This is a genomic window from Streptomyces sp. NPDC017993, from assembly GCF_044328065.1.
Lineage (GTDB): Bacteria > Actinomycetota > Actinomycetes > Streptomycetales > Streptomycetaceae > Streptomyces.
This window is the reverse complement of sequence record NZ_JBIRGO010000008.1, coordinates 1-224,682: the sequence shown is the minus strand read 5'-3', so window position 1 is coordinate 224,682 and position 224,682 is coordinate 1. Positions and strand designations below refer to the sequence as shown.

210 protein-coding genes and 3 pseudogenes (1 of these 213 only partly in view) are annotated in these 224,682 nt (G+C 71.3%); 105 read left to right on the top strand and 108 right to left on the bottom strand.

Annotation, left to right across the window (positions count from 1 at the left end; genetic code table 11):
- From ACH4FH_RS17005 to ACH4FH_RS16975, 7 genes are all read right to left on the bottom strand, one after another.
- Positions 1–509, bottom strand: the start of a protein-coding gene (locus tag ACH4FH_RS17005) for a SulP family inorganic anion transporter (protein ID WP_398556620.1). The gene continues 952 nt to the left of window position 1, outside the view; the window shows 509 of its 1,461 coding nt (coding positions 1–509); the start codon lies at positions 507–509; its stop codon lies beyond the left edge, outside the window.
- Positions 510–517: 8 nt separating this feature from the next.
- A complete protein-coding gene (locus tag ACH4FH_RS17000; RefSeq protein ID WP_398556619.1) occupies positions 518–1,120 on the bottom strand; it encodes a carbonic anhydrase in 603 nt (200 codons plus the stop codon).
- 91 nt (positions 1,121–1,211) lie between these two features.
- Entirely contained in the window at positions 1,212–1,631 is a 420-nt protein-coding gene (locus ACH4FH_RS16995) for a hypothetical protein (protein ID WP_398556618.1), read from the bottom strand.
- Positions 1,632–1,932: 301 nt separating this feature from the next.
- On the bottom strand, positions 1,933–3,324 hold the full coding sequence (locus ACH4FH_RS16990) for an MFS transporter (protein ID WP_398556617.1): 1,392 nt from the start codon (positions 3,322–3,324) through the stop codon (positions 1,933–1,935).
- Positions 3,325–3,421: 97 nt separating this feature from the next.
- Entirely contained in the window at positions 3,422–3,934 is a 513-nt protein-coding gene (locus ACH4FH_RS16985) for a hypothetical protein (protein ID WP_398556616.1), read from the bottom strand.
- Positions 3,935–3,954: 20 nt separating this feature from the next.
- Positions 3,955–5,205, bottom strand: coding sequence for a hypothetical protein (locus ACH4FH_RS16980; RefSeq protein ID WP_398556615.1), 1,251 nt, complete (start codon positions 5,203–5,205; stop codon positions 3,955–3,957).
- 116 nt (positions 5,206–5,321) lie between these two features.
- Positions 5,322–5,474 carry a hypothetical protein gene (locus ACH4FH_RS16975; protein ID WP_398556614.1) on the bottom strand — a complete coding sequence of 51 codons (153 nt, stop codon included), beginning with the start codon at positions 5,472–5,474 and terminating at the stop codon, positions 5,322–5,324.
- 331 nt (positions 5,475–5,805) lie between these two features.
- Here ACH4FH_RS16975 and ACH4FH_RS16970 point away from each other — a divergent pair, with 331 nt between their 5' ends.
- On the top strand, positions 5,806–7,530 hold the full coding sequence (locus ACH4FH_RS16970; RefSeq protein ID WP_398556613.1) for a hydrogenase maturation protein: 1,725 nt from the start codon (positions 5,806–5,808) through the stop codon (positions 7,528–7,530).
- Between the two features lie 54 nt (positions 7,531–7,584).
- On the opposite strand, the gene ACH4FH_RS16965 is transcribed toward ACH4FH_RS16970, so the two are convergent.
- Entirely contained in the window at positions 7,585–8,517 is a 933-nt protein-coding gene (locus ACH4FH_RS16965) for a UbiA family prenyltransferase (protein ID WP_398556783.1), read from the bottom strand.
- A gap of 278 nt (positions 8,518–8,795) precedes the next feature.
- On the opposite strand from ACH4FH_RS16965, the gene ACH4FH_RS16960 reads away from it, so the two are divergent.
- Genes ACH4FH_RS16960 through ACH4FH_RS16950 form a run of 3 tightly spaced genes read left to right on the top strand, consistent with a single transcriptional unit; the run spans position 8,796 to position 11,452 of the window.
- Positions 8,796–9,869: a type III polyketide synthase gene (locus tag ACH4FH_RS16960; protein ID WP_398556612.1), complete on the top strand. Its 1,074-nt coding sequence runs from the start codon at positions 8,796–8,798 to the stop codon at positions 9,867–9,869.
- Positions 9,870–9,878: 9 nt separating this feature from the next.
- On the top strand, positions 9,879–10,427 hold the full coding sequence (locus tag ACH4FH_RS16955; RefSeq protein ID WP_398556611.1) for an isoprenylcysteine carboxyl methyltransferase family protein: 549 nt from the start codon (positions 9,879–9,881) through the stop codon (positions 10,425–10,427).
- Positions 10,424–11,452 (top strand): NAD(P)/FAD-dependent oxidoreductase, encoded by a 1,029-nt coding sequence (locus ACH4FH_RS16950; protein ID WP_398556610.1) that lies wholly within the window; start codon positions 10,424–10,426, stop codon positions 11,450–11,452. Before ACH4FH_RS16955 ends, ACH4FH_RS16950 begins: the two co-directional genes overlap by 4 nt.
- Before the next feature lie 161 nt (positions 11,453–11,613).
- Here ACH4FH_RS16950 and ACH4FH_RS16945 read toward each other — a convergent pair whose 3' ends face one another.
- The gene (locus ACH4FH_RS16945; RefSeq protein WP_398556609.1) at positions 11,614–12,162 is read right to left on the bottom strand and encodes a winged helix-turn-helix domain-containing protein; all 549 of its coding nucleotides are present in this window, start codon (positions 12,160–12,162) and stop codon (positions 11,614–11,616) included.
- 897 nt (positions 12,163–13,059) lie between these two features.
- Between ACH4FH_RS16945 and ACH4FH_RS16940 the strand changes: the two genes are divergently transcribed.
- Together ACH4FH_RS16940 and ACH4FH_RS16935 are read left to right on the top strand one after the other, a co-directional pair.
- The gene (locus tag ACH4FH_RS16940) at positions 13,060–14,016 is read left to right on the top strand and encodes a hypothetical protein (RefSeq protein WP_398556608.1); all 957 of its coding nucleotides are present in this window, start codon (positions 13,060–13,062) and stop codon (positions 14,014–14,016) included.
- 248 nt (positions 14,017–14,264) lie between these two features.
- On the top strand, positions 14,265–15,716 hold the full coding sequence (locus tag ACH4FH_RS16935) for an amino acid permease (protein ID WP_398556607.1): 1,452 nt from the start codon (positions 14,265–14,267) through the stop codon (positions 15,714–15,716).
- 119 nt (positions 15,717–15,835) lie between these two features.
- Here ACH4FH_RS16935 and ACH4FH_RS16930 read toward each other — a convergent pair whose 3' ends face one another.
- From ACH4FH_RS16930 to ACH4FH_RS16915, 4 genes are all read right to left on the bottom strand, one after another.
- Positions 15,836–16,342, bottom strand: a complete 507-nt coding sequence (locus ACH4FH_RS16930; RefSeq protein ID WP_398556606.1) for a DinB family protein — start codon at positions 16,340–16,342, stop codon at positions 15,836–15,838.
- 182 nt (positions 16,343–16,524) lie between these two features.
- Complete coding sequence (locus ACH4FH_RS16925; RefSeq protein WP_398556605.1) at positions 16,525–17,352, bottom strand: polysaccharide deacetylase family protein; 828 nt, start codon at positions 17,350–17,352, stop codon at positions 16,525–16,527.
- A gap of 305 nt (positions 17,353–17,657) precedes the next feature.
- Positions 17,658–17,849 (bottom strand): hypothetical protein, encoded by a 192-nt coding sequence (locus tag ACH4FH_RS16920; RefSeq protein ID WP_393895095.1) that lies wholly within the window; start codon positions 17,847–17,849, stop codon positions 17,658–17,660.
- Between the two features lie 122 nt (positions 17,850–17,971).
- A complete protein-coding gene (locus tag ACH4FH_RS16915; protein WP_398556604.1) occupies positions 17,972–20,380 on the bottom strand; it encodes a SpoIIE family protein phosphatase in 2,409 nt (802 codons plus the stop codon).
- Positions 20,381–20,681: 301 nt separating this feature from the next.
- Between ACH4FH_RS16915 and ACH4FH_RS16910 the strand changes: the two genes are divergently transcribed.
- Entirely contained in the window at positions 20,682–21,464 is a 783-nt protein-coding gene (locus ACH4FH_RS16910; RefSeq protein WP_398556603.1) for a VOC family protein, read from the top strand.
- A gap of 53 nt (positions 21,465–21,517) precedes the next feature.
- Here ACH4FH_RS16910 and ACH4FH_RS16905 read toward each other — a convergent pair whose 3' ends face one another.
- Positions 21,518–24,316: an ABC transporter substrate-binding protein gene (locus ACH4FH_RS16905; RefSeq protein WP_398556602.1), complete on the bottom strand. Its 2,799-nt coding sequence runs from the start codon at positions 24,314–24,316 to the stop codon at positions 21,518–21,520.
- A gap of 127 nt (positions 24,317–24,443) precedes the next feature.
- Here ACH4FH_RS16905 and hemC point away from each other — a divergent pair, with 127 nt between their 5' ends.
- Entirely contained in the window at positions 24,444–25,379 is a 936-nt protein-coding gene (gene hemC / locus ACH4FH_RS16900; protein ID WP_398556601.1) for a hydroxymethylbilane synthase, read from the top strand.
- Positions 25,380–25,594: 215 nt separating this feature from the next.
- Here the strand turns inward: hemC and ACH4FH_RS16895 are convergent, their stop codons facing one another.
- From ACH4FH_RS16895 to ACH4FH_RS16875, 5 genes are all read right to left on the bottom strand, one after another.
- Positions 25,595–27,130, bottom strand: a complete 1,536-nt coding sequence (locus tag ACH4FH_RS16895; RefSeq protein ID WP_398556782.1) for a S1 family peptidase — start codon at positions 27,128–27,130, stop codon at positions 25,595–25,597.
- 233 nt (positions 27,131–27,363) lie between these two features.
- Positions 27,364–28,383 (bottom strand): LacI family DNA-binding transcriptional regulator, encoded by a 1,020-nt coding sequence (locus tag ACH4FH_RS16890; protein WP_398556600.1) that lies wholly within the window; start codon positions 28,381–28,383, stop codon positions 27,364–27,366.
- Positions 28,384–28,398: 15 nt separating this feature from the next.
- Positions 28,399–29,226: an ATP-binding cassette domain-containing protein gene (locus tag ACH4FH_RS16885; RefSeq protein WP_398556599.1), complete on the bottom strand. Its 828-nt coding sequence runs from the start codon at positions 29,224–29,226 to the stop codon at positions 28,399–28,401.
- Complete coding sequence (locus tag ACH4FH_RS16880; RefSeq protein ID WP_398556598.1) at positions 29,223–30,221, bottom strand: ABC transporter permease; 999 nt, start codon at positions 30,219–30,221, stop codon at positions 29,223–29,225. The genes ACH4FH_RS16885 and ACH4FH_RS16880 overlap by 4 nt, the downstream gene beginning before the upstream one ends.
- Before the next feature lie 83 nt (positions 30,222–30,304).
- Positions 30,305–31,312, bottom strand: a complete 1,008-nt coding sequence (locus ACH4FH_RS16875; RefSeq protein WP_398556597.1) for a sugar ABC transporter substrate-binding protein — start codon at positions 31,310–31,312, stop codon at positions 30,305–30,307.
- Between the two features lie 138 nt (positions 31,313–31,450).
- Between ACH4FH_RS16875 and ACH4FH_RS16870 the strand changes: the two genes are divergently transcribed.
- From ACH4FH_RS16870 to ACH4FH_RS16855, 4 genes are all read left to right on the top strand, one after another.
- Positions 31,451–33,463: a glycoside hydrolase family 32 protein gene (locus tag ACH4FH_RS16870; protein ID WP_398556596.1), complete on the top strand. Its 2,013-nt coding sequence runs from the start codon at positions 31,451–31,453 to the stop codon at positions 33,461–33,463.
- A 279-nt stretch (positions 33,464–33,742) separates the two neighbouring features.
- Complete coding sequence (gene tdh / locus ACH4FH_RS16865; RefSeq protein ID WP_398556595.1) at positions 33,743–34,771, top strand: L-threonine 3-dehydrogenase; 1,029 nt, start codon at positions 33,743–33,745, stop codon at positions 34,769–34,771.
- A gap of 29 nt (positions 34,772–34,800) precedes the next feature.
- On the top strand, positions 34,801–35,994 hold the full coding sequence (locus tag ACH4FH_RS16860) for a glycine C-acetyltransferase (RefSeq protein WP_398556594.1): 1,194 nt from the start codon (positions 34,801–34,803) through the stop codon (positions 35,992–35,994).
- A 4-nt stretch (positions 35,995–35,998) separates the two neighbouring features.
- A complete protein-coding gene (locus ACH4FH_RS16855) occupies positions 35,999–36,907 on the top strand; it encodes a LysR family transcriptional regulator (protein ID WP_398556593.1) in 909 nt (302 codons plus the stop codon).
- Positions 36,908–37,096: 189 nt separating this feature from the next.
- Here the strand turns inward: ACH4FH_RS16855 and ACH4FH_RS16850 are convergent, their stop codons facing one another.
- The 9 genes from ACH4FH_RS16850 to ACH4FH_RS16810 form a co-directional block, all read right to left on the bottom strand.
- Entirely contained in the window at positions 37,097–37,372 is a 276-nt protein-coding gene (locus ACH4FH_RS16850; protein ID WP_398556592.1) for a benzoate/H(+) symporter BenE family transporter, read from the bottom strand.
- A gap of 61 nt (positions 37,373–37,433) precedes the next feature.
- A complete protein-coding gene (locus ACH4FH_RS16845) occupies positions 37,434–37,556 on the bottom strand; it encodes a hypothetical protein (protein ID WP_398556591.1) in 123 nt (40 codons plus the stop codon).
- Positions 37,557–37,733: 177 nt separating this feature from the next.
- Positions 37,734–38,795 (bottom strand): hypothetical protein, encoded by a 1,062-nt coding sequence (locus ACH4FH_RS16840; protein ID WP_398556590.1) that lies wholly within the window; start codon positions 38,793–38,795, stop codon positions 37,734–37,736.
- A 28-nt stretch (positions 38,796–38,823) separates the two neighbouring features.
- Positions 38,824–40,056, bottom strand: a complete 1,233-nt coding sequence (locus tag ACH4FH_RS16835) for an ATP-grasp domain-containing protein (RefSeq protein WP_398556589.1) — start codon at positions 40,054–40,056, stop codon at positions 38,824–38,826.
- Positions 40,053–41,549: an FAD/NAD(P)-binding protein gene (locus tag ACH4FH_RS16830; protein ID WP_398556588.1), complete on the bottom strand. Its 1,497-nt coding sequence runs from the start codon at positions 41,547–41,549 to the stop codon at positions 40,053–40,055. Before ACH4FH_RS16830 ends, ACH4FH_RS16835 begins: the two co-directional genes overlap by 4 nt.
- A 140-nt stretch (positions 41,550–41,689) precedes the next feature.
- Entirely contained in the window at positions 41,690–42,016 is a 327-nt protein-coding gene (locus ACH4FH_RS16825; protein WP_398556587.1) for a branched-chain amino acid transporter permease, read from the bottom strand.
- Positions 42,009–42,734 carry an AzlC family ABC transporter permease gene (locus ACH4FH_RS16820; protein ID WP_398556586.1) on the bottom strand — a complete coding sequence of 242 codons (726 nt, stop codon included), beginning with the start codon at positions 42,732–42,734 and terminating at the stop codon, positions 42,009–42,011. The genes ACH4FH_RS16825 and ACH4FH_RS16820 overlap by 8 nt, the downstream gene beginning before the upstream one ends.
- 81 nt (positions 42,735–42,815) lie before the next feature.
- Complete coding sequence (locus ACH4FH_RS16815) at positions 42,816–43,901, bottom strand: pyridoxal phosphate-dependent aminotransferase (protein WP_398556585.1); 1,086 nt, start codon at positions 43,899–43,901, stop codon at positions 42,816–42,818.
- On the bottom strand, positions 43,898–44,539 hold the full coding sequence (locus ACH4FH_RS16810) for a 2OG-Fe dioxygenase family protein (protein ID WP_398556584.1): 642 nt from the start codon (positions 44,537–44,539) through the stop codon (positions 43,898–43,900). Before ACH4FH_RS16810 ends, ACH4FH_RS16815 begins: the two co-directional genes overlap by 4 nt.
- Before the next feature lie 1,291 nt (positions 44,540–45,830).
- Between ACH4FH_RS16810 and ACH4FH_RS16805 the strand changes: the two genes are divergently transcribed.
- Entirely contained in the window at positions 45,831–47,174 is a 1,344-nt protein-coding gene (locus ACH4FH_RS16805; protein ID WP_398556583.1) for a chloride channel protein, read from the top strand.
- Between the two features lie 67 nt (positions 47,175–47,241).
- Here the strand turns inward: ACH4FH_RS16805 and ACH4FH_RS16800 are convergent, their stop codons facing one another.
- Together ACH4FH_RS16800 and ACH4FH_RS16795 are read right to left on the bottom strand one after the other, a co-directional pair.
- Positions 47,242–48,291 (bottom strand): PHP domain-containing protein, encoded by a 1,050-nt coding sequence (locus ACH4FH_RS16800; RefSeq protein WP_398556781.1) that lies wholly within the window; start codon positions 48,289–48,291, stop codon positions 47,242–47,244.
- 71 nt (positions 48,292–48,362) lie between these two features.
- On the bottom strand, positions 48,363–49,655 hold the full coding sequence (locus ACH4FH_RS16795; RefSeq protein ID WP_398556582.1) for a YeeE/YedE family protein: 1,293 nt from the start codon (positions 49,653–49,655) through the stop codon (positions 48,363–48,365).
- A 1,076-nt stretch (positions 49,656–50,731) separates the two neighbouring features.
- On the opposite strand from ACH4FH_RS16795, the gene ACH4FH_RS16790 reads away from it, so the two are divergent.
- The 4 genes from ACH4FH_RS16790 to ACH4FH_RS16775 all read left to right on the top strand — a co-directional run bounded on the left by ACH4FH_RS16790 (position 50,732) and on the right by ACH4FH_RS16775 (position 57,154).
- Complete coding sequence (locus ACH4FH_RS16790; RefSeq protein WP_398556581.1) at positions 50,732–50,938, top strand: type A2 lantipeptide; 207 nt, start codon at positions 50,732–50,734, stop codon at positions 50,936–50,938.
- Between the two features lie 237 nt (positions 50,939–51,175).
- Positions 51,176–51,982: an HlyD family efflux transporter periplasmic adaptor subunit gene (locus ACH4FH_RS16785; protein ID WP_398556580.1), complete on the top strand. Its 807-nt coding sequence runs from the start codon at positions 51,176–51,178 to the stop codon at positions 51,980–51,982.
- Complete coding sequence (locus ACH4FH_RS16780) at positions 51,979–54,273, top strand: NHLP family bacteriocin export ABC transporter peptidase/permease/ATPase subunit (RefSeq protein ID WP_398556579.1); 2,295 nt, start codon at positions 51,979–51,981, stop codon at positions 54,271–54,273. Before ACH4FH_RS16785 ends, ACH4FH_RS16780 begins: the two co-directional genes overlap by 4 nt.
- Before the next feature lies 1 nt (position 54,274).
- Positions 54,275–57,154: an NHLP bacteriocin export ABC transporter permease/ATPase subunit gene (locus ACH4FH_RS16775; protein WP_398556578.1), complete on the top strand. Its 2,880-nt coding sequence runs from the start codon at positions 54,275–54,277 to the stop codon at positions 57,152–57,154.
- Between the two features lie 40 nt (positions 57,155–57,194).
- Here ACH4FH_RS16775 and ACH4FH_RS16770 read toward each other — a convergent pair whose 3' ends face one another.
- Positions 57,195–58,472, bottom strand: a complete 1,278-nt coding sequence (locus ACH4FH_RS16770; RefSeq protein ID WP_398556577.1) for an extracellular solute-binding protein — start codon at positions 58,470–58,472, stop codon at positions 57,195–57,197.
- 158 nt (positions 58,473–58,630) lie between these two features.
- Positions 58,631–59,533: a universal stress protein gene (locus ACH4FH_RS16765; protein WP_398556576.1), complete on the bottom strand. Its 903-nt coding sequence runs from the start codon at positions 59,531–59,533 to the stop codon at positions 58,631–58,633.
- Positions 59,534–59,788: 255 nt separating this feature from the next.
- Here ACH4FH_RS16765 and ACH4FH_RS16760 point away from each other — a divergent pair, with 255 nt between their 5' ends.
- A complete protein-coding gene (locus tag ACH4FH_RS16760) occupies positions 59,789–60,475 on the top strand; it encodes a CBS domain-containing protein (RefSeq protein WP_398556575.1) in 687 nt (228 codons plus the stop codon).
- A gap of 48 nt (positions 60,476–60,523) precedes the next feature.
- Here ACH4FH_RS16760 and ACH4FH_RS16755 read toward each other — a convergent pair whose 3' ends face one another.
- Positions 60,524–60,883: an STAS domain-containing protein gene (locus ACH4FH_RS16755; protein ID WP_398556780.1), complete on the bottom strand. Its 360-nt coding sequence runs from the start codon at positions 60,881–60,883 to the stop codon at positions 60,524–60,526.
- Between the two features lie 589 nt (positions 60,884–61,472).
- On the opposite strand from ACH4FH_RS16755, the gene ACH4FH_RS16750 reads away from it, so the two are divergent.
- From ACH4FH_RS16750 to ACH4FH_RS16740, 3 genes are all read left to right on the top strand, one after another.
- Positions 61,473–62,108, top strand: coding sequence for a CBS domain-containing protein (locus ACH4FH_RS16750; RefSeq protein ID WP_398556574.1), 636 nt, complete (start codon positions 61,473–61,475; stop codon positions 62,106–62,108).
- Between the two features lie 31 nt (positions 62,109–62,139).
- Positions 62,140–62,661, top strand: a complete 522-nt coding sequence (locus ACH4FH_RS16745) for a flavodoxin domain-containing protein (RefSeq protein WP_398556573.1) — start codon at positions 62,140–62,142, stop codon at positions 62,659–62,661.
- A 206-nt stretch (positions 62,662–62,867) separates the two neighbouring features.
- Positions 62,868–63,326 (top strand): Crp/Fnr family transcriptional regulator, encoded by a 459-nt coding sequence (locus tag ACH4FH_RS16740; RefSeq protein ID WP_398556572.1) that lies wholly within the window; start codon positions 62,868–62,870, stop codon positions 63,324–63,326.
- A 113-nt stretch (positions 63,327–63,439) separates the two neighbouring features.
- Here ACH4FH_RS16740 and ACH4FH_RS16735 read toward each other — a convergent pair whose 3' ends face one another.
- Positions 63,440–64,015, bottom strand: a complete 576-nt coding sequence (locus ACH4FH_RS16735; protein WP_398556571.1) for a hypothetical protein — start codon at positions 64,013–64,015, stop codon at positions 63,440–63,442.
- Positions 64,016–64,209: 194 nt separating this feature from the next.
- On the opposite strand from ACH4FH_RS16735, the gene ACH4FH_RS16730 reads away from it, so the two are divergent.
- Entirely contained in the window at positions 64,210–64,917 is a 708-nt protein-coding gene (locus tag ACH4FH_RS16730) for a response regulator (RefSeq protein ID WP_398556570.1), read from the top strand.
- A gap of 43 nt (positions 64,918–64,960) precedes the next feature.
- On the opposite strand, the gene ACH4FH_RS16725 is transcribed toward ACH4FH_RS16730, so the two are convergent.
- On the bottom strand, positions 64,961–66,679 hold the full coding sequence (locus tag ACH4FH_RS16725; RefSeq protein WP_398556569.1) for a GAF domain-containing protein: 1,719 nt from the start codon (positions 66,677–66,679) through the stop codon (positions 64,961–64,963).
- 192 nt (positions 66,680–66,871) lie between these two features.
- On the opposite strand from ACH4FH_RS16725, the gene ACH4FH_RS16720 reads away from it, so the two are divergent.
- Positions 66,872–67,750, top strand: a complete 879-nt coding sequence (locus ACH4FH_RS16720) for a universal stress protein (RefSeq protein WP_398556568.1) — start codon at positions 66,872–66,874, stop codon at positions 67,748–67,750.
- A gap of 13 nt (positions 67,751–67,763) precedes the next feature.
- Here the strand turns inward: ACH4FH_RS16720 and ppk2 are convergent, their stop codons facing one another.
- From ppk2 to ACH4FH_RS16680, 8 genes are all read right to left on the bottom strand, one after another.
- Positions 67,764–68,585: a polyphosphate kinase 2 gene (ppk2, locus tag ACH4FH_RS16715; protein ID WP_398556567.1), complete on the bottom strand. Its 822-nt coding sequence runs from the start codon at positions 68,583–68,585 to the stop codon at positions 67,764–67,766.
- A 9-nt stretch (positions 68,586–68,594) separates the two neighbouring features.
- Positions 68,595–69,965, bottom strand: a complete 1,371-nt coding sequence (locus ACH4FH_RS16710) for a nicotinate phosphoribosyltransferase (protein ID WP_398556566.1) — start codon at positions 69,963–69,965, stop codon at positions 68,595–68,597.
- Between the two features lie 55 nt (positions 69,966–70,020).
- Positions 70,021–70,317 (bottom strand): DUF1876 domain-containing protein, encoded by a 297-nt coding sequence (locus ACH4FH_RS16705; protein WP_398556565.1) that lies wholly within the window; start codon positions 70,315–70,317, stop codon positions 70,021–70,023.
- A 176-nt stretch (positions 70,318–70,493) separates the two neighbouring features.
- Positions 70,494–71,231 (bottom strand): helix-turn-helix domain-containing protein, encoded by a 738-nt coding sequence (locus ACH4FH_RS16700; protein WP_398556564.1) that lies wholly within the window; start codon positions 71,229–71,231, stop codon positions 70,494–70,496.
- Positions 71,232–71,362: 131 nt separating this feature from the next.
- Complete coding sequence (locus ACH4FH_RS16695) at positions 71,363–72,250, bottom strand: universal stress protein (RefSeq protein ID WP_398556563.1); 888 nt, start codon at positions 72,248–72,250, stop codon at positions 71,363–71,365.
- Positions 72,251–72,626: 376 nt separating this feature from the next.
- The gene (locus tag ACH4FH_RS16690) at positions 72,627–73,829 is read right to left on the bottom strand and encodes an acyltransferase family protein (RefSeq protein ID WP_398556562.1); all 1,203 of its coding nucleotides are present in this window, start codon (positions 73,827–73,829) and stop codon (positions 72,627–72,629) included.
- 111 nt (positions 73,830–73,940) lie between these two features.
- Positions 73,941–74,615 carry a TetR/AcrR family transcriptional regulator gene (locus ACH4FH_RS16685; protein WP_398556561.1) on the bottom strand — a complete coding sequence of 225 codons (675 nt, stop codon included), beginning with the start codon at positions 74,613–74,615 and terminating at the stop codon, positions 73,941–73,943.
- Positions 74,616–74,675: 60 nt separating this feature from the next.
- Entirely contained in the window at positions 74,676–75,932 is a 1,257-nt protein-coding gene (locus tag ACH4FH_RS16680) for an NAD(P)/FAD-dependent oxidoreductase (protein ID WP_398556779.1), read from the bottom strand.
- 440 nt (positions 75,933–76,372) lie between these two features.
- Between ACH4FH_RS16680 and ACH4FH_RS16675 the strand changes: the two genes are divergently transcribed.
- Positions 76,373–76,999, top strand: a complete 627-nt coding sequence (locus ACH4FH_RS16675; protein WP_398556560.1) for a DNA polymerase ligase N-terminal domain-containing protein — start codon at positions 76,373–76,375, stop codon at positions 76,997–76,999.
- Complete coding sequence (ligD, locus tag ACH4FH_RS16670; RefSeq protein ID WP_398556559.1) at positions 76,996–78,003, top strand: non-homologous end-joining DNA ligase; 1,008 nt, start codon at positions 76,996–76,998, stop codon at positions 78,001–78,003. Before ACH4FH_RS16675 ends, ligD begins: the two co-directional genes overlap by 4 nt.
- Positions 78,004–78,058: 55 nt before the next feature.
- On the opposite strand, the gene ACH4FH_RS16665 is transcribed toward ligD, so the two are convergent.
- Together ACH4FH_RS16665 and ACH4FH_RS16660 are read right to left on the bottom strand one after the other, a co-directional pair.
- Positions 78,059–78,766 (bottom strand): HAD family hydrolase, encoded by a 708-nt coding sequence (locus ACH4FH_RS16665; RefSeq protein ID WP_398556558.1) that lies wholly within the window; start codon positions 78,764–78,766, stop codon positions 78,059–78,061.
- Between the two features lie 13 nt (positions 78,767–78,779).
- On the bottom strand, positions 78,780–79,964 hold the full coding sequence (locus tag ACH4FH_RS16660) for a zinc-dependent alcohol dehydrogenase (RefSeq protein WP_398556557.1): 1,185 nt from the start codon (positions 79,962–79,964) through the stop codon (positions 78,780–78,782).
- Between the two features lie 227 nt (positions 79,965–80,191).
- On the opposite strand from ACH4FH_RS16660, the gene ACH4FH_RS16655 reads away from it, so the two are divergent.
- Positions 80,192–80,728, top strand: a complete 537-nt coding sequence (locus ACH4FH_RS16655; protein ID WP_398556556.1) for an isochorismatase family cysteine hydrolase — start codon at positions 80,192–80,194, stop codon at positions 80,726–80,728.
- 94 nt (positions 80,729–80,822) lie between these two features.
- Here ACH4FH_RS16655 and ACH4FH_RS16650 read toward each other — a convergent pair whose 3' ends face one another.
- Both ACH4FH_RS16650 and ACH4FH_RS16645 read right to left on the bottom strand, forming a co-directional pair.
- Positions 80,823–80,993 carry a hydrophobic protein gene (locus ACH4FH_RS16650; RefSeq protein ID WP_398556555.1) on the bottom strand — a complete coding sequence of 57 codons (171 nt, stop codon included), beginning with the start codon at positions 80,991–80,993 and terminating at the stop codon, positions 80,823–80,825.
- A 224-nt stretch (positions 80,994–81,217) separates the two neighbouring features.
- Positions 81,218–81,532, bottom strand: coding sequence for a DUF6479 family protein (locus tag ACH4FH_RS16645; protein ID WP_398556554.1), 315 nt, complete (start codon positions 81,530–81,532; stop codon positions 81,218–81,220).
- Between the two features lie 346 nt (positions 81,533–81,878).
- On the opposite strand from ACH4FH_RS16645, the gene ACH4FH_RS16640 reads away from it, so the two are divergent.
- Positions 81,879–82,694 carry a VOC family protein gene (locus tag ACH4FH_RS16640; RefSeq protein WP_398556553.1) on the top strand — a complete coding sequence of 272 codons (816 nt, stop codon included), beginning with the start codon at positions 81,879–81,881 and terminating at the stop codon, positions 82,692–82,694.
- 169 nt (positions 82,695–82,863) lie between these two features.
- Positions 82,864–83,736 carry a SigB/SigF/SigG family RNA polymerase sigma factor gene (locus ACH4FH_RS16635; RefSeq protein ID WP_398556552.1) on the top strand — a complete coding sequence of 291 codons (873 nt, stop codon included), beginning with the start codon at positions 82,864–82,866 and terminating at the stop codon, positions 83,734–83,736.
- Positions 83,737–84,024: 288 nt separating this feature from the next.
- On the opposite strand, the gene ACH4FH_RS16630 is transcribed toward ACH4FH_RS16635, so the two are convergent.
- The 4 genes from ACH4FH_RS16630 to ACH4FH_RS16615 all read right to left on the bottom strand — a co-directional run bounded on the left by ACH4FH_RS16630 (position 84,025) and on the right by ACH4FH_RS16615 (position 86,627).
- Positions 84,025–84,756 (bottom strand): SDR family NAD(P)-dependent oxidoreductase, encoded by a 732-nt coding sequence (locus tag ACH4FH_RS16630; RefSeq protein WP_398556551.1) that lies wholly within the window; start codon positions 84,754–84,756, stop codon positions 84,025–84,027.
- A gap of 191 nt (positions 84,757–84,947) precedes the next feature.
- A complete protein-coding gene (locus tag ACH4FH_RS16625) occupies positions 84,948–85,430 on the bottom strand; it encodes a DUF5709 domain-containing protein (RefSeq protein WP_398556550.1) in 483 nt (160 codons plus the stop codon).
- Between the two features lie 50 nt (positions 85,431–85,480).
- Positions 85,481–86,134: a phosphoribosyltransferase gene (locus tag ACH4FH_RS16620; protein ID WP_398556549.1), complete on the bottom strand. Its 654-nt coding sequence runs from the start codon at positions 86,132–86,134 to the stop codon at positions 85,481–85,483.
- Between the two features lie 76 nt (positions 86,135–86,210).
- A complete protein-coding gene (locus ACH4FH_RS16615) occupies positions 86,211–86,627 on the bottom strand; it encodes a DUF2795 domain-containing protein (protein WP_398556548.1) in 417 nt (138 codons plus the stop codon).
- 307 nt (positions 86,628–86,934) lie between these two features.
- Between ACH4FH_RS16615 and ACH4FH_RS16610 the strand changes: the two genes are divergently transcribed.
- On the top strand, positions 86,935–88,071 hold the full coding sequence (locus ACH4FH_RS16610) for a Vms1/Ankzf1 family peptidyl-tRNA hydrolase (RefSeq protein ID WP_398556547.1): 1,137 nt from the start codon (positions 86,935–86,937) through the stop codon (positions 88,069–88,071).
- A 283-nt stretch (positions 88,072–88,354) separates the two neighbouring features.
- Entirely contained in the window at positions 88,355–89,347 is a 993-nt protein-coding gene (locus tag ACH4FH_RS16605; protein ID WP_398556546.1) for an SDR family NAD(P)-dependent oxidoreductase, read from the top strand.
- A 73-nt stretch (positions 89,348–89,420) separates the two neighbouring features.
- Here the strand turns inward: ACH4FH_RS16605 and ACH4FH_RS16600 are convergent, their stop codons facing one another.
- Positions 89,421–89,996 (bottom strand): Dps family protein, encoded by a 576-nt coding sequence (locus ACH4FH_RS16600; protein WP_398556545.1) that lies wholly within the window; start codon positions 89,994–89,996, stop codon positions 89,421–89,423.
- 270 nt (positions 89,997–90,266) lie between these two features.
- On the opposite strand from ACH4FH_RS16600, the gene ACH4FH_RS16595 reads away from it, so the two are divergent.
- A complete protein-coding gene (locus ACH4FH_RS16595) occupies positions 90,267–91,148 on the top strand; it encodes a DUF4389 domain-containing protein (protein ID WP_398556544.1) in 882 nt (293 codons plus the stop codon).
- Between the two features lie 39 nt (positions 91,149–91,187).
- Here ACH4FH_RS16595 and ACH4FH_RS16590 read toward each other — a convergent pair whose 3' ends face one another.
- The gene (locus ACH4FH_RS16590) at positions 91,188–91,592 is read right to left on the bottom strand and encodes an ArsR/SmtB family transcription factor (protein ID WP_398556543.1); all 405 of its coding nucleotides are present in this window, start codon (positions 91,590–91,592) and stop codon (positions 91,188–91,190) included.
- Positions 91,593–91,689: 97 nt separating this feature from the next.
- Between ACH4FH_RS16590 and ACH4FH_RS16585 the strand changes: the two genes are divergently transcribed.
- Complete coding sequence (locus tag ACH4FH_RS16585) at positions 91,690–93,687, top strand: heavy metal translocating P-type ATPase (RefSeq protein ID WP_398556542.1); 1,998 nt, start codon at positions 91,690–91,692, stop codon at positions 93,685–93,687.
- A 421-nt stretch (positions 93,688–94,108) separates the two neighbouring features.
- Positions 94,109–94,390 carry a hypothetical protein gene (locus ACH4FH_RS16580; protein ID WP_398556541.1) on the top strand — a complete coding sequence of 94 codons (282 nt, stop codon included), beginning with the start codon at positions 94,109–94,111 and terminating at the stop codon, positions 94,388–94,390.
- A 325-nt stretch (positions 94,391–94,715) separates the two neighbouring features.
- Here ACH4FH_RS16580 and ACH4FH_RS16575 read toward each other — a convergent pair whose 3' ends face one another.
- Entirely contained in the window at positions 94,716–94,931 is a 216-nt protein-coding gene (locus ACH4FH_RS16575; RefSeq protein WP_398556540.1) for a ferredoxin, read from the bottom strand.
- Between the two features lie 4 nt (positions 94,932–94,935).
- Positions 94,936–96,126, bottom strand: coding sequence for a cytochrome P450 (locus ACH4FH_RS16570; RefSeq protein ID WP_398556539.1), 1,191 nt, complete (start codon positions 96,124–96,126; stop codon positions 94,936–94,938).
- 113 nt (positions 96,127–96,239) lie between these two features.
- Here ACH4FH_RS16570 and ACH4FH_RS16565 point away from each other — a divergent pair, with 113 nt between their 5' ends.
- From ACH4FH_RS16565 to ACH4FH_RS16550, 4 genes are all read left to right on the top strand, one after another.
- Positions 96,240–96,836, top strand: coding sequence for a TetR family transcriptional regulator (locus ACH4FH_RS16565; RefSeq protein ID WP_398556538.1), 597 nt, complete (start codon positions 96,240–96,242; stop codon positions 96,834–96,836).
- Positions 96,837–97,112: 276 nt separating this feature from the next.
- Positions 97,113–97,577, top strand: coding sequence for a fluoride efflux transporter CrcB (crcB, locus tag ACH4FH_RS16560; RefSeq protein WP_398556537.1), 465 nt, complete (start codon positions 97,113–97,115; stop codon positions 97,575–97,577).
- Between the two features lie 43 nt (positions 97,578–97,620).
- Entirely contained in the window at positions 97,621–97,998 is a 378-nt protein-coding gene (gene crcB / locus ACH4FH_RS16555) for a fluoride efflux transporter CrcB (RefSeq protein ID WP_398556536.1), read from the top strand.
- 210 nt (positions 97,999–98,208) lie between these two features.
- The gene (locus ACH4FH_RS16550; protein WP_398556778.1) at positions 98,209–99,336 is read left to right on the top strand and encodes a PP2C family protein-serine/threonine phosphatase; all 1,128 of its coding nucleotides are present in this window, start codon (positions 98,209–98,211) and stop codon (positions 99,334–99,336) included.
- Between the two features lie 412 nt (positions 99,337–99,748).
- On the opposite strand, the gene ACH4FH_RS16545 is transcribed toward ACH4FH_RS16550, so the two are convergent.
- Entirely contained in the window at positions 99,749–100,048 is a 300-nt protein-coding gene (locus ACH4FH_RS16545) for a methyltransferase (RefSeq protein ID WP_398556777.1), read from the bottom strand.
- Positions 100,036–100,665, bottom strand: a complete 630-nt coding sequence (locus ACH4FH_RS16540) for a hypothetical protein (protein WP_398556535.1) — start codon at positions 100,663–100,665, stop codon at positions 100,036–100,038. The genes ACH4FH_RS16545 and ACH4FH_RS16540 overlap by 13 nt, the downstream gene beginning before the upstream one ends.
- 427 nt (positions 100,666–101,092) lie before the next feature.
- Here ACH4FH_RS16540 and ACH4FH_RS16535 point away from each other — a divergent pair, with 427 nt between their 5' ends.
- The 4 genes and pseudogenes from ACH4FH_RS16535 to ACH4FH_RS16520 all read left to right on the top strand — a co-directional run.
- On the top strand, positions 101,093–101,650 hold the full coding sequence (locus tag ACH4FH_RS16535; protein WP_398556534.1) for a hemerythrin domain-containing protein: 558 nt from the start codon (positions 101,093–101,095) through the stop codon (positions 101,648–101,650).
- Between the two features lie 116 nt (positions 101,651–101,766).
- Entirely contained in the window at positions 101,767–102,183 is a 417-nt protein-coding gene (locus ACH4FH_RS16530; RefSeq protein WP_398556533.1) for a CBS domain-containing protein, read from the top strand.
- A gap of 283 nt (positions 102,184–102,466) precedes the next feature.
- Positions 102,467–104,281: a thiamine pyrophosphate-requiring protein gene (locus ACH4FH_RS16525; RefSeq protein ID WP_398556532.1), complete on the top strand. Its 1,815-nt coding sequence runs from the start codon at positions 102,467–102,469 to the stop codon at positions 104,279–104,281.
- A gap of 98 nt (positions 104,282–104,379) precedes the next feature.
- Positions 104,380–104,538 (top strand): annotated as a pseudogene (locus ACH4FH_RS16520) (SDR family NAD(P)-dependent oxidoreductase); the annotation flags it as partial.
- A gap of 29 nt (positions 104,539–104,567) precedes the next feature.
- On the opposite strand, the gene ACH4FH_RS16515 reads toward ACH4FH_RS16520, so the two are convergent.
- The 4 genes from ACH4FH_RS16515 to ACH4FH_RS16500 all read right to left on the bottom strand — a co-directional run bounded on the left by ACH4FH_RS16515 (position 104,568) and on the right by ACH4FH_RS16500 (position 109,237).
- Positions 104,568–105,548 (bottom strand): iron-containing redox enzyme family protein, encoded by a 981-nt coding sequence (locus tag ACH4FH_RS16515; protein ID WP_398556531.1) that lies wholly within the window; start codon positions 105,546–105,548, stop codon positions 104,568–104,570.
- A gap of 188 nt (positions 105,549–105,736) precedes the next feature.
- Complete coding sequence (locus ACH4FH_RS16510; protein ID WP_398556530.1) at positions 105,737–106,975, bottom strand: glycosyltransferase; 1,239 nt, start codon at positions 106,973–106,975, stop codon at positions 105,737–105,739.
- Positions 106,976–107,433: 458 nt separating this feature from the next.
- Positions 107,434–108,087 (bottom strand): transglycosylase family protein, encoded by a 654-nt coding sequence (locus ACH4FH_RS16505; protein ID WP_398556529.1) that lies wholly within the window; start codon positions 108,085–108,087, stop codon positions 107,434–107,436.
- A gap of 100 nt (positions 108,088–108,187) precedes the next feature.
- A complete protein-coding gene (locus ACH4FH_RS16500; protein ID WP_398556528.1) occupies positions 108,188–109,237 on the bottom strand; it encodes a glycosyltransferase family 9 protein in 1,050 nt (349 codons plus the stop codon).
- A gap of 461 nt (positions 109,238–109,698) precedes the next feature.
- On the opposite strand from ACH4FH_RS16500, the gene ACH4FH_RS16495 reads away from it, so the two are divergent.
- Both ACH4FH_RS16495 and ACH4FH_RS16490 read left to right on the top strand, forming a co-directional pair.
- The gene (locus ACH4FH_RS16495) at positions 109,699–110,142 is read left to right on the top strand and encodes a DUF5709 domain-containing protein (RefSeq protein ID WP_398556527.1); all 444 of its coding nucleotides are present in this window, start codon (positions 109,699–109,701) and stop codon (positions 110,140–110,142) included.
- Positions 110,143–110,361: 219 nt separating this feature from the next.
- Complete coding sequence (locus ACH4FH_RS16490; protein WP_398556526.1) at positions 110,362–110,709, top strand: STAS domain-containing protein; 348 nt, start codon at positions 110,362–110,364, stop codon at positions 110,707–110,709.
- 150 nt (positions 110,710–110,859) lie between these two features.
- Here ACH4FH_RS16490 and ACH4FH_RS16485 read toward each other — a convergent pair whose 3' ends face one another.
- From ACH4FH_RS16485 to ACH4FH_RS16470, 4 genes are all read right to left on the bottom strand, one after another.
- A complete protein-coding gene (locus ACH4FH_RS16485; RefSeq protein ID WP_398556525.1) occupies positions 110,860–111,420 on the bottom strand; it encodes a hemerythrin domain-containing protein in 561 nt (186 codons plus the stop codon).
- Positions 111,421–111,834: 414 nt separating this feature from the next.
- Entirely contained in the window at positions 111,835–112,593 is a 759-nt protein-coding gene (locus tag ACH4FH_RS16480; RefSeq protein WP_398556524.1) for a MerR family transcriptional regulator, read from the bottom strand.
- A 10-nt stretch (positions 112,594–112,603) separates the two neighbouring features.
- Positions 112,604–113,488, bottom strand: a complete 885-nt coding sequence (locus tag ACH4FH_RS16475) for a DUF2268 domain-containing protein (RefSeq protein ID WP_398556523.1) — start codon at positions 113,486–113,488, stop codon at positions 112,604–112,606.
- 289 nt (positions 113,489–113,777) lie between these two features.
- On the bottom strand, positions 113,778–114,473 hold the full coding sequence (locus ACH4FH_RS16470; protein WP_398556522.1) for a hypothetical protein: 696 nt from the start codon (positions 114,471–114,473) through the stop codon (positions 113,778–113,780).
- Between the two features lie 278 nt (positions 114,474–114,751).
- On the opposite strand from ACH4FH_RS16470, the gene ACH4FH_RS16465 reads away from it, so the two are divergent.
- The gene (locus tag ACH4FH_RS16465; RefSeq protein WP_398556521.1) at positions 114,752–116,035 is read left to right on the top strand and encodes an SUKH-4 family immunity protein; all 1,284 of its coding nucleotides are present in this window, start codon (positions 114,752–114,754) and stop codon (positions 116,033–116,035) included.
- A gap of 109 nt (positions 116,036–116,144) precedes the next feature.
- Here the strand turns inward: ACH4FH_RS16465 and ACH4FH_RS16460 are convergent, their stop codons facing one another.
- From ACH4FH_RS16460 to ACH4FH_RS16450, 3 genes are all read right to left on the bottom strand, one after another.
- Positions 116,145–116,699: a DUF6328 family protein gene (locus ACH4FH_RS16460; protein WP_398556520.1), complete on the bottom strand. Its 555-nt coding sequence runs from the start codon at positions 116,697–116,699 to the stop codon at positions 116,145–116,147.
- 123 nt (positions 116,700–116,822) lie between these two features.
- Positions 116,823–117,467, bottom strand: coding sequence for a LuxR C-terminal-related transcriptional regulator (locus ACH4FH_RS16455; RefSeq protein WP_398556519.1), 645 nt, complete (start codon positions 117,465–117,467; stop codon positions 116,823–116,825).
- Complete coding sequence (locus ACH4FH_RS16450; protein ID WP_398556518.1) at positions 117,452–118,711, bottom strand: sensor histidine kinase; 1,260 nt, start codon at positions 118,709–118,711, stop codon at positions 117,452–117,454. The genes ACH4FH_RS16455 and ACH4FH_RS16450 overlap by 16 nt, the downstream gene beginning before the upstream one ends.
- A 151-nt stretch (positions 118,712–118,862) precedes the next feature.
- Here ACH4FH_RS16450 and ACH4FH_RS16445 point away from each other — a divergent pair, with 151 nt between their 5' ends.
- From ACH4FH_RS16445 to ACH4FH_RS16420, 6 genes are all read left to right on the top strand, one after another.
- Complete coding sequence (locus tag ACH4FH_RS16445) at positions 118,863–119,303, top strand: hypothetical protein (protein ID WP_398556517.1); 441 nt, start codon at positions 118,863–118,865, stop codon at positions 119,301–119,303.
- A gap of 320 nt (positions 119,304–119,623) precedes the next feature.
- Entirely contained in the window at positions 119,624–119,956 is a 333-nt protein-coding gene (locus ACH4FH_RS16440) for a plasmid stabilization protein (RefSeq protein ID WP_398556516.1), read from the top strand.
- Positions 119,957–121,058: 1,102 nt separating this feature from the next.
- Positions 121,059–122,237 carry an aromatic acid exporter family protein gene (locus tag ACH4FH_RS16435; RefSeq protein WP_398556515.1) on the top strand — a complete coding sequence of 393 codons (1,179 nt, stop codon included), beginning with the start codon at positions 121,059–121,061 and terminating at the stop codon, positions 122,235–122,237.
- 155 nt (positions 122,238–122,392) lie between these two features.
- Entirely contained in the window at positions 122,393–123,925 is a 1,533-nt protein-coding gene (locus ACH4FH_RS16430; protein WP_398556514.1) for an FAD-dependent oxidoreductase, read from the top strand.
- Positions 123,926–123,968: 43 nt separating this feature from the next.
- Positions 123,969–124,631, top strand: coding sequence for a HemK2/MTQ2 family protein methyltransferase (locus ACH4FH_RS16425; protein ID WP_398556513.1), 663 nt, complete (start codon positions 123,969–123,971; stop codon positions 124,629–124,631).
- Between the two features lie 34 nt (positions 124,632–124,665).
- The gene (locus ACH4FH_RS16420; protein ID WP_398556776.1) at positions 124,666–124,911 is read left to right on the top strand and encodes a CDGSH iron-sulfur domain-containing protein; all 246 of its coding nucleotides are present in this window, start codon (positions 124,666–124,668) and stop codon (positions 124,909–124,911) included.
- A gap of 107 nt (positions 124,912–125,018) precedes the next feature.
- Here the strand turns inward: ACH4FH_RS16420 and ACH4FH_RS16415 are convergent, their stop codons facing one another.
- Positions 125,019–125,981: an SDR family oxidoreductase gene (locus ACH4FH_RS16415; RefSeq protein ID WP_398556512.1), complete on the bottom strand. Its 963-nt coding sequence runs from the start codon at positions 125,979–125,981 to the stop codon at positions 125,019–125,021.
- Between the two features lie 271 nt (positions 125,982–126,252).
- Here ACH4FH_RS16415 and ACH4FH_RS16410 point away from each other — a divergent pair, with 271 nt between their 5' ends.
- The 3 genes and pseudogenes from ACH4FH_RS16410 to ACH4FH_RS16400 all read left to right on the top strand — a co-directional run.
- Positions 126,253–126,708 (top strand): SRPBCC family protein, encoded by a 456-nt coding sequence (locus ACH4FH_RS16410; RefSeq protein WP_398556511.1) that lies wholly within the window; start codon positions 126,253–126,255, stop codon positions 126,706–126,708.
- A gap of 63 nt (positions 126,709–126,771) precedes the next feature.
- Complete coding sequence (locus tag ACH4FH_RS16405) at positions 126,772–128,403, top strand: phytoene desaturase family protein (RefSeq protein WP_398556510.1); 1,632 nt, start codon at positions 126,772–126,774, stop codon at positions 128,401–128,403.
- A gap of 27 nt (positions 128,404–128,430) precedes the next feature.
- A pseudogene (locus ACH4FH_RS16400) lies at positions 128,431–129,798 on the top strand (CocE/NonD family hydrolase); the annotation flags it as partial.
- A 59-nt stretch (positions 129,799–129,857) separates the two neighbouring features.
- On the opposite strand, the gene ACH4FH_RS16395 reads toward ACH4FH_RS16400, so the two are convergent.
- Positions 129,858–130,646 carry a uracil-DNA glycosylase gene (locus tag ACH4FH_RS16395; protein WP_398556509.1) on the bottom strand — a complete coding sequence of 263 codons (789 nt, stop codon included), beginning with the start codon at positions 130,644–130,646 and terminating at the stop codon, positions 129,858–129,860.
- A 294-nt stretch (positions 130,647–130,940) separates the two neighbouring features.
- On the opposite strand from ACH4FH_RS16395, the gene ACH4FH_RS16390 reads away from it, so the two are divergent.
- Positions 130,941–131,399 carry an ATP-binding protein gene (locus ACH4FH_RS16390; protein ID WP_398556508.1) on the top strand — a complete coding sequence of 153 codons (459 nt, stop codon included), beginning with the start codon at positions 130,941–130,943 and terminating at the stop codon, positions 131,397–131,399.
- Between the two features lie 76 nt (positions 131,400–131,475).
- Complete coding sequence (locus ACH4FH_RS16385) at positions 131,476–131,979, top strand: metallophosphoesterase family protein (protein WP_398556507.1); 504 nt, start codon at positions 131,476–131,478, stop codon at positions 131,977–131,979.
- 37 nt (positions 131,980–132,016) lie between these two features.
- Here the strand turns inward: ACH4FH_RS16385 and ACH4FH_RS16380 are convergent, their stop codons facing one another.
- Both ACH4FH_RS16380 and ACH4FH_RS16375 read right to left on the bottom strand, forming a co-directional pair.
- Positions 132,017–134,617: an ATP-dependent Clp protease ATP-binding subunit gene (locus ACH4FH_RS16380; protein ID WP_398556506.1), complete on the bottom strand. Its 2,601-nt coding sequence runs from the start codon at positions 134,615–134,617 to the stop codon at positions 132,017–132,019.
- A 256-nt stretch (positions 134,618–134,873) separates the two neighbouring features.
- Positions 134,874–135,746 carry a universal stress protein gene (locus ACH4FH_RS16375; RefSeq protein ID WP_398556505.1) on the bottom strand — a complete coding sequence of 291 codons (873 nt, stop codon included), beginning with the start codon at positions 135,744–135,746 and terminating at the stop codon, positions 134,874–134,876.
- A 296-nt stretch (positions 135,747–136,042) separates the two neighbouring features.
- Between ACH4FH_RS16375 and ACH4FH_RS16370 the strand changes: the two genes are divergently transcribed.
- From ACH4FH_RS16370 to ACH4FH_RS16310, 13 genes are all read left to right on the top strand, one after another.
- A complete protein-coding gene (locus ACH4FH_RS16370; protein WP_398556504.1) occupies positions 136,043–136,243 on the top strand; it encodes a hypothetical protein in 201 nt (66 codons plus the stop codon).
- 216 nt (positions 136,244–136,459) lie between these two features.
- Entirely contained in the window at positions 136,460–136,651 is a 192-nt protein-coding gene (locus ACH4FH_RS16365) for a DUF6381 family protein (RefSeq protein ID WP_398556503.1), read from the top strand.
- 177 nt (positions 136,652–136,828) lie between these two features.
- The gene (locus ACH4FH_RS16360; RefSeq protein ID WP_398556502.1) at positions 136,829–137,149 is read left to right on the top strand and encodes a gas vesicle protein; all 321 of its coding nucleotides are present in this window, start codon (positions 136,829–136,831) and stop codon (positions 137,147–137,149) included.
- A gap of 34 nt (positions 137,150–137,183) precedes the next feature.
- Positions 137,184–137,654 (top strand): gas vesicle structural protein GvpA, encoded by a 471-nt coding sequence (locus ACH4FH_RS16355; protein ID WP_398556501.1) that lies wholly within the window; start codon positions 137,184–137,186, stop codon positions 137,652–137,654.
- A gap of 3 nt (positions 137,655–137,657) precedes the next feature.
- On the top strand, positions 137,658–138,404 hold the full coding sequence (locus ACH4FH_RS16350) for a GvpL/GvpF family gas vesicle protein (protein WP_398556500.1): 747 nt from the start codon (positions 137,658–137,660) through the stop codon (positions 138,402–138,404).
- A gap of 1 nt (position 138,405) precedes the next feature.
- Positions 138,406–138,648, top strand: a complete 243-nt coding sequence (locus tag ACH4FH_RS16345; RefSeq protein ID WP_398556499.1) for a gas vesicle protein GvpG — start codon at positions 138,406–138,408, stop codon at positions 138,646–138,648.
- A gap of 15 nt (positions 138,649–138,663) precedes the next feature.
- Positions 138,664–139,584 (top strand): histone protein, encoded by a 921-nt coding sequence (locus ACH4FH_RS16340; RefSeq protein WP_398556498.1) that lies wholly within the window; start codon positions 138,664–138,666, stop codon positions 139,582–139,584.
- A gap of 5 nt (positions 139,585–139,589) precedes the next feature.
- Positions 139,590–140,594 carry an SRPBCC family protein gene (locus ACH4FH_RS16335; protein WP_398556497.1) on the top strand — a complete coding sequence of 335 codons (1,005 nt, stop codon included), beginning with the start codon at positions 139,590–139,592 and terminating at the stop codon, positions 140,592–140,594.
- Positions 140,595–140,602: 8 nt separating this feature from the next.
- Positions 140,603–140,965, top strand: a complete 363-nt coding sequence (locus ACH4FH_RS16330; RefSeq protein ID WP_398556775.1) for a gas vesicle protein — start codon at positions 140,603–140,605, stop codon at positions 140,963–140,965.
- Complete coding sequence (locus tag ACH4FH_RS16325; protein WP_398556496.1) at positions 140,962–141,819, top strand: GvpL/GvpF family gas vesicle protein; 858 nt, start codon at positions 140,962–140,964, stop codon at positions 141,817–141,819. The genes ACH4FH_RS16330 and ACH4FH_RS16325 overlap by 4 nt, the downstream gene beginning before the upstream one ends.
- A 2-nt stretch (positions 141,820–141,821) precedes the next feature.
- Positions 141,822–142,052: a gas vesicle protein gene (locus ACH4FH_RS16320; RefSeq protein WP_398556495.1), complete on the top strand. Its 231-nt coding sequence runs from the start codon at positions 141,822–141,824 to the stop codon at positions 142,050–142,052.
- The gene (locus ACH4FH_RS16315; RefSeq protein ID WP_398556494.1) at positions 142,049–142,345 is read left to right on the top strand and encodes a gas vesicle protein K; all 297 of its coding nucleotides are present in this window, start codon (positions 142,049–142,051) and stop codon (positions 142,343–142,345) included. The genes ACH4FH_RS16320 and ACH4FH_RS16315 overlap by 4 nt, the downstream gene beginning before the upstream one ends.
- Positions 142,346–142,548: 203 nt before the next feature.
- Complete coding sequence (locus tag ACH4FH_RS16310; protein ID WP_398556493.1) at positions 142,549–142,728, top strand: CsbD family protein; 180 nt, start codon at positions 142,549–142,551, stop codon at positions 142,726–142,728.
- A gap of 108 nt (positions 142,729–142,836) precedes the next feature.
- Here the strand turns inward: ACH4FH_RS16310 and ACH4FH_RS16305 are convergent, their stop codons facing one another.
- Complete coding sequence (locus ACH4FH_RS16305) at positions 142,837–143,154, bottom strand: hypothetical protein (RefSeq protein WP_398556492.1); 318 nt, start codon at positions 143,152–143,154, stop codon at positions 142,837–142,839.
- Positions 143,155–143,208: 54 nt separating this feature from the next.
- On the bottom strand, positions 143,209–144,477 hold the full coding sequence (locus ACH4FH_RS16300; RefSeq protein ID WP_398556491.1) for an ATP-binding protein: 1,269 nt from the start codon (positions 144,475–144,477) through the stop codon (positions 143,209–143,211).
- Positions 144,478–144,682: 205 nt separating this feature from the next.
- Here ACH4FH_RS16300 and ACH4FH_RS16295 point away from each other — a divergent pair, with 205 nt between their 5' ends.
- Positions 144,683–145,408, top strand: coding sequence for a class I SAM-dependent methyltransferase (locus ACH4FH_RS16295; RefSeq protein ID WP_398556490.1), 726 nt, complete (start codon positions 144,683–144,685; stop codon positions 145,406–145,408).
- A gap of 35 nt (positions 145,409–145,443) precedes the next feature.
- Here the strand turns inward: ACH4FH_RS16295 and ACH4FH_RS16290 are convergent, their stop codons facing one another.
- Entirely contained in the window at positions 145,444–145,953 is a 510-nt protein-coding gene (locus ACH4FH_RS16290) for a DinB family protein (RefSeq protein WP_398556489.1), read from the bottom strand.
- Between the two features lie 398 nt (positions 145,954–146,351).
- On the bottom strand, positions 146,352–146,837 hold the full coding sequence (locus ACH4FH_RS16285; protein ID WP_398556488.1) for a peroxiredoxin: 486 nt from the start codon (positions 146,835–146,837) through the stop codon (positions 146,352–146,354).
- Between the two features lie 173 nt (positions 146,838–147,010).
- Between ACH4FH_RS16285 and ACH4FH_RS16280 the strand changes: the two genes are divergently transcribed.
- From ACH4FH_RS16280 to ACH4FH_RS16265, 4 genes are all read left to right on the top strand, one after another.
- On the top strand, positions 147,011–147,175 hold the full coding sequence (locus tag ACH4FH_RS16280; protein WP_398556487.1) for a hypothetical protein: 165 nt from the start codon (positions 147,011–147,013) through the stop codon (positions 147,173–147,175).
- A 95-nt stretch (positions 147,176–147,270) separates the two neighbouring features.
- Positions 147,271–147,744 (top strand): NUDIX hydrolase, encoded by a 474-nt coding sequence (locus tag ACH4FH_RS16275; RefSeq protein WP_398556486.1) that lies wholly within the window; start codon positions 147,271–147,273, stop codon positions 147,742–147,744.
- A 415-nt stretch (positions 147,745–148,159) separates the two neighbouring features.
- Positions 148,160–148,513, top strand: a complete 354-nt coding sequence (locus ACH4FH_RS16270) for a hypothetical protein (protein ID WP_398556485.1) — start codon at positions 148,160–148,162, stop codon at positions 148,511–148,513.
- Between the two features lie 324 nt (positions 148,514–148,837).
- Positions 148,838–149,476 carry a class I SAM-dependent DNA methyltransferase gene (locus ACH4FH_RS16265; RefSeq protein ID WP_398556484.1) on the top strand — a complete coding sequence of 213 codons (639 nt, stop codon included), beginning with the start codon at positions 148,838–148,840 and terminating at the stop codon, positions 149,474–149,476.
- A gap of 3 nt (positions 149,477–149,479) precedes the next feature.
- On the opposite strand, the gene ACH4FH_RS16260 is transcribed toward ACH4FH_RS16265, so the two are convergent.
- The 8 genes from ACH4FH_RS16260 to ACH4FH_RS16225 form a co-directional block, all read right to left on the bottom strand.
- Positions 149,480–149,809 carry a putative quinol monooxygenase gene (locus tag ACH4FH_RS16260; protein ID WP_398556483.1) on the bottom strand — a complete coding sequence of 110 codons (330 nt, stop codon included), beginning with the start codon at positions 149,807–149,809 and terminating at the stop codon, positions 149,480–149,482.
- A 242-nt stretch (positions 149,810–150,051) separates the two neighbouring features.
- Positions 150,052–150,384, bottom strand: coding sequence for a TcmI family type II polyketide cyclase (locus tag ACH4FH_RS16255; protein ID WP_398556482.1), 333 nt, complete (start codon positions 150,382–150,384; stop codon positions 150,052–150,054).
- A 68-nt stretch (positions 150,385–150,452) separates the two neighbouring features.
- The gene (locus tag ACH4FH_RS16250) at positions 150,453–150,932 is read right to left on the bottom strand and encodes an SRPBCC family protein (protein ID WP_398556481.1); all 480 of its coding nucleotides are present in this window, start codon (positions 150,930–150,932) and stop codon (positions 150,453–150,455) included.
- Position 150,933: 1 nt separating this feature from the next.
- On the bottom strand, positions 150,934–151,191 hold the full coding sequence (locus ACH4FH_RS16245) for an acyl carrier protein (protein ID WP_398556480.1): 258 nt from the start codon (positions 151,189–151,191) through the stop codon (positions 150,934–150,936).
- Positions 151,192–151,231: 40 nt separating this feature from the next.
- Positions 151,232–152,482 carry a beta-ketoacyl synthase N-terminal-like domain-containing protein gene (locus ACH4FH_RS16240; protein ID WP_398556479.1) on the bottom strand — a complete coding sequence of 417 codons (1,251 nt, stop codon included), beginning with the start codon at positions 152,480–152,482 and terminating at the stop codon, positions 151,232–151,234.
- Complete coding sequence (locus ACH4FH_RS16235) at positions 152,479–153,747, bottom strand: beta-ketoacyl-[acyl-carrier-protein] synthase family protein (RefSeq protein WP_398556478.1); 1,269 nt, start codon at positions 153,745–153,747, stop codon at positions 152,479–152,481. Before ACH4FH_RS16235 ends, ACH4FH_RS16240 begins: the two co-directional genes overlap by 4 nt.
- On the bottom strand, positions 153,744–154,178 hold the full coding sequence (locus tag ACH4FH_RS16230) for a cupin domain-containing protein (protein ID WP_398556477.1): 435 nt from the start codon (positions 154,176–154,178) through the stop codon (positions 153,744–153,746). The genes ACH4FH_RS16235 and ACH4FH_RS16230 overlap by 4 nt, the downstream gene beginning before the upstream one ends.
- An 81-nt stretch (positions 154,179–154,259) precedes the next feature.
- A complete protein-coding gene (locus ACH4FH_RS16225) occupies positions 154,260–155,378 on the bottom strand; it encodes a SchA/CurD-like domain-containing protein (protein ID WP_398556774.1) in 1,119 nt (372 codons plus the stop codon).
- Positions 155,379–155,635: 257 nt separating this feature from the next.
- Here ACH4FH_RS16225 and ACH4FH_RS16220 point away from each other — a divergent pair, with 257 nt between their 5' ends.
- Complete coding sequence (locus ACH4FH_RS16220) at positions 155,636–157,282, top strand: FAD-dependent oxidoreductase (protein ID WP_398556476.1); 1,647 nt, start codon at positions 155,636–155,638, stop codon at positions 157,280–157,282.
- Positions 157,283–157,355: 73 nt separating this feature from the next.
- Here the strand turns inward: ACH4FH_RS16220 and ACH4FH_RS16215 are convergent, their stop codons facing one another.
- From ACH4FH_RS16215 to ACH4FH_RS16205, 3 genes are all read right to left on the bottom strand, one after another.
- Positions 157,356–158,597, bottom strand: a complete 1,242-nt coding sequence (locus ACH4FH_RS16215) for an ATP-grasp domain-containing protein (RefSeq protein WP_398556475.1) — start codon at positions 158,595–158,597, stop codon at positions 157,356–157,358.
- A 52-nt stretch (positions 158,598–158,649) separates the two neighbouring features.
- Positions 158,650–159,885: an MFS transporter gene (locus ACH4FH_RS16210; RefSeq protein WP_398556474.1), complete on the bottom strand. Its 1,236-nt coding sequence runs from the start codon at positions 159,883–159,885 to the stop codon at positions 158,650–158,652.
- A 168-nt stretch (positions 159,886–160,053) separates the two neighbouring features.
- Entirely contained in the window at positions 160,054–161,763 is a 1,710-nt protein-coding gene (locus ACH4FH_RS16205) for an AMP-binding protein (protein ID WP_398556473.1), read from the bottom strand.
- A 442-nt stretch (positions 161,764–162,205) separates the two neighbouring features.
- On the opposite strand from ACH4FH_RS16205, the gene ACH4FH_RS16200 reads away from it, so the two are divergent.
- The 12 genes from ACH4FH_RS16200 to ACH4FH_RS16145 all read left to right on the top strand — a co-directional run bounded on the left by ACH4FH_RS16200 (position 162,206) and on the right by ACH4FH_RS16145 (position 177,413).
- The gene (locus ACH4FH_RS16200) at positions 162,206–163,465 is read left to right on the top strand and encodes a condensation domain-containing protein (RefSeq protein ID WP_398556472.1); all 1,260 of its coding nucleotides are present in this window, start codon (positions 162,206–162,208) and stop codon (positions 163,463–163,465) included.
- 255 nt (positions 163,466–163,720) lie between these two features.
- Positions 163,721–166,153 (top strand): ATP-grasp domain-containing protein, encoded by a 2,433-nt coding sequence (locus ACH4FH_RS16195; protein ID WP_398556471.1) that lies wholly within the window; start codon positions 163,721–163,723, stop codon positions 166,151–166,153.
- Positions 166,154–166,184: 31 nt separating this feature from the next.
- The gene (locus ACH4FH_RS16190; protein ID WP_398556470.1) at positions 166,185–167,864 is read left to right on the top strand and encodes a carbamoyltransferase C-terminal domain-containing protein; all 1,680 of its coding nucleotides are present in this window, start codon (positions 166,185–166,187) and stop codon (positions 167,862–167,864) included.
- Complete coding sequence (locus tag ACH4FH_RS16185; protein ID WP_398556469.1) at positions 167,864–169,228, top strand: KamA family radical SAM protein; 1,365 nt, start codon at positions 167,864–167,866, stop codon at positions 169,226–169,228. Before ACH4FH_RS16190 ends, ACH4FH_RS16185 begins: the two co-directional genes overlap by 1 nt.
- On the top strand, positions 169,225–170,496 hold the full coding sequence (locus tag ACH4FH_RS16180) for a pyridoxal phosphate-dependent aminotransferase (protein WP_398556468.1): 1,272 nt from the start codon (positions 169,225–169,227) through the stop codon (positions 170,494–170,496). The genes ACH4FH_RS16185 and ACH4FH_RS16180 overlap by 4 nt, the downstream gene beginning before the upstream one ends.
- Before the next feature lie 43 nt (positions 170,497–170,539).
- On the top strand, positions 170,540–171,256 hold the full coding sequence (locus ACH4FH_RS16175) for a maleylpyruvate isomerase family mycothiol-dependent enzyme (protein ID WP_398556467.1): 717 nt from the start codon (positions 170,540–170,542) through the stop codon (positions 171,254–171,256).
- Between the two features lie 70 nt (positions 171,257–171,326).
- Positions 171,327–172,460, top strand: a complete 1,134-nt coding sequence (locus tag ACH4FH_RS16170) for a hypothetical protein (protein WP_398556466.1) — start codon at positions 171,327–171,329, stop codon at positions 172,458–172,460.
- Positions 172,461–172,492: 32 nt separating this feature from the next.
- Positions 172,493–172,759, top strand: coding sequence for an acyl carrier protein (locus ACH4FH_RS16165; RefSeq protein WP_398556465.1), 267 nt, complete (start codon positions 172,493–172,495; stop codon positions 172,757–172,759).
- Positions 172,756–173,943 (top strand): acyl-CoA dehydrogenase family protein, encoded by a 1,188-nt coding sequence (locus ACH4FH_RS16160; RefSeq protein ID WP_398556464.1) that lies wholly within the window; start codon positions 172,756–172,758, stop codon positions 173,941–173,943. Before ACH4FH_RS16165 ends, ACH4FH_RS16160 begins: the two co-directional genes overlap by 4 nt.
- Entirely contained in the window at positions 173,936–175,105 is a 1,170-nt protein-coding gene (locus ACH4FH_RS16155) for an acyl-CoA dehydrogenase family protein (RefSeq protein ID WP_398556463.1), read from the top strand. Before ACH4FH_RS16160 ends, ACH4FH_RS16155 begins: the two co-directional genes overlap by 8 nt.
- Positions 175,102–175,725 carry a 4'-phosphopantetheinyl transferase family protein gene (locus tag ACH4FH_RS16150; RefSeq protein WP_398556462.1) on the top strand — a complete coding sequence of 208 codons (624 nt, stop codon included), beginning with the start codon at positions 175,102–175,104 and terminating at the stop codon, positions 175,723–175,725. Before ACH4FH_RS16155 ends, ACH4FH_RS16150 begins: the two co-directional genes overlap by 4 nt.
- A 119-nt stretch (positions 175,726–175,844) precedes the next feature.
- On the top strand, positions 175,845–177,413 hold the full coding sequence (locus ACH4FH_RS16145) for an AMP-binding protein (protein ID WP_398556461.1): 1,569 nt from the start codon (positions 175,845–175,847) through the stop codon (positions 177,411–177,413).
- A gap of 66 nt (positions 177,414–177,479) precedes the next feature.
- Here the strand turns inward: ACH4FH_RS16145 and ACH4FH_RS16140 are convergent, their stop codons facing one another.
- The 3 genes from ACH4FH_RS16140 to ACH4FH_RS16130 form a co-directional block, all read right to left on the bottom strand.
- Entirely contained in the window at positions 177,480–178,046 is a 567-nt protein-coding gene (locus ACH4FH_RS16140; RefSeq protein ID WP_398556773.1) for a rhodanese-like domain-containing protein, read from the bottom strand.
- Positions 178,047–178,454: 408 nt separating this feature from the next.
- Positions 178,455–179,918: an MFS transporter gene (locus tag ACH4FH_RS16135; RefSeq protein WP_398556460.1), complete on the bottom strand. Its 1,464-nt coding sequence runs from the start codon at positions 179,916–179,918 to the stop codon at positions 178,455–178,457.
- Positions 179,915–180,499: a TetR/AcrR family transcriptional regulator gene (locus ACH4FH_RS16130; RefSeq protein ID WP_398556459.1), complete on the bottom strand. Its 585-nt coding sequence runs from the start codon at positions 180,497–180,499 to the stop codon at positions 179,915–179,917. Before ACH4FH_RS16130 ends, ACH4FH_RS16135 begins: the two co-directional genes overlap by 4 nt.
- A gap of 225 nt (positions 180,500–180,724) precedes the next feature.
- On the opposite strand from ACH4FH_RS16130, the gene ACH4FH_RS16125 reads away from it, so the two are divergent.
- Positions 180,725–181,228: a hypothetical protein gene (locus tag ACH4FH_RS16125; RefSeq protein ID WP_398556458.1), complete on the top strand. Its 504-nt coding sequence runs from the start codon at positions 180,725–180,727 to the stop codon at positions 181,226–181,228.
- Between the two features lie 103 nt (positions 181,229–181,331).
- Here the strand turns inward: ACH4FH_RS16125 and ACH4FH_RS16120 are convergent, their stop codons facing one another.
- The 4 genes from ACH4FH_RS16120 to ACH4FH_RS16105 all read right to left on the bottom strand — a co-directional run bounded on the left by ACH4FH_RS16120 (position 181,332) and on the right by ACH4FH_RS16105 (position 187,471).
- Positions 181,332–182,537, bottom strand: a complete 1,206-nt coding sequence (locus ACH4FH_RS16120; RefSeq protein WP_398556457.1) for a 4-hydroxybenzoate 3-monooxygenase — start codon at positions 182,535–182,537, stop codon at positions 181,332–181,334.
- 187 nt (positions 182,538–182,724) lie between these two features.
- Positions 182,725–184,908, bottom strand: coding sequence for a SpoIIE family protein phosphatase (locus tag ACH4FH_RS16115; RefSeq protein ID WP_398556456.1), 2,184 nt, complete (start codon positions 184,906–184,908; stop codon positions 182,725–182,727).
- 446 nt (positions 184,909–185,354) lie between these two features.
- Positions 185,355–186,197, bottom strand: coding sequence for a hypothetical protein (locus tag ACH4FH_RS16110; RefSeq protein WP_398556455.1), 843 nt, complete (start codon positions 186,195–186,197; stop codon positions 185,355–185,357).
- Positions 186,197–187,471: a VWA domain-containing protein gene (locus ACH4FH_RS16105; RefSeq protein ID WP_398556454.1), complete on the bottom strand. Its 1,275-nt coding sequence runs from the start codon at positions 187,469–187,471 to the stop codon at positions 186,197–186,199. Before ACH4FH_RS16105 ends, ACH4FH_RS16110 begins: the two co-directional genes overlap by 1 nt.
- A 168-nt stretch (positions 187,472–187,639) precedes the next feature.
- Here ACH4FH_RS16105 and ACH4FH_RS16100 point away from each other — a divergent pair, with 168 nt between their 5' ends.
- The 4 genes from ACH4FH_RS16100 (at position 187,640) to ACH4FH_RS16085 (ending at position 193,441) form a co-directional block, all read left to right on the top strand.
- On the top strand, positions 187,640–188,449 hold the full coding sequence (locus tag ACH4FH_RS16100) for a type 1 glutamine amidotransferase domain-containing protein (RefSeq protein ID WP_398556453.1): 810 nt from the start codon (positions 187,640–187,642) through the stop codon (positions 188,447–188,449).
- Positions 188,450–188,555: 106 nt separating this feature from the next.
- Positions 188,556–191,201, top strand: coding sequence for an ATP-binding protein (locus ACH4FH_RS16095; protein WP_398556452.1), 2,646 nt, complete (start codon positions 188,556–188,558; stop codon positions 191,199–191,201).
- Positions 191,202–191,427: 226 nt separating this feature from the next.
- A complete protein-coding gene (locus ACH4FH_RS16090; protein ID WP_398556451.1) occupies positions 191,428–192,225 on the top strand; it encodes a dioxygenase in 798 nt (265 codons plus the stop codon).
- A 46-nt stretch (positions 192,226–192,271) separates the two neighbouring features.
- On the top strand, positions 192,272–193,441 hold the full coding sequence (locus ACH4FH_RS16085) for a hypothetical protein (RefSeq protein WP_398556450.1): 1,170 nt from the start codon (positions 192,272–192,274) through the stop codon (positions 193,439–193,441).
- Between the two features lie 120 nt (positions 193,442–193,561).
- Here ACH4FH_RS16085 and ACH4FH_RS16080 read toward each other — a convergent pair whose 3' ends face one another.
- Positions 193,562–194,683: an NADH:flavin oxidoreductase gene (locus ACH4FH_RS16080; RefSeq protein ID WP_398556449.1), complete on the bottom strand. Its 1,122-nt coding sequence runs from the start codon at positions 194,681–194,683 to the stop codon at positions 193,562–193,564.
- Between the two features lie 207 nt (positions 194,684–194,890).
- Positions 194,891–196,447, bottom strand: coding sequence for a GMC family oxidoreductase (locus tag ACH4FH_RS16075; protein WP_398556448.1), 1,557 nt, complete (start codon positions 196,445–196,447; stop codon positions 194,891–194,893).
- Positions 196,448–197,027: 580 nt separating this feature from the next.
- Between ACH4FH_RS16075 and putP the strand changes: the two genes are divergently transcribed.
- Both putP and ACH4FH_RS16065 read left to right on the top strand, forming a co-directional pair.
- A complete protein-coding gene (putP, locus tag ACH4FH_RS16070) occupies positions 197,028–198,554 on the top strand; it encodes a sodium/proline symporter PutP (RefSeq protein WP_398556447.1) in 1,527 nt (508 codons plus the stop codon).
- Between the two features lie 203 nt (positions 198,555–198,757).
- Positions 198,758–199,486, top strand: a complete 729-nt coding sequence (locus ACH4FH_RS16065) for an HAD family hydrolase (protein ID WP_398556446.1) — start codon at positions 198,758–198,760, stop codon at positions 199,484–199,486.
- A 153-nt stretch (positions 199,487–199,639) separates the two neighbouring features.
- On the opposite strand, the gene ACH4FH_RS16060 is transcribed toward ACH4FH_RS16065, so the two are convergent.
- The gene (locus ACH4FH_RS16060; protein ID WP_398556445.1) at positions 199,640–200,197 is read right to left on the bottom strand and encodes a hypothetical protein; all 558 of its coding nucleotides are present in this window, start codon (positions 200,195–200,197) and stop codon (positions 199,640–199,642) included.
- Between the two features lie 232 nt (positions 200,198–200,429).
- Positions 200,430–201,323 (bottom strand): family 16 glycosylhydrolase, encoded by an 894-nt coding sequence (locus ACH4FH_RS16055; RefSeq protein ID WP_398556444.1) that lies wholly within the window; start codon positions 201,321–201,323, stop codon positions 200,430–200,432.
- A 422-nt stretch (positions 201,324–201,745) separates the two neighbouring features.
- On the opposite strand from ACH4FH_RS16055, the gene ACH4FH_RS16050 reads away from it, so the two are divergent.
- From ACH4FH_RS16050 to ACH4FH_RS16025, 6 genes and pseudogenes are all read left to right on the top strand, one after another.
- On the top strand, positions 201,746–202,669 hold the full coding sequence (locus ACH4FH_RS16050) for a LysR family transcriptional regulator (RefSeq protein ID WP_398556772.1): 924 nt from the start codon (positions 201,746–201,748) through the stop codon (positions 202,667–202,669).
- Positions 202,670–203,088: 419 nt separating this feature from the next.
- Positions 203,089–203,607: a hypothetical protein gene (locus tag ACH4FH_RS16045; RefSeq protein WP_398556443.1), complete on the top strand. Its 519-nt coding sequence runs from the start codon at positions 203,089–203,091 to the stop codon at positions 203,605–203,607.
- A gap of 83 nt (positions 203,608–203,690) precedes the next feature.
- Entirely contained in the window at positions 203,691–204,536 is an 846-nt protein-coding gene (locus ACH4FH_RS16040; RefSeq protein WP_398556442.1) for a DUF4097 family beta strand repeat-containing protein, read from the top strand.
- Between the two features lie 184 nt (positions 204,537–204,720).
- Positions 204,721–205,947, top strand: coding sequence for a cytochrome P450 (locus ACH4FH_RS16035; RefSeq protein ID WP_398556441.1), 1,227 nt, complete (start codon positions 204,721–204,723; stop codon positions 205,945–205,947).
- 321 nt (positions 205,948–206,268) lie between these two features.
- Positions 206,269–206,412: pseudogene (locus ACH4FH_RS16030) on the top strand (hydroxylase); the annotation flags it as partial.
- A 274-nt stretch (positions 206,413–206,686) separates the two neighbouring features.
- Positions 206,687–207,013, top strand: a complete 327-nt coding sequence (locus ACH4FH_RS16025; protein ID WP_398556440.1) for an STAS domain-containing protein — start codon at positions 206,687–206,689, stop codon at positions 207,011–207,013.
- A gap of 81 nt (positions 207,014–207,094) precedes the next feature.
- On the opposite strand, the gene ACH4FH_RS16020 is transcribed toward ACH4FH_RS16025, so the two are convergent.
- On the bottom strand, positions 207,095–207,388 hold the full coding sequence (locus ACH4FH_RS16020) for a DUF6355 family natural product biosynthesis protein (RefSeq protein WP_398556439.1): 294 nt from the start codon (positions 207,386–207,388) through the stop codon (positions 207,095–207,097).
- A 342-nt stretch (positions 207,389–207,730) separates the two neighbouring features.
- On the opposite strand from ACH4FH_RS16020, the gene ACH4FH_RS16015 reads away from it, so the two are divergent.
- Both ACH4FH_RS16015 and ACH4FH_RS16010 read left to right on the top strand, forming a co-directional pair.
- Positions 207,731–209,206 (top strand): MFS transporter, encoded by a 1,476-nt coding sequence (locus tag ACH4FH_RS16015; protein WP_398556438.1) that lies wholly within the window; start codon positions 207,731–207,733, stop codon positions 209,204–209,206.
- Positions 209,207–209,648: 442 nt separating this feature from the next.
- On the top strand, positions 209,649–211,763 hold the full coding sequence (locus ACH4FH_RS16010) for a SpoIIE family protein phosphatase (protein WP_398556437.1): 2,115 nt from the start codon (positions 209,649–209,651) through the stop codon (positions 211,761–211,763).
- 285 nt (positions 211,764–212,048) lie between these two features.
- Here the strand turns inward: ACH4FH_RS16010 and ACH4FH_RS16005 are convergent, their stop codons facing one another.
- On the bottom strand, positions 212,049–212,606 hold the full coding sequence (locus ACH4FH_RS16005) for a quercetin 2,3-dioxygenase (protein WP_398556436.1): 558 nt from the start codon (positions 212,604–212,606) through the stop codon (positions 212,049–212,051).
- A 180-nt stretch (positions 212,607–212,786) separates the two neighbouring features.
- Here ACH4FH_RS16005 and ACH4FH_RS16000 point away from each other — a divergent pair, with 180 nt between their 5' ends.
- Complete coding sequence (locus ACH4FH_RS16000; protein WP_398556435.1) at positions 212,787–213,230, top strand: MarR family winged helix-turn-helix transcriptional regulator; 444 nt, start codon at positions 212,787–212,789, stop codon at positions 213,228–213,230.
- Between the two features lie 128 nt (positions 213,231–213,358).
- Here the strand turns inward: ACH4FH_RS16000 and ACH4FH_RS15995 are convergent, their stop codons facing one another.
- Together ACH4FH_RS15995 and ACH4FH_RS15990 are read right to left on the bottom strand one after the other, a co-directional pair.
- Entirely contained in the window at positions 213,359–213,733 is a 375-nt protein-coding gene (locus ACH4FH_RS15995) for a VOC family protein (protein WP_398556434.1), read from the bottom strand.
- Between the two features lie 162 nt (positions 213,734–213,895).
- Positions 213,896–215,557 carry a CocE/NonD family hydrolase gene (locus ACH4FH_RS15990; RefSeq protein WP_398556771.1) on the bottom strand — a complete coding sequence of 554 codons (1,662 nt, stop codon included), beginning with the start codon at positions 215,555–215,557 and terminating at the stop codon, positions 213,896–213,898.
- A gap of 175 nt (positions 215,558–215,732) precedes the next feature.
- On the opposite strand from ACH4FH_RS15990, the gene ACH4FH_RS15985 reads away from it, so the two are divergent.
- A complete protein-coding gene (locus ACH4FH_RS15985) occupies positions 215,733–216,449 on the top strand; it encodes a TetR/AcrR family transcriptional regulator (protein ID WP_398556433.1) in 717 nt (238 codons plus the stop codon).
- Between the two features lie 157 nt (positions 216,450–216,606).
- Here the strand turns inward: ACH4FH_RS15985 and ACH4FH_RS15980 are convergent, their stop codons facing one another.
- Together ACH4FH_RS15980 and ACH4FH_RS15975 are read right to left on the bottom strand one after the other, a co-directional pair.
- A complete protein-coding gene (locus tag ACH4FH_RS15980; RefSeq protein ID WP_398556432.1) occupies positions 216,607–217,623 on the bottom strand; it encodes a zinc-dependent alcohol dehydrogenase family protein in 1,017 nt (338 codons plus the stop codon).
- 60 nt (positions 217,624–217,683) lie between these two features.
- Complete coding sequence (locus ACH4FH_RS15975; protein WP_398556431.1) at positions 217,684–218,100, bottom strand: cupin domain-containing protein; 417 nt, start codon at positions 218,098–218,100, stop codon at positions 217,684–217,686.
- 471 nt (positions 218,101–218,571) lie between these two features.
- Here ACH4FH_RS15975 and ACH4FH_RS15970 point away from each other — a divergent pair, with 471 nt between their 5' ends.
- Entirely contained in the window at positions 218,572–219,441 is an 870-nt protein-coding gene (locus ACH4FH_RS15970) for a helix-turn-helix domain-containing protein (protein ID WP_398556430.1), read from the top strand.
- A gap of 512 nt (positions 219,442–219,953) precedes the next feature.
- Here the strand turns inward: ACH4FH_RS15970 and ACH4FH_RS15965 are convergent.
- Positions 219,954–220,478 (bottom strand): hypothetical protein, encoded by a 525-nt coding sequence (locus ACH4FH_RS15965; RefSeq protein ID WP_398556429.1) that lies wholly within the window; start codon positions 220,476–220,478, stop codon positions 219,954–219,956.
- A 295-nt stretch (positions 220,479–220,773) separates the two neighbouring features.
- Between ACH4FH_RS15965 and ACH4FH_RS15960 the strand changes: the two genes are divergently transcribed.
- Positions 220,774–221,631, top strand: coding sequence for a dienelactone hydrolase family protein (locus ACH4FH_RS15960; protein WP_398556428.1), 858 nt, complete (start codon positions 220,774–220,776; stop codon positions 221,629–221,631).
- A 141-nt stretch (positions 221,632–221,772) separates the two neighbouring features.
- Here ACH4FH_RS15960 and ACH4FH_RS15955 read toward each other — a convergent pair whose 3' ends face one another.
- The 3 genes from ACH4FH_RS15955 to ACH4FH_RS15945 all read right to left on the bottom strand — a co-directional run bounded on the left by ACH4FH_RS15955 (position 221,773) and on the right by ACH4FH_RS15945 (position 224,026).
- Complete coding sequence (locus ACH4FH_RS15955) at positions 221,773–222,462, bottom strand: DUF305 domain-containing protein (RefSeq protein WP_398556427.1); 690 nt, start codon at positions 222,460–222,462, stop codon at positions 221,773–221,775.
- A gap of 95 nt (positions 222,463–222,557) precedes the next feature.
- Positions 222,558–223,043, bottom strand: coding sequence for a hypothetical protein (locus tag ACH4FH_RS15950; protein ID WP_398556426.1), 486 nt, complete (start codon positions 223,041–223,043; stop codon positions 222,558–222,560).
- A gap of 380 nt (positions 223,044–223,423) precedes the next feature.
- Positions 223,424–224,026 (bottom strand): GPP34 family phosphoprotein, encoded by a 603-nt coding sequence (locus tag ACH4FH_RS15945; RefSeq protein WP_398556425.1) that lies wholly within the window; start codon positions 224,024–224,026, stop codon positions 223,424–223,426.
- Between the last annotated feature and the right edge of the window lie 656 nt (positions 224,027–224,682).

Sequence of the window (224,682 nt, the reverse complement as noted above, 5' to 3'; positions counted from 1 at the left end):
GCGAGCGCGGCCAGTGCGGGGCCCGACCGGACGGTGGCGGTGAAGAGCTGCGGCAGGGCGCCGATGTTGGCCAGCCCGCTGCCGGGGGCCTTGGCGTCCGCGAGAGCGTAGAGCTGACCGGCGATCAGCACCAGCCCGATGCCGGCGAGCATGCCCTGGACGACGGCGACCGAGATGGCCCGGAACCAGCGCCCGAGCTTGAGGGCGCCCATGGCCAGTTGCAGCGCGCCGGCTGCCAGCACCAGCGCGCCGAGCGCGCCGATGCCGTACTCCTTGACCGCCTCGAAGACGAGCACGGTCAGGCCGGCGGCGGGGCCGCTGACCTGAAGGCTGCTGCCGGGCAGCAGGCCGGTGAGCAGGCCGCCGACGATGCCGGTGACGAGCCCCAGCTCGGCCGGGACTCCGGAGGCGACCGCCACGCCGACGCACAGCGGGACGGCGACGAGGAAGACGACGAGGGACGCGGTGAAGTCCGCCCGGAAGGGGGCGAGACGCTTCGTGAGCTGCATGCCGGCCCTCACAGGGGGAGGAAGGAGTCGGTGGCCGTCGAATGCGCCGACACCATGCCGGTGTGCACTTCGTAGAACCAGCCGTGCAGGTTCACCTCGCCGGCGTCCAGGCGTTCGCGCACGCAGGGGTATCCGCGCAGCCGGTCCAGCTGTTCGCACACATGCTGCTGGACCGCGGCCTCGACCGTCGGCCCGGTGTCCTTGGGCAGTCCGTCGGAGAGCTGTTGCGCGAGCCATTCGCGGACCGCGGGGACGCCGGCCAGGTCGGCACCGCTGGTCTTCGCGCTGACGGCGCCGCAGTGCGAGTGGCCGCACACCACGATGTCGGCGACTTCGAGTACCCGCATCGCGTACTCGATGGTGGCGGTCTCGCCGCTGGCCGGCATGCCCTCGCGGTAGACGGGCACGGCGTTGCCGGCGGTCCGCAGTTCGAAGAGTTCGCCGGGCCGCGCCCCGGTGATCAGGGACGGCACGACACGTGAGTCGGAGCAGGTGATGAACAGGGCGAGGGGCGACTGGCCTTCGGCGAGCCGGCCGTAGCGCTCCCGATCTTCGCGCCGGTCTGCGATACGGGCCGTCAGGCCCCGGGCATGCGTGATGAAGGTCTCCATGAGGAGGTCTCCTGCTGAGAGTTAAGGCCACTGGGAGGGTGGCTGGAACGTGCTGTGGTGCGGGCGGGTGGCGAGGCCACCGCGGCACTCCTCAGCAGCGGAAGACGCAGTGCAGGACCGGGAGTTCGAAGGGTCTGAAGGCGCTGGTGTCCCATCCGTCGACCGGCGGGCATCCCGCCACGGGCGCGGAGACGGACGTCGCGTCCGTACGGCAGGGCGGCAGCAGCCGGCCGGTGTGCTGGGGTATGCCCACGGGGTTGCGCGCGACGCGGCGGGGCTGGCCGCGTTCCGCTTCGCGCTCGGCGCTGTCCTCGCCGCTGTCGTACTGATCGACGGCGGGTGCGGCCCCCGACGGCTTGAGCGCGGCGCCCGCCGGGACCGCGGGCGTCGTCGCGGCGGGGGCGGTTGTCGCGCTGCCCAGGAGAAACGCGAGAATGACCAGGAGTGCGGTCAGCGGAATGCGGCACAGGCGGATGACCGGTATGCCCGGTGCGCCGCTGTCCTTCCGCATCATCGCCCTCCGCGTCGGCCTGCCGACGGGGTGGCAAGCTGAGTGATCACTGGGATCCGGCCCGTCATGGGGGATCATCCACATGGTTAAAGCTGCCCCAATAGTGCAGCATCCAGGTTTCCGGCGTGATAACGAGAAATGACGCCATCTTCAGGTTCTTGTGGCATCTGGCAAGAACGAGTCTGTCTGCCGGGCACCGGACGTCCACTCGGCGCGGGGGCGCGGACCACCGGGCAGAAGCCGGCGGCGGTCCGGCATCCCGTGCGCGGGCGGCGCCGCTCGCTGCCGCCGGCCGGGGCGTTCACGGCTGTCCCGCGGGCTCGGGCGGGCGGCTGACGGTGTCCGCGGGACGGGCCGCCAGGGCGAGCACCGGCACGATCGCCAGTGCGAGGATCCCGCCGGTGAACGCGAGGGTCGGATAGCCGCCGAGCACGACGACCAGCCCGGAGGACAGGCCCCCGGCGGCGCCGGCGATCGCGAGGCCCACATCCACCAGTCCCTGCGCCGAGGCACGGCGGGCGGGCGGCAGCGCGTCGGTGACGATGGCGGTGCCACTGATCAGGCCGAAGTTCCAGCCCAGGCCCAGCAGCACCAGCGCGGTGGCCAGCGCGGGGAGGGAGTGCGCCGGAGCCAGGGCGGCCAGCACTCCGGCGACGAGCAGCGTCAGACCGGAGGCAGCGGCCATCCACAATCGGCCGATCCGGTCGACGAGCAGGCCGGTGAGTGGGGACGGCAGGAACATCGCCCCCACATGCAGGGCGATGACGAGGCCGGCGGCCTGGGTGTCGTGGCCGTGCGCGCGCATGTGCACGGGCGTCATCGTCATGACCGCGATCATCACCAGCTGACCGATCACCATGACGGTGGTGCCGATGGCCACTCCGCGTCGCTGCGCACGCGTCGCGGGCAGCCCCCCTGAGACGTTCGGGGCAACTGGGGCCGCTGCGTCTCCGGCCGGCTCCGTGCCCGGCGCGGTGGTGGCGGGCGACGGCGCCGCATTGGACCGCGGGCGCACCGGAGGCAGCGGATCGGGGCGCAGAAAACAGGCCAGCACCACCGCGGCCGCTCCGAAGGCGACGACGGCCAGCGCAAAGGGCCCTGCGAGCCGGGGGATGCCCCAGACGTGGGCGAATTCCCCCGTCACCGTCACCAGGTTGGGGCCGACGACCGCGCCGAGCGTGGTGGCGAAAAGTACGGTGCTGACCGCGCGCCCACGGCGCTCGGGCGAGGCCCGGTCCGCTCCCGCGTACCGCGCCATCAGGCCGGTGGCGGTTCCGGCCCCGTAGACGAGCAGCGCCAGGAACAGCAGCGGCGCGCTGCCGACCGCCGCGGCCGCCACGACACCGAGGCTGCCGAGGGAGCCGACGGCGTAGCCGAGGGCGAGTCCGGGCCGCCGGCCGTGGCGCAGGCAGACCTGGCCGATGCCGACCGCGCCGAGGGCTGCTCCCGCGGTGAACAGGGCACTTGGCACACCGGCCATACCGGTCGAGCCGAGCATCTCCTCGGCGAGCAGGGCACCGACGGTGATCCCGGCCGCGAGCCCCGCGCCGCTGAGGATCTGGGCCAGCACCAGGACCGTCAGAATGCGGCGTTGTTCGGGAGCGTCTCCGGCCGCGGACGACTTCCGGGCCTGCGGCCCTTGCGCGTCCGCGGGGGCGGCGTGCGGTGACGGGGCGCCGTTCCGAGCCCTCATGGTTCCTTCCCTGCGGTGACGGACGGGGTGGTGCTGCGGGTATGACGGCGGCGGCCGGTCGCGGGCGGTAACGCCGGCGAGCCTTCCGGCGGCACTGTTATGCCGCCGCCATGGGTTCCAGCGCCGCGATCTCCGTGAGCGACAGGCCCATCTGCCGGTGAAGGAAGCGGACGATCGTCCAGTGCGGCAGTGCGTCCTCGTCGAACGCGCCGAACTCCCGGCAGTACAACGGGATCCAGCGTAGGGCCTCCTCGATGGCCTGCTCCCGGCCCGGCTCCTGCTGGTAGTCCTCGTAGGCGATGCTGCGGTGTTCGATGAAGAAGTGCCCCGGCAGCCGCTCCTCGCACAGCCGGCGGTATTCGCGGGTCTGCAGGATGAGGTAGTGCCAGATCTCGTCGATGTCCTGCTCGACCGGCAGGAACAGCCCGCCGAGCTGCTCATGGTGGCGCGAGACGAGATACAGATAGCGCAGGCATTCGGTGACCTGGCGCGTCACGAACTCCCGTGGCTCATCGCTCCTGGCGGCGAAGTACGCCACCACCTCGGCGTGCAGCGCGTCGCCGAGCAGGGCGGTGAGGTCGTCGACGGATGTCTGCGGCTGGCTGGTCATGGTGCTCCTGTCCGGGCGGGTCAGTCGTCGGGTCGGTCGTCGTTCGCGAGCCAGGCGTACTTCCCCGACGGCCCGATGGGGAGATGCGCCCGGTGATCGAGCCGGCAGCGGCGGCCGGTCAGCTCCCCGACTCCGCTCTCCAGCGCTTCGGCCTCGGCCGGTGGGACGGGCGCTCCGTTGAAGGTCGTGTACGCGAGCCGGGCCTCGCGCTCGCCGGTGACGCGCAGTTGGTGGAGGAAGACCTGCGGCGACGCGGCGCTGACGCACCGATCGAGGTCCCCCTGTGCCACCGGACCGTGCGGCGAGGCGAGCAATTCCTTTTCCCGGCCGCAGAATTGGGAGATCTTGGTGGGATCGGGCGTGCCGTCCGTGGTGCGTACGCAGTCTCCGGAGCGGTACCGGATCAGCGGCATATGGGGGTTGCGCACGCTGGAGACGATGAGCTGGTAAATCGTGCTCTCCGGGGCGACCGGCAGGAGTTCGACGCTCATCCTGTCCAGATACGGCCAGTAGCGGCCCCGCTGGTCGCTGAAGAAGAGATAGCCGAGTTCGGTGCTGCCGAACAGGTCGATGATCGGGCAGGCGAAGTGCTGCTGCAGGAAGCGCCGGACGTTCACCGGGGTGTACTCGTAGGCGTGGACGATGCTTGCGGGCGGCGGAAAGGCGTCCCACAGGCCCCATTCACCGACCTTCCGCACGAGATGCGCGAGGTGGTAGCCGGAGCAGTCGAGGTGGTACCAGCCGTGGGGATGCGCATCCGCGGCCGTGCGGATCTCCCGCAGCATCCGCTCCACCTCCGCGCGCTCCCACAGCGCCGGGTCGAGCCGCAGATTGAGATAGCAGGTGCGCTCGTCGAGCCACCGGTCGTCGAGGGCGGGCACGGGCTGCGGGTCCACGCCGCGCTTCTTGGCGTTCACCCGGGCCACGTGTTCCGTCGCGAGGACGGTGGTCAGTGACACCCGCCGGCAGCCCGCCTCCCACGTCTTGGCGAGGTCGGGGTGCTCGCTCCACAACTGGTAGTAGGAGCGCAGGAGGAAATACGGGGGCCGGATGATCTGCATACGGGCGTGATTGGTGCCCGTGGAGAGCACGAATTCCGCCTCGCCGGCCTCCAGCGCCGCGGCCAGCCGGGGCGTCATCCAGTTGTCGGGGAAGCCGCGCGCGATCTCCGGCTTGTCGAGCAGGGGGAAGTGCCCCTGCTCCAGCGACCTGCGGTAGATCGGGATGTCGCGGATCTGCTCGATGATCTCGGCAGTCGGCTGACCGTCCATGGAATTCCTCTGGAGGGCTCGGGAAAGAGGTGCTTCGTGGGGGCCGTCGGACGTCGCACCCGGGGCGGGCCGGCGGTCGGAACCGTCTGGCCCGCCCCGGGCCGGTCAACGGCCGGTCAGGAGATGCAGCCGGTCTTGGGCGTGGCGCTGATGCAGCCGCTCTTCGGTGCGGAACTGATGCAGCCGTCCTTCGCCGCCTGTGCCGAGTTGGCGGCGAGCCACCCCCGCCAGACGTCGTCCTGGGCCATCTTCTTGATGAGCTGCTCCATGCGGTACCTCCGAGAAGAGTCGGGACATGCGGCGCTGACCTGCACTGATGCCGCAGCACCGAACGTAAAAGAATTGCCAACCGAATGTCAACAAAAGGCAATGTCGATGCGGTGGGAACCGGGGCCCGTGCGCCAACTTTGGCGAATTCCGACCAAGATGATCAACGAAGGGAACCAGTTGACGGCCGGTCAGAACGGGCGGAGGGAGGGCGTCGTTGCGCCGCACGGCGGCCATCGATCGGGTGACCCGCCGCGCCGGTCCGACGGCCCCTGCCCCCGGTGGGAAACGATCGGGACCGGTTCACCGGTACCAGCTCCACGGGGGTCTGCTGTGCGCATTCTGCTCATCGCCGGCGCGTTCAACAGCCTGACGCAACGCGTCCATGCCGAACTCACCGACCGCGGGCACCACATCAGCGTGGAGCTGGCCGGCCGGGACACCCCCCTCGCGGCCGTCACACGCCGCCACGACCCCGACCTGATCGTGGCGCCGATGCTCAAGACCGCCATTGCGCGCGAGGTCTGGAGCGCCTACACCTGCCTGATCGTGCACCCCGGCCCGCTCGGCGACCGCGGCCCCTCCTCGGTGGACTGGGCGGTCCACCTGGGGGAGACCCGATGGGGCGTGACGGTGCTGCAGGCCAACGACGAGATGGACGCCGGAGACATCTGGGCCTCCGTCGAATGCCCCGTCCCCGAGGTGGGCAAGAGCGACCTCTACCGCAACGAGATCGCGGACGCGGCGATCGAGGCGGTCCTGTCGGCCGTCGCACGCTTCGCCTCCGCCACCTACCGGCCGCGGCCGCAGGACACCCTTCCGGCCGCCGAGAAGACCGGTCGTACCCGGCCGCCGATGCGCCAGGACGTACGCCGCATCGACTGGAGCGACCCGACGGAAACCGTCGTCCGCACACTGCGCGCCGCCGACTCGCAGCCCGGGGTGCGCGACGAACTGCTCGGCGCGCCGTGGTTCCTGCACGGCGGCCACCCCGAGGACACCCTGACGGGCGAGCCGGGCGCACTGCTCGCCACCCGGTGCGGCGCGATCTGCCGCGCGACCGGCGACGGCGCGGTCTGGATCCCGGAACTGAGGCCGCCCCGCCGCCCGGGGGAGCCCGCCACGTTCAAACTGCCCGCGACACTCGCCCTCGGCGACCGCCTGCCACCGCTGCCCGAGCTACCGGCCCCCCTGGACCCGGGCCTAGAGGCCCGCACCTGGAGCGACATCCGCTACCGGGAGGACGGCCCGGTCGGGTTCCTCGGCTTCTCTTTCCCCGGCGGCGCGATGAGCACCGACCACTGCCGGCGCCTGCTCGACGCCTATCGCCACGCCTGCTCACGGCCGACCTCCGTGCTGGTCCTCGGCGGCGGCCGCGACTTCTTCTCCAACGGCATCCACCTGAACGTCATCGAGGCCGCGGCCGATCCCGCCGAGGAGTCGTGGGCCAACATCAACGCGATGGACGACCTGGTGCAGGCCGTCCTGACCACGACGGACCGGTGGGTGGTCTCGGCGCTCGGCGGCAACGCCGCGGCCGGCGGGGTCATGCTGGCCCTCGCCGCCGATGAGGTCTGGTGCCGCTCGGCGGTGGTGCTCAACCCCCACTACCGGCTGATGGGGTTGTACGGCTCGGAGTACTGGACCTACTCCCTCCCCGGGCGGGTCGGCCCCGAAGCCGCCGCCCGGCTCACCGAGCGGGCCCTGCCGCTCACCGCGGCGGCCGGGCAGCGGATCGGTCTCGTGGACCGGACCATCGACTGCGCCCCGCAGGAATTCACCGACCGGACCGCCGCACTCGCCAACCGCCTGGCGTCGGCGCCCGCCCTCCAGTCACACATCGCCGCCAAGAAGGACCGGCGCGAACGCGACGAGGCGGACAAGCCGCTCGCCGCCTATCGCGACCACGAGCTGGCCCGGATGCACACCATCTTCTTCGACCCGGCCCAGCCCTACCACGCCCTGCGCCGAGCCTTCGTCCGCAAGGAATCTCCGGCCGGCACGCCGCCTCACCTCGACGCCAACGCCTCTGCCGCCACGAAGAGCCGGCTGCCGTAACGCGACGGGGCCCGCCCGCCGCCCGCCCGCACCGGCCCGCCGTACGGCCGGGATTCAGCAGATGACCGCGCCCTGCCCCAGCAGCAGCGCGACATCGAGCGCTGCGACGACGACTGCCCCGACGAAGGGCGCCTTCGGCAGCTTCCGGGCCGTCAGCGCCCCGCCGACCGCCACCGCCACGGACGCCGCGACGGCGACGACCCCGGCGGCACCGGCCGGCCCCGGCCCGCCGAGGACGAGCACCACGGTGGCGGCCACCAGCGGAAGCGGCAGCAGCACCGCCGACCGGCGCGGGCCCAGCCGCTGCGGCCAGCCACGCACGCCCGTGGCCAGGTCGGCGGTGATGTCCGGAAGGACATCAGCCAGATGCGCGCCGACACCGAGCAGCGCCGCCGCCGTCACCACCCACCAGGCAGGCCACGGCTGCCCCGGAAGCCCCAAGGTCACAAAGGCGGGCAGCGAGGCGAATCCCACGGCGTACGGCAGCCAGGACAGCGGCGTGGCCTTCAGCCCCAGGTTGTACGCCCAGCCCGCGGCGACCCCGACGAGATGGACCGCGCCGGCGAGCGGTCCGTAGCCGAGGGAGAGCGGCAGACAGAGCGTCAGGGCGGCCACCGCGGCGATGTGTACGGTCCGGGCGCTCACCGCGCCGGCGACGACCGCCTTGGACCGTCGTCCCACGGCGCCGTCGCGCACCGCGTCGAGGGCGTCATTGCTCCAGCCGATGGACAACTGCCCCGCCAGCACGGCGGCAGTCGCCTGCAGTGCTCCGAGGCCCTCCTGCCCGGTGGCCACCGTCAGCCCGCCCACCAGGAGGCTCACAGCGACGGTCGGCCCGGGATGGCAGGCCCTCAGCAGGGCGCCCACCGTACGCAGCGGCCGAGGGAGGCGCCGTGCGGGCCGCGGGGGAGAGCCGCCCGGTGTGCGCGACGGTCGTCGGTCCGCGGTCGCCGCCGGTGCCCCGGCGGTCGCGTCCGGCCGGTCCATGGCGTCCACCCGCTGATGTTAGAACCGCCCCGCACCGCCGACGAGGTACGCCATGCCGCCGGTCCCCCGCCTCCTCCTCGGACGCACGCGGACACTACGGCCGGACGGGCGACTTGAGCGGCGTCACGGTGTCGTGCCGTAGCGCGCGGGGGCATCCCTTGTGGGGTCACGAGTCACCCGACACCCGTCCCCGGTCTGCCGGCCGCAGCCAACCGGCCACGCCGGCCCGGCCCCGCCAACCCAGGCCCCGTCACCCGTTTCCCGACCTCGGACCGCAGATGACCCGCATCGCAGCTGTCCATGGAGCCCTCCCTCCGCACCGGCACACCCAGCGAGAGATCACGGACCTGGTCGCCCGGATCTGCCTGCCCGACGGCACCGACCGGCGGGTCCTCGACCGGCTGCACCACAGCGCGCGGGTGAACACCCGGCACATGAGCCTGCCGCTCGAACGCTATGCCGCACTGGACGGCTTCGGCGCGGTCAACGACGCGTTCATCGACGGCGCGGTGAGCCTGGGAGCGGCCGCCGTCAGCGGCGCGCTGGCGACGGCGGGGCTCGCCCCGCGCGATGTCGACCTGTTGATGTTCACCTCGGTGACCGGGATCGCGGCGCCTTCCATCGACGCCCGGCTCGTCGGCCGGCTCGGCCTGCGACCGGACGTCAAGCGTCTGCCCGTCTTCGGACTGGGCTGCGTCGCGGGGGCGGCCGGCATCGCCCGCCTGCACGACTACCTGCTGGGCCGGCCGGACGACGTGGCGGTCCTGCTGTCGGTGGAGCTGTGCACGCTGACCTTCCAGCGCGACGACGCCTCCATGGCCAACCTCATCGCCAGTGCCCTGTTCGGGGACGGCGCCGCCGCGGTCGTCGCCTGCGGCGCCCGCCGGACGCCGCCCCGAGGCCCGACGACGGCCGCCGGCCCGACGGTGGTGGCCACCCGCAGCCATCTCTACCCGGACACCGAGCACGTGATGGGGTGGGACGTCACCTCCTCCGGCTTCCGCGTGGTGCTCGACGCCAGCGTCCCCGACGTCGTACGCAAGAACCTCGCGGGCGACGTCGACGCCTTCCTCGCCGATCACGGACTAAGGCGCGCCGACATCACCACCTGGGTCTCCCACCCCGGCGGACCGAAGGTGCTGGAAGCGGTGGCGGAGTCCCTCGACCTGGCCGACGACGCCCTCGACCTGACCTGGCGCTCGCTGGCGGAGGTGGGCAACCTCTCCTCGGCGTCGGTCCTGCACGTCCTGCGCGACACCCTCGCCGAGCGCAGGCCACCGCCCGGCACCCCGGGCCTGCTGCTCGCCATGGGGCCCGGCTTCTGCTCCGAACTGGTTCTGCTGCGCTGGTAGGGACAACTCATGATCTGGTACGCCTTGCTGGTGCTGGCCGTCGGCGCGGAGCGGCTCGCCGAACTCCGCGTAGCCCGCCGCAACGCCCGTTGGAGCGTGGCCCACGGGGCCGTCGAATCGGGACCCGGGCACTACCCCGCCATGGTCGCCCTGCACACCGGACTGCTCGCCGGCTGCCTGGCGGAATCCTGGGCGGCCGGGCGGCCGTTCGACCCCGCCCTCGGCTGGACGATGACGGCGGTCGTGGTCGCCGCCCAGGCACTGCGCTGGTGGTGCATCCGCACCCTGGGGCCGCGCTGGAACACCCGCGTGCTCGTCGTCCCCGGCCTGCCCTTGGTGAGCGCGGGGCCGTACCGCCTGCTGAGCCACCCCAACTACGTGGCCGTGGTGGCGGAAGGGCTGGCGCTGCCGCTCGTCCGCGGAGCGTGGGTGACGGCGCTGCTCTTCGGTGTGCTCAACGCGGCGCTGCTCACCGTCCGGATCCGCTGTGAGGGCCGGGCGTTGCTCCGCGAGGGCGCTGCCGGCCCGTCGGCCCGGCCCGCGGGTGCGGACCGGTGATCGACCTGCTCGTCGTGGGTGGCGGGCCCGCCGGGTTGGCCGCCGCCATCCACGGGGCGCTCGCCGGGATGGAGGCGGTCGTGATCGAGCCGCGCACCACGCCCGTGGACAAGGCATGCGGCGAGGGCATCATGCCCAGCGGCGTGCGTGCGCTGCGTGCCATCGGGGTGGACCTCGGCGGCGGTTACCCGCTGCGCGGCATCCGCTACGTGGACGGCCGCCACCGCGTCCAGGCCGCGTTCCGTGACGGCACCGGCTCGGGGATGCGCCGCACCGTTTTGCACACGGCCCTCTCCTGGAGGGCCGCCGCACTCGGGGTCAAGGTGCTGACGGGTCGGGTCGGTGAGGTGCGGCAGAGCGCGGACGCGGTGACCGCGGCCGGGATGCGGGCCCGCTGGCTGATCGCCGCCGACGGTCTGCACTCGCCCGTCCGGCAGGCCCTGGGCCTGGACCTCCCCGGCTCCCGTCCCCGGCGCTACGGCCTGCGCAGGCACTACCGCGTCCCGCCGTGGACGGACTTCGTCGAGGTGCACTGGCCCGAGGCGGGCGCGGGCCCCGGCGAGGTCTATGTGACGCCGGTGGGGCCGGAGTTGGTGGGAGTGGCGGTGCTGAGCACGGCACGGCGCGGTTTCGACGCCCATCTGGCCGGTTTCCCCCGGCTCGCCCCGCTGCTCGCGGGCCCCCCGGCAGACGCGGTACGCGGGGCCGGTCCCTTGCAACAGCGGTCCCGATGCCGCAGCGCGGGCCGGGTGTTGCTCGTCGGCGACGCGGCGGGCTATGTCGACGCGCTCACCGGCGAAGGCATCGCGCTCGCCCTGGCCTCGGCCGGGGCCGCGGTCCGCTGTCTGCGCGCCGGCCGGCCGCGGGCGTACGAGGGGGAGTGGCGAAGGCTCTCCAGGCGGCACCGGCTGCTGACCGAGGGGCTGGTGCGGTGGAGCGGTCATCCGAACGCTGCCCGGCTGCTCGTTCCGGCGGCGGCGAGGATGCCGTCGGTCTTCGGCGCGGCGGTCCATGCGCTGCAATGAGGTGTCGGGCCTCGGCGGCGAACGGGCGTAGTAGTGAGCCGAGTTGATGCTGTGGTGCCCCGCAACCGGATCGCGGTCGCGGGGCTCCGGAGCGTCGGCACGCCGTCGGTGTGCCGACGGCGAGTCGCCACGGGGCCTTCAACCGCCCCTGGGCCTCGGGCTCAGGGCGGGGGCGGCAGGTATTTGTAGCCGATCCCGAAGACGGTGCGGATCGAGGAGCGCAGGCCGGGCCCCAGGCGACGGCGCAGCCGGGCGATGTGTACGTCGACGGTGCGGTCGCTGGACTCGCAGGATGGCCATACGGCGGCCATGAGTTGCTGCCGGGTGAAGGCGCGCTGGGGGTGCAGGACGAGATGAGCGAGCAGGTCGAACTCCAGCCGGGGCAGGGAGAGCTGGCGCCCTTCGACGGACACGGTCCTGGCGGCGGTGTCGAGGCGGATCGGGTCGGCAGCGGCGGCGGCCCTGGCGGCGGTGCGGATACCCGACGGGCGCGTGGGCTCGTCGCGTGCGGGCGCCAGAATGATGTGGACCTCGTCCGACGCCAGCCGGTGGACCGATACGGGTTCGAGGTCGTGCAGGGTGAGTTGCCACTTGCCGTCGGGGAGCCGGTCGACCGCCACGGGTGGCCCTTCGTCGGACCCGGCGTCCGCCGGCCGGCGGAAGTCGGCCTCCGGACGCAGGGCGAGGGTCGTCGAGGGATTCATGAACATGATCTGGGCCCATTCCTCTTGCAAAGCAGGCGTGTACGGACAGACATGGCGGTGCTCGACGTTCGATGTGCGGATGTCGTGCGGGGCGTTCGCGACGCGGTCCGGTGCTGGGGCGGGGTCGGCGAGCCCGGCGCGGGGGATGCGGGTGTGCCCCGGGGGGCCACCCGCACCATCCGTGCCGGAGAACGCTCGCGTGCATGCCCGTGCTCAGCCATGACGGGGTCTGAAGCCACGGCTCCGGTCCGAACGAACGCTACATGTGATCACGCGGTTCCGGAAAGTAGCTACTGCTAATCACGCGTGCTCTTCGGTCGTTTCGAGGACCGACTCCCGTCGCGTCAGGAGGGGGTGGGTCGCCCCCCGCAAAGGCGCCGCGGCGTTGTAGGGCAAGCGCATGAGGAGCCCGAAAGGAGGGGCGGTTCGGTCGAGCGGGGCCGACGGCTGCACGGGCCGGGCCGGGCGATCGGCAGGCGGGACCGGGGTGGCGGGGAATCGCCGGCGAACTGGCCGATATGCGGCGGTGCATGGCGGCGGTGACTACGCACCACTCAACCGCACCGAAATCGGAGAGCGTTCAACAATTCGACGTTGAACCGGCGTTGTGCCCACGTATGGAGGAAATGTGAAGGGCCGAATATGCCAAACGAACACCCGGGGCGTTAAGGAATGGCAAAGTCGCGAGCCGGGAGGGATCGGCAGGGGGCTGATTCCACATCAATCCCGGTGAACCTGAATCGTGCGGAACCAGATAATCCTGGCGGCCGTTTTCACGTTCTGTTGATGATGAGTAGGGTGTGGCCCGCTGCCGAGTGGGCCGGGGGAACGGTCCAGTTGAATTCGGCACCAACAGAATGCATGTATGCGCGGGGATGACACCTTCAGGACCAGGAGGGGATCGTGACGGCCGGCTCTTTCGAGGGGCAGTACGTGTGGAGCCCGGCGGCCGATGACCGACAGCTCGCCCGCGCCTGTATGGATGTCAGAACCGGCCGGTACTTCAGCGCGCATGAGGTCCTGAAGGAGGCCCGCGGGGATTTCGAGGTACGGGCGCACCGTTCGCTCGTGCTGGCATCCGAGGCCGCCGACTCCGATCTCGCAGAACGCTGGTGGGCCGAAGAGCCGGGCCCCGAGGCGGCATTGCTGTGGGCGCGGGTGGCGATGCTCCGGGCACTGCGCGCGGCCGACTCCGGCGATCCGCGCCAAGGAGCCCTGGCGCGGATAGCGCGGACGGCGTGCGAGCGGGCCGCGCATCTGCTTCCCGGCGACCCCACGCCCTGGGTCGCCCAGCTCTCCCTGGAGCGCCTGGACCGGCCCCGGGATCCCGCCCCGCGAGGGCTGCTGACGGCGCCCGGCGGCCCTTGGTATCTCTTCGCCCATATTCTCCGGCTCGACCCCTGGCACCGCGAGGCGCACCACAGGTTCCTGTCGTTCTTCTTCACCCGCCACGGCGGTTCGTCCAGCGAGAGCTGGGACGTCGCCGCGTTCCTGAGCCAGCGGGCGCCGGCCGGCTCGCCGCTCCGGCTGCTGCCGCTGGTGGCGCTGGTCGAGGACTACGACCCGTCCGCCCTGCTCGCGGACCACACCTGGGAGCAGCCCCAGTGGGTCTCCACGGCGACTAGCGTTCACCGCAACTGGTTTCCGCTGGTGGCCGAATACCGCTTCACGCCGGTGCTGGACCTCGCGTATCTGGCGCATGCGCTGTTCACGGCGAAACGCGAATTCGAGGCACGGGAAGTCCTTACCGCGATGGGGCCGTATGCCTCGCGTATGCCATGGAGCGCTTTCGGTGATCCCGAAGAGCAATTGACCAAAGCCCGGCGCTCGTGCGGACTACCCGTCCCCGGCCCCACCTGATCCGCGCCCGCGCCGTCACCGACGCCGGCGCGCGGCGTTCCGGGTAGTGGCCGTCAAGGATTCCTGACCGAAATCTTTGGCGGTCCGACCGGCCCGGCTCGCCTCACCAGCCCGATGAGTCGAGGCGTCTTTCTCTCGGCTCTTTCAGAAAGGTAGCGGTTGTGTCCGAGCGCATGTCTGTCACACGCTCGAAAACCCCCCATGACGCACACCCCGTCACCCTTGACGATGACGCGACGCTCCATGCCATGGGCTATCCGCGGAAACTCACCCGGCGGTTCCGCGCGTTCGACAATTTCGCGATTTCCTTCACCATCATCAACATCATCTCCGGGATCTTCTCCTCCTTCGGATTCGGGATGGGCGCGGGCGGCCCGCGCATTCTTGTCTTCGGCTGGATCGGCGTATCGATCATGGTGCTGTTCGTCGGCGCCGCGATGGGCGAGATCGCCTCGGCCTATCCGACCAGCGGCGCGCTCTACTTCTCCGCGGGCAAGCTCGCCAAGCGCCACCGTGGTGCCTGGTCCTGGTACACGGGCTGGCTGAACTTCGTCGGCCAGGTGGGCGGCACGGCCGCCACCAACTTCGCCGCCGCCACGTTCATCCAGGCGTTCCTCGCCATGCAGTGGCCCTCCTACGAGGCGACGCCGCAGCTGACCGTCGGGATCACCGCGGCCATTCTCCTGCTCCAGGCGCTGGCAAATACCTACACGGTGCGGCTGGTTGCGGTGGTGAACCGGATATCCGTGTGGTGGTTGCTGATCGGCCTGGTGGTGATCGTCGCCGCGCTGACGCTGATACCGACACACCATCAGGACCCGTCGTACGTCACGCACTTCGCCAACAACACCGGCTTCACCTACGCGGTTTACGGTGGAATGCTGGGCCTGCTCGTCACGAGTTGGACGTTCACCGGCTTCGACGGCAGTTTCCACATGTCCGAAGAAACCGTGAAGGCCACCGTGAATGCCCCGAAGGGCATCATGCGGGCGATCGGCTGCTCCGCGATCGCCGGACTGATCCTCATGCTCGCGCTGGTCTATGCGATCCGCGACTACGATCATGCCGCGAGCGCGTCCGCCCCGCCGGTGCAGATTCTCATCGACGCTCTCGGTGCCGGCACCGCGAAGCTGCTGTTGTTGATCGTGATCGGCGCCATGCTGTTCTGCGGCCTCGCCAACATGACCAGCAATACCCGCCAGATCTTCGCCTTCTCCCGCGACGGTGCGATGCCCGGCTCTCGGTGGTGGCATTCGGTCTCGCCGCGTACCCGCACCCCCGTCAAGGCCGTATGGCTGGCCGCGGCCTGCCCGTTGGTACTCGTTCTGCCCGGCTGGTGGTCCCACACCGCATTCACCGCCGTCGTGAGCGTGAATGTCGTCGGGCTGTTTCTCGCCTACGGGGTGCCGATCTTTCTCCGGCTCCGGCTGGACGACTTCCAGGCCGGGCCGTGGAATCTGGGGCGCTACGGCCGGCCCGTGGCGGCGGTCGCGGTGACGTGGATCGTGCTCAGCAATGTGCTCTTCATGCTCCCGCAGGCCTCGCCGATCACCCCAGCCACGTTCAACTACGCCCCGATCGCCCTCGCGGTGGTGCTGCTGATCGCCACGGTCTGGTGGTTCGCCACCGCTCGCCATCGCTTCCAGGGGCCGGTCAGCTACGGGCGGCCCGACGAGGTGGCCGCGATGGACCTGATCTGACGTCGGCCCGGACGACGGCGGGCCTGCCGGTGCGTTGCCACCGGCAGGCCCGCCGATCGGCGGCACTGCTGCCGAGTCCGGGACGCGACGAGGTCAACGCCGGTGCGCACGGCGGGATTTCACGCTCCGACGGTGCCGTCGATGCCCTCGCGCAGGAGATCCGCATGGCCGTTGTGCCGGGCGTACTCATGGATCAGGTGCAGCATCACCAGCCGGAGCGATACGTCCTCCCCCCACCTCGGCTGGTAGCCGGTCACGTCGAGCGACTCCGCCGCCTGCTCGATCCGGCGCGCGTGGACGACCTCCTCCTGCCAGGCGCCGAACGCCTCTGCCCGGGTGGCCCCGGTCGCGTCGTACGCCTCCTGGTAATTGCCCTTCGACGACCAGACGAGCGGAATGTCCTCGCCGTTGATCACCCGGCGGAACCAGGTGCGTTCGACCTCGGCCATGTGCCGCACCAGCCCGAGCAGCGACAGCGTGGACGGCGGCATCGACTGACGGCGCAGCTCCTCGTCGCTCAGCCCGTCGGTCTTCATGGCGAGCGTCGCCCGGTGGAAGTCGAGGTAGCTGCGCAGGGACTCCCGCTCTCCCGCACCGCGCGGCGGGTCAATGCGTTTGGTGGTCACGGCTGTTGTTCTCCTCAGCGGTGGGTGCCCCGTCACTCCCGCCGCGCCGGATGTCCCGGCCGATGCGGCGAACCGGGCCGGTGGAGCGTCAGATTATGCGGTGGCGGCCCGCCGGGCAGGTGATTTTCCCGTGCCGCCCGGTGCGCTCGTGCGGTCGCCGTCACTGCCCTCGGGGCCGTGGCTCACGGCATTGCCCCGGGGCCCGGGGGCCCACCACCGATCGGACGGCCGAGCAGGGCGCTGCCGCGGCGGTATAGCCGCCAGACCTTGGTCTGAAGAGATTCCGGCAGAGGAGAGGCCGGCGCGCCGGTCAGGTGGGTCCACCGGGAGAAGCGCTCCGGCGGGGTGTCGGCGCGGACCGTCAGACGGGCGATGCGCAGGGGATCGTCGGTGGCCGAGCTGAACGCGTTGCGGATGGCGCATGCGGAGGTCCAGCCGGCTTCCCGGGTGGTGCGGCGTACCGCGCCGCTGGAGTAGCCGTGCGGATAGGCGAAGGCGTGGACGGGGTGGCTGAGCGCGTCCTCCAGCCGCCGTTTGCTGTCGACGATCTCGTGCCAGGCCCGTTGGGCGGGCAGCGTGTCCAGCTGGGGGTGGGTGACGGAGTGCCCGCCGATCTCGAAGCCGAGCGCGTCCAGCGTCGCGATCTGACGCCACGTCAGCATGGCTGCGGGAGGCAGCAGGCTGCCTTCCGGCCGGCCGTCCGGAGCAGGGATGGCTCCGGTGGCGACGTAGAGCGTCGCGGGCAGGGCGCGCTCGGTGAGGAGCGGGGTGACCGCCTGGTAGAAGTCGGCGAATCCGTCGTCGAAGGTGAGCACGGCGCAGCCGGCCGGCAGCGCGGGGCCACCCCGCATCGCCGCGATCAGCCGGCGCAGCGGCACCACGGTGAGTCCGCCGTCGGCGATCCGGTCGAGTTGCTCGGCGAAGGCGCGCGGCGTGACCGTGTACGGGGCGATCCACGCGGGCGGGTCGTCGCTCACCGAGTGATAGAGGAAGACGGGTACGGCGCTCATGACCGGTCCCTCCGGGGTTCGCGCCGACTCCCGCGGCGTGGTCGCAGGGCCCCGCGTCGAGCGCGGCAGCCGGCGACAGCACAGGGCCGACGAGCGGCAGAAGGTCCGGGCGCGACCAGGTGGCCCGGGCCGGTGGTGACGTGGGCAATGTCCTTCCCCGGCGGGTTCACGGGCAGTCGCACCCCGGCCGACACGCCTGACGTCGTTCATCGCCTCCTTGATCGAGGGCGCCGAGAAGCCCCGTGCCCGCGGGCCCCGCACACGGAACGGGGTGTGCCTCTCCCGCGGGCCGCGCCCTCAGCCCGTCACGGCAGATACCTCTCGATGGCAGCGGGTCCCTCTTCGTCGATGAGTCGCTTCGCCCAGGCGAGGCTCGCGGGGGTGGGCTCGCGGCCGGACGCCTTCACCAGATCCTCCGGGTCGAAGGGCCGCTCGCCGCCGGTGTACAGCTCTGTCGGCCGTCGCTCGGCCGAGCTTTCCCTGCCGTTGGTCGTCACAGGTCCTCCTCTGTCCGCGCCCCCGGACCACTGGGCGGGGCGCTTGGTTCCATCATGAGGCTGCCTCCGAACGCCCGCACGACGTGCGCCGTGGCGCACCTGGCGGCCGCGCGGAGTGCCGGTCAGCCGACCGGTCGCGGGGCCCCGGGATAGTCCGGCGGAAACGCCTGCTCGGTCCAGATGGTCTTGCCGAACGGTGTGTAGCGCGTCCCCCAGCGCTGCACCAGTTGCGCGACGATGAACAGGCCACGCCCGCCCTCGTCGTCGCTCGCGCTGTGGCGCAGGTGCGGAGAGGTGTGGCCGGTGTCCGACACCTCCGTCAGCAGGGTCAGATCGCGCAGCAGGCGCAGGTGCAGCGGCCCGGACGCGTGCCGTACGGCATTGGTGACGAGCTCGCTGACCACCAGCTCGGTCGTGTACGACAGTTCCTCCAGGTCCCAGTCCCGCAGCTGCCCCGTGGCCAGCTCCCGGGCCCGGCCCACCGCGGCCGGCTCGGCGGGCAGTTCCCATTCCGCGACCTGCTGGGTGTCCAGTTCGCGGGTCCGCACCAGCAGCAACGCCGTGTCGTCGGGTGCGGTCGCGGCCGGCAGCAGCTCGGTCAGCGCCCGGTCGCACAGCTCCTCCAAGGGCCGCCGGTTGTCGCTGAGGACCTGGCCCAGAACGCCCAGTCCCACGTCGATGTCCCGGTCCCGGGCCTCGACCAGCCCGTCGGTGAACAGCGCGATGAGGCTGCCCACCGGAAGTTCGACTTCCAGGGACTCGAACGGCAGGCCGCCGAGCCCCAGCGGCGGCCCGGCCGGCAGGTCCGGGAAGGTCAGAGCGCCTTCGGTGTCGACGATCGCCGGCGGCAGGTGGCCGGCGCGGGCCATGGTGCAGAGCCGGGAGACAGGGTCGTAGATGGCATAGAGGCAGGTCACACCGATGGCCATGTCGTCGGACAGGGCGACGTCCGGGCCCAGGGCCGTCGCCTGGTCCTCCGCCGTCTGCCCCACCAGGTCGTCCAGCCGGCTCAGCAGTTCGTCCGGAGGCAGATCCAACTGGGCCAGGGCGCGCACCGTCGTGCGCAGCCGCCCCATGGTCGCGGCGGCCTGGAGGCCGTGTCCGACCACGTCCCCCACGACCAGCCCGACGCGGGCGCCGGACAGTCCGATGACGTCGAACCAGTCGCCGCCGACGCCGGACCGGTCGTCGCTGGGCAGATAGCGGTAGGCCAGGTCGACCGCGGACTGGGTGGGCAGGTGCTGCGGCAGCAGGTCGCGCTGGAGGGCCAGGGACGCGGAGCGCTCGCGGGCGAAGCGGCGGGCGTTGTCGATACACGCGGCCGTTCGGGTGACCAGCTCGTCGGCGAGGTCGATCTCGCCGCTGTCGAAGACGGCGGAATGCCGGCTGCGGACGAACGTGACCAGGCCCAACGGGCTGCCACCGACCCGCAACGGCACCACCATGGTGTTCTCGTCGTGCACCATGCCGCCCGAGGACAGGCTGCGGTACTGGGGCGACCCGGGCGGGTAGTCGACGCGGTACGGAGCCTCCGGCTCACCGGGGTCGGGCCACGAGGCCGAGCGGGAGGCGGCGCGCAGCATCGGGGGCACCGTGCCGCTGACGTGGTCCGGCTCCGCGCCCTCCAGGACCGCCCAGGACAGGTCGACGGTGACCGCGGTGGCGAAAGCGGGGACGGCCACCTCGGTGATCTCCCGCGCGGTGACCGTCATGTCGAGCGTGGTGCCGATCCGGCCGCCCGCCTCCACCAGGAGGTTCAGCCGGCGCTGGGCCTGGTAGCGGTCCGTGATGTCGAAGGCGTCCTCACAGACCCCCAGGACCTTGCCCTGTGCGTCCTGCAGCCGGTAATAGGAGCACGACCAGACGTGCTCGGTGTCGGGGTCGGTGGGGGGCCGGCCCACGAAGTGCAGGTCGAGGATCGATTCGCCGGTTTCCAGCACGTATCCCATGACCTCTTCGAGGCTGCGCGGATACCCCTCGGTCACGAACATGCCCTTGGGGTAGAGCTCGTCGGCCCGACTGCCCAGCAGCTCCCGCAGGGGAACCCCGATCTCCAGGCCGTAGGCGGCGTTGAACCAGGTCAGGCGCAGATCGGCGTCATAGGTGGCCAGGCCGACCGGGGACTGCGTCGCCAGGCCGTGCAGCATGGCCTGCCGGGACTGCCAGCTCCGTACGCCGTCGAGCTCGGCCGCCACCAGAACCCGCGCGGACTCCGTCCCCTTGCCGGCGACCGGGCAGGTCGTCATCGCCACCTGCAGCAGCCTGCCGTCCCGGTGGCGTGCCGTACGCGCCTCGCTGCCGCTCAGTGCGGGCCTTGGCCGGCGGCCCGCCGGACCTAGGTCGGCGGCGGGCGGCAGAAACGTCTCCAGGGGGAGCCCGATGATGTCATCCGGGGTGTACCCGAGGAGTTCCTCGGCCGCGGCGGACCAGCCGATGACCAGGTCCTGGGCGTCCAGAACCGCGGTGGCCGCCCTGGTGACGTCGAGGGGACCACGGAAGTCGGCGCTCTGCGCCGTGTTCCATGCGTTCATGGCATCAACCCAGCCCGGTTCCGTAGTTACAGCATCGAGCCGGATCACCACCGGCACAACCTGCGTCCGCGCACGCGGAGGGGGTCGGCGCCCCTCCCGGGCCCGTCACCACGCGCCGGGCTGCCCGCTTGCCCGCCCCGGCTTCCGGCACCGGGCCGCTACCCCGTGCGTGTCATGGACCCGCGGTGGGGTTGTCGCGGGTCACCACTCCGGTGGAGGCCGCCGGGGTGGCGCCCGCCCTCCGTGCGGCCCCCCGGCCTCGCTGGCAGAGTGGGAGGAGCGCCCAGCACAGGAGGCAGATGTGAAGTCGGCCGAACGCCGCACGGGTCCCGCACGCGGTGCGCCGTGCTGGGTGAGCCTGCTGGCCAGCGATCTGGAGGCCGCGCAGGAGTTCTACGCCGCGGTGCTCGGCTGGACCTTCCGGCCGGCCGGCCTGGGCGAGGAATTCCTTGTCGCGCTGGCCGACGGTGAGCCGGTCGCCGGGATCGGCGCACTCGCGCCGAGCTTCCAGGTCGCCGTGGCGTGGGCGTCCTACTTCAGGGTGGACAACGCCGACGAGACGGCCGCCCGGATCCGGGAGCGGGGCGCGACCGTCGCGGTCGGCCCGCTCAAGATCGGTACCGGCCGGGCCGCCCTGGCCGCCGACCGCGACGGCGCAACCTTCGGCTTCTGGGAGGGCCAGACACTGGCCTGGTCGGTCGGGCACGGCAGAGCGCCGGTCTGCCTGGAGCTGCGTACGCGGGACGCCTTCGCCGCCGCCATCTTCTACGCGGAGGTCTTCGGCTGGGCCTCCGAGGAGCCGGGTGGCTGCGATGTGACGTACGAACACGATCAGGTGATCGTGCGGGACGGCTCCCGTATGGTCGCCGCGCTGCGCGGCGGCGCTGTCGAAGCCGCTCCGGATCCGCGCATCCGCCCCCGGTGGCATGTGCACTTCCCGGTCGGCGATGTGGACGCGGTGGCCGCGGCCGCCGAGGCCGCCGGCGGGACCGTGACGCCGGAGGACCCGCCCACGGGGGGCGGCGGGCGTCAGGCCGTCATTTGCGACCCGGACGGCGGCCTGTTCACCGTCTCGGGCCCCTGACCCGCGTCCAGTCAACTCCCGCTATCCATAGTTGAGTTGACCGATAGCTGCCGTCACCTTCCCTTCTCCGGCTCCAGCGGGGGACACCACGCCGCCTGCCGCTGGCCGCCGACCCGGCCGCAGAAGCCGGCCTGCGACGGCCTGCCCACACCGTCGATGTGCTGGACGGACAGCAGTTTGTCCAGCGGCACCTGACGGTCCACGTCCCCGCCGAAGCCGATGATGCCGCTCTCCCCGTCGAGCGCCCCCTCTCCGTGCACACCGCTGATCGCGTGCCACACCGCCGGAGGCGTCAGCGGCATGTCCGAGGCGTCCTCCCGCAGCTGCTTGACGGCGTTGATGAAGAGCTTGACGGCGTCGAACGCGAGCGCGGCGTGGCCGTCCAGCGAGGAGTTCGCCACCTTGGCGCACTCGTCGGGGAAGAGCTTGTTCATCTCCGAGTACAGCTCGCTGGTGCCGTCGCAGCGCGCCGAGCCGAGGGTGAAGTCCAGGAAGTCGTAAGGGATTCCGGGATAGTGCGTCCTGCGGTCCGCGTCGGCGGCCAGCCGCGCCACATCGTCACCGCCGATGAGGGTGGGCGGGTCCGAATTGCAGGACTCGTTGATCCCGCCCAGCATCGACTCGAAGTCCTCGGCGCGCCCCGCGAAGAAGACCACACCAGGGTAGGAACAGCTCCGCTGTCCGACGGTGCCGGGGCCCGGGGCGTCCGACACGGGCTCCCCGCCGTCGGCCGGAGGCGGGGCGAAGGCGGTCTTCTCCACCGAGAAGCCGCGCGCCCGGAAGCTCGCCGCGACGTCGTCCCGGAGATTCTTGCTGTAGATGTCCGTAGGATCCGCGGAGCTGACGACGCGGACCTGCCGCGCCGTCTTCCGCCCGCCCTTGCCGACGAGGTGATCGGCGTACGCGGCGGCGATCTGCGCCTCCCGCTTGTTCTGCGGCGACACCTGGAAGTACATGGGGGACTGGCGCACCAGCGAGTCCGCCGACGGTGTGGTGGCGACCATCGGCAGCCCCGCCGCGGTCAGTTTGCGGATGGTCCGGTTGGTCGCCTCGCGGCTCTGGTCGAGCCCGGTGACCCCGACGATGGACGGATCCTGCCGCCTCAGATTCGCCAGTATCTCCACCGTCTCCGGACCGAAGCGCATACCCGACCCGGCGTTGGCCGGGAAGATCCGCACGATCGGCTCCGCGCTGCCCGTACTCCGCAGCTGCCGCGACTGCGCAGCCGCGACGCCCTGCAACGCCTCGCGCACGTAAGCGAGTTGGCCGGTCGAGCGGGTGCTGCTGAGCAGCGCGGACAGATGGACGAGGGTCACCAGTGGGCGCTCCGGGGCCGCTCGGTGGGCCTCGTCGGCTGTGGCGTTCTGGGCGGAGATCTTCTTGAGGGTGTTGTTGAGCGCGAGGTCGGGGGAGTGGAAGGTGAACCCGTGCCGCGACACACCGATGCACTCGCCCGTCGGTGCGGTGCGCAGGGTGGCGGCGTCGTCCTCGAACCGGTTCAGGCCGCAGTGGGCCTGCCGGTAGCCGTTCTCCCCCTCCAGGAACACCCAGCCCGTCCCGAGCAGCGCCGCGGCGGCCGCGCAGGACGCAACCAACGACACCACACGGCGGGCCCACAGGGGCGGTTCGGGAATCCTCAGCCGGGCGTCCTGGGCGACCTCGAGCCGCCGGGTCAGCTCGTACTGTTCCTTGACGGCAGGGTCGTCCGACGGTGGCATCAGCGGCGGGACGGACACGGGCAGATACCAGGGTGCCCGGTTGCGGGCCCTGCCGGTGTGCAGGAAGGCGTCCCGCCAGCCGCCGTAGAGCCGGTCGGTGAGTTCCCACAGCGAGCTGTGGCCCCAGTCGGCACGGGCCTGCGTACCGGACGCGGGCGCTTCGGCGCCGCAACTGATGATCAGCAGCGGATCGAAGGCGCCCGTCTCGTTGCGTACGTCGATGACGGTCCGCAGCAGCGGGTAGCCGCAGTTCCCGGCGCCCGTTCCGTCGAGCAACGCCACGCAGTACGCGGTACGCCGGGCGGTCCCCGGCCGCCAGATGCGGCGGCGGAACGCCACGCGCAGATCCTCCAGGAACGCGTTGACCATCAACTTGCGTAACTGCTCGGGGTCTTCGACCTGGTTGTGCGGCGCGGTCAGCCGCTCGGCGAACCCGATGAAGGTGCCCGGGTCGCGCGGCGCGAGGTAGGGCTGGTTCAGCAGCCACCGGTACTCCCGGCCGAGCCCCCGCCGGACCTGGAACCAGGCGAGCGGGAAGACATGCACGGCGAACAGCCACACCCACCACGGCACCTTCCCGTCGACCGTCAGTTCGGTCTCCGGTGACCGCAGCAGCCCGAACAGCCGCCTGCGTCGGAACTCCCGCTCGCGCAGCCCCTGCAGGAGCGTGTGGTCGTTCCCCTCCAGGCCCCCCGCGTGGCCGGGGGCGCCGGCGCTCGACTGAATCAGCCAGTTGACCAGCCCGAACCGCCGGAAGCGCACCCGCCCGTCGCTGCCGTTGACGCTGAGGGCGAGCCCCTGCGCGAGACGCTCCAGGGTGCGGCGGACCGCCTCGACGGATTCCGGGTCCGCGCCGGCCGCGTCCTCGCGGAGGTCGTACAGACAGTGCGGTACCCGCCGGGGGTCGGCGTGACTGAGGAAGTAGCTGATGCCTTTGGCGAGTTGGGTGTGATCGGTGCCGCCCACCAGGCACACCACAGGGAGGCCCTCACGCCCCTGTGCCACGCCCCGGTGCCGCACCGGCTCGGGACACTCCCGGCGCCGTGGCCTGCGCACCAGGTCGGCTATCAGACGGAGCAGATGCCCGGCTCCACGGAACACCGGTATCTGGGAATCAGGTTCGTTCGACGCCATGGGATCCCTGAGGAGGACGGGTCGGAGCGGGGCGCGTATTCTGCCACCGCTCCATGGCCGCCGGAAGTCCTTCGCCCAGGACGGGTTGCGTGCCGAGCACCGGATCTGACGGTCTATCGTGTGCGGCATGTCCGCCCCTGAGCTGATCCGTATCGTCTCCCGTGACTCGCCCATGGCACTGGCCCAGGTCGAGCGCGTCCGCGCCGAACTGGGCGCGCTGCACCCCGAGACCGCCACCGAGGTCGTCCCGGTCAAGACCACCGGTGACCGGTGGATGGGTGCCCTTTCCCAGGTCGACGGGAAGGGCGCGTTCACCAAGGAGGTGGACGCCGCGCTCCTCGCGGGCGAGGCGGATCTCGCGGTGCACTGCGTCAAGGACATCCCGGGTGACCGCCCGCTGCCCGCCGGTACGACCTTCGCCGCGTTCCTCAGGCGCGACGACGTCCGTGACGCGCTGATCCATCCGGGTGGTCTCACGCTCGACGAACTGCCCGAGGGGACCCGCATCGGCACGTCCTCGGTCCGCCGGATCGCACAGCTCGCCGGCTCCCACCCGCACCTGCGGTGCGTCCCGATGCGCGGCAACGCCAACCGGCGCATGGAGAAGCTGGCCGGCGGCGAGGCGGACGCGCTGCTGCTCGCGGTGTCCGGGCTGGAGCGCATCGGCCGGACCGACGTGATCAGCGAGACCCTGTCGGTGGACCTGATGTGCCCGCCCGTCGGTGCCGGAGTCCTGGCACTGCAGTGCCGCGAGGACGACACGGCCACCATCGACGCCGTGACCGGTCTCGGCGATCCGCAGACGTTCCGCGAAACGACCGCCGAGCGCATGCTGCTGCACGTCCTGCAGGGCCACTGCAACAGCCCGATCGCGGGCTACGCCAGGACCGACCGCAACGGCGAACTCTCACTGCGTGCCTGCGTCTACACCCCGGACGGCAAGACGGTCCTCAACGCGCACGAATGGGCCGGCCCGCTGACCCCCGAGACGCTCGGCACGTCCGTCGCGGTCGCGCTGCTGCGGCAGGGTGCGCGCGAGCTGATCGACAGCATCGCGCACTGACGCGGTGCGGGCGCGGCCGTGCGCCGTGCCCGGTCGTACCCGCTCGTACCGGACCGACCGCCGGCCCCGCCCGCTGGATACCGTCCGTGGCAACGGACGGCACCTGCGGGCGGGGCCGGCGGGACGTGACCGGTGGCGCGGGACGCTCGGGCGGGCCGGGTCCTCCGTACGCCTATGACCGGGGTCCTTTCATGGCCTCGCCACTGTCGGTGGGGTCACTGCTCCCCGCTGCCGCTGCTGACCGCACCGGGGTCCTCGATCCCGGCGCCCGGGTCCTCGACGCCCGTACCGGGGTCTTCCGCGCCCGTACCGGGGTCTTCCGCACCCGCGCCCGGGTCCTCGGCCCCTGCGTCGCCGCCGGCGCCCGGGTCTTCGGCCCCTGCGTCTCCGCCTGCGCCCGGGTCCTCGGCACCCGCGTCGCCGCCGCCCGCGGCTGCTTCCCCGCCTCCGCCGGCGCCGATCTCGGCCCCCGTTGCCGCGAGAGCGTCGGTGACCGGCTGGAAGAAGGTCTCGCCGCCCTGCGTGCAGTCACCACTGCCGCCGGAGGTCAGCCCCACGGCCGAGTCGCCGGAGAACATCGCGCCTCCGCTGTCGCCGGGCTCCGCGCACACATCCGTCTGTATGAGGCCGTTGACGATGTCGCCGTTGCCGTAGTTGACCGTGGCGTCCAGACCGGTGACGGTGCCGTCGGAGAGCCCGGTGGTGCTGCCCGACCGCTGCACCTTCATGCCCACGGCCGCCTCCGCGGCCTTGGTGATCTCCTGGGTGGTGCCGTCCTGCAGGTCGACCGCGCTCTCCGGCTGCGCGGCCGGGTCGTCGTAGGTGACCAGGGCGAAGTCGGTTTCGGGGAACTTCGAGTCCTGGACGGTGCCCAGCGGCTGGCTGCCCGCCTGATCGGCCGTCCACGTCTCCGACTCGTTGCCGCAGTGGCCCGCGGTGAGGAAGGCCGGCGCGCCCTGCACCGTGACATTGAACCCCAGCGAGCAGCGGGAGGAGCCGCCGAAGATGGCACTGCCGCCCACGGGCCCCGCGGCCGCGCCGCCGCCCTCCTGCCCGCCGTCTCCCGCGGATCCGCCGGCCGCGCCGCCGGCCCCCTGCCCGCCGTCTCCCGCCGCTCCGCCGGCCCCCTGCGCGCCGTCTCCCGCCGCTCCGCCGGCCCCCTGCGCGCCGTCTCCCGCCGCTCCACCGTCCGCGGCACCCGCTCCGCCGGCCCCTTGCGACTCGCCGGCCTCGCCTGCGCCCTGCCCGGCGTTCCCGCCGTCGTACCGACGGAACTCCCCCTGGGAGCGCTTGACGCTCACCAGACCGTCCATCCCGCCGGCGGCCTTGTTGAGGGTCGCCATCTTGCGGCCGGTGACCGTCCGGTCGGCGAGCACCACGATCTTGTTGGTCCTCGGGTCGATCGACCAGGCGGTGCCCGGTACCGACGCGGTGTCGCTCAGCGTCCGCGTCCCGGCCTTCAGGGCGGTCATGCTGTTGCGGACGACCTTGGCGACCGCGCCCTTGGACGTGACGCTCCCGACGTCGTCCGCCGTCAGGACGTTCATCACCAGATGGCCGCTCTCGCCGTCCAGATACCAGCCGGCCGTCCGGTCCGGGAGGTCCGCCTTCAGCGACTGCGCGAGCCGCGCCGCGGACGGGGCGGACGCCGCGGTGAAGGTCCGCGGGGTCAGCGGCTTGTCCTGGCTCGCGTTGGCGTTGGGCAGGATGACCGCCGCTGCCGCGATGGCGGCCGCCGCGGCGCCCACCATCGCACCCGTCCGCTTGTTCACATGTCGGTGGCTCAATTCACTGACCTCCAGCTGGGACCACAGGAAGCGCACGGGAGGCGTGCTGTCTTGCTCCGGCACCCGTGCACCGTTGCCACCCAGTCCTACGTAGCCGGACGTGCCCTTGGCTCACGGGCACTCAAGGTGTGATGAATTCCGTCGCCGATGGCGCGGGCCCTTTACACTCCGCGGCCCAACTCGCCCTGTGGCGCTGGTCAGTGAGGCGGTGGCAGCTCGCCCGAGCCCCGCTCGATCAGCCGGACCGGCACCATGCGGGTCCTGGCCCCCGAGCGGTCGCCGCCCAGGCGGGCCAGGACCTGCTCGGCCGCGGCCCGGCCGAGGGCGGCCGCGTCCTGCGCCACCACCGTCAAACCGGGCTCCAGGACGGCGGCCAGCGGCAGATCGTCGAAGCCGACCAGCGCGACATCGCGGCGGGCCATCTCGGCGAGGGCGGGGACGACGCCGAGCGAAGCCAGGTTGTTCGCCGCGAACACCGCGGTGGGCGGGTCGGCGGCGTCGAGGAGGCGGCGCGCAGCGACCCCCGCTGCGTACGGGTCGTGGGCGGTGACCACCAGGGACGGGTCGTACCCCAGGCCGGCTTCGGTGAGCGCACGGCGATAGCCGCGCAGCCGCATCTTGCGGGTGTAGAGCGTGCTGGGCCGGTCGCCGATGAAGGCGATACGCTGGTGGCCGCGCGCCGCCAGATGGGCCACGCCCTGGCGCGCGCCTTCCTCGTTCGCGCTGACCACCGCGTCCGCGGTGAGTCCGGTGGCGGGCCGGTCGAGGAAGACCACCGGCAGGCCGCTCTCCCGCTCACGGCGCAGATACCGATGGTCGTTGCCGGCTGCCGGCACGACCAGCAGACCGCTGATGCGGCGCGCCAGGAAGGCGGTGACCAGGGCGTGTTCCCGCGGCTGCTGCTCGCTGGAGGAGCCCATGAGGAGGGTCAGACCCCGTTCGCGTACGACCTCCTCGACGCTGCCCGCGACCGTGCCGAAGAACGGGTTTCCCATGTCGGGGACGACCAGGCCGATCGTCGAGTCCCGGGCCCCCACCCGCATGTTGCGGGCCATGAGATTGGGGCGGAAGCCCAGTTCCTCGACGACGGCGAGCACCTTGGTGCGGGTGGCCTCGGAGACCGGCCCGTCCTCGTTGAGCACCCGCGAGACGGTCTTCGCGCTGACCCCGACGCGCTCCGCGACATCGGACAGGGTCGGCCGCCTGGTGCTCGCCATCGTCACCGCTTCTCGTCAGTTCACTCCGGCGGCCGAGGCCGCCTGCTGGTCCGCTACGACCGTACCGCCGTCCTGGCCCGTCACCTCCAGAGCCCCGGTCATGATCGCTACCACGTCGGCCATCGAGTGGTCCTGCGGGCGGATCTGCGCCACCCGGCGGCCGAGGCGCTGCACATGGATCCGGTCGGCGATCTCGCATACATGCGGCATGTTGTGGCTGATCAGGACGACCGGCAGGCCCCGATCGCGCACCCGGCGGATCATGTCGAGGACCTGGCCCGACTCCTTCACCCCGAGGGCGGCGGTCGGCTCGTCCATGACCACGACGTGCCGGGCCCAGGCGACCGCCCGGGCCACGGCCACGCCCTGGCGCTGGCCGCCGGACAGGGTCTCCACGGACTGGGTCAGGGAGCGCAGGCCGATCTTGAGGTCGGCCATGTGCGCGGCGGATTCCTCCCGCATCCGCTTCTTGTCGAGCATGCGCAGCACCGAGCCGAGCGGACCGGGCCTGCGGATCTCACGCCCCAGGAACATATTGCTCGCGATGTCGAGCGAGGCCGCGACCGCGAGGTCCTGGTAGACGGTCTCGATGCCGTGCCTGCGGGCGTCGAGCGGATCGCGGAAGCGGACCGGTTCGCCGTCGAGTTCGAGCGTGCCCTCGTCGGGCTGGAGCGCTCCGGTCAGGGCCTTGATCAGGCTGGACTTGCCGGCGCCGTTGTCGCCGATGACGGCGAGGACCTCGCCGGGCATGAGGTCGAAGTCGGCGCCGTCCAGGGCGGTGACCTGGCCGTAGCGCTTGATGAGACCGCGGGCGCGCAGCACGGGGGTGGTGTCGGTGTTCATCGGGAGGCCCTCCTGCGGGAGATCTGGTCGACGGCCACGGCGAGGATCACCAGCGCTCCGGTGATCAGCGTCTGGTAGATGGAGCCCACCCCCATCAGCTGCAGGCCGTTGCGGAAGACGCCGACGATCAGCGCGCCGACGAGCGTGCCGAGGACCGCGCCCCGGCCGCCGAACAAACTGGTGCCGCCGAGGACGACGGCGGTGATCGCGTCGAGGTTGTCGGTCTGGCCGGCCTTGGGGTCGCCGACACCGGTGCGGGAGACCAGGAGCAGGGCGGCGATGCCGTAGATGACCCCGGCCAGGGTGTAGATACCCAGCCGCAGGCGCGTGGTGCGGATGCCGGTGAGCCGGGCGACGTCGGGGCTGTTGCCGAGTGCGTAGGTGTGCTTGCCCCAGGCGGTTTGGCCGAGCATGTAGGCGAGGACGAGGAAGAGGACGACGGTGAGCACCGAGCCGTAGGTGATGTCGGTACGGCCCATGGGGAAGGTGTTGCCCAAGCCGGTCAGGGCGCCCGGCAGGTCGGTGATCGTCTGCTCGTCGGAGTAGATGTGGGTGAGGGCGAAGGCGACGTTGAGCATGCCGAGCGTGACGATGAACGGCGGCAGCCGGACAAGGGTGACCAGTGCGCCGTTGAGCAGCCCGAAGAGTCCGCAGACACCGATGCCCGCGACGACGGCGGCGAGCGGGGGCAGCGTCCCCTCCGCGGCGAGTTTCGCCATCACGATGGTGCCGAAGGCCATCACCGCCCCGCAGGAAAGATCGATCCCCGCGGTCAGGATGATCAGCGTCTGGCCGAGGGCGAGGGTGCCGACGACCATGACCTGCTGGACGACGAGCGAAAGATTGCCGCCGGAGAGGAACTGGTCGCTCTGGAGGGAGAAGAAGACACAGGAGGCGAGCAACGCGACCAGCGGCCCCGCGGTGGGATGGGTGGTCAGGCCGCGCCAGTTGATCCGGGCGGATGCCGCGCGCAGCTGCGCGGTGGCGGTGGACATGGGGCTCCTCGGTGAATGGTGATGAAACGTCATGAGGGCTTTGCAGAAGGCGGCGTCGGGAGTGTTGGTCCCGTCGGCGCTCCTCAGCCCCAGCACTTGTCCAGGCCGTACGCGGTGTCCTTGGCCGTGATGCCCGCGGCGGGTGTGTCGGTGATCAGGCGGACTCCGGTGTCGACATAGCCGGACGCCTTCTTGCCGTCCTCGGCGTATGCGGTGACGGCCTTGACGCCCTTGGCGGCCATCAGCAGCGGGTACTGCTGCGAAGTGGCGGCGATGCGACCGGACTTGACGGCGCGGGTACCGGTGCAGCCCCCGTCGATGGACACGATCAGCACGTCCTTCTCCCGGCCCTTGGCCTTGAGCGCGGTGTACGCACCGAGCGCGGCGGGTTCGTTGATCGTGTAGACGACGTTGATGTCCGGGGCCTTCTGCAGGCAGTTCTCCATCGCCGTCTGCCCCTTGGACTGGTCGCCGCCGGTGTCCTGCGAGCAGACCAGGGACGGGTCGCCCTTCGTGATCCCGTAGCCCTTGAGGAAGCCGTCGTGGCGCAGCCGGCCGATCGCGACGCCGGGGGCGAGATCGAGGGTGGCGATCCTTGCCTGCCTGCCCTTCATCGCGGCCTTGGCGTACGCGCCGATCAGCTCGCCCGCCTTGCGGTTGTCGGTGGCGAAGAGGGCGTCGGCGGCACTCTGCGGCTCGGGCGGCGAGTCCAGTGCGATGACCAGGACACCCTTCTTTCTGGCCTGCTCGATGGCGGGGACGATCGCCTTGGAGTCGTTCGGGGTGATCAGGATGCCCTTCACGCCCGCCGCGACCATGTTCTCGATCGCGGTGACCTGCCCCTCGTTGTCGCCGTCGAACTTCCCGGCGGCTGTGGTGAGTTCGGCTCCCTCGGCGGTGGCTGCCTGCTCGGCTCCCTGCTTCATCTTGACGAAGAACGGGTTGGTGTCGGTCTTGGTGATCAGGCCGACCTTGACCTTGCCGCCGCCGGCCGAGGAGGCCTTCGCGCCCTCCCCGCATCCGGTGAGCAGCAAGGCGGCCGAGGCGGTGCAGGCGGTGAGGGACAGGGCGGTTCGCACAGTGCGCTTCATGGCGCGACTCCTCAAGGGCAGGGAGTGTCATCGTTGACTTATGTCAACGTTGACATCGACTGGAGGAGATGGTGAACTCCGCGGCGGGCAACGTCAATGCCCTTCGCTCGTAACGAGTTGGCAACGGAGGTCGTCCGGATGAGCCGCTGGAGAGCACCGAAACTGATCAGCATCGCGGCACTGCTCGTCGCCGCGTCCCTTCCCGTCAGCGCGAACGCCGCCACACCGCGCGCCGCCACCGGCCCGGTCAACCCCGGTTTCGACACCGGGGACCTGACCGGCTGGACCGTCCTCGACGGCACCGCCTTCGGGCCCGGCGCCGTGAGCGACGCGGACAGCTACTGGGGCGGACCCTTCCACCAAAAGGGCACCCACCACCTCTGGGGCTCCGCCGGTGCGGGCGACGAAGCCACCGGATCCCTCAAGTCCTCGTCGTTCGGCGCCCCTTCCCGCATGAGCTTCCTGATCGCCGGAGGCTGGGATCCCGACCGGCTCTACGTCGCACTCGTTCGGGACAGCGACGGCGCGCAGCTGCTCAAGCAGACCGGCATGGACGACGAGGCGTATGTGCGCATCCTGTGGGACACCTCCCGCTGGCGTGGCCAGCGGGTCCACCTCGAAGTCGTCGACCGCAAGTCCGGCAGTGGCGAGGGCGCCTGGGCGCACCTCAACCTCGACGACGTCCGCACCGAGAACGCAGGCAAGGACGACAACGGCCTGACCTTCCGCGCCCTCGGCCAGGCCAACCAGCCCGGCACCCCGGACCATTCGGCCGATCCGCTGCGTCCGCAGTTCCACTACACGCCGTACCAGGGGTGGATCAACGATCCCAACGGCCTCATCCAGTACCAGGGCCGCCACCATCTGTTCAGCCAGTACTACCCGGACGCCCCCAAGTGGGGACCCATGCACTGGGCCCACGCCGACAGCCCCGACGGCGTCCACTGGCGCCAACTGCCGGTGGCCCTCACCCCGCCGCCCCGCGCCACTCCCACCGACAACACCGGGATCTTCAGCGGCAGCGCGGTCGACGACAACGGCACTCTGACCGTCGCCTACACCAAGTTCACCGACACGGCAGCCCACCCGGGTGCCACCCCGGAGACCGTGGAGATGGCGACCTCCACCGACGGCGTCACGTTCTCACCCGGCAGGGAGGTGATCGGCGCGCCACCGGCCGGCTCGTCCGCCGGCTTCCGTGACCCCAAGGTCTTCCGCGATCCGACCGACAACCGCTGGAAGATGGTGGTCGGTTCGGGCGACGGCGGGCGCGGCAAGGCACAGCTCTACGCCTCCGACGACCTGCGCTCGTGGTCCTACGTCGGGGTGCTCGCCGAGGGCGACAGCGCGGACGGACCGATGTGGGAGTGCCCCGACTTCTTCCCGATCGGCGACACCTGGGTGCTGCTCTACTCGGCCGACAACAAGCAGTTCTACGAGACCGGCAGCTACGACGGCAAGACCTTCCACCCGGAGCGCAAGGGACTGGTCGACGCCGGTTCCGACTTCTACGCCGGGCAGCACTACCGGGACGCGGACGGCCGGGACCTCGCCATCGGCTGGATGAGCGACTGGAAGGCCAAGGAGCCCACCCGAGTCAACGGCTGGGCGGGCGCCCAGTCCGTACCCCGCGAGCTGTTCCTGCGCCCGGACCGCACTCTCGGCAGCCGCCCGATCGCCGCCCTGGACGGCCTCGCGGCCGGCACCCCCACCACCGTCGACGACAAGACGGTGACGGGCAACTGGCGGCTCGGGCGCGGCGATGTCTCGCGCCTCAAAGCCGTGCTCGACCTGAACCGGACCACGGCCGACACCGTCACCGTCCGCCTCAAGGCGTCCGCCGCCGAAGCCACCGAGCTGCGCTACGAGAAGTCCACCGGCACGCTGACCCTCGACACCACCGAGGCGGGCTACGGCACCACCGGCACCTGGAGCGCGCACGTCCCGCCCGCCGAGGACGGCACGCTCGCTCTCGATGTCCTCATCGACCGCTCCTCGGTCGAGGTCTTCACCGGCGACGGCACCTCGCTGACCGCCCGCGTCTACCCCCGCTACAAGGAGTCCGACGCGGTCGAGTTCGGGGCGAAGGGCGGCGAACTACGGCTCAAGAGTGCCTCCTTGACCCGCCTCAAGTCGTCCTGGACGCACTGACCTCTCGATTGCCCTGCCGGCCCGGCAGGCCCGCTCCACGGCGGGTCCGTCGGGCCGGCGCGTCGTGATGCCGCCGCGCCGCGAGCAGCACCGCCCGCCGGCCGCCGTGCCACGGCCGGGAGCAGCGGTGCGCAGGAGGCGTGTAGGGCAGCTGTGGCTGCGCTTAAGAAAACCTCGATGGACCGGACGGCCCGGGTAGGGAAGATTCCCTGTCGGTGATCGGACGGCCGGGACGTCGTCCGGCACGTCACAGCACTCTTACGTACGGGAGCCGTCGCGGTGAAGGCACTGGTCAAACAGAAGGCGGAGCCGGGTCTCCGGCTCATGGAGGTGCCCGAGCCGGTCATCGGCCCCGGGGACGTCCTGATCAAGGTGCTCCGCACCGGCATCTGCGGCACCGACCTGCATATCCGGGCATGGGACGGCTGGGCGCAGCAGGCGATCCGCACGCCGCTGATCCTCGGGCACGAGTTCGTCGGCGAGGTCGTCGAGACCGGGCGCGATGTCGCCGAGATCGCGGTCGGCGACCGGGTCAGTGGCGAGGGCCACCTGGTCTGCGGCAAGTGCCGCAACTGCCTGGCCGGGCGGCGGCACCTGTGCCGGGCCACCGTCGGCCTCGGCGTGGGCCGCGACGGGGCGTTCGCGGAGTATGTCGCGCTGCCCGCGTCCAATGTGTGGGTGCACCGCGTGCCCGTGGACCTCGATGTGGCGGCGATCTTCGACCCCTTCGGCAACGCCGTGCACACCGCGCTGTCCTTCCCGCTGGTCGGCGAGGACGTACTGATCACCGGCGCCGGCCCGATCGGGCTGATGGCCGCGGCGGTGGCCCGCCACGCGGGTGCCCGCAACGTCGTCATCACCGACGTCAGCCAGGAGCGCCTGGAGCTGGCCCGCAAGATCGGCGCCACCCTGGCCCTCGACGTCGCGGAGCACTCCATCGCCGACGGTCAGCGCGCACTCGGCCTGCGCGAGGGCTTCGACGTCGGCCTGGAGATGTCCGGCCGGCCCGAGGCGATGCGCGACATGCTCGCCAACATGACCCACGGCGGCAAGATCGCCATGCTCGGCCTGCCGGCCGAGGAGTTCTCCGTCGACTGGTCGCGGATCGTCACCTCCATGATCACGATCAAGGGCATCTACGGCCGCGAGATGTTCGAGACCTGGTACGCCATGTCGGTGCTCCTCGAAGGCGGCCTGGACCTCGCCCCCGTGATCACCGGCCGCTACGGCCACCGCGACTTCGAAGCCGCCTTCGACGACGCCGCTGCCGGCCGCGGCGGCAAGGTCATCCTCGACTGGACCGTCTGACCAGCCCTTTTCCTGGAGATTGATGTCTGATGTTCGACTCCGTACGCGACGAACTGCGCACCGCCCTCGATGAGATCCGCGCCGCAGGACTGCACAAGCCCGAGCGTGTCATCGGCACCCCGCAGTCCGCCACGGTCGCCGTCACCGCCGGTGGCGCGCCCGGCGAGGTGCTCAACTTCTGCGCGAACAACTACCTCGGCCTCGCCGACCACCCCGAGGTGGTCGCCGCCGCCCACGAGGCCCTCGACCGGTGGGGCTACGGCCTGGCGTCCGTCCGCTTCATCTGCGGCACGCAGGAGGTCCACAAGGAGCTGGAGCACCGGATCTCCGGCTTCCTCGGCCAGGAAGACACGATCTTGTACTCCTCCTGCTTCGACGCCAACGGCGGCGTCTTCGAGACGCTGCTCGGCGCCGACGACGCGGTCATCTCCGACGCCCTCAACCACGCCTCCATCATCGACGGCATCCGGCTCTCCAAGGCCCGCCGCTACCGCTACGCCAACCGCGACATGGCGGACCTGGAACAGCAGTTGAAGGAAGCGTCCGGCGCCGGACGCAAACTGATCGTCACCGACGGCGTCTTCTCCATGGACGGCTATCTGGCGCCGCTGCGCGAGATCTGCGACCTCGCCGACCGCTACGGCGCCATGGTGATGGTCGACGACTCGCACGCCGTCGGCTTCGTCGGCCCCGGCGGGCGCGGCACCCCGGAGCTGCACGGCGTGATGGACCGCGTCGACATCATCACCGGCACCCTCGGCAAGGCCCTCGGCGGCGCCTCCGGCGGCTATGTCGCGGCCCGCGCGGAGATCGTCGCGCTGCTGCGCCAGCGCTCGCGCCCGTACCTCTTCTCCAACTCGCTCGCCCCGGTGATCGCGGCCGCCTCCCTCAAGGTGCTCGACCTGCTGGAATCCGCCGGTGACCTGCGTGAACGGCTGAACGCCAACACCGCCCTGTTCCGCTCCCGGATGAGCGAGGAGGGCTTCGACGTACTGGCCGGCGAGCACGCCATCGCCCCCGTGATGATCGGCGACGCGGCCCGCGCGGCCCGCATGGCCGAGCTGCTGCTGGAGCGCGGCGTCTACGTCATCGGCTTCTCCTACCCGGTGGTCCCGCAGGGCCAGGCACGCATCCGCGTGCAGCTGTCGGCGGCGCACTCCACCGAGGACGTGCACCGCGCGGTGGACGCGTTCGTGGGAGCGCGCGCCGCCCTGGGAGACTAGAGGCATGATCGAAGCACGGCGGCTGCACATCCTCCGCGCGGTGGCGGACCACGGAACGGTCACCGCCGCAGCCGCCGCGCTGTATCTCACTCCCTCCGCGGTCTCGCAGCAGCTGGCCGCCCTGGAACAGGAGACCGGCCACCGCGTGGTGGAGCGCAGCGCCCGCGGCGTACGGCTGACGAGCGCGGGCGAGATCCTGCTGACCCACGCCAATGCCGTCCTGGCCCAGCTGGAGCGCGCGGAGTCGGAGCTGGCCGCCTACGGGTCGGGGGAGGCCGGCACGGTCACCGTCGCGGCCTTCGCCACCGGCATCGGGCTGGTCGTCGCGCCCGCCATCACCGAGCTGGCCGCTTCCTCGCCCGGCATCCGGGTCCGGGTCCGGGACGCCGAGGGCGACGCCAGTCTGCGCATGGTCCTCGACCGACAGGTGGAGGTGGCGGTCGCGGTGGAGTACCGGGGCGCGCCGGGGGAGGACGATCCGCGGCTGACCCGTGTCCCGCTGTACGCCGAGCCGTTCGACGCGGTACTGCCGGTCGGCCACCGCCTCGCGGACGGTGACCGGGTGGCGGTGGCCGACCTCGCCAAGGACCCGTGGATCGGACCGTACTCCGGTAACCCCTGCCATGACGTGGTCGTCCTGGCCTGCGAGTACGCCGGCTTCCAGCCCCGCCTGGAGCACTCCTCCGACGACTTCCGTGCCGTCGTCTCGCTCGCCTCGGCCGCGGCGGGCGTGGCACTCGTGCCGCGTTCGGCGCTGAGCGGGATGGACCTCACCGGAGTGGTGGTGCGCCCGGTCGACGGCGTCGCCCCCACTCGCCGCGTCTTCGCCGCCGTACGCCGCGGCGCCGAAGCGCACCCGCTGTTCCGCCCGGTGCTGGCCGCCCTGGAGGCGGCGGCGGTGGTACGGGGCTGAGCCGCGCCGCATCGGGCTCGACCGGGGCCGGTCATCGAGCCGGCTGCTGCTCCACGTCCGTCGGCGGTACTGCTTCCTCCCCCGGTGCCGGGGCCTCCTGCTGCGAGGGAGCGGAGGGGGCCTTCTCGTGGCGTGGGCTGAGTACGGCGGTGGCGAGAACGCCCGCCGGCAGCCCCCGGAACGTGGGGCCTATACCGAACAGGGTGATGCCGGACGCGGTGGCAGTACCGCAACGCCTGGCAGGTTCTGCGACGCCATGGTGACCACGAAGAGCGGGAGGCCGACGCTCACCAGCACCTGCCAGGAGAACTCAGGCCGCACGAATGCCGGCGCGGCCGGCTCCGGGTGCACCCGGCCCAAGTTCCACGAACCCTGCCACACGGTCACCGCAGTGCCCACCAGGAGTGCCGCGATCACGGCGTATTGGGGGAGCCACCGCCAGCAGACGAGATACACGGCGAACATGGGCGAACCCGCCGGTCAGCCCGCTTCTCTGCGACCAGCACGGCAGAGAAGAGAAAAGCGCCTACCGCCTGCGCTGTCGACACCCCGTGCAGACCGGTCGCCAGGAGCGCGGCTCCGGGGTGGACCACGCCGTGACCACCGGGGCTTGGTGGCCCAGGGAGAGACCGATACAGGTAACGCCCATCCCGAAACCCAGGGCGAGCATCCACGACGTCAGCTGTGACGTGGTGGATGCTCGTCCTGCTGAGCGGCAGTGACGACGAGGGCAACAGCGCGGTGACGCCGGTGAGCACCGCAAGGAAGCCCGCAGCGACCGCGTCGGCCGGGGCGGCAGCGCGGATGCGTCGGGGGACGTGCGAACTCAGGCATTCTCCTGGTCTCCCACAGAAGTGCGAGAGGGGGCGCCCCCGGCCGGGTCCGGGAGGCCGGGGGGTCGAGAGAGATCTCCGCCTGGTGGGTTCGCCCCCAAGTCGGCACATTCCGCACCGACTTGGGCTTCCGTCGTTCCACCGGAGGGCGTTGCTCGTCCCTTTCGTGCACGGGAGCCGGGAGCGGCGGACAGTGCTGCCAGGGCGACCAGCAGCGCAGTGAGCGCGAGGCTTCCGGCGTCGAGGTTCCCACCCCACGCGGCCTCGGAGAGATAGGTGAGGCCGGGCAGCGTCGTCAGGATGGTCATCGCCACCATCGGATTCGCGCGCTGCAGACCCACTTGGAGGACGAAGAGCGGAATCGTGACGGCCGCGACGCCGATGAGCGGGAGCAGAGCCGGCGGGACACCGCTCTCGTAGGGGGAGCCGCCCTCCAGCAGGAAGATCGCGCCGGCGCCGAGATAGGTGAGATGGAAACGATGAGCGGTGACCGTGACCGGGTCGGCACCGAGCGCGCCCAGGGCCTTGGAGACGAGCGCGAGTCCGGAAGCGCCCACCCCGGCCACCGCCACCAGGGCAAGCCCCGCGACCGAGGCCGGGGAGATGCTTCCGGCATCCGTCAATCGCCATGCCAGAGTGCCCCCGACGATGGCCAGTGCCGTTGCACTCAGCCAGGCCCGCGGGGTGGGCCGCTCGCCCCGCGCCAGAAGAAGGGCGAGCACCGCCAGCGCCAGCGGACCGATGGCTGTCTCGATGCCGCTGGCCAGCGTCGCGGGGATCCAGGCGAGCGCGACGTAGAAGCTCACGAAGGTGAGGGCGGTGAGGAGGTTCATCAGCCAGAGCAACCGGCGCACCAGCCGTCGGTTCTCGGTGCCCTCGACTGCGTCGACGGAGTCGCCAACGGGAGTGAGTGGACTGCGCTGCCTGCGGCGGACCGTATGCAGCGCGGTGAACACCAGCGCGGCGATGGCGAAGCCCACGCACGAGAGCAGCAGACTGCCGCTCGGCGTGAGCCGTCCGGACAGGTAGCCGAAGCATCCTGCTTGCAGCACCACCGACAAAAGGATCATCAACGCCGGCATGTCACGACCCACCCGTGCGGATCCGGAAGAAGTCGCCGCTGTCCTCGATCTCGTGGAGCGTGTGGAGTGCGCTCTCGAGCAGCTCGGCGTCCTCGTGGACGAGGAAGGCGATGCCGCAGGCCCCTGTGGTCAGGTAGCGGTCCTCAAGGGCCTCTCCCACCTGTGGAAGCCGGGCGATGCTGTGGAAGCCCGGCATACGCCTCAGGAGCCGCAGGCCGTCGATCGCCTCCAGAACGCCGTCGCTCTCGGGGCGCAGGAAGATCTTGGCCACGGTGCGTGCCGGCCCGTACGGAAGGGAGAAGCGACGCTCGAACTCGGCGGGCCGCAGGTAGCGCTCCACCGTGAGGTGCTGGTGGCTGTAGCCGAACGCGGCGTGGTAAGGGTCCGGCGCCAGGCACGGGCCCATGACACGGGAGTTGACCTCGACCAGGCGCGGTCCTTCCGCCGTGAGCATCACCTCGGTGTGCGCGGCGCCTTCGCGGATGCCGAGCGCATCCAGACATGCGAACACGTAGTCCACCAGGTCTTTTTCGGGCCCGGCGGCCCGGTCGCGAGAGATGATGTGACGCAGCACCGGTGCGTTGTCGGTTCGGTCTATCCGCTCGGCGTACAGCTCGGTGAGCAGATGCCGGCCGTGCAGGCTGACCGTGTTGACGATGTACTGGGTGCCGTCGAGGCACTGCTGGACGATGATCTCGTCGTTGGTCTCGCCCATGAGGTTGCGCGAGCCGGTGACCGAGCGGAAGGCCTCGATCGCGGTGAGCCGGTCGGGGCAGACCGTGCAGCCGTCACTGCCCGCGCTGTTGAGGGGCTTGACCACGAGAGGGAAGCTTTCCCAGTCGTCGAGTACCTTCTCCAGTTCCGGCTCCGACCTGACGGTCACCGTGCGGGCGTGCGGTACACCCGCCGAGCGAAGCGCCTGGACCATCAGGTACTTGTCCCGGCGGGCCGCCCGCTGGGACAGATCATGGTGCTCCGTGCCGAGCAGCTCCGCCAGGTCGTCGGCGAGGGTGACTCCGTACTCACTGGCGGCGACGACGGTATCGACGCCGAGCAGGGTCAGCTGCTCGGCCGTGTGGCCGGTGTCCCCGTGGAGCAGCCGGGCGGCAGCGGAGTCCGCCTCGTACGCGGCACGTTGATCGGGAGTGTAGACGTGTACACATTCCGCGCCCTCCTCCCGGAACGCTGTGGCCAGATCGACACCGGTGGAGACGGGATTGATGAGAGCGATCACGAGGAGGTCCTTTCGGGGAGCCGTGCAGCCGGTACGCGCACGGCTGGGTCGACATGGGCGGCTCGCCAGGGCTCCAGCGAGAGTTGGCGGGCAACGGTGGTGGCGTGCTGCGCCGCGGCGCGCAGGTAGTTGACGATGGGGAAGCGGGAACCCGCCGCCGCACCCAGTGCCCACAGCCGCTCGGGGGGTTGCCAGGGGTCGCGAACGATCCGCAGGTCGTGGCCCACCACGGCCGGGCGGTCGCCGTCGGCGGTGGGAGCGCCGATGCGGAGTTCTCCGGCCTTGGTGACCGCCAGCGAGGGAGCCTCGAAGCCGGACGCGCACACGATCCAGTCGACGTGCTCGGTGCGGCCATCGGGCCAGGTGACCGTCCAGCCGTCACCGGGGTGCGGATCGATGCGCTGCGGGTAGGCGCCGGCCACCCTCAGCGCACCGGAGTCCAGATGGGCCAGGATCCGGCGGGCGTTGCTGACGGGGATGGAGGAGATGTAGCGGGACATCGCTCCGCGGTACGCGGCCAGGACCTGCCTCTGGATGTGCTCCGGCTGCTTCGGCAGGACGACGTTGAGCCCGTCGATCACCTCGGCGACGGCGTCCTGCCATGGCACGTGTCCGGTCTCGGCCTGCGCGGTCTCGTGCCGCAGCCGCTCGTGGACGCTGACGACGCGGCTCAGCTGCGGGAGTACCGGCCGGCGGTTGCCCAGTGCCCGTATGAGCCGTAGCAGGGGGCGTAGGAGTTCGGCCGGGCCTGCGCCGCGGTGCAGTTGCTCCTCCCACTGCTGAGCCAGGCCTGCGGCACTGGTACGGCACAACCGGGTCCGTACGGCGGGGAGTTCCCCCGACGGCGAGGTCATGACGGTGGGCAGACCGCGCCGGCAGAGGGTGAGTGCCGCGTCAAGCGCGGAGAGTTTGGTCCCCACCACCAGGACCGAGGAGCCCGGCGGAATCTGCCGCAGCCGGCGAGCGGGATAGGGACTGGTGAGCAGCCGCGGTGAGGCGCTGCGAGCACGCAGCGCCTCGGGGAGACGAGGGGTGGTGCCGTTCAGACAGAGCAACACGTCCGTGGCCGCCATGGACCGGCCGTCCGCAAGCTTGACGCGGTAGCGGCCCGTGGTTCCTCCGACCGACCGTGCGAGGCCCCGCAGGTGCATGACTCGGACACCGCGCAGCTCCGCGTCGGCCCGGTGGCGCAGATAGCTCTCCCGGGCGTACTGGGTGACCAGATAGCGAGGCACGAAATCGTCGCGTTGGACGGGCCAGCCCCGAGCAGCGAGGTAGCCGAGTAACTCCGAATCTCCTTCGGGGGACAGCGAGGTGACGTCCACCGAGGTGTTGCACAGCAGCTGCGGATCGCCCGCTCCGAAGGCCGTGCCACAGCCGATGGCATTGGGAGCGATGAAGCAGATGGACGCAACACCGGGTATTCGGACGAGACTGCGGAAGGCACTCACCGCAGTGGCACCTCCTCCGATGATGACCACGTTTCTGCTCACCAGGTGCCTCCCGTGCCGAAGTGCTGGGGCGTGACGATTCCGCGGGCGTGATCGAGGGGGCTCATTCTTCGTCTCCCGTGATCGGTTCAAGAATCTGCGTGCTGCGCCGGGCACGCTCTCCGGTCGAATTTCAGCGGAAGTCAGTGCAGTGCGTTTATCAGCACCATGTAGGTAGCGGTCCCCAGTACAATTGCGAGAAGCGGGCTTTTCCGCCAGTGGTAGAGCCCGCCGCAGACCATGATCCCGGCTACCGCCGGCAGGCCGTACGGATACCTCGTGAAGTCGACGGTATGAATGCTGTACGCCACCAGGATCACCATGATTCCCGGTGGAAGTGAGCCACGCAGGAAATCGAGCAGCGGAGAACCGGAGAAGTTTTTGAACAGTACGAAAGGAGTGGCGCGCAGGGCGAAGGTGACCGCGCACATCACTGCTATGGCACCGACGATGTAGGACGCTTCAGGCACGCTTCGACCTCGCCATCGCATAGTCCGCGACCAGCATCAGCAGGAAGGCGATGACCGCCACTGTCAGGAACTGATCCGCCGCCAGGATCCCCGCGAGCACACTGGCCGCCACGCCGTAACCCACGGCCCGCAGGTTTGTCCGCTTGCGCGCGTGATCCCAGGCGAGCACAACGAACAGGGCCGTCAGCGCGAACTCCACGCCCTCGACGCCGGCCGGGAGAGCGGTGGAGGCGAGCGCGCCCGACAGACTCCCCAGCACCCAGTACCCGTGGCTGAGAACCTGTATCAGGGTGATCCGGCGGCCGTTGAGTTCCTCCGGCGCGGTTCCGGCGAGCAGCGAGTACGTCTCATCGGTGAGGGCGAAGATCCCGTAGCCACGCTGTGCTCTGCCGCGCAGCAGTTCCATCGGGAAGGAGAGCCCGTAGAAGATGTGGCGGAAGTTCACCAGAAGCGTGGTCACGGCGATGGCGGCGAGGCTCAGCCCCGTCGAGATCATGGAGACGGCCAGGAATTCGAGGGAGCCGGCGAACACCACGAGCGCGGTGGTGGGAGCCCAGAACCACGGGAGCCCCTGGCTCACCAGGAGGATGCCGAACGCCGCTCCCAGCGGTATGTACCCCATCGCGACCGGTACGGTCAGCTTCGCCGCGACGGCCAGGTCGCCCCGGAAATCGCCGCCCAAGGCTTTGCCCGGCGCCTCGCCGGTTGTGCTGTGCATGCGTCCTTCCCCCTGAACATTCGGTACTTCGACGGCTCCCCGCAGGCTGCCGGTGCTGCCCGGCAGCACCGGCAGGCCGGTCTACGGCGTCTTGTGCAGCTGTGCCGACAACCGGCGCAGCCCTTCCTCCAGCACGTCTGCGGGCCGCGCGTAGCTGATCCGCAGCCCCTGTTCGGCGCCGAAGACCTCGGCGGGCATGACGAGCATGCGTTGATCGGCGAGCAGTTCCTCGGCGAACTGCTGCGAGGAGATGCCGGCCGTGAAGTGCAGCCAGGCGAAGGGGGTACCGTCCGGATGCACCAGGTCGACGTTCGCGGCGTGCTCTTCGGCGAATTGGACGAGCCGTCGCTGCCCCGGTGTGACGAGGGACCGGTAGCGCTCCAGGTGCCGTTCCCGGTCGGCGAGTACGCGCGTCGCCACGCGTTCCCACACCAGGGAGTTGGAGACCGTGGTGTACCGCTTGTAGTTCACCATCGCCTCGATGACGTCCGTCGGGCCCTTCGCCCAGCCGATGCGCAGCGCCGGCATGCCGTAGACCTTGGACAGGCCGGAGACGGAAACCGATCGGGGGTAGCGCCGGACCACCGAGGCGTCGAAGTCGAGCAGGTACTCCTCGTCGTTCACCACCCACAGGTCGTGCGCCCGCGCGATGTCCAGAACCGCGTCCCAGTCCGCGGGGCTCAGCACACATCCGGAGGGATTCCCGGGGCTGTTGAGGATCAGCATCCGGGTGTCCGGCCGGACCACGCGGGCGAGCGCCTCGACGTCGAAGGGGTCGCCGGGCCGCCAGGGCAGGACGGTGACGTCGCACCCGATGTGCGCGGGAACCTCCCACGCCTGCTGCCAGCCGGGTGCGGTGGTCACCACGTGGTCCCCGGCCTCCAGGGCGGAGCGGTAGAGGAGGTAGAGGGCCTCCTGCGCGCCGTGGGTGACGATGACGTCACGCCGGTCCGCCTCTGTGGCCTCGGTGCCCTCGTACAGCGCGGCGATCTGCGCGCGCAGCTGCGGGGTCCCGCGGTCCAGGCTGTAGTCCAGCTCCCAGTCCGACTCCAGGGGAAGGTCCCCCAGTAACTGGAACTGCACGCCGCTTTCGGCCAGATCGAGGTCGAAGCGTCCTTGGGCGCGGTCGAAGAGCCAGTCCTGGATGGTGTACGAAGCGATGCTCATGGGGTCTCGTTTTCGAAGGAGAAGGTGATCACGGCAACATCCCGGTACGCCGGCTTGCCCGGCACCTTGGGAGTGATCGGACTGACGTAGTGCACGACCTCCTGGTCCGCCAGGAACAGTGCCTCGCCGGGCGGCATGACCCGCTCCACGATGACGTCTCCCGCCGGGTCCTTCTCACGGACCAGGGATATGCCGCCGCTGACGTTGTCGACGGCTACGCAGGTGACCGCGATCAGGTCGTAGCCGTCCTGGTGGAACCCTTCCGGGGCAGGGAGGCCGACGTGCTCGTCATCGGCCTTGATGCGTATCTGGTGGCAGCCGATCCGGAACTCCTCGGCCGTCACGAGTGCGCGTGTCGCGGGGGAGTTCACGAGGCCCTCGGCGAACTCCCGGGCCGGCTCACCGAAGGGGGCGAAGTTCCTGTGCCGGCCGCCGGCGTAACTGTTGATGCCGTCGCTCTGAAAGAAAGTGGTGTCGTCGTCCCAGAGGAAAGCGTCGCCCTTCACCCTCGCTTTGCTGAAGGCGCGGAACCGAAAATGGTGCCCCTTCTGCAGGTGTTCATCTGCGGGCAGCGTCGCATAGCTTGCCAGGAAAGGCGAGGAAATATGGGCCGCAGCCGACCCAAGCTGGTACCGCATGTCGCTCCTGAGGTTCGTCACGAGTTCCGGAAGATTAGCAATCCAAGATCAACTGCCGCCCGGTAGTCCGGTATGCGAGATGCGCCTTCGCGGATCGGGGGTATCGCAAGCCCCCCGGGCAGCATTCCGTTGTGTCGATTACCGGTCAGGTGCCGCTTTGCGGGAGGTGGCTCGGCATGTCCTTATGAACTTCCGGCCATTGGCCGAATTCTTTCGGTCGCGTCTTGGGGGAACGTGCCGATCGGACCGGCGGAGGGGGAATAACCCGAGCAGCCGCGGGAGTGGACTGGTCATCACCGTTGTGCCCAGAGCCACCAACGTGAGGATGCCGAGCATCCGTGTGTCGATGATGCCCGCCTGGAACTCGATCTGGACCACGACCGGCTCCGTCAAACCACGCGCGTTGAGCAGCGCGCCGACCGTGGGGCGCGGGACGTCGGCTGAGGGTCGGTCAGAGCCCCGGGGCCTGTTGCGTTCGGTCTCGGTGGGGAGCGCGTTCGGCCTCGATGGCCTTGGAGATGAAGGTAGACAGGCGTCAAGTCCCTCTGTCCTATGGCGAGTTGACGACGGGGGCAGACGGGGCGGGCGGGGCGAGGAGCGAACGGGCGCCGCCAATGAGGGTCGGGAGTAGCGAAATCCGCTGCCACGAGTAGGCAGGTCTGCCGCGGGCTTCAGCAGAGCCTGCTGATGCGGGATTTGGACCTGGGGGTGCACGAAATCCGGGTGGGTCCCGGGACAGCCAGGCCGAGCAAGTGGCCGTGCTCCGCGAGCACCACCAACGGCTTCTGCCGCAAGGGAAGCGGCTGGGTTTGCTCCTTCGCGCCATCGCCGAACTGGGGAAAGGCAATGAAGGTAACGAGCCGGCGCGATGCGAGCGTGGTCTACGCCGATGGCCGACTGAGCTGATCGAAGGCTCCCAACCCCCGGGGGCAGACCCCCGGTGGCCGGCCCCCCGGCTCAGGAACACTCGACCCACCGGACAGACGCCAGCAGCCGCAGTCCATGATCGCCACGGAATCGGAGGCGGCTGTGGTGTCGAAGAAATGGGCCGGCGTCTCGTCACACCCCACACCCCCACACCCGTACGCGCTCGCCGTACGGGGCGAACGTCCAGCGCGCTGGGTCCATGGTTCCGTGTCGAGGTCGGCTGAAGATCTCGCAGCCGCTTGGGGAGTGGCGCCGTGCTCTCCCGGCGAGTCCCCGCCGCCGGCCAGTGGCCCGCGTGGCAGGCTCAGTACGCCGGCGGCCGATTGGTGACGGAGCGCGGCCGGTTTTTGAGGAGGCGATGCGCATGGCCGTCGGCCCGCACGACGGAGCACCGGCGGCGCCGCCGCAGGACCCCTTCGCGCTGGTGCGGACCCGGGCGTACGCGAAACTCCTGGTGGTGGCCGCGCTGATCGGTGCCCCGGTCTGCGCCGCGGCGTTCGGCTTCCTCGCGTTGGTCGGCGAGCTGGAACCCCTGATCTACCAGGACCTGCCCCGGTCGCTGGGGTTCTCGGGGACGCCGTTGTGGTGGCCGCTGCCGATGCTCGCGGTGGCCGGTGTGCTGGTGGGCCTGACGGTCCGCCACCTCCCGGGCCGCGGCGGCCACGAGCCAGCCGACGGCCTGTCGGTCGGCGGCGCGCCCGGGGTCGCCGCGCTCCCCGGCATCGCCTTCGCGGCCCTGGCCACCCTCAGCTTCGGCGCGGTACTCGGCCCCGAGGCGCCGCTGATCGCACTCGGCGGTGGCCTGGCGGTGGGCGCGGTGCGACTCGTGCAGCGGGACGTATCGGCGCAGACCGTCTCGGTGGTGGGCGCCGCGGGCAGCTTCGCGGCGGTCAGCGCGCTGCTCGGCTCGCCGCTGCTGGGCGCCTTCCTGCTCATGGAGGCGTCGGGCCTGGGCGGAGCGATGCTCGGGATGGTGTTGGTGCCGGGTCTGCTCGCGGCCGGCATCGGCGCCCTCATCTTCGTCGGGCTGGGCGCCTGGACCGGCCTCGGCACCTATTCCCTGGAGCTCCATCACATTCCGCAGGCCGCCCAGCCGACGGTGCCGGAATTCGGCTGGGCACTGGTCATCGGGCTGCTCGCCGCCTTCGCCGCGACGGGCGTCCGGCGGCTCGCCCTGCTGCTCAAGAAACGGGTCGCCCGTCATCGGGTGCCGGCCACCGTGGCGGCGGGACTGGTGGTGGGCGCGCTCGCGGTGGTGTTCGCCGCGGTCACCGACAAACCGTCGTCCGAGGTGCTGTACTCGGGGCAGACCGCGATGGGCGCCCTCTTCAGCGAGAGCGCCGACTACTCGGTGGGCGCGCTGGTGCTTCTGGTGCTGTGCAAGGGGCTGGCGTATTCCGTGTCGCTGAGCAGCTTCCGGGGCGGCCCCATCTTCCCGGCCCTGTTCCTCGGCGCGGCCGGCGGCGTGGCCCTCTCCCACCTCCCCGGGCTGCCGCTCACCTCGGCCTTCGCCATGGGTGTCGGAGCGATGTGCGTCGCCATGCTCAAGCTGCCGATGACGTCGGTGCTGATGGCCACGCTCCTGCTCGGCCACTCGGGGCTCACCGTCATGCCCCTGGTGATCGTCGCCGTGGTGGTCGCCTACGTCACCGTCCTGCGGCTCACCCCGGCCCCGGCCACGCAGCCCGCTCCGCAGCCCACCGGGTGAGCGGAGCCGACGGGAGGGGCGGACGGGCGCGGCCCGCTGCCGGACAACGGACGCGGCGCGCTGGAGGTCAGCCCGCGCTCGACGCCGTCGCGCGCGGCGTTCTGCCGGTGCGGGTCCAGGTCGCGAGTTGGCGGGCCGTCCAGGTGTTGATGATCCGGTCCGCGGGGACGCCGCACTCCTCGGCGCGGGCGCATCCGTAGATCTGCCAGTCCAGTTGGCCGGGGGCGTGCGCGTCGGTGTCGATCGAGAACAGCGTCCCCTCCTCCAGCGCCTGCCGGAGCAGCCGGCGCGGCGGGTCGAACCGGTCGGGGCGGCAGTTGATCTCCACCGCGGTGTGGTGCTCCGCGCAGGCCGCGAAGACCTCTCCCGCGTCGAACCGCGACTCCGGCCGCAGTTTGCCGGTGATCTGCCGGCCGGTGCAGTGGCCGAGCACATCGACGAGCGGATTGCGTACCGCCGCGAGCATCCGCCGCGTCATCGGCTCGGCGTCCATCCGGAGCTTGGAGTGCACCGAGGCCACCACCACATCCAGCTCGTCGAGCAGTTCCGGCTCCTGGTCGAGTTCGCCGTCGGTGAGGATGTCGCACTCGATGCCCGTCAGCAGCCGGAACGGCGCCAGCTGCTTGTTCACCTCCGCGACCAGCGCCAGCTGCTCGCGGAGCCGCTCGGGGCTCAGACCGCGGGCGATGGTGAGCCGGGGGGAGTGGTCGGTCAGTACACACCACTCGTGTCCCATGTCGCGGGCGGCTCTGGCCATCGCCTCCACGGGGCTGCCCCCGTCCGACCAGTCCGAGTGCAGGTGGCAGTCGCCGCGTAGCGCGCCGCGCAGCCGCTGCCCCCGCTCGCCGTCGACCAGCGGTCCGCCCGCCCCCTCCTCCAGCCGGGTCAGATAGGCGGGCACCTCTCCCGAGAGCGCTTCTTCGATCACCCGGACGGTCTTGGGGCCCAGCCCTTTGACGCGGGTGAGCGAGCCGTTCCGGGCCCGCTGCCGCAGCTCGTCGCCGTCCAGCGCCGCGACCGCCGCCGCGGCATTGCGGAACGCCTGCACGCGGTAGGTCACCGCCCCCTGCCGCTCCAGCAGGAAGGCGATCCGCTCCAGCGCCTCGACCGGCTCCACCTGCCGCTCCTTCCGGTCGTCGGGCAGTCCCTTCCCACCGTGCACCGGTCCGTGGCCGGCTGCCACCGGCGTCAGCAGATGCCGTCGCCCGCCTTGGGGTTGGCCAGCCCGAAGAGCGGGCGCAGCTTCAGGCCCGCCCAGGTGCCGAGCAGGGCCGTCGCGCCCCAGATCCAGCCGTGCAGGCTGCCCGAGGCGATCCCGGCGAGGTACGCGCCGATGTTGCAGCCGCCGGCGAGGCGGGCGCCGATGCCCATCAGGACGCCGCCCGCGACGGCGGCCACGGCGGTACGCCAGGGCGTGCCCCGGTGCAGCGCCCAGGTCCCGCCGAGCGCCGCGGCGACCGCCGCGCCGATCATGATGCCGATATCGGTGAGGCTCGTCCTGTCGGCGAGGACCGGCCCGGCGAGCATCCGGGCGTTGTCCGGCTGCTGCCAGAAGGTCCAGTTCTCGGGGTGCCCTCCGAGCAGCCGGACCAGCTCCGACCCCCACAGGCTGAAGGCGCTGGTGACGCCCCAGGCGCCGCCGGAGACGAGCAGCACCCCGCCGCCGAGCAGTGCCAGTGCCAGCGCGCCGGCCGCCAACGGCCAGGAGCCGCGCAGGACGCGTGCCGCCGCGCCCTTCGCGGACGGGACCGGACCCATGGGCGGGGGGTTGCGGCGGGCCTGGACGACCCGGCTGATGCCCACGACGACCGCCAGCGCGAGGATCGTCACGGCCCAGGACCCGAACCAGCCCAGGTGGTCGGAGAGGAGCACGGGGTCGAGCGCCGGCAGGTCCTTCCACAGGTCGAACTGCCAGGCGGCCAGCGTGGTGCCGGCCACGAAGCCGCCGAGGGTGAGCGCGATGGAGGTCTGCCCCGATCCCACGGCGAAGAGGGTGCCCGAGGCGCACGCGCCACCGAGCTGCATGCCGATGGCGAAGACGAACGAGCCGAGGAGCAGCCCGACCCCCAGCGGTCCGCCCGAGGGCGCGGGCACCGCGCCGAGGAGACCGGTGCCGCTGCCGATGATGAGGGCGAACAGTGTGGCGGTGGTGCCGAGCAGCAGGGCGTGGGCACGCAGGCCGGCGCCGTTGCCGACGGCGACGAGCTGCCGCCAGGCGGAGGTGAAGCCGAACCGGGAGTGGAACAGGGCGACGCCCAGCCCGAGTCCCAGCAGCAGGAGCACGCCCGGCCGGGTGCCGTAGGTGGCCCACACGAAGCAGGTCAGGGCCACCGCGAGGCCGGCGCCGACGGCGAGGGGCAATCGACGCGCGGGCGGCGCGGCGGGGGACTCCGGCCGGGGGGTGGAGGTGGGGGAGGGGGCGAGCAGGGCGGCGGACGCCCGGGGCGTCGCGGCCGTCGGGTCGGGTGGTGCGGTGGTCACAGCGGCTCCGTGCAGGGGTGGTGAGGGGAGAGGGGACATCCAGGATGGTGACGCGTCTTTCCGGGGCAAGGCCCGGGAGCGGACCGTCCGAGCGGGACGGGAGACCTGCGCTCACGCAGTGTCAGGCGCGTGGGCAGGCAGCCTTCAGAGGCGACAGAGCCCGTCGTCGACGCACCAGGCCGAGGTCGCGAAGAGCGCGAGACCGAGAAGCCGTGCGGGTGCGGACATGCGTCCGAGCGTAATACGTGCGGTGTGCATTCGGTTTCGGTGGTCCGAAATGTGGACGTGAGTGGCTTGTGTGCGGGGCGGGTTCGGTGGTGCGCCGATCCGGCGTGTGTGCGGGCGGCCGCCCGGGGCTCCCGGCCGGCGTCGGGGAATCCGCCCCAGTCGGTACGGCACGCTCACCGCGGCAGGTACCGGGTCGTCAGCGAGAAATCGCCCATTTACCCTGGGTCCGGCCTCACGGTGTTATGCAGTTATGTCCGTTCTCCGTGCACGCAATCCGATTCCAGTGGAATGACGGACCGATTCTGCAGTGCATTACCGTCAATATCGCCCATGAGTACCGGCCGGTCGATGTTCCCGTAATGCGCGCGCAACGTTCGTCGAGGCTCGACGAAAACACTCACCGCAGTTCTGTGGACGCGCTGCGCTCAGGGGCGGCAAAAAATGATGGCCTTCAACGAATCTACACACCGAATGCGCAGGCGGCGCCACGTCTCCTCGCCTGCCTCCCGGCTCTGACCAGCGCATCAGCGAGTTGATGCGGGAATGTCCAGTTCACAACCGGAAGGCTGCGGCCGCCCGCCCGGTTGAAACCGCAGATCGTGTGAAGAACCTGCTACCAATCCATGGACGTGTGTCCACGTCAGGTAATTCGGCGGAGCGATGGCGTCCGGATCGGTGGTTCACCGATTAGCTGCGCAACGCGCCTGCATGCTTTGATCCTTCGCACTGCGGAAGTTACGAGGGTTCTCGTTTACGGGTACCCCCGGCGACCGCTGCCGTGACAGGATCGCCCTACCAGGCGGCCCAGTTGGGGCTTTTCGAGTTATTCATTCCGAAAGGGAAACATCATGAACGAGGTTCAGACCCAGGTAATCGCCGACGCCGAGCTCGACGCCGTGGCCGGTGGCCTCGTCGGTGAGGCGCTCGGCACCGCCACCTCCACCGTTGACTCCATCGCCCCGGTCTCCGGCGTTCTGGACACCGCCACCGGCCTGGTCGAGCAGACCACCGGTGTCAGCACCTCCGGCGTCACGGGCCTGGTCTCCGGTCTCTGAGACCCGCATGTGCCGCCTCGCGGCACAGTCTTGAGCGGTGATGACGGTTCACCGGCGGTTTCCTCCGCCGAGGAACCGGGCCCTGTGCCCCGGACCCGCCCGGCTTCGGCCGGGTCTCCGGGGCACTCGGCCGCCGCGGCCCGGAGGTATTCACCGGCCGATCGGCCCGGTGGCATTCGACCGGGCCCTGCCGCGTTGTCCAGACAGAGAACTTCTTGCAGTTGAGGGAAGAGTGTCGTGCAGTTCCGCCAACAGGCCCTTTCCAAGCTGCAGTCGCCCGAAGAGATCGACCTGCCGGTGCGCTTCGCCCGGCCCCAGGGCCTGCTCGTCCTGATCGTCACGGTCGCCGTCATGATCGCCGCATCCGTCTGGGCGGTGACCGGCACCGTGTCCTCCACGGTCAAGGCCCCCGGCATCCTCACCCACGGCCAGGGCAGCTACATCCTGCAGAGCCCGGTCGCGGGACAGGTGACCGCCGTACTCGCCCAAGAGGGCAAGCGGGTCCCCGCCAACACGCCCGTGCTGAAGGTGCGTACCGCGCAGGGCACCACCGTCGTCCGCACCATCGCCGCGGGCCGGCTGACAACCATGGTGGCCACCATCGGCTCCGTCGTCACCACCGGTGCGGATGTCGCCGCCGTGGAGCGGGTCCGGGGCGCCGACGACCCACTGACCGCGACGCTCTACGTACCCGCTGACAGCGGTGCGACGGTCCCGGTGGGCGCCTCGGTGGACCTCACCGTCCAGTCCGTGCCGACCCAGCAGTACGGCGTACTGCGCGGCCGGGTGAAGGCCGTCGGCAGGACCGCCCAGACGCGGCAGCAGATCACCGGATCCCTGGGCAGCAGCCAGCTCGGCGAGCAGTTCTCGCGGCAGGGCCAGCCCGTCGCCGTCCTCGTGGAACTGGAGCGGGCACCGGGCAACAAGTCCGGCTACGCCTGGTCGTCCTCGGACGGCCCGCCGTACGCCGTCGACTCCATGACCCTGGCCGCCGGCTCCGTGCACCTGGCCGCGCAGCATCCGATCGATTGGCTGCTCCCGTGACCGCACCACACGACTCCGCGGCCCCGCCGCAGCAGCAACTGCCGCCGTCCGGGCGCCGACGGCACCGCCCGGAGCCCGCGTCCGGCGGACGCCGCCGCGCGCGCCGGGACGTCCCGCCGCCCACCAAGACCCCCAAGCGCAAGACGGTGCGCACCCCCACCGTCCTGCAGATGGAGGCCCTGGAGTGCGGCGCCGCGTCGCTCGCCATGGTGCTCGCCCACTACGGCAAGCACGTCCCGCTGGAGGAGCTGCGCATCGCCTGCGGCGTCTCCCGTGACGGCTCGCGCGCCAGCAACCTGCTCAAGGCCGCCCGCAGCTACGGACTGCAGGCCAAGGGCATGCAGATGGAACCCGCGGCGCTCGCCGAGGTGCAGGCCCCGGCCATCTTGTTCTGGGAGTTCAACCACTACGTCGTCTACGACGGCATGGGCCGCCGCCTCGGCCGCCGGGGCGTCCACATCAACGACCCCGACAAGGGCCGCCGCTTCGTGGCGATGGAGGACTTCGACACCAGCTTCACCGGTGTGGCGCTGGTCTTCGAACCCTCCGACAACTTCCGCCGAGGCGGCCGCAAACCGGGCGTCATGGGCGCGGTACCCGCGCGGATGCGCGGCACCAAGGCCACCCTGCTTGCGGCGCTGCTCGCAAGCCTCCTGCTCGTCGCGGTCGGCGCCGCGGTGCCCGCGTTGAGCCGCACGTACATCGACATGTTCCTGATCGGACACCAGACGTCACTGCTGGGTCCGCTGTTCGCGGCCATGGCCACCATGGTCGCGCTCACCGCCGTACTGACCGGTCTGCAACAGGCGAACCTGCTGCGCGGGCGCATCATCTCCTCCACCCTCAGCAGCGCCCGGTTCCTGCGCCATCTGCTCAGACTCCCGGTCACCTTCTTCTCCCAGCGAAGTCCGGCCGACCTGGTCCAACGGCTCCAGTCCAACGACGCGGTCGCCGAGACACTGGCCCGCGACCTCGCCGCCGCGGGCGTGGACGGCATCGTCGTCATCCTCTACGCCGTCCTGCTGTGGACCTACGACCCGCAACTGACTGTCATCGGCGTGCTCATCGCGCTGCTCAACGTCGTCGCGATGCGCATCGTGATCCGGCTGCGGGCCACCCACACACAGAAGCTGCGCGCGGACAGCGCCCGGCTGACCAACACCTCGTACACCGGCCTTCAGCTCATCGAGACCATGAAGGCCACCGGCGGCGAGAACGGCTACTTCCGCCGGTGGGCCGGGCAGCACGCCACCACGCTGGAGGTGCAGCAGCGGCTCGGCGTGCCGAGTGCCGCGCTGGCCGTCGTCGCGCCCACCCTGGCCACCCTCAACAGCGCGATGATCCTCTGGATCGGCGGTCTGCGGGCGGTCGAGGGCCATATCTCGATCGGTCTGCTGGTCGCCTTCCAGGCCCTGGTCACGCGCTTCACCGCGCCGATCACCCGGCTGAACGGGGTCGCGGGCCGCATCCAGGACTTCGCGGCCGACGTGGCCCGGCTGAAGGACGTCGAGAACTTCCCCGTCGACACCCTGTACTCCCGCCGTGAGCCGGACGCGAGCACCCGCAGGCTCAAGGGCCATGTGACGCTGGAGGAGATCACCTTCGGCTACAGCCCGCTGGACAAGCCCCTGCTCACCGGCTTCTCGCTGTCGGTGGGCCCCGGCCAGCAGGTCGCCCTGGTCGGCGGATCCGGCAGCGGGAAGTCCACCGTCTCCCGCCTGATCTCCGGCCTCTACAGCCCCTGGGAAGGGACCATCCGCATCGACGGGCAGCGCCTGGAGGACATCTCCCGCAGCGCGCTCGCCGCCTCGGTCTCCTTCGTCGACCAGGACATCTTCCTCTTCGAGGGCACCGTCCGGGACAACGTGGCGCTGTGGGATCCCTCGATACCCGACGACGCCGTCGTCACCGCCCTCCAGGACGCCGCCCTCTACGACGACGTCATCGCCCGGCGCCCCGACGGCATCCACAGCCGCGTCGAGCAGGACGGCCGCAACTTCTCCGGCGGCCAGCGGCAGCGGCTGGAGATCGCCCGCGCGCTGGTCCGACGGCCCAGCATCCTGGTCCTCGACGAGGTGACCAGCGCCCTGGACGCACAGACCGAACAGACCATCATCGACAACCTGCGGCGGCGCGGCTGCGCATGCGTCGTGATCGCGCACCGTCTGAGCACGGTGCGCGACAGCGACGAGATCGTGGTCCTCGACCACGGCGTGGTCGTCGAACGGGGGCGGCACGAGAACCTCGTCGCCGCCGGGGGACCGTACGCCGAGCTGGTCAAGGAGCACTGACGTGTCATCCGTACACCCCTCCCCGGCCGTGGGACCGGGCGAGCTCGACGCGGTGACCCACGCGCTGGGCGGCCTCGGCGCGCCCGTCGACTGCGCCGGGCTGCGCAGCGTGCCCCTGGAGGGCCCGCACGTGCTGTGGCTCGTTACCGGCGGCGCCCTCGACCTGTTCGCCGTCGACGCCGCACAGGAGGGCCACTGGCACTTCCTCGGCCGCCTCGAAGTGGGCACGCTGCTGCTCGGCCCGGTCGAGGGCCCGCAGCACACCCTGCTCGGCAGGCCCACGCAGGACTGCCAGTTGCGCCGTATCCCGCTGCGGGAGCTCCAGCTCCCTGCGTACGACGAGTACGGCGGATACGGCGGCTACCAGAACGGTTACCAGGGCGGCTACGCCGACCCGTACGGAGGCCAGGGCGAGGTGCACACGCCCCTGGAGCATGCCTTCGCGCTCGGCACGGCGCGCGGCCTCGGCGTGCTCTTCGAGGCGCCGCTGGACGGCCGGCCCGCCGACGAGGCCGTGGCCGACGACGACATCCTGTGGATGCCGGTACCGCCCGGCAGCGTGCAGTACGGCGCCACCTACAGCGCGGAGGCCGCCCACGACCTGCTGGTCGACGGCACGCTGTGGCAGCGGATGGTCAACCAGCAGTACCGGCTGCTGTCCGCCGTCGACCGCTGGATCGAACAGCTGGAGCGGGCGCACGAGGACCGCACGGCGGCCGGCATCAAGGCGGGCGAGACCGTCCGGGCGAAGGCGGACCAGGCGCTGCTGGCCTCCATCGGCCGACAGGGCGGCACCGGCCGGGGCGCCGCGGCGAACGCAGGCGACGACACCACCTTCGCGGTCTGCCGCCGGGTCGCCGAGGCGGCCGGGATCACCCTCACCGAGCCCTCGAAGAGCGGCGCGGTCAACGACCGCATCAGCCCCGTCGAGCGGATCGCGGTCAGCTCGCGGATCCGCACCCGCGCGGTGCGGCTCATCGGCCGGTGGTGGCGGGTCAACACCGGCCCGCTGGTGGGCCACCGCTCCAAGTCCGGCGCCCCGGTCGCCCTGCTGTGGCACCGCGGCCGCTACGAAGCGGTCAACCCGGCCTCCGGGCTGCGGATGCGCATCGGCAAGGACAACGCCGATGAATTCGAGCCGCGCGCCGTCATGTTCTACCGCCCGCTGCCCGAGCGGCCCATGACCCTGTGGCGGCTGCTGCGCTTCAGCATGCGCGACGCCCGCCTGGACCTGCGCAACCTCGCCCTCAGCGGGCTGGTGACGGTCGGGCTCGGCGCCCTGGTGCCGATCGCGACGGGTCAGGTCCTGGGCGTCTTCGTGCCGACCGCCGAGCGGAGCCTGATCGTCCAGGTCTCCCTGGCGATCATGATCACCAGCATCGTGACGGCCGCCTTCATGCTGCTGCAGAACCTCACGGTCCTGCGGATGGAGGGCCGCATCGAGAGCGCCCTGCAACCCGCCGTGTGGGACCGGCTGCTGCGGCTGCCGACGAAGTTCTTCACCGAACGCTCCACCGGCGAGCTGGCCAGCGCGGCGATGGGCATCAGCAGCATCCGGCGGGTGCTGTCCGGCGTGGGACCCGTGGCCGTGCAGTCGGTCACGGTCGGCCTCATGAACCTCGTACTGCTTTTCTGCTACAGCGTGCCCCTGGCAATGGCGGCGATCGGCATGCTGATCGTCATCGGCGCGGTGTTCCTCGGCATGGGGCTGTGGCAGCTGAAGTGGCAGCGGCAGCTGATCGAACTCGGCAACAAGCTCAACAACCAGGCTTTTCAGACCCTGCGCGGCCTGCCCAAACTGCGTGTCGCCGCGGCCGAGAGCTTCGCCTACGCGGCCTGGGCCCGGGAGTTCGCCCGCTCCCGCGAACTCCAGCAGAAGGCCGGCCGGATCAAGAACCTGACCACGGTTCTCGACGCGGTGTACCTGCCGCTCTGCTCACTCACCATGTTCATGCTGCTGGCCGGCCCCGCCCGCGGCAGCATGTCGGCCGGGTCGTTCCTGACCTTCAACACCTCCGTGACCATGCTGCTCACCTCGGTCACCCAGATCTCCGGGGCGCTCGTCTCCGCCGCCGCCGCGCTGCCCATGTTCGAGCAGGTCAAGCCGGTGCTGAACGAGACACCTGAGGTCCGCGGGGCCAGCTCCCAGCCCGGACTGCTCTCCGGTGGCATCGAGGCGCGGAAACTCTCCTTCCGCTACAGCGACGACGGCCCCCTGGTGCTCGACGACGTCTCGCTCCAGGTCCAGCCCGGCGAATTCGTGGCCGTCGTCGGCCCCAGCGGCTGCGGCAAGTCGACGCTGCTGCGGCTCCTCATCGGCTTCGACAAGCCGGCCTCCGGCGGCGTGCTCTATGACGGCCAGGACCTCTCCGCCCTCGACCAGGCTGCCGTACGGCGGCAGTGCGGGGTCGTGCTGCAGAACAGCCAGCCGCTGACGGGATCGATCCTGGACTGCATCTGCGGCGCCGAGGCGTTCTCCCAGGAAGAGGCATGGGAGGCCGCCGAGATGGCCGGTCTGGCGGAGGACATCAAGCGGATGCCGATGGGGATGCACACCATGATCTCCGGTGGCGGTCAGATCTCCGGTGGTCAGCGTCAGCGCCTGATGATCGCCCAGGCACTGGTCCGCCGCCCGCGCATCCTCTTCTTCGACGAGGCCACCAGCGCCCTGGACAACGAGACGCAGCGCATCGTCATCGAGAGCACCCGCAAGCTGAGCGCCAGCCGGCTGGTGATCGCCCACCGGCTCTCCACGGTCATGGACGCCGACCGGGTGATCGTGATGTCGGACGGCCGGGTCGTCGAGCAGGGTCCGCCCGCGGCGCTGCTCGCCGACCCCACCGGCCACCTCCACGAACTCGTACGACGGCAGATGACCTGAGCCACGCGGCGCGACCGACCCGGCCGCCCGCCTGGCCGCGTCAGGACGAGCCGTCCGCCGCGTCCTCCGCGGCGCCCGCCGTCGCCTGCAGGGTGTCGAGCAGCTGCCGGGGGTTGCCGTCCGCCGTGACCGCCTGCCCGATCCGCCGCCGTACGGCGTCCCGGACCGTTGGCCACGAACTCCTGCCCACCGGCGGGAATTCAGCCTTCGGCATCTGGTCGAGGAACTCCCACAGCGGACGCTGTGACGCCTGTGCCCGCAGCGACTCGGACCCGGAGACCGTCACCGGCAACGTTCCCTGGCCCGCGGCGAACCGCGTGGCCACCTGCTTGCTGTAGAGGAAGCTCAGGAACGCTCCGCACTGCGCGCGATGCCCGTTGCGGCGGAAGGCCATCAGCCAGTCGCTGAGTCCCAGCGGCGGCGCGGTTCCTCCGCTGCGCCGGGGAAAGGCGGCGTGCCCGTAAGGCAGCCGGGCGTGCTCGGCTGCCTTGATCAGGACGGGGTGCGCGGTCATCATCCCGACCTCCCCCTTGAGGAAGGCCGCATAGGCAGGGGTGCGGCTGAACCGTGCGGGGTCGGAGCCGGCCAGTCCGGGCGCCACGAGCCGGCTCCGCACCCAGCTCAGCGCCTCGACGTTCTCCTCCCGTGCGAAGTCGTATCCGGACGGACTCGCGCAGCCGCCGCCCGCCGCGAGCATCCATGCCATGGCCTCGTCCTCGGCCGCTTCGGGGCCGAATTGCAGTCCGTACGGTGTCCGCACCCCGCTCGCTTTCAGCGCGACGGCGGCTTCGTGCAGCGCGGACCACGAGGTGGGAGGGCCGCTGATACCCGCCCGTTCGAACAGCCGCTTGTTGTAGAAGAGCCGGGGCGTGCTGGCGAGGAACGGTATGCCGTACTGGGTGAAGTCGACCTCGCCGGCCCGCGCGAAGGAGGTGATGAAGTCGGCCTGGGCGGGGATGCTGAACAGCTCTTCGGCGCCGTAGAGCTGATGGGCCCCGGCGTAGTCGGCGAAGACGTACGACTGGGCGATGTCGGGCGCCTGCCCGCTCCTGACCCGCCGGGCCAGGGTCCGCTCGATCTCCCCGATGGGTACGAGTTCGAGGTCGATCGTGATGGCCGGGTGCTTCTTCTCGAAGGCGCGGATGGCCGTGTGCCACTGGTCGACGATCGAGGAGCCCACGCTCTTGCCGTAGCTCGCCGCCAGCACCTTGAGGGTGACGTTCCGGTCGGCCGCCTCCCCGGATCCGCAGCCTGTGAGTCCGAGCGCCGCCGCGCCCGCCATACCGGCCGTACGGGAGAGAAAGTGCCGTCGACGCACCGTAGTTGCCACCTTTGCCTGAGCTGCCCGTGGGGGATGAGGGGCCAACGGTACGCGCACGATGGCACATTGTGCCAAGCGGGCGTGGGGTGCCATTCCGGTGGGGGTGGGGAGCAGGCCGCCGTCAGGGAGGGCTCGGCCGCTGTGGCCCTGGGCCTTCAGGTGTGCGGGACGACGGCGACCGGGGCCGGGCAGTGGTGCAGCACGGCGTGCGCGGTGTGTCCGATGCGTGGCGCCCCGGCCCACGGTCGGGTCGTGCGCCGGCCGATGACGACGAGCCCGGCCGTGGCTCCGGCCTCCACCAGATGATGCGCGGAGTTACCGATCACCGACTGCTCGATCACCTCGACGCCGGGGTACTTCTCCCGCCACGGGCCGAGCGCGGCCCGCATCTCCTCGGTCTCCTGTACCGCCATGTCCGCCTGCCAGTTCTGCTCCGCGCCGACGCCGTAGGCGAAGAAGGCCGGCGGACTCCAGCCGTGGATCACCTGGAGCGGAGCCGCGCGCACCGCCGCCGCCTCGTAGGCGAACCGGATCACCTCGTCACAGGGCCGGCTGAGGTCGAGGCCCAGCGCCACCGGCCGGTAGGGCATGGTCGACGGTGCCTGGTCGTCGGAGGCGAAACGGTGCTCCTCCTCGTCCGTGGTTCCGGCGCGTACGAGGACCACCGGCCGCTCGGTGTGCGCGACGACGCTCATCGCGACGGAACCGACGAAGAATCCGGCCAGGCCGCCGATCCCCGCGGTGCCGACGGCCAGCAGCTCGGCGTCCCGGGCGACATCGCACAGCATCTCCGAGGGCGGGCCTGCGAGGTGGTCCGCGGTGATGCTCAACTCCGGGTGGCGTCGGCGCAGTTCGGCCGCGGCCTCGCGCGCCACGCGCTCGGACCACAGCCGGGGGGCGTCCGCCCCCACCGGCGGGGCGTGCGCATACGGCTGCCACTCCCACGCGTGCACGAGGCGCAGCGGCAGCTCCCTGCGCCGCGCCTCCCGGGCGCCCCATTCCGCGGCGGCGAAGCCGGCTGCCGAGCCGTCGAGTCCGACGGTCACAGGGCGGGTCATGGCGCACCTCCGTGGAGAGCGTGGGGTGGTGCTCTCTCCACGGTCGTCCGGTGTGGCCGGGACGGTCAGGGGCCGCAGGGCCTTTTCGCGGACCGACCGGCCCCGTCGGACGGAAGCCGGACGGTGCGGCGGCGCCCCCTCCCCCGACCGGCCGGGGGAGGGGGCCGGACGGCCCCTGTCAGGTGCTGTCCGCCGAAACCACGCTGGGAGGTGGGACAGCCTGCCGGGGCCGGTGGTCCGTATCGAGGAGGCATCATGCGGCACACCCCGCACATCGTCAGCGACGTGATGACACAGACCGTGGTTGCCATCGGACAGGACGCACGGTTCAAGGAGATCGTCGAGACCATGGAGCAGTGGAAGGTGAATGCGCTGCCCGTCCTGGCCGGTGAGAGCCGGGTCGTCGGTGTCGTCTCCGAGACAGACCTGTTGCCCGTGGAGGAGTTCGACGGGTCCACGCCGAAACGCCTGGAGCGGCTGCGACGCCTGGACGACATGCGCCAGGCCGGAGCATTGACGGCCGGTGAGCTGATGAGCACGCCCGCCCTCACCGTCCATGCCGACGCAACCCTCGCGCAGGCGGCACGGACGATGGCACGCAAGGCCGTCAAGCGGCTGCCGGTGGTGGACGCCGAGGGGGTGCTGCACGGCATCGTCAGCCGTGCCGATCTGCTGAAGGTTTTCCTGCGCTCCGACGAGGACCTCGCGGAGGAGATCCGCAGGGACGTGGTCGGCCACCTGTTCGCGGTCTCCCGCGGGCAGTTGCGGGTTGCCGTCTCCGACGGGGTGGTCGCCCTCAGCGGCCAGGTCCGGGACACCTCGCTGATACCGGTTGCGGCCCGCCTCATCCGGGCGGTGGAGGGGGTCGTGGACGTCGAGTTCGACGTCACGGGACCGGTGTCCACACAAATGGGTCCGCCGGTCACCGGCCCGCAGGTCTGACCCCGGGGGTGCTACGAGCACCGGGGGGCACGTACCGGTCGGGAGGGCTCAGCCGTGCCGGGGCGCCGGCGTGGTGGCAGCTCGTGACCGCAGGCGGCTGACGCTGTCGGCGGCCCGTCGGGCGGCCGGCGGGACCGCGTCGAGTACCTCGAAGCTGTCGCCCAGGCCGACGGCGCGCAGGGTCCGCACGAAGCGCGGGTCGGTGATGACCAGGGCCAGCCGGCCGCCGCGTTCCCGTGCCCTGCGCCGGGCGCGGCACAACACCCCGATGCCGCTGCAGTCCAGGAACGTCAGCCGCGCCAGGTCGACCACCAGGTCAGGACTTGGCTCGGACGTCAGGGCGTCGAGGTGTTCGGCGGTGGAAGCGGCGCTCAGCATGTCCAGTTCCCCCTGGAGCCGCACGACCATGGGCGTCGGCGGGCGGCTCTCACGCGCGCCCCTCGTCGGCTCCCTCAGCATGTCCTCACCCGTTCGTCTCGTCCGGCAGCACGGTCCAGGCCGCTGGCTACATGGAAGAACGCGGACTGTTCCGTGACGAGTGCCGGACGGGCCCGGCCGATAGGGACCTTCGGCCCTTTCTGGCGTTGCCAGGTCCTGGTGGCGCCAATTCCGGCGGCCGCGTGCCCCCCGTGCGTAGGAGGCAGCCGCGTGGGTCGGGACCGGTCGGTCCCGGGACGTGTCCCGGGCGGCCCTGTGAGCCGGGCGTGCGGTGTCCGACGCTGGGGGCACGATCCCGTGAAGGAGGGACCGCGATGCCGCCCATCGCCTTCGGCTCCCGCGAGGCCGTCGCCAGGACGGCCCGTCCGGCCGTGCCTGGCGAACCGGCGGCGCGGCCACCTGACGGTATGTCGGGCGGCCCCGTCGGGCGTGCGGCCCGTGAGCCTGCCGACTGCCCTGTCGCCGTGCGCCCCGTCGTGGAACGGGCCATGGCACGCTGCGGCCCGGGTGCCCACCGGAGCGGGTGTGAGCCGGGAGAAGGCGCGTGATGAAACGGCGGATGGTGGGCACTGTGATGACCGGCGACGTCGTGCCGGCGCGTGACACGACCCCGCGTGCGGTGCTCGAACGCTGGCTGGCCGAGTACGACATCAGCGGCCTGCCGGTCGTGGACGCCGACGACAAGGTGATCGGTGTCGTCTCCGCGACGGACCTGCGGCGCTCCGGGCGACGGACCGGCCGCGCGGGGCCGCCGAGCACCGGCGAGTTGATGTCCGCCCCGGCCATCACCATTCGCGCCGACGACTCGGTCGTCCGGGCCGCCCGTGTCATGGCCGAGCGAGGCATCGAGCGGCTGCCGGTCGTCGACGAGGAGGCCCGGCTGATCGGCATCGTCACCCGCCGCGACCTGCTGCGGATCTTCTTCCGTCCGGACGCCGAACTCCGCGACGAAGTGCTGGACGAGGTGATGGTCCGAGCCCTGTGGCTGAGCCCGCACAGCGTCGACGTCGTGGTCCGCGGCGGTGTGGTGATGCTCAGCGGGGCCTTGGAGAACAGCGGGGACGTGGCCGTCGCGGTGCAGATGACGCGTCAGATCGACGGCGTGCTCGGGGTCGTCAACCGGCTCACGCACCGCCGTGAAGCGGCGCACCGGCATGCCGACCACGCGCCCGACCACGCCCCTCACCACATATGACAGCCCCCGATCGAGTAAGAGGTGCAGCGCGATGACCACCGACGACCGACGCGTGCTGATCGTCTACGGCAGCAGGAACGGCTCGACCGCGGAGATCGGCCGGTGGATCGGGCATGAGCTTCGGGAACGGGGCCTCGCCGTGGAGGTGCGGAACGTGGCCGACGCGCCGGACGACATCTCCGCGTACGACGCGGTGGTGCTTGGCGCAGGGGTCTACTTGGGCCGCTGGCACCGTGACGCCAGGCGTTTCGCCCGTCGGCACCGCCAGGCGCTGGGCAGCGTGCCCGTCTGGCTGTTCAGCAGCGGACCGCTGGACACCTCGTGCGACGAGCGGGAGGTGCCGGCCGTGCCCGGTGTGGCCCGGCTCGCCCTCCGGTTGGACGCCCGCGGCCACGCCACGTTCGGCGGCAGGCTCGCCCCGGGGGCGCGGGGCTATGTCGCACGCCAGATCCTCCGCGAGGGCAAGGGCGGCGACTTCCGCAACGAGGAGGCCATCCGCGCCTGGGCGCGGGGCGTCGCCACCGAGCTCGCGTGGGAGCCGCTGGCGCTCTGACGCGGGCACGGGAGGGGCGTCAACGGGCAGTGCGGCACGCCGCGGGCAGCGGTGGAGGGACTCGGGGCGGCCGCGGCAACCCCGGTGGAGGATCAGGACCGTGCGGCGTCGCGGAACTCTGCATATCGTTCACGGCAGGTGCCGTGACGACGGTCCGACGTCCCGGTCTCCCGGGTCGCGGCGGCCGCCGGTGGACGGAGGACCGTATGCCAAGGACCAGGACCTTGCTCGACGTGCTGCCCGCCGAGGGAGGCGAGCGGCTGGCCCCGGTCACCCGCGAGGTCTCGCTGCCGAGGGGTACCCGTCTCTTCGAGGAGGGGCGCCGCGCGGACCGGTTCTGGGTCGTCCGCACCGGCCAGGTCGTGCTCGACCAGCATGTCCCCGGGCGCCGTGCCGCGATCGTCGAGACGCTCGGCCGTGGCGACCTGCTGGGCTGGTCGTGGCTGTTCCCGCCGTATCTGTGGCACCTGGGAGCGGAAACCGTCGGGCCGGTGGACGCCGTGGAGTTCGACGCCGCGGCGGTGCGCTCGCTGTGCGAGACGGACCACGAGCTGGGGAGCGCGATCTACCGCTACGTCGCGGAAACCGTCGCGGACCGGCTGCACAGCACCCGCGTCCGCCTGATGGAGCTGTACGGCCCCCCGGGCAGCGTGGACGACCGATGAGCGGGCGGGGCGCGCCGGGCGCCCTCGTGGGGTCCTTCATCGGTCCGGACTCCGTAGGTCCGGGCGTCGCGACACCAGGGCGCTCCGCGACCTCCCCCGCCGCGCCCGGGGGCTCACGGCTGCCGGTGGCCCCACTGCGTACCCGCTTCGGCCCATTCCCGCTCCCACTGCCCGTACCGCCTGCGGTTGAGGAGGTACGCGCTGCCTCGCTCCGCGCCGAGGAGCAGCAGAACCGTGCCGCCCCCGGCCACCGTGCCCAGGGCGATGCTCTCGAACTTCGCCTCCGTGGGGGTGAGCGGATCGCGCAGCAGCGCGCCGTTCGCGTCGACCCAGGCGGTGGTCCGATCGCCGGCGCCGAGCCCAGGCGACACTGCGGTCTCACCCGTCCGCTGCGTCCCGTCGGGCTGCGTCCACCGCACCGTCGCGTGGACCCGGCCTCCCACGCCGCCGGTGGTGTCCACGCCGATCCGTGCCGGTGGATCCTCGGCCAGCACCACCGACACGCTCTGCCGGTCGTCGCTCTGCCGGGCGGTCGCGTCGCCCGCCGCGTCGGCGGCGGTCAGACCCGCGATCGGAGCCGTCACGGCGATCAGCACCCCGGTGGCCAACAGCAGCCACGACTCCGCCACGTCGGACCGGCGCCGGAGCGGGCTGTGCCGCCAGTGCCAGAGGAAGTTCTTGAGGGGCATCGCGCGTCCCCTTTCGCCTGTGACCCCGACCGTCGCACGCCACGGGGCCGGGGAAGAGGGGCCGAACGGCCCTGCCGGTGGCCGGGTGGGCGCGCGCCCGGGGCGGGCACGGACCCGTTCGGCCCTGGCACGCCCCTCCGGCGAAGGCCACGATGGGTGGGCGGGAAGAGGCGTACGACAGGGTGGAGGGCACCATGAGCGAGGCAGGCGCATTCTCACCGCAACGGCCGATCCGGGTCTTCCTGCTGGACGACCACGAAGTGGTCCGCCGCGGTGTGCAGGACCTGCTGGACGCGGAACCCGACATCGAGGTGGTCGGGGACGCGGGCACGGCCGATCACGCGCTGGCCCGGGGCCCCGCGCTGCGGCCGGATGTCGCGGTGCTCGATGTGCGGTTGCCGGACGGCGACGGAATCACCGTCTGCCGCGAGCTGCGCTCGCGAATGCCGGGCCTGGCGTGCCTGATGCTGACCTCCTTCGACGACGACGACGCGCTGCTCGACGCGATCATGGCCGGGGCCGCCGGCTATGTGCTGAAGGAGATCAAGGGGGCGGATCTGGTCGCCGCGGTACGCACCATCGCTTCCGGCCGCTCGATGCTCGATCCGGCGACCACGGCCCGGCTGATGCACAGCCTGCGGGGCGAGGAGGCCGGGGCGCAGCCCGAGGCGGACGCGCTGGCGGGCCTGTCACCGCGGGAGAGGGAGATCCTCGGGCTGATCGGCGAGGGGTTGACGAACCGTCAGATCGGTAAGCGGCTGTATCTGTCCGAGAAGACGGTGAAGAATCACATCTCCCGTCTGCTCGCCAAACTCGGTGTCGAGCGCCGCATCCAGGCCGCGGTCCTCGCGACCCAGTCCGCCCCGCCGCCCGCCACCGGCTCGGGGCCGCACCACTTGTGAAACCCCGTGCGCCCGCGGTTGCTCGCGCGGTCCCGAGGGTGTCTCAGCCCGTGGGGAGGGGAGCGCTCCAGGCCAGGCAGGTGCCGCCCTGCTCCGGCACGTCGACGGTCAGGTCACCGCCGACGCTGAGGGCACGCTTGGCGAGGTTGCTCAGGCCACTGCGACGGCTGTCCGGCGCGATGCCCACACCGTTGTCGGTGACGGTCAGGTTCAGCTTCCCGCCGCGCACGATCAGGGTGACTGCCGCCGCGTCGGCGTGGGCGTGCCGTGCGGTGTTGCTCAGCGCCTCGCCGAGCACCGCCACCACGTGTTCGGCGATCTCCGCCGGCACGTCGGTGTCGATGAGCCCCTCCATGTGCATGGAGGGGGTGAACCCCAGGACGCGGGCCGCCTGTTCCACCGCGTTGACGGCCCGCACCCGCAGTCCGCGGCCGGTCTTGGCGTCGTGGGCGCGCAGCCCGAAGATCGTCGACCGGATGATCTTGATCGTCTCGTCCAGGTCGTCCACCGCGCGCAGCAGCCGCTCGCTCGCCTCGGGGTGGTCCACGAAACGCACCGCGCTCTGCAGCGTCATACCGGTCGCGAAGAGCCGCTGGATCGCCAGGTCGTGCAGGTCGCGGGCGATCCGGTCGCGGTCCTCCAGCAACGCGAACTGCTCGGCTGCCTGGCGCTGTTCGGCCAGTTCCATCGCCAGGGCGGCCTGCCCGGCGAACGTCAGCATCGGCGCGGTCTCCGCCTCGGTGAACGGCTCGCCCCGGTGGAGGCGCGCCAGCAGCAGCACACCGCGCACCCGCTCGCCGGTAATCATCGGGACCGCCACGGCGGGCCCCAGACCCATCCACCGCGGCGGGCCCGCGGTGATGCGGGGGTCGTGCTCGGCGTCGAGGGAGATGAGCGGCTTCCCGGCGTCCAGCGCGGCACCGACGAACGATCCTTCCCGGGGCAGGACCAGTCCGCGGTGTGCCTCGGCGTCGACACCGGACGCCAGCACCACCCGAAGAGCCTCGCCGTCGTCCGAAGGGACGGCGACGACGCCCATGTCCGCCGCGAGAATGCGCAGCGCGTGGTCCACGATCATCCGCAGCACCTGCATCTCGTCGGCCCCGGGCAGCAGACTCGCGATGATCTCGCCGTTGGCCACCAGCCAGCGCTGGCGGTAGCGGGCCTCCTCGTACAGCCGGGCGTTCTCGATGGCGACGCCCGCCGCCACGGCGAGCGTCGACAGCACCGTCTCGTCCCCGGCGTCGAAGGCCCCGCCGCCCCGCTTCTCGGTGAGATACAGATTCCCGAAGACCTTGTCGCGCACCCGGATCGGCACCCCGAGGAACGAGTGCATCGGCGGATGGTTCGCCGGGAAACCGTAGGACGAGGCATGCTCGGACAGCTCCGCGAGCCGCAGCGGCTCGGGGTGGCGGATCAGCTCGCCCAGGATTCCGTGCCCGGCCGGCAGCCGGCCGATGGCCGCGTGCTGCTCGGGGCTGATGCCGACGGTCAGGAACTGCGAGAGCCGGGTGCCCTCACCGACCACGCCCAGCGCGCCGTACTCCGCGTCGACGACCACCACCGCCGCCTCTACGATGCGCCGCAGTACCTGCGGCAGCTCCAGCCCCTTGCCCACCGACAGCACGGCTTCGAGGAGCAGGTGGGACGGTGCGCCGGAACCCTGCTGCACGGCGTCGAGACGTTCTTGCAGGTCGGCCGGCAAGGCGTCCAGCCGCCGCCGTCCCACGCCGTCCCGGTCGGTGCTGCGGTCGTCGGTCACGCTGCCTCCACCGTGGCCCGCGAGGAGCAGGCACGGGCCACAATTCCCACGGTAGACGTCATGAGCGATCCGGCACCTCGGGCAGCTCCCGCAGGCGCCTCTTGGGCCTCTCGGGCCCGCGGCCGAGCCGGTCAGCCCCTGCCCGCCCGCGCCCGGTACGCGCACGCTGGTGGACGGAAGGCGGTGAGCGCGATGCAACTGCCCCTGGTCGTGGGAGTGGACGGATCGGCCCAGGCGCGGCGTGCCCTGGACTGGGCCGTCGACGAGGCGGCGCTCCACGGAGTGCCCCTGCGTCTGGTGTTCGCCTCCAAGTGGGAACGCTACGAAGGGGTGGCGGCGGCAGGCAGCCCGGAGCGTCCCGCCGAGGAGATCTTCGCCGACAACCTCGTCGGAGCCGCCGCCGAACACGCGCACCTGCGGAACGCCGACGTGCCGCTGTCGGTGCAGGTCCTGGCCGAGGACACGGTGACCGCGCTGCTACGGGAGGGCCGCTACGCGTCGGCCCTGATCCTGGGCTCCAAGGGCCGCGGCGAGTTCGCCGACCTGCTGCTCGGATCGGTCAGTCTGGCCGTGTCGGCCCGCGCCAGGTGCCCGGTGGTCGTCGTGCGCGGCGACAAGGCCGCGCTGGACCGGTCGCACGAGCGGATCCTCCTCGGGGTCGGTGACCCGGCCAAGGGGGCGGACGCGGTCCGCTACGCCTTCCGGGAGGCCGAGGCCCGCGGCTGCGCCCTGGACGCCGTACGGCTGTGGCGCTGCCCCGCCCACGAGACCACCGACCACCCGCTGATCGCCGACTACCCCGAGCGCTACCACGAGGAGCAGGCGTCGCTGCTGCTCGACAAGGCGCTGGACGACATCGTCGACGAGCACCCGACGGTCCATCTGCGCCGGGTCACCGCCGAGGGGGCGGCGCACAAACTGCTGGTGCGGCGCTCCGCCGCGGCCGATCTGCTGATCGTCGGGGCGCGGCGTCGCCACGGCCATCACGGACTCCAGCTCGGCCGGGTCGGACACGCCGTCCTGCACCATGCCGAATGCCCCGTCGCGGTCGTACCGCAGGCGCAGGAGTGAGCGCGGGAGCCCCTCACCGCCCGAGCCCGGCCGCGTGATCGGGAACGTAGGACTGCAGGTCCCTGGGCGGCCGTTCGTAGCCGGTGGACGGTGGCCGCTCGGGCAGTTCCAGCGGCGGCACGGCAAGCTCCCGGTAGGGGACGGTCGACAGCAGATGGGCGATCATGTTGATCCGCGCCCGTCGTTTGACGTCGCTCTCGACGACGTACCACGGTGACTCCGAGATGTCCGTGTGCACGAACATCTCGTCCTTCGCCCGGGAGTACGCCTCCCAGCGGGTGATCGATTCGAGGTCCATGGCGGAGAGCTTCCACCGCCGGGTGGGGTCCTCCAGGCGGCGCCGGAACCGCTGCTCCTGCACCGCGTCGCTCACCGAGAACCAGTACTTGCGCAACAGGATCCCGTCCTCGACCAGCATCCGCTCGAAAGCCGGGCACTGGCGCAGGAACCGCTGGTGCTCCTCCTGTGTGCAAAAGCCCATGACCCGCTCGACGCCGGCCCGGTTGTACCAGCTCCGGTCGAACAGCACGATCTCACCGGCCGCCGGCAGGTGCGCGGTGTAGCGCTGGAAGTACCACTGCGTACGCTCCCGTTCGGTGGGGCGCGGCAGGGCCGCGATCCGTGCGATCCGGGGGTTGAGATGCTCGGCGACGCGTTTGATGGTGCCGCCCTTGCCCGCCGCGTCGCGCCCCTCGAAGACGACCACCAGCCGTGCTCCCTCGGCGCGAACCCACTCCTGGAGCTTGACCAGCTCCGTCTGGAGCCGGAGCAGCTCCCGCTCGTACAGCGCCCGCGGCAGCTTCGCCGGCCTGCTGGTGCCCTGCTCTTCCGCCATACGACGAGACTACGGAGAAAACGGCGACCGAGGAGGGGTACCGGGGCCGAACGAGGCAAGGACGGCGCGCTCGATCCGGCGCCGTACGTCCACGGTCAGCGCGGTCAGCGGGTCCGAGACGGCGGCCCGCACCGGCGTCGGCGAACGGACCGCCCTGGCGGAGTCCGGCAGGTCCGCGACGTCCGCCGCGAGCCGCTGCCGGGCGTCCTCCAGCCGGTCACGGGGTGTGCTGCGCTCCCCGTCGCGCATCAGTGTCGCCAGCAGCGGCGCGCTGCCGGAGACGGGCGGCTCGTCGGCCAGCGCGATCACATCGGCGCACCCAGGAGCGCGGTAGACCTGCTTGCTCCCCGGGGCCGTCACCTTCGCCGAGGACAGCTTCATCACCGGCCGGCCGTCGTACGCGACGAGCTTGTACGCCGAGTCCAGATACGGCGCGTCGGCGCTGACACCGACCCGCGTGCCGACGGCGTAGTCGTCGATCGGGGCGCCCGCCCGCACGAGATCGTGCACCGCGTACTCGTCCAGTCCACCGCTGGCGATGATGCGCACCTGGGGCAGGTCCGCGCTGTCCAGCATGCCGCGCGCATGCGCCGCGAGCGCTCCGAGGTCACCGCTGTCCAGTCGGATCGCGGAACCCTCCACGCGGTCCAGCGCGTGCAGCACGCGGGCAGCCGCCGCGACCCCGGATTCGGTGTCGTAGGTGTCCACCAGCAGCGTCAGGGGCCCGGGGTGGGCGCGCGCGAAGGCGGAGAACGCCTGCTCCTCGTTCTCGAACGCCTCGACGTACGAGTGCGCCATGGTCCCGACGGCCGGGAGGTGTTCGGCGTAGGCCGCCGCCACGTTGCTGGTGCCCGCGAAACCGGCCATGGAGCTCAACCGCGCCGCCTGGAAGCCGGCCTCGGCCCCGTGGGTGCGCCGCAGCGAGAAATCCACCACCGGATGCCCCTCCGCGGCGATGACACACCGGACACACTTGGAGGCGATGGCCGTCTGATGGCTGAGCTGGTTGAGCAGATAGGTCTCCACGAGCTGGGCCTGGGGGAGCGGAGCGGTGACCTCCAGGAGGGGCTCCCCGGCCAGTACCACCCGGCCCTCGGGCACGGCCCGTACCTCTCCGGTGAAGCGCATGTCCCGCAGCGGCGCCAGGTCCTCGACGGGCCGCCGCAGCGTCTCGGCGAAGGCTTCGATGTCCTCGGTCCCGATGTGGAAGCCGGCGAGGTATTCCAGCGCCGACTCGACGCCGCCGGCGATCAGGAAGCCACGCTCCCGCGGCAGCTCACGGACGAAGCAACTGAAGGTGGCCGGCCGCGTCATGCCCTCACGCAGATAGGAGAGGGCCATGGTCACTTCGTACAGGTCGGTGGTGGTCGCCTCCGACATCGACGGCTCCTTCCCGGACCCGTCCGGTGCGGGCCCTCCACCGGTTCGCCGGCGCTCAGGACATCGCGTCGGTCCAGCCGTAGGCGGTCCGCCGGTCGACGGGCGCCCCGGCCCCGACGCTCTCCAGATCGCGGTCGGCCACCCGCATCAGCTGCCCGGCCAGATGCTCCATCGCCCGGCCGGCCGCCAACTCGTCGCCGATCTCGGGCACGTCGAGATCCTCGGGATTGCAGCGTGCCGTGCCCTGTCCGGTGAGGCTCTGGGTTCCGATGTCCAGCACGGCTCGTGCCCTCGTCGTCCCGTCCTCCTCGGAGAGGTGCAGCCGGACGCTCCACTCCACTGTCTTTCGCATGATCCGTCTCCGCTTCCTCCCCCGGTCGGTCGTCCCGGTCACGCCCTCCCCGTCCCTGGCCGGACGCCGGGGTGCACGCTCCGCTTCCCCGGCCGGCCCCCTTCCACTGTGTGCGCCCCCGGCAGCGGCAGGGCAGGGGCCAAAGGTCCCCGAAGCGGGCCGGCGTCCGGACGCCCTCACACCGCCGACACGTGGTGGCCTGCCGCCGAGGGGCCGCCGGACGGGGTGGCGAGGCCCAGGACGCGGATCCGGCGCCCGGTGATACGGGCGGGGCGCATGACGATCCACTGCTGGCGCCCGCCGCCCACCCAGGGCGCCGTGAAGGCGTACTCCTCCAGCGCGAGGATGTCGTCGAGATCGGTGACCACATGGGCGGGGCCCACAGCCAGCACGCTCCAGCCCTGACTGAACGCGTCGTCGATGTGATCGACTTCCAGAGCGACCTCCTTGCCCGACGCCTCGGCGGGGCCGCTTCCCGGGGCGGTGCGGTAGGCGATCCGGTCACCGGCGACCGTGTAGTTGATCGGGAACACGGCGGGCTCCCCGTCGACGGTCAGTGCCACTCTGCCCACACCGTGCGTGGAGAGCCGCTCCCGGCACTCGTCGAGGCTCAGTTCCAGCAGCTGGGGGCGGTTGCCGGCCCGGCCGAAGCCCTCGGGCAGCTCCGCCGTCCCGCCGGTCAGCTCCTCCACGGTGGTCTGCAGCGCGTGCGCGAGGCGCAGCATGAAGCCGATTCCGGGGGTCGCCGCGCGCTCCTCCACGTACTGGAGATAGCCGGGCGCCGCCGCGGCCCTGGCCGCCACCTCTTCGCGGGTCAGCCCCAGCTGCTGACGGCGGTAGGCCGCCCGGCGGCCCAGGTCGGCCCGGCCTGCGGGGGCCGGCCCGAGCGGGGGGCCGGTCTCGTGGTTGATCATCGTGTGCACATCCCTTCATGGGTGCGGGGGACAGCGGCCTTTGCACCCAGACTGTGGCGGGCAGGGAGTCCGGCACAGGGCCGGTCGGCCCACACCGGGGTGGCCGCCGTGCCCCACCCCACCGGCACCGCTCACTCGTGGGGGATCACCGCGACCGGGCACGGGGCGTGGTGCACGGCCGCCTGCACCATGTGGCCGATGCGGGGAGCCAGCAGATGCCGCTTGTGCCGGCGGCCGACGACGAGCAGGCCGGCGCCCTCGGCGTCCCGCAGGAGCGCCTGCGCGGGGCTCACCGGCTCCACCCGCTCGTCCACCCGGACGTCCGGGTACTTCTCCCGCCACAGGGCCAGGGCGTCGCCCAGCTCCCCCTGCGCGTCCTTCGTCACTTCCTCCACCACGTACGGCTCCACGCCGCCACCGCGGTTGTACGCGTGTGCCGGGAGGTGCCTGCCGTGCACCGCACGCAGGACCGAGCCGTGCCGCTCGGCACTGGCGAACGCGAAGTCGAGCATCGCGTCGCACGGTTCGTGCAGGCTCACCCCGACCACCACATCGCCCTCCGGGGCGGTCGCCGCGGCGTTCTGCCGCGCCCGGACCAGCACCGTGGGGGTGGCGACGTGCGCCACCACCTTCAGGCCGATCTCGCCGAGGGTGTAGCGCGACACCGGGCCCAGGTCGCGTGAGCCGAGCACCAGCAGATCCGACTGCTCGGCGGCGTCCTGCAGAGCCTTGAACGCGTCCTCGGCGACCAGTTCCTGGTCCACCGGCAGGTCGGGGTGGCGCTCCAGGATGGCCGCACGGGCGTCGTCGAGGAACCGGTGCGGCCAGTAGTTGCGGTCCTTTACGTCGGTGGGCGGCGGCTCGTCAGCGGTGTGCGGTGCCGGTTCGGACGCGAGCATGACCCACGCGTGCAGCAGGCGCAGCCGCACTTTCCGCAGGTCCGCTTCCCGCGCCGCCCACAGCGCGGCGGACAGCGCCTCGGGCGTACCGTCCAGACCGACGGTGATGACGTCCTTCATGGCTCGCTCCGTTTCTGCCGACCGGCCGTGCCTGCCGAGAACCGGTACGGCGCTCGCCGCGCTCCCGGGGCTGCACCTGGCCGATTCCCGGGGAGCACCAGGGCGCTTTCCTTGCTACCTCAAGGGTGGCGGAGTCCCCTCAGGGTCCGGCATGAGCCACTTGGCCCCTACCGAGGACGGCGGGCCCACGGCATGCGTGGCGGCGGACTGCCTCACCGGCCTGTCGGACCCGGACCCGACCGCTTCGACCTGGACGAATTCCGCCGTGCCGACGAGAACTCGCCGCCCAGCCGGCCCCCGAACTGACCGAGTGGCCGATCGACCACTTCTGAGTCCCCTGCGAGGGCGCGTACGCGGATGCCGTCACCGACGGTACTCACAGCACACGATCAGCTCGCGGCAGGGAACGCACGGCGTAAGCGACGGCCCAGCACAGCGGTATGGCGAGGGCGGCGACACACGCGAACTTGGCGGCTGCCGGGGCGTGCAGCCAACGGAAGGCGAACCCGAGCCCGACGAGCACGGGCGCGTGGATCACGTAGACCGCGAAGGCGTGGCGGGACAGGAACGCGGCGGTGGCCCCCTGCCGGTTGAGGCGTTCACGGAAGAAGACGGTCAGGCCCGTGACCATTCCCACGGCGAATGTCGACTCCCAGGCGGCCGAGACCAGCGACTGCCAGGTGCCGTGCCCGTCGAGCGCCCCTACGTCGACGGTGGTGACGATGGGGAGGTACGCGAGCGTGGCGCCGGTGGCGACGGCGAAGCCCACACGGCCGGCAACCCGGGAGAGGGACTGTGCCCAGCCACGACGGTAGGCGAGCACCCCGAGCACGAAGAAACTCGCGTACTGCGGCAGGAAGCTGGGGGTGGGCAGGCCGACGAAGGGGACGTAGGTGCCGTTCGGTACGGCGAAGCGCCACAGGTACGTGGCCAGGGCGAGCGCGACGGTATAGGCGACGATGGGGAGGGGCCGCAGGGGGCGCGAGGCCCGAACGGTGTCGCGACGGGTTTCCCCGGAGTCGGGCAGGCGGTGCGCGCCACGGCGGCGGACGAGGGCGTAGAGCACGGCGAAGACGAGGAGCACCTCGACGAACCAGAGTGGTCCGGCGTCCCAACTCAGCACGTAGTAAATCCAGTACGGAAGGGACTCACCGCGCTCGGCGAAGGATGCCCGCAGCTCGGCGTACCCGCTGAAGCCCGTCAGGGGACGTATCAGCAGCAGGAAGGCGAGCAGGGGGACACCGAGCCGCTTGAGCCGGTCCCGGAAGAACGGCCGCGCGCCCTTGCGGTCGTACGAGGCCGGCGTGAAGTACCCGGCGATCATGAAGAAGAACCCCATGAAGAACGCCTGGTTGAACATGACGAAGACATCCAGGAGCAGCCCGGAGCCGTCCTTGGCGGGCTCGGTGTAGTACCAGGCGGGGATGTTGCCGTAGGTGACGGCGGTGTGGTGCAGCACGACGAGCGCCGTCAGCGCGATGCGCAGATTGTCGATATACAGCATCCGGAGGCGCCCCGGCCCCGCGGAGGTCGGCTCGGGCCCGGCCTTGATGGCCGTGCGTTCCAGTTCGTCTGTCATGGAATGTTCCCCCGTTGAACACAGTTCGGTTGAGTGCAGTGCAGTGCAGTGCAGTGCAGTGCAGTGCAGCGCAGTGCGGTTGAGCGCCGCGCCCTTCGCGCGCGCTGCGATTCAGTGGTGCTCGCGGCCGCCCACGCGCGTGGCGTGCTCGAAGATGCCGGCGAGTTCGCGAGCGTGAGCGGCCAAGTCATGCTCGGGATGGGCGCTCCAGTACGCGAACATGTCGTCGATCCCGGCCTGGAGGCTGACGGCCATGACGCGGACGTCGAACGCGCGGAATTCGCCGCTTTGTTGGCCCTTCAGGAAGACCTTCTCCAACGCGACGTAGAGCGGCTCGCTCGACGCGACGCCGTAGCGCGGGGCTCCCTCGGCGGTGCGGAAGTTGCTGAAGATCTCGCCGAGAGCGGTGAGTTGGGTCCGGTGGCCGAGCATGTACTCGGCCACCGACTCCACATAGATGCGCAGCCAGGCGGACGCGCCGGCCTCCTCGTCCAGCCGGGCCCCGACAAAGGCGCCGATCCCGTCGTAGACCTGCTCGACGAGCCGCTCGATCAACTCACTCTTACCTGCGAAGTGGTACGAGATCACGCCCTTGCTGATCCTCGCCCGCTCGGCGATCCGGGCCAGCGAAGCCTTCGCGAACCCCTGTGCCGCGATGGTCTCGACGGCGGCGTCGATGATCTGGGCGCGACGCGCCTTCTCGATGAACGAGCGTTCCGGCTCCGGCGACTCAGGCGTACCCTCCCCGGCGCCGGACTGGCCGCCGGGATCAATTTTTGACCGCATGGCCAAAACCTTAGACGCATGGCCAACCGGTGTCCAGGCGGCATGTGTTGAGGCGCCCCGTCAGGGCTTCCTCCGGCCCTCGGGTACCCGGGCCAGTTCGGGAGTGGCGGTATCGATCGGCACCGACCCGGAACGGACCAGCCCCAGTTGCACCCCCTGACGGGGCAGCGCGGCGTCCAGCAGCCAGTCCGCGGCGACCCGGACGCGGTTCCCTGGCATCGCCATCAGGTGATAGGCGCGGGTGACCGCGTTGGCCACCGGGCCGGAGAGCGGCACGTGCAGCGGGTTCGCCGCGGCCTGGACGCCTCCCAGGTCGACCATGAACCCCAGGTCGTGGTGCTCGTACCGGCGCAGCTCGCCCTGTCCGCAGGACGCCGCGACGTTGCGGGCCGCGACCTTGCCCTGCCGCTGGGCGTGCTGAGCGGTCATCGGCGTCACCTGGCCCGGCCGGGTCAGGTCCGGTACGGCGGCGGCGTCACCACAGGCGAAGACGCCGGGCCTGCCTGGCACCTGCAGATACGCGTCGACGCACAGCCGTCCCTTGTCGGTGGGCAGCCCCATCGACGCCACGAGCGGGTCGGGACGCACCCCCACGCACCAGATCAGCGACCTGCTGTCCACGAACTCGCCGTCGTCGAGGAGCACGCCCTTCGACGTGGCCTCCTTGACCGACGTGCCGGTACGCACCTCCACGCCGCGGCCGCGCAAGACGTTGTCGGCGGTGCGCGAGAGCCGCTCGTCGAGTTCGGGCAGGACCCGGTCGGCGATGTCCAGCAGGAGCCAGCGGGGCCGGGGGCCGTCGCTCAGCCCGGAGTTCTGCCGGGCCAGGTCATCGGTGAACAGCACACCGTGCGCGGCGACTTCGGTGCCGGTGTACCCCGCGCCGACGACCACGAACGTGGTGCGGGCGGCCCGTTCGTCCGGGTCGTCCGTCGCACCGGCCAGCTCGATCTGGCGGGTGATGTGGTCCCGGAGGTAGAGCGCTTCGGGCATGCCGCGGAACCCGTGGGCGTGCTCGGCGACGCCGGGGAGGGGCAGCAGCTTGTTGACGCTGCCGACGGTCAGGACGAGCCGGTCGTATTCCAGCGAGCCCTCCCGGCCCTCGGGGTCGGTGAAAAGGACCCGGCGGGCGTCGAAATCCACCTCGTCGGCCTGCCCCAGGACCAGACGGACGCCCGGGATTGTCCCGGTGATCGATACCGAGATTCGGCGTGGCTCCAGAATTCCGGCTGCCACTTCCGGCAGCAGCGGTACATACAGAAAGTAGTCGTGCGGGTTGATGAGGACGATTTCGGCCGCGCCCCTGGCCTGCTTCATCAGAGTGCGGGCGCATTCATAACCGGCGAATCCGGCTCCGACGATGACGATGCGGGGACGACGTCGGTTCACAGCGGCTCCTGCGGTCGAGGCGATGCGCCGGCAGCGCGGACGGCCGCCCGAACGGCACCGCTTACGGGAAAGGCAGTGGGCTCGAATGCCGCGCCTGGGCCGATCGTCCGGCCTCCCGCGGCGGCGGTGGTGGTGACTCCGATGCGGGTTACCGGTCGCGCAACCGCGTACACATGGATTTCCGGCTGAGTTTCCCGATGCGCCGGTGGTCGAAATCGCAACCAACGGGTGGCCGTCCCGGTCCGCCGGTGGCAGCTTCGGCTCCCCGTGCGCCGCCTCAGCAAGCACGCCACAGTGAGAGTGCGGCCGACGGCGGGACGGGCAGGAGCCCTCCGCAGGAGGAACGCCCCGGCGGAAGGGAAGGTCTCGTGCAGGGCAAGGACGAGCTGACGACGTACCGCGGCAAACGGCACTTCGACCGGACCGAGGAACCGCAGGGCAGCCCCGCGCAGCCGGGCGACACCCCGAGCTTCGTCGTGCAGATCCATGACGCGAGCACCATGCACTTCGACTTCCGCCTGGAGGTGGACGGCGTACTGAAGTCGTGGTCGGTACCGAAGGGCCCGCCCGCCGACCCGCACGACAAGCGGCTCGCCGTACCCACCGAGGACCACCCGCTGGACTACCGGGAGTTCGAGGGCGTCATCCCGGCGGGGGAGTACGGCGGCGGCACCGTCATCGTCTGGGACCAGGGCACCTACCGCCCGCACACCCGGAAGAAGAAGGGCAGGACCGTCTCCTTCAGCCAGGCGCTCGCGAACGGGCATGTCTCCTTCTGGCTCGACGGCCGGAAGCTCCGCGGCGGCTATGCGCTCACCCGTTTCCGCGGCGGGGGAGACGCCGGAGGGCGCGAGTACTGGCTGCTGGTGAAGGAGACGGACGACCAGGCGGGGCGGCACCGCGCGCCGGACCCCAAGCGCGCCCGCTCCGCGCTCAGCGGCCGGACCCTGAAGCAGGTGGCCGCAGGGGAAGAGGGGCGGGGGGAGGCACGATGACGGGTCTCCTGGACTCCCTGCCCCCGGCGCAGCAGCAGCTGCTGAACGACGCGGACGGTCACCTCGCGGAACGGCCGATGCTCGCCGTGCTCAGCGACCGCCGGGAGTTCGGCGACGCATGGGTGTTCGAGCGCAAACTCGACGGCATCCGGGCCCTGGCGGCCCGCGAAGACGACCGGACCAGGCTGCTGTCGCGCAGCGGGCGTCCGATGAACAACACCTTCCCCGAGCTGGTCGAAGCCCTCGCCGGCCGGAGCTGCCGCGACTTCACCGTGGACGGCGAGATCGTCGCCTTCTCCCACGGGCGTACCGACTTCTCCCGCCTCCAGCAGCGCATGCAGCTCACCGACCCCGACCGGGCGCGCGCCACCGGGGTCGCGGTGACCTACTACCTCTTCGACCTGCTGCGCCTGGACGGCAAGGACCTGACCCGACTGCCGCTGCGCACCCGCAAGTCACTGCTCCGCCGTGCTCTGGACTTCGACGGCCCGCTCCGCTTCACCCCGCACCGCAATCACGGCGGGCAGCGGGAGCTGGACGAGGCGTGCGCCCACGGCTGGGAAGGGCTGATCGCCAAACGCGCGGACGGACGGTACCTGCCGCGCCGCTCCACCGACTGGCTGAAACTCAAATGCGCCCAGGGTCAGGAGTTCGTCATCGGCGGCTGCACCGAACCCGCGGGCGCCCGGATCGGCTTCGGAGCCCTGCTGATCGGCTACCACGACAGCCGCGGACTGCGCTACGCGGGCAAGGTCGGCACCGGCTACGACCAGGCCACCCTCCGCCGCCTGCGTGCCCTGCTCGACGAGCGGTCCGCACCGCGTTCCCCCTTCGCAGACCCGGTCCGCGAACGCGACGTCCACTGGGTCCGCCCCGAACTCGTCGCCGAGATCGGCTTCTCCGAGTGGACCCGGGACGGCATGCTGCGCCACCCCCGCTACCTCGGCCTGCGCGAGGACAAGCGGCCGCAGGACGTCGTCAAGGAGAAACCCGTCCACGGCTGAGCACCCCTTCCGGTTGCCACCCGGGTCGGGAAGGAGCCCGGCGGCCGGGGCGGGATCAGTCCGCCAGGGGGCTGCTGTCCAGCGCGGAACGCAGCGCGGCGGCGTTCTCGTAGACCGCGGCGGCGCCGGCATCGATCAGCTCGCCGCGGCTGATCCCGCCGGACAGCAGGGCGATGCACGGGACGCCGACACGGGACGCGGCCTGGATGTCCCACACCGTGTCCCCGATGAAGACGGCACGTTCGGGCGGCACCTCCGCCTGCCGCAGGGCCGACTCCACCACATCGGGTGCGGGCTTGCCCTGGTCGACGTCGTCGGAGGTGGTCGCGCCGAGGATGGCGTCGTCGGCGTCGATGGCCTCGCGCAGCGCGGTGAGCTCCGACCCCCGCGCGGACGTCGCCAGGACGACGCGCCAGCCGCGCCCGGCGACCGTGCGCAGCAGCTCGCGAGCCCCGTCGAGGGCGGGCAGGCGCTCGCGCCAGGTGCCGTAGAGCGTCGCATGCGCGGCGGAGATCGCCGCGTCCTGTTCGGTCCGCCGGTCGCGTCCGAGCAGCCGCTCCAGAAGGTGGGCGGAGTCCATCCCGATGGACCGGTGGATCTGCCACATCGGCACCTGGTGGCCGGCCTGGTGCAGCGCCTCCCACCAGGCCACGGTGTGGAGGTAGTTGGTGTCGGCGAGGGTGCCGTCGACGTCGAAGACCGCCGCTCGCGGCTCATTCGGCACGGCCCCGGCCCCGGAATCGGACGTGGAGAAGTCGTTCATCCGACCCACCCCCTCACGGGACCAGCAACGTCTTGATCATGCCGTCTTCCTTGGCCTGGAAGGTCTTGTACGCCTGCGGCCCGTCCTCCAGGGGCAGTTGGTGCGTGGCGAAGCCCTGCACCCCGAGCGGGTCGGCGTCGGTCAGCAGCGGCAGGATGTCGTCGACCCAGTGCCGGACGTTGGCCTGGCCCATCCGCAGCTGGATCTGCTTGTCGAACATCGTCAGCAGCGGCAGCGGGTCCATCGCACCGCCGTAGACGCCGACGACGGAGATCGTGCCGCCCCGCCGGACGGCGTCGATGGCCGTGTGGAACGCCGTCATGCGGTCCACGCCGACCCGCTCCATGAGCTTCTCGGCCAGTGCGTCCGGCAGCAGCCCGACGAGCTGCTGGGCGGCCTTCACACCGGGTGCGCCGTGCGCCTCCATGCCGACGGCCTCGATGACGGCGTCGGTGCCCCGCCCGCCGGTCAGCCGGCGGACCTCGTCACCGACGTCCGACCCGAGTTCGTCGACGTCCAGTGTGTGCACGCTCCGGGATCTCGCCCTGGCCAGCCGCTCGGGCACCAGGTCCACGCCGATGACCTGGCTCGCGCCCTGATGCAGTGCGATCCGGGCGGCCATGTCACCGATCGGGCCGAGGCCGAGGACGGTGACACTGCCGCCCGCCGGGATATCGGCGTAGGCGACGGCCTGCCAGGCGGTGGGCAGCACGTCCGAGAGGTAGACGTACCGCTCGTCCGGCGGTCCGTGCGGCACCTTCACCGGCAGGGTGTTGCCGAAGGGCACGCGCAGATACTCCGCCTGGCCGCCCGGTACCTGGCCGTAGAGCTTGGTGTAGCCGAAGAGGGACGCTCCCATCCCGCGGTCGCGCACCTGCGTCGTCTCGCACTGGGAGTGCAGTCCGCGCGAGCACATCCAGCACTCCCCGCAGGAGACGTTGAACGGCACCACCACGCGGTCCCCGGGGCTCAGCGCGCTGACCGCGGAGCCCACCTCCTCGACGACGCCCATCGGTTCATGGCCGAGGATGTCGCCCACGTCGAGGAACGGCCCCAGAACCTCGTAGAGGTGCAGATCGGAACCGCAGATCCCGGTGGATGTGATCTTGACCAGGATGTCGGTCGGCTCCCTGATCTGCGGATCGGGGACGGTGTCCACCTGCACGTCCCGCTTCCCGTGCCAGGTCAGTGCGCGCATCACGCTCTCCTTCGCGGCATGGGGCAGGCAGCGGTCCGACAGTCAGCAGCGCCTGCCGACCCCCCGGGTTCCCGTGCCCGCGCCGGCCAAACGCGGTGCGGAGCCGACGCGCCCCGTCGCGGACGGCGATGGAGACAGGCCCCCGGCCCGAGCGTGCCCGTCCCGGTCGGGCCAAGGGCTCGACGTACGTCCGCGCCGTCGCGCCCTCCATGTGGTGAACTCACAGCATGTCCGCCAAAGCCCTCATCGTGATCGACATGCTCAACTCGTACGAGCATGAGGACGCCGAAAAGCTGCTCCGCTCGGCGCGGAAGGCCCTGCCGAACATCACCCGGTTGATCGAGCAGGCGCGGGCACACGGCGCCGAGGTCATTTACGTCAACGACAACTTCGGCCTCTGGCGCTCGCACCACGACGAACTGCTGGACGTCGTCCTGCGCGGGCCGCACGCGGATCTGGTCGAGCCGATCCGCCCGGACGAGGACTCACTGTTCGTCGTGAAGGCCCGGCACTCGATCTTTTTCGAGACGCCGCTGGAATATCTGCTGCGTCAGCGCGGCATCGACACGATCGTCCTGTGCGGCCAGGTCACCGAACAATGCGTTCTCTATTCGGCGCTCGACGCCCACATCAGGCATCTGAAGGTCGTTGTCGCCGAGGACGCCTGCGCGCATATCCACAGCGATCTCGCGACGGCGGCACTGCAGATGATGGAGCGCAACATGCAGGCGCGCATCGTGGACAGCGCCGAGGAGATCTTCTGACGGTCCCGCCCGCGGCGGCGGGCGCCCCCTCAGCTCGGCGCACCCGCCCCACGGCCGGGCCGCCGGGGCCGGTCGGCGACGCGAAGAGATGCCGTTACCAGCGATACCACCGTCCGCCCCTGTCACCGGTGCCGGACGACCGTGCGACAAAGCCGATCAGCCAGACCGCCAGCAGGACCATCGCCACGATCCACAGCGCCTTCACTATGAATCCCACGCCGAAGAGAACCAACACGAGAAGCAGGACAAGAAGCAGAGGGACCATCGGTATCTACCTCCGAACGGGCCACAGCCCTTCGTGTCACCATCATGCGCCCGGCCCGTGCCCCGGGCCAACCGCCACAGCCCGCGGCCGGACAGACGGAAGGCCGGTGGGCGGTGTTGCGGGTCGCACGACCCGCAACACCGCCCACCGGCCTTTCTGCCCGCTCGATTCGCCGCGTCAGGTACCGGTCCCTCCGCTGCCGAGCGGACCGCCGCGGTTCTCGTTCACTGCCGCCGTTCCTGCGACGGGCCAGGCCGGGACCCGATGGTCCCGGTGCCCTTGAGCTCATGCGGGGTGAGCCGTTCCTCCCGCTGTGGCACGGGGTCCGGCTCGCGCTCCTCCATCACCTGGCGGACCGGGCCGTCCGCGGGCAGCCTCGGCTGCTCCTGCGGCAGCGGCGGGCCGGGTTCGCGCGCCTTCTTGCGGCGCCCCCAGATGAAGGCCGCGATGAGCACACCAACGATGACCAGGCCGACGACGACGAAGCTCATGGCCGACATGCCCTGGGTGGCTGCAAGCTCCCAATTCGATGTGTCCATGGAAACGGGCGTACCCGGCGAAGTAGCGGGCAATCATCGCCGGAGATCAAGAATGCCTGGTGTGGGCACCGCGGAGAGCGGGCCGGATCAGGGCAACATCACCGGTGCGCCTGGGGAGGGGATCCGGTGCTGCGCCGGGGGCAGCCCGGGGACCCGGACGCACCGGTGATGGTTGCTCCGCGAGTCCACCTCATGGTCACCACCGATGCCAAGCTTCGGCGGGCGTCGGCGTGGCGGAACCTGGTCTGTCGGCCTGCCGGGCGCCCCGTCCGGCGTCCGGCTCGTGCGCGGGCACGGCGTGGCTGGCAGAGTGAAGAGGGGTAAACGAACCAGGAGGCGGATCTCCATGTCGGCCACGGTCCCCGTCGCAGGTTCCGCCACCGCCGGTGCCGTACCGGGCGCGCCGTGCTGGGTGAGCTTGATGACGCACGATCTGCACGGCGCCCAGACCTTCTACGCGGACGTGCTCGGCTGGAGCTTCCGGCCGGGCAGCATGGGCGAGGAATTCGCCGTCGCCTTGGCCGACGGAGAGCCGGTCGCCGGCATCGGAGCGCTGGCCCCGAGGTGGCAGGTCGCCGTCGCCTGGATGCCGTACTTCGCCGTCGAGAGCGCCGACGAGACCGCCGCGCGGGTCCGCGAGCGCGGCGCCACCGTCGCCGTGGGCCCCATGGAACTGGGCGATGGCCGGATGGCCCTGGCCGCCGACCGCGACGGCGCGGTCTTCGGCCTGTGGGCGGGGCAGATTCTCGCGTGGACCATCGGGCACGGAGGCGCGCCCGCCATCCTGGAGTTGCGCACCCGGGACGCCTTCGACGCGGCCATCTTCTACGCCGAGGTCCTGGGGTGGGCGTCCGAGAAGCCGGGCAGCTGCGACGTCACCTACGAGCACGACGAGGTGATCGTGCGCGACGGCACCCAGGTCCTGGCGGCGCTGCGCGGCGGGGGCGTCGAAGCGGCGCCGGACCCGCACGTCCGGCCGCGGTGGCACGTCCACTTCCCGGTCGACGACATCGAGAAGGTCACCGCGTCCGCCGTTGCGGCGGGCGGTGTCGTCACACCCGTGACGCCCACCCCGGACAGCCGCGGGTGTCAGGCGGTGATCCGCGACCCCGACGGCGGGCTCTTCACCGTCTCGACGTCGCAGACATCGCACGGGCGCTGAGCGGCGGCCCCCGTGCGCAGAGGTCCGAATATGTTCCAACGGCGCGGCCGGCCCCACAACTGGCCTTGCGCGTAAGGAGTTTGGGCGGCCGGGGGAGGGAAGGCGCCAGAGGGCAGACACTGTCGCAGCGCAACTGCCCGCACGCACCGACCGCAAGGAGTGATGGCACATGTCCTCGTCGTCCACGGCCCGCGGCACGGGACGAGAGAGCCTCCCGGACACCGCGGCCGCGTTCGCGGAACTGGCGGACCTGCCGCAGGAAGCGCCACGGCGGCGCGAGGTGCGTGAGGACATCGTGTGCGCATGGCTTCCCCTGGCCCACCGGCTGGCCGGGCCCTACAGCGGGCGGGGCGCCGGGGACGAGGATCTGCGGCAGGTCGCCGCTCTCGGTCTCCTCAAGGCCGTGGACCGCTACGACCCCCGCACCGGCTGCCCCTTTCCGGGCTACGCGATCCCCACCATCCGCGGGGAGATCAAGCGCTACTTCCGCAACGACCTGTGGGCCCTGCACGTCCCCCGGCGCACCCACGAACTGCGCACGGAGGTGCACCGGGCCCGCAAGGATCTGGAGATCCGCCCGGGGGCTGCGGTGCCGAGCGTGCGCGACCTGTCCGAGCACACCGGACTCACCGAGAACGAGGTCCTCCTCGGAATGGAAGCGCAGGAGTCCCTCAGCACGCTGTCGCTGGAGCGGCCCCTGTCCACCGAGGCGGACCGGCCCCGCACGCTCGCCGACACCCTCGGCGCCGACGATCCGGCGCTCCGCCTCGTCGAGGAGCGGATCACCGCCACGCCCGCCCTGCACCGCCTGCCGCGCCGCGAGCGGACGATCCTGTACCTGCGGTACTTCCGGGACCTGACCCAACGCGAGATAGCCGCCGAAATGGGAATCTCCCAGATGCACGTCTCGCGGCTGCTGGAGCGCTCCTGCGCCAGGGTCCGGGCCCGGGTGCTCGTCGATGGCTGCGGGCCCGCGGAACGCGGCGGTACGTGGGCGAGGCGGCGAGCGGTCTCCACGCGGCGCCGAGGCGCCCGCGCATGACCCGTACGCCGCGCCGACGCCGTCACGAAGCTTGGCATCCCGGCCGGCATGGGATGGACTCGTGGGGCGGCAATTGCCGGTGCGTCTGGGTCTCCGGCCGGTCCGGCGCGGCACCGGCCCCCAACCCCGGGCACACCGGCGATGCCGCGCCAGGCGGCCGGGGTCCGCGCACCCCGCTCCGCGCGGAAAGGCGCCACACCAAGCCGGCCGAGGAAACCTCAGCCCTGGAACGGTGGGCTCTTGAGGGCTTCGTGGTGATGTGAGGCGGGGGCAGCTCGGCGAGTGCGTTCAGTCGACGACGGCGCCGCCGGTGACATTGACCTCTGTGGCGGTCATGGTCGGCGCGCGGTCGGAGGCGAGGAAGGCCGCGGCGTAGGCGACGTCTTCGAGACGGGGCCGGCGGTGGAGCAGAGTCGCGGTCGCCTCCGGGTCATCCTCGGGCGGGTGGGATGGATCGGGCGAGCCGGGAGAGAGCAGCCAGGCTGACCGGATGCCGTGCGGGCCGAGTTCGCCGGCGAGCTGGCGGCACAGACCGGAGAGGGCGGACCAGGCGATATGGGAGCCGCCGAGGCCAGGGATGGCTTCTCGGCCGCCACCCATGGCCAGGATCACCCCGGTGTGGCGGGGGATCATATGGCGGGCGACGGCGGTGGCCAGAGTCAAGTGGGTGGTGACTGCCTTGGTGACGGGGCGCAGCACGTCTTCGTCGGCCATGTCGACCAGCGGGGTGCCGTGCAGGTCGTCGTTGGAAGTGGCGTTGAAGGCGATATCGATCCCCGCGGAGTGCCGGGCGACGGCGTCGGCGTGCTGCTCGACCGCGGCGCGGTCAGCCGCGTCGAGCGTGGCGACCTCGACACGACCCTCGGATTCGGCGATGGTGCCGGCCAGCTCCACCAGAGGTGCGTGGGTGCGCCCGACCAAGTGGACCGTGGCGCCTTCGCCGGCAAAGACGCGGGCGACCGCGGAGCCAATCGCTCCAGCGCCGCCGTAGATGATCGCGGTCTTGTTCTCCAGCAGCATGACATTCCCTACGTCATCGAAGTTCGATCACCTGGACCCCGCAACTGCACCGCGCTCGCAGGGCGGTACCCCTCAACCGCGTGAACAACGTCCCGGGCCAATTCACCCAGCTGGGCCGATCCGCCACGCCTCCATCCGCTCCTGGAGCGGTGCGCCTGCCCGGCGCCGACGCAGTCGCCCGACACCGGCGCTCAGGCTTCCTCGGCCGTCGTCTCCTCGCCGCTGAACGGAGTGAGGTGGACGGCGGCTTCCTCCGCCGAGGCGGCCCCGCCGTCGATGCCCACGTCGCGCGCGATGATGTCGTTGCTCGACAAGCGCGGGACTCCTTCGTCCGCGCCGACGATCCGCCCGGCGCGCTGGGAGGCCGCCTCGCCGTCGATCGGCTCCCCGTCGCCGCCCGGCTGGTCACCGATCCCGTCGCCGTCCGGTGCCGTGACGTCCGGCACCTCCTCGCTCAGCCGCTGGTCGAGGGATTCGCGGTCGTGCTGTTCCCGGGCCGTCGTCCCCACGCCGTTCACCGCGTAAGGGCGCTCGGGCGGTGAGTAACCCTCGTCCAGGATTTCGTCGAGCCCCGGCTCGTCGAGGGCGTCTTCCATATCGAGGTCGTCGGGGTTGTCCTGCGGATCGGACGCGGACGGTTGATAGACCTCGTCGCCCATTGCTGCGTCTGACATGGCTGCCCTCCTTCTCCCGTAGGCGGAAATTCCCGTAGGCGATAACAGGCTCAGACCGCGCTGCCGAGTCTGTGCAGGATGTCGATGACTTCACTGTCCTGCACCTGATCGAAATTCTCGTACCACTCGCCCACTCCGCGAAAATGCGGCGGCTGGTGTACGGCGAGGAAGTCGTCCGCCTCTCGGCGCGGGTCGGCGGGGGACGCGGGACCGCATACCGGGACCGCCAGGATCAGCCGGGCGGGCTGCCGGCCCCGCAGGTGCCGCAGAGCAGCGCGCGCGGTCACCCCGGTGGCGAGCCCGTCGTCGATGAGAAGGACGGTTCTGCCGCGCACCGCGAGCGGGGCCATGCCCCGGCGGTAGAGGTCCTCGCGCCGGCGCAGCTCCACCCGTTCGCGGGCCACGTCAGGGGCGAGCTGCTGCTCGGTGAGGCCGAGTGCCTCCAGCGCCCGCGGGGCGAAGAGCGGCGGGTCCGCGCCGACGACCGCGCCGATGCCGACCTCCGGGCGACCCGGCATGCCGATCTTGCGGGCGACGAGCACATCCAGTGGTGCGCGCAGGGCTCGTGCCACCTCAGCCGCTACCGGAACACCGCCGCGCGGCAGCGCCAGGACGAGGGGATCGACGAGTTGCCCGTCGACCAGCCACGCGCGCAGCCGATCGGCCAGGGCTCTGCCGGCCTCCCACCGGTCGGCGAATCTCATCACTCGCTCCCTTCGCCCACGGTCCGCTCCGGCCCGCGCCACGGGCCGGACGGCCGATGCCGCCGGACCGGACGCGTCAGTTGCGTCGGTCCTCGACGCCGAGCCCGAGGGACTCGACGATGCTCTGGACGTTGCCGAAGCGCTCGTGCGCCGGAAGGCTCTCGGCCAGTTCGATCAGCCGGTCCGGCGCGTGGTTGCTCCGCAGCGTCCGGAGGAGGGCACTGCGTTCGGCGGGGTACACGCTCCGGCCGAGATACTGGGCGAGTTCGGAGCGCACGCCCACGTCCGTCGCGGTCATACCGTGCGGTGTGCCGCCGGTGAGGACGGTGTCCGGGGCCCACGTCGCCTGTGGCTGGTCCTCGCCCGCCGGCTGCAGCTCCCGCTGCTCCTCGACGCGCAGGTACCGGTCTGCCGTCAATTCCCCCCGCAGTTGCTTCTTCATCATTTCGTCCCGGGCGGGGCCGATCTTGTCCGCGCCGTGTTCCATGGCCATTACTGACCTCCAGGGATCGTGCTGACATCACCCGGCACGCCACTCGCCGTGCAGGCGGTATCTGCGTACCGAGTTCCCCCTATCCCTCCGCAGTAACAGCTGTACGGAGCAGATTCAAAGCAGGGCCACGGAGGCCGTACGGGCGTACACCGTGGGTGACCGCATATCGGGTGCAACGGCGGGCGCATATGGCTTTCCATAACGGGCACCTGGGGGCTGTCCGACGAAACCCGCGAGACTCGATACCCGAGAAGACCGAGAACATCGATCGACCGCGAAAACCCCGAGAAACCGAGGAGGCAGCGCCATGCGACTCTCGCTCCTTCAACCGGTCATCGACCGGCCGGGCCCCTGGGCGTCCGTCTACGCCGACATGTCCCACAGCACCGCGGACGCGACGAAACAGCAGGAGCTGATGGCGAGCGCGATCGCCGACAAGCTGTTCGGGCTCGGCGCGGACGAGGCCACGATCGGAGCCGTCCACGAGACGCTGGCCACGCTGCGCACCGGTGAGCCGGGGGCGACGGTCGGGCGTGCGCTGTTCGCCACCCACGGCGAGGTCGTCCTGGACACCGCGCTGCCCGGGCGGCCCTCCGCACCGTTCGCCACCTGGGGCCCGCTGCCCCGGATCACTCCGCTGCTGGAGGCGTTCGGCGACGACCCGGTCTGCCTGGTCGCCTACGTCGACCGCACCGGAGCCGACTTCGTGGTGCGCAGCGACCGGGGCCGCGACGACGCCGGCCATATCGACGGCGCCGACTGGCCCATCCACCGCACCGCGTCGGCGGACTGGTCCGAACGCCACTTCCAGACCAAGGTGGAGAACACCTGGGAGCACAACGCCGTGGAGATCGCGGACGCGGCCCGGGATGCGTTCGAGAGCTGCGGGGCCGAGGTCATGCTGCTGGCGGGCGATCCGCGCGAACGCCGGGCCGTGCACGACAAGCTGCCCGAACAGGTGCGCGCCGTGGCCTACGAGAGTGATCACGGCGGGCGGGCCCCCGGCGCGGAGAGCGAGCGCCTGGAGCGCGACATCGCCCATGTCCGCGCGATGCACGAGCGGGAGCACGTCCATGAGGTGGCGGGCCGCTTCCGTACCGGCTCCGGGCCCGGCGGCAGCGGCGCGCCCTACGCCGCGGCCGGAGTACCCGCCCTCGTCGAGGCCGCGCGCGAACACCGCATCGACACCCTGCTGGTCAGCCCGGAGAGCGCGGACGCCGGCCAGGAGATCTGGGTCGGGCCGGGCGCCGACCAGATCGCCGTACGCGGCTCGGAACTGCAGTACCTGGGTGAGGTGCACCCGGCCGCCGCCCGCGCGGACGACGCCCTGGTGCGCTCGGCCGTGGCGAACGGCGCGGAGGCCGTCGTGGTGCGCGACCCCGAGGAGGTGCCGGCCGGCGGTCTCGGGGCCATCCTGCGCTGGTCCGAACCCCGAAACGCCTGAGCACGCCACCGGCCGCCCGTACCGGGCCGCTTACGGGGCCGGGCCACGTGAACTGACGGCCCGGACGCACAGCTCCTGTGCGTCCGGGCCGTCACCCACGGGACCCGTCGGTGGGGATTGCGTTGCGCGGTGAGCACCGTGAGCGCGCCGGCGACGGGTCATCCGGGAAAGAACCGGCCCCGAGGTTACATTCGGCGCGTGACGGGCACCCGGAAGCCCCGCTCCGGGGGCGACGGCTCGCCGGGCGGAGGACCGCCCACGCCGGCACAGGGAAGGGTTCGCCATGCGCATGTTTTCCAGCGCTCCGAGGATCGAAGGTCTCACCGCCGTCGTCACGGGCGGCTCCCGCGGGCTCGGGCTGCTCATGGGCCGCCAACTGGCCCGGCGGGGCTGCGATGTCGTGCTCCTCGCCCGGGACGAGCCGGAGCTGGCCAGGGCCGTCGGCCAGTTGAAGAACACCGTCGGCGGCTCGGTGCGTGGCGCGGTCTGCGACGTACGGGACAGGGCAGCGGTGCAGGAGGAGTTCGAGAGGATCGCCGGTCGCCACGGCGGGATCGACATCGTCATCGCCAACGCCGGCATCATCCAGGTCGGGCCCGCCGACGCGCTGGGGCGTGACGGCTTCGAGGAATCGCTGGACTCCATCTTCCGCGGCGCCCTCAACACCGCACTCGAAGCCCTGCCCTACCTCCGCCGCAGCGATGCCGGCGGCAGGCTGGGGCTGATCGGCTCCATCGGCGGCCTGATCGCGGTACCCCATCTTCTGCCGTATTCCTGCGCGAAGGCGGCGGTCGCCGCGCTGGCCGAAGGGCTGCACGCGGAGGAGTCCGCGCACGGCGTGACCGTGACCGGAGTGCATCCGGGCCTGATGCGCACGGGCTCCCATCTGCACGCCTACTTCGGGGGTGACAAGCGCCGTGAGTACGCCTGGTTCTCGGCGCTCGCCGGCGCCCCCGTACTGTCCATGGACGCCGAGCGCGCGGCGGAGCGCATCGTCTCCGGGCTCCAGCGGCGGCGTACCCGCATCGTTCTGACGCCGGCCGCGCGCCTCGGCGCGGTGATGCACGGGGTGGCGCCCGTGACGACGACGCGTCTGATGTCGGTGATGGTCCGCGCGCTGCCCAGCGGGGGCGGCCGGGGAACGGACGAGGGCGCCACGGTGGAAGCCTTCGGCCAGCCGCCGGCCCCGCGGCTCCGCGCGGTGGTGAGCGCCCTCAACGAGCGCGCTGCCGACCGCTTCAACCAGCGGGGCGGCCCGGCCACCGGCAACAGGTGAGCGGCCCGCACGAGGTGACGCGGCGCCATGGCCTCCGGCCGGTGGGCCGGTGGGCCGCAGCGGCGCGGCGGGCTCAGGGCTCCTTGCGTGCCTTCTCGGCGGCCTTGCGGGCCGCGTTGACCTCCCCGGTGGCGTCCGCCGTACTGAGCTTTCCGCCGGCGCTCTCCAAGTGGGCCCGTACGAACCACTGGAACAGTTCGAGCGACCTCAGGTGCTCGATCAGCAGGTCCTGGGTGACGGGATCGGTCTCGTCGGTCGCGGCCACCGCCTCACGGTGATCCCGGATCACGCCGGTGTAGACGATGTCCAGTGCGCCCAGGTGCTCGATGGCCTGGGCCCGGCCGATGGCGTAGTCGCCCCAGGTGCGCTCCGCCACCAGCGCACCGGGAGTGCCGGCCGGCGAGCCGCCCAGCGTCGAAATGCGTTCCGCGGTGTCGTCGATCATGCCGCGCACCGCTTCGACCTGCGGGTCGAGCATCTCGTGGACCGCGATGAAATGCGGCCCCACGACGTTCCAGTGCACGTGCTTGAGCGTGAGCGCCAAGTCGTTGAGCGCGTGCAGCCGCAGCCGCAGCCGCTCGATGACCCGGCCGCCCTCCGCCTCCGTCATACCGGGGACCGTGTAGGCAGGGTTCTTGCTCGCGGCCATCGTGACCTCTCCTGTTCGCCGGCATCCGAATGCGGACGTGTGCCACCGCCGGGGTGGCCCGCCCGCACCCACACCAGCACCGGCGACGGGGCCTCGCCATCGGCACTAGGCCGACTGCCCGGCATATTCGTTCCGACCGGTTCACCCCGCGAACCCTCTGCCGAGGGGCCCGCCATCTCACCGACCCGGCCACCCCATTGGCCCCGGCCACATGCGGGCCTGCCCGGAATGGCGCAGCATCGCAGCAACCTGACCGGAAGGAAGCGTGCGATGACAGATGGCCGGTGGGGCCCGGACCGTGCGGCTGGGAGCAGCACCGAATGGCTGTCCGCCCTGGACATCCCCGAGCCGGGACCGCAGAGCAGGCTCACCGTCCTGCTGCGGCTGCTCCTGCTGATCCCGCACTTCGTCGTGCTGTTCTTCCTGTACATCGCGGCGTTCTTCACGGTGATCGCCGGTTGGTTCGCCGCCCTGGTGCTGGGACGTCTGCCGGAGCCGATCTTCCGGTTCCTGGGCGGCTATCTCGGCTATCACACCCGGGTCGGTGCCAGTGCGATGCTGCTGGTGGACCGCTATCCGCCCTTCACACTGACGCCGCCGGCGGACTACCCGGTCCAGATCGCGCTGCGCCCCGAACCCCTCAACCGCCTCGCGGTGTTCTTCCGCCTCATCCTGCTGATCCCGGTCGCCATCGTGGAAAGCCTGGTCACCTGGGGATGGTGGGCCCTGTGCCTCATCTGGTGGCTGATCACGCTGATCCTCGGGCGCATGCCGCGCCCGTTGTTCGAGGCATCGGCCGCCACTCTGCGCTACCAAATGCGCTACTACGCCTACGGGATGCTGCTCACGTCGGCCTACCCCAAGAGGCTCTTCGGAGACCGGGCGACCGTCACGGAGGAACCGGCCCGGTCGGCCGTCACCGGGGAACCGGCCCGGTCCGCCACGAGGCCCCTGCTCGTCAGCGACCTCGGCAAGGCCCTGATCGTGCTGTTCCTGGTGGCCGGCGTTGCCTGTGGCTCGACGTCCTCCTTCGCGTCGCACACCGAGGACGACGAGTTCAAGTACACGGGCAACGGGGCCCACCGGCAGCCTCTGTCGTATCCCGGTTGTCCGGTCGGCACGCGGGCCGGCGCGTGGTGCGCCCACAGGTGATCCGGCGCGGCGTGTGAACTGCCGCGGCGCGTAGGGCCGTTACGGCTCGACGGGCCCGGGTCGCCGCGCCGCCTCCGCCGCTTCGACGGGGTGGTCGCGCACGCCGAGTCGCAGGTGCTCGACGTGGAACAGCGCCTGGTCGAGGAGTTCGGCGACGTGGTTGTCGTACAGGGCGTAGATGATCGAGCGGCCCCGGCGCTCGCCGGTGACGAGACCGAGATTGCGCAGCAGCCGGAGCTGATGGGAGCAGGCGGACTGCTCCATGTCCACGGCCTCGGCGAGATCGCCGGCCGCGCAGGGGCCCTCCTGGAGGCGGGCGAGGATCCGCAGCCGGGACGGGGTGGCCAGCGCCTGGAGGGTCGCGGCGACATCCGCGGTGCCCACGGTGTCGAGACGTTCGCGTGTCGTGGCGGCGGTGCTCTTGTCGTCGACTCCATGGCCCATGGGCGCCATCCTACAAGAGATACATGAAGAGCTGTTCATTCATTCCTGTATGGTGGAAGGGTTGCCGCCGCCGACTGCGAAAAGGGGCTCCCTCGCCATGTCTTCCACCGTCACCGAGCGCCCCGCACCGGCGGCGGGTGGCCGCGGGCCCGTTGCTCCCCGGCGGCGTACGCGCGTCTTCGCCCTGCCCGAAGTGCGCTGGGCCGCCGCGTCGTTGGCGCTGTTCCTGGTGGCCCTGCCCCTGCAACTGGCCGGAGTCCCGGCCTGGCTGTCCGGTCCGCTCTATGCGGCCGCCTACATCACCGGGGGCTGGGAGCCGGCCTGGTCCGGGCTCCGGGCGCTGCGCGACAGGACGCTCGACGTGGACCTGCTGATGATCGTCGCGGCGGTCGGCGCGGCCGCGATCGGGCAGGTGATGGACGGCGCGCTGCTCATCGTCATCTTCGCCACCTCCGGCGCCCTCGAAGCCCTGGCCACGGCCCGGACCGCGGACTCCGTACGCGGCCTCCTCGACCTCGCGCCCACCACCGCCACCCGCCTTCTGGACGACGGCGGCGAGGAGGCCGTGCCGACCGACGGCCTCGCGGTCGGCGATGTCATCCTCGTGCGCCCCGGTGAGCGCGTCGGCGCCGACGGCCGGGTACTGGACGGCGCCGGGGAGGTCGACCAGGCCACCATCACCGGCGAACCCCTGCCGGTGGCGAAGGAAGCGGGCGACGAGGTGTTCGCCGGCACCCTGAACGGCACGGGCGCGCTGCGCGTGAAGGTCGAACGGGACGCCGCCGATTCGGTGATCGCCCGCATCGTGGCCATGGTCGAGGAGGCGTCCGGGACCAAGGCCCCGACCCAGCTCTTCATCGAGAAGGTCGAACAGCGCTACTCCATCGGCATCGTGCTGGCGACCCTGGCCGTCTTCGCCGTCCCGCTCGGCTTCGGCGCCGACCTGACGGGGAGCCTGCTGCGAGCCATGACCTTCATGATCGTCGCCTCGCCGTGCGCGGTGGTGCTGGCCACGATGCCTCCGCTGCTGTCCGCCATCGCCAACGCCGGCCGCCACGGCGTGCTGGTGAAGTCCGCCGTCGTCATGGAGCGCCTCGGCCGGATCGATGCCGTCGCGCTCGACAAGACCGGCACGCTCACCGAAGGGACTCCGCGCGTCATCACCATCCGCCCTCTGGAGGGCAGCGCCCTGACCGAGGACGCCCTGCTGGCGACGGCGGCCGCGGCGGAGCACCCCAGCGAACACCCCCTGGCACGCGCCCTGGTGCGCGCGGCCCGCGAGCGTGGACTGGAGCTACCGGCCGCGGAGGACTTCCGCTCCACGCCCGGGACCGGCGTGACCGCCACCGTCCGGGGCCGGACGATCGCCGTCGGCGCACCGGCCCGGCTGCTGCGTACGTCCGAAGGCTCCGAGCCGGGCCAAGTCCCCTCCCTCACCCGCGACATGGAGGAGGACGGCCGCACCGCGGTCCTCGTCCTGCGCGACGGTGTCCCGGTCGGCGTCCTGGCAATCGCCGACCGGCTGCGCCCGGACGCGGCCCCCACCGTCACGGCGCTGCGTACGCTGACCGGCGCTGCCCCCACCCTCCTGACCGGCGACAACCCTCGCGCCGCCGTACGCCTCGCGGCCGAGGTCGGCATCGCCGACGTACGCGCCGGACTGCTGCCCCAGGACAAGGTGACGGCAGTCCGGGAGATGGCGGCCACCGGGCAGAAGGTGCTGGTCGTCGGCGACGGCGTCAACGACGCCCCGGCGCTGGCCGCCGCGCACACCGGCATCGCCATGGGGCAGGCCGGTTCGGACCTGGCCCTGGAAACCGCGGACGCGGTCATCGTCCGCGACGAACTGGCCACCGTCCCCGCCGTGGTGGCTCTCTCCCGCGCGGCCCGCCGACTGGTGGTGCAGAACCTGGTCATCGCCGGGGTGTTCATCTCCGGCCTGGTCATCTGGGATCTGGCCGGCCATCTGCCCCTGCCGCTGGGCGTCCTCGGCCACGAAGGCTCCACCGTCGTCGTCGGTCTCAACGGTCTGCGCCTGCTACGGGACGCCGCTTGGCGCCGGGCCGCCGCACCGTCACCGTCCGGTGCTCCCTGACGCCGCAACGCACCGCACCACACCACTGAACGGCACTGAACGGCACCGCACCGCACGTCGCTGCCGCGGGCCGTGGCTGGACCCGTCCGGCCCCGTTCGCCCTTCAGGGGCCGCGGAGGCCGCCATCAGGGCGGGGCGACCGCCGTCAGGACCGGGAAGGCCCTGTCAGGGCGATGACGGGGCGGGGAGTTACGCCAGGTGGTGCGACGGGCCCGAACGAATGACGTCGGGCCGCCAACCTTGCCGGGGGAACGCAGCGCCTTCTTCGCACGGGCCGGCGCGCACCCTCGGCCGGCAATTCCTCGTCCGGCAGCCCGCTACGGCGCCCAGCTGCCCGTTTACGTGTCCGTCGGCGAATTGAGCCCGCCTTGCGCCGGCGTTCGGGTGGGCATGTGGGGGCTGGGGTTGATAGGGAGGGGGTATGAGCGAAATACCTCCGGTTTTGACCGTGACCGCTGTCAGCACCATCGGGGCCACCGATCTCCAGGACGACGACGCCTCGGACTCGTGGATGGTGATCGAGACGGCCGAGAAGGGCCAGCTGCTGCTGAACCTTCCCGGCCCGCTCTACCGCGCCATGCGCCAGGCGACCGAGCTCCCCGCGGACGAGCCCGGCCCCGGCCGCCTGGCCCTCACCGACCGGGAGATCGCCGCCTACCGCGCCCGCATCGCCGAGATGACCAGCGCGGAGCGGAGCCGGTAACACCGCCGGCCCGGGCCCTTCCCGGGGACGCAGGCCAAGCGGCTCGCCGACGTGGAGAGCGGCGGGCCGGGGTCGGCGTTGCCCCGTTCGGCCTACGCAGGGCCGCCCGGTAGGAGGTGACCCGTGACCCGGCCGCGGCGACCGGGCAGGGGACGGTGCGGTAGCCCGGTCGGCGGGGGCGGCGTCCGCCGTAGCCGTAGCCCGAAGACGGCCCCGGAGCCCAAGCCGTTCGGTTCCGAGACCGTTCGGTTCCGAGACCGTTCGGGCCCATAAGGACGCGCCCTCACGGCCGGGTCTCACCCCAGGGACCCGTGAGCCCGGTGCCCTATGGACGGGGCCCGATGATCTCGTCCCCCTCCCGGACGGTGATGGCCATCGCCGGGCAGACGTCAGCGGCGTCCAGTGCCCGGTCGTCCTCCGCGATCTCGGGATGCAGCGGGCGCGAATGCGGACCGTCCAGCGTGAACAGCTCGGGCGCGATGCCTGCGCATGCCCCGGACGCGATGCACTGGTGTGCGTCGACCTCCACCTTCCACGTCATGTGCTCACCACCCCACCGGCATGACGCGCGGCCCGCGCACCAGCATCTGGCTCTTCCATGCCACGTCGCCGGCCAGATGCAGGCCGGGGAAGCGGGTGAGCAGCGCCCCGAGCGCCTCCTGGAGCTCCAGGCGCGCCAGCGGCGCCCCCAGGCAGTGGTGCACACCGTGGCCGAAACCGAGGTGCTGGTTCGCGGTGCGGGAGATGTCCAGCGTCCCCGGCGCACCGAAGCGCAGCGCATCCCGGTTGGCCGCTCCCACCGCGACGAGGACGGGCGTCCCGGCACGGACGAGCGTGCCGCTGACATCGATGTCCTCCTTGGCGTAGCGCGGCTGACTCGCCCCGCTGCCCAGCGGCACGAACCGCAGTAACTCCTCCACCGCGCTGCCGATCAGCTCCGGCTGGGCGCGCAGCAGGGCGAGTTCGTCCGGGTGGTCCAGGAGCGCCAGCACGAAGTTGGGGATCTGGGTGGCGGTGGTCTCATGGCCCGCCACCAGGATCCCGACGCACAGGTCGACGAGTTCGAGTTCCGAGAGCCGGTCGCCGACGTCCCGGGCGTCGATGAGCGCCGTCATCAGATCGTCCTGGGGGTTGTGGCGGTGCTCGGCGATCAACTGGCCCATGTATGCACGGAGTTCTTCGAGGTTCGCGTCGAACTCCGCGGCGGTCAGCGAGCTGGTCGACAGTGCCGCGTCGCTCCACACCCGGAACCGCGGCCGGTCCTCGGCCGGCACGCCGAGCAGGCGGCAGATCACGGCGACCGGGATGGGCAGGGCGAAGCGGTCCACCAGGTCGGCCGGCGGGCCGGCGGCCGCCAGCTCGTCGAGCAGTTCATGCGTCAGCTCCCTGACCTGCGGCCTGAGCCGCTCGACCTGACGGACGGTGAACGCCTTGGCCACCAGGGAGCGCAGACGGGTGTGGTCCGGCGGGTCCATGCCCAGGATGCCGCTGGTACGGCGCCCTTCGGACTGCCGCGGTTCGTCGTGCAGGGCACTGTCGGCCCGGCTGAAGCGCTGATCGCCCAGGACGAGCCGCGCCTCGTCGTAGCGGGTGACGAGCCAGGCGGGCTCGCCGTAGGCCATCCGTACCTTCAGCAGGCCGGGACGGCTGCGTGCCTGCTCGTACTCGACGGACAGCTCAAGGCTCTCGGGGACGTTGAACGGGTAGGAGACGGGTGCTGCGTCGGCTGTGGTCATGGAGACCTCCCTTGTGTAAGCACCTGCTTACTTACCGTAGGACGCTCCTTGGGGGCGGTCAACGACGCATAGTGGCCGTCTGTGTGACGGTCCATCGGAAAGGAGTTCGGTGAATGGGGCAGTCCCCGCACCACGGCTCGGCGGACGCACCCCGCCGGGACGCCCGAGGCACCCGCCTGCTGTTGCTCGACGCCGCCTCGGCGCTGTTCGCCGAACGCGGCTACGAACGGTCGACGGTCCGCGACATCGCGGCGCGGGCCGGCGTCAACCAGGCTCTGCTGTTCCGGTACTTCGGTTCGAAGAAGGCCCTCTTCGGAGAGGTGATGGCACGCGGCGGGCACGAGCAGCTGCGCGCCACGCCCGCGGAGCGGCTGTTCGAGGTCGCGCTGCGCGGCATGCTGGCCGGCGACGGGGGCTCCGCGGACCGCGCCCTGGAGGTGTGCCTGCGATCCATCGGCGGCAGCGACGAGATCGCCGAGGCGCTGCGAGGGCTGGGGGAGGAGTACGCCGAGGTCCTGTCGACGCTCGCCGAGGCCGATCACCGCGGCCTGCGCGGAGACCTGGCACTGTCCTGGCTGCTGGGCATCGGCCTGATGCGGGTGGTGGTAGGGAAGGAGCCGCTGGCGAGCGCTGACCCCGACACCGTGTGCAGGCTCGTCGAGGGCGCGCTCGGACAGCTGCTTGAGGGGCTGCCGCAGGAGAAGGCGTAGGGTCCCGGCGTCTTCGGGGCGCATGCGGCCGATGGCCGGTTCCAGCCGGTGCGTCCTGGCCCTCCCCGCGTGTGGTGCAGGGCGGGACGTCGCGCGCGGCCGGGGGAGCGGACCGGGTAATCTGGACGTCTGCGGGGCCGTCGGCCACCGCGCGGCGGTGGGGCCCGCCGTTGACGAACCGCAGCGAGGAAGCTGCCAACGGTCCCTACTTGCAAGGAAGCGCGCCCGCATGCGGCGTACGGCGAGTAGGAGTCACACGGTGAAGGCCCGCATCACATGGTGAACGAACCCGTCGATCCCGATGTCGACCTGCACGTGCCCGCCCAGCGACGGGAGCTGCTGCGGGGACAGTGGTCGGTGCCCGCCGTCGTCGCGTTGGGCGGCGCGGCAGGCGCCGTCGCCCGCTACGCCGCCTCCCTCTGCTGGCCCACGGCACGCGACGCCTTTCCCTGGACCACGCTGGGCGTCAACGTCGTCGGCTGCGCCGTGATCGGTGTCTTCATGGTCGTGATCAGCGACGTGTGGGCGGCGCACCCTCTCGTCCGGCCCTTCTTCGGCACCGGAGTCCTCGGCGGCTTCACCACCTTCTCCACCTACGCGGTGGACATCCAGCATCTGGTGGCGGCGGGCCGGGCCCGAACCGGCATGGCCTACCTGGCCCTCACACTGACCGCGGCACTGCTGTCGGTGTGGATCGCCGCGACGCTCACCCGTCGCGTGGTGAAGTGGAGGCAGCGGTGAAGACCACCCCGGCCCTGCGCCACGGGCGCGGTGAGGAGAAGCGGTGAGCTGGCTGCTGGTCATCGTCGGGGCCGCGGTCGGCGCCCCGTTGCGCTATCTCACGGACCGGTTCGTGCAGTCCCGGCACGAGTCGGTCTTCCCCTGGGGCACCTGCCTCGTCAACGTTGCAGGGTGTCTCCTCCTCGGCCTGCTGACCGGCGCCGTGGCCGGCGGCGCCGCCCCCTCCTCGCTGCAACTGCTGCTGGGCACCGGCCTGTGCGGCGCCCTGACGACCTATTCGACCTTCTCGTACGAGACGCTCCGCCTGGCCGAGGGCGGCGCGCGCTTCTTCGCCGTGGCGAATGTCGTGGTCAGTGTGGTGGCCGGCCTGGGCGCGGTCTTCGCGGGCGTGGCGCTCGCGGAGGCGGTGTGGGGCGGGTAGGAGGCCGCGGAACGCAACCGGGCCGGGGCCAAGGGGCCGTGGCATCGGATGCTGCCGCCGGATGGCCGTTTCGGATGGCGCTCTCAGGTGAACCGGGACTTGGATTTAGCCAGCATGTTCAGCGTGCGTGGGGTGTCGCGGGAGGTGAGGCGTGTGACGGACGGGAGGCTCGCGGCGAACAGCGGCGAGAGCCTGCTCCAGGAGTTCCGGATGGACGTGCACACCACGGCGCCGATGAAGCTGCCCGCCCTCGTCGACCGGTACGCCGCGAAGCTCGGCCTGCGGCGGGTGGTGATCTACCTGGTCGACCTCCAGCAGCGCAGGCTCACGCCCCTGCTGGGCGGGGACCAGCTCGGGGTGGACGACTCGCTGGCCGGCTGGGCGTATCGCACGCTGGCGCTGCGCGTGGAGGAGACCAGCTCCGACGCGTTGATCGTCTGGCTGCCGCTCGTCGACGGCGTGGAGCGGCTGGGCGTCGTGGGCATGCACATGGATGCGCTGGACGCCGCGCGGCTGCGCCGCTGCCGGACCCTGGCCTCGGTCCTCGCGATGGCGATCACGTCCAAGAGGGCGTTCAGCGACCGCTTCGTCCAACAGGCCCGCACCGAGCCCATGACGCTCCCCGCCGAGATGGTGCGTGCGCTCCTGCCGCCACGCACCATCGGGTGCGACCGGGTCGTCTCCACCGCCGTACTGGAACCGGCCTACCGGCTCGGGGGCGACGCGTTCGACCACTCGCTGACGGAGTCCACCCTGCACGCCGTGATCCTCGACGCGATGGGGCACAACCTCGCGTCGGGCATGACCACGGCCATCGCCATGGCGGGCTGCCGCAGCGCCCGTCGTATGGAGGCCGGGCTGCCCGAACTCGTCAAGACCGTGGACGACGTCCTCGCCGAATGGCTCCCCGACCAGTTCTGCACCGGTATCGCCACCGAGCTGGATCTGGCCGACGGCGTGCTGAGTTGGTGCAACTGCGGTCATCCGTCACCGCTGCTCATCCGCGATCACAAGGTCCTCGACAATGCCCTGGACCGGCCCGGCGAACCGCCGATGGGCACGCCGGCCAGGCTCGCCGGTAGGCCACGCGAGGTGCACCGGATGGCGCTGGAGCCGGGGGACCGGGTCCTGCTCTACACCGACGGTGTGACCGAAGCGCGCACGACCGGCGGAGCGCAGTTCGGACTGGAAGGCTTCACCGATTCCATCATCAGAGCCACCGCCGCCGGCGAACTCGCCGCCGAGGCGCTGCGGCAGCTGATCCACTCGATTCTGGAGCACGACACGCTCGGAGACGACGCCACGATCCTGCTGATCGAATGGCGCCCGCCGTCGTGACCGAGCCGGTCACCGACGCGCCCGCGGCCCGGGGGCGGTAGCTGACCCCGTCATGCGGTTCCCGGGATGAGCGAGGAGTACGCCGGGCCCCCATCGGAAGGTCCGCTCGCACCCGGGAGCGTCACAGGTCAGCAGCACCTGAAGGTCCACGGCCCCGTCCTGATGCCGGTGGCGCGCCCGGACGCAGGCCCGGTGCCACGAGTCGTCGACCCAGATCCATGCGGCCGGCTCGTGCCCCGGCACGTAGACGTCCGTCCGGACGCCGCCCGGATCGTGCGCGGCGCGGGCCGTCACCTCGACGGGCTCGATGGCAGGGCGGTGCTGCGGGCGCTCCCAATAGAACATGGGTTCGGTATTAGGGCCATAAGGCGCCGCGGGCACGCACCGGGGCCCGTGTCCCTGTGGTGTCGGGTCAGACGGCTTCGGCCTCGATGATCGAGGTCAGTGCCGGGGTCGGCAGGATGCGGTGGAGGCGGAACCCGGACCGGTTCAGCAGGTCCTCGAACTCACCGGCTGTGCGTTCGCGTCCCTGGAGCGTCATCAGCATGACGATGTCCAGTGCGACGGCCGGGTGCGGCGCGCCGTCACCGGGCAGCACCGCGTCGATCACCAGCAGCCGGGTGCCGGGAGCCATCGCACGGCGGACGCCCGTCAGGATGCGCAGACAGTCCTCGTCGGGCCAGTCGTGAAGGATGTTCTTCAGCAGATACAGGTCACCGTCCTCGGGGACGGCGGTGAAGATGTCTCCTCCCTGGACGTGCCAACGGCCACGTCGACGACCGTGCCGCTGCCCGGGAACGGGAAGCTGCGGGTGATCTTCTCGTTCACCCCGGAGGTCAGCGAGGACATGGCGGTGTCGAAGAGGCGGCTCTTGTCGGGGGCGGATCCCAGGTGCTCGAAGAGCGGCCGGCCGTAGGCGGCATCGAAGCCGGTGCGCCCGGTGCGGAGGGTGTCCTCGATGCCCTCGGCGGAGCGGCGGAACATCTCGTCGGTGAACAGCAGGACCGCGGGCCGCTGGGAGCCGGGCACGTCCGCGCGCAGGGCCACGCCGCTGTCCGTCAGGGCGTATGTCCCATCGGTGTGCCGAAGGAACAGCCCACGCATGGCGAGCAGCCGCAGTACGCGGTGCAGCGGGTCGGCCTGAGTGCCGGAGCGGACGGCCAGCTCGTCGACGGTCAGCGGCCCGTCGGCCAGGAGGTCGGGTATGCCGTGGAGCACGACGGCTCGCAGTGCGGAGGCGTGGATGTGCCCGTACATCAGGTCGTGCAGGGGCGAGGCGGGAAGGTGGCTGTTTCGGGTGGCCGTACCGGGGGCGGGGGTAACGGACAAGGGGGTGCTCCTGTCGTGGTGCGGGGGCTTTCCGTGCCTCCAACTATCGCGCGTTTGTGCAGCTCAGGGCCTATTTCGGTGGCCGTCGGGAACGGCTGTCAGGACGCTGGAGCGCCGGCGGTGGAGGGTCCCGCCCACCCCCCTTCAGCCCTGCCCCCAGGGGTTCACACGCCCGTCCCTGGGTCGGCGCGGGGCCTTTCCCGGAGGCTCCGGCGTCCCTTTCTCAGATGCGTCCGGGACTGGTCCCGCGCCGTGGTTCCACGAAGGGCGCCCGGTACGCCGGGCGGCGTGTGCGCCGGGGGCGCACACGGAGCATCCGGCTCAATCCCTCCGGATGAGGCGTTAAGGGCCCGGAGGGAGAGGGCACCCGTGACGTGGCGCCCCGGACGGTCCGGTCGCGCGACATCACCGGAAGGCGGAACCATTCATGGGTCACGGCGGAGATGTCATCGCCGAGCTGACCAGCGACCACCGCGAGGTGGACGAACTCTTCGCGCGGATCGAGCGGACCGTCCCCGGGGACGCCGAGCGCAAGCGGCTGGCGGACCGGCTCACGATCGAATTGGTGCGGCACTCCGTGGCCGAGGAGCAGTATCTGTACCCGGCGGTGCGCCGGCACCTGTCGGACGGGGAGACCCTCGCCGACAAGGAGATCGCCGACCATGTGCGGGTGGAGGAGCTGCTCAAGGCTCTGGAGGGAGTCGACGCGGGCAACCTCGACTTCAACCATCTGATCGTCAAGCTGCGCACCGAGGTCTACGCCCACATCAAGGACGAAGAGGGTCGTCTGTTCGTGGAGTTGCGGGCCGCTTGTCCGCAGGCGGACCTGGAGGAGCTGGGGGAGAAGGTCCGTACGGCGAAGAAGGTCGCCCCCACCCGGCCGCACCCCGGCGCCCCCCGAACCCCGCCCGGCAACAAACTGCTCGCGCCCGGCGCCGGGTTGGTCGACCGGGCGCGCGATTTCGTCACCGGCCGGGGGAAGTAGGGGCGGTCGGCAGGACATCAACAGTCCCCGGCAGGCACCGCCGGGGCTCAGGTGGAACCAGTGGAGAGGCCGGGAGGCGGCCACAAGCCTCCCGGTACAAGGAAGGTGGAACACGTATGCCTACTGCTCGCGGAATCATGACGCCCGGTACGGAGTGCGTCGGTGCGGACGACAGCGTGCTGGAAGCGGCACGCAAGCTGACGTCGCTGGGCGTGGGCGCACTGCCGATCTGCGGAGCGGACGACAAGCTCACCGGAGTGCTGACGGACCGGGACATCGTGACCAAGGTGCTGGGCGAGGGGAAGGATCCCGGCACGACCAAGGCCGGTGACCTCGCGCAGGGCAGGGCGGTGACGATCGGTGCCGACGACGACGCCGACGAGGTCTTCGCGACCATGGCCCGGCACCGGGTGCGCCGCCTGCCGGTGATCGACGGGCACCGGCTGGTCGGCATGATCACGCTGGCCGACGTCGCCCGTGCGCTGCCCGATCCGCAGACCGGCGACCTGCTCGAAGCCCTGTCGACGAACTGACGCGAAGGGCGGTGCCGGCCGCGGGCGGAGACGCGCCTGCAGGGCTCATCCGGCCTCACCCGTACGCGGGCGGGGCGCGGATACGGTCCGACGGCCGTGACGTACCCGACCCGAGCGCCGCCAACTCGCCTGTCACACCACACCGTTCGGACCGGTCTGGCGGCCCGGCGGCGCACATCGGCGCCCGCCGGACGGCCGGGCAGTCCGCCGCGCACGGCGGCCCAAAGGACCGCCCCGGCTCGTGGGTTCGTCGCCCGGAGCCCGTGAAACGAGAGGACGTACCGTGTCGACCAAGGTTTCCGACCACCTTCTCCAGCGACTGCGTGAATGGGACGTGGAGCACGTCTTCGGCTACGCGGGTGACGGCATCAACGGCCTGCTCGCCGCGTGGGAACGCGCCGACAACAAACCGGTGTTCGTCCAGGCCCGGCATGAGGAGATGGCCGCCTTCGAGGCCGTGGGCTACGCAAAATTCTCCGGCAAGGTCGGTGTGTGCGCGGCGACTTCGGGACCGGGTGCGATCCATCTGCTCAACGGTCTCTACGACGCCAAGCTCGACCACGTGCCGGTGGTGGCGATCGTCGGCCAGACCAACCGCAGTGCCATGGGCGGCTCGTATCAGCAGGAGGTCGACCTGCTGAGCCTGTACAAGGACGTCGCCTCCGACTTCTGCGAGATGGCGACCGTGCCGGAGCAGTTCCCGAACGTCCTGGACCGGGCCATCCGCACGGCCTACGCCAAGCGGACCGTGACCGCCGTCATCATCCCCGCCGATGTGCAGGAACTCGACTACTCGCCGCCCACCCACGCGTTCAAGATGGTGCCCTCCAGCCTCGGGGTCGGCTCCTATGCGCCGGTCCCGGCGGACACCGAGATCGCACGTGCCGCCGAGGTGCTCAACGAAGGCGAGAAGGTCGCCGTGCTGATCGGGCAGGGCGCCCGCGGGGCCCGCGCGGAGGTCGAGCAGCTCGCGGACGTGCTCGGCGCCGGGGTGGCCAAGGCCCTGCTGGGCAAGGACGCGCTCCCCGACGACCTGCCCTATGTGACCGGGGCGATCGGCCTGCTCGGCACCCGGCCGTCCTACGAGCTGATGCAGGGCTGCGACACCCTGCTCGTGGTGGGATCCAGCTTCCCCTACACGCAGTTCATGCCGGAACTGGACCAGGCCCGCGCCGTGCAGATCGACATCGACCCGTTCATGGTGGGCCTGCGTTATCCCTTCGAGGTCAACCTGGTGGGCGATGCCCGTGAGACGCTCGGCAGGCTGCTGCCGCAGCTCAAGCGCAAGAAGCACGGCGCGTGGCGCAAGAAGATCGAGAAGGACACCGCTCGCTGGTGGGAAGTCATGGAGCGGCGTGCCGCCGTGGAGGCCGAGCCCATCAACCCGGAGTACGTCGTGCACGCCCTCGACGCTCTCCTGCCGGACGACGTGATCCTCGCCGCCGACTCCGGGTCCGCGGCCAACTGGTACGCGCGGCACCTTCGCCTGCGCGGCTCGATGCGAGGTTCCCTCTCCGGGACGCTCGCCACCATGGGACCGGGCGTCCCGTACGTCATCGGCGCGAAGTTCGCGCACCCCGACCGGCCCGGTCTGGCGATCGTCGGTGACGGCGCGATGCAGATGAACGGTCTGGCCGAGCTCATCACCGCCGCCAAGTACTGGCGCGAGTGGCAGGACCCGCGGCTGATCATCGCCGTACTCAACAACCAGGACCTCAACCAGGTCACCTGGGAGATGCGGGCGATGTCCGGCGCGCCGCAGTTCCTGCCGTCGCAGGAGCTCCCGGACGTGCCGTACGCCGACTTCGCCCGTTCCATCGGTCTCGACGGCACCCGGGTGGAGAAGCCCGGCGAGGTGGAAGCGGCTTGGCGGCAGGCCCTCGCGGCCGACCGGCCGTTCGTCATCGACTTCCGTACCGACCCGGCCGTACCGCCGATCCCGCCGCACGCGGACTTCGACCAGATCGAGGCCGCCGCCGCATCCCTCCTCAAGGGTGACAGCGACCGGGCCGCCGTGATCCGGCAAGGGTTCAAGGCGAAGGTCCAGGAGATGCTTCCCGGCCACCGTCACAAGGGCGAGGGGCCGGGCAAGGGCTGAGGACCGGTGGAGCGTCCGGCCGGCCCGGCCGGACGCTCCACCGCGACCGGGCAGAGCGGCGCCGCGCCGGGGCACCGGACACAAAGAAACTGGTGAGCATGACCGAGACAGTTGTCATCACCGGCGCGAGTGCCGGCGTCGGCCGGGCCACCGCGCGGCTCTTCGCCCGCCGCGGCGCGCGGATCGCTCTGCTCGCGCGTGGCCGGGCGGGCCTCGACGCGGCGGCCGCGGAGGTGGAGGAGCTGGGGGGTAGGGCGCCCCGTCGGTGTCTCGCCGGGGCGCGCGGTCACAAGGGCGTACGCAGGGAAGACCGCCCCGCTTGCCAGGAGTTGAAGAGGTGCTCCTCCATGCGGTCCTCCACCCAGCCGGTGGCCGCGATCCCGAAGGCCACGTCGGGGGCGAGCGCCGGTTCGTCGCGCAGCAGTCCCGCGACGACCTCCCGCCGCACCAGTTGCTCATGGACGGCGTCCGCTTCCACGTGCTCGGCGTAGAAGTGCACGGCCGCCGGGCCCGCCCCCAGCCGCTCCATGGCCTGCGCGAGTCGGCGTGAGCCGGGCGAGGAGGTGATCTCCACCCAGGCGAAGTGGCCCACCAGCGCTCCGCGGTGCGCGCGGTGCAGGCCGAACAGCGACATGAGATTGATGACGGCGTGCATCTGCGGCGCACCCGCGTCGAGGTAGTGCCCGTAGGAACTGTCCAGTTCGAGGTCTTCCATCAGGTCCGCGAAGAGCCGCGCATGCACCCGTTCGGCACGCCCCGCCCCGAACTCGTCGTACTCCACCGCGGCCATCCCCGCCTTGGCCGCGCCGGTCAGCCGCGGGATCACCCACAGCTGCGGGTCTGCCTCCTTGAGGTGGTAGAGGGACCGCTGTGCGGCGAACTCCCGCAGATGCCAGAGCTTCCCCTCGTCCTTCAGGAAGTACGACACGCCCGTTCCGTCGATCGGTTCGAGCTGCAGTTCCGCCAGTAGATCGTCGACGGTGCCGGGCTCGGCCACGTCCTCGCGCAGGGCGCCGAGGTATGCGCCCTCCAGCGCGGCCCGGAAGCGCAGCAGTCCCGGGTCCCACTCCCATCCGTCGTCCACCTCGTCGAATCCCCGGTAGTGGAGTTCGTAGCAGAGGGTCAGCGCGAGCTGCAGATCGTCGCCGTAGGGGTCGCAGCCGCGCAGGGAGCCGTCGTCGGGCAACGCGGCGCTACCGGGGGGCTTGCGCAGGGCCGAGATGACCGCCCCGGACAGATCTCCACGTGCCGAGGGAAGATCCACCATGCCTCCTCGAAGTGCGACGTTGCGCCCGCCCTCCACACCGGCGTGCGCGGGAGAGCGTGGTGCACGGGCGTGCGGCGAGTACCCCGGACCGAAGTGGGGAAACGCCGCGCCCCCTCCACTACCGAGGCCGGCACCGTTGGCGCATGCCGGAAGGCGGCCCGGGGACAGGGCGGAGGCGGTGGGGAACGTCAGGCCACTTCCGTGACGGCAGGCCGGGGAGAGAGCAGACCGCGGTAGACCGTTTCGGTCGCCGCAGCGACGGTGTCCCAGCCGTAGCGCGCGAGGACGCGCCGCCGGCCCGCGACGCCACAGGCGGCACGATGCTCGGTGTCGGCGAGCAGTTCACCGACGGCGTGCGCCAGGGCGCTCGGGTCGCCGGGCGGCACCAGCAGCCCCGAGACGGTGTCGACGACCGTGTCCAACTGGCCGCCGACCGCGGTGGCGACCACAGGGGTACCGCACGCCATGGCCTCCAGCGGCACCATCCCGAACGGCTCGTAGTCCGCCGGGCACAGCACCACATCGGCCGCGCGGAGCAGCGCCGGCACGTCCTCGTACGGCACCCCGCCGGTGAAGTGGACCCGCTCGGTGACCCCGGCCGCCCGGCTCAGGATGCGCAGCCGCTGAACCTCGGGGTCGTTGTCGATCTCCTCGACGGGCGGCCCGCCGGCGATGACGAGTTCGGCCTCGGGCAGCCGGGCGAGCGCGGCGACGGCGACGGAGGCCCCCTTGCGGGGCACGAGCCGGCCCAGCTGGAGCAGCAGCGGACGGTAGGAACTGCGGTCCGCGATCGGGCCTTCGGGTGTGAAGAGGTCGGTGTCCACCCCGCAGGGCACCACACTGATCTTCCTCGGTGGCAGGCCCATGCGCTCGAGTTCGGTGACCTCGTCCCGGCACGTGGCGATCACCTGGTCGCATCCCTCACCGACCTCGACCTCGGAGATGATGCGGGTGCGCGGGCTGGTGTCGATGTCCTGCCGGTAGCGCCGCTTGACGGTCCCCAGCGCGTGGTACGTGTGGGCCAGCGGCAGGCCCAACTCCCGCGTCGCCTGGAGCGCGGCGAGACCGGACATCCAGTAGTGCGAGTGGACGATGTCAGGTGGCCGGGTGCGCCACTCCTCGGTCAGGAAGGCGCCGAACGCCGGCATGTAGGGCGGGAGGGCGTCCTTGGGTACGTGGCAGGCCGGCCCGGCCGGGACGTGCCGGACGGTGACTCCCGCGCGCAGCGTCACCTGGTCCGGCGCCTCGGGGGAGTCCCGGCGCGTGTAGACGGTGACTCGGTGCCCGCGGTCGGCCAATGCACCGGCCAGCCGTGTGACATGGACGTTCTGGCCTCCGGCGTCGACTCCGCCCAACACCGCGAGGGGGCTGGCGTGTTCGGAGACGAGCGCGACGGACAAGCGCGGAACCGCGCCGAGGGCGGTCATGTGGTTACCTCCGTCGTCAGGCGTTCCCAGCCGTGGAGAAGGCGTCGCCCGACGGCCCGCACAGCACCGTCGTGTGGGAGGAACCCCTGCGGCGGCTTTCCCGCGGTTGGCAGGTGGAATCCGGGGAGACCGGCGCCCCTCGGCACCACGACGTGGTGCCGAATTCGCGCCCGGGCGCTGTCCGCGCTGTCCATGGGATTCCCCAGCCTTGGTTCCGTGCTCCGCCCCCTTGGTCAGACTCGTACGGAACGTCACCGTCGGCGAGGCGGTGACGGCCAGTCGGGTGAGCGCGCACAGCGATGCCGCCGGCGGGCCCACGGGCCGTCGACGGTCGGAAGGAGAGGGAGGGGAAGGGGTGGGGGCGCGTTACCGCGCGGGTCGCCGAGCAGGCGGGGGAATGCTCTCCACGGCGCGTGTCCGTCCCCGGAGATGTGGCGGACACGCGCCGTGGAGAGGTTTCAGGGAATGCGCAGTTCGGCCCCGACGGTGAGCACGTCAGGGTCGGAGCCGATCACGCCTTCATTGGCCTTGTGCAGCTCGGGCCAGCCGCCCTGCACCCCGTAGTGCAGCGCGATGGCCGACAGCGATTCGCCGGCCTGCACGGTGTGCGTCTGCTTGATCTTGTGCGTCCGCATAGGGGGCCCGGATTCTCGCTGGGCCCCCTGCGTATCCGCCGTCGCGGTCCGCGTACTCTTCGCGCAGTTCGGCCAGGCACTCCAGCCCTGTTTCGCGCGCACGGACTCGGCGACCTTGATCTGTTCCTTGCGGGTGGCGAGGTCGGCGCGCGGCGCGAAGGCGAGCCCGCCGAACGCCCTCCACGTCGATTGCTGGAACTGCAGCCCGCCGTAGAACCCGTTGGACGTGTTGGCGTCCCACCTGCCGCTGCTCTCGCACTCGGCGATGCATGCCCAGCGGCTCCGCCCCTCCGCGCACCCGTACGGCTCGTACCGTACGGACGCCCGGGCCCCATTCGCCGTGACGCCTCCGGAGGCGCTTCCGGCCGCGGCGGCCCGTGCGTCGCCGGGGGTCGCGGCCTGCGCCGTTACGGGCGAGGCGGCCGCGAGGGCGACGAGGGCCAGCAGGGACTGTCGGATTACCTGATGAGTAGTCATCGCAGCACGCTAGGCATCCGCCCCCGGCCTGTCGCCGGAGCCGCGCCCGTGGCCGGGCGGCACACCACCCGAACGGGCTCGCGGTCCCGGGACACGGCCTTCAGCCCACTCGCACGGCCTCCGCTTCCCCGGCGGACGTGCGGTCGGGCTCGGGCAGCTGTGCCACCGCGGTGAGCACCTCGGCCGCGGTGATGCGCAGCAAGCGGTCGTCCGGCCGGTCGCCGTGGGCGTCCCCGGGGAGTGGGCGGTCGATGTGGTCCGGGTGCCACAGGACGCGGTGCCGGGGCAGGTTCGGCGGGCCCCAGATCCGGGGTGCGACCGGGCCGAAGAGCGCCACGGAGGGGGTGCCCAGGGCGCCGGCGAGGTGCGCGAGTCCGGTGTCACCGACGATCACCGCGCGGGCGCCCGCGATCAGCGCCGCCAGTTCCGCGAACGGCACATCGACGTCGCCGCCGAGCACGACCGACGAGGGCAGATCCGCCTGTTGGGCCACCCGGCGGGCGAGCTGACCCTCGCCCGACCCTGCCGTGATGACGACGCGCTGCCCCGCACAGTGCAGGGCGCGGGCCACCGCCGCGAACCGCTCCGGCGGCCACCGCCGGGCCGCCGCGGCCGCGCCCGGATGGATGACGACCGCGCCGGGCGCGGGAGAGGGGAGCGCGGGCGCGTCGATCCGCAGATCGGCCGGGTCGGCGGGCACGCCGTACCAGGCGACCAGCCGGCACCAGCGGTCCCGCTCGTGCTCGTCCTCGCGCCAGACGGGGCCGGAGAGCGCCGGCATCGCGGGATGGGCGTAGGCGAAGAGCCGTTCCGGGCGCAGTGCCTGCAGTAGACCGTGGCTGGCCGGGCCGTTGCCGTGCAGGTCCACCGCGAGGGCCGGGGGTGGGCCGAGTCGGCCCAGGAGCCGTGGCACCTCCCGGCCGGTCGCGGACGCCGGAAGCAACCGGTCGACGGCTCCGGTGGCCTCCGCGGCGTCCGCGAGCCGTGCGGGCGCCGCCAGTACGAGTTCATGGCCGGGGTGGGCCGCACGCAGGGCTCGCAGTGCCGGGACCACCGTCAGCAGATCGCCGAGACCGAGCGCCCGGAGTACCAGGATCTGCGGACGTGCGTCGCCGGGCGGGGTGGGCGAGTGGGGTCGGGCCGAGGTCATGCGGGTGCCTCCTCAGGGTGGCTCTCTTCCGCGTGCCGACCGCCGCGGTCAGACATCCGCACCGGACGACCCGGGGCAGCCGCCGCGCCCGGCCGTCACCGGGACGGTCAGCCGGCCACTTACGCGCCACGGACGGCCTCCTCCAATGTGAGCGCGGTGACGATCTCCCGCGACTTCTGACCGGCCAAGTACGGTGCGCCAACGTCGTTCTGCGTGCCCGTCGGCCACCCGGACGCGTCCCGGTACGGCGGGCTCTGTGGCGGGCCGCGGATTCTTCCGATGACCGCCGTATGCAACTCGCCTGGAGCAAGGCCGGTACGGACCGGGAGGCGCCGGGCCATCGGGGCATCCACGGTGGGGGGAGGGGTGGTCCGACCCGACGCCCCTTCCCCACAGGGCGGCCCCGCACCTCCTCCGCCGCGTTCTCCGCCTTCTCCGTCCTGAGGAAAGGGGCGCGAACCATGTCCGACGAAGCCATGGGCGACGAGGTCTACCAGCCGGACGCGCACGACGAGCAGGACGCGTCCCAGGGACCCGACCTGGAGAACGCCCTCGACGAGCGGGACCTGGACGAGACCCTCGACGAGGGCTACTCCCCGCCGGAGAAGCCCTATGGCGTGAACGAGGGCGTCACCGCCGGGGAACAGCGCGCCGGCGAGACGCTGGACGAGCGGCTGGCGAAGGAACAGCCCGACGTCGGGTCGGGGGACCCAGCCGAGAACGACGAGACGGTGGGTGGCGAGGTCGGTGACGAGCGGGCCGGCCGGATGGTCGGCGCGGACGAGGGCCTCCCCGGCCGCAACGACGACGTGGTCGCACGGGACGTCGGCATCGACGGTGGCGCGGCCTCGGCCGAGGAAGCGGCCGTGCATGTGGTCGAGGACGAGGAACGCCACGGAGAGTGAGCGTCGCGCCAGGGCGGGTCACCGAAGCACGGGGGGCGAACCTGGTCGTTTTGCCGGGCAAAGGAAAGGGAAAATAGTCGACGGCGGCCTCCGCGGTGCGGAAGTTGCTTCGGCCGAAACGGCGTGACGCGCGGGCGGTGACCCGCGGGGGGTCCGCAGCTCGCACAGCTTGGCAATCCAGGGGGCGGTCCGCGGTCAGCGGGCCGGGAGGAGAGCGATATGCACAAAAATCGACGGAACGTGCCCTACACGCTCACGCCTACGGGCACGCTCGTCGTACGCCCCCTCGTCCTGGACTGTGGCGAGGCCGCCCAGGTGCGCGAACAATTGCTGATCCTGCTGAACCGGGGCGCCTCCGGACTGCTGGTCGACCTGAGTGACTGCGCCGTGGTCTGCCCGTGCTGTGGCGCCCCCGCGCTGGTGCGCGCGTACCGGCGCGCGCGAGCCCTGGGAGCGGGCTTCGAAGTCATCGCCCCCAGCAGCGTCGTGGCCCGCCGCCCGCTGGACCGCGCCCGCAGGACCAGCCAGGAACCCTTCCCCGCCGTCTCCGAGCCGGAGGCCGCATGATCTTCCGCGCGCTCTATCGGCGCCTGCACGCCTGGCTCATCCACGCGGGCCGCGCCCTCCCGGCGAGTACCCGTCGACTGCACGGTTAGCGGGAATCGACCGGGGCCGCGGGGCGCGGGCCGCCTGGCCTCGGGTGGCGGCCGGCCGAGGTCAGGATCGTCCGCGCCCGGTCAGGGCGTCGCGTGCCCGGTCGACCAGGCCCAGCCCGGCTGCCAGCAGCTTGTTGGCCGGGGGCATGACCGGAGCACCGGGGTGCGGCCGGGTGGGGGCCGTCTTCTTCGCCTTGCGGACCTTCTCGCCCAGCTCTCTGAGTGCCTCCGGGGGACACGCCTGACGCAACAGAACGAACACGCGCTGTTCCTCGTCCCGGATATGCGCGCTCACCTCATCGATGAGATCGTCCACGAGCCGGTCGAAGGCCGCATCGTCCGCCGTCCGCCGTTGGAGGTCCTTCAGCAGGCCCTCCACGCGGATGTGGTCGGCGAGTTCCTTGTCGGCGAGGACGTCGCCGTGCGCGATTCCCTCGCGTACGGCGGGGTAGAGGTACTCCTCCTCGGCCACCGCATGCCGCACGAGGCCGATGGTCACCTCGTCGAGCAGATGCTTGCGCGCCTTGTCGCCGGATGTCAGCGCCTGCATGCGCGCGAACAGTGCCAGTGCCTCGCGGTGGTCACCGGCCAGCTCGGCGATGACGTCTCGGCTGTGTTCCATGGGCCTTCCCTTTGCTTGAGCGTGCCCCGGCCTCAAGGATTCGCGCGCCGGGAGCTTCACGCTCCCGGCGGGAGGCCCGGGTCACCCGGGGAGGGGCGACGAACTCGGCCCCTGGTCACCTGTCGCGCGGAGCACGGCCATGCCCGCAAGCGACGGATGCCACCGCACGGGACTCCGCCGCCACTGAACCGGTACCCAGCCCAATTTTCCCTAATCGGACATTTGTGGGCATGCTTGTGCGTAGGTAGGCCGGTGTGGGGAGAGCCCGCTGAGAGGCCGCCGCCCAAAACCCTCAGGGCCAGATCGGCTACCTGCTCAAGCGGATGAAGTCCGGGAAGGCCGTCGCGGTGGAGCGCTCGCGCTGCCCGCAGCCGGACGCTGCTCACAAGCGGTCCTTTCTGCGAAGCACACGAGCTACATCCGGGTCCGCGCGTACGCCTGCAGTGCGTCGCGGACGAACCTCGCCCCCGCGGCGTCGTCGTACATACCGGCGAAGCGTGAGTCGTCGACGTACATGGCCCCCAGGCCTTTCACCATCTCGATCGAACGCTCCCGGTCGCCCTCGGCCGTGGGGGTACCCGGGATCTGGCTCAGCCACCGGACGTGCCGGGCAGCGAGTGACTGAGCGTGTTCCGATGTCGGAGAAGCCCCGGCCTTCACTGCTGCGCCCCATGCGGCGACGAGGTCTTCGGTGGCCTGCTTCCAGGCCCGCTGTTGGTCAAGGTTCTTGCCGTGCCACCAGTCGTTGCTCTCTTGGAACGCGCGCTCGCCCCAGCGTGAGATCACCTCGTCCTTGTAGCGGTCGTTGAACCCCGCCAACATCACGTCCATCCGCGGTTCCGCCCCCGCCTGGAGGGCGTCGAGCGTATGACGCACGGACCGGATCTGCCGTTCGATGCGGTCCCGTTCCTCTTCCAGCGCGGCGATGTGTTCGCGGAGCCCGTCGCACGTGTCCACCTCGTCGGCCAGGACCTCGGCGATGGCCGGCAAGCCCATGCCGAGCCGGCGCATGAGCAGAATCCGCTGGAGCCGGGCGACCGCGTCCGGGGCGTAGTAGCGGTACCCGTTCGCGCCGACCCGGGACGGGGCCAAGAGCCCGACGCGGTCGTAGTGACGCAGGGTGCGGCTGGTGATGCCGGCCCTCGTCGCGAGTTCCTGGATCGTCCACTCCATCATTCCAGTGTTACCCGCGGCGGTGCGTGGCGGCGATGATCTCCGAGCTGTCGGCGTGCAGGGCCTGCGCCGCCGTCTGCCCGGTGGCCGCCAGGTAGGTGTCGACCAGCCTGTTGCCCGCGGCGTACCCGGCGCCCATCGGCAGTCCCACCGGGGTGAGGCCGAAGCGCTCGGCGCTGGGGTCGCCGTGCACCCAGGCAGTGAAGTTCCGCATGTCTGTCACGTCGAGCCCGGTGAGCACCTTGCCGAAGAGCTCGTCGTCGTGCAGGTGCGGCACGCCGATGCGGGTGGGGCCGAGCTCGTTGCCGTAGAGCTGTCGGGCGAAGGCGTCGGCCAGGCCCTCGCCGACGATGTGCTCGGCGACCGTGACGGTCATCGGATCCCACACGACCCCGCCCGGGGCCCATCGCAGGTTGTGGTGGAGTTCGTGCGCGGCGGTGGCCTCCAGCCGCTCCACGTTCTCGGGGAAGGGCCAGAACGTGATCACGATGTGGCCCGAGATGCCGCCGAACCCGGTGACTCCTCGGCAGGGACCCATGAAGTGCTCGTCTCCCGGATCGCCGAGCACGAACAGCACGGTGATGTCCGGGGTCTCCAGGCCCGGCGTCGCCTCCAGCAGTACGGTGAGAGCGTCGTCGAGGGCGCGTTGCATCCGCTCCCAGGCTCCGGCCGCCGCCAGGGTTTCGAGCGCGTCGAGGCAACGCTCCTCGTCACGGTCGATGGGGAACCCGGACGCTTCGAGGTGCAAGGCCACCAGGTCAACCTCGCCGGGGTGGTAGCGGTACATGCCCCTGGTGGGCTCCAGCATCGAACCCAGCAGGTCAACGCGGTCCGCGGCCGGGGCCAGCAGGATCCGCCTCATGGCGGAGTAGGTGTCAAGAACAGTGATCGACATGGCCCCGATGCTAGAAGTTGACGCAGCGTCAAGGTCAACCCAGCGGCGCTCTTCGTGGAGGTACGGCCGGCCTGCCGTCACCCGGTCCCGTCATGACCGGCGATTCGCCGCTGCGATGGACTCACCCCTCTTGCTCAGCGGCTGTTCCAGTGTGCGCAGCTCCAGGAGTGTCGTCACTTGTCGACGGGTTTGGGAGGCACCCCGAACCACGTCGGGTGATGTTGATGAGTCTGGGAGGCAGCCTGTCCCTTGCCAGGGCAGCAGCGGGCCTCGTCCCCACCGCCTTGTCCTAGGGGGTGTCCCCGTCGTACTCGTTGTCCCACCGATTCATCCGTACACATGCGCACGTGCCCGTCGCTACGATCAGCGCTGTCAGGCCGCCGATCACCCCTCCGTACGAGCCGGTCGCCATCTCGTCCGCCGGACCGGCCGCGCCCTCGGGGTCGTACAACACCTGCACTTCATCGCCTGGCTCAACGCGATCCGCATCACAGCCGTCGCCCTCCCCCAGCCGAGGGGAGATCTCCTGGCCGTCGCGCGTGCGCAGCGTGCACTTGTCGCTCTTGAGGTCCTCGACCTCGACCACGACGGCCTTGGTCCACCGGCCACGTTCCTGCATTGCCCGATCTTCGCCGGCCCCATAGGAGACGACCGCAAGCCCAACAGCGGCGATGACGGCGATGACGAGCTCCCAGGCCACCTTTCGCTTCTTCCGAGGAACGCGGCGGAACCAGAAGACCGGCACCAGAATGAGCGCCAGGGGGATCAGCAGCGCGGAGATGAGGAAGCCCGTGCCGCGCAGCAGTGCCGGCAGGGGCACCACCGGCGAGAACCACATCAGGGCCGCAGAGGCCGCAACGCACGCGCTGTTGAACAAGAGCCAGTGAACGGGGCCCGGGCGGCGTCGAGGAGGAGCGTGCTCGACCGGCTGGGCCGCTCGGCCGGCCCCTGTCGCGAGCCCGCGTATGTTCTTGTCCCCCGTCATGCGCTCCCTCTCCCTCTCCGACGGCCTGTTGGCTTGAAGGGCGAGCGTACGAGGCGCGGAATCCCGCTGATCGGCGAGGTCTCCTCAGCAAGGCGAAAGCGGGACGGGCACTGACTGGTTCGCCAGGGCCGTGACCGGAGTGGAAACAACGAGCGCGCCAGCAGCCCGTGAGTACTGGACGTCGGGGCTCCAGGGGCCGGTCGGCAGGTTCTCTGCGGTGTCAAATCTGCTGCCATGATGAGTTCATGATCAGTGGTACGGGTGAACCGACGGATTCTGTGCTGGACGATCCGGTGCGGCTGCTGGCCGCAGGGCGGGCCGAGGTTCGGGAGCACATCGAGGATATGGCCGCTGAGCACCATGTCGGGCGTGAGGTGTTCCAGCAGGCCGAGGCGATGTTCGGCGGATCTGAGGTCTCGCGTGCGGAGTTCGCGTCGTGGCTGCAGTTCGCTGCGAAGGCGCTCGGGCACGACGCGTACGCGGAGCGGATCGCGGCCGCCGAGACGGGGATGCCGTGGCGCACGGTGTGGGCTTGGTGGCGGCCGATGGGGAGGTTCGACGCGCACCCGAACCGCCTGATGGACAGTGGGGCGTGCTGTTTTGTGCACGAGGGGCGGGAGCTGATCGAGGTCGGCACGTTGGGCGGGAACGTCTGGCTCGACCTGGAGACGGGCGCGCGGGTTCCGCCTCCGGCGGAAGGTGCGGCACAGCCCGTGAAGGGTCCGCGCCCGGGAGATGGAGAGGCGGATTACCTGAGCGACCTGGAACTGTCCGTGCCGGAGGACTGGGCAGAGAGCACCCCGGTCTCGGGTCCGGATGGCCGGATGCGCTACCTCGTCGATGGCGACGCGCACGGTATCGCGCTGCTGGAGACCGATCCGGAGATCTTCCGGGACTGGCCACGCGGGGAGATGGACCACTCCTCGGCGGGGGCGGGAACGCCCGGACGGGTACCGGCGTTTGCGGCGCCGACGGGGCCGCTCACCGCCGAACGTGTCGATGCGGCGTTCGCGCCGTACGACGTACGCCGGATACCCGCAGAGGAACTGCCCGGGGAACTCAAGCACCCCTCCAGCCGAAGGCATCTGCGCGACATCGGTCTGCCGCTGGGCTGGGTGTGCGGATGGGAGAGCATCGACCTGCTCCCCACCAACTCCCTGACGACACCAGGAGACGACGCCCTCCGAGGCGTCCGGTTGCCCCAGGGAACTCAGGCTGCAGATCTGTTGAGCCTGGGCACATCCGACCATGGCAATCTTTATCTGCACCGCCGCGATGGCACGGTTTTCGCAGCCTGGGATTCGCAGGGACAGGATGGCTACGGCTGGGAGGCCATCGAAATTGCCCCCGATCTCGATGTCTTTACCCGATACCTGGAAGGCATCCGCCGATACAACAACGCCTGCTGGTATCCGTACCCGGACGAGGAGAACGCGGCCGAGGTGTTCATGGCGGAGATGGACGCGCTAGCGCCCGGTTTCTTCAACCCCGAGACGCGCAGCGGCGAGATATGGAGCTACTTCTACGCCGGCATCACGGAGCTGAGTGAATACGGATACTAGGTGAGCCGAGTGTCGCGGCGGGCCTCGGCGAGAAGTTCGGCGCTGCGGGCTGGCGTTGGTCGGGCAGGACAACCTGCGCCGGATCCGGTCACGTCTCACCCACTACAGCCTATGCCTCGGTTCGGCGGGCAGAGCGCCGACGAAGCCAAACAGGCAGGACGTACCAGCACACAGCGAACCACAACATGACACCCCCGACGAGCAGTTCCGCGAGGAGGCTCGGTACGACGACATGAAGGAGCAGGAGGAGGGTGCCGCCGATCGTCAACGCGAGGAGGACCATGCCACACACCATCAGCCGGCCCGCGATCGCGATGATGTCGTCCTTCATGCGCTGACCGGAGAGAAAGCGGTGGATCGACACCGGCGCGATCAGTGCTCCGGTGCCGGAAGCCCCGAGTATCACGGTGATCACGTAGACGGCGTGGTCGAAGGCCCCCAGTTCATGGAAATATGGAGTGAACGCCACGCTGAGCAGGAAACCGAAGAGGATCTGTACGCCGGTCTGCGCGACTCTCGTCTCCTGCAGGATCTCGTTCCATCTTCGGTTCACACGCTCCCGCGCAGACTCCTGCCGTTCCTCGATCGGCGGGTTATCCGCTCCGCGGCAGGAGAGACTTTCGTGCTGCGGTATGTACGCCTTCGACGCACCCGTCACGGTCATGGCGTCCTCCCCAAGCGAGGCAACGGCTGAGGAAACACGTGTTCCCACTCTCAGCGGGTTCACGTCCTTGTGCCGCTCAATAGGTGCGCCGATCGGATCGGGCCGCCGCGAAGTACCCGCGGGCTAGGGCTTGTTCAGGTAAGTGAGGACGGCGCGGACGCGGCGGTTGGTGTCGTCGCTGGTGATGCCGAGCTTGTCGAACATGGAGGTGGTGTACTTGCTGATGGCGCTCTCGCTGAGGAAGAGGCGGCGACCGATGGCCTGGTTGGACAGTCCCTCGGCCATGAGGCCCAGCACGGAGTACTCGCGTTCGGTGAGTTGCTTGAGTCCCCGGTTCGGGGAGGTGTTGGACAGCAGTGTCGCGATAACGGCCGGGTCCATGGCGGTCCCGCCGCCCGCGACGCGCTCCAGGGCGTCGATGAACTGGTCGGCGTCGAACACGCTCTCCTTGAGGAGGTAGCCGACCCCACCGGAGCCGTCGGCCAGGAGTTCCCGGGCATACAGCTGCTCGACGTGCTGGGAGAGGATGAGGACCGGCAGCCCGGGCATCTCGCCGCGGGCGGCGAGGGCCGCCCGCAGGCCCTCGTCCGAATGGTTCGGTGGCATGCGGACGTCGATGACGGACACATCCGGGCGCCACGATCGCAGCGCGTCGAGCGTCTCGGGCCCGGTGGTCGCCGTCGCCACCACCTGATGCCCGTATGCCTGGAGCAGGCGCACCATCCCGTCGCGCAGGAGGTAGAGGTCTTCGGCTACGACGATGCGCATGGCACTGCCATCCTGACGTGGGTCGGGCCGCCCGGCGGGCTGGTGATCTCCAGGGTGCCGTCGAAGACCGCGAGGCGGCGGCGCAGGCCGGCCAGCCCGCCGTCGGCCCGGACGTCGGCACCGCCCCGGCCGTCGTCCTCGACCTCGGCGATGATGCCGGTGTCGTCCTGTGTGAGGGAGATGTGCGCTCGGGATGCCTGGGCGTGTCTGACGGCGTTGGTCAGCAGCTCGGAGATGCCGAAGTAGATGGCGGACTCGATCGGCGGTTCCAGGCGCAGTGGGGCGTCGGCGCTGACGGCCGCGTCGAGGGGGATGTTCAGGGCGAGGGCGCGGACGGCGTCGACGAGCCCACGCTCGGTCAGTACCGGCGGGCTGATCCCTCGAATGAGCTCGCGGAGTTCGGCCAGTGAGGCGGTCGCGCCGGCCTGCGCGTCCCGCATCAGGGCCTTGGCACCGCCGGGGTCGGTCTCCATCAGTTTCCCGGCGGTCGCCAGGGAGAGCCCGAGCGCAACCAGGCGGGCTTGCGCTCCGTCGTGCAAGTCCCGCTCGATCCGGCGGATCTCTGCGGCCTGAGCGACCGTTGCGTCCGCACGCTGGGCGGTCAGCTCCTCCACCCGGCCCGCCAGCTCCATCGCGGGTGACGGGCGCAGGAAGCGGACGGCCACCAGCTCGATGGCCCGCCAGGCATACGGGGCGGAAGCGACGGCCACGACCACGCCGAGTGCTCCGACGAGGCGCGCGGCGGGGGCCGGCCGGCCGAGCCCGAGGACCGCCGCGGCCACCCCGGCCGGCGGGAGGGAGGCGATCACGCCCGCGGTGAGCGGCACGATCCCTGTGAACCGCAGGTCACGCCAGTTGGCGGGGTCGCTCCACCGGACCCGACACTTCTGGTCCAGGAGGGCGTCACGACGGCTGCGCTCGTAGGAAAAGCCGTTCCACCAGTACCCGGTGGACATCCGCGTCACCTCCCCGGCCTGCCGGTAGCCGGCCGGGATGACGGTGGCGGTCCACCTCGTGACGAGGACGCGGACGATCCGGCAGACCGGGCGGGAGAGGGCGAGCGTGCCCACGCACACCAGCATGAAGGGCGCTATCCAGGACCACGGGTTTGCCGGCCCCCACCAGATCCCCAGCGCCACGGCGGCGGCCCAGACGGCCGGGACCAGCATGCTGACGGCGGCCACGACGCACGCCCGCACGAACCCCACCCCGGCGCGCGCCACCCATGAACCCAGCTGTCTCATGACTCTTCCTTCGCCTTCCGTTCGGTGCTCCCACTGTGCACCGCGCGGAGCCCGCTACTGCCCGGATCGGCAAAGGAGTAGGGCTAGCCCCACCCACCCGTGTGTCCAGGCCGATACCGCCTTCGCCAAGCGGTTCGTAGCGTCGGTGAGCATGGAAAACAACGCGCACACCGGGACCGACGCAGCACTCCTCAACGACCCCCGCACCCGAGAAGCCTTCGACGCGGCGAAGCGCAGCCTCAAGGTCTACGGCGTGCTCAGCGCCGTCGCCTTCCTGACGGTCATCGTGGTGTCGAGCAGCGGTCAAATGGTGAACACATTCATGTGGGTCCGGGCAGTACTGCTGCCTGTGGTCGCCGTGGTGATCCACCGGATGACCGTCTCCGCTTCCCAGGGATCTCGTCGGGCCTTCGAGCGCGTGAGCGCCCTCGTCGTCATCATGCCGATCGCCATCATCGGCGTCGACCTGATCCCGGGTATCTGCCCGCCGTGGTACGCCGTGTTGCAGATCGTCTGCATGCTGCCCATCATCCGATCCGCGTTCATCACCCGCGGCTCGGCGCTGCGTGCTGCCTTCCCCAAGGTGAGCTGATCGTGCGTCGGGGAATCGGCACCACGCCACTGACCAACCTCGGCACGAAGACCCCGAACCGCATCCGGGGCCTGTGGTGCTCCTCAACCGGTCGGTGCCCTGCCCCCTACCGGCGGTTCGAGGTGCGCGGACCGGCCCCCGGGGCGGCGGATGAAGCGCCGTGGCCCGGCCGCCGGCTGCAGCACTGGGACCGACTGGCTCGCCCGGTCGCGGGTGGACTCCTTTCGGCGTGGAGTAGGTAGTGCACCCCGGCACGGGCATCGCCCGTATGGCTGCGGGCACACGCGCGAAGAACGTCCAGTTGGTGAGAGGAGCAGGTCATGCCTGCAGGATCGAACCGCAAGCGGGAGCGGCAGTACGAGCACATCAAGGAAGGCGCCAAGGAACGGGGCACCTCCGAGGGACGCGCGAAGGAGATCGCCGCGCGAACCGTCAACAAGGAGCGGGCCCGATCCGGGGAGGCGAAGTCGGCGAGCAAGGTCTCGACTCGCGACCCGAAGTCGGCCCCCCAGCGGGGTGGCGAGCGCTCCGGCAGCGGGGCCGGCCCGCAGGGCCCGACGAAGGACCAGCTGTACGAGGAGGCGAAGAAGAAGCACGTCGAGGGCCGCTCGACGATGAACAAGCAGGAGCTGCGCAAGGCTCTGGGCCGCTGACCGCACCCAGCCTGACCTGGGTGAACCGTCGTCACGCTGCCGTTCCCGGCCGTGGCCCGGCTGTTCGGCGGCGCCGCGAGTTCCGCTCACGGACGCCACTGACAGGCCGGCGCGCGTCGACGCGCAGATGCCCTCGAAGCCCAAGCCCGGCTGGACCCTCTCCAGCCGGGCTTGCATGCCGGTCCGGAAGGGCGTCGGGCTGCGCGCGGCCCGCAGGTCGGGCGTAGGCAGGAGGTATGGGTGAGACAGGGACTTTCGGCCCGGCGAGGTGGCGCCCGACGGCGGCATCTACGAGTGCGATCGCGGACCGGCGCACCACCGGAGCACGGAGGTGAAGCACGTCCTGCACGCGCCAACGGATCCATCGCGCTGATCGGAGACCGCGCAGGCGTGGACGGCCACGGTTGCCGGCCAACCGCCCCTGCTGCCCGCGGCTGTCGGTCAGGTTGAGGCCCGTCGACCTGCTGGTGGGCTCCTGCTTGACCTGGAGGGCGATGTCCGCGCCTCTCGCGGCGGCGCTACGGACCGGCTTGCACTGCCGTGGGGGAGTGCTGGGTCAACTGATGTGGTGCGACCTGCGCCCCGCCGGGAGCGCGGTAGAGGTGCGGATGAACCAGGTGTGCAGCCGACGGCCCAGAGCGCGAATGATCATGCCGCGGTCACCTCCTTTGTGGTGTCACCGGGAGTCTGCACCACGAAGGTGCGTACCGGGAAGGGCTCTCGGCTTTCCAAGGCGCAGGGCCGGAGCTGCCCGATGACGCTTTCGCCGGAGATATGGGCACCCGGCCCCGTACTCCGGCGGGGTTCCAGGCAACCGGCGGCTGTGGGGGCGGGCCGCGTATGCGGAGATGCGGAGCCAAGCCCCGTATGAGGAAGATTGTCGTTAGGAGGTGGGGTGAGCGAACGGCGGGATCGGGTGCCCGTCCGGCCGCGCACCCCGGGACAGGCTTTTGCTCGCCCGATCCGTGCCGCCAGGCGCCTTACGGGGCGACCCGCAGGAGTATCCGTGATCACCGCGGGTACTCGCCGCCACGCCATGGCGTTACGGCGGCAGCCGCAGGACGCGGCGGCGCCCACAAGGGATCATCCGTGAGGAGGGGCAGTGCCAGGGGCAGAGCAGCTGGCCATCGCATGGCGGTGGCTGGGGTGGGAGCTGGCGGCCATCGGCCGTACGGTGCGCAGCGCGTTGCGGGAGTCGGGGCCGGAACGCGACACCATGGTCCAGTCGCTCAAAGCGGCGGCAGCCGCCATTCTGGCGTGGGCACTGACGGGCTGGTGGCTGCAGGCCCCGTTGGCGCTGATGGCGCCGTGGACGGCGCTGGTCCTGGTCAACGCCACCGTCTACCGGTCCCTGCACTCCGGTGTGCAGCAGTTCGCGGTGATCGTGGCCGGCGCGCTGTGGGCGTCCGCGGCGATGGCGATGACCGGCGGAAGCACGCTGGGGGCGATGCTGATCGCGATCCCGGTAACGGTCCTGGTGGGCACCTACCGCAGGTTCGGCAGCCAGGGGATCTACGGGGCCACCACCGCGCTGTTCGTCATTTCCTACGGCGCGTACTCCCTGACCGAGGTCGGCCACCGCCTGATGGAGACCTTGATCGGTGCGGTCATCGGGGTCACCGTCAATGCTCTCGTGCTTCCGCCGGTTCATCTGCGCAATGTGCGCGACCAGTTGCAGCGGCTGTCCCGGGACAGCGCCGATCTGCTGGATGCCATGGCGGAGGGCCTGCGCGGCGAGTGGAGCGAGTCGGACGCCGCGGGGTGGCACGACCGCGCCCGCCGGCTGGACCAGGTGCTGCACGGCCTGGCCGAAGCCCGGCGGTGGACGCATGAGAGTTCCCGGTTCAATCCCGGCTGGCGGCTGCGGCGTTCCGTTCCGCCGCCGCCCTCGGAGGCCGACGCCGTGTGGGAACGCACTGTCGGCCACCTCACCGCCATCACCCGGGTACTGGGCGGGACGGCGGGAGAGAAAGCCCGTCTGACCGCCCCCGGCACCGAGTTCCTCACCCGCTACGCCGACCTCGCCGCGCAGTCGGCGAGGCTCTGCGAGGCGGACCGCGACCTGATGCAACAGCCCCGGTCCACCAAGGAGGAGCGGTCCCGGCAGGACTGGGCGTGGAAGGAAGCCTGGGCCGTCTACGACGCCCTCGCCGCCGACTTCCGTAAGCAGACCGGCCCTGCCGCCGAGGTCAGCGGCGGGCTGCTGGTGGAGACCAAGCTGCTGTTGTCGGGCCTCACGCCGCAGGAGATGTACGAGGGCGACACCACCTCGACCGCCTGAGGCCGGACAGTTCGGAGGCTGAGCTGAAGGCCGCCGGGTACAGGGCACTTGGCCGCCGGGGACAGAGCACTGACACCCATGAGGACTACGCCCTCCCGGGGGAGACGCGGGAGTTTCGTGCTTCGTCGGGGATCATGCGGGCAACCCGTCACACCATGCCCCAATCTTCCGCGGCCACCGGCCGAGACGAGTCGTACTGGATGGCGACGACCGGCAGCACGTCCTACGCCCCACTCGCCGAGGACACCGAGGTCGACGTCGCCGTCATCGGCGGCGGTGTGGCGGGCCTGAGCTGCGCGTGGGAGCTGACCCGGGCGGGCCGCCGCGTCGCGCTCCTGGAAGCGGACCGGATCGCCGCCGGCGTCACCGGATACACCACGGCCAAGCTCTCCTCGCTGCACACCCTCGTCTACGAGCGGCTGCGCCGGACCCGGGGAGCCGACGGTGCACGCGCCTATGCCCGGTCCCAGCAAGGCGCCGTCGAACGGGTCGCCGAGGTCGCGGAACTGCTGGGCATCGAGTGCGAGCTGGAGCGCTTCCCCGCGTACACCTACGGCTGCGACCCTTCCGGGACGGACGCGCTGCGGGCGGAGGCCGAAGCCGCCGAGGAAGCGGGACTGGCCGCGTCGTTCGTCACCGAGACCGGGCTGCCCTTCCCGGTGGCCGGGGCCGTGCGGGTCGAGGATCAGGCGCAGTTCCACCCGCGGAAGTATCTGCTCGCGCTGGCGGAGGACCTCCGGGCGCGCGGCAGCATCATTCACGAGCGCACCCGCGCCACCGGACTGAGCGAGGGCACACCCTGCCGGGTGGAGACCGAGTCAGGGGCGGTCGTCACCTCGCAGGACGTGGTCGTCGCCACGCACTACCCGGTCTTCGACCGCGCCCTGCTCTTCACCCGGCTCTCGCCACGCCGCGAACTCGTGGTGGCGGCGCCGATCGCGGCCGACCGCGACCCGGGCGGGATGTACATCACCGAGGAGGAGGGCAAGCGGTCCGTGCGCACCGCCCCGTACGGCGACGGGCAGCGGCTGCTGATCGTCACGGGGGAGACCTTCAAGCCGGGGACGGGCGACGCACGCGAGGGCTTCGCACGTCTGACCTCCTGGACCCGGCGGCACTTCCCCGGCACCGAAGTGGCCTATCGCTGGGCGGCGCAGGACAACGATGCCACCGACACGGTCCCGCTGGTCGGCCACTTCCACCCCGGTGCCCGGCACACCTACGTCGCCACCGGATTCGGTGGCTGGGGCATGAGCGGGGGAGTGATGGCCGGGCAGCTGCTGACCGGACTGATCACCGGGAACGAACCGCCATGGGCGGGGCTTTACGACCCGCGGCGGCTCTGGAGCGCCGTCCGTGAAGCGCCCGCGTTCCTCAAGCACCAGGCCGAGGTCACCCAGCATTTCGTCGGCGACCGACTGCGCTCCTCGCACGCCGACTCGGTCACCGAGATCGCGCCGGGAAGCGGCGCGGTCGTGCGGGTGCGGGGCCGCCGGTGCGCTGTCTATCGCGATGACGCGGGCACGACACATGCCGTATCGGCACGCTGTACGCACCTCGGGTGCCTGGTCGCCTTCAACTCCGCGGAGCGGGCCTGGGAGTGTCCCTGCCACGGCTCCCGGTTCGCGCCCGACGGCTCGGTGCTCCAAGGGCCGGCCAACACTCCTCTGGAGGCAAGGGACATCTGACGTCGAACGTGCGGAGTACCCGCAAAGAAGCTATCCAGGGTCTGTGCTCTGCATACGGCCTCCCGGCGTCTACGCACCCCAGGGGGACACCGACGCGATGGTGGCGGCGCTGGCGCGGGAAGCGCTGCCGGCGCATGCTGCGGTGCTCGATGTGGGTACCGGGAGCGGCACGCTGGCCGTGGCCGCCGCGCGGGCCGGGGCGGCCCGGATCGCGGCCGTCGACGTATCGGCCGCGGCGGTTCTCACCACCAGGCTGAACGCCTGGTTCGCGGGGTACGGCCGCCGGATCCGCGCCTACCGGGGCGAACTGCTGCAGCCGGTGGCCGGGCAGCGATTCGACCTGATCATGGCGAACCCGCCCTATGTGCCTTCGCCCGCCCCCCAGCTGCCGCGGGGCGGCCGGGCGCGTGCCTGGGAGGCCGGGACGGACGGCAGGGCGGTGCTGGACCAGCTGTGCGCCCAGGCGCCACCGATGCTGCGTTCCGGCGGTGTGCTGCTGCTGGTCCACTCCACCCTTTGCGGCACCGCGCCGACGGTGGAGCAGCTGGAGCACGCGGGGCTCGACGTGACCGTCACCGACCGGCGGATGGTCCCCTTCGGGCCGGTGCTGCGCAGCCGCGCCGCCTGGTTGGAGGCCCGAGGGCTGATATCGCCGGGCCAGGACAAGGAAGAGCTGGTGGTCATCCGTGCGCGGCGACCGGAGTGACCCGCCCGCCCCGGAGGCCGGTGGGGCGGCCCCGATCAGGCCATCGGGCCGTGACGCCCGGCGCGTCACGCAGGAGCCGGACGGGCCGATGCTGATCGAGGGGCCCGTCGAGGTGACGCTGGCCGACGGGACCATCGCCCGTTCCGACCGCCCGACGGTCGCCCTGTGCGTATGCCGCCGCAGCAGGATCTACCCCTGGTGCGACACCAGCCACCGCCGCAGGACTCATGCCACCGGCGGCGCCGTGGACGATGGCGCGGAGCGGGGCGGCGCGGATTGAGCAGCTGGCCACGGCGCGTTCGCCGCGCTGCCGAGACCTTCCACCCCCTTCCCCTCGCTTCACCCGTTCGGCGTAACGCACCGGTGGCCGTGCGCGGCCCGGACCGCTCAGCCGGCCGGTCCGCCGGGTGCCTCCTGATCCGGCGGTCTCCCCTGATCCGGCAGCTTCTCTTGCTCCTGCGGTCTCTCCTGACCCGGCGGCAGCGGGCGTTCCGCCGCCTCGCCGCCCGCCCCGAGCAGACCGGTGGCGGTGACGTCGGAGCGGCCGGTGAGGCGCGCGAACTCGCGCCGGGAACGGCGCGCGACGATCCCCGGCAGGCCCGCCCGTACCGCTTGGGCGGCCCGCAGCCAGGGCTGGGCGTAAACGGCGGGGGAGCGTCGCTCGATGCCGTGGACCAGGCGGGCGGCCACCGGATCCACGCGGTACGTCTTCGAGGCGGGCCATGGCAGCCCGGTGCGCAGTACCCGCATGGCCGCGTGCCCTTCGGCGGCTCTGATCATCTCCGTGTCGGCCCAGCTGAGATAGGCGACGCCCACTCCCACGCCGCGGTGCGCCAACTCCGCGCGCAAGCAGTGCGCGAACGTCTCGGCCCCCGACTTGGAGGCGCAGTACGCCGACATCATCGGTGCGGCGGCGATGCCCGCCAGGGAGGAGACCTGCAGGTAGTAGCCCCTCGTACGCAACAGACCGGGGAGGAAGGCACGGGCGGTGACCGCGCTGCCGAGCAGGTTGACCTCCACGACACGGCGCCAGGTCGCCGGGGCGGTGTCCAGGAACGGTCCCCCCGCCGCGACCCCGGCGTTGGCGACCACCACGGACGGCGGCCCGAGGCGTTCCGTCACCTCGGCGGCGACCCGGGCCATCGCCGCATCGTCGGTGACGTCGACCGGCCAATGCGTGCTCCCGCCGGGCAGCGAGGCTGCCACTCGGGCGAGTTCGCGCTCCTCCAGCCCCAGCAGGGCCACCGTTGCGCCCCGCCGTACGAGCGCTCGCGCCATGGCCTCACCCAGTCCGCGCGCGGCGCCGGTGACCACGGCGATGCGCCCCAGCAGAGGCAGCGCTTCGGCCATGGTCACGTCTCCGTCTTCTGCGCCCCGCCGGGCCTGCTGATGCCCGCCGGAAGGTGGGTGGCGGGAGCGGGATTCCGACGTGGAGGGGGATTTCCAAGCTAAGGCCGAACGGTCAGGAGTTCCTGTGCACGGCGGTGACCAGAGGCCCGGGCGCCCGCCGCGGGCGCGTGCACCACCGGCCGTCTTCGGACGGCCGAGCGCGACAAGCCGTCCTAGGCTGACTTTCGACCGCTGACGACCAGCTCCATCGAGATGTCGGAGGGCGAAGCGCATGGCTGTGAGGCATCAGCTGATCAAGAGGGCTCCGGAAGCGGTCTGGGCGATCCTGGCGGATGGCTCGCGCTACGCGGACTGGGTCGTCGGCACGGACGAATCGTGGCCCGACGAGGGCATCTGGCCCGCGCTGGGCTCCACCATCGGGTACACCGTCCGCATCGGGCCGTGGCCGCTGAACGGCCACACCATCGTCCGTCGCTGCGACCCGCCCCGGGAGCTGGAGCTGGAAGTCGACAGCGGCCCGCTGGGCACCGCCCGGATCGCCATCGATGTCCGCCCGTGGGGCGAGCACAGCCTCGTCATCGTCGACGAGCACCCCCTGACCGGGCCCGGCGGGTTCCTGCACAACGCGGCCCTGGACGCCCTCCTGCAGCTCCGCCACCGCAGCATGCTGAGCCGGCTCGCCACGGTGGTCGAGAACTATCCACGGGACCTCAGCGACATGCACTGAGCCGGCACGGGCCGGCCGCGCGACGGCACGGGCCGCCGCAGCCACGGTGAACAGGAGACAGCCATGCCCGACGCGGTGGTGATCGGCGCCGGCCCCAATGGCCTGGTCGCCGCGAACCTGCTGGCGGACCACGGGTGGACGGTCGAAGTCCTGGAGGCACAGCCGGACCCGGGCGGCGCGGTCCGCAGCGACCGCGGTGTCCACCCCGACTACGTCAACGACCTGTGCAGTTCCTTCTATCCGCTGGCCGCCGCCTCACCGGTGCTGAGCGCGCTCCACCTCGAAGAGGAAGGGCTTCGCTGGAGCCACGCCCCCCGGGTCCTTGCCCATCCCTTGCGGGACGGCCGGTGCGCGCTTCTGGAGCGGCGCGTCGAGGACACCGCCCGCGGCCTGGACGGCTTCGCCGCCGGTGACGGTGCTGCCTGGCGCGATCTGTGTGACGTTTGGGACCGCGTCGGTCCCGATCTCATCGGCGCCTTGTTCACCCCCTTCCCACCGGTGCGTGCCGGGGCGCGGCTGCTGGCCCGGCTGCGCGGGGCGGGCGGACTGCGCCTGGCACGGACGATGTTGCTGCCGGTACGGCGCCTGGGCGAGGAGGAATTCCGCGGCGAGGCGGGCCGGCTGCTGCTCGCCGGCAATGCCCTGCACGCCGACCTCGCCCCGGAGGCCGCGGGCAGCGGCGGCTTCGGCTGGCTGATGTCGATGCTCGGCCAGTCCGTCGGCTTTCCCGTCCCGGCAGGGGGCGCCGGAGCCCTCACCGATGCCTTGGTGCGCCGGCTGGAGCGGCGGGGCGGCGCGGTGCGGTGCGACGAGCGCGTCGTCGAAGTCGTGGTGCGCGGCGGCCGCGCGGTGGCGGTGCGCACGGCCGGCGGCGAGACGGTCCCGGCGGGCAGGGCCGTCCTGGCGGACGTCTCCGTACCGGCCCTGTACGGCGAACTGGTCGACGCCCGGCACGTTCCCGGCCGAGCCCTCGCCGATCTGCGCCGCTTCCAGTGGGACTTCGCCACCTTCAAGGTCGACTGGGCCCTGGACGGCAAGGTGCCCTGGACCGCGGAGGACGCCGCCACCGCGGGCACCGTGCACCTGGCCGACGGGGTCGACGGCCTGACCCGGTTCGCCGCACAGCTCTTCACGGGACAGGTCCCGGACCGGCCGTTCGCGCTGTTCGGGCAGATGACCACCGCCGACGCCACGCGCTCGCCGGCCGGCACCGAGTCCGCCTGGGCCTACACCCACGTCCCGCACCGGGTCCGCGGCGACGCGGGCGACGACGGCCTGACGGGGGAGTGGAACGAGGGCGAGCGCGAAGCCATGGCCGATCGCATGGAGACACAGGTGGAGCGCTACGCCCCAGGATTCCGCTCCCGGATCCGTGCCCGCCGGATCCTCGCGCCGCCCACGCTGGAGGCCATGAACGCCAACCTGCACGGAGGGGCGATCAACGGCGGCACCACCGCCGTCCACCAGCAGCTCGTCTTCCGCCCCCTCCCCGGGACCGGGCGCCCGGAGACCTCCGTCAAGGGGCTGTACCTGGCCTCGGCCGGTGCCCACCCGGGCGGCGGGGTGCACGGCGCCCCCGGCGCCAACGCCGCACACGCGGCACTGCGCACCTGGTCGGCGAGCGGGGTGCTCAGCCGTACCCAGCGCGCCCTCGCCCGCCGTGACCGCCGGGGCGTCCGAACGGACGGGGCATGATACGCCGCGGTGCACGTCCGTGGGGCGCTTCGGAATAGCTCGGCCGAGGCGGGCACCATGTTCGCCTACTCCACGCTGCCGCCGGATCCTGCCGTGGTCGGTGACCGGTGGCGAGAGATGTGGCACGAGCGGCTGGAGAACACCGAGCCCTGGGTCCTGGAGTGGCTGCGCCACCAGCGCCGTGACGATAACTGGCGGCACGCGTCGGTCTGCGAGAACTACCAGGACGTGGCCTGCCCCGTCCTGGCCTCCAGCGGTTGGGCGGACGGCTACTCCAACGCCGTGACGCGACTGCTTTCCCACCTGGACGTACCGCGCAAGGGCCTGATCGGCCCCTGGTCGCACGAGTTCCCGCACCTCGGGGAGCCGGGCCCCGCCATCGGCCACCTGCAGGAGGTCGTGCGCTGGTGGGATCACTGGCTCAAGGGCGTCGACAACGACGCCATGGACGGGCCGATGCTCCGGACCTGGATGCAGGACAGCGTGCCGCCCTCCACCGCCTACGAGGAGCGGCCCGGCCGCTGGGTCGGCGAGATGGAATGGCCCTCACCGCACATCCGACCGGTCTCGTATCCGCTCGTGCGGCACCGCATCGTCGGTCCTGGCGAGACGGCGCCGGACCCGGCCGGGGACGACAACCCGATGACGGTCCAATCGCCGCTCTCCGTAGGCCAGTTCGCCGGCAAGTGGGCCTCGTACAACGCGCCGCCCGACCTGCCGTACGACCAGCGTGAGGAGGACGGCGGGTCGCTGGTGTTCGACACCGAGCCGCTCACCGAACGGCTGGAGGTGCTGGGCACCCCGACCGTCGAACTGGAGCTGTCGGCCGACGAACCGGTCGCCATGGTGGCCGCCCGGCTCTCCGACGTGGCCCCGGACGGCAGCGCCACCCGCGTCAGCTACGGACTGCTGAACCTCACCCGGCGCGAGGGCGCGGACGAGCCGGACCCACTGGAGCCCGGACGGCGCTACCGGGCCACCGCCCAGCTCAACGGCCTGGCGCAGTCCTTCCCGCCCGGCCACCGCGTCCGCCTCTCCCTGTCCACGTCGTACTGGCCGCCGGCCTGGCCGCCGCCGAAGCCCGTCCGGCTGAGCGTGTACGGCGGAACCAGCAGTCTCTCCCTGCCGGTGCGTCCGGCGGATGCACCGGACAACCTGCCGCCGCCCCCCTTCGACGAGCCGGAGGGCGCCCCGGCCATCGAGACCTCCCAGCTGACGCCGGTCGAGGAGCGCTGGGACGTCAAGCGTGACCTGATCGGCTACAACGCCGAGTTGGAGATCGTCAAGGACCGTGGGACGGCCCGCTTCGAGGACATCGGACTCGACGTCGGACGGCGTGCCTACGAGCGGTACACCTCCGTCGCGGACGACCTCACCTCCGCTGCCGGGGAGTCCACTTGCGGGGCCGGGCGCGGTAAGGCCGCCGTCCGGCCCCGGCTCCGCCGTGCGTCGCCTCATTCGCCCGGCGCCAGGCCCGCCAGTTCTGCGGCGTGCGTGAGCAGCTCGACGAGCATGGCGGAGGTGAGCCGCCCGGTGAAGGTGTTGCGTTGGCTGGGGTGGTAGCTCCCCAGGACCCGTAGTTCCTCGCGCCCGTCGGCGTCGGGCAGCACCAGCTCCGCTCCGTGGCCGAAGGCGGGCCGGGGCCGGGGGATCGTCCGGCCAGCTTCGGCGAGGACGGGCAGCAGCGCCTGCCAGCCGAAGGCGCCCAGGGCGACGATCACCCGCAGATTCGGGCGCAGCAGCGCGAGCTCCGCCGCCAGCCAGGGGCGGCAGGTGTTCCGCTCGGAGGGGGTCGGCTTGTTCTCCGGCGGCGCGCAGTGCACCGGGGCGGTGACCCGCACCCCGTACAGCTCCAGGCCGTCGCCCCGGTGCGTGGCGGTGGGCCGGGAGGCGAGACCGACCTCGTGCAGCGCCGCGAACAGGAAGTCACCTGAGGCGTCCCCGGTGAACATACGGCCGGTGCGGTTGCCGCCGTGCGCGGCGGGCGCAAGGCCGACGACGGCCAACGCCGCGTCCGGCGGCCCGAAGCCGGGCACCGGCTTCGCCCAGTAGTCCCAGTCACGAAACGCCGCGCGCCGGGTCGCGGCGACCTCCTCCCGCCAGTCCACGAGCCTCGGGCAAGCCCGGCACCGGGTCACCTGCGCGTCGAGCTCGTCCAGTCCACCGCAGCGCGCCGCCTGATGGGCCGGAAACCCTGCATCGCTGCTGCGCGGCGGTGGACCTGCGGCTGCGGTCTCGTCCATCCCTCCACGCTAGGTCACCACCCGTTCGTACCGGTCAGGACGGCGCGTGGCGCGGCGGTGGCGCTGGCGGGCACGGGATGCGTCCCCGGAGTCGCCCCCGCCCGCCGTCACCGGGCACTGTCGCGGGGCGCAGGGAGCGAAGCCCGCCTCGGCCGGACGCGGACTCACCCGCGTCCGTGAGGAGCCCGGGCGTGCCGCAGGGGCCGCACGGCCCCCTGGGTTCGGGACGGAAGTCCCGAGTGGCCCGCCGCCCCGCCGGGCACATCGCGGGTGTCCCCAGGAAAGGTTTCCGTGATGCCCACGACCACCCCCACGACCGGCTCCGACGCGGCAGTACGCCCCTTGGCCATGCGGCTCCCCCAGGACGAGAGCGCACCGGCGCTGGCCAGGGAGGCGCTCGACGAGGTCCTCGACCCCGGGTGGCCGCGGTTCGACGCGGGGCGTCTGTGCCTCACCGAGATCGTCACCAACGCCCTCCGGCACACCGACACCACGGGGCTCAGGCTGATGCTCATCGCCGACTCCGGGCACCTCTTCGCCGCTGTCGGCGATTCCTCGGCGGCCCTGCCCATGAGCAAGGACACCGGGCACGACCCATTGCCGGATGACGGCCGGGGAACCGAGGTTCTGGGTGCCCTCGCGGACTCCTGGGGCTACGACCGCACGCGCTGGGGGAAGTGGGTGTGGTTCCGGCTGCACAGCCGCTCCACCGACCCGGAACCGGCCGCGCCGCACCCCGGGCGAAGAGCCTGAAGCCTCCGCCGAGCCGAGCCGAGCCGAGCCCGTGCCGTGCACGGCCACGCCGCCGCCCGGCCGCTACGGTCACCAGGTGCGACTGCTCCTCATCTCCGACACCCATCTGCCCAAGCGCGCCAAAGCGCTGCCGCCGGCGCTCCTCGACGAGGTGCCACGTGCCGACGTCGTGGTGCACGCGGGGGACTGGGTGGACACCGCAACCCTGGACCTGCTGGAGGACCGCGCCCAGCGGCTGATCGGGGTGTACGGCAACAACGACGGCCCCGAACTCCGGGCGCGGCTGCCCGAGGTGGCCCACGCGGAACTGGACGGCGTACGGCTCGGCGTCGTGCACGAGACCGGCCAGGCCCAGGGGCGCGAACGCCGGTGCGCCGACCGGTTCCCCGACCTCGACGTGCTGGTCTTCGGCCACAGCCACATCCCGTGGGACTCCACGGCGGACGACCGGCTGCGCCTCCTGAACCCCGGCTCACCCACCGACCGCAGACGACAGCCGTACTGCACCTACATGACGGCGCGCGTGACGAACGGCCGGCTCACCGGCGTGGAGCTGCACCGGTTGCCGCAGCGGCGGTGACCGATGGGGCCACGAGGGCCCCGGGCATCGCTCCTGTTCACGAGGTCTCGGTGGACGCGGTGCTCCCGGCGCCGTTTCCGTCCTCCTCCCGGCCGGTAAGGAACCTCAGCCGGTCGTCCTTCTCCTCGACGCGCACCCGGTCGCCGGCCGACAGCGCCCCGTCGAGCAGCAGCCGGGAGAGCGGATTGCCGATCTCACGCTGAATGGTGCGCCGCAGCGGCCGGGCACCGTACTCGGGCTGGTAGCCGTGCCTGGTGAGCCAGTCCACGGCTTCCGGCTCGAAGTCGATGGTGATGTCCTGGGCGTGCAGCCTGCGGCGGGTCGCCTCCAGCAGGAGATCGGTGATCCGGCGCAGCTGGTCGTCGTCGAGCCGCCGGAAGACGATGATCTCGTCGAGACGGTTGAGGAACTCCGGGCGGAAGTGTTCGCGCAACGTCCCCAGCGCCCGCTCACGCGCCCCGTCGTCGGCGTCCGCCCCGGAGCCGGCCGTCCCGAAACCGAGCATGCCGCGGCCGCCGCTGAGGGCGTCGGAGCCGAGGTTGCTCGTCATCACGATGACCGTGTTCTTGAAGTCGATCGACCGGCCCTGCGCGTCGCTCAGATGCCCGTCGTCCAGCACTTGGAGGAGCATGTTGAAGACGTCCGGATGGGCCTTTTCCACCTCGTCGAGCAGCAGCAGCGAGTACGGGTGGTGGCGCACGGCCTCGGTCAGCTGGCCCGCGTCCTCATGGCCGACGTATCCGGGCGGTGCACCGACCAGCCTGCTGACGGTGTGCCGCTCCTGATACTCGCTCATGTCCAGCCGCACCATCCGGTCCTCGCTGCCGAACAGCGCGTCGGCGAGGGCCCGGGCCAGTTCGGTCTTGCCCACGCCGGTCGGCCCGAGGAAGAGGAAGCTGCCGATCGGGCGGTTGGGGTCGGCGAGGCCCGCCCGGGAGCGCTGCACCGCCTCGGAGACGGCCGTGACGGCGTCCTCCTGGCCGATCACCCGCGCGTGCAGGCGCTCCTTCAGGCCGAGCAGCCGGCTCTTCTCCTCCTCGGTCAGGCTGCTCACGGGGACACCGGTCTGCCGTGACACGATCTCGGCGACGTCCTCCGAGGTGACCTCCACGATCCGGCCGTCGCCCGACGTCCGGTCCGAGCTCTCGCTCGCACCCGCCTCGATCCGTGCGGTGATCTCGGCGATGCGGTCACGCAGCTCGGTGGCCCGCTCGTACTGCTCGGAGGCGACCGCCTGGTCCTTGTCCCTGACCAGTTGCTCGGCCTCGCGTTCGAGGTTGCGTGTGTCGCTGGTCTTCGTCCCCGACCGCAGCCGCACCCGGGCGCCCGCCTGGTCGATCAGGTCGATGGCCTTGTCGGGGAGGAAGCGGTGGGTGATGTAGCGGTCGGAGAGTTCGACGGCCGCGAGCAGCGCCTCGTGGCTGTAACGCACCTGGTGATGCGCCTCGTAGCGGTCCTGCAGACCGCGCAGGATCTCGACCGTGTCGGCGATGGTGGGCTCCGGCACCAGGATGGGCTGGAAACGGCGGGCGAGCGCCGCGTCCTTCTCGATGTGGCGCCGGTACTCCTCCAGCGTCGTGGCGCCGATGATGTGCAGTTCCCCGCGGGCCAGCGCGGGCTTGAGCATGTTGCTCGCCTCCAGGGAACTGCCCTCCGAGCCGCCACCGCCGGCCCCGACGACGGTGTGCAGCTCGTCGATGAAGACGATCAACGAGTCGGAGTGCGCCCGTACCTCCTCGATGATGTTGTTCATCCGCTCCTCGAAGTCACCCCGGTAACGGGTGCCCGCGACGACGCCGGTCAGATCCAGCGCGACGACCCGCCGCCCCGCCAACTGGTCGGGCACGTCACCGTCGGCCAGGCGCTGCGCCAGGCCCTCGACGATCGCCGTCTTGCCGACGCCGGCGTCACCGACCAGCACCGGGTTGTTCTTCCCGCGGCGGGAGAGCACCTCGATCGTCTGCTCGATCTGCTCGTCGCGGCCGATGACCGGGTCGATCCGGCCCGCCCGCGCCATGTCCGTCAGGTCGCGGCTGTACTTGTCGAGGGTGGGGGTGTCGTGGCTCGGCGCGGGCGGGTGCTCCGCACCGGCGGGCGGTGCCCCGAAGGCGGCCGGGGGGCCGGTCTGCGGGTCGAAGTGGACGATGTTGAGGATGCGGCCCGCCGCCGAGTCCGGATTGGATGCGAGCGCCCCGAGCACGTGCTCGGGGCCGATGTACGTGGCTCCGGTGCCCAGCGCCAGGTCATGGGCGCCCAGCAGGGCCCGCTTGACCGCCGGGGTGACGGCGACACTCGTCTGATGGGGCCCGGTGCCGACCTTGCGGTCGATGTCGGCGGCCAGTGCGTCGGGGTCGACTCCCGACTGCTGCACCAGGCTGCGGGTCGGCTCCGTGGAGAGCGCCACCCGCAGGAGGTGCTCGGTGCCGAGCTCGGAGCTCCCGTGTTCCGCGGCGTAGGCGGCCGCCGCCGTGACCAGTTGCCGGGCCGGTCCGCTCATCAGCCGGGCAATGTCCGCCTGCCGCGGCATGGGGCGCCGTGCGTCCTTGGAGGAGTTCGCAGCACGGCCGAAGACGCGCGCGAGGAAGTCGTCGAACGGGTCCTGGCCGAAGCCCTCCGGACCCATGAAACCGTTGCTCATGTGTGTCCGTTCCGCTGTCACGACGGCGCCGCGACATGCTGCTCTGTCGGGTTCCTTGTGCTGCTGCCCTCGCGGGTGCCCAGGACGGGCGACGTCACACACGACCGGTACGGGTTGCGGGCGGCCTCACAGGTGTCGGGCACCGACAACCCGGTCGCCCCGGGGCGGCAGCGTGTCACGGAGGGGAAGGGGGCTCATGGCCCATCGCGGCCTTGCAGCCGGGGGTGGCCTGGCCGTCATGGGCCCGGGGAGGGCGTCAGTCGCTGTCCGCCGTGGGGACCACCGCGACGGGCGATGCGGCGGTGTGCAGCGCCGCGGCGCTCACCGACCCCAGCATCAGCCTGCGCAGGCCGGTGCGCCCGTGCGAGCCGACGACCAGCAGAGCGGCCCGGCGCGAGGCTTCCGCCAGGATCGTCGCGGGGCGGACACGCTCGACGCGTACGTCCACCTTCACCCGGGGAAAGCGCGCGCCTCGCTCGGCCGCCATCGCTTCCAGCTGACGCCGCGCCGCGTCGTCGAGGGCCTTGAAGTCCGGCGCCACCATGCCGGGGCCGGTGGGCAGCTCGCCGAGGTGGAAGTTGGCGTGCAGCAGCTCCAGGCGCGCATCGCGCAGATCGGCCTCGGCGAACGCCAGGTCCAGCGCTTCCTCCGACACCTCGGAGATGTCCACACCGACCACGACCCGGTTCTCCGGGGCGGCGGAGGTCTCTCCGGGGCGGACGACGATGACCGGGCAGTCGGCATGGGTGGCCACCTGCCAGCTCACGGAGCCGAGCGGCAGCCGGGCGAACCCGCCGCTGCCGCGATGACCGAGCACCAGCAGGGCCGCCCCCGAGGAGCGTTCCACCAGCACCGCGGCGGGCCGGCCGGATACCACCTCCGCCGTCACCGGCACCTGGGGAAAGTCGAGCCTCACCATTGCCGTGAGGGGTTCGACGACCCCGGAGCCGTGCGCCGTCGCGGCGGCCTGCCGCTCCTGGGGGTCCGGCGCGTCGACCACGTGCAGGAGGCGCAACGGCCTGCGGTGCAGCTCGGCTTGCCGTGCGGCATGCCGCACGACGGTCTGCTGGTCGCTGTCTTCCTCGACTCCCACCAGCACGGGGCGGTCGGTTGCGGTGGCGTCGTGCATGGAGACTGCTCCTTTGCTTTTCGACTTCGCCGGCAAACCTCTGTCCGGTCGTCCCGGCTACCCGTGCACCGCGCTCTCACGCGCCGTGCGGCCCTGCCCCGCCCCGCGAACGGCCTACTTTCGGCCATCGGGTCGTCGAGGCCCACCGGACGCCCCCGAGCCCCGTTCCGCGACGTCACCCCGCCCGTCGCGGGCGCGGGCTGCGGTTGCGACTTCGCCGCCCGCGTGCGAAGAGCCCCGCCGACCCCGATCCTGAAGAGGACGGGGGAGCCGCCGATGCGTCGAGGAGGCCACGCATGAGCATGGCGGACAAGCTCAAGAAGATGCTGGCGGGAGACTCCCGCCACGACTCCCACCCGGCCGAGCCCGCCGCTCGTGAGGAGTCCTCGGCCGCTGAGCCGTCACCCAAGCGCACCGGCACGTCCGGCTGGGAGCGCAGGAGGCGGCTCAAGGAGGAATTCGACCGGATGCACCGCCCTGATCCGCCCCCGCGGTAGCAAGCGGCCACCGGAGCGGCACGCCGGCCGGCGCATGGCCGGTGTGGCGTCCGGATGGCCCGGGGGAGGCCCTGGCGGGGCGGCGTGGACGACGTACCCCCGGTGGCGGTCGCGGAGCGTGACCGTTCGAGGTGCCGGGCCGGACCGGTCCTGGTTCGCTGAGGGGCAGTTCCCTCTCTCGACGAACGCTCTCGACGAACGAGCAAGGAGTGACCAATGAGCCCCGCAGACGAAGCCCGTCAGCGCGCCCAGCAGATGCGTGACAAGGCCCGGGAGTTGAACGACGCCGCCGAGCACGCGACCGACCCGAAGGAGCGGCAGCGGCTTCAGCAGAAGGCCCGCAGGCTGCAGGAGCAGAGCGAGCAGCAGAGCGGCATGGGCAGCGGAGACATCCACCCCTCCCTGTGAGCTCAGCCGCGTGCAAGGCACCGAAGTCGCCGGTGGTCTCTTCGCCCTCAGGGGCGGAGGCCACCGGCGGCTGCATGGGCGTCGTTCGGTACGCCGTACGGGCTCTCTGTCCCCGCGGTCCGACGTATTCGGCCCCGCTCAGGATGCGCGGTGCGAGAAGAAGATCAGACTTGAAATATGGCAGAGCAAACCCGAACGCGGACTCGGTCAACATCGACGGCCGCCCGAAAGCACAAGAAGCCGGAGAACGGCCCCGGAACAATGGCACGCGATGCCACCGAACTGCTGCAGAGCCTGATCAATCACCGGGTGGAGGGCGTTTCCGCTGTCCGGCGCACTGACAACGGATGGTGCGTCGCGGTGGAGGTTCTTGAATTGGAACGCATTCCGGATACCACCAGCCTGCTCGCGAGCTATGAGGTCCAGCTCGACCAAGAGGGCCAACTTCTGGAGTACTACCGGACCCGCCGCTATCGGCGGGGCGCGGCTGACGAGTGATCCCACCGATCCGACCGGCTGAAAGGACACCCTGATGACCACGACCACCTATTCCGGCTACGCGGGCGAGGTAGTCCCCTGCCCGCCGAGGGCGGGCACGTTGTACGACGTGCTGGAACTCATCCTGGACCGGGGCATGGTCATCGACGTGTTCATCCGGGTGTCGCTGGTCGGTATCGAAATCCTCAAGATCGACGCGCGCATCGTGGTCGCCAGCGTCGATACCTATCTCCGCTTCGCCGAGGCGTGCAACCGCCTGGACCTGGAGCGGGACTCGGGCAGCGTCACCGTTCCCGAACTGTTCAGCGGCCAGGCCGCGAAGAGCGTAGGGAAGCGCAAGGTCCAAAAGGCGGCCAAATCCGTCGGCGACACCGTCCGCACCGCCGTCGGAAGCGGCGAAGGCTCCGACGAGGACGACGAGGGCGACGAGCAGCCCCAGCGGCGCAGGCGCGCGCCCGCCAGGTCCGGAGCAGCTTCCCGCCGGCGCAGGTCAGAGGAGGACTGACCCGTGACGGATGCCGGCTGCTACGTCTACGGCACGGTCCTGGCCGACCACCCGGTACCTTCCGGCCTGCGCGGGGTGGGCAGCCCGCCGGGGGCGGTGACGGCACTCACCCTGGGGCAGTTGACCGCTGTCATCAGCGCCGCCCCGCCCGACCTGCGGGCGCGTCGTCGGGATCTGCTCGCGCACCAGGAACTGCTGCTGCGGCTGGCCGACGACGGGCCGGTTGTCCCGATGCGGTTCGGCATGGTCGCGGCGGACGAGTCCGCGGTACGCCGTCAGCTGGTGGACGCCGAGGACCGTCATCTCGCGGTCCTGGAACGGCTTGCCGGCCGCGTGGAGATGAACGTCAAGGTGCTGCCCGCCAACGACGCTCTCGCGGCCCTCGTCCAGGAGGACGCCACCGTCCGCGGACTGCGTGACGCGGTACGCCGCCGGCCGAGCTACCAGGCCAATCTGCGCCTGGGTGAGGCCGTGGCGGGCGCGCTCGCCCGCCGGGCCAACGAGGCGGGGCGCGAGGTGGTGAGCCACCTGGCGGCCTCGGCCCACGCGGTCGCTGCCGGGCCGGAGGTCGCCGGATGCGTGGTGAACACGTCGTTCCTGGTGGACCGCCGCGACAGCGCCGAATTCCGCGCGGAAGTCGAGCGCCTGGCCGCCCACCACCGCCACCGGGCGGAGCTGCGGGTGGCGGGCCCGCTGCCTTGCTACAGCTTTCTGGAGGCCGATGTACCGGCCGGAAGTTTCGGAGCGTGACATGGGATTGATCAGCGGGATTCTCACCCTGCCGCTCGCTCCGGTACACGGTGTGGTCTGGGTGGCCGACCAGCTGGCGCTGGCGGCCGATCGCGAACTGCACGACCCCGCCGTCATCCGGAGCCGGCTCGCCGCGCTCAACCAGGAATACGAAGAAGGACACCTCAGCACGGAGGCGTTCGAACGCGAAGAGGATCGGCTGCTCGATCTCTTGCACGGGCGGCGATCGGTTGTCTGCCAATGAAGAGGTGACCTGCCCATGAATGACCGGACCAAGGTCCTGCTCGCGGCCGCCGTCGCGGGTGGCTACGTACTGGGCCGCACGAAGAAGGGTCGGCTCGCTCTCACCGCGGCGACCTATCTCGCCGGGCGTCAATTCGGGCTCGAACCGCGCCAGCTCGTCGCCGAAGGGGTCCGCAGGATCAGTGAGATCCCGCAGGTCGCCGAATTGGGCGACCAGGTGCGTGGGGAACTGCTGGATGCCGGCCGGGATGCCGTCTCCGCTGCCGCGAACCGCCGTCTCTCCTCGTTCGCCGATTCCCTCCACGACCGCACACTCCGCATCGGCGTGGCCGAGGAGGAAGGGCCGGAGGACGAGTACGAGGACGAAGAGGGCGAGTTCGAGGACGAGGAGGAGCCGGAGGGGGAGTACGAGGAGGAAGAGGAGCCGCCGGAGGACGAGGAGGGCGAGGGCGAGTACGAGGACGAGGAGCCAGAAGAGGAGGACGAGGAGCCAGAAGAGGAGCCCGAGGAGGAAGAGCCCGAGAAGCCGTCCCGCCGTCGTGGCGCGAAGGCGTCGGGCAAGCGGGACACCGGCAAGCGCGACTCCGGTAAGCAGGAAGCGAAGAAGCGCGGCGGGAAGCCCGCGGCCAAGAAGTCCGCCGACACCGGCAAGACGGCCGCCAAGAAGTCGGCCCCGGCCAAGAAGACGGCCCAGAAGAGGTCGGCACCCGCGAAGAAGGCGGCGGCGAAGAAGTCCGCGCCGGCCAAGAAGACCACGGCCAAGAAGAGCGCCGCGAAGGAGACCGCTGCCAAGAAGACCGCAGCGAAGAAGGCCCCGGCGAAGAAAGCCCCGGCGAAGAAGACCGCGGCGAAGAAGGCCACCGCAGGGAAGAAGGCAGCCTCGTCGTCGAAGACGACCGCCAAGAAGACCACATCGCGCGCCGACCGCCGGAGGTAACCGTCATGGCCAAGACGGGACGGGACAAGGACGCCGGAGACTCGGGAATGGACCGGGTGCGTTCGGAACTCGGGAACTATTTGAGTGCCAAGGTGGGGGACCTGGCCGAGAAGACGGGCGGCAAGCTGACCGATGTGACCCAGCAGCTCGCCGAGGGCGGCGAGAGCGGCGGCATGCTGAAGATGGGCTCCCGCCTCCTCAAGGGCGAGAACCCGGTCAAGGCGTTCCTCTCCGAGAAGGCGAAGGGCGTCAAGGACAACGTCGTGGGGAAGGCGAAGGAAGCCCTCGGCGGCAGCGCCGGTAAGGGCCGCAAACCGGGGGATACGAAGGTCACCAATATCATCGAGGTCCTCGATATCGGCCTGCCCTTGCGTACGGTCTACGACCACTGGACCCGCTACGACAAGTTCAGCGGCTTCACCAAGGGCGTGCGCGATGTGTCGCAGAGCGACGAGGTGACGAGCGACTGGAAGGCCAAGGTCGGCCCGTCGACCCGGGGCTGGAAGGCGACCGTCCAGGAGCAGGTGCCCGACGAGCGCATCATCTGGACGTCCGAGGGAGCGAAGGGCACCACCCGAGGAGTGGTCAGCTTCCATGAACTGACCCCGGGCCTGACCCGCATTGTCCTCGTCGTCGAGTACTACGCCTCGGGCTTCTTCGAGAAGACCGGGAACATCTGGCGCGCCCAGGGCCGCCGGTTGCGGCTGGACTTCAAACACTTCCAGCGCTACGTCACCCTGACCGACGAAGAGCCGGAGGGCTGGCGTGGTGAAATCCGCGACGGCGAGGTCGTGCGCACCCACGAAGAAGCCGTCGAGGAAGAAGATGCTGAGGCAGAAGAGGGCGAAGAGGGCGAAGAGGAGGACGAAGACGGCGAGTACGAGGACGAGGCGGCGGACGGCGAAGCCGAGGACGAGTACGACGAGGACGAGGACGAGTACCCCGAGGAGGACGAGGACGGCGAATGGGAAGAGGCCGACGAAGAGCGTGACGACGAAGAAGAGGAATGAGTGACCACGTGACCGATGTCGACTTCAGGCAGGCCGCCGCGCCCGCCAACGGTCCCAGTACCACCAACCTCGCCGAGATCCTCGAACGCGTCCTCGACAAGGGCATCGTCATCGCCGGGGACATCAAGATCGACCTCCTCGACATCGAACTCCTCACCATCCGGCTGCGCCTCTTCGTCTCTTCCGTGGAGACGGCCAGGAAGGCCGGCATCGACTGGTGGGAGACCGACCCGGCGCTCAGCTCCAAGGCGGCCCGCAACGAACTCCGGGAAGAGAACGAGCGCCTGCGCGAGCGGGTGGAGGCGCTGGAGTCCGCCGACGAGGACCGCGCGTCCGCGCCCGCTCGACGCAGGGACAAGGCCGGGGCATGACGACGCAGACGTCCTCCGGCGTCCGCGAGGACGCGCCCGCCACCTACGTCTTCGCCGTGTGCCGACGGGTCGACCCCGCCGCCCTCACCGGACTGCCGGGTCTCGCCGCGGGCGCGCCCGTACGCGCGCTGCCGGTCGGACCGCTCACGGCGGTCGTCCAGCACGTCCCCGCCGCCGCATTCACCGAGGAGTCCTGGCAGCAGCGCCTGTCGGACCGCCAGGAGCTGGAGCGCTGCGCCCGCGCCCACCACGAGGTGGTGACCGCGGCGGCGGCCTGCGGGCCGACGGCCCCCCTGGCGTTGGCCACCCTCTACCGGGGGGACGAGCGGGCGCGGCAGGCCCTCGGCGAGGACATGGAGCGATTCGCCGCGGCGTTGGACCGGATCGAAGGCCATGCCGAGTGGGGCATCAAGGTCTACCTGCCGGCCGCTGCCACTACCGGCACCTCCGGCTCCACAGCCACCACCGTCACCGAGCCGTCCGGAGGTGGCGCCGCCGGCCCCCGGCCCGACCGTGACGGTGCCGGCAGCGTCAACGCCGGTCGCGCCTATCTGGAGCGCAAGCGCGGACTGCAGCGGTCGCGCGAGGAACGTCACGACCGCGTACTGCAGACCGCTGAGGATGTCGACGCCGCCCTGTGCCGGCTGGCGACCGCGTCCCGTCGGCTCCGCACGCACAGCCAGGAGGTGACGGGGGAGAAGCACCGGCTGCAGGTCCTCAACGCCGCGTACCTGGTGGCGGCGGAACGCGAGCAGGCACTCGCCGACATGGTGGCGGCCCTGCACGGCAGGACCGGCGCGCAGATCGAGATGTCCGGGCCTTGGGCGCCGTACTCCTTCGCCGGGGAGGTGTGACGGTGTCCGCGCACAAGCCCGTTCCGTGGGAGACACCGGAGCCGCTCTCCGGACCGATCGGGGTCCCGCTGGTGGACCTGCTGGACCGGGTGCTCTCCACCGGCGTCGTCATCAGCGGCGATCTGGTCATCGCCATCGCCGACGTACCCCTGGTGCGGCTGTCGCTGCACGCGCTCCTCTCGTCGGTGAGCGAACGGGTGCCCGCGCCCTGGTCGGACGGAGGTCCCCTGTGACCGGGAAGGCCACGCCGGCCGAGAACAGATTCGACATCGATCGCGATCAAATGGGCCGTGACCTGGTCGCTTTGGTGTTGACCGTGGTCGAACTGCTGCGGCAGCTGATGGAGCGGCAGGCGATCCGCCGGGTGGAACAGGGCGATCTGAGCGAGGAGCAGGTGGACCGGATCGGCGAGACGCTCATGCTCCTCGACGAGCGGATGAACGAACTCTGCGACCAGCACGGCCTGCGCCTCGAAGACCTCAATCTCGACCTCGGTCCGCTGGGCTCGCTCCTGCCGCGGGATTGAGGAAGCGGCCCCGGTACGTCGCGGGGGCGCTCGGCTGCCGGGAGGGCGGTCGTGGCAGCGGAGCGTAGCCGTCGGTGGCTTCCCGCAATCACCTCGGTGATTTGTCCTGTTTGTGTGTTGGGTGTGCGATTCTTGTGAGTGGGCCGGACCCCGCGTCGACCGGAGGAGCGGGCCGGCGCCGGGTGATGAGGAAGGACCACGCCATGAGTCGGAGCGAAAAGGCCAGGGCAAGGGCCGAAGAGCTCAAGGGCACGCTCAAGCGGCATGCGGGTCGTGCGGTAGGGAACGAAAGGATGGCCACCGAAGGCCAGGCCGAGCGGAGCATGGGCGCCGCCCGCCAGGCCAAGGAGAAGGTCAAGGACATGTTCAGGCACAAGGGTTGAGGGGGAGAGGGAGTCGCGGTTCCGTCTCCCTCGGCAGCGGGGGGAGTGTCCGCTCCGCCGGCACTCCCCCCGCTCATGTCTGCGGGCGCGTCACGAGCCCCCGGCGGTTCAGCGCAGCCTCTTCGTCCCGGCGACCAGCTTGCGGAGGTACTTCTCGCCGTCGGCGTAGGCCAGCCGGTAGGTGAAATTCTCCGAGACGTACTGCGTGCGTCCGGTCGTGACATCGGTGACGTCGACCCGGTAGCCCAGCGCGCTGTTGCCGCACCTGAACCGGCCCCCGACTCCGGTCCGGTTCTCCGTCACCGTGATGGCGAACCTCTCCCGTGGTGGCGCCGCTCCGGAGCGCGGCGGGCGGCGCGGAGGGCGCAGGTGCCACCGGGAGGCCGCGCGCAGGGCGAGAGCCCGGAGGCTGGATACGGAGCGCATGCGGGACCTCCTTCGCGAGCACCCGGCGGGCCGCGTGGCAGCCGCCCCGCTCCTTCAGGTACGCCCGTACCGGCTGGTCTGGTCGGCGAACGCCAGCGCCATCTCCGTCGTGACGGTGGGGCGGGTGCGGCGGATGGTGTGGAGGTAGTCGTCGGTGACAGGACGGGAGCGGTTCCCCGTATCCAGGGTGCGCTCGAAAACGGTCTGTGCCACCACACGGGCCACCTGTGCGATGTCTGCCGGGGTGAACCCCTCGCTGGCTTCCGCGAGCACCGGGATGTCGGCCTCGGCGCCCGCCCTGGCCAGGTAGCTCGTCCACAGCGCGCGGCGTGCTTCGGCATCGGGCGGACCGACGGGCAGGACGTAGTCGAAGCGGCCGTGGCGCAAAAACGCCGGGTCCAGCGTGGACACGTTGTTGGTGGCGCAGATCAGCAGCCGGCCATCGCGGTCGCGGAACCGCACGATCGACTTGAGGAGCTCGTTGACGACCCCGACGGACGCCGGGTCGGAGCCGCTGCGCAGACCGGCGACCTCCTCGACCTCGTCGATGAAGACCAGCGCGTGATCGAGCTGCGCGATCTGGTCGAAGTGCCTGCTCAGCCCGGTTGCCAGCCCGTCCTCCAGCGCGAGCCGGGACGGGAGGAGTTCCACGAAGGGCCACCCGAGGCGGCTGGCGACCGCCTTGGCGAAGGTGCTCTTCCCGGTACCCGGAGGCCCGAAGAGCACCACGGCCCGGGGCGGTTCGACACCGTGCTCGGCCGCCAGCTCCGGGTGCGCGAGCGGAAGGACCAGACGGCGTTCGATGAGCTGCTTCTCCGACGCCATCCCCGCCAGCTGCCCCCACCCGCCGGCGGGCGGCACCACCCCGCCCAAGGAGGCCAGGAGGGCGGCGTCCTGCGCGGTGACCACTTCGGTCTTCTCGAAGTAGGTGAGGCCGTCGAGGGGCCGGAAGCCGGAACGGTGCAACGCCGTCGAGCCGCACTCGCCCTCGGGGAGCACGGCGGCCAGCGTGCTCGCGCCGGCCGTTTGGAGACGGTGCTCCAGCGCCGACAGCATCGCACTGCCCATCCCCAGATTCCGCCACGACGGATGAATGCCGATCCGCAGGATCCACGCCCGGTCGCCCTCGACCCGGCCCACCGCGGCACCCACCAGGCGGCCGTCGGCCACGGCAACGATGGTGGGGTGGAGGCCCTGGAGCGCCGCGACGACATCGGACAGACGGAAGACGCCGCGCGGGTCGCCGGCCGCGCTCTCGGCGTCGAGCCGGACGATCGCCTCGAGGTCGTCCGGGGTGAAGTCCCGTAGGTGCCAGCCACCCATACGCAGCCTCCAGTCCGGCGCTGCCTTACCCCTTCCATGATGCGGCCGGTACCCGGGCCCGGCACTCCGCGGCCGGCAGGAGCCCCGCGGCCCGCCGGGTCGGCCCGCCCGCGCAAGATCACCGGCGGGGCCCCGCGGAACGTGCCGTGCCCGCGCGACCGTGCCGCGACGCAGCCCCCGCCGCCCGGCTGACTACCCTTGACCCGTGTTCACCGCCGAGGGACCCACCATCCGCGAACTGACCGTGCAGGCGCTCTCCTCCGTCCAGCGCGGATACGACCTGCTGGCTCCCAAGTTCAACCACACCTCTTTCCGCACCCCGGACCGGATCCTGGACGCGGTGGCGGGAAGCCTGCGCCGCCTGGGCCCCTTCGAGGCGGGACTCGACCTCTGCTGCGGTACCGGAGCGGGCCTGCGGGCGCTGCAACCGCTGTGCCGTAAACGGGTCACCGGGGTCGACTTCAGCGCCGGGATGCTGGCCGCGGCCCGGGACGCCGTCCCCTCGGCCGGGTCACCGGCGGTCGAGTGGGTACGGGCGGACGCCCGCGCCCTGCCGTTCACGTCCGCCTTCGATCTCGCCGTGAGCTTCGGCGCGTTCGGCCATTTCCTCCCGGCCGAGCGCCCCCGGCTGTTCGCCGAGGTCCACCGGTCGCTGCGCCCCGGCGGGGTCTTCGCCTTCCCGGTCGGTGCGCCGCCCTCGTTCCGCTCGCCCCTGTACTGGACGCTCCTGGGCTTCGACACGGCGATGCGTGTACGCAACGCGCTGTGGCGGCCGCCGTTCGTCATGTACTACCGCACCTGGCCGCTGGGTCCGGTGCGCGAGGACCTGCTCCGGGCCGGCTTCCGCGTGGAGTTGCTGCCGCTGGAGGAGCTGGGCCGCCGCGCCGACAACAGCCCCAAGTGCCGGCTGGTCGTGGCCCGGAAGGCGTGACGGAAGCGCATGCCTCTCCGGTACGGTCGCCCGGCCTACCGGCGCCGCAGGATGCCCCGGAGGAAGGCGGCCTGACCGGCGTGCTGCAGATCGTCGGCGATGACGCTGATGAGCCGGGCCGCGAGCGTCACCGGCGGCGTCCACCCCCGGTCGATGACCTGCGCCAGGTCCTTGTCGGTGAGCGCGGAGACGTACGCGACCGTGTTGTCGTGCACGGCCCCGTGGTAGTCGTTCAGCGGTTGTGCGCTCACCCGCACCGCTGCCACGTCCTCCGGTGAGTGGCCGTAGCCGGTCGAGTCCGTGGCGAACGGCAGGTCGAAGCGGTCGGACCACCCCTCGGCCACCCAGACCTGCTCGGTGCCCGCCGCCGCGGCGATGTGGTCGTCCTGGATGCGGGTGAGGTGCCAGACGAGCCAGCCGATCGAATTGGCGCCCTCGTCGAGACGGGCGCTCAGCTCGTCGGGACTCAGTCCCGTGACCACGTCGTCCACGACCTCCCGGATACGTCCGAAGGCATCGACGAGCAGGTCCGTGCTGGTGGTCATAGCGGCTCCTCTGCGGGCGACGGAGATGGGGGACTTACGGAGTCGGGGCTTCGCGGACGCCTTGAGTCTGCTTCCCGGGGCGCCGGGCTCCTTCTCCGGAGCGTCGTGCTTTCCGGGAGGGCGTGGCAGGAGCGGACCGTACGGGGTACCGCCGTCGTGAAGCCCGTCCGCCGGGGACGGGCAGGGCCCCGGCCGCCCCGCACCCATGCCGTAAGGCAAGCAGAGGATTGCGCGGCGGCCGGGCTGACACGCGCTGCCGCGGCCGATCGGCCGCAGTGGCCGCACTTCTGGGACGGGTGACGCCGTGGCGGACGTGCCGGCGCCACGGCGTCAGGGCCTCGACCGGGCACGGCGAAGGCCCGCAGGGCCGACCGTCACGCCCTGCCCGCGGAGGAGGTTCAGGCCTCTTCGAGGGAGGCGAGGTGGCCGGTGAGGGTGTCCAGGGACTGGAAGGTGGCACCGAACAGGGCGACATGCTTCCAGCGCAACGTGCCGTCCGGTGCGATCAGGAACACCGAGCGCCGCAGACCGATGCCGGGCGCGGCGATGCCCAGAGTGCGGGCGACCTGGCGGTCGGTGTCGGCGAGCAGCGGCATGCGCAGGCCGTGCTTGCGGGCGAACTGCTCGTGGCTGTCGACGCCTTGGGGGCTGATGGCCCACACTTCCGCGCCCTGCTCCTGGAACTGTTCCAGGCCGGACGAGTAGGAGCACAGCTGCTTGGTGCACACGCTGGTGTCGTCACCCGGGTAGAAGGCCAGGACCAGCGGCCGGCCGCGCCGTTCGGACAGCGTGTAGGTGTTGCGCTCGAACCGGTCGTCGGTCAGGACACCGCCGGGCAGGGTGAAGTCGGGTACGGGCATTCCGGTCTGCAGTGCTGGGGACATCACAAGGTCCAATGACTCGGGAACGGGCTGCGGCGTAGCGGACCGCGCCGGCCCGCGCGTCCGGGCCGCGGCGCGGCAGCCGCCTCTGCGGCTCGCTCTCATCCTCCTCCTCGCCGCGCGGCGACCGGCAGCGGCCCCTGTCGACTCTGATCATCAGTGGTGCCCGGGACCACGTGGTCGATCAGGGACTGTGGCGGGAGGATGCCGCCTTCGGGCAGCCCGGCGCCCTGCGTCGCACGATCGACGGTGCCGGTCGCTTTCCTTGGATCGAGAACCCCCAAGCGGTCCGCGCGGCCTTCGCCGACCTGACTGAGCTGCTGAAGGGCGAGGCCCGATAGGGCGCGAGGTCGTTCAGGCGATTTCACCGGCCGACAGAACTGGCGATGCAAGGATCTCGGACGTCGCGATGGCGTCCGGCGGGGAGGGGTTGGGGATGAGTTTCCGGCTGGCGGCGTACGCCGTGTGCATCGAAGGCGGGCGGGTGCTGCTCGCCCGTCACCAACCGCCGAAGGGCGAGAGCACCTGGACTCTTCCGGGCGGCAGGGTCGAGCACGCGGAGGATCCGTTCGATGCGGTGATCCGGGAAGTCGCCGAGGAGACCGGCTGCGACGCGGTGGTCGAACGCCTGTTGGGCGTGGACTCAAGGATCATCCCCGCAGCCGAACGCACCATCCCCGGCGGACCGGAACATCAGAACGTTGGCATCTTCTACCAGGTCCGCATCACCGGCGGCCGACTCCGGCCCGAGCCGAACGGCGAAATCGCCGAGTTGGTCCGGACTCCGATCCTCGATGTATCGGGCCTGCGCCGGTCATCGCTCGTCGACATCGGCCTCGCCCTGGCGCAGACTCTCCCGGCGACCGGCCACGTGGGGCCCATCCCGGTCGGCGGCCTGATCCAGCACTGAGGCAACCACCAATGCCTGCCGGCCTGATCGGCCGTCATCCGGCTCACATGACGGCCCGGACAAGCCCTGGTTGACGACGTGTCGCACCGTCGCAGGCGAGCGGGCTCCGGTCACGAGGTGTGCTCGACTTCGGTGGCACGCTCGCCCGACGCGGCCCGCCCGCCGGCTGCCCGGCTGCGCCACCGGGCCGCTGAGTCGCGCACGGTCGACGCCTCCCGAGACATGCCCAGCGGCCTCGAAGGGGCGGCGGCCGCGCTCAGGGGCGTGTCGACCCTTTCAGGGCGCAGCGGGTGACGCGGGGTCTGCTGCGTTCCAGTGACTCTCCGGTGGGTCGCAAGTCGTCACGGAGTATTTATCCTATTGTCTGCTTTGCGGGAAATATCCTTTTCCTGCCCCCTGAGATGAAGGTGGAAGAATGTTCCGTTCGATTCCTCGCGGGCTCGCCGTGGCAGGTCTGACCGTGGCCGCCGTCACGGTGCCGATGGCGGGCGCCGCATCCGCTGCTCCCAGTGCTGCGCAGAGCGTCACCTGCGGTACGCAAGATCGCTGTGTGCAGAGCCAGGCGGAGCCGCGTCACCGTCAGGCCGACCGCATGCAGCGCCAGGCCGACCGTATGCACCGTCACGCCGACCCTCGCGACTGCCAACACAAGAAGCACGGCAAGAAGCACAGCACCAAGCAGGACACGCGCATGGACCGCGAGAGCCGTCCGGTCGAGACGTCCGAGAGCAGCGGTCTGCTCGGGCTCGGCCTGCTCGGGATCCTCTAGGTCCCGCTGAGCGCCGTCGTCGTGGGCTCGGGGACGCCCGGGCTCACACGCGCCGCACCGTGCAGGATCCGCGGTCGGCCGGCCACTCCGCGCCATGGGCCGGGTGACCGGCCCCGGGCTCCGTCTTCGCCCCTGTCCCTGGGGAGTTCGCGGCCATCCACGGGCGGCGCGCCCGTCCGCAGGCCGATCGCCGTGCTCCGAGAGGCGCGGTCGGCAGCCCGTTCCTGCAGCTCCGACGGCCCGTCAGCGTCCCGCCGACGAGCCGTCATCGCTGCATGTCCGATGCCCCTGGCCGGGGCTCGGGTCCACGAAAGGCGAGACGCCGTGAGCGAGCAGTTCTCCGTGCAGCACCCGATCCTGAAGCGGATGTACTCCCTCGACGGTGATGTCGAGCAGCGCACCGGCATCTATGACGACTGGGCCGTCAGCTACGACGAGGACACCATCGAGGGCCTGGGCTACCTCGGTCCCGCACTGGTCGCGGAGCGGGTCGCGGACATCGTGCCGGCTCGGACCCCGATTCTCGACGCCGGGTGCGGCACGGGCCTGGTCGGCGCGGAGTTGGCGCGGCGCGGTTTCTCGACGGTCGACGGAGTCGACCTGTCACAAGGGATGCTCGACGTCGCCCGGGGCAAGGGCGTCTACCGGCGGTTGGAACAGGCGGACATCACCCGTCCCCTGCCGTTCGACCCGGACAGTTACGGCGCGGTCGTCTGCGCCGGCACCTTCACCGCCGGACACGTCGGGCCCGAGGGCATCGATCCGCTGTTGGCGGTCGCGCGGCACGGGGGCCACCTGGTCATGACCGTGCTCACGCCCGCCTGGGAGCGCATGGGATTCCACCGGCACATCGAGGAGTTGGCGCGACGTGAAACCGCCCGCCTCATCGAGGACCGGGCCGATCAGACCTACCACACGCAAGAGCCCGTGACCTGCCGCGTCGTGGTGCTCCGGAAGGCGTGACGCCTAGCTCTCCGGAACGGCCATCTCTCCCAGCAGCGACCAGTCGTCCTGCTCCGGCTTCATGTTCACGATGCGGGGCGTGCGGGACAGGTGCGGCGGCAGGGTCTGCTGCGCGGCCTTGAAGTGCTCGGACTGCACGTGCGCGGCCCCGGCATCGTCGTCCCGGAAAGCCTCGACCAAGACGTACTCCGTGGGGTCCTCGACGCTGCGGGACCAGTCGAACCACAGGCAGCCCGGCTCGTTGCGCGTGGCGGCGGTGAAGTCGGCGGCGATCTCCGGCCAGCGGTCGGCGGATTCGGGGCGGACGCTGAATTTGGCGGTGATGAAAATCATCGGACTCCTGTCCTTGGGTGGTCATCCCTGGGTGCGCGCTGTGCGCCGCGTGCCGATGCACGGACGCGGCCCGAAGCCTATCCACGGCGCGGGGGCGGGCCGAAATCCGCCGGTACGCAGGTGACCGACCTCTTCGAGCCCGCGGGCACGGAAGCCGCCGCGAGGAGTGGTCGTCCTCGCGGCGGCCTGTCGGTGGCCTGTCGCCGCAGCGGGGCCGCCGAAGCGGCGGAGCCGGATGTGCGTCAGCCGGTGCCGTCCCGTTGCCAGCGGTAGAACTCCTGGGCCATGGCGTCCTTGGGTCCGCTCCAGGTCTCCGGGTCGTACGGGCTGATGTACGTGGACAGCCGCTCGCTGATGTTGCGGAACTCCGGGTGCTCCGTCAGCTTGGCGATCTCGGGGCCGGCGGGCCGTTCCGATTCGATGAGGTGCAGATACACATCCCCGAACTGGAAGAGGGTCCGCCGGGTGACGCCGACCAGGTGCGGCAGTTCCGTGCGGTCGGAGGCCGAGAAGAGCTCGGCGATCTCCGGAGCCGATCCCGGTGCCATTCGAGCGACGATCAGAGCGTGGTGCATCAGGGAGATCCCTTCGTCGCCACCGGACCGGCCGGTGGCACGTGGCCGGACGGAGCGTCGGGTGACGGTCAGGTGGCGGTGACGGCAGCGGCCCGCAGTTCCTGGTCGCGCTGTTCGATCTTGTCCCGGATGAGTTCCATCTGGATGCGGGAGTTCTTGTTGATGTGCACCGTCATGCCCTTGTCGTCGACCGGGGCCTCGGGCTTCATCGCGAAGTCCTGGGTCCAGTGCATCCGGGTCCCGCCCGGCACCTCGGAGTACTCCCAGCGGATGTCCATGTGCTGGAAGGGGCCGGTCTCCACACGGCGGGCCTGGACGGCGAGCCCCTTGCGGTCGGTCACGCGCTCCGAGACCCAGCTCCAGACCTTGCCGTTGTCGTCCGGGTGCATCGTCAGGCGGAAGGTCGTCTTGTCGCCCTCCCGGGAGAGCACCTCGACGGCGGCGTACTCGCTGAACAGCCGCGGCCAGTTCTCCAGGTCGTTGGTCATGTTCCAGACCAGGTCGAGGGGGGCCGCGATGGTGATCTCGTTCTCGGTGTGACCGGACATGTCAGGCTCCTGTCGTGGGGGCGGTGTTGACGAGTTCGAGGAAGTCGCGCGGTGTCTTGCAGCGCTCGGCGTCGGTCGGCATGGTCAGCGTCAGCCGGTTCTCCAGCTCGCCCACGATGCCGAGGAGGCCGAGCGAGTCGAGGCCGAAGTCGGCGAACGGCGCGTCCGACCGGTTCGCCAGATCCCGCGGGTCGACGGTGACGCCGGCGGCCGATTTCATCAGCGAGGCCAGCTCTTCGAGGGTCAGTTGAGCGTTCATGAGCGGGTTCTCCTCTTCACAGGGGGCTCGGTGCCGTTGCTCAGCGCAGGTTCTCGGGGGTCTTGCGCAGCACGAGGGCCGCGTTCGAACCCATCAGTCCACGGCTCAGCACCAAGGCCGTACGCAACTCGGCCGGGCGTGCCCAGCCGGTCACCAGATCGAGGTCGTGGCAGACGTCGACGACGTTGGGGGCGGGCGGCACCAACCCGTGCTCCAGGGCGAGCACCGCGGCCGCCGTGTCCAGGACGGGGGCACCGCAGTACGCCCGTCCGGTGCCGGTCTTGGGCGCGGACACCGGGACCCGCGACGCGCGCCGGCCGAGGACGTCCGCGAGCGCGAGGGCCTCGGCGTGGTCGGCCGCGGGCACGCCGAACGCGTCCGCGAACACCACGTCGATCTCCTCCGGGGCGCACTGCGCTTCCTCCAGGGCGCCGCGGATCGCGTGCGCCAGCCCGTCCCGGGACTCCTCCCACCGGGAGGGCCCGGTGAAGGTCGCGGCGTGACCGGCCGCGACGGCGCGGATCGTCGCCCCGCGTGCGCGGGCCGCCTCCGCCTCCTCGACGACCAGCATGGCGCCGCCCTCCGCGGGGACGAAGCCGCAGGCGCCGGCGGTGAACGGGCGGTAGGCGCGGGTCGGGTCGGCGACCGTGCTCAGCGAGTCGTAGCCGAGCTGGCAGACGACGGAGTAGGGGGCCAGCGGCGCCTCGGCCGCGCCCACGACGACGGCGTCGGTGCCCCTGCGGATCGAACGGCCGGCGTGCGCGAGGGCGTCGAGACCGCCCGCCTCGTCGCTGGCCACGACCCCGCAGGGCCCCTTGAAGCCGCCCCGGATCGAGATCTGTCCGGTGCTGGCCGCGTAGAACCAGGCGATGGACTGGTACGGGCCGACGTAGCGGGAGCCCTGCGCCCAGAGGCGCTGCAGTTCCCGCTGGCCGAACTCGCCACCGCCGGACCCGGCGGCGGTCACCACGCCCACCGCGAACGGTGAGTCCTGGTAGTCGGCGCGGCCGAGGCCGGCGTCGTCCAGCGCGAGGTTGGCCGCCGCCATCGCGAAGTGGGTGAACCGGTCGGTCTGGACGAGATAGCGCTCCTCGATCAGCGCCCCCGGGTCGAAGTCGCGCACCTCGCCGGCCACGTTCAGCGGCAGATTCTGGCACCCCTCGCGGGTGACCACGTCGAGGACGCTGATGCCTTCCTTGGTCGCCTTCCAGAAGGCTTCGGTGCTCACGCCGTTGGGCGCGATCACACCGATGCCGGTGACCACGCAACGACGTTCACGTGAGGAACTCATCGTGTCCTCCCACCCGGTCGGGTCAGTGCCACCGCTGACTGGAAGCCGCCGAACCCGCTGCCGACGGACAGCACCGACCGCAGCGGCAGCTCCCGCGCGGTGCGCGGCACGTAGTCGAGGTCGCACTCCGGATCCGGGGTGGTGTAGTTGGCCGTCGGGGGGACGACCTGGTGGGTCAGCGCCAGGACGCACGCCACGATCTCGATCGCCCCGATCGCGCCGAGCGAGTGGCCGACCATCGATTTGATGGAGCTCATCGGCACCTCGTAGGCGTGCGCGCCCAAGGACTTCTTGACCGCGGCCGTCTCGTGCCGGTCGTTTTGCTGCGTGCCCGATCCGTGTGCGTTGACGTAGTCGATCTGCGAGCCGTCCAGCCGGGCGTGGCCGAGCGCGCGGTTGATGGCCTCGGCCATCTCCAGCCCCTCCTGGGTGAGGCCGGTCATGTGGTACGCGTTGCCGAAGGTGGCGTAGCCGCGGATCTCGCAGTGCACGGTCGCCCCGCGGGCGCGGGCGTGCTCCAGCTCCTCCAGTACGAGTACGGCGCCGCCCTCGCCCATCACGAAGCCGTCGCGGTGGGCGTCGAACGGGCGGGAGGCGTGCTCGGGGTCGTCGTTGTTGGCGGACGTCGCCTTGATCGCGTCGAAGCAGGCCACCGTGATCGGTGAGATCGGCGAGTCCGAGGCGCCCGCCACGCTGACATCGACGCGGCCCTCCTCGATGGAGTGGAAGGCGTAGCCGATCGCGTCGAGGCCGGAGGTGCACCCCGTCGAGACGGTCTGCACCGGGCCGCGCGCGCCGATCTGGTCCGCGATCTCGGCGGCGAGCGAACTGGGTGAGAAGGCCCGCTGCAGATGGGGACCCGCCGGCCGGTGGTCGACGTCCCACCGGTCGCCGGAGCCGCTGACGGCGACGTAGTCGTGCTCCAGCCGCGTGGTGCCGCCGACCGCGGTGCCCAGCGACACCCCGATCCGCCACGGGTTCTCCGCCCCGGTGTCCAGGCCGGCGTCGCGGACGGCTTCGTCGGCGGCGACCCGCGCGAACTGGATGTACCGGTCCGAGCGGTCCACCTGCTCCTGGGTCAGGCCGTGTGCCGCGGGGTCGAAGTCGCACTCCGCGGCGATGCGGGAGCGGAACCCCGCCGGGTCGAAGAGGGTGATGCCCCGGGTCGCCGTACGGCCGGAGGTGAGGAGGTCCCAGAAGGCCGGCACGCCCACGCCGCCCGGGGCGACGATGCCGACGCCGGTGACCGCTACCCGCCGCGTCATGACACCGGCTCTATCCGTTCGGGGGGCTCCTCCGGCGCGGCGGCGTCGGTGCCCTCGGTGTCCACGTGGCCGAGTTCCGGTCGCGGTGCCAGCGGGCCGAGATGGAAGACCATACGGGCCTCCTCGTCGCCGACGTTGCGGAAACGGTGCCGTGTGTAAGGGGGGATCAGCAGCCCCTGGTCCGGCCGCAGCGGGTGCGGCTCACCTTCGAGGTCCACTTCGAGCAGACCGTTCACCACGTACACGAACTCCTCGGAGTACGGGTGGTAATGCTCGCCGATGCGCTCACCGGGCTGCACGAGAGCCATGCCCATGAAGCCGCTCGTGGCGCCCACCGCGCCGGGTGTCAGCATGGCGCGCAGATCGCCTCCGCGACGGCGGTTGGGCTGGGTTTGGCTGAGGTCCACGATGCGTGGGCGGTGCGTGCTCATGACTGTGCCTCCAGAGGTGTGGTGGCGGTGGAGAGAGGCCCGGGTCGCGGTGGCGAGGGGCCCGTGCGGCCGGACGCGCGGTCAGGCGTCCGGGGCCCGGCGGTCGGTGATGAGGTCCATGTCGATCCGCGTGAGGAAGCGCGCGAGATCCTGGTCCGAGGACAGGGCGCCGGCCACGTCGGTTTCGAGCAGCCGCGCCATCACGGCCCGCTTGCGAGGACCGGCCACCCCGAGCGCCCGGACGGGGTCGCTCCCGACGGGGACGCGGAGGTCGATGAGCCGGACGACGATGTCGTCCCGCTGGAAGATGGTGCTGCCCACGACGGGGCTCGCGGGGTCCTCCGCGGCCAGCTCGTCCTGCCGGGCCAGCATGCGGGCCAGCGTCATACCGCAGCCCTGGCGGGCCGGGTAGGACAGCGCGTGCCGGCGCACCTCGCCGGGGCCCTGGTCGTCGGCCGTCACGTGATGCACCGCGGGCAGGGCGGCCCGGGTGAAGAACCGCCGGGCGGAGTCCGGGTCGCTGAGGTCGCGCTCCTGCTCCAGGAACGGGTCGATGGCCTCCTCGACCGCCCTGACCTCGGGCTGCCGGGCGACGTGCCGCAGCGCCGCGACGAGATCGCCCTGTACCTCCACGGCGCGCACGACGCGGTTGCCGTGCATGAAGAGCGACGTGCGGCGCAGCCGGGTGGTGTCGTCGACGCGTGCCTCGGGGGAGCTGTAGCCCGCCAGGATCTCCGCGACCTGCGCTTCGCTGCCCGGCTTCACGGTGAAGGTCAGGGCGTGCCGGACGACACCGTCGCCGACGCGGGGCGAGGACTGGAGCCCGCCCTTGGGGAGTTTGGCGGCGACCGTGGCGACGTTCGAGGTCTCCCGCAGCACGCTGAAGCGCAGCGACCGGGTCTCGCGCACGCAGCCGTGCAACGGCTGCACCATCTCGACGTGTTCCTCACTGTTCACCCACGTCAGGAATTGCGGGGCGCTCTCCCACTCGCTGGTGATGAGCCACTGCGAGGGGTTCTCGATGGACTGGCACAGCTGGTCGGTGAGATGGCCGGGGACGGAGGCCACCTGGTTGCGCAGATGCTCGTACGCCGCGAGAAAGCGCTGCTGAGCGCCTTCGTAAAGGTCCAGCAGCAACACGACCCGAATCCGGGAGCCGTCGAAGGCGGACTGCGATATTCGGTCCGACAGCCTGGTCATCGTCGTCATCAGCTACGCCTCTCCTTCGGGCCGGGTGGCACCTGGCGAGGGTGGTCGGCCTCCCGCGGTGCCGAGCGAGGGACCCGGCGTGTGTGAACGGCCGCCCCTGGGGGTGGCCGTCCCGGGTTCGATGGTGATCGCGGGCCGGATACGGCGCGATATCTGTGAGCCAGTCGGGTGAAACGCGAGCGAAGCCGTCCCGGGCCGGGTACCACCACACCGCCAACTCCGTACGCACCTCGGGAGCAGGAGCCCCAATGAATCCCATCGCGGAAGCCAGGGTCCCGGTACTCATCGTGGGCGGATCCCTGGTGGGTCTGTCGGCCTCGCTGTTCCTGGGGCGCCTCGGCATCGACAACCTTCTCGTCGAGAAGCACTCCGACACCTCCCGGCATCCGCGTGGCCGCGGGAACAACGTCCGCACGATGGAGCTGTTCCGGGTGGCAGGCGCGGAAGGTCAGATCCGGCAGGCCGCTTCGGTCCTGGCGGACAACCACGGGATCCTGCAGGCCGGTTCGCTCACCGGCGAGGACCAGGAATGGCTGTTCAAGGAGATGGATGGCGGCGGGGCGCTGGCCCGCTTCAGCCCCTCGGGGTGGTGCCTGTGCAGCCAGAACGACCTCGAACCCGTGCTGGTGGACCGGGCCCGCGCACTCGGCGGCGATCTGCGCTTCGCCACCGAGCTGCTCACCTTCGACCAGGACGCGGAGGGCGTGACGGCGGTGGTGAAGAACCGGGAGACCGGGGAGCACACCACGGTGCGCGCGGACTACCTCATCGCGGCCGACGGCCCGCGCAGCCCGGTCCGTGAGCGGCTCGGCTTCGGCATGACAGGTCCGGGCGACCTGTTCCACAACGTCAGCATCACCTTCCGGGCGCCCGCACTCGCCGATGTGGTGGGTGACCGCCGCTTCCTGGCCTGCTACCTGACCAACCCCGAGGCCGACGGCACGCTGCTGCCGGTGGACAACCGCGAGCAGTGGGTCTTCCACGCCCCCTGGCACCCGGACCGTGGCGAGACCCTGGAGGACTTCACCGACGAGCGGTGCACGGACCACATCCGCAGGGCGATCGGCGTGCCGGACCTGGACGTCGAGATCACCGGCAAGGCTCCGTGGCACGCCGCCGAGCGGGTCGCCGAGCGGTACGCCTCCGGGCGGGTCTTCCTCGCCGGCGACTCCGTCCACGAGATGTCCCCCACGGGTGCCTTCGGCTCCAACACCGGTATCCAGGACGCACACAACCTCGCCTGGAAGCTCGCCGCCGTACTGCACGGCTCGGCCGGGCCCGGCCTGCTGGAGACCTACGAATCGGAACGGCAGCCGGTGGCGCGGGCGACGAGCGCGCGGGCCTCGGCCCGTTCCGCCGAGCACAGCCACCCCGGGTACAGCCCGGCTCCGGGGGCGGGGGGCCGCGGCAAGCCGGGCGGTGTGCTCACCGTTGCGCTGGCCTACCGCTATCCGCGCGGCGCCGTCATCGGCGTCGACCCGGAACTGCCGGTCGTGCCGGAAGGGATGCGGCTGACCGGCGAGCCGGGCAGCAGGGCCCCGCACATGTGGCTGCGCCGGGCGGACGAACGGCTGTCCACCCTCGATCTCTACGAGCGGACGTTCGTCCTGCTCACGGGCCCGGACGGCGCGGCATGGCGAGCTGCCGCGGCGGGCGTGGCCGAGCGCCTGTCGGTGCCGCTGGACATCTACAGCGTCGGCACCCGCCCCGAGGACGATCTGGCTCCCGAGGAGGGCGCCGACTTCGCCGAGGCCCACGGGACCACGCCGGAGGGCGCGGTACTGGTCCGCCCGGACGGGTTCGTGGCCTGGCGCGCGTCCGGCGCCGGGACCGACCCGGAGACGGAGATCGGCGAGGTGCTGGGGGAGCTGCTGCACCTCCCGGGGCGACAGTGAGTTGAGACGTGGTACTCCGCTTTCCCTCAACAGCCTTGAGGGAAAGCGGAGTTACGACGACACGGCTACCTGCTCACCGCTCGTTCGCAAGCTCCACCGTGAGGGAGCCCATGGCCTCGACGGCTGCCTTGTTGACCTCCGCGGCCGAGTCGGCGCGCAGCATGACGTGCCCGATGCGACCCATGTTGTCCTGCGGGTCGCCGACTTCGTCGCCTGGCGCCTTCGTCACGGAGGTCGCGACGACGTGTTCCCCCTGCGGAAGTGCGCCGACGCCGCGCAGGGTGCCCGCCCGCGGTGCGGTGATGAAGCGGATGGCGGCTGCCGCCTCGCGTCGCGGTGTCACGTCGGGTCGTCGGCCCAGTGTGGTCTGGAGGTAGGCGCGCGCCACGTCGATGCCGAGCGCGTCGTGGACCAGCCGCATGATGTGGTCGCCGGGCGGACGGGCCCCCACCTCGATGACCTTCGGGTGCCCGTGGCCGTCGACCTTCACCTCTGTGTGGGCGAGGCCGTCGCGCAGTCCCAGCGCGGCGAGGGCCCGGCCGGTGGCCGCGTACACGGAGGCGCGGACGTTGGGGGCCAGCTCGGCCGGGACGGTGTGGCCGAGTTCTGCGCGGCTCGTACCGGCGGTGGTGAACTTCTCGGTGATCACCAAGTGGTGTACGGCGCCCCCGAAGAGGACCGTCTCTACGCTGAACTCATCGCCGTCCACGTACTCCTGGGCGAGCAGGGTGGTGTCCAGGGCAATTCCGTGCGGGTACTTGTGGGTCTGGTGCTGGGCGAGCCGGGCGGCGTCGGGCAGTTCCTGGGCCGACCGGACGACGGACACGCCGATCGAGGCCGCGTTCTCGGCCGGTTTGACGACCAGGGGGTAGTCCCAGCCGCTCTCCTCGATCCGTTGCGCGAGGCCCTGTGGGTCGGCCGCGCTCACCGTGCGCGGGGCCGGCACGCCGTGGGCGGCGAAGGCTTCGGCCATGAGCCGCTTGTTGCGGCAGTGGTCGGCGCGTTCGGGGAGATGGCCGGGGAGCCCCAGCCTCGCCGCGAGCCGGGTGGCGAGGGGGGAAAGGAACTCCCAGACGGCGACGATGCCGTCGATGCCCCGCGCGCGGCAGAAGGTCTCCAGATCGTCGAGAGCCTTTTCCGGAGCGGCGAAGTCGGTGAAGGCCGTGCCGGTGACCTTCGTCCGCAACTCGGGGCGGTAGCGCTCGTACAGCTCCTCGTGGGTGGCGACATAGGTCTCCAGGCCGAGCCCGGCGGCGGCGGTCAGCATGTCCTCGCCCGCGGCGACGTCGGCCTCGATCAGCAGGACTTTCTGCACGGTGGGTTCCTTCCGGTGCGGGAGAACGGGCGGGTGGGGACGGCTGGTGGCTTCACCGTGCCGCTCGTCGGCGGAGCGCGGGAGCGAGCCCCAGCTGGCAGAGCGCCGCCACGAGGGCGAGCGCGGCGCAGCTGAGCCAGAGCGTGGTGGAGCCGACGACCAGGAGGCGGGTGCCGGCGATCGGCGCGATCAGGAAGCCCGTGCCCCAGGCCATGCCGATCAGCCCGTTGTAGCGGCCGCGGAGAGAGGCGGGTGCGAGGTCGGCGACGACTGCCGCGGTGATCGCGAAGACCAGGATCTCGCCCAGTGTCGACACCGCGACCGCGACGGCGTATCCGGCGGCCGTCGAGGCGGCGGCCGCCACGGCGTTGCCGCAGGCCGCGACGGCGAATCCGGTGGCGAGCACCCGGCTCTTGTCGAAGGCGGCCAGCCGATGGCCGATCAGCGGCTGCATCGCGATGACGACGACGCCGTTGATGCCCATGACGACGCCGTACGCGCTGCTGGACATGCCGGTGCCCGTCATCGCCAGCGGAAGCGTGGCGAAGGCCTGTTGGAACACGATCGCGTAGAGCACGATGATCCCGGCGAAGGCCAGCATCACCCGGTCGCGCCAGACGGTGAGGAAACCGCCGGCGCCGCGCTCCCGCACGGCCGGCCGGGTTTCGGGGATGGCGAGCCACACCAGCACCCCGAAGACCGTGCAGGCCCCCGCGTCCAGCCAGAACAGCAGCTGGTGCCCGTGCGACGCGAGATAGCCGCCGAGCACCATGGCGAGCGAGAAGCCGAGGTTGATGGCCCAGAGCAGCAGACCGTAGGCGCGGGTCCGGTCGGCGGCCGGTACCGCGTCGGCGACCAGCGCCTGGGCGGCGGGACGGAAGAGGTCGATGGTGACGCCGAGCACGAAGCAGGCGGCCACCAGCACCGTGAGGCTTTGGGCGTGGCCGAGCGCGAGCAGTGTGGCGCCGTTCGCCAGCATCCCGCCGGTCAGTGCCACCCGGCGGCCGAAGCGGTCCGCGAGGTAGCCGCCGAGCGGCTGGGAGATCACCGAGCCGACGCCGACCACGGCGAGGACGATCCCGGTGGTGCCGATCGGGACGTCTCTGACGCCCGTCAGATAGAGGCTCAGGAAGGGGTTGACCATGGAGCCGAGGCGGTTGACGAGGGACCCGGCCCACAGCACCCAGAACGCGCCCGGCAGTCCGCCCACCCGCACCCGGACGAACGCGCGCAGTCGCCCTCCGCCGTCCACGCCGGTCTTCGGGACGGGCACTTCGGTGCGGCTCACGGTTCACTCCTGGGGGACGGGCGGCAGGCCGCGGGGAGGACGCGTCGCGCGGCGGCCGCGGGTCGTCCGAAGACCGTCCTGCTGCTGCCCGGTGGGACGTGTGGGCACGCGGTCGTCGTCGGGTGCGTGGATGATGTCGGGCAGCGCCGGTGCCGTCGTACGGGCTGGTCAGCGCGCACGGCCGTGCCCGGTGGCCGGTGTCGCGGTCGGTGGCTCCTGCGCGGCCCGCCCTTGTGTGGGCGCGGCGGCCGGTCGGCTGGTGGGTGGCGGCGGGTCCGCTCGGGTCAGGTGACCGTCGGTCACCCGTTCCGCGAGCGCCGCGCGGTCGACCTTGCCGTTCGAGGTGGTGGGAAGGCCGTCCAGCAGGTGGATCTCCTGCGGAACCATGTACGCGGGCAGGGTCTCGGCGCAGAACTCCCGGAGGTCGCCCACGTCCCGCAGTTCGTGATGACGGGCGAGGACGACGAAGGCGGTCAGCTGGAGCCCGCCGCCGGGCTGCGCCAACGGCAGCGCGGCCGCCGCGGCGGCTCCGGGAAACTCCGCCAACCGCCGCTCCACCTCGCCCAGTTCGACGCGGTTGCCGTTGATCTGTACCTGCGCGTCGGTCCGGCCGCAGAAGTAGAACCGGCCGTCCTGCCCCTGGAAGGCGAGGTCCCCGGTGCGCAGGACGGGCTGTCCGGACTGTGGGGACAGCGGATCGGGGACGAGTGCGGAGCGGGTGGCCTCGGGGTCGTCCCAGTATCCGGAGAAGAGGGCGGGGCTGCGCAGATGGATCTCGCCGGGTACGCCGGGCTCCTCGATCACCGCGCCGTTGTCGTCGACGAGGAGCATCTCGGCGCCGGGGTGGGCGATCCCGATGGAGAGCTTCTCCATCGTCTCGGGCAGGGGCCGTGGCACCTCCTCGAACGAGCAGGCCATCGACTCGGTGGCGCCGTAGCAGTTGATGACGCGGGCGTGCGGCAGCAGGTGTTGGAGTCGGCGCAGTTCCGGAAGGGGGAATTCCTCGCCGCAGAAGAGGATGCCGCGCAGCCGGTCGAGTCCGGCCAGCCGGTCCGGCTCGTGGCGCAGCGCCTGTCGCCAGATCGACGGGACGCCGTTGACCTGGGTGGCCCCGGTTTCGCGCAGCACGCGGATCAAGTGCCGCGGCCAGCGCACGAGTTGCTGTGGGACGGGCACCACGGCTGCGCCGCTGCCCAGCGCCAGGCCGATGTTGAGCAGCGAGAAGTCGAACTGCAGCGGTGAGGTGCTGGCGATGCGGTCCTCGGGGGTGGCGATGCCGTACGCCAGCATGCCCCGGTAGAACGCGACCACCGCGCGGTGGCTCATCACCACACCCTTGGGATGCCCGGTGGTTCCCGAAGTGAAGATCATGTAGGCGGGGTCGGTGACACAGGCCGCCCGGCGCCTGGGCCGGCGGGGCGCGGGGGAGCGGGCGACCAGCAGGCCGTTCGGGCCGAACCGGGCGGTCGCGACGGACGCGGGGACGTCCGCGCGTTCACCGTCCTCCGACTGCAGATGCAGGTCCGGGAGGACGGCCTCGATGATCGAGAGCAGCCGCGGGTGCGGTGTCCCCGGGCTCACCGGGATGAAGGTGAGGCCGGCTCGGGAGCAGGCGAGCAGCATCGCGATGGACAGGGCGGTGGTGTCCGCCTCCAGGACGACCCGGCCGCCGACGCCGATGGCGAGGGCGTCGAGTGCGGCCGCGTAACTGTCCACCAGGGCGCCGAGTTCCGCGTAGGTCGTCACGGCCGGGGCGTGGCCGGGCTGTGCGGGCTCGATGACGGCGGGGTCGCCGGGGGTGTGCCGGGCCGGGTCGAGCAGGAGGTCGTGGAGGAATTCCCCCACGGCGTCGGGCCCGTTGTGCGGCTGCTGACTCACGTTGATGAGACCCCTCGTTTCTGCGCGAACGGTGACCCGGGCCGGGCGGGCCTGAGCCCACCGGCGGGTGGGGGCGTCGTCAGTCGGAACGGGCCCTGGTCATCGGCCCGGTCGACGGGTGGCATCGCCACCGCCCCAATGTTCCGTTGTCCGGAAACTTACTTCCGGAGATTGGCGATCAGGCTCTCATGTTGCCGGAGGGTGTGGCGTGTGAGGTGGGTCACTGTCGAGTCGAAAGGGTGCCGACCACGCGAGAGGGGCTGGTGGAGGCCCGAACGGACCGCCAAGTCGGGGGGATTTGGCTCCTGTTGAGGGCTCCGGGGGCGCCGGTGGGCGCCTTCGTGAGGAATTCGATCTGGACAGGCTTCAACAGACTGTGGCAGCGTCGGGCATGCATGGAACTTAGTTTTCGTATGCTGGAATTGCTCATATGGGGGAGCGTATGTCCGAGGCGAGACCGCTTTCGTTGGGTCAGCTCTCGGTTTGGCACGACATCCGCGGCTTGCCGGCCGCGCGGTGGCACGAGCCGAACAACGCGGCGGTCTGGCCCTTGCCGCCAGGTGTCGACCGGGCGCAGGTACGTGCGGCGCTGCGGGCGATCGTCGCCCGCCACCCTTCGCTGAGGACGCGCTACGCCCTTCAGGACCCGGACGTGCCACGCCAGTTGGCCCCCGACGATCCCCTCGACGAAGACCTCCGGAGCGTGGACGACTGCGGCGCCCGGCCCGAGGAGGTCGCCGCCGAGCTGGCCGCCGAGCCCTTCCACCTCGGGCGCCGACACGGCTGGCGGGCACGACTGCTCACCCGCCGGGGGACCCCGTCGCACCTGTTGTTCGTCAAGCACCACATCGCCGCGGACGCCTGGGCACAGGAACTGCTCCACCAGGAGTTCCGGCAGGCACTCGCCGACCCCGCACGCCTCGGCCCGCCCCCGCCCGGCCCCGCCGAACTCGCCGCGGACCAGCACACTCCCGTCGGCCTACGGCGACAGTCCGCCGCCCTCGACCACTGGACGCGGCTCCTCGCCCGCGCTCCGTCCGCCCCGTTGCCGCGCACCGCCGACAGCGCCGGCAGCGTCCTCCAGGGCACCCTGCGCTCGGCTCCCGCCCGCCGGGCCGCGCACGCCGTCGCCGAGCAGGCGCAGGTGTCGGTCTCCAGCGTCGTCCTGGCGGCCTATGCCCGCAGTGTGGCCCGGACGTGCGGCACCGACGCCCTGCTGGTGCAGCTGATGAGCGCCAACCGGTTCGCCGGTCGCTGGAAGGGCGTGGTCACCTCGATGAACCAGTGGGTGCCGGCCCTGCTCGACGACGCCCGCAACGACGACCTGCACGCGCTGGCCGCGGCAGTCCACTGGAGCGGTCTCACCGCCGTCCGGCACGGCATGTACGACGTGACCGCCGTCGCCGCGCTGCGCGCGCGCCTGCCCGACGCCCCCGAGCCGACCTGCGCCTTCAACTACGTGGCCGTACCGGGCAACACCCCACCCGGCGCCTCCGACGGGCGGCCGGAACCGGGCGACGACGCACCCGTCATCACCTGGGAGGAGCCCTTCACCACGATCGGTCCACGGTGTTACGCCCGCGCGCTGGAGACCGCGGACACCCTCACCGTGCGGCTCACCGCCAAGGACATCGGCCGGCAGCAGTGCGCGGACGTGCTCCTGGGCATCCACGAGGCCCTGCTGACCGCCGAACGGCGCTGACCGAACGGAGGGTGTACCCGGATCGCGGGACCGGACACGGCGGATGCGAGGTCCCACCGCCGTCCGGGTTCGCGCAGCGTTCCTCCCCACACGCGCCCTGAGGGGAGTCGCTGACCCGGCGCCCTCCGTACGACGAGGGCGACGTCGCCGCACCGCATCCGGCAGCCGTGCCGCGCACACCGCCCTGCGGCCGACCCGCCGCCCCGGCCACCCCTCCGCCTCGCCTCTGCCCGTACTGCCCCAGGAGCCCTCCCCGTGCCCGAACACGTGATGATCATCCATCGCTGGACCGACCACTACGCCGACTACGCCGCGTACATCGACCACGGTGTGCACCGCGTCAGCTACCTCACCACCGAGCGGGCCGCTCACCACCTGCCGACCGAACTGGCCGCCGGTGTACGGCTCGTGGACAGCACGGAGAACGTCAAAGCGGTCCGCGACGCCATCGCCTCCCTCGTCGAACGCGTCGGCCCGCCCACCCGGATCGTCGCCCTCCAGGAGACGGACCTCGACCTCGCGGCCGACCTGCGGGGCGAGTTCGCGCTGCCCGGCCCGCGGGCCGAGGACCTGGCTCCGCTGCGCGACAAACTGCTGATGGCGCAGCGTCTAGACGAAGCGGGCATCGCGGTGCCCGCGACGGCCGGGGCGCCTGACCACGACGCAGTGGCCGCCTTCGCCGCCCGGCGCGGCTGGCCGGTGCTGCTCAAACCCCGGCGGGGCACCGCCAGCGCCGGCATCACCCGGCTGGACTCCCCGGCGGCGCTCCGGGACCACCGCTTCCCCCGGGACGGCGATCTGCTCGTGCAGTCGTGGCTGCCGGACGAGGTCCTGCACGTCGACGGCATCTTCACCGGCGAGGCGCTCGGCGCGTGGCGTGCCTCGCGCTATGTGAGCACCTGCCTGGAGTTCACCACCGGCGCCGCCCTCGGGTCCGTCGAGATCGACCACCCCGAACTCCTGCGCCGCATCGAGGAGATCACCACCGCGACGGTCGCCGCGATGTTCACCGGCCCCTCCGTCTTCCATCTGGAACTCTTCGCGAGCGACACCGGCGCACTGACGGTCCTGGAGATAGGGGCCAGGCCCGGCGGCGCCGAAGTCCCCTTCATCTGGCGCGAAGTGCACGGCATCGACCTGATGGCCGCGGCCTTCGCCCACCAGACCGGCGCCGAGGATCCCTCCGCCCGCTGTGTCGAGGACCCCACCCGGGTGGCGGGCTGGCTGCTCGTACCGCCCTCCGCGCCGATGCCGTGCCGGGTTCGTTCGCTCACCACCCGCCACGAGCCCACTCGGTACGCCGAAGTCCTCCCGGAGGTCGGCGCGTTGCTGAGCGGCGGCGGATACGAGCACGCCGGGGCGCGCTTCCGCTTCCGCGGGGGCAGCAGCGCCGAAGTGGCGGACGCCGTGCAGCGCACCGTCCGGGACACGGCTCTGCGGTGCGTGCCCGTCGACCGCGAGGAACCCGCACAGCTCGTCATCGTGGGCTGCGGCAATCCGCCGTACCGCAGATACGCGCTGGACGCTGTCGCCGCACGGGTCGGCACCGGGCTCGTCCAGCGCACCGACGTCGACTGGCAGCGCGCGTACGTGGGGGACCGGTTCCGTGTCGCGGACACCTCCGACCCCTCCGCCGTCACCGGGGCGGTCGCCGCCCTGCTGGCCTCCCACACCGGCCCCGGCGCCGTACTGACCTGGGACGAAACGCTCCTGGAGACCACCGCCGAGGCCGCCCGACGGCTGGGCCTGCCGCATATGAGCCCGGAGGCCGTGCGGCGCTGCCGCGACAAGCTCACCACCCGCAGGCTGCTCGGAGCCGCCGGAGTCCCCTCGGCCGGATTCCGCCATGTGCGCACCGCGCAGGAGGCGTTGGTGGCGGCGGAGTCGCTCGGCTGGCCGGTTGTGGTCAAGCCCCGAGCCCTGGCGGGCAGCATCGGCGTCACCCTCGCAGCCGGCCCAGGCCGGCTCGCGCACGCCGTCGAGCAGGCCCTCACCGCCACCTTCCCCGGCATCGGCGCACGGGACGGCGCCCTCGTGGAGGAGTATCTGTCCGGGCCGGAAATCAGTGTGGACTGCGCGGTGTTCGACGGCGCGGTACGGGTCGTGAACGTCGCGCACAAGCGCCTGGGCTTCGCGCCGTACTTCGAGGAGACCGGCCATCTCGTCGCCCCCTGGCGCGCCGAGCCCTGGGCCGACGAGGTACAAGCCGTGGTCACCGACGCGCATAACGCGCTCGGCATCCGCACCGGCCTCACCCACACCGAACTGCGTCTGACCCCCACCGGGCCACGCGTCGTCGAGGTCAACGGCAGGCTCGGCGGCGACTTCATCCCGCTGCTTGGCACCCTCGCCACCGGCGTCGACCCGGTCGCGGCGGCCGCCGACATCGCCCTCGGCCGTACGCCCGAACTCCGTCCCACCCGCGACCGATGCGCCGAGGTCCGCTTCGTCTACCCCGAGTGCGACGGCGTCGTGGACAGCCTCGACCTGTCCGCCGCCGCGGCCGAGCCCGGCATCGTCGAAGCCGTCGCGCTCGCCGCTCCCGGCAGCCGGCTGCTGCTGCCGCCCCGCGGGATCGTGCCGCGGCTCGCCGCCCTGCTCGCCGTCGGCGAGACCCCCGAGGAGTGCGCCGCCGCCCTCGACCGCGCCCGGCACGGCGTACGGCACACCCTCATCCCGCTTCCGTGACCCCACCACCGGCCAACGAAGAGAGAAACCCATGACCTGGATTCTGGGAGTCAACGCGCCGCCCACCGGCTGGCACGACAGCGCCGCCTGCCTCCTCGACGGCGACGGCGAGATCATCGCCTTCTCCGAGGAGGAGCGGTGCAACCGGCACCGGCACTCCCTCTACCGCAAGCCGCTGAGCGCCGCCCGATTCTGCCTGGAGCAGGCCGGCATCCGCGCGGCCGACATCGACGTGGTCGCCCTGGGCTGGGACAGCGAGCAGCTCTACCCGCGCCGCTTCGCCGACGACGCCGCCTTCCTCGCCTACGCCGTCGGACTGGACTTCGGCGACCGGCTTCCGGAGGTCGTACGCGTCCCCCACCACCAGGCGCACGCCGCCTCCTCCTTCTACGCCTCCCCGTTCTCCAAGGCCGGCGTGCTGGTCATCGACGGACACGGCGAGAACGAGTCCTCCACCATCTGGACCTACGAGGACGGCGCGGAACCCCGCCAGGAGCGCACCTGGCAGCGCACCGCCTCGCTCGGCTACGCCTACGACGCCGCCTCCACCTGGCTCGGCTTCTCCTTCCTCAACGCCGGCAAGACGATGGGCCTGGCCGCCTACGGGCGTGCCGGGCAACTCGACGTGGAATCCCTGGTGGACATCGAGGCGGAGGACTTCCGCCTCGCCGTCGAACCGCTGGCCGAGAGCCGGGGGAGTGCCACCGCCGACGAGATCAAGGAGCAGTACGACACCGTCGTCGGCCGGTGGCGGGAGCGCTACACGAAGATCGCCGGCGCGGACGGCCCGAGCGCCCCCGAGGAGCGGCTCACCGAGGACCCGAACGCGATCCTCGTCGCCTACACCGCGCAGCGCCTCATCGAGGAGACCGTCACCCATCTCGCCTCGCTGACCCGCAAGGCGTCGGGCGTCGAGCAGCTGTGCCTCAGCGGCGGCGTCGCGCTCAACTGCAGCACCAACGGCACCCTGCCCGGCCCGCTGTACGTCCCGCCGGTGCCGCACGACGCGGGGGTCGCGCTGGGCGCCGCGTGGACCGTCCGCCCGCCGAAGCGGCGCACCGGAGCACTGAGCCCCTACCTGGGAACGGACATCGACGGCCCCGGCGGCACCCCGGTCCGGGCCGGGCTCGACACCTCGGATCTCGTCCGCAGCGACCTGGACATCGACGAGCTGGCCTCGTTGTTGCTGGACGGCCGGGTCGGCGCGGTCGCCCAAGGCCGCGCCGAGGTCGGCCCGCGCGCCCTGTGCCGCCGGTCGATCATCGCCGTGCCGAACACCGCGGACGTCAACACCCGCGTGAACGTCATCAAGAACCGGGAGCAGTGGCGCCCCTTCGCCGGCGTCACCCGGCCCGGATACGGCGCACGGCTCTGGGAGCAGCAGGAACACCTCAGCCGCTACATGCTCGGTGCGGCCAGGGCCACCGCACTCGGCCGCAGCGTCGCCCCCGGTGTCGTCCACATCGACGGCACCACCCGGCCGCAGGTGCTGCACTCCGACGAGGCGCCGGCGGTGGGTGCGGCTCTGGACGCGTTGGAGCGGCAGGGCGTGCCCCCGGTCCTGCTCAACACCTCCTTCAACGACAAGGGCGAGCCGATCGTCAACACCGCGGCCGACGCACTGAGCGCCTTCCAGGCCATGGACCTGGACTTCCTGGTGCTCGGCGAAGAGCTGTACCGCAAGCGCGACCGGACGGGAGGGGTGCGCTGATGCCGGCCGCTCCGGCGGAACCGGCCAGGTTCCGTGCCTTCGGCCCGCGCCACATCGACGAGATCGCCGCTCGCCACGGGCTGCCGGACGACATCCGGGAGACGGTGCGCCGGATCTCGCTGGTGCTGCCCTTCCGCGTCAACAGCTATGTGCTGTCCCACCTCATCGACTGGGACCGGGTGCCCGACGACCCGATGTTCCAACTGACCTTCCCCCAGCGCGGCATGCTGGCGGGGTCCGACGAGGACCAGCTGGCGAAGCTGTCCGCGGACCCCGCCGACAAGCTGCTGCTGAGGGAGGCGGTCCAGGAGATACGCGGCCGCCTCAACCCACACCCCTCCGGGCAGCAGCTCAACGTGCCGAGCCGCGACGGCGTGCAACTGCCGGGCCTCCAGCACAAATACCGCGAGACGGTGCTCTACTTCCCCGGCCAGGGCCAGACCTGCCACGCCTACTGCACCTACTGCTTCCGCTGGGCGCAGTTCATCGGGGACGCGGATCTGCGTTTCGCCGCCCCCGACCCCCGCGGCCTCATCGACTACCTGGGCGCGCACCCCGAGGTGCACGACGTCCTGGTCACCGGCGGGGACCCGATGGTGATGTCCACCGAGCGCCTGCGCAGCCATCTGGAGCCACTGCTGGGCGTCGACTCGGTGCGGACGATCCGGATCGGCACCAAGTCGGTGGCCTACTGGCCGCAGCGCTACGTCACCGACCCGGACGCCGACGACGTCCTGCGGCTGTTCGAGCAGGTCGTGGCCTCCGGGCGGCAGCTCGCGGTGATGGCCCACTTCAGCCATCCGCGCGAGCTGGAGACCGACCTCGCGCAACGGGCGGTGGCCCGGATCCGGGCCACCGGCGCCGTGGTCTACTGCCAGGCGCCCCTGATCGCGCACGTCAACGACGACGCCCGGGTGTGGAGCGAGCTGTGGCGGGCCGAGCTGGCGGCCGGCGCGGTGCCGTACTACCTGTTCGTCGAGCGGGACACCGGACCGTACGACTACTTCAAGGTGCCGCTGGCCCGAGCGGTGGAGATCTTCACCGAGGCGTACCGCACGCTGCCCGGACTCGCCCGTACGGTGCGCGGCCCGGTCATGTCGGCGACGCCCGGCAAGGTCGTGGTCGACGGGGTCGAGGAGACGCCCGAGGGATCGTACTTCCAGCTGCGGATGCTCCAGGCGCGCACGCCCGCCCTGGTGGGCAGGCCGTTCCGGGCCCGGTACGCGGCCGATGCCGCCTGGCTCGACGACCTGGAGCTGGACCCCGCCACTCCCGCCGACATCGCGGCAGCCGTGAGCGGAGCCGCGCCGTCCGCGACCGGACCGGCCCGCTCCGGAGCCCGCACCGAAAGGAACGCGACATGACGGCCGTCAGGGTGGCCCCGCCCTCCCCGAACCTGGCGCTCAACCAGCTGGTGGACCAGCGCCGCGCCGACGGGGAGCGACTGGTCCATCTCGCGTTCGGTGAGGCCAGGCTGCCGGTGCTGCCGCAGCTGACCGCACAGCTGGCCGCCGGTGCGGCGCGCTCGGCCTACGGTCCGGTGGCGGGCGCGCAGGACGTGCGCGAGGCGGTGGCCGGCTACTTCACCCGCCGCCGGCTGCCCACGGATGCCGACCGGATCGTCGTGGCGCCGGGCAGCAAGCCCCTGCTGATGGCGCTGCAACTCGTCATCCCCGGCGATGTGCTGCTCCCGCGGCCCGCCTGGAACACCTACGCACCCCAGGCGGCGTACGCGGGCAAGCGGGTCTTCGGCGTGCCGATCCCGCCGGAGTGCGGCGGTGTTCCCGACCCGGGTGTACTGCGCGAGACGATCCACCGCGCGCGGGCCGGGGGCGGCGACCCCCGGCTGCTGGTTCTCACCCTGCCCGACAACCCCACCGGCACCCTCGCCCCGCCCCGGGTCGTCCGCGAACTGTGCGCGCTCGCCGAGGCCGAGGACCTGCTGATCGTCTCGGACGAGATCTACCGGGACATCGTCCACGACCCGGCTGCCACGCCCTTCCTCAGCCCGGCCGAAGTGGCCCCGCACCGCACCGTCGTCACCACCGGACTGTCCAAGACGCTCGGCCTCGGCGGCTGGCGGATCGGTGCGGCACGGTTCCCGGCGGGCGGTACCGGGGCACTGCTGCGGGACGCGGTGGTCGCGGCGGGCAGCGAATTGTGGTCGACGCTCGCCGGGCCGATGCAGCAGGTCGCGCAGTACGCCTTCGGGGAGCCGCCGGAGATCGTCGAGCGGATGCGGGCGAGTGCGCGGCTGCACGGCGCGGTGGCACGGGCCGTGCACCGCGTCGCGGTCGACGCGGGCGCCAGCTGCCGCCCGCCCACCGGCGGCTTCTACGTCTACCCGGACTTCGAGCCGCTGCGCGAGCGGTTGGCCGGGCGGGGAGTCACGGACTCGGCCTCCCTCGCGGGCCGCCTCCTGGACGACTCGGGAATCGTCGTGCTGGCCGGTCACCTGCTCGGCGACGACCCGCGGGCGCTGCGCTTCAAGGCCGCCACCAGCCTGCTGTACGGAGACCCGCGGCAACAGGAGGAGGCACTGCACGCGGACGACCCGACGCGTCTGCCGCACATCGCCGGTGAACTGGCCAGGATCGCCGAGGCGTTCGACCGGCTCGCAGCCGCCGGGTGAGCCACCGACCACAACCGCCGTCCTACCGTCGTCCTGAGGAGACATGTTGAAGGAAATCCCTCCCACCCGGGAATCGTTCGCGGCACTCGACGCCGCGGCGGAGCGGCTGCTGGCCGGCCTGGTGGGCCTCGACGACCACGGCATCGGGCAGCCCTCCACGCTTCCTGGCTGGACCCGCGGCCACGTCCTCAGCCACCTGGCACGCCAGGCCCCGGCCCTGGAACGGCTGCTGGAATGGGCCCGTACGGGGGTGGAGACCCCGCAGTACGCGTCCCGCGAGGCCCGGGACACCGAGATCGAGGCGGGCGCCCACCGGACGGCCGCGGCGCTGGTGGCGGACGTCCGGGAGACCGCGGCGCACTTCCGGCGCACCGTCGCGCGGCTGCCCGCGCCGGCCTGGCAGGCCACCATCCGCCCGTTCACCGGTGAACTGTGCACGCCCCGGCGGATCTTGGTGATCCGCCTGCGGGAACTCGAACTCCACCACGTGGACCTGGCCATCGGCTACCGCGTCGACGACATCCCCGCACCGGCGCTGGAGATCATTCTGGCCGATGTGCTCGGCTACTACGCCGAGGCCGCGGACGTACCGGACTTCACCCTGCGCGACGGTCAGGGGGCGGTGCTCGCGCGCTTCGGCACCGGCGGCCCGGTCGTCTCCGGCAGCCGCGCGGCCGCGCTCGGCTGGCTCTCCGGCCGCACCGCCGGGTCGGGTCTCGTCTCGACGGGGGAGCTGCCCGTACTGCCCAAGTGGCTCTGAACGGCCCGGCAGAGAACCGCACTTCGCACCACCCCCTCCGAGCATCGACGACCAAGGAACGTGAACGGAAATGGCAGACACAGCGGAACGGGAACAGTTCGCGCTCGGCTCGGTCCACACCGGCCTGCTCGACTGCGTCCAGGTCAATCTGGCGGTGCTCGCCGACCACCACCACGGGGCCGGGACGCATCTGCGCCTCGGTGCGGCCCTGCACTTCCGCTCCTGGGAAGGGACGGGCGGGCTACCGACCGTCGACCCGCCGCTGGCCGAGCACCTGGGCGCGGCGCCCCGCCTCCTCGGGCTGCGGGTGGTCACCCGCGAGCGCCTGCCCCGCGCCGGCATGCTGGCCGCGCTCACCGAACGGGGCGGAACGCACTACGCCGTCGCGGACTCCTTCCACCTTCCCTGGCTGCCCTACTACCGGCAGACGCACATGGAGCACAGCTTCCTGATCGCCGCCGGAGCGGGCGGCTGGCACATCACCGACGCCTACCGCAGCGAGACCCAGTGGGGCCCGGCGGAGCCCGGCCACTGGCTGCTGTCGGCCAAGGACCTGGCGGACATCGAGTCGGCCGACGTCCTCACGCTGGAGCGGACGGGCCAACCGCTCTCCGCCGCGCCGCCCGCGCTCTCCGCGGACGAGGCCGCGGTGCAGAAGTATCTCGACGCGTACGACGCCTGCCCCGACCGCGGCCGCGCCGTCGAGCAACTCACCGTCGAGACCTGGCTGTTGGCCCGCGCTCGCAAACTCCATGCGAAGTACCGTGCGCGGTGCGCCGGCCGGAGCGAGGAAACCGATGCCGAGCGCGCGCACCTGCACGCCTGGGACAAGGTCGTCGAGCAGACCTACCTCGCCCACCGCCGCGTTGCCCGGGGCCGCGCCGAGCCACCGGGCCTGGTGGACCGGCTGCGCGAGGCCCTCGCCGCCGACCGCACCATCTTCCGCGCCGAGCCCGCCGCCCCCTCGGCGCCGGACGACGCGCTGCGCGACCGCGTCGCCGCCGTCGCCGGTGCGGTGCTCGGCGTGCCCGCCGGCGACCTGCTGACCGGCGCACCACTCGACTCCTTCGCCTCCTTCAGCTCCTTCCGGCTGATCGAGATCATCGAGCGGCTGGAGAACGAGCTGGAGCGGGAGTTCGACGCCGACCTCCTCATCCCGGAAAACCTCCGCCGGGTCGACGACCTGTGCCGCCTCGCCAGTTGAACCCACCCCGCCACCCACGAGAGGACTCCGCCATGGACTCCCGTTTCACCGAGCTGCTGCGCCCCTTCCTCAAGCACGCGGGCGCCGACGAGACCGTCATCGCCCCCGAGACCGACCTGCGCAAGCTGGGCGTCGACTCCATGCAGGCCATCGAGCTGCTGTTCGCCGTCGAGGACACGTTCGGGATATCCCTGCCGGACGAGGAGCTGAACGACGCCACCTTCGCCACCGCCGGCAGCCTTTGGGGCGTCATCCGCGCCCAGCTCCCCGACGCGCCGACAGGCCAGGTGACCGCATGAGTACCCCGCCCACGGCACCGTCGGGCTCCGCACCCCTTGATATGACGGACGCTCTGGCCGAGGTCGCCGAGGTCACCGAGCGGCATGCCGCGCGCACCGACGAGTCCGCGCAGTTCCCCGTGGAGGCGCTGGCCGCCCTGCGCCGCACCGGCCTGCTCGGCCTCCTCGTCCCCACCGCCCACGGCGGGCTCGGCGGCACCGTCCGGGATCTGGTGTCCGCCGCACAGACCCTCGGGCGCAGCGATATGTCCGTCGGGATGATCTTCGCGATGCACTGCCAGCAGACCGAGGCGGTCATCCGGTACGGGCACGAGCGGCTGCGCAAGGAACTCCTGCCGGGGATCGCGGCGGGGGAGATCTATCTCGCCTCCGTCACCACGGAAGCCGGCAAGGGCGGCCATCTGCTCAGTGCGCAGGCACAACTGGCGGACGTGGGCGCCGACTTGGTGCTCGACCGCTTCGCTCCCATCGTCACCGGCGGCCTGCACGCCGACGGCTTCCTCATCACGATGCGCAGCCCGCGGGCCGAGGCCACGAACGAGGTGTCCCTGGTCTACGCCCACCGCGACGCACTCGACATCAGCGGATCGGGGGACTGGCAGCCGATGGGCATGCGCGCCAGCCACAGCGTCGCGCTCCGGCTGACCGGCAGCGTCCCCGCCCACCACGTGGTCGGCGAACACGGCGAGTTCCACCGCATCGCCGCGGAGATCTTCGGCCCGCTGGCACACCTGGGCTGGTCGGCGGCGTGGCTCGGCACGGCCGCGGGGGCCCTGTCGCGCGTGCTGCGGCTCCTGCGCAGCCCGGACGGGCGCGCCCGCTTCGATCTCACCTCGGAACTGCTGCTCACCCGCATCGCCCGCGCGCGCCAGCGCCTGGACACCGTGCACGCCCTGCTGCAACAGACCCTCCGGACGCTGGAGTCCGGCCAGGACCTCTCCACCCCGGCGCGTCAACTCCAGCTCAACGCCCTGAAGATCACCGCGTCCGAGCAGTGCTTCGCCGCGGTGGACGACCTGATCGCCGCGCTCGGCCTGCGGCACGGCTACCTCAAGGACTCGCCGACCCGACTCGAACGAGCCCTGCGGGACCTGCGCTCCGCGGCGCTGAACTACAGCAACGACCGCCTGCTCCTCGCCGACGGCAGGCTGGCACTGCGCGACCAAGGAGTCAGCTTTGCCTGACACGCCGCAGGAACCGCCCGCGCGGGAAGTGTCCGCGCCGTCGACCGTCACGGCCCTGCCCGGCGCCACCGGCCACGCCGCGCTCGACGCGCTGCCGCGTACCGCGAGCGGCGCGCAGGTCTGGGCCGCGCTCGGCCGCGCCGGCCTGATCACCCCGGCCTACCGGGACGGCGACGTCCGGACGGGAGCCGATCCCGACGGGCTCGCGCAGCTGCTCGCCGCCGTCGACACCCGCTTCTCCCTCGCCGCCACCCTGTCGGTGAGCGTCCAGTTGGCCACCGCGCTGCCCATCCTCGCCACGGGCCGTTCGCAGGTGGCGCAGGACGCGCTCGCGAGCGCCCTCACCGGCCGGGCGACCGTCGCCCTGGCAGCCACCGACGTCACCGCGGGCACGGACCTCACCGCCCTGCGCACCCGGGTACGGATCGACGATGACGCCCTGGAGGTGACCGGCGAGAAGAACTGGATCGCCAACACCACCACGGCGGCCTTCTTCCTCGTCCTGGCCCGGCACCGCCCCGGCCGACACTTCACCCACTTCACCTGGGTACTGGTGCCCGCCGACGCCCCGGGCGTCACCGCGGGCCCCGCGGATTCCGTCCTGTTCGCCGACTCGGGCGCGGGCCATGTCGTCCTCGACGGAGTGCGGCTCGACCGCGACCACCTCCTGGGCCGGGTCGGCTTCGGGCTCCCGCTCTTCGCCCGCCACATCGCCACCGAACGGCTCGCCGGAGCGCAATGGGCCGTCGCCCTGTGCCGCCGGGTCCTCGACGACACCCTCCGCCACCTCTCAGGGCGCCCGCACGGCGAGGGAACACTGTGGGACCTGGACGGCGTGCGCCAGAGCTTTGCCGCCTGTCTCGTACGGGTGCGGGAACTCCAGGCACTGGTGGTGTACCACGCGGATCAGGTGGCGGTCCGCCACGACACGACGGCCGCCGCCACCCTCAAGGCCGCCGCGGGCGCCACCGTCAACCACGTCCTCACGGAATGCGGCCAGCTGTGGGGAGCGGCCGGCTTCGCCACCGGCGGCATCCAGGAACTCCGGGCGCAGGCAGCGCTGTTCGGCATCGGCGGCGGGGCGAACGAAGTGGTCCTCGGCGCCGTGGCGGACGTCGCCGATACCGTACTGGCCGACATGGCATGGACGGCGCGATCGTGACGGCAGCTCTCATGGTCGAGGACCACGTCTGGGTCAGCACCTCGGCCGTCGGCCGGGTGGCGCCCAGCGCCCACCGCGACGACCTGCGCCGCGCGGACGCCCTGCCCGAGTGGCGTGCCCGCGAATTCCTCGCCGGCCGCGCACTGCTGCGAGAGCTGATCACCGAGGTGCGCCCGGCCCTGGCCGCCGCGGGCATCACGACCGACCCGAGAGGAAAGCCCCGGCTGCACGGCCACCCCACGGTCGGCATCAGCGTTTCGCACAGCGGGGGCGCGGTCGCCGCCGGGGTCGCGATCGGGCGCGACCTCGGCGTGGATGTGCAGCGGCCCGACTCCGCCGTCACTCCGTCGTTCGCCCGCCGACTCCTGCACGGGCACGCCCACCGGATCACCGCACTTCCCCCGGCGCGGGCCGCCGAGGAGGTGGCGTGGGTGTGGACCGCCCAGGAGGCGTGCGTGAAGGCCGGTGGGGAAGGCATCTCCGGTCGCCCCTGGACCATCGACGTGCCGCCGGGAGCGCGGGCCGGCAGCTGGGGCGACTACCGCTGGCTCAGCCTGCGCGACCACTCGCCCCTCCCGCTGAGCTGCGCGTTCTCCGCCAAGCACGTGACGACGAGCTGACCCGTCGCGCATCCCGCACAGTCCCTCGCCGAGGGCACCACGAGCCGCGGCGACCCGAACACCGCGCGGGCCTCCCACGGACGACAAGACCCCGCACACGAGAAAGGCGAACGGTGAGCATGCCCGCCGAACGGCACACCCTCTACGACTGGTTCGCGGCCTCGGCCGCCCTGCACAAGGACCGCTCGGCCCTGGAGGTCGGCGACGTCACGCTGACGTACGCCGAACTCTCGGCCCTCGCCGACGGCCTGGCCGCCCGGCTGCTGAGCCACCTGCACGACGCGCCGCCCCGCCGGGTGGGGCTGCTGGCCGGGCGCAGCGTCGTCGCGTACGCCGGCTACCTCGCCGTCCAGCGCCTCGGCGCCGCCGTCGTCCCCCTCGGCCCCTCCTTTCCGGCCGAGCGCAACGCCGCGGTGGCACGGGCCGCGCGACTGGACGCCGTACTGGCCGACGCGACCGCCGACCACTCAGGCCAACTCGCCGCTCCCACACTGACGTTGACCGACCCCCAACTCCAGTCTCTCCTGGCCTCGCTCCCGACCTCGCTTCCCAGTCCTCCCGCACGACCGGACGACCTCGCCTACATCCTGTTCACCTCGGGCTCGACGGGCGTCCCCAAGGGCGTACCCATCCAGCAGCGCAACGTCTGCGCATACCTCGACCATGTCGTCCCCCGGAGCGGTGCCGCCCCCGGCGCCCGCTTCTCGCAGACCTTCGACCTGACCTTCGACCCCTCGGTCCACGACATGTTCACCGCCTGGGGGAGCGGCGCCACCCTGGTCGTACCGACCCGGGGCGAGCTGCTGTCACCGGTCCGTTTCGTCAACCGGCGCGCGCTCACGCACTGGAACTCCGTGCCCTCGGTCATCTCGATTGCCCAGCGGCTGCGGGCCCTTGCCCCAGGCAGCATGCCGACGCTGCGCAGCAGCATGTTCTGCGGGGAGCCTTTGACGCTCCAGCAGGCGGCGGCGTGGCAGGAGGCAGCTCCGCACAGCGCGGTGGAGAACGCCTACGGCCCGACCGAACTGACCGTCACCTGTAGCACCTACCGGCTTCCCGAAGACCGCGCGAGCTGGCCGGAGCCCGCCAACGGCACGGTGCCGATCGGAGCCCTGCACCCAGGTCTCCAACTACGCCTTCAGGAAGGGGAGTTGTGCGTAAGAGGCCTCCAGCGCTTCCCCGGCTATCTCGACCCGGCGAACAACGCCGACCGCTTTCTCGCGCCCGACGGATCCCCGTACGATCCCGCCACCGCGCTGACCGACGCCCACTGGTACCGCACCGGCGACCGCGTCGGACCCCTGCCCAAGGCTCCTGGTGACCCCGGCGGACGGGACGCCCCGACCGGTGGTCCCCTGGTACACCTCGGGCGGGGCGACCAGCAGGTCCAGGTCCATGGCTACCGCGTCGAACTCGGTGAGGTCGAGGCGGCCCTGCGGGAGGTGCCAGGTGTCATCGACGCGGCCGTCCTCCCGCTTTCCACCCCCGCCGGCATCGAACTCGCCGCCGCCTACACCGGCTCCGCGCCCCAGGAGGACGCTCTCCGCACGGCCCTGCGCCGCCGACTCCCTGCCTATATGGTGCCTGCCACCCTGACGGGGATGGACGCCTTGCCCCTCAATCGCAACGGCAAGATCGACCGGGCGTCGCTCGGCGAGGTCCTCGGGAGGCCGGGCCGGCTCCCTTGACCTGCTGCCACAAGGCGACAACCGGGAGACGTGAAACGCACCAGTGGCGCCGGGGCCCGTCCTGCCCTACTGCTGGAGGGCCGACAGGGTGGCATCGAGGTCGGTGGTGCGGGGGCGGTTGTGGGGGAGCTTGGACAGGGCGGCGGCCATACCGCAGGTGTCGGTAGCCGCGGAGAAGACCAGTCCGCTCCCGATGGCGGCGGACAGCCAGCGGGCGGCGCGGTAGCGGGTGCCGACCGCGAGGCCGAGGAGGACCAGCGAGCCGGCGGCGAGCCGGACCTGGCGTTCCATGGGCCACACCGTGGTGGCGCCCTCGGCCCGCTCCAGCCCGTGCCCCTGGTCGGCCCAGGCGCTGGTGCCGCCGGTGAGGGTGGCTGCCGGGACGTCGGCGGCGGCCAGCTTCTCGCAGGCCGAGACCGAGCGGCTGCCCGAGGCGCACACCAGCAGCAGCTCGCTGCGGGCAGCCGCGGCCTTGAGGGCGGCCAGCGCGGTGCCGAAGTGGTCCAGGGGGATGTTGTGGGAGCCCGGGAGGTGGCCGGCGGCGTATTCGCCGGGAGTCCGTACGTCGATGACGGTGTACTCGTCGAGGCGGGTGGCCGCCTGGTCGGGATGCAAGGCGGTGGGCGTCGTCATGGGTGGTGGTTCCTTTCCTTTGCCGGGGTGACCCGGCCAGATCAAAATACCCGGGGGTTGTGACCGCAGCATTGCGTGCGTGACGACGGTCGGGCCGGCCGCTTCGGCGTCCGCGAAGGTGTCGTCGACGCTTACCACCTCCCGCCCGGCGGCGTCCAGCAACGCCGCGGCGATCGCCGCGCGCATGCCTCCCTTCCGGGCCCGCGGCTCCCGGCCCGAGGCGCCACGCCATGGTGGCGGCCCTGCTGAGCAGCCCTTCCACCCGTCGCGTACCCGACGCCACCCCCAGGAATCCGACCGTCCGGGGCCGTTGCGCTGTCGCCCGCGCGCTACGGCCACCCACGTCGGCGGGGCGTGCCGACGCGAGACGCACGGGGGACCGGAACGTCTCGGAGCCGTGGGGCGTACTCAGGGCATCGGAGACCCGGAGCCGCTGACTGCCGGCGGCGCGGCGGGCGCCGGGTGAGGCGCGGTGTCGCCTCGGCCGGGCAGCCTTGTCGCCAGGAGTGCCCCGAGCACCGCCACGGTCGCCAGGACGAGCAACGTCGGGCCCATCGCGGAGGTGAAGGCGTCGGGCGTGTGCGGTCCGGTGTGGTGTGGCCGGTGGATGGCGGTGCCGGGCGCGGCGAGTGCCATCAGCATCGTGGCTGCCGCGACCCCCAGCGCCGGCCCGAGGTTCATCGCGGTTTGCTGGAGCCCGCCTGCCACACCGGCGGAGTCCACCGGCGCATGGCGCACGATGACGGCTGTCGCGGTGACCATCACCGTGCCGAAACCGGCGCCCAGCAAGAGAAAACAGCCGCCGGTCGTCACCGCGGTCGACGCCTGGTCCAGCCGGGACATCACCAGCAGGCCGACGGCGACGAGAATCATCCCCGCCACGGACGTCCGGCGCGGCCCGTGCCGGCGCAGAAGCACAGCGGCAACCGGCGCGCCGAGCACCATCATCGCGGCCAGAGGCAGCACTCTCAGGCCGGTACGGAGCGGGTCCAGCCCGAGGACGTCCTGCAGGAAGTACGTTCCGAGGAACAGCGCGCCGAACAGTGACGCCGATGCGGCGACCAGCACGCCCAGCGCCGCGGCGATGGCCGGAGCGCGCAGCACGGTCGAAGGCACCAGCGGGCTCGCGGTACGCCGCTCGTGCCGGACGAACGCGGCACCGGCCGCTGTCATCGTGAGCAGTCCCAGCGCGGTCGCCGCCGTCCAGCCGGTGTCCGGTACGCCGACGAGGGTGTGCACCAGAGCCACCAGGGCGACCGCGAGAAGGCAGGCGCCGGGAAGGTCGAGCCGGACCTCGCGGGTCTTCTCCGGTGCCGGGATCCGTACGGCGAGGGCCAGCACACCCATCACGAGGGCGGGCGCCACGTTGAGGAAGAAGACGGCACGCCAGCCCAGTGGGGCGGCCAGCGCCCCGCCGACGACCGGGCCGGCCGCGGCTGCCGCTCCGATGGCGCTGGTGCGCAGGGCGATGGGCATGCCGAGCTTGTCGGGCGGATAGGCGGCGCGCAGCATCCCGAGCGTGGCCGGCTGGAGCAGTGCGCCGAAGACTCCTTGGGCGACGCGCAGTCCGATGACCCACGCGACGCCGCTTGCCATGCCGATTCCCGCGGACGTCGCGCCGAAGCCCAGCATCCCTACGGCGAAGACGCGTTGATGGCCGTACCGGTCGCCGAGGCGACCGGCGAAGACGAGCAGGCTCGCCACGGCGATCAGATATCCGGTGCTGGTCCACTGCACCTGTGCGAACGTCGCGTGCAGATCCCTCTGCAGGGTGGGCTGCACGACGGTCAGCAAGGTTCCGTCCAGGGCGACGATCACGGCCCCGGTGATGCTGCCGGCGAGGGTGAGGCGCTGAGCGAGCCGTGAACTCATGAGTCGTCCGCTCCCAGATGCGCTGCCAACGCGGCGTGGAGCAGCGGCTCGACATCCGCCACACCGGAGGCGAGCTGGAGGCTGCCCCAGCCCCACAGCTGGGCGATGCCGTGCAGGTTCGCCCACAGGGCACCCGCGACCACGGGCGGCGGCGCGTCGGGGGTCGGCTGTGCCCGCGTGACGAGGTCGACGAGGGTGTGGAAGAGCGGCAGGCTCGTCTCCCGAAGCCCCAAATGATCGCTGCGCAACAAGTCGTGACGGAACATCAGCTCGAACATGCCGCGATGGGACAGTGCGAAGCCGAGGTAGACGTGGCCCAGCGTCATGAGCTGCGCGCGGGGGCTCGCCTGGCTGTCCCGAAGTGCGTCGCCGACCTCGCCGGTGAGTTCGGCGAAGCCCTGTCGGGCGATGGCGGAGAGCAGGGCCAGGTGGGTCGGGAAGTAGCGGCGGGGGGCGCCGTGCGAGACGCCGGCGCGGCGGGCGATCTCCCGCAGGGACAGCGCGGATATCCCTTCCCTGTTCACCAGGTCGACCCCGACGTCCACCAGACGGGCTCGAAGTCCCACGTCCTGAGCATTCATGGTCACTGTCTACCAGGAGCGAGTAGACACTGTCTACGCGCGCACCCGGCGCTGGTCCCACACCCGCTTCGATTGCCGTCCCCCACAAGCGCTTCGGGGATGCGCGGACCCCGGACCGTCTTCCTCGCCGCATCCCGCGGTACTCGTCACCGTCCGGACGCTCCATCAGCCCGGAAGAGGGGTATCACCTCTGCGAATCCCCTCTCGCGTCTCCTGGAGTCGCACATGATTCATTCCGATCCCCTGCCCGGCGACATCGGGCTCACTCAAATCTCCGGCCATGTGGGCCGGTTGATCCGTATCGGCCAATGGCTGAACGGCAACGGATTCGCCGACTATCAGCACGCGTTCCTCGTGCTGCCCGACAACCAGCTGCTGGAAGCGGAACCGGGCGGGGCCCGGGTCCGGCCGCTCTCGTCCTACGAGGGCGTGGAGGTGTTGTACGTCTGCCCGTCCGGCCTCTCCGAGCGGCAGCGTGCGGACATCTGCTCCGCGTCCCGGGCATACGTGGACGTGCCGTACAGCTTCCTCGACTACGTGGCGATCGCCGCCCACCGGATCCATCTCCCCGTCCCGGGGCTGCGCCGCTATATCTCCGCCACCGGGCACATGATCTGCTCCCAGCTCGTCGACCAGTGCTACAAGGACGCCGGCGTTCACCTCTTCGACGACGGCCGCTGGTCCGGATATGTGACGCCGCTGGCGCTCCACCGGCTGCTGGCCCGCTGACAGCACCCGGCGTACGACTGCGGGCCCGGTGCACCTGCCGGACCCGCAGCGTCAACACCCGCACCACACACGGAGCCTGCTCCGCCCGCGACGTGTCAGACCGTCACAGGTCGGCCTCCTCGCCGAGGTACAGTCCCGCGAACGCCTGGGCCGCGGACTCGGAGCCCAGCAGCCGCCGGAGCCGGGCCGCGGCGGTGCCCGCGCGGAACCGGTCACCGGACGAGGCCCCGTGCATCACCTCCGACAGCCACTGCGAGAACTCCTGGTACTGCCAGACGCGCCGCAGACACGCCTCCGAATAGCCCGCCAGGCCGCTGTCGTCGCCCTGGTAGTGCGTGATCAGCGCGCCGGCGAGCAACAGCGCGTCGTTGATCGCGAGATTCATGCCCTTCGCCGCGATGGGCGCGACGAGATGGGCCGAGTCGCCCGCCAGATAGAGGCGGCCGTACGCCATGGGCTCCACAACGTAGTTGTGCATGTCGAGGACCACCTGCTCGATCAGCGGCCCCTCGGACAGCGGCGGGGCACCGGCGGCGCCGAGCCGGATGCGCAGCTCCTCCCACACCCGTGCGTGCGGCCAGTTGGCGGGGTCGTCGCCGGGCGCAACCTCCAGGTAGTAACGGGTGACCTCGGGGCTGCGGGCCATATGGGCACCGAAGCCCTGCTCGTGGATGCCGAAGACGACACCGTCCGCGGACGGCGGCGCCTGGGCGAGCAGCGCCAGCCAGGCGACGCCGTGGTGGTGACGGGTGATGACCGACCGGTCGGCGGGTATCGCCGCGTGCGTCACCCCGCGCGCGCCGTCGCAGCCCGCGATGAAGTCACACTCGACACGGTGCCGCTCGCCGTTCGACGGATCGGTGTAGGACACGGCGGGCCGCTCGCCGTCCAGGCCGCTCAGCACCACGTCCCGCACGCCGAACCGCACATCGCCGCCTGCCCGGTCCACGTACGACGCGGCGAGGTCGGTGACCAGCAGCGGCTGGGGGTAGACGAAATGGCGTCGGCCCGAGAGCTTCGCGGTCCGCACGGTATGCCGCTGCCCGGCGACCCGGAACTCGAATTGCTCCTGTTTCTCGGCGCGTTCGAGAATGCGATCCGCCAGCCCGTGCCGGGCCAGCGCGTGTACCGCCCACTCCTCCATGAACCCGGCACGTGGCCGCTGCTCGATGAACTCCCTGCTCTCCGCCTCCAGCAGTACGCAGTCGACCCCGGCGTTCCGCAGCAGATTTGCGACCGTCAGCCCGGCGGGCCCGGCACCGACGATCGCGACGGAGGTGCGCGTGAGGGTGGGCGAGGAGGAGGACACGACGTGAAGTTCCCTTCGGGACAGGGGAGAAGGAGTCCTCGCAGTATGGCGGTCGGCAGCGCCGCACGCCCCGGCGCCCCGGCGCTGACCTGCACCCATGGAGTCGTATGGGAAGGTCGCCCCAAAAGGTTCCCTCTGCTCCACCACCCTCGGTGATGCCACGGAACCGGCCGCCCGGTGCGGCGTCTCAGGTGGCGGTGATGACCAGTGCGGCCTGGTCGTCGAGGGTGGAGCTGCCCGCGAAGGCGGTGACCGCGGAGGTGAGGAAGTGCAGGAGGGCGGCGGAGGTGGGGGGAGCCGGCCGGAACACGCCGAGGGCGTCCACCAGGCGCTCCTCCCCGAAGAACTCGCCGTCGGCGGAGCGGGCTTCGGTGATCCCGTCGGTCACCAGCACCAGGCTGTCACCTGGATACAGCTCGACGCTGCCGGGGGAGCCTTCGAAGCCGGGGTGGATACCCAACAGCAGGCCCGGTTGCACGAGTTCCTCCACCGTGCCGTCGGCGCGGCGTACGAGCGGGGGCACGTGGCCGGCGCGGATCAGGTTCAGCGACAGGTGGGACGAGGCGTGCCGCAGCTCGCCGTAGACCAGCGAGACGAAGGTGTCGACGTCCTCGGGGTCGGCGTTCAGCGCGTCATTGACGGCGCCGACCACCGCCGACGGGTCGGTCAGGAGACGGGCGGCGGCCCGTGTGGTGTGACGCACCAGGCCGGTGGTGTTGGCCGCCCGGGCGCCGCGTCCGCACACATCGCCGATCATGATCGCCCAGCGCTCGTCGGGGAGCGGGAAGACGTCGTAGAAGTCGCCACCGACGTCGAGCCCTTCGCCCGCGGGGTGGTAGGACGCCGCCAGGTCGGCTCCGGGGATCACCGGCAGTGCGGGGGGCAGCAGGCCGGCCTGCAGATCGCGGGCGAGCTGGACGCGGTCGCTGAACTGGTGGGCGTTGTCGGCGCTCGAGGCGGCCCGGCGGGCGAGCTCCTCGGCGAGGGCGATGAGGTGCTGGTCCGGGGGCCGGTCGGTCGCCAGGAGCGTCATGACGCCGAAGGTGCGTCCGCGGGTGGTCAGCGGGGCGCACACGTAGCCGCTGACGCCCGGCTGCCCGCAGAGCCCGGCCGGCGAGTCGCCGCCGTGGTCGGTCTCGGTGGCGCCGGAGGCCAGTACCCGGGCAACCGCCTCGTCGACCTTGCCGCGGATGGCGGGGGAAGCGAGCAGGTCCTTCTTGGCCGGGCTGGTGGCGGCCACCGCGATCTGCCGGATCCGGCCCTCCTCCAGGACGTGGACGGTGCACAGCGGCGCGAGCGCCGGCACCGTCAGCCGGGCCAGGCACTGGAGACAGTCGGCATAGTGCGGCTCGCGGGTGATGGCGGTGCTGGCCTCCAATACGAAGGCCAGGTCCTCCCGTGCGGCCCGTTCCCGCTCCTGGGCGGCACGGCGGGCCGCCGCCGTATGGTGCCGTTCGATGGCGAGGGCGGCGATGCGGGCGAAGGCGGTGCTCAGCGCGATGTCATTGGGCTCGGGAGCCTTGGGCGAGCGGTGGTACATCGCGAACGTGCCGAGCAGCCGGCCGTCCGCGCCCTGGATCGGGGTGGACCAGCACGCCGCGACCTCGGCCCGCTCCGCCAGGTCCCGGTAGTTCTCCCACAGGGGATCGGTGAAGATATCGGTGACGATGACTGTCCCGAGCTTATGGGCGGCCGTCCCGCATGAGCCGACGCCCTCACCGATGGCTATCCCGTCGATCGCCTCGTTGTAGAAGGGCGGCAGACTCGGGGCGACGCCGTGCCGCAGGTGCAGCCCGTCGACGTCGGCGAGCAGTACCGAGACGATGGTGTCCGGGGAGAGCTCCTCGATGGTCCGTGCCATCCCGAGCAGGATCTCCTGCAGTGGGGCGTCGCGGGCGATCTGCTCCAGCAGAATGCGCTGCTCGGAGGCCAGCAGCTGGGCGTGGTGGAAGGCGGTGGTCTCCACGGCGAGCACGATCACCCCGTCGATGCGGCCCGCCCCGTCGCGGCGGGGCTCGTAGGTGACGTCGAAGAATCCCTCTCGCTCTTCACCCGGCCCGCCGATGACCAGCCGCCCGCCTCGGGCCCGGTAGGCGGTCCCGGTGCGGTACACCGCTTCGAGCCGGTCCAGGACGCCCTGCGGTACGAGTTCGGGAATCACCTCACGGGCCGGCTTGCCGACGCTCGTGGCGTCGCCTCCGAAGACCTCGAAGAAGGCCGGGTTCGCGGCCTCCAGCAGAAGCTCCGGGCCGTGGAGCGCGGCGAAGATCACCGGTGCCTGTCCGAACAGGTCCGCGTACTCGGTGTCACGTGCGTTCGCGTACTGCTGGGGTTCCGTGACCGCCGCGACACGCTCAGACCGTATGGACATGACCGCCCTCTCCGCCCGGCTACGGAATCATCTGGCTCCCACCGAGCCGTCCGCCTTGTACCGCATTCTCCGTGCTTATTCCACTTTGACACACCCGGAAACCGTTCCCGGGGGGCCGGTAGGGCCGATCTCCATGGCGGAACTTGTGCCCGGGGTGCCGCGCCCGACGTGAGAGGAGGCGAGGTCATCGGCGCGCGGCGGCTCGGGGAAGGGCCAGGGGGCAGCTGGTCGGGTGGGCGGCCACGGCGATGTGCCGCGGCCGCCCGGTGCGCCGGGCCTGACAGCAGGTCCGGTGGGCTGGGCCCGTAGGACCGGCTGGGCCTGATGGGCCGGCCTGATGGGCCGGACGGGACCGGACGGGCAGGAAGGGTTCGACTCCAAGGGCTGATCCGCTCGCCCTCAGAAACGTCCCGGCCTCGTCCCGCTGTCCCGCCCCGCCGGATACGTCAGGCGCCCGGTGGCACCCGCGACGCGGGCACCCCGGCCGGCCGGCCGGTCCCCCGGGTGAGGCGGTATCCCCCGATCCCCGCCAGGGCGGCGAGGAGTCCTCCCACCGCCGTCCAGATCCACCGGTCGGACCACCGCCCGGAGGACCAGCCGCCCTCCGGCTCGCCCATGGCCGTGGCCGGCCGGGACGACGCGCTCTCATCGGGCTGCGAGGACGCGGTGGCAGCGCCCGGGACCAGGGGAGCGGCGAGCGAGCCGTCCACGGCCCGTGCGCCGCCCTCGTCGGTCGTCGTGGCCTCGACCTCGGCGTGTACCGGCAGACCGAGATCATCCTGCGGAAGATCCACGACGGTCAGGCGGAGGTAGTAGCTGCCCGGCAGGGGATCGTTCGCCCACGGTTCCGCCCAGGCGCGGACCGTGCGCAGCGTGCAGGACAGCTCGACGGACGAGGCGTCCGCGGCTGCCACCTTCGTCTGGGCGCCGTACCTGCACGACTGACGCCGGCGGAGCCCGTCGAACACATCGAGCCGCCAGGTGGCCGCGCCCTGCCGGGCGGACTCCGGCAGCTTCACCTTCGCCGTGACGGTGGCGCGCTGCCCCGCATCGACGGGGACCACCCAGTACAGGTAATCGCCGGTGGACGCGTCGGCCGTGGCCCGCTGCCCCGGCCGGACGGCGGTCGCCGTACGGAAGGAGGTGCCCGCCTCGGTCGGAGCGGCGGCCTCGGCGTCCACGCCGGCGCTCGGACTCGGTGCGGGGCTGTCGGCAGCGGCGGTTCGCGCCATACCGAAGAGACCGGCACCCGCCAGCACCGCGGTCATCAATACGCCTACGGTACGCATCAGTTGGTCCTCCATACGGTGACGCGCAGGCGGGAGATCCAGCCCCACAGCAGTCCGGCCAGCAGTCCGGTGAGGGCCAGGAACCCCAGCAGCCACCAGCCGTGGCCGAGGCCGAAGGAGGCCACATCGGAAGCGTCGCCGGGCCCGTCCACCACGTCGACGGTCAGCTCGACGGGCAGGCCCGGATCCGTCTTGACCGAAGCGGGCGCCGAGAAGGAGTTGCTGACCTGAAGGCAGACGGTCTCCGCCGCGGGCTTCGCGTCGTCGTCCCCCGCGTCGCGTGGCGCGGTGGGGTAGCGCAGTCCGGACGAGATCACATCGGTGCGCCCGTCGCCCGCCTCCGAGCCGCGGACGATCTCCCGGCCGTGCACGGTCGAGGCACGCAGCAGGACCCCGTAGTCGTTGTTGACCGCGCGGTCCGCGGCGATGCTCACCGACGCCCGCAGCTCCTGACCGGGCTGGACCTCCACCCGGTACCAGCGGTGTTCGGCGAACTTCTCCCGGTCGGTGTAGAGCCCGGCGGCCAGCTTCGGGGCGTCGGCGCACTGCGCGGTGCCCTTGGTGGCCACCGGTGTGACGACGGGATCGGCGGCGCGCTCCACCAACTGGTGTACGCGGTCGCGTAGTTGCTCGGTGTGCTGCACGGAGGTGTAGGTACCGCCGGTCGCCTCGGCGATACAGCTCAGCTGATTGCGGGTCTTGGCGTTCGGCAGCAGCCCGAGCGTGTCGACGACGAGGTGGATGCCCTCGGCGGCGATGTCACGCGCCACCTGGCACGGGTCGAGCGGGGCGCAGGTGTCCTCGCCGTCCGTGATGAGCACGATCCTGCGGGTTCCGTCGCCGCCCTTGAGATCGCGGGCGGCACCCAGCAGGGCCGGGCCGATGGGCGTCCAGCCGGTGGGGCGAAGGGTCGCCACCGCCGTCTTCGCCTCGGTCCGGTCGAGCGGCCCGACGGGGTAGAGCTGCCGGGTGTCCTTGCAGCCGACCTTCCGGTCCTCGCCCGGGTAGTTGGCGCCGAGCGTGCGTATGCCGAGCTGGACCTCGTCCGGCACCGCGTCCAGCACTTCGTTGAACGCCTGCTTGGCGGCGGTCATCCGGCTCTGTCCGTCGATGTCACGCGCGCGCATCGAGCCGCTGACGTCGAGCGTCAACTCGACCTTGGGGGAGGGGTGGGAATCCGGCTCATCAGCCGTGGCAGGTGTGGGAAGCAGCCCGACTGCCAGCGCGGCAAGCAGCCCGCACACCCCGGCCGCCCACCGTTTTCTTATGATCATCGCCGGATCGTAATGAGATTCCGGCTCCGCTCCAAAACGAGACCCGATCCGCCGTGGCTCGGGCGCCGTTCGGGCCTGCGGTATGCCGCTTCGCGGGCCACCGGAATCCTCGCCTCGGTTCGTGCCCTGGGGCGCGACGTCCGCCCGGGCGGCTGGCATCCTGACCGCATGCGTGTGCTGATCCCCCTTCCCGATCGCGACTTCGACATCACCGAGGTCGCGGTGCCCTGGCGGTTGCTCACCGATGCCGGCCACCGGGTCACCTTCGCCACCGAGCGGGCCGGCACCCGGCCCGCGGGCGATCCGAAGCTGCTGACCGGAGTCCTGTTCCGCCGGCTCGGTGCCGCGGAGGAGCCGAGGCGCTACTACGACGAACTCATCCAGAGCGCGGAGTTCGCCGAGACGGTGAGCTGGGGCGAGCTGAACCCGGACGCCTTTGACGGGCTGATCCTGCCGGGTGGGCACGCGCCGGGGATGCGGCAGTACCTGGGCTCGGCGGTTCTGCAACAGCAGGTCGGCGCATTCTGGGCACTGGACCGTCCGGTCGGCGCGATCTGCCACGGCGTCCTGGTCGCCGCGCGGACCCGTACGGCATCCGGCGCCCCCTGCGCTGCCGCTCAGGCGGAAGCCGGTGATGCGGTCGGCGACCGTAGTGTGCTGGCGGGCAGGCGAACGACCTGCCTGCCGAAGTACATGGAGCGCTCCGCCTACCTGGCTACTGCCTGGCGCCTCGGGCGCTACTACCGCACCTACCCTGCGTACGTGGAAGACGAGGTCAGGGCAGCTCTTGACGAACCGGACGGGCGGTTCGTCCGGGGGCCCAGGACGCTTACCGCGCGTGGCACGGCGGCCGACGACACGCCGGCGTTCGTCGTGCAGGACGGCAACTACCTCTCGGCCCGGTGGCCGGGAGACGCCTATCTCTTCAGCCGCCGGTTCCTGGAGCTGCTGGAGACCTACGCCGGATCGCGGGGCTGACCCGGAGATCCATGGACCCGACGGCTCCCGTGTACGGCCGGATCACAGCTGCCAAGAGCGCAGGGGTTGCTGGTGCTGGTGCGGCAGTTGGGGAAGAGTGCTGCGGGTGACCACGACGCGGACATGTGAGATGTGCGGCGCCGAGTTGCCCTCCCCCATCCCGCACGGGCGAGACGGCAAGGCCAGGGGTGGCCGACCCGCCCGCTACTGCTCCGGCGCCTGCCGGCAACGCGCGTTCCGCCGCCGCGCCGGTCGTCAGGAGATCGTCCGAGGAGGCTCCGGTGCGCCGGAGGCGACAGATCCACTCGACGGGACGGCGGAGGCGCCGGGCGGTGGGCTGCCGCGGCCGCTCGACGAGTTCATCGGCCGCGAGCGTGAACTCGCCCGTCTGCGCACCCTGTTGAGGTCCACCCGCCTACTGACCCTCATCGGTCCCGGCGGGGTCGGCAAGACCCGGCTCGCGCTGGAACTCGCGAGCCGGGTGCGCATCGGCCGACGGGGACGCGCCCAGCTGGTCGAGCTGGCCTCGCTCCGCGACGGCGAGCTGCTGCCCCAGACCGTCGCGGTCGCCCTGAGGGTCGGCGAGCGCGGCGGCCGGGCCGGCGTCGAGGCCCTCGTCCACGCATTGGGCACCCGCAGCATGCTGCTCGTGCTGGACAGCGGTGAGCATGTGATCGAGGCCTGTGCGCAGCTGGCCGCGACCCTGCTCAGCCGCTGCCCCGGCCTGCGGATTCTCGCCACCGGCCGGGAGGCCCTGCGGGTGCCCGGCGAGGTGGTGTTCCGCGTGGGGGTGCTCGCGCTCGCACCGCACGGCGAAGAGCCCGGCGCGGACGGGCAGCAGCGGCCCGCGGAGGCGGTCCGGCTGTTCGTCGCGCGCGCCCGGACCTGCGCACCGGACTTCGCGCTGCGCCCCGGCAACGCGCCTACCGTGGCCGAGATCTGCCGGCGGCTGGACGGCCTGCCGCTCGCCGTTGAACTCGCGGCCCGCCGGGTCGGGGCCCTGTCTCCGGCGGACATTTTGCGGGGGCTGGACGACCAGCTCGGCCTCCTCACCGACGGCAGCCGGACGGGGCCGGGCCGACACCGCGGACTCGGCGCCGCGATCGACTGGAGCCATCTGCTGCTGGAGCCCGTGGAGCGGATCGTCTTTCGGCGCCTGTCGGTGCTCGAAGGCGGCTTCGACGCCGCCGGGGCTGCCGCGGTCTGCGCCGGCGGCCCGGAGCTCGGTACAGAGGCGGTGCGGGAGGCGGGCCACGGGGCGCCGCGGGCAGCTGGAGTGCCTTCCGACCAGGTGCTGCGGGTGCTCTGCGCGCTGGAGGCCAAATCCTTGATCGTCAGGGTGCCCGGCGACGAACCGAACGCGGCTCGGTTCCGGCAGCTCAGCGCGATTCGCGCCTACGGGATCAACAGACTCACCGAGGCGGGAGAGCTGCACGCCACCTGGCACCGCGCGCTCGACCGGCTGGCCGGCCAGGCCGCCGAGGATCACGGTTCGGTATTCGCCGACGCCGCCGTCCGGCCGCTCGCCGCGGAGCGGGAGAACCTCGCGGCGGCCGTCGCGTACACCACCGGCCGGCCCGACGCCCGCCATGTCACGCTCGCGCTCGCGCTGGCCCGACTGCACTACCACCAGGAGCAGTTGACGCTCGCCCGCGTTCTGCTGACCAGAGTGCTCTCCGAGGCGGAGGACGGTGGGTTCCGGGGTGCGGCGCTGGCACTGGCCACCCGTTCGGCCTGTCTCCAGGCAGATCACGGAGCTGCCCTCGCCTTCGCCGAGGAGGCGGTCACCGTGGCCCGCGCGCGGCGTCGGGCCGCAGACGTGGCCAACGCGCTGGACGCGCTGGGGGCCGCCCGCCTGTGCCGGGGCGAATTCGCCGAGGCGGTCACCGCATTCGCCGAGTGCCTCGACGTGGTCCGCCCGCTCGGTCACCCGCTGGACACCGCCCTGTGCCTGCACCATCTGGCCTGGGCGCTGCTCCAGACGGGCCGGGCGGCCGCGGCAGACGAGCTGATGGCGGAGTGTCTGCCCACGCTGCGGGCCGAGGCCCCTCCGGGTCAGGTGATGGCGGCACTGCACACCGCCGGCGCCATCCGGTTGGCTCAGGGGGACACCGGCGGCGCTGAAAGGCTGTTCACGGAGGTGCTCCGCCAAGCGCCTGTGGAGAGCTATCACTCGTTGTATCCGCTGGAGGGTCTCGCCATCGCGGCAGCCGAGCGGGGTGACGCGGAACGGGCACTGCGGCTGTCCGCGGCGGCCGTGGAGATGCGTCGGCGGATCGACACGGAGCCCGAGGCGCACTGGCAGCAGCAGGTGGCCGCGGCCGCCGCACGAGCGAGGGAGCGGCTGCGCCCCGCCGCCGCGGACTCGGCCGTGACCGCGGGCCGCCGGCTGCGCGGAAAGCCGCTGACCGCGTACGCCCTGCGACACGCGGACAGCGCGCCCGCACGCACCGCCGCGGCCGGCCACCACCCCTCCGCCGTCGAAGGGTCTGTCCCCGACCCGCCGGAAGGTCTCGGCGACGCCGAGCACGCCGGATACGCGGGCGGTGGGCCGGCGTTGACGGCGCGGGAGACGGCGATCGCGCGGCTGGTCGCCGAGGGATTGACCAACCGTCAGATTGCCGCGCACCTGGACCTCTCCCGAAGCACCGTGGCGGGACATCTCGACAGGGTCCGTGACAAGTCGGGGCTCCGTTCCCGTACGCAGATCGCGCTGTGGATCTCAGGTCGGTCCCCGGGCCCCGCGCGCTGAGGAACCACAGTCCGCCAAACACCCTCCGCCCGGCTTGCCGCTCGCGGTTTCGTCACGCGCGCAAACTCACCGGTCATCCGATCCGTGTACGGAACGGCGCGGCCCCGGAAACTGTGCGGAACAGGGCGCTCCGCGGCTGCCTGAGCGTGCGGCTCTTCCCACCGGGGCGCCCTGCCCGCCGAGTTGAAGCGACGCTCGACTCGATGCCGATTCACCTGGAGATGCGATGCAGTACGACGACGAAGCGGAACCGGCGGCCGACGGCGCCGAAGCCCGGCACCAGGACGCCATGAACGTCACGGACGTCACCGACGTCACGCAGGGCAATTCTCGAAGGGCGTTCCTCAGGACCACTTCCGCGGGCGTGACCTCGGTCGCTCTCGCGGCAACCGTCACAGCCTCGGCGGCCTCGGCCGCCGCGGCGCAGCAGCCCGTCCCGACCTCCGCGCCGAAGCAGCCGTCACACGTGCGCCCCGCAGGGCTCACGAAGGCCGTCACGCCCGCCTGCTCCGGGCAGGAGACTCCGGCTTCCGTCGAAGGCCCGCTCTTCAAGCCGGCCTCCCCCGAGCGCGGTGACCTCGTCACCCCGGGTACACAGGGGGTGCGGATCGACCTCACGGGAGTCGTCCACGACACCGGCTGCACCCCGCTGCCGGGCACCCTGATCGAGTTCTGGCAGTGCGACCGGAACGGTGACTACGACACCTCGGGATTCGCCCTCCGTGGCCATCAGTACACCAACAACCGGGGCGTCTACCTGCTCCGGACCATCATCCCCCGTGACTATTGGGGCCGTTGGGGGCAACGGGCACCGCACATCCACACCCGGGTCCAGGCCCCCGGGAGTCCCGTCCTGGTCACCCAGCTGTACTTCCCCGATGACACCGAGGCATACGGCCGGGACTTCGCCGCCCTCAACGTCGCGGACAGGCTGCACAACCGCGCCTGCACCATCGCACTCACCGCACGACCCGGCGGGGCCTACTCCGGCACCTTCGACTTCGTTCTCAAGACCACGGCCTGAGTACCCGCCGTTCACCACCTGAGACCCACACCTGACGGAGGACAGCATGACGAAATCGTCATCCACCGCCCCGGCGCGGGGGCCGATACGCCGCCGGGCGCCCCTGCTCGTGGCGCTCGCAGCCGCCGTGGCGGCCGCGCCCCTCGCCCTGGCCGCCCTGGCCGGTGACCCCGCCGCATCGGCGGCACCCGCAGCGGCTGCCTCGCACGCAGGCACATGGCAGCGCACGCCGGTGCCCGTGGCCAAGGGCGACTTGGCCGGCATCGCCGCACTCAGCGACACACAGGCATGGGCCGTGGGCTACCGGCTGAAGAGCGCCACCGCCCTGGAGGCGGTCGCCCTGCGCTGGGACGGCGCGGCCTGGACGCAGGAATCCACGCTGCCGGCCAACAGTTTTCCGCAGGCCCTCGCGGTTCGGTCGGCCGACGACATCTGGGCGGTCGGGTCCGCGACGGAGCACTGGGACGGAAAAACCTGGACCACCCGTCCCCTGGACAGGGATCCGGCGGGCCGGGTCGTCCCGGACGCCGTGGCGACCGCGCCTGGCGGTCAGGCATGGACGGTGGGGCGGGCCATGGCCCGGTCGGTCAAGGACGGCGTGCCGGCCGTCCAGTTGTGGGACGGCACGTCATGGAAGCGACAGACCGTGCCCGACGTGGGCACCGGTGAGCTGAGCGCGGTGACAGCCGTCGCCGCCGACGACGTATGGGCCGTGGGCACGTCGTACACCGCAGACGAGAAGTCGCCGCAGACGGCTCTGCTGCTGCACTGGGACGGCACCTCCTGGAAGCGGATCACCGCTCCCGACCCGGCGGGCGCCCACCACTGGCTGAGCGGCATCACCGCGCTCGGCGCCGACGACATCTGGGCGGTCGGCGGCGGCAGCAGCACGTCAGGCGATTCCGAGAGCCCGTACGCGGTCCACTGGGACGGCACCAATTGGACCGCGACCACGACTCCAGACGTCCCGGACGGCCGCCTGCGAGCTGTGGGCAGGGCCGCGGACGGCACGCTGCGGGCCGTGGGCGGGAAGGGGGCCGCTCCCGTGGCTCTGCGATGGAACGCGCCGGACAAACGGTGGGAGAAGACAACCGACCCGGGCGTCGTCGTCCGCGGGTTCGCGACCGTTCCGGAGAGTTCCCGGCTGTGGGTCGCGGGCATCGAAACACGCGGCGACCTCGTCCCGGCCATCACCCGATTCTCGGGCGCCCACTAGGCGTATCGCTCACGAGCGGTTGCCCGACGCACGTATGCGCTCCGGTAGTCCCGTCGCGGTCACACGGTCGTCTCGGTGCGGGGCACGGCGCCGGAGCGGCGCCGTGCCCCCGCCTCCGCGTCAGCTGAGCGAGCGCAGCATCGCGGCGTCGAACGGCACCAGTTCGCCGGTGCGGCCCTCGAAGATCTTGGCGGCCCACTCCGGGTCACCGAGCAGAGCCCGGCCGATGGCGACGAGGTCGAACTCGTCCCGCTCCATCCGGTCCAGCAGCCGGTCGATGCCGGCGACCCCGGCCTGCTCGCCCTTGAAGGTCCCGATGAACTCGTTGTCGAGTCCTACCGAGCCCACGGTGAGGGTCGGCCTGCCGGAGAGCTTCTTGACCCAGCCGGCGAGATTGAGGTCCGAGTCCTCGTACTCCGGCAGCCAGTAGCGGCGGGTGGAGCAGTGGAAGGCACTCACGCCCGCCTCGGTGAGCGGCGCCACGATCGCGTCCAGCTCCTCCGGCGTGTCGGCCAGGCGGGCCTGGTAATTGCCCATCTTCCACTGGGACATCCGGAACAGGACCGGGAAGCCCGGCGAGACCGCCGCGCGGCAGGCCGCCACGATCTCGGCGGCGAAGCGGGTGCGCGCGGTGAGGTCGCCGCCGTACGCGTCGGTGCGCCGGTTGGTGCCCGACCAGAGGAACTGGTCGATGAGATAGCCGTGCGCGCCGTGCAGCTCGACACCGTCGAAGCCGAGGCGTTCCGCGGCGGCGGCAGCCTCGGCGAACGCCGCGATGACGTCATCGAGGTCCTGCTGCGTCATGGTGTGCCCGGCCGGCCCGCCGTCGAGGGAGATACCGGACGGCCCGGAGGGCGGTGCGTCGGGGAACGGCGGAGCGCCCGCCTTACGGGCCATGCCGACGTGCCACAGCTGAGGCATGATCGTCCCGCCCGCCGCGTGGACCGCCTCCACCACGCCTCGCCAGCCGGTGAGCGCGTCCTCGCCGTGGAAGCGGGGGACGGCGCCGCTGGTTCCGGCAGCCGCGTGATCGACGTAGGTACCCTCGGTGATGATCAGGCCGACGCCGCCGGCGGCGCGGCGTGCGTAGTAGTCCGCGACATCCGCCCCCGGGACGCCGCCCGGCGAGAACTCGCGGGTCATCGGTGCCATGGCTATCCGGTTCGGCACCGTGAGGCCGTCCAGGGAAAAGGTGCGGGAGAGCACCTGCGCCGCCCGGGCGGCGGTGTCGCTGGCATTCACGTGTGGGTCTCCTAGGTTGAGGCGCGGTCGGAGAGCGCCGCTTGCAGGCAGCGTTCCGCTTCCTCAACAACGCGGGACCGGAGGCATCATCCGTTTTTGGTTGTTGCCTGCGCCACATCTACCGACACGCGTACGCAAAGACGATGCGCCGGGACGCCCCGGGGGAGGTGCCCGGGCGCCGCCGTGCACGCGCGGCGGCCTCTCCCGTCAGGCCGGCGCCGGAAGGCCGCGGATCATATCCGCCGCCTTCTCCGCGATCATGATCGTGGGGGCGTTGGTGTTGCCGCGCACGATGGTCGGCATCACGGAGGCATCCACCACCCGCAGGCCGCGCACACCGTGCACCCGGAGGCGGGAGTCGACGACGGGCCCGATGGAGCAGGTGCCCGCCGGGTGGTACAGGGTCTGCAACTCGCGGCGGGCGAAGGCCAGTAGGCCGGCGTCGTCCAGGGAGCGGGGGACCAGGAAGTCCTCGCGGCGCTGTTTGCGCAGGCTGGGCTGGTCGGCGATGTCGAGCAGCAGGCGCAGCGCGCGGACCATGGTGGCGCGATCGTCTTCGGTGGTCAGGTAGTTGTGGAGGATGTGCGGCTTGGCGCTGGGGATCGCCGACCGCAGGGAGACCTTGCCGCGGCTGGTGGGGGAGAGCAGCACCGCGCCGAACATGAAGGCGTGGTCGGTGACCGGGCTGATGCCCTCCTCGTGGAACATCACCGGCGTGGCGTGCACCTGGATGTCGGGGGCGGCCAGCCCCTCGTGGGTGCGGTGGAAGCCGCCCGCCTCGCCGACGTTGGAGGTGAGCGGTCCGCGGCCCTCGGCCTCCAGCAGCCGGACGTTGTCCGCGGTCTGCGCGGTCATCAGGGATTCGCTGTCGGTCAGATAGCTCAGCCCGACATGCGGGTGGTCCTGCAGGTTCTCGCCCACCGGGAGGTCCACGCGGGGCGTGATGCCTCGGGCCGCGAGGTCACCGGCCACACCGATACCGGAAAGCATGAGCAGCTGCGGGGAGTTGTACGCACCGGCCGAGAGCAGCACCTCCCGTTCGGCGTGCAGTGCCAGCAGTTCGCCGCCCCGGTCCACCTCGACGCCGGTCGCGCGGTCGCCTTCGAACAGGACGCGGGTGCACTGGGCCCCGGTGAGCACGTCGAGGTTCGGACGGTCCAGGGCCGGCCGCAGGTAGGCGACCGCGGTGCTGCAACGCATGCCGTCCCGTTGGGTGAGGTGGTAGTAGCCGACGCCGTCCTGTTCCGGGCCGTTGAAGTCGGTGGTCAGGGGGTGGCCTGCCTCTTGCGCGGCAGTGACGTAGGCGGCCATCAGGGGATGCCGCGAGCGGCCCTCGCTGACGGTGAGCGGACCGCCGGTGGCGTGCCATGGTGCCGAAGGGCCCTGGAAGTCCTCGGCCCGCAGGAAGTAGGGGAGAACGTCCGTCCAGCCCCATTGCTCCGCACCGCCGGCGGCCCAGCCGTCGTAGTCCTGCCGGTTGCCGCGGATGTAGATCATCGCGTTCATCGACGATGAACCGCCGAGCATCCGGCCCCGGGGCAGGAACCGCCGGCGGCCGTCCAGGCCGGGTTCGCAGTCGCTGAGGTAGCTCCAGTCGTACTTCGTCTGGAACAGCTTGCCGAAGGCGGCAGGGATGTGGATCTCCGGCGCGTCGTCCGGGGGACCGGCCTCGACGACCAGCACCCGGGTGTCGGCGTCCTCGGTGAGCCGGGCCGCGAGCACACACCCCGCCGAACCGGCACCCACGATGATGTAGTCGTACATCCATCCCCCTCGTCCAGCTCGGCCGTCCCTCCCACCCAAGTGGCCGCGCGGGCTTGATCACACCGGGAAACCAGCCATAGTCGGCGAGTTGGGGGCTGGGATGGGGCTGGGGAGCGGGAGGGACGGGGGAAAGTTCCGGAGTGTGGCAGGCCGCCGGAATTTCGCGGGCCCCTACAGCAATTGCGTGTTCAACGTTATCGTTTGGAAATTGACTTCCTCAGACCGGACAGTAACTCCCGTTCAGGAAATGCCGTGTAGTGGATAGCGGGTCGACATCGACGACAAGTCCGGCAAGGGCCGGGTTCGGTCGAGTCTCTTTTCGGCTTCGAATCGGCAAATTACTGGACCGACGGGTGTTGCCGGCTGCGCGGAACGGGAGTCGGGCAGGGCCGGTGGAGGGGCAAGCCCGAGGTCAAAGGGGCTGGGAACGCCAAGGAGATCCGCCAAAGGGGTGCCGCTTTCGACGGCTGATCCGTATTGTCAGCACGCGCCGGATCATTGTCGCTCCGGGACTCCTCGTGGGCTCTCCCCTTTCCGGGGCCCCGCAATCCTTGGCAGTACCCGTATCAAGGGAGCAGTGGTGACACTCCTGATCGTACCCGTAATGATCATCTTCGGGGTATTCCTACTCGCGATGGTGACCGTAGGTATCTGGGCCTATCAGGACACCGTGACGTTCTCCGACTTCGCCCTCGGCGGGCGCCGCCTGAGCGCACCCGTTGCGGCCCTGTCGGCCGGGGCCAGTGACATGTCCGGCTGGCTGTTCCTCGGGCTGCCCGGCGCCGTGTACGCGGCCGGCATCGGCGCCACGTGGATCGCCGTCGGCCTCGCCGCCGGCACGTACCTCAACTGGCGCTTGGTCGCGCCGCGTCTGCGGACGTACACCGAGCTGGCCGGCGACGCCAAGACGCTGTCGGCGTATCTGGAGGAGCGGTTCGAGGACGGCAGCAGGGTCCTGCGCCTGCTCTCGGCAACCGTCATCGTCGTGTTCTTCACCGTCTACGTGGCCAGCGGACTCCTGGCCGGTGGCGTCCTGTTCGAGGGCATCTTCGGTGGCGGCTTCGAATTCGCGCTCACCGTCTTCGCCGTGGTCATCGTCTTCTACACCGTCCTGGGCGGTTTCCGCGCGGTGAGCGTGACGCACTCGGTGCAGGCCACGCTGATGTTCCTCGCGGCCTTGGCCCTGCCTGCCATCGGCATCGGCATGCTCGGAGGCTTCGGCGCCCTGCGCGGCGCCATCACCGACAAGAGCGCATCCCTCCTGGACATGGCCGGCCAGGCCGAGTTCGACGGGAGCCGCTGGACGACCGGCGAGCCGCTCACCGCGGTGGCGGTCATCTCCCTGCTCGCCTGGGGCCTGGGCTACTTCGGCCAACCCCACATCCTGGTCCGCTTCATGAGCATCCGCAGCACACGGGAGATCCCGCTGGCCCGCCGTATCGGCGTCAGCTGGGTGGTCGTCTGCCTGGCGGGCGCCTCCCTCGTCGGTCTGGTGGGGATCGCCGCGCTCGACAACACGCTGGAGAATCCGGAGACCGTCTTCATCGAACTCTGCGCCCAGCTGGTCAACCCCTGGATCGCGGGCATCCTGCTGGTCGCCGTGCTGGCAGCCATCAAGTCCACCGTGGACAGCCAGCTGCTCGTCTCGGCCATGGCGCTCACCGAGGACTTCTACCGCACATTCGTCAAGCGCCGGGCAGGGGACGCGGCGATGGTGCTGGCGGCCCGCGCGACGGTGGTGGTCGTCGCACTGGTGGCATACGTCATCGCGCTCAGCGGCGGCGCCGTACTGGACATCGTCGCCTACGCCTGGGCGGGATTCGGCGCCGCCTTCGGCCCGGTGATCCTCCTGTCGCTCTACTGGCCGCGCATGACCCGGGCCGGCGCGATCGCCGGCATCGTGACGGGAGCGGTCACCGTCGTCCTGTGGAAGCACATCGACCCGCTCCTCGGGCCGCTCCAGTCGGGCATCTACGAGATCGTGCCGGGCGTGGTGGCGGCCACGGCCGCGGCCCTGATCTTCGGAAAGTTCGTCGGCCTCCCGCCGCGGCGCACCTGGGCCGGCCCCATGGAGAGGAAGGACACCTCCACGGTGCCGGTCGGCTGATCGCCGTTGGGGCAGCTTGTGGGCGCCCGGCTCTACCCGCACGACGGCCGGACCGTCGCGCGGGAAGAGCCGGGCGCCCACGATGGTGAGCCGGGCCTTTCCCCCGCAGAGCAGAGGGCGGTGCCCAGGTCGTTCACGGCGCGGCGACCCGGTAGCGGGGCGGGCGCCTGGCCTCTCCGCCGACGCTGCGATAGGAAGCGTGCATGAGCCGTCTCCCTGTCTGTGGTCCGGAAGGGCCCATCCGTGCCACGACTTCCGGACGCCCGTCCGCCGTCCGGGCCGTACTGTTCGACTTCTCCGGCACGCTGTTCCAGATCGGAACGTACGCGGACAGGATCCGGGCGGCGCTGCCGCGGCCGGTCGACGACGTAGGGATGGACCTCATCCTGAGCGGACTCGAAGCCGGCCTGTCCGACCCGTCCGTGGTAGCGGCTCAGCATGCCCGGGACGTGTCGTCGCGAGCCCACCGCCATGCCTTCACCACGTGGTATTCCTCGGTTCCCGAGCTCGCCCCGGTCGCCGACGCCCTCTACGCGCAGTTGCAGGCCCCCGAGCATTGGGTGCCCTATGCGGACACCGCGTCCACGCTGAGTCAACTCACCGCCAACGGCGTGGCGTTGGGGGTGGTCAGCGACGTGGGGTGGGATTTGCGTCCCACTTTCGCCCATCACCACCTGGACCACCACTTCACTTCCTGGGTGCACTCCTACCAACACAAGACCGAGAAGCCGGACCCGGCGCTCTTCCAGCACGCGTGCCGAGAGCTGGGTGTCGAACCGGCGTCGACGCTCATGGTGGGCGACCACCCCGCGAAGGACGGCGGCGCGGCAGGCTCCGGCCTCCGCTCCTACGTCCTTCCCGCGGGCGCCGCCGCAGGCTCACATCGCGGGTTGGACGCTGTGCTGAGGCTGGCCGGCCTCAACGCCACCTAGCACGGCTACGGATGAGGGGGTGCCCCCTGCCCCGCCTCCCCGTCACCCGGAAGGCAGGCCCACTGGGCCCAACAGCGCACACTCTGCCCGGTCGGCCGCTGAGACCATCAGGGAGGCGCAGCACTGACGGCACATCAACATTGCGTTTTGCGCCTATGTCTCCGTCGCCTCACTCAGGCACTTCAACTTGGCGTCCTTGACGTGCTGCCAGAAGGTCTGCAGCGCGCGGTCTTCCCGCGCCCATGCCGCCGTCCGCCGGAGGTTGAGCGTGGAGTCAGGGTTCCTTGCTGCCTCAGGGGCGCCACGGAGGGCTCGCGCAGCGTCCGCTGCCTGTTTGATGGCCACACACCACTCGCGGGCGGGGCGCTCCAGTTCGGGCCGGCACCACCGCACAGCGGAGGTGGCCGAGAGGGCGGCGCTGATGGCCTCGGCGAAGGATTGCTCTTGCGCGACGTCGTTGCGCGCACTGCAGATGGCTTCCTCCAGCGCTTTGGCGGCCTGCAGCGCGGCCATGCCCCGCTCGTGGAAGGTGTCGCAGGCGAGCCGTATCTGCTCTTCCAGGCGGGCCGCCCTCTGCACTGCGTATTCCTTGACCACCTGGTTCCGCGTCGCGCGGCCGGCGATCGCGGCTCCCACGGCCGCACCGACGGCACCGGTGATGCCGGCAACACCTGCGGCTAAAACGGCGGCAGCCCCCTGATCCATGACCATGGATCTTGCCGCTTCCGGGACACGCGCGCCATAGCATGCGGCGGTTCACCCATGAGCCGGCGCGCGTGATCTCGGATGCGTGGCATCTCGGCTGTACGACATCCACCCACGCGTGCCCGAGCAGCCGAGGGGGCGCGCACCGTGGCCTGCCGGCCGGAAGGCGCGCGCCCCTTGCGCTGAGGCACGGCGCGTAACTGTCCAGGTCAGCGGCGGCTCAGGTCGACAAGGTGGGTCACCCGGTCGTTCGGCTGGTGTTGGAGGTGGTGACGCGGACGTGGTCGACGACGAGTTGCTGCGGGAAGCTGGTCGAGCCGTCGGGGTCGCCGGGCCAGTAGCCACCGACGGCGAGGTTGAGGATGAGGAAGAAGGGCTTGTTGAACGCCCATTGCTTGCCGCCGAGGTCGGCGGGGGTACGGCGTTGGAAGACGTTGCCGTCCACGGACCAGGTGATCGAGTCGGGTGCCCAGTCGACGGCGAAGGTGTGGAAGTCGTCCGCGAAGACCTGTCCTCCGGGCAGGGAGTACGCCGCGCCGATGCCGCCGCTGCCCGAATAGCCGGGGCCGTGGAGGGTGCCGTGCACCGTGCTCGGTTCGAAGCCGACGTTCTCCATGACGTCGATCTCGCCGCTGTTCGGCCAGCCGACCTGGCCGATGTCATCGCCGAGCATCCAGAACGCCGGCCACATGCCCTGGCCGCGCGGCACCTTCATCCGGGCCTCGACGTGGCCGTAGGTCTGGGTGAAGCGGCCAGCGGTGTTCAGACGGGCGGAGGTGTACTCGCACCGCCCGTACCAGCACTGGTAGTCCTTGGGGTTCTCGCGGCGTGCGGTGATGACCAGTTGCCCCTGGCCGTTCAGGGCCGCGTTGGCATTGTCCGCGGTGTAGTACTGGCGCTCGTGATTGGAGACGTTGTCGCCGGTTTCGATCTGCCATTTGCCGCCGTCGACCGCTGATCCGGCGGGCCCGTCGAAGGTGTCCTCGAAGGCCACGGCCTGAACCTCCTTGTCGGGAACGGCCGTTGGGGGTGATGCGGAGGCGAAGCCGGGTGCCCAGCTGAGCGCGGCGGTGAGTGCCGCGGCGGCGAGGGCGATGCCGCGGAGGGAGCGGGGGCGTTTCCAAGGGGACATATGACTCGCCTCGGTCTGTGGGGGAGGGGGCTGCCGACCGAACGAGGAGCCGCCGGGCAGGGGGCGCGGCGGACGCCGATCGGTGCGGTCGGTCTGGTATGGACCTGCCATCGGGAAGTGAAGCGCCGTTGGCGCGGCCCTGTCAATGACTTGGTGAGAGCGCTCTCGGAGCTGCCTGCTCACAGCGGTGTGGCGTGCCGGAACGGTTGACCCTCCGAGCTGCCGGCCGGCCCCGGGGCGCCGCACGCCGTGCTCCCCGGCCCCCAGCCCCGTAAGCCCCCGTAAGGCCCCGGAAACTCCCCTGCATTGCGGCTACTCTGGCCCTGATCCGCCCATCCGATAACCGATGTGGTGGATGGGGCCGCCCTCGACCGGGCGAACGACTTGGGAACTTCCGTGACCTCGCCAGCCTTGACCTCAATCTGGTCGTTGCCCTGCGCGCGCTCCTGGAGGAGCGCAACGTCACCCGGGCCGGTCGGCGTGTGGGGCTGAGCCAGCCGGCGATGAGCGCGGCGCTCGCACGGCTGCGCCGGCACTTCGACGACGATCTGCTGATCCGCAGCGGAAACGCGTACGAGCTGACCCCGCTCGGGGCCGCCCTGCTGGACCGTACGGCCGCCGCCTGCGCGCTTCTTGAGCGCGTCTTCACCGCACAGGCCGTATTCGACCCCGCCGTCGAGGACCGCGAGTTCACCCTGCTCGGCACCGACTACGGCGTCGCGGTCTTCGGCGCGGAGCTCTCCCGCCTCCTGCACCGCGAGGCGCCGGGCATCCGGCTCCGCTTCGAACAGCCCGGCCCGGCGATGGTGGAGAACACCGCCGCGATGCTGAGCACCGTCGACGGTCTGCTCATGCCCCACGGAATCATCAACGGCTTCCCCTCGGTGGAACTCTTCAGCGACCGCTGGGTGTGCCTGCTGGCGGACGACCACCCGGAGATCGGGGAAGAGCTGACGCTGGATGACCTGGCGCGGCTGCCGTGGGCGGTCTATCAGCGGCCGTACGACGCCCCGATCGCCAAGCAGTTGAGCACGCTCGGCATCGAGCCCGCGGCCGAGGTGTCGGTGCAGAGCTTCGAGCTGCTGCCGCCCCTGGTGGCCGGCACCCGCCGGGTCGCCATGATCCAGGAACGCCTGGCCCGCAGCCTCCAGGGCGTGTCCGCCGTCCGCACCCTGCCCTGCCCCTTCGAGGCCGTCCCCGTGCAGGAGGCGATGTGGTGGCATCCTGTGCACACCCAGGACGCCGCCCACATCTGGCTGCGGGAGGCGGCGGCCAGGGTGGGTGAACAGCTCGCCATACCTGCTCTGCATTGTGCGGCTCCGACGCGACCGCGAAGTAGGGCGTAGGGCATGCGGGGCAGCCACTGTGAGCGGGCTAGGGGCGCGGTCGAGGGTAAGTGCCGCAGGCCGGCGTTCTGAGGGGCTATCGCCGGAGTCGGCCAGCTCGAAGGCCACGAGTAATTGATCTTGAACAGCGGCGGGTTGCGAGGCGCGGCAGGGTGCCCTCTTGTGGCGTTGCATGGCGTCACGCGGCGTCGGCTGGCGTCACGTGACGTCGGATGGCGCGGCTTGGCGCCATCCGACGCCTTCCGGTGCCATCCGGTGCCATTCCATGCCCCGGTAGGCGAAGGGGCGTGCATGGCACCACGGCCGCTCAGGTAGGTGTCAGTATGTTTTCGCAGGTCAGAGCCGCTTCGCTAGTTGTCGACCCAGAGATGTCGCCTCGCCACTTGCCCGTGGGGCCATCATGGTGCCATCATGGCGTCATGGACCTCACGCCGTATGTCGACACCCTCCGCCGCGAACTGGCGGTGGCCGCCGAAGCCGGCGGCGACGAAGCCCGCGAATTGGCAGAGAGGCTCACCGCTCCTCTGGAGTCGGCGACCCGACTGACCATGCTCAATGTGCTCTCCGCCGCGATGGACGAGATCACCCGCGAGCTCGCCCCCGGCTCGGTCGACGTACGGCTGCGCGGGCTCGACCCCGACTTCGTGGTGACGCTGCCGCCCGGTGACAGCGGCCACCCGGAAGCAGCGGTCACCCCCGCCCAACCCCTCGCGCCGCCGCCCCCCACGGACGGCGACGACGGTGGCACCGCCCGCGTCAATCTGCGACTGCCGGCCCACCTCAAGGCGCGCGCCGAGGAGGCCGCGAACCGCGAGGGCCTGTCGGTCAACGCGTGGCTGGTGCGCGCCGTGTCGGCGACGGTCGACGGCGGTGCGCGACCACGTACGACGGAGAAGACCTACGCGGTCGGACAGAACTTCAAGGGCTGGGTGCACTAGCCGCGCTCAGACCCGCCCCGCGTCACCGACACCACGTCCCCACCAGCGGGGACGATCATGAGACCCAAGAGGACGGGACAGCCATGCCTTCTTTCGACACTCCCGAACCGATCTCGGCCACGGCGCATGTGGAGGCCGGGTCCATCCGGTTCACCGCGGGCGACCGCCTCGACACGGTGGTCGAGGTGCGGCCCCGCGACCCGCAGCGGGATGCGGACGTGCGGGCCGCCGAGCAGACCGAGGTGATGTACGCGAGCGGCGCCCTGACCGTTCGGACGCCCAAGCAGCGCTATCTGCTCGGGCGCACCGGCGTCGTCGATGTGACGGTGGACCTGCCCACCGGCTCGCGCATCGACATGACCGGCGCCTGGGCCCAGGTGCTCGGCGAGGGCCGGCTCGGCGAGGTCCGGGTGAAGACCTCCTCGGGCGATGTGCGCCTGGACACGACCGGGCCGCTGCAGCTGACCGCGTCGCACGGCTCGATCACCGTGGACCGCGTCGAGGGTACGGCCGAGATCACCACCAGCTCCGGCAGCCTGCGCGTCGGCCTCGTCGACGGATCCGCGATCCTGAAGAACTCGCACGGCACCACGACCGTCGGCGCCGCGAACGGGGAGCTGCGGGTGAGCGGCGCCAACGGCGACATCGACATCGTGCGCGCCGAGGGCTCGGTCGCCGCGACCACCGCGCACGGCACCCTGCGCGTGGCCGACGTGGCCCGCGGCACCGTCCAGTTGGAGACCTCCTACGGCGCCATCGAGATCGGTGTCCGCGAGGGCACGGCGGCCTGGCTCGACGTCAGCTCGGGCTCCGGGCAGGTGCGCAACACGCTCACCGCGTCCGAGTCACCGGAGACGGGCGAGGACACCGTCGAGGTCCACGCCCGTACCCGGTACGGCAACATCGACGTCCTCCGCGCCAAGTCCTGAGCGCCCCCGCTCACCCCCGCGCTACCTCAACTCGCCCCATAGCCATCCCACTTCAGTGTCCGAGCGGGAAGGCCTCACGCTTCACTGTCATGCCCATGCCCATGCCCATGCCCATGCTCAGGCGGGGTGGTCCGCAGTCGCCCGCCGCCTTCCGGCCGCATCAACGGCCACGAGAGGAAATCCGATGAGTGAAACGGTTCCCGTCCCGCACGGCCTCCCGATGGACCGCGATGCGGGCCCCTTCGACCCGCCCCGCCAGATCACCCGGCTGCGCGACGCTCGCCCCGTCAGTCCCATGGTCTTCCCCGACGGTCACCAGGGCTGGCTCGTCACCGGCTACGAAGCGGTCCGCCGGCTCTTGGCCGACACCCGGTTCAGCTCCCGCCAGGACATCGGCATTATCCACATGCCGTTCGAGACCCCCGGCATGCCCGCCCCCACCGAACCGTCCCCGCAGACTCCGGGCATGTTCGTCGCCATGGACCCGCCGGACCACACCCGGCTTCGGCGCAGACTCACCGGCGCCTTCACCGTCAAACGCATGAAGCAGCTCGAAGAGCACATCATCGACATCGCCGAGCGGCAACTGGACGAACTGGCGCGCCTCACCCCGCCGGTCGACCTGGTCAAGGAGTTCGCGCTGCCGGTGCCCTCCCTGGTGATCTGCGAAATGCTCGGTGTCCCCTACGCGGACCGGGAGAACTTCCAGGTCAATTCCGCCAAGTTCCTGGTCAAGGACCAGTCGCTCGACGAGAAGATAGCCGCGTACACGGCACTGTCCACGTACCTTTCCGAACTGGTCACGAGCAAGCGCGCCGCCCCCGGCGAAGACATCCTGTCCGACCTGGCCCGCCATGACGACCTCACCATCGAGGAGCTGACCGGTAGCGCCTTCGTGCTGCTGCTCGCGGGCCACGAGACCACCGCCAACATGCTGGCGCTGGGCACCTTCGCGCTCCTGGAGCACCCCGAGCAGCTGGCCGAACTGCGCGCCAACCCGGGTCTGCTCCCGGATGCCGTCGAGGAACTCCTGCGCTACCTGTCCATCGCCGACATCTTCTATCGCTACGCCACGGAGGACATCGAGCTCTGCGGTGAAACAATCGGCAAGGGATCGACCGTCGTTGTCTCCCTGCTGGCCGCCAACCACGACCCCCGACGCTTCGACGACCCCGACACCCTGGACGTCCATCGCAAGGCCCGCGGTCACCTGTCCTTCGGCCACGGCATCCACCAATGCCTCGGCCAGCAACTGGCCCGCATCGAGATGCGCGCCGGTTTCGACGGACTCCTGCGTCGCTTCCCGACCCTCGAACTCGCCATCCCCGCAGGCGAGGTGAAACTGAAGACCGACATGAATATCTATGGCGTACACGAACTGCCGGTCACCTGGACGGAAACGGCCCGGTAAGCCGTCGGCCGAGCGCGTCACCTGTGGGGGAACGCGCCTCCAGGGCCTGCCTTGTGGATCATTCCGGTGGGGGCGAAGCCCCACCGAGTTCCACGGGACAGGCCCTGCCGGCGCGTGTAGGGGCGGCGGCGGTCGGCGGTGCCTTGCCGGTAGGGCTCGGTGCCGGTCTCGACGATGGATGCGTCGGCTGTGAGCCGGTCGGCGATGGCGGGACTACACGGGGCGCGGGCGCGGTTCGATGGTGTGTTGCTGACCGAGCGCCCTGTAGCGGTCCGCGAGCGTGGTGCGCCGCCGCCAGCCCTTCTGCGGGCCCTCCATGTCGAACGGACGCCGCCACCGCTGAAGCCCGGCGACACCGTCGCCCTCACCGTCGAGGGCATCGGGACGACATCCAACACGGTGGTGACGGGAGCATCCATGCTGCCGTTGCCGCCCGCACGTCGTCGTCCTCGGGCCCAGCCGTGAACGCCGTATCCCCATGGCGCGACACGGCGAGGTTTCGGGGCAGCAGCGGGTTGTGGGACAGTGAAGTGATTCCCCCGGTTGGTCCGGCTCGTCAGTTTCAGTCGCACAGTGCGCCGAGAGGCTGGATCCGGTCCGGCAGTTACCTGCCCGGGCGGAGGCTCGCGGATCCGGACCAACGCGGCCCCCGCCGTGCGCCCGGCAGAGAGGCTGCTCCGGGCAGCTGCCACCCCAACTCATCGAGGAACCTATTCTTTTCACCGCCACTACGCAGCGTTTGGACGACACGCTCCTGCTCACGGCCCGCGGAGAGATCGACCGCGCCTGCGAGCCCGACTTGAACCGTCTCCTCGACTCGCTCCCCATAACTCTGTCCGACCTGGTGCTCGACATGCAGGACGTGCGGTTCATGGACGTGACGGGCCTGCATTTCCTGTGCGATCTCCACCAGCGGACGGCCCGGCGGCATACCCGCCTGCACACCCGGGGCTGGCAGGCCCAGCCGCGCTACCTGCTGCACGCCGCCGTGCACTTGAACATGCAGGGGCAGGACTTGAACACCGTCGTGCGCGCTGCCCTTGAGCGGTCGCAGGGCCCTTCCTGACGGGAAGAGATGTCCGCGATGTGGTAGCTCTCGGTTTCCGGGCCCGGGGCCGCAGCCACCGGGCCCGCCGTCAGGACGAGGTCAGCAGGTGCGCCCGACGTAATGCGCACCCTGGATCTTTCGCGCCGATCCCAGCCAGGTGTTGCCCGGGCCCACACAGCGCTCGTAGTTGGGGCCGAACACCTCGACCTCGATGACGACACGCGAGCCGTCGCCCGTGCAGTGGTTGTAGTGCGCGTCGCTCCCGGTCTCGTAGAACCCGCAGGGGTTCATCGCGGAGGTCACGGGGCCCTGAGCGGCCGATGCCGCGGCGGGCAGGCCGAGCAGCAGAGCGGCGGCGCCGACGGCGGCAGGCAGGAAATGGCGGACGGACATGGGAAATCTCCTCTTCGAGATCACGACACCCGAGTGCTGATCACTCGTGCACCGGGAGAACATTGCGTCAGTTGCCCCAGCGAGTCATGCGATCTCGCTCGTATGGGTGCCGTAGTACACCGGAACGAGTGGCGACCGTTCAGTCGACGGCTCGACGGCTCGACGGCTCGACGGGTCCGGCGGCCGGGAGGAGGCACCCCGTGGACGCACCCCCCTGGCCGGAGTGCGCGGTGGCCACCCCCACCGCCTGGGCGTACCGCTGTGTGAAAGAGAGGGCCAGAGGGCATCCGCAGTGAGCGATGCCGGGGCGAGGGCCTCCGGCTCATCACTGAGGAGACCGTGATGTCGACTGCCGATCGAGGGCCTCTCGCCCCCATCGAGACCGAAGTGCCCGCACGGCTGGACCGATTGCCCTGGTCGCGGTGGCACTGGATGGTGGTCATCGGGCTCGGCACCGTCTGGATCCTCGACGGCCTGGAGGTCACGGTCGTCGGCAACATCGCCGGGCGCCTCTCCGAGGAAGGCAGCGGTCTCGACATCACGTCGGCACAGGTCACCGGTATCGCGGCGGCCCTCTACGTCGCGGGCGCCTGTGTCGGGGCGCTCTTCTTCGGGCACCTCACCGACCGCTTCGGACGCCGCAAGCTGTTCATGCTGACCCTCGCGGTCTACCTCACCGCGACGGCCCTCACCGCGGTTTCCTTCTCCTCCTGGTGGTTCTTCCTCTTCCGCTTCCTCACCGGTCTCGGCATCGGTGGTGAATACGCGGCCATCAACTCCGCCATCGACGAGCTGATCCCCTCCCGTTACCGGGGCCGGGTCGACCTCATCATCAACGGCAGCTTCTGGCTCGGGGCCATCGGCGGGTCTCTGCTGTCGATCGTCATGCTGAACACCGCGATCTTCGCCGTGAACGTCGGATGGCGCCTGACCTTCGCCCTCGGCGTCGTCCTCGGCCTGGTCATCCTCCTCGTACGCCGCAACGTTCCGGAGAGTCCGCGCTGGCTGTTCATCCACGGCCGCAGCGACGAGGCCAACACGCTCGTGACGGGAATCGAAAGGGACGTGACGCGGGAGAAGAGCACCCCCGAGCGTCCCTACCAGCTGCCACCTGCCGAGACCAGCCTCACCATCCATCCACGCAAGACCATCGGTTTCCTGGAGATCGGCCGCACCGTCTTCTCCCGCTACCGCAAACGTGCCGTCCTCGGCCTGGCCCTCTTCATCGGCCAGGCGTTCCTCTACAACGCGATCACCTTCGGCTTCGGCGCCATCCTGAACGAGTTCTACGACGTATCCAACGAATCCACCGGCTACTACTTCGCCGTCATCGCCGCCGGCAACTTCGTCGGTCCGCTCGTCCTGGGCAGACTCTTCGACACCCTCGGCCGCCGGATCATGATTTCCAGCACCTACATCCTGGCGGGGCTTCTCCTCTTCGGCACCGCGTGGCTGTTCTCCGCCGGGCACTTGAACGCCCAGACCCTGACCGCTTGCTGGTGCGTCGTCCTGTTCTTCGCCTCGGCGGGCGCGAGCAGCGCCTACCTCACGGTCTCCGAGATCTTCCCCATGGAGACCCGCGCCATGGCCATCGCCTTCTTCTACGCCCTGGGGACCGCGGCCGGCGGCATCAGCGGCCCCCTCGTCTTCGCGGAACTGACCTCGACCGGCGAGGTCGGCGACACCGCGCTGGCCTTCGTCATCGGCGCGACCCTGATGACGCTCGCCGGCCTCACGGCAGTCTTCCTCGCCGTCGACGCCGAACGTCGCTCCCTGGAGTCCATCGCCGAACCTCTCTCCGTGGCACCGCGGGCATAGCGGAACCGCGCGGGGCACAGCGGCACCGCCTTCCCCGCCGCCGGATCGGACGCCTGCCGGACCGGAGCCCCGCCAGGCCGGAGACCCGCAGGACCGGCCGCCCGCCGCGGCTCCGGCCCGTCGGCGCGCCCACCGCGGGCGGCCTGCCGTGGCGCCGGCCGGTGACGTGGCCGTGTGGCAGTGGGGGAGCGGGCCCGACGGCGGTGCCGCCTCGCCCAGGACGAGGCGCCGCAGTACGTCATGGCTCGCTCGTCATCCGGTTACCTGTCGAAGAGCGGTGAATATCCACGGCGCGCAGGGTGCGGAGTGGACCGGGGCCGCGCAATGATGGAAGGGCACCGCGCGATGCGGGATGATGGAAGAGCACCGCGCGATGCGGTATGGCGGCCGGGCCGGAAGGGGCACCAGCACATCAGGCGGGGCGGCTGAGAGGAGCCGAGGGATGTGCTCAGCTGAATCCTTCCCGGCCGATGCGGAACCGCCGGGAAAGGTGACGTCGGAGCCGGGCGGGCTCCTGGATGTGCTGAGCGTTGCTGCCGTCGTGCTGGACGGCGACGGGCGAATCATCCTGTGGAGCCCCTATGCCGAACAACTGTTCGGCTACTCGGCCGGCGAGGCGCTCGGCCAGTTCGCGGGGCGGCTGCTGGTGCACGACGAGCACCTCGACCTGGTTCTGAAGCTGTTCACCCGGGTCATGGAGGGCGAAGGCAGCTGGTCGGGAGCCTTTCCGGTGCGCCACAAAGACGGCAGCACCCGACTGGCGGAATTCCGCAACATGCGGCTGGAGGACGAGCACGGGGCCCTGTACGCCCTGGGCCTGGCCACCGGGCACACGGCACTGCGCAAGGTGGAACGGGATCTGGCGCTGTCCACCAGGCTGATCTCGCAGTCCCCGATCGGCCTGGCCGTCACGGACACCGACCTGCGGTACGTCGCCGTCAACCCGGCCCTGGAAAAGATCAATGGCCTGCCCGCCTCGGAGCACCTGGGACGGCATGTGCGCGAGGCCCTCCCGTTCCTGGACGTGGACAGCATCGAGGCCGCGATGCGCGAGGTCCTGGAGACAGGCGTCCCGATCCTCGACCAGGAGTCCGTGGGGCGCATCCCGGCCGACCCGGACCGTGAGCATGCCTGGTCGGTGTCCTTCTACCGGCTGGAGGCGGCGAGAGGGAAGATACTGGGGGTGGCCGTCTCCGTCGTGGACGTCACCGAGCGGCACCGCGCCGCCGCCGAGGCGGCCCGGGCCCGGCGCAACCTCTCCCTCGTCGCCGAGGCATCCATCCGGATCGGGACCACTCTGGACCTCGGCCAGACGGCGCGAGAACTGGCCGAGACCTGCGTTCCGGAGCTGGCCGACGTGGCGGCCGTGGACATACTCGACGGGATCTTGACCGGCCGCCCGGCGCTGGCCTCATCCGGCGGTCCGGCCCTGGTGCGGGCCATGGCCGTGGCATCGGCTGCCGATACACCCATCGAGGCGGTACGTGCCGCCGATCCGCCGGGCGAGGTGGCGCGGTATGACGCCGACAGGCTCGTCACCCGCAGCGTGAACAGCCGCCGCCCCGTCCGTATCCCACGCGTCGACAGCGCCGATCTGCTCAGCATCGCCCGCTGCCCTGAGGATGCCGGCCTCCTGGGGCGCGCGGGTCTCCACTCCTACCTGGCCGTGCCGTTGATGGCGCGCGGCGAAGTCCTCGGCGCTCTCGACCTCAAACGCACTCAGAATCCGGAACCTTTCACCCACGACGACGAGGTCCTGGCGGGCGAGCTCGCCGCGCGGGCAGCCGTCTGCATCGACAACGCCCGTTGGTACGAGAGCCAACGCCACGCCGCCCTGACCCTCCAGCGCAGCCTCCTGCCCGAGCACCCCGAGCCACGGCCCGGGCTGCAGATGGCCTACCGCTACCAGCCCGCCTCGATCGCCAGCGAAATCGGGGGCGACTGGTTCGACGTCATACCCCTCACCGACGACAAGACCGCCCTCGTCGTCGGTGACGTCATGGGCAGCGGTATCAGTGCCGCCGCCACCATGGGCCAACTGCGCACCGCCACCCGCGCATTCGCCGAACTCGACCTCGAACCCGCGCAGGTACTGCACCACCTCGACCACATCGCCGACCGCATGGGGCAGACCATCACGACGTGCATCTACGCCGTCTACGACCCCCGCAACAACCGCTGCCTCATCTCCAATGCCGGGCACCTGCCGCCGGCGCTGATCCGCCCCGGCGAGGAAGCGGAACTGCTGGAGCTGCCCACCGGCGCCCCGCTCGGAGTCGGCGAAGTCCCCTTCTGCACCACCACGTTCTCCCTGCTTCCCGGTGAGGAACTGCTCCTCTACACCGATGGCCTGGTCGAGACCCGCAACCAGGCGATCGACGAACGCCTGAACTCCCTCCTCGCCTTCCTCACCGGGCCCCCGCGGTCTCTGGAGGAGACCTGCGACGATCTGCTCTACACCCTGCGCCACCCCGGCGAGCACGACGACGTGGCCATGCTCATCGTCCGAGCCTGCCCCCCGAGCGAGGAGGCCGCGCCGGACTCGTCAGGCGCCTGAGGCAGGCACGTGCCGGCACAGCGAGCACCGGTCGGTGCCGTCCCATCCGTCCCACCCGAAGGCCGCAGGTGACAGGGACCGTCCCTCCAGTTCCTCACGCACGGCGACCCGGTACTCCCACACCGAGGCGATGTAGGGGTTCGACCGGGCGGCTGCCCTCGATGTGCCGGTACGGCACGCCGCGCAGCAGGCGGACGCCTGACTCGCACCGGACTGCGGGCGGCAGCGGCGCGACATCCGGGTGGGGCGCGGCGATCACCTCGCGCAGTGAAGGCCGGGTCTGCGTCATCGGGTCCGCCACTGGTGGTCGGGGAGGAAGCGCACGTCGTACTCCTGCGGCACCGTGCCGAACTTCTCGGGTGCGGGGATGACGGGCTCCCGCGGCAGACCGAGGTGCTCCGCCGGTGCGCCGAGGCTCTCGAAGAACCGCTCGAAGGTGCCTCCGGGGCCGGCGGCGACGCCGACGACCTGGCTGTGGTGGCGCTCCATGCGGTAGGCGTGCGGGCAGTTCTTCGGCACGAAGCCGAAGTCCCCGGGCATCAGCACCTTCTCCTGCTGAACGCCTTCGGTGTCCTCCACGAACAGCCGGACCGCGCCGTGGGTGATGTAGAAGACCTCGTAGGTGTCGCGGTGGAGGTGGGCCGGGATGATGTCGCCCTTGGGGCCCTCACAGGTGAAGAAGTTGAAGGTGTTCTCCGTCTGCTCGCCACCCGCGTAGATGGTGACGAGATCACCGAAGAGGTGAGCGCGGTCGCCCTCGCCCTTCTCGATGAAGTACGGCTTTCCCGGCTGGTCGGGAATGCGCGAGGCGCGGCGATAGCGGGTGGCGTATTCGAGGGTCATCGTCTCTCCCTGGGCAGCCGACAGGCCGGGTGCGGGACAGTGACTGTCCGGCACCCGTAATGTCAGGCGGACTGACAATTCGTATGTCAGGTAGGCTGACACAGGTGTCGGCCGGTGGCAACCGGCCGGCGGACGACGGATCGCCACGCTGCCCGCCCGTGGCCGTGGAGTAAGGAAGCGATGACAGTCACCCACCGCCGCCTCCCTCAGCTGCTCGGCGACGCCCGGCGCTGGTTCGACGAGGGGCTGCTGGGAGCGATGGGTGCGGCCGGCGCCACACCGGTGTCGCCGCCTCAGCTCCAGCTCTTCGCCGTCCTGGACGAGGAGGGCACCACGGTCTCCGAGCTGGCCCGGCGGATGGGGGTCACCCGGCAGACCGCCCACCAGGCCGCGCACGGCCTCGTCGATGCCGGGCTGCTGGAACAGGTTCCCCATCCGACCTCCGCGCGGCAGCGGCTGATCCGGCGCACCGCGAAGGGAGCCCGCGCGCACCATCAGGCCGAGTTGCTCCTCGAAAGGCTGGAGGAGCAACTCGCCGAACGCATTGGCCAAGAAGCGGTCGACGCCCTGCGCGCAGCGCTGGAAACCCCGTGGGGCGAGCCGCCCTCTCCGGGGCGGGCGTGAGTGCGGTGCGGTCCGGCGCGATGGGCCGACACCCTGCGTGCGTGTTCCGGAGGGCCCGGCGACCGCGCAGGTAGGCAGCGGCCCGGCTTCCGAGGCGTCGGGAAGGCCGGGTGCTGGGCGCGGTCAGGTCAGGAAGGGTAAGGGTCTTCCGCGAACATTTGGAAGTAATTGCCGTCCGGGTCCTTACCGACGGAGTACAGGCCGATGCCCGGGACCGGGATCGTGGGAACGGTGATCTCGCCTCCGTGGCGCTCGACGGCCAGCGCCGTCTCGTCGATGTGGTCGACACACATGCGCAGAAAGACCCCGCAGGAGGAATCGGTGTGCGTGACCGGTTCCTGACGATCCACCATGGTGCCGTCGATCCCGGGGGATCCGGGTCCGGTGCTGATTGCCCACCACAGCTCTTGCTTGGTGAAGGACCACCCGAAGACGGACTCGTAGAAGGTGCGCATGCGCGCGAAGTCGTTGGCGTGAATGGAGAAGTGGACCGGGCGGGCCATGGATTTCCCTTCGGTGAACGGTCGGCGGCAAGAGGGCTTGATCTTGGCCGGAAGGTATCCCGAGGCCGTCAGGTGGACGGGCAAGCTCGCCGCGTGCGGTGGGAGGAGCCATGGCGGGCCCGAGCGGCACGGAAGGGGCGGCCGCCAGGGTGTGCCGCTGCCTCACTCCTCGGTGTCGATTCTCCGATCCGGCGTCGAGCTGTCGTCCGTCGATGTGTTCCGGCCGCGGACCTGGCCGCCACGGGGCAGCGTCAACGCTGATCCCGTGTGCAGCGTGATGTGTGCCGGCCTGTGGTGAAGGGCATCGAGGGCCGCTTCTCCGGTGCCGGGACTCCGGGCGTAGCGCGGGTGGGCGCCTCCGCTGATCTGCAGGCGAATACGGTGACCTGCGGCGAAGTGGTGAGCGGTGGAGCTCATCGGCACGGTGACCTGCGAGGGGTCCTGTCCGCTGGTCCGCAGCCTGACAAGTCCGTCGCAGATGTTGCGGGAACGGTTGTCCGTGTCCACGTCGCAGAGACGGGCGAAGACATCGGCGTGCCCGGTGTCGGTGGAGATCCGCAGTTGCGCGGAGACCGGGCCGAGGACGTCGACGGGTTCGGTCAACGGCGGGCTGGTGAACGTCAAAACGTCCTCCCGTGCCTCGAGGGAGCTGTTGTCCTGGGGGCCTGCCCCGCGGGAGAGCAGGGGTCCGCCCACGGAAGGGGTGGCGTCGGCCGGGTCGTAGCGGAAGGACGCCAACGCCATGGACCCGGTGGGTGCCTGCTGGGTGAGAGTCCCGTTCGCAGCAGGGAACCAGGCGGTCGTTTCGGGGGTCGGCGGCCAGTCGTCGAGGTCCCGCCACGCCTCTTCGCCGCCGACATGCACGCGCACCTCGGTGGGCCGCAGGCCCGACGGGTCGGCGCAGAGGTGCGCGCGCAGCCAGGCGAGGCTCTCGGCGAACACCTCGGGCCAGCCCTGCTGGAGCGCGGAGGTGTGCGTCCAGGGGCCGACGAGCAAAGCGGTCTCGCATCCGGCCTGACGCAGCCGGGCGTACTGTTCGAAGGTCTGGTCGGCGAGCCCGTCGTGCCACCCCGTGACCAGGCTGGTGGGCACGCGCAGCCGTTCCGCCGGCTCTCCCAGGGGCGCGCCGAGCCAGTACGGATCGTCGGCGTCCGGGTGGGTCATCACGTCGTCCAGCCAGGGCACTTCGCCGAGGGCGGAGACGTGCGCCCCACGCAGTGGTTGCGCGGTGGTGATCTTGCGTAGGCGGCGCTGAAGGCGCAGTGTCGCCTTCAGCAGGGCCGCCGTTCCCTGGTGTTGGTACGTCATGCCGACGCCGACCGCGAGGGCGTTCTCCAGGCGGAGCGTCCCGCCGGCGTGGAAGAGGGCATGGGGATCGTGCAGGCCGACCTGGATCACCATCGCCTTCAGCTCCGGTGGTGGGTCCAGGGCGAGCGCCCACTGCACATAGCCCAGGTAGCTGGGGCCTATGGTGCCCAGCGTTCCGTTGAACCAGGGCTGCTCCCGCAACCAGGACACCGTGGCCTGGCCGTCGGCGGCCTCATTGCGCCACAGATGGAACCGGCCGCCCGATCCGCCGGTGCCTCGGCAGCTCTGCAGGACCACGTGGAAGCCCTGTTCGGCGAAGAGGATGCCGTGCATGGGCGACCAGGGCAGACCCCGGCCGTACGGCGAGCGGACGAGGAGGGTGGGGAAGTCGCCCTCGGTACGGGGGAAATAGTGGTCGGTGAGCAGCGGGCTGCCGTCGGCGGCCGGTACGGCGAGCCCGGGTTCCCAGCCGACGTCGTGCCGCTTGGCCGGGAGGTTGCGCCATATCGCCCTCATCATCCGCGAGGACAGCGGCGGCTTCTTCGTCGGTGCTGTCCGGTCGGGCCGCGGCACGGTCTCTTGCGGGTGCGCTGTCATGGTTCCCCTCCGCTATTCTCGTACGTCGTACGAGAATAGCGGATGCTTGGATGGACTCCGCAACTTCCCGTGGTCAGGAGAGGACAGAAGGAACGTGAGCCGTCGTGACGCGGCCGGCGCCTCAGGCGTCGACCCCGAACAGCTCTGGCTGCACACCGGTCGGCCGGGGAGAGGACGTAAGCCCGCCTTCAGCCGTCAGGCGATCACGGCCGCAGCGGTCACCCTGGCCGACGCGGAGGGGCTGGAGGCCGTCACCATGCGGCGGGTCGCCTCCGAAGTCGGGGCCGGAGTCATGTCCCTGTACAGCTACGCCCCCGACAAGGAGACGCTGCTGGAACTGATGGTGGACCAGGTCAGCGGCGAACTGCCGACGACCGGACCCCTCACCGGCGCCTGGCGTACGGATCTCAAGGCCATCGGTCACCTCCAGCGCGCACTCATGCTCCGGCACCCGTGGCTCCCCGCCGCGCTGACCACCCGCAGAACGCCCGGCCCGCACACGCTGACCTTCCTTGAACACGCCCTCGCCGCCCTGCGGCCCACCCGGCTGGACGGCGCCGCGAAGCTGGAGGTCTTCAGTCAGCTCACCGGCTTCGTCGCCGGACACGTCGCCCACGAGATCGCCCAGGCCGCGGCCGCGGACCGGCCCGACCGTGCCGCCGCCGAAGCCCGCTACCTCGCCGCCGTCGCCGCAGACGGCCACCACCCGGAGCTGGCCGACGCCCTCTCCGCACCTGGACGCCCTCAGGACCCCGAGGCCACCTTCACCCGCTTCCTCGACCGCCTGATCGACGGCCTGGACAGCGACTGATCTCCCCGTCTCCCCGTCTTCCCGCCCAACGGGCAAGGCGGGTGGCCTCGGGCCGCTGTCGTTCCGCTGTCGTTCCGCGGAAGACCGAAGCGCCGAGCGTCCGCAGTTCCACCACGGCAGGCGGCGTGCTCGTGTCGTGCCTGCCGCAAGAGGTGGGTCAGGGGCGCAGCAGCGTCTTGATGGCGCGGCGTTCGTCCATGGCGCGGTAGCCCTCGGCGACCTGGTCCAGCGGCAGCGTCAGGTCGAACACCTTGCCGGGGTCGATGCGGCCCTCGAAGACACGGTTGATGAGGTCCGGCAGGAAGCGCCGCACCGGTGCCGGGCCGCCGCGCAGGGCGACATGGGAGAAGAACAGCTCCTCGCCGTCGATCTCCACGCCGTGCGGGACGCCGACGAAGCCGACGTTGCCGCCGGGACGGGTGGAGCGTAGCGCTTGCTGCGTCGACTCCGGGGTGCCGACGCACTCCAGGACCGCGTCCGCGCCGACGCCTCCCGTCAGCTCCTTGATACGGGCCACGCCCGCATCGCCGCGTTCGGTGACGATGTCGGTGGCGCCGAACTCGGTCGCGAGCTTCTGCCGGGTCGTGTGGCGGCTCATGGCGATGATGCGCTCGGCGCCCAGCTCCTTGGCGGCGATCACCCCCGACAGGCCGACCGCACCGTCCCCGACGACGGCGACCGTCATGCCGGGCGTGACCTCGGCGGCGACGGCCGCGTACCAGCCGGTGCCCATGACGTCGGAGAGCGCCAGGAGGCTGGGCACGAGATCGTCCGTCGGCCGGTCGGGGGTGGCGACGAGGGTGCCGTCGGCGAGGGGGACACGGACCAGTTCGGCCTGGCAGCCGCCCACGAACTCCCTGTGCCGGCAAGAGGATTGGTAACCGTAGCGGCAGTGTGCGCAGGTGTTGTCGGAGGCGAAGAACGAGCCGATGACGAACTGGCCGGGCTGGACGGAGGTGACGTCGCCGCCGGTCTCCTCGACGATGCCGACGTACTCGTGGCCGATCGGAGTGGGCTCGGTGACCTGGTTGATACCGCGGTAGTCCCAGAGGTCCGAGCCGCACACGCAGGTGGCGACGGTGCGTATGACAGCGTCGGTCGGGTTGATGATCTTCGGGTCGTCGCGCTCCTCGAAGCGCACGTCCCCGGGAGCGTGAATGACAGCTCCGCGCATGATGGTCTTCCTTGCTTTCGAACGGGGGTGGGCCGGCGGCACCGGCCCCATGGACAGGCGTCAGCGGCGGGTGCTGGAGCGCGGGCCGTTGTACGCGGCGTCGCTGACGTGCTCCAGCCAGGTGTTTTCCGCAACGCCTGGGCCGGGGTTCTCCCACAGCGCCAGGTGGATCATGAACTGGTCGGGGGCGGCGCCGTGCCAGTGCTCCTCGCCCGGGGGCGTGTGGATGACGTCGCCGGGGTGGGCCTCGATGATCTCGCCGCCGCGGGACTGGATCAGGGCGACGCCCTCGACGATGTGGAGGGTCTGGCCCAGACCGTGTGAATGCCAGGCCGTACGGGCACCCGGCGCGAACTTGACCATGTTCGCCCGCGCCCGGGAGGGCTCCTCGCCCCGGTAGATGACGTCGAACCAGACGTCGCCGGCGAACATTGCGGCCGGGCCCTTGCCGGTCGGCGGCGGCTTCAGGAGTTCCATCGTGCTCTCATTTCTTTGGTGCTCTGCCGCCGTGCTGCTGGGGCGGCTTTGTCGGGGGGCCGTGGTGGGGGAGGAGCCTTGGCGGGAAGGAGCCTTGGTGGGGAGGGCGGCAGCCTTACGCCTCCTGACCGCCGGCCTCTTCAAGAGTGTTCTGAGCTGGGTGCTGGCGGTCATGGCTTTGGGCGGTCGGTGAGCGGCGCGCTGGTCGGCGCTGTCGCGTGCGTCGCTGTCCACGCCCGTCCCAGGGCCAGGGAAAGTGACGTCGGCCTTCAAGCCCCTTTTCGACTCCTCAGGCCGTCGCCCGCCCGCCTTCCATCACATTCGATTGGCCGGTAATTCCCTCCGGCCACGTCATCGACCCTCGCACCCCCACCCGCGCACGAAAAGGGGACGATTTCTTCCCGGGCAGAAAACATCCAGGGATAAATCTCTCCCTCCCACGTGCCGTGCAGCCGATGCACACTGGTCACCATGACCCGCAGCGCACACCTCAACGAGCTCGGCGAGTTCCTCAAGACCCGCCGGGCCGAGCTGAGCCCCCGCACCGTGGGCCTTCCCGACACCGGCGGACAGCGGCGGGTCAAGGGTCTTCGCCGTGAGGAAGTCGCCCTGCTCGCCGCCATCAGCACCGACTACTACACCCGGCTGGAGCAGGGCCGTATCCAGGCATCCGGGCCGGTGCTGTCCGCCCTGGCGCAGGTCCTCCACCTGGATGACGACCAGCGCGCCTACCTCTTCGAGCTCGCCGGCAAGGACCACACCAGGCCGCGCCGCCGCGCCACGCAGAGGGTGCAGCCGCAGCTGCAGCGCCTCCTCGACGACCTCACCGCCACCCCGGCCCTGGTGATGGGCCGCCGGATGGACATTCTCGCCTGGAATTCCCTGGCCGCCGCGCTGGTTTCCGATTTCTCGGAAATTCCGGAGAAGAAGCGGAATTACACGCGTATTCTCTTCACCGATCCCGCGATGAGATCGTTGTATGCGGACTGGGAGTACGTTGCCCGCACGGCGGTGGCCCAGCTGCGCATGGAAGCCGCCAAATACCCCGACGACTCCCGCCTGACGGCCCTCGTCGGCGAACTCTCCGTGCAGGATCCGAACTTTCGGCAGTGGTGGGCCGCACACCATGTCGCCGCCCGCACCGTGGGCACCAAGACGCTGCACCACCCGGTGGCCGGCGTGCTGACCCTCGACTGGGACACCCTCACCGCCAGTACGGACCCCGACCAGCAACTGGTTGTCTGGACCGCCGAACCCGGCACCCCATCCCACGACGGGCTGCGCATCCTCGCCTCCTGGGCAGCCGACCAGCATCTGGCCGCATCGGACACGTCCGGCTGACGCCCGCGCACCGCCTGGATGCGAACTCTCCCTTCTGCCCGGCCCGTTGGCTCCTGCGCGCCTTTCCCATGAATCGAATCAACCACTGGGCAGCGGGCGGCATCCGGCGTGATGACGCCCCTGGGGCCGTCGAGGTCCGCTCCTGTCGCCCGACGGGATGCTGCCCGAGGGGGCGAGTTGAGGCCCTTCTGCGTCGGTGAGTCGCGGCACCGCCCATCACGCCGGGCGGATCGGGCAACACCGAGACGTCGGACGCCCTCGGCAACCGGATCGCGATGAGCGGCTCGCTGGACCGGAGACATCGCCGCGTACACCGCCACGACGTCCTTCCGGTTCGACACGTCCGGCTTCCCCTACCGGTGCCTGCTCGACCTGGCCGAGGAGACCCGTCAGCCGGCGCCGACGGCGTCCCGCACGTCATTCCCGACATCCTCAAGGACGGACGCTTCCCCGACCCGGAGTTGTTCGAGAAGCGGAACGGGCCCACCTACAGCCGGCGGGCTGATGCCGCGTCACTGAGGAGTGTCCGTGGGGCCGTCGAAAACGCCGGGATGGGCTGCGAGGCGGCGGGCTTCTGACATGACCTCGGCGTCGAGCTGCGCCGAGGCTCTGCCGATTCTCTCGCCGAACCCGAGAAGGTCGTACTCGTCGTCGAGTTCCGCGAGCCTTTCGGTCCGGGCCAATTCATGGCCGCAACGCTGATGAACCCAGAAGGTGAGTTCGCGAGGTGTCAGGTCGCCCGCGAGCGTGCGCCGCGCGAGCGCTCGCGCGGCGGCTTCCTGGCAATCGGGGCCGGCGCCGCCGACCGGATGGAAGGTGAGGCCGAGGTCGCGGAACGCTTCGGGAAGCAGGTCAGGAACGTCATAGTCCGCCTCCCCGCGAGTGCAAGCTGCCAGGGCCCGGAGTCCGGGGCCGTCCCATCCGGCGACGAGCGCATCACAGGCCGCACTGACGACCTCGGCGGCGCGCAGGTCGCCCATGCTCCACAGGGCGGCACGATCCTGGAGTTCACTTGCTGCTGCTTCGGCCGGGGTCACCCTGTCATGATCTCGGTATGAGGTCTCGCGGTCGAGCAGATTTCCCGGTGCGCGGGCGCTTCGACCCGCCGCCCTTTCCCGCAACGAGTCCTCCACCAGCTGCTGACAGGGACCGTGCTGCCGCGATTGCCATCTTCCCGTGGGCCGGGCGGCTGCGGCCGCCAGGTGGTCGCAGCTGCGAAAGGCATCCACTGGGTAGTCTCGCGCTAACCCTGCCCGGACGTAAGCGAGTTGTTCCGGACGGAGAGCACTACCCAACCGGACCTGAGCAGCGACCGACCAGAGGGTGGTAAGCATGGCAGATCATGACCTGACCGGTTTCGACCGTGGCACCTTTGCCCACGACGGCGTCAGTCGCCGGATTCTGCGGCGCGGTACGGGGCCCGCGGTGATCGTGATGGCCGAGATACCGGGCATCACGCCCAAGGTGCTGCAGTTCGCCGAACGCGTGGCCGCGATCGGCTGCACCGCCGTGCTCCCGGTGCTCTTCGGCGAACCCGGCCGCGATGCCGATCCCGCGGCGACCGGCCGGCTGAAGTCCGGGCTCTATACGGCTTCGTCGATGTGGAAGGTATGCGTGAGCCGGGAGTTCACCGTGCTCGCCAAGGGGAAGTCCTCACGCGTGGTGACGTGGCTGCGGGCCCTGGCCGCGTACGAGCACGAGCGCTGCGGCGGCCCGGGCGTCGGGGCCGTCGGCATGTGTCTCACCGGTGGCTTCGCGCTGGCCATGGCCGCCGATGAGCGTCTGCTCGCGCCCGTCCTGTCGCAGCCGTCCTTGCCGCTGGCCGTCACCAAGAGCCGGGCAGGCGGCATCGATATCTCCGCCGAAGACCTCGCCGTCGTCCGGGGGCGCTGCGAGCGCGAGGATCTCCGGGTCATGGGGATGCGTTTTTGCGGGGACCGGCTCGTACCGGGGGACCGGTTCGCCTTTCTGCGACGCGAACTCGGCGATGCGTTCACCGCCGTGGAACTGGACGACTCCGCGGCGAACCCTGACGCCGTGCTGCCACCGCACTCCGTACTGACCGAGCACCTCATCGACGAACCCGGCCAGCCGACCCGCGCGGCACTCGACGAGGTGCTCGACCTCTTCCGCACGCGCTTGCTCGAACAGCACCGGGGCACACCCGCAGCGGCCGGGGGAGGGGGCTGACCCCAAGGGCTGATGCGGACGGCCGTGCTGAGTGCGGCAACGGCACACGGCACGGCTGGGCAGTGGCGCGGGCGCCGGGCCTCCAGGAAGAGACCCGGCGCCTGGCGAACGGGCTGACGAAGTAGCGGAGCCCGCTCGCGGTCAGAGCCGGTCGAGGATCTCCCCGAACTTCTCGACCTCGGCCGTCTGCCCCTTGATGATGTCGCCGGCGAGCTTCTTGGCCGACGCGTTGCGGCCATTCTTCCGCTCGTCCTTCGCCATGCTGATCGCGCCGTCATGGTGCTCGGTCATCAGCGTGGCGAACTTCTTGTCGTAGTCGGTGCCCTTGGACGCCTTGAGATCAGCCATGTCCTTGTCGGACATGATCCCGGACATGCCCGAGTGGCCGGTGCCGTGGTCCATGCCCGGCATGCTGTGCTCCGTGGACGACGAGTCCGGCTTGCCCCAGGCCTTCAGCCACTTCTGGAGGGTCTTGATCTCCGGCCCCTGAGCCTTCGCGATGGCCGCCGAGAGCTCCTTGATCTCCTTGTCGGAAGCCCGGCTCCCCGAAAGCTCGGCCATCTCCATGGCCTGCTGGTGGTGCGGGATCATCATCTGCGCGAACGCCACGTCCGCATCGTTGAACGCCCCCTTCGCGGACGAGCCCGACGAGCCCGAGGAGGCTGTCGCGGACTTGCTGCTGCCGTGATCCGTGCCGGGCGTGCCGTGGTTCTTGTCGCCGTCACCGTTGCTGCCGCAGGCGGCAAGCGCCAGGGCACCGGCGGCAACCGCGCCGACCATCGCCACCCGGCGACGACCGGGCCGGCTCAGGGCGCGCTTGATCGAATTCATGGCTCTACACCTCATGTGTCAGTACTGCGGAAATGTGTGGGTCAAGGCATGCACTGCCGACGGACGACGAGCCGTCCGGTCGATCGGGCAGCGGCCTAAATCCGCAGAACTGAGAGCTGTAGCAGGTCGGGAGCGCGCGGAGGGGGCAGCTTGGGGCGTAGCCCGGCCAGGAACCGTGCGAGGGAACACAGGGACCGGTCACGGGCTCGGCTCAGCAGGCCACCGAAGAGGACACCCAGCATCCAGAGGCCGAGTACGGCCAGACACAGGGACGTCATGTCCATGGAGGGACCGGGGTGACCGGAGTGACGTCCCGAATCCGGCGCCGCATCGGAGGCGACTGTGGTACCCGAGTGCGCGGGGGCGCCGGAGAGCGGGCCCACCTCTTCGTGAAGCCCCGAGGGCATTTGCTGTCGCTCGGTCATCGCGGTGTGCCGCGGCGTGCCGCCGGTGCCGGCAGACGCTTCCGGGGCGGTGGGATGGCCGAGACCATGCATGACGAGCACGCCGAGCGCGAGCGCGACAACGATCAGGAGGTGTGCCGCACCACCCGATCCCACCCGCCTGCCCACGCGGCTCACCACACGCTCCCTGACCCTCGGCCCTCTCCGGGCTGCCCGGCCTCGACTGTACCCAACGCCACCTCGCTGCCTCGAAGGTCCTCTGCGGTCCTCGCGTGTTGAGGGGCGGCGGCATCGGAGAGAACTGGAGTGGAGAACACCCACCGCGGCGTGACCAGCGCCTTGGTCGCCGAACTCGTCGTGTTGGCAAGGGCGTTGGGCGTTAAAGCGTGGGCGGTCCTCGACTGCGCCCGCAGCAAGCCCTTCGGCCTCCAGGCATGCCGCCCGGCCCGGAGCGGGCGGACACGCCACCCCGGTAGAACCCGTCTACCTCACACGCTGGGCGCGCGCCGCGGATGCCCCGTTGCTGTGCGGTGCGGTACGGCCTGCGCTCGCCGGCGTCATTCGCCGCGCCAAACGTTGTCGAAGGCCGCCTCCTCGATGGCTCGCCGTTGCCGTTCGGCCTCCAGCTCGGTCAAGGCGTCGTGGACCGCGGCCAGCACTGTCGTCACCGCGTCGTCGGCCACGCTCGGGGGGTCTCCCGTTCGTTTGTCGCGGATCCCGAGGCTCGCGGCAAGAGTGGCGAGGACGGGCTCATCCGATGTCCAGCGGTCCTCGGCCTGGCGGTGATCAGGCGAATCGATCAGCGTCTGACTGGTACGGAAGGGCATCCAACGGCGGCGTTGACGGGTGAGCTGACCCTCCCCCTCAAGGGCGGCCAGATAGGCCGATGACAGGCCGCGGCCTCTACGCCACAGCCAGTCGTCGAGCGACTCGTACGGTGCCTCTCGGACGAGCGACGACGCGGCCTCCTCCAACAGGCGATCACCCAGTGTCGGACGGTAGCCCGGCACGATGTCTTCGCCCTCCAGCCTGACGGCCTGGGCGGTCAGCAGGTCGATCACCTCGGCTCCCGCGAGTGCGAGCGACAGGTTGCCTTGCTCCACGGTGTGTTCGGGCGCCGCGTCCATGGCGATGATCATCAGGTCGCGTGGTGTGGTCATGCGTGCCTCCACCTCAGGGGCATCAGCGGCGATCGGCGTCTCCGGGCAGCTGGTCGCCACTCAGCGGGGACGGGTGCCCACCGGCCCCGACCTGCGTGTTCTGCGGCCCTGTGGCCCTGTGGCCCCGTGGTCCGATCGCGACCTCGTCGGCAGCGGCCATCTGCGCGACTCGAAAGGTCCTCATCGGTCCTCACCGGACTCATCTGCATCTCTGGTTCCGGGAGCGGTTACGGCAGCCCCCGGAACCAGCAGACCAGCTCCGGCCCGATCTCGCGCGCCGAATGGAGCAGTGTGGGCGATATTCGCGACCAGTTCCCGGCCCCCGCCGACCGGGTACGGCACGCTACGACCGCCTCCGTCTGCCACTCCCGGCGCAAACCGAACACTCCCACCCCTCGCCCGCCACTCGAATGGGCTAGCGAAGGGGTGGGGTGAGGGGGAACGGGGGCGTCATAGGACCGCGACCAGCCCTACGGCGGCCCCCGACGGTGGCATGCGCACGTTCACATGTGCCCTCGGTCGCTGCAGGATCAGACGGGCGATATCTCTGTTCCCTGCGCACCTGCCGCCTTGGCCGCCTCCCGGACCGCACCGGCCACCGCGCCCGCAACCTTGTCGTTGAAGACGCTGGGGATGATGTAGTTCGGGTTGACCTC

Coding starts and splice junctions, on each gene's coding strand:
- ACH4FH_RS16730 (WP_398556570.1), top strand. CDS start 64,210: ATGAGCGAGGCAGGCGCATTCTCACCGCAACGGCCGATCCGGGTCTTC.
- ACH4FH_RS16610 (WP_398556547.1), top strand. CDS start 86,935: ATGCGACTCTCGCTCCTTCAACCGGTCATCGACCGGCCGGGCCCCTGG.
- ACH4FH_RS16165 (WP_398556465.1), top strand. CDS start 172,493: ATGGACTCCCGTTTCACCGAGCTGCTGCGCCCCTTCCTCAAGCACGCG.
- ACH4FH_RS16870 (WP_398556596.1), top strand. CDS start 31,451: ATGAGCCGCTGGAGAGCACCGAAACTGATCAGCATCGCGGCACTGCTC.
- ACH4FH_RS16530 (WP_398556533.1), top strand. CDS start 101,767: ATGCCTACTGCTCGCGGAATCATGACGCCCGGTACGGAGTGCGTCGGT.
- ACH4FH_RS16395 (WP_398556509.1), bottom strand. CDS start 130,646: ATGGACGAGACCGCAGCCGCAGGTCCACCGCCGCGCAGCAGCGATGCA.
- ACH4FH_RS16125 (WP_398556458.1), top strand. CDS start 180,725: ATGATTCATTCCGATCCCCTGCCCGGCGACATCGGGCTCACTCAAATC.
- ACH4FH_RS16495 (WP_398556527.1), top strand. CDS start 109,699: ATGTCCGACGAAGCCATGGGCGACGAGGTCTACCAGCCGGACGCGCAC.
- ACH4FH_RS16890 (WP_398556600.1), bottom strand. CDS start 28,383: ATGGCGAGCACCAGGCGGCCGACCCTGTCCGATGTCGCGGAGCGCGTC.
- ACH4FH_RS16480 (WP_398556524.1), bottom strand. CDS start 112,593: ATGGAGTGGACGATCCAGGAACTCGCGACGAGGGCCGGCATCACCAGC.
- ACH4FH_RS16645 (WP_398556554.1), bottom strand. CDS start 81,532: ATGGACACATCGAATTGGGAGCTTGCAGCCACCCAGGGCATGTCGGCC.
- ACH4FH_RS16200 (WP_398556472.1), top strand. CDS start 162,206: ATGTCCGAGGCGAGACCGCTTTCGTTGGGTCAGCTCTCGGTTTGGCAC.
- ACH4FH_RS16945 (WP_398556609.1), bottom strand. CDS start 12,162: ATGTTCATGAATCCCTCGACGACCCTCGCCCTGCGTCCGGAGGCCGAC.
- ACH4FH_RS16305 (WP_398556492.1), bottom strand. CDS start 143,154: ATGCGCTCCGTATCCAGCCTCCGGGCTCTCGCCCTGCGCGCGGCCTCC.
- ACH4FH_RS16855 (WP_398556593.1), top strand. CDS start 35,999: ATGATCGAAGCACGGCGGCTGCACATCCTCCGCGCGGTGGCGGACCAC.
- ACH4FH_RS16345 (WP_398556499.1), top strand. CDS start 138,406: ATGGGATTGATCAGCGGGATTCTCACCCTGCCGCTCGCTCCGGTACAC.
- ACH4FH_RS16065 (WP_398556446.1), top strand. CDS start 198,758: ATGAGCCGTCTCCCTGTCTGTGGTCCGGAAGGGCCCATCCGTGCCACG.
- ACH4FH_RS16220 (WP_398556476.1), top strand. CDS start 155,636: ATGAATCCCATCGCGGAAGCCAGGGTCCCGGTACTCATCGTGGGCGGA.
- ACH4FH_RS16965 (WP_398556783.1), bottom strand. CDS start 8,517: ATGGACCGGCCGGACGCGACCGCCGGGGCACCGGCGGCGACCGCGGAC.
- ACH4FH_RS16710 (WP_398556566.1), bottom strand. CDS start 69,965: ATGTCGGAGGCGACCACCACCGACCTGTACGAAGTGACCATGGCCCTC.
- ACH4FH_RS15995 (WP_398556434.1), bottom strand. CDS start 213,733: ATGGCCCGCCCGGTCCACTTCTCCATTCACGCCAACGACTTCGCGCGC.
- ACH4FH_RS16630 (WP_398556551.1), bottom strand. CDS start 84,756: ATGCTGCTGGAGAACAAGACCGCGATCATCTACGGCGGCGCTGGAGCG.
- ACH4FH_RS16190 (WP_398556470.1), top strand. CDS start 166,185: ATGACCTGGATTCTGGGAGTCAACGCGCCGCCCACCGGCTGGCACGAC.
- hemC (WP_398556601.1), top strand. CDS start 24,444: ATGTCCGCCCCTGAGCTGATCCGTATCGTCTCCCGTGACTCGCCCATG.
- ACH4FH_RS16700 (WP_398556564.1), bottom strand. CDS start 71,231: ATGATCAACCACGAGACCGGCCCCCCGCTCGGGCCGGCCCCCGCAGGC.
- ACH4FH_RS16635 (WP_398556552.1), top strand. CDS start 82,864: ATGTCCTCGTCGTCCACGGCCCGCGGCACGGGACGAGAGAGCCTCCCG.
- ACH4FH_RS16045 (WP_398556443.1), top strand. CDS start 203,089: ATGGACCTCACGCCGTATGTCGACACCCTCCGCCGCGAACTGGCGGTG.
- ACH4FH_RS16705 (WP_398556565.1), bottom strand. CDS start 70,317: ATGCGAAAGACAGTGGAGTGGAGCGTCCGGCTGCACCTCTCCGAGGAG.
- ACH4FH_RS16550 (WP_398556778.1), top strand. CDS start 98,209: ATGGACGTGCACACCACGGCGCCGATGAAGCTGCCCGCCCTCGTCGAC.
- ACH4FH_RS16745 (WP_398556573.1), top strand. CDS start 62,140: ATGACCACCGACGACCGACGCGTGCTGATCGTCTACGGCAGCAGGAAC.
- ACH4FH_RS16055 (WP_398556444.1), bottom strand. CDS start 201,323: ATGTCCCCTTGGAAACGCCCCCGCTCCCTCCGCGGCATCGCCCTCGCC.
- ACH4FH_RS16955 (WP_398556611.1), top strand. CDS start 9,879: ATGATCTGGTACGCCTTGCTGGTGCTGGCCGTCGGCGCGGAGCGGCTC.
- ACH4FH_RS16415 (WP_398556512.1), bottom strand. CDS start 125,981: ATGGCCGAAGCGCTGCCTCTGCTGGGGCGCATCGCCGTGGTCACCGGC.
- ACH4FH_RS16600 (WP_398556545.1), bottom strand. CDS start 89,996: ATGGCCGCGAGCAAGAACCCTGCCTACACGGTCCCCGGTATGACGGAG.
- ACH4FH_RS16250 (WP_398556481.1), bottom strand. CDS start 150,932: ATGTCCGGTCACACCGAGAACGAGATCACCATCGCGGCCCCCCTCGAC.
- ACH4FH_RS16820 (WP_398556586.1), bottom strand. CDS start 42,734: ATGCACAGCACAACCGGCGAGGCGCCGGGCAAAGCCTTGGGCGGCGAT.
- ACH4FH_RS16995 (WP_398556618.1), bottom strand. CDS start 1,631: ATGCGGAAGGACAGCGGCGCACCGGGCATACCGGTCATCCGCCTGTGC.
- ACH4FH_RS15990 (WP_398556771.1), bottom strand. CDS start 215,557: ATGAGGGCGATATGGCGCAACCTCCCGGCCAAGCGGCACGACGTCGGC.
- ACH4FH_RS16735 (WP_398556571.1), bottom strand. CDS start 64,015: ATGCCCCTCAAGAACTTCCTCTGGCACTGGCGGCACAGCCCGCTCCGG.
- ACH4FH_RS16460 (WP_398556520.1), bottom strand. CDS start 116,699: ATGACCGTGACGGGTGCGTCGAAGGCGTACATACCGCAGCACGAAAGT.
- ACH4FH_RS16375 (WP_398556505.1), bottom strand. CDS start 135,746: ATGCACGACGCCACCGCAACCGACCGCCCCGTGCTGGTGGGAGTCGAG.
- ACH4FH_RS16615 (WP_398556548.1), bottom strand. CDS start 86,627: ATGGCCATGGAACACGGCGCGGACAAGATCGGCCCCGCCCGGGACGAA.
- ACH4FH_RS16535 (WP_398556534.1), top strand. CDS start 101,093: ATGGGTCACGGCGGAGATGTCATCGCCGAGCTGACCAGCGACCACCGC.
- ACH4FH_RS16300 (WP_398556491.1), bottom strand. CDS start 144,477: ATGGGTGGCTGGCACCTACGGGACTTCACCCCGGACGACCTCGAGGCG.
- ACH4FH_RS16010 (WP_398556437.1), top strand. CDS start 209,649: ATGTGCTCAGCTGAATCCTTCCCGGCCGATGCGGAACCGCCGGGAAAG.
- ACH4FH_RS16585 (WP_398556542.1), top strand. CDS start 91,690: ATGTCTTCCACCGTCACCGAGCGCCCCGCACCGGCGGCGGGTGGCCGC.
- ACH4FH_RS16335 (WP_398556497.1), top strand. CDS start 139,590: ATGGCCAAGACGGGACGGGACAAGGACGCCGGAGACTCGGGAATGGAC.
- ACH4FH_RS16570 (WP_398556539.1), bottom strand. CDS start 96,126: ATGACCACAGCCGACGCAGCACCCGTCTCCTACCCGTTCAACGTCCCC.
- ACH4FH_RS16390 (WP_398556508.1), top strand. CDS start 130,941: ATGCCCACGACCACCCCCACGACCGGCTCCGACGCGGCAGTACGCCCC.
- ACH4FH_RS16755 (WP_398556780.1), bottom strand. CDS start 60,883: ATGGTCGTGCGGCTCCAGGGGGAACTGGACATGCTGAGCGCCGCTTCC.
- ACH4FH_RS16240 (WP_398556479.1), bottom strand. CDS start 152,482: ATGAGTTCCTCACGTGAACGTCGTTGCGTGGTCACCGGCATCGGTGTG.
- ligD (WP_398556559.1), top strand. CDS start 76,996: ATGACGGGTCTCCTGGACTCCCTGCCCCCGGCGCAGCAGCAGCTGCTG.
- ACH4FH_RS16270 (WP_398556485.1), top strand. CDS start 148,160: ATGTTCCGTTCGATTCCTCGCGGGCTCGCCGTGGCAGGTCTGACCGTG.
- ACH4FH_RS16620 (WP_398556549.1), bottom strand. CDS start 86,134: ATGAGATTCGCCGACCGGTGGGAGGCCGGCAGAGCCCTGGCCGATCGG.
- ACH4FH_RS16450 (WP_398556518.1), bottom strand. CDS start 118,711: ATGAGACAGCTGGGTTCATGGGTGGCGCGCGCCGGGGTGGGGTTCGTG.
- ACH4FH_RS16850 (WP_398556592.1), bottom strand. CDS start 37,372: ATGTTCGCCGTGTATCTCGTCTGCTGGCGGTGGCTCCCCCAATACGCC.
- ACH4FH_RS16565 (WP_398556538.1), top strand. CDS start 96,240: ATGGGGCAGTCCCCGCACCACGGCTCGGCGGACGCACCCCGCCGGGAC.
- ACH4FH_RS16490 (WP_398556526.1), top strand. CDS start 110,362: ATGCACAAAAATCGACGGAACGTGCCCTACACGCTCACGCCTACGGGC.
- ACH4FH_RS16975 (WP_398556614.1), bottom strand. CDS start 5,474: ATGGAGCAGCTCATCAAGAAGATGGCCCAGGACGACGTCTGGCGGGGG.
- ACH4FH_RS16145 (WP_398556461.1), top strand. CDS start 175,845: ATGCCCGCCGAACGGCACACCCTCTACGACTGGTTCGCGGCCTCGGCC.
- ACH4FH_RS16475 (WP_398556523.1), bottom strand. CDS start 113,488: ATGTCGATCACTGTTCTTGACACCTACTCCGCCATGAGGCGGATCCTG.
- ACH4FH_RS16515 (WP_398556531.1), bottom strand. CDS start 105,548: ATGGTGGATCTTCCCTCGGCACGTGGAGATCTGTCCGGGGCGGTCATC.
- ACH4FH_RS16275 (WP_398556486.1), top strand. CDS start 147,271: ATGAGTTTCCGGCTGGCGGCGTACGCCGTGTGCATCGAAGGCGGGCGG.
- ACH4FH_RS16885 (WP_398556599.1), bottom strand. CDS start 29,226: ATGAACACCGACACCACCCCCGTGCTGCGCGCCCGCGGTCTCATCAAG.
- ACH4FH_RS16110 (WP_398556455.1), bottom strand. CDS start 186,197: ATGCGTACCGTAGGCGTATTGATGACCGCGGTGCTGGCGGGTGCCGGT.
- ACH4FH_RS16765 (WP_398556576.1), bottom strand. CDS start 59,533: ATGACCCGCCCTGTGACCGTCGGACTCGACGGCTCGGCAGCCGGCTTC.
- ACH4FH_RS16365 (WP_398556503.1), top strand. CDS start 136,460: ATGAGCCCCGCAGACGAAGCCCGTCAGCGCGCCCAGCAGATGCGTGAC.
- ACH4FH_RS16815 (WP_398556585.1), bottom strand. CDS start 43,901: ATGAGCATCGCTTCGTACACCATCCAGGACTGGCTCTTCGACCGCGCC.
- ACH4FH_RS16605 (WP_398556546.1), top strand. CDS start 88,355: ATGCGCATGTTTTCCAGCGCTCCGAGGATCGAAGGTCTCACCGCCGTC.
- ACH4FH_RS16115 (WP_398556456.1), bottom strand. CDS start 184,908: ATGTCCATACGGTCTGAGCGTGTCGCGGCGGTCACGGAACCCCAGCAG.
- ACH4FH_RS16640 (WP_398556553.1), top strand. CDS start 81,879: ATGTCGGCCACGGTCCCCGTCGCAGGTTCCGCCACCGCCGGTGCCGTA.
- ACH4FH_RS16650 (WP_398556555.1), bottom strand. CDS start 80,993: ATGGTCCCTCTGCTTCTTGTCCTGCTTCTCGTGTTGGTTCTCTTCGGC.
- ACH4FH_RS16185 (WP_398556469.1), top strand. CDS start 167,864: ATGCCGGCCGCTCCGGCGGAACCGGCCAGGTTCCGTGCCTTCGGCCCG.
- ACH4FH_RS16000 (WP_398556435.1), top strand. CDS start 212,787: ATGACAGTCACCCACCGCCGCCTCCCTCAGCTGCTCGGCGACGCCCGG.
- ACH4FH_RS16225 (WP_398556774.1), bottom strand. CDS start 155,378: ATGACCAGGCTGTCGGACCGAATATCGCAGTCCGCCTTCGACGGCTCC.
- ACH4FH_RS16680 (WP_398556779.1), bottom strand. CDS start 75,932: ATGAAGCAGGCCAGGGGCGCGGCCGAAATCGTCCTCATCAACCCGCAC.
- ACH4FH_RS16090 (WP_398556451.1), top strand. CDS start 191,428: ATGCAGTACGACGACGAAGCGGAACCGGCGGCCGACGGCGCCGAAGCC.
- ACH4FH_RS16075 (WP_398556448.1), bottom strand. CDS start 196,447: ATGTACGACTACATCATCGTGGGTGCCGGTTCGGCGGGGTGTGTGCTC.
- ACH4FH_RS16510 (WP_398556530.1), bottom strand. CDS start 106,975: ATGACCGCCCTCGGCGCGGTTCCGCGCTTGTCCGTCGCGCTCGTCTCC.
- ACH4FH_RS16720 (WP_398556568.1), top strand. CDS start 66,872: ATGCAACTGCCCCTGGTCGTGGGAGTGGACGGATCGGCCCAGGCGCGG.
- ACH4FH_RS16985 (WP_398556616.1), bottom strand. CDS start 3,934: ATGACCAGCCAGCCGCAGACATCCGTCGACGACCTCACCGCCCTGCTC.
- ACH4FH_RS16175 (WP_398556467.1), top strand. CDS start 170,540: ATGTTGAAGGAAATCCCTCCCACCCGGGAATCGTTCGCGGCACTCGAC.
- ACH4FH_RS16960 (WP_398556612.1), top strand. CDS start 8,796: ATGACCCGCATCGCAGCTGTCCATGGAGCCCTCCCTCCGCACCGGCAC.
- ACH4FH_RS16015 (WP_398556438.1), top strand. CDS start 207,731: ATGTCGACTGCCGATCGAGGGCCTCTCGCCCCCATCGAGACCGAAGTG.
- ACH4FH_RS16445 (WP_398556517.1), top strand. CDS start 118,863: ATGGAAAACAACGCGCACACCGGGACCGACGCAGCACTCCTCAACGAC.
- ACH4FH_RS15960 (WP_398556428.1), top strand. CDS start 220,774: ATGGCAGATCATGACCTGACCGGTTTCGACCGTGGCACCTTTGCCCAC.
- ACH4FH_RS16805 (WP_398556583.1), top strand. CDS start 45,831: ATGGCCGTCGGCCCGCACGACGGAGCACCGGCGGCGCCGCCGCAGGAC.
- ACH4FH_RS16085 (WP_398556450.1), top strand. CDS start 192,272: ATGACGAAATCGTCATCCACCGCCCCGGCGCGGGGGCCGATACGCCGC.
- ACH4FH_RS16170 (WP_398556466.1), top strand. CDS start 171,327: ATGGCAGACACAGCGGAACGGGAACAGTTCGCGCTCGGCTCGGTCCAC.
- ACH4FH_RS16130 (WP_398556459.1), bottom strand. CDS start 180,499: ATGAATGCTCAGGACGTGGGACTTCGAGCCCGTCTGGTGGACGTCGGG.
- ACH4FH_RS16845 (WP_398556591.1), bottom strand. CDS start 37,556: ATGGGCGTTACCTGTATCGGTCTCTCCCTGGGCCACCAAGCCCCGGTG.
- ACH4FH_RS15980 (WP_398556432.1), bottom strand. CDS start 217,623: ATGCGCGGAGCTGTCATTCACGCTCCCGGGGACGTGCGCTTCGAGGAG.
- ACH4FH_RS16485 (WP_398556525.1), bottom strand. CDS start 111,420: ATGGAACACAGCCGAGACGTCATCGCCGAGCTGGCCGGTGACCACCGC.
- ACH4FH_RS16505 (WP_398556529.1), bottom strand. CDS start 108,087: ATGACTACTCATCAGGTAATCCGACAGTCCCTGCTGGCCCTCGTCGCC.
- ACH4FH_RS16260 (WP_398556483.1), bottom strand. CDS start 149,809: ATGATTTTCATCACCGCCAAATTCAGCGTCCGCCCCGAATCCGCCGAC.
- ACH4FH_RS15945 (WP_398556425.1), bottom strand. CDS start 224,026: ATGACCACACCACGCGACCTGATGATCATCGCCATGGACGCGGCGCCC.
- ACH4FH_RS16020 (WP_398556439.1), bottom strand. CDS start 207,388: ATGTCCGTCCGCCATTTCCTGCCTGCCGCCGTCGGCGCCGCCGCTCTG.
- ACH4FH_RS16310 (WP_398556493.1), top strand. CDS start 142,549: ATGAGTCGGAGCGAAAAGGCCAGGGCAAGGGCCGAAGAGCTCAAGGGC.
- ACH4FH_RS16625 (WP_398556550.1), bottom strand. CDS start 85,430: ATGTCAGACGCAGCAATGGGCGACGAGGTCTATCAACCGTCCGCGTCC.
- ACH4FH_RS17000 (WP_398556619.1), bottom strand. CDS start 1,120: ATGGAGACCTTCATCACGCATGCCCGGGGCCTGACGGCCCGTATCGCA.
- ACH4FH_RS16430 (WP_398556514.1), top strand. CDS start 122,393: ATGCCCCAATCTTCCGCGGCCACCGGCCGAGACGAGTCGTACTGGATG.
- ACH4FH_RS16005 (WP_398556436.1), bottom strand. CDS start 212,606: ATGACCCTCGAATACGCCACCCGCTATCGCCGCGCCTCGCGCATTCCC.
- ACH4FH_RS16105 (WP_398556454.1), bottom strand. CDS start 187,471: ATGATCATAAGAAAACGGTGGGCGGCCGGGGTGTGCGGGCTGCTTGCC.
- ACH4FH_RS16895 (WP_398556782.1), bottom strand. CDS start 27,130: ATGGTGGGCGCCGCGGCGGCCGCCATCGCGGCAGCGGCGGTCATCCTG.
- ACH4FH_RS15955 (WP_398556427.1), bottom strand. CDS start 222,462: ATGAATTCGATCAAGCGCGCCCTGAGCCGGCCCGGTCGTCGCCGGGTG.
- ACH4FH_RS15970 (WP_398556430.1), top strand. CDS start 218,572: ATGACCCGCAGCGCACACCTCAACGAGCTCGGCGAGTTCCTCAAGACC.
- ACH4FH_RS16440 (WP_398556516.1), top strand. CDS start 119,624: ATGCCTGCAGGATCGAACCGCAAGCGGGAGCGGCAGTACGAGCACATC.
- ACH4FH_RS16915 (WP_398556604.1), bottom strand. CDS start 20,380: ATGAACGCATGGAACACGGCGCAGAGCGCCGACTTCCGTGGTCCCCTC.
- ACH4FH_RS16340 (WP_398556498.1), top strand. CDS start 138,664: ATGAATGACCGGACCAAGGTCCTGCTCGCGGCCGCCGTCGCGGGTGGC.
- ACH4FH_RS16370 (WP_398556504.1), top strand. CDS start 136,043: ATGAGCATGGCGGACAAGCTCAAGAAGATGCTGGCGGGAGACTCCCGC.
- ACH4FH_RS16980 (WP_398556615.1), bottom strand. CDS start 5,205: ATGGACGGTCAGCCGACTGCCGAGATCATCGAGCAGATCCGCGACATC.
- ACH4FH_RS16760 (WP_398556575.1), top strand. CDS start 59,789: ATGCGGCACACCCCGCACATCGTCAGCGACGTGATGACACAGACCGTG.
- ACH4FH_RS16655 (WP_398556556.1), top strand. CDS start 80,192: ATGTCCGCCAAAGCCCTCATCGTGATCGACATGCTCAACTCGTACGAG.
- ACH4FH_RS16100 (WP_398556453.1), top strand. CDS start 187,640: ATGCGTGTGCTGATCCCCCTTCCCGATCGCGACTTCGACATCACCGAG.
- ACH4FH_RS16180 (WP_398556468.1), top strand. CDS start 169,225: ATGACGGCCGTCAGGGTGGCCCCGCCCTCCCCGAACCTGGCGCTCAAC.
- ACH4FH_RS16255 (WP_398556482.1), bottom strand. CDS start 150,384: ATGCACCACGCTCTGATCGTCGCTCGAATGGCACCGGGATCGGCTCCG.
- ACH4FH_RS16405 (WP_398556510.1), top strand. CDS start 126,772: ATGCCCGACGCGGTGGTGATCGGCGCCGGCCCCAATGGCCTGGTCGCC.
- ACH4FH_RS16580 (WP_398556541.1), top strand. CDS start 94,109: ATGAGCGAAATACCTCCGGTTTTGACCGTGACCGCTGTCAGCACCATC.
- ACH4FH_RS16790 (WP_398556581.1), top strand. CDS start 50,732: ATGAACGAGGTTCAGACCCAGGTAATCGCCGACGCCGAGCTCGACGCC.
- ACH4FH_RS16360 (WP_398556502.1), top strand. CDS start 136,829: ATGGCAGAGCAAACCCGAACGCGGACTCGGTCAACATCGACGGCCGCC.
- ACH4FH_RS16695 (WP_398556563.1), bottom strand. CDS start 72,250: ATGAAGGACGTCATCACCGTCGGTCTGGACGGTACGCCCGAGGCGCTG.
- ACH4FH_RS16500 (WP_398556528.1), bottom strand. CDS start 109,237: ATGACCTCGGCCCGACCCCACTCGCCCACCCCGCCCGGCGACGCACGT.
- ACH4FH_RS16595 (WP_398556544.1), top strand. CDS start 90,267: ATGACAGATGGCCGGTGGGGCCCGGACCGTGCGGCTGGGAGCAGCACC.
- ACH4FH_RS16230 (WP_398556477.1), bottom strand. CDS start 154,178: ATGAGCACGCACCGCCCACGCATCGTGGACCTCAGCCAAACCCAGCCC.
- ACH4FH_RS16410 (WP_398556511.1), top strand. CDS start 126,253: ATGGCTGTGAGGCATCAGCTGATCAAGAGGGCTCCGGAAGCGGTCTGG.
- ACH4FH_RS16140 (WP_398556773.1), bottom strand. CDS start 178,046: ATGACGACGCCCACCGCCTTGCATCCCGACCAGGCGGCCACCCGCCTC.
- ACH4FH_RS16285 (WP_398556488.1), bottom strand. CDS start 146,837: ATGTCCCCAGCACTGCAGACCGGAATGCCCGTACCCGACTTCACCCTG.
- ppk2 (WP_398556567.1), bottom strand. CDS start 68,585: ATGGCGGAAGAGCAGGGCACCAGCAGGCCGGCGAAGCTGCCGCGGGCG.
- ACH4FH_RS16665 (WP_398556558.1), bottom strand. CDS start 78,766: ATGAACGACTTCTCCACGTCCGATTCCGGGGCCGGGGCCGTGCCGAAT.
- ACH4FH_RS16470 (WP_398556522.1), bottom strand. CDS start 114,473: ATGACGGGGGACAAGAACATACGCGGGCTCGCGACAGGGGCCGGCCGA.
- ACH4FH_RS16685 (WP_398556561.1), bottom strand. CDS start 74,615: ATGCGGTCAAAAATTGATCCCGGCGGCCAGTCCGGCGCCGGGGAGGGT.
- ACH4FH_RS16040 (WP_398556442.1), top strand. CDS start 203,691: ATGCCTTCTTTCGACACTCCCGAACCGATCTCGGCCACGGCGCATGTG.
- ACH4FH_RS16290 (WP_398556489.1), bottom strand. CDS start 145,953: ATGACCACCAGCACGGACCTGCTCGTCGATGCCTTCGGACGTATCCGG.
- ACH4FH_RS16660 (WP_398556557.1), bottom strand. CDS start 79,964: ATGCGCGCACTGACCTGGCACGGGAAGCGGGACGTGCAGGTGGACACC.
- ACH4FH_RS16925 (WP_398556605.1), bottom strand. CDS start 17,352: ATGAGCGCCGTACCCGTCTTCCTCTATCACTCGGTGAGCGACGACCCG.
- ACH4FH_RS16160 (WP_398556464.1), top strand. CDS start 172,756: ATGAGTACCCCGCCCACGGCACCGTCGGGCTCCGCACCCCTTGATATG.
- ACH4FH_RS15975 (WP_398556431.1), bottom strand. CDS start 218,100: ATGGAACTCCTGAAGCCGCCGCCGACCGGCAAGGGCCCGGCCGCAATG.
- ACH4FH_RS16355 (WP_398556501.1), top strand. CDS start 137,184: ATGACCACGACCACCTATTCCGGCTACGCGGGCGAGGTAGTCCCCTGC.
- ACH4FH_RS16325 (WP_398556496.1), top strand. CDS start 140,962: ATGACGACGCAGACGTCCTCCGGCGTCCGCGAGGACGCGCCCGCCACC.
- ACH4FH_RS16035 (WP_398556441.1), top strand. CDS start 204,721: ATGAGTGAAACGGTTCCCGTCCCGCACGGCCTCCCGATGGACCGCGAT.
- ACH4FH_RS16690 (WP_398556562.1), bottom strand. CDS start 73,829: ATGACAGACGAACTGGAACGCACGGCCATCAAGGCCGGGCCCGAGCCG.
- crcB (WP_398556537.1), top strand. CDS start 97,113: ATGGTGAACGAACCCGTCGATCCCGATGTCGACCTGCACGTGCCCGCC.
- ACH4FH_RS16060 (WP_398556445.1), bottom strand. CDS start 200,197: ATGGTCATGGATCAGGGGGCTGCCGCCGTTTTAGCCGCAGGTGTTGCC.
- ACH4FH_RS16860 (WP_398556594.1), top strand. CDS start 34,801: ATGTTCGACTCCGTACGCGACGAACTGCGCACCGCCCTCGATGAGATC.
- ACH4FH_RS16245 (WP_398556480.1), bottom strand. CDS start 151,191: ATGAACGCTCAACTGACCCTCGAAGAGCTGGCCTCGCTGATGAAATCG.
- ACH4FH_RS16235 (WP_398556478.1), bottom strand. CDS start 153,747: ATGACGCGGCGGGTAGCGGTCACCGGCGTCGGCATCGTCGCCCCGGGC.
- ACH4FH_RS16135 (WP_398556460.1), bottom strand. CDS start 179,918: ATGAGTTCACGGCTCGCTCAGCGCCTCACCCTCGCCGGCAGCATCACC.
- ACH4FH_RS16455 (WP_398556519.1), bottom strand. CDS start 117,467: ATGCGCATCGTCGTAGCCGAAGACCTCTACCTCCTGCGCGACGGGATG.
- ACH4FH_RS16590 (WP_398556543.1), bottom strand. CDS start 91,592: ATGGGCCATGGAGTCGACGACAAGAGCACCGCCGCCACGACACGCGAA.
- ACH4FH_RS16935 (WP_398556607.1), top strand. CDS start 14,265: ATGGGCTATCCGCGGAAACTCACCCGGCGGTTCCGCGCGTTCGACAAT.
- ACH4FH_RS16575 (WP_398556540.1), bottom strand. CDS start 94,931: ATGACGTGGAAGGTGGAGGTCGACGCACACCAGTGCATCGCGTCCGGG.
- ACH4FH_RS16880 (WP_398556598.1), bottom strand. CDS start 30,221: ATGTCCACCGCCACCGCGCAGCTGCGCGCGGCATCCGCCCGGATCAAC.
- ACH4FH_RS16810 (WP_398556584.1), bottom strand. CDS start 44,539: ATGCGGTACCAGCTTGGGTCGGCTGCGGCCCATATTTCCTCGCCTTTC.
- ACH4FH_RS16875 (WP_398556597.1), bottom strand. CDS start 31,312: ATGAAGCGCACTGTGCGAACCGCCCTGTCCCTCACCGCCTGCACCGCC.
- ACH4FH_RS16750 (WP_398556574.1), top strand. CDS start 61,473: ATGGTGGGCACTGTGATGACCGGCGACGTCGTGCCGGCGCGTGACACG.
- ACH4FH_RS16740 (WP_398556572.1), top strand. CDS start 62,868: ATGCCAAGGACCAGGACCTTGCTCGACGTGCTGCCCGCCGAGGGAGGC.
- ACH4FH_RS16905 (WP_398556602.1), bottom strand. CDS start 24,316: ATGGCGTCGAACGAACCTGATTCCCAGATACCGGTGTTCCGTGGAGCC.
- ACH4FH_RS16990 (WP_398556617.1), bottom strand. CDS start 3,324: ATGAGGGCTCGGAACGGCGCCCCGTCACCGCACGCCGCCCCCGCGGAC.
- ACH4FH_RS16380 (WP_398556506.1), bottom strand. CDS start 134,617: ATGAGCAACGGTTTCATGGGTCCGGAGGGCTTCGGCCAGGACCCGTTC.